The following is a 228,564-nucleotide window of genomic DNA, read 5'->3' as shown; positions in this document are numbered from 1 at the left end:
CGGACGGCATCTGCACCTCAGCCTGTGGGAAGGGGAGCGGAATCTGTGCGCGGACGGCGACGGCCCGTTCGGCATGACCGGGCGGGCGGAGTCCTTCCTCGCCGGGATCCTCACCGACCTGCCCGCGCTCCTCGCCGTCGGCGCCCCCTCCCCCGCGAGCCATCTCCGCCTGGAACCCTCGCGCTGGGCCGGCGCGTTCCAGTGCTGGGGCCTGGAGAACCGGGAGGCCGCGCTCCGTTTCATCACCGGCGCCCCGGACGACCCGGCCGCCGCGAACGCCGAGGTCAAGTGCTTCGATCCGGCGGCCAATCCGTATCTGGTGGTCGGCTCGGTGATCGCCGCGGGCCTGGCCGCCCTGGACTCGGGCGCCGCGCTGCCGGAGCCGGTCGCGGGCGACCCGGTGCACCAGGACCAGCCGCGTCTGCCCACCTCCGTGCCGCAGTCCCTGGACCTCTTCCTACGCTCGGCGGTGCTGCGCGAGGCGATGGGCGACGAGCTGTTCGAGGCGTTCGCGGCGGTACGCGCGGCGGAGGCCCAGCTGTTCGCCGCGCACTCCCCCGAGGAGCTGGCCGCCGCGACCCGGGAGCGCTACTGATGCCGGACGAGCCGCTCCCGCTGGTCGACCACCACTGCCACGGCGTGCTCCGCTCCCCCGCCGACCGTCCGGCCTTCGAGTCGCTGCTCACCGAGTCCGACGTCCCCGCCGCGCCGGGCACGACGTTCTTCGACTCCCAACTCGGTTTCGCCGTACGGAGGTTGTGCCCGCCGCTGCTCGACCTGCCCGCGCACTGCCCGCCCGAGGAGTACCTCGCCCGGCGCCGGGAGCTCGGGGTGCGGGAGGTCGGCGAGCGGCTGGTGCGCGCCGCCGGGATCGGGGAGTTCCTTCTCGACACGGGCCTGCCGGGTGACCTGACGGGACCCGCGGAGCTCGCGGCCCTCGGCGGCGGCACGGCCCGCGAGATCGTCCGCCTGGAGACCCTCGCGGAGCGGGTGGCGGACACGTCCGAGGACGCCGAGGGATTCCTGGCCGCACTCGACGACGCCATCCGTACGGTGTCCGGCACGGCCGCGGGCTTCAAGTCGGTCGCCGCGTACCGCCACGGCCTGCGCCTCGACCCCGCCGAGCCGGGCCATGAGCAGGCTCTGCGGGCGGCCGAGGCCTGGCTCGACGGACGCACCCCCGGCACCCGGCTCACCGACCCGACGCTGCACCGCCTGCTGATCTGGTCGGCCGCACGCACCGGCCTGCCGCTCCAGCTGCACACCGGCTTCGGCGACCCCGACCTGCGCCTCCAGGACGCCGACCCGCTGCTCCTGAGCGACCTGCTGCACGCCCTGCGCCCCACCGGCTGCGCGGTCGCCCTCCTGCACGGCTATCCGTTCCACCGCGCCGCCGGGTACCTGGCGCACGTCCACCCGCATGTGTACGCGGACGTCGGCCTCTCCCTCACGTACACCGGCACGCGCGCGGCCGCCGTGCTCGCCGAGCTCCTGGAACTCACCCCGTTCGGCAAGCTCCTGTTCTCGACGGACGCCTACGGCCTGCCCGAGCTGTACGTGGTGGGCGCCCAGCTCTTCCGCGAGGCGCTCGACGCCCTCACGGAGGGCTGGGTGGCGGCGGGCGCCTGGTCGCGCGCGGACGCACACCGGGTGGCGCGCCTGATCGGCACGGAGAACGCCGGCCGCGTCTACGGCCCGCACGGCCAGGGCGCCGCGCGAGCCGGTTGAGCGGTCGTACGGGGCTGCCGGGAGCCCTCGTACGGGAAAAGGTTCCTGCTGGTGGTCCTCGCCGCAGCCCTTGCCGGGTCAGGCGCCGTCGGGGTCGGCCCGGTCCAGGGCCGGGCGCGGGGCCGGGCCCGCCTCCAGGAGCTGGTCCGCGGCCGCCGTGTCGGTGACCAGGCTGGTCACCAGGCCGGAACGCAGCACCGCGTCGATCGCCGCGGCCTTGCGCTGCCCGCCCGCGATCGCCACGACCTCGGGGATACGCCGCAGCCGGTCGGCCTCGACGGTGATGCAGCGCTCGCCCAGGTCACGCCCGACCCGGCGCCCCTCGGCGTCGAAGAGGTGCGCGGACATCTCGGCGGCGACGCCGAGCGAGGCGTAGTGCGCGCGCTCCTCGTCGGTGAGCATGTCGTGCACGGTCGAGATGCCGGGCTCCCAGGAGCCGATGGACACCGCGGCGACGGTGACCTTGTCGAAGTACTCGAAGGCGCGGGCGATCCCGGTCTGGTTGCGCAGCGCGGCCGCGGTCGCCGAGTCCGGCAGCAGCATCGGGGCGTAGATCGGGTGCGCCTCGCCGCCGGAGACCTGCGCGGCCCGGCGGACCGCCTCCACGGAGCCGCGTTCGGCGGTGCCCGCGTCGTACACCCCGGTCAGCTGCACCACCGTGCACGGCGGCAGCCGGTCGAGGGCGGCCGCCATGTGAATGGTGGAGCGGCCCCAGGCGAGGCCGAGCACATCTCCCTCGGCGACCAGCTCGCCGAGCAGGTCGGCGGCGACCTCGCCGAGGTTCTCCGGGTCGGGCGACTCCTCGACGGCCTGCGCCGGGGACTCCACGACGACTGCGTGGCGCAGGCCGTAGCGGGCCCGCAGCCGGTCGGAGCGCTCGGCATCCAACTCGGCGGGTACGCGGATCTCGATCCGTACGAGATCCCGCTCGAGGGCGGTCTCCAGGACCCTCGCGACCTTGAAGCGGCTGACGCCGAACTCCTCCGCGATCTGGATCTTGGACTTGCCCTCGAGATAGAAGCGGCGGGCCATGGCCGCCGCCTGCACCAGCTCAGCGGGTCCCATCCGCAGGGCCGGCCTCCCCGCTGACATGCCAGTCACGGCGCTCTCCTCACTGCTGTTCACAAGCTCTGCCGCGTACGGTCCCGGCCGGTCGCCCGGCCTCCGTACCCAGTCTGCTGCTCACATGCTGTTGTTCCACACGGCTGCGTTCACAAGTTCACTCATCGGCTTTCCGCTCATCCTTGCAGATGCGGCGACACTTGATCAGTCCTGCCGGTCGCCGTTCATCTGCCGGTGGCACACAGGTCGCCGAGTCGGTCACCCGTGATGGTTCAGTGGGCGCAGGCCCAGGCTGCGGACGCGGTCGCGCCCTCGGCCTTCGCGCGCAGGGCCTGCACGGCGGCGGCCGGGTCCTCCTTGCCGTACACGGCGGAGCCGGCCACGAAGACATCGGCGCCCGCTTCCGCGCACCGCTCGATCGTCGACTCCGAGACACCGCCGTCGACCTGCAGCCACAGCTCGAGGCCGTGCTTGGAGATCAGCTCACGGGTCCTGCGGATCTTCGGCAGCATGATGTCCAGGAAGGCCTGACCTCCGAAGCCGGGCTCCACGGTCATGATCAGCAGCATGTCCAGCTCGGGCAGCAGATCCTCGTACGGCTCGATCGGCGTCGCCGGCTTCAGCGCCATGGAGGCACGGGCGCCCTTGGCCCGGATCTCCCGCGCGAGCCGCACGGGCGCGGCAGCGGCCTCGACGTGGAAGGTCACCGACCCGGCCCCGGCCTCCACGTACTGCGGGGCCCAGCGGTCCGGGTCCTCGATCATCAGGTGGCAGTCGAGCGGCGTGCTCGTGGCCTTGCTCAGCGACTCCACGATCGGCACGCCGAGCGTCAGGTTCGGCACGAAGTGGTTGTCCATCACGTCGACGTGAAGCCAGTCGGCCCCGCGAACGGCCTCGGCCTCTTCGGCGAGGCGGGCGAAGTCCGCGGACAGGATGCTGGGATTGATCTGAGCTGCCATGCCCCCAAGCCTGCCATGCCCAGCGCGGATTGCTGTCGGTGTACTGTGCATCGGCTCCTGGCCCGGAGCTGTCGTACGCCCCCGCCCACCCCTGAGAGGGGCAGCGGCGGCCGGTACGTCCCGAGCGCGGGCCGGAGCGCCCAAGTGCCCCCGCGCTTCGGGCAGATGCGTGCGCCCCCTTCCGTGCCCCGTCCGCCTGCGGATCCGCCCATGCACGCCTTGTAGGCTCGCGGGTGATCGGGGCGGTGGTCCAGCGGGGCCCGCCCATGGCTCGGGGGACGCGAACAGGGAACGTGAAGGGTGGAGCTCATGTTGATGCTCATTATCGGAGTGGGGGCCGTCTTGGTCCTGGGCGCCGCGGTGGTGGTCGCCGTCCTGATGAGCCGACGCGGCAGGACGCAGCAGCCCACCTCGCTCATGGGCCACCAGCCCCACCAGCCCCCGTACCAGCAGCAGTACCCGGCGATGCCCGGCGGGCAAGCGCCGATGCAGCAGCCCGGGCAGGCGCCGATGGGACAGCCGCCGTACCCGGCCGCGCCAGGACAGGCGCCGGGGCCGTACGCGCAGGACCCGCAGGACCCGCAGGACCCGCAGGGTCAGGGTTCGTACGGACAGACCCCGCAGACCCCGCAGGGGCAGGCGCCCGGACCGTACGGACAGAACCCGAACCCGCAGGCCCCGAACCCCTACGGTCAACAGCCGCCCCACCAGGGCCAGTAGACCTCCAGCTAGGCCGTGCGGCGCAGCAGCGCCAGGTACATCGCGTCCGTGCCGTGCAGATGCGGCCAGAGCTGGATGTCGGGGCCGTCGCCGAGGGCCGGGACGCCGGGCAGCAGTGGGCGGGCGTCGATGAGTTCGGCGCCGCCCTGCCGCTTCAGGACGTCGTCGACCACGGCGCGGGTCTCCGCGAGGTGCGGCGAGCAGGTCGCGTAGCCGACGACGCCTCCGACGCGTACCGCCTTCAACGCCTCCTGGAGCAGGGCGCGTTGCAGCGGCGCGAAGCCGTCCAGGTCCTCTGGCCGACGGCGCCAGCGGGCCTCCGGGCGGCGGCGGAGCGCGCCGAGCCCGGTGCAGGGCACGTCCATCAGGACGCGGTCGAACGAGCCGGGCAGCCACGGCGGCCGGGTGCCGTCGGCGGTGATCACCTGGTACGGACCGGGGTTGCCCTCCAGCGCACGCTCGACCAGCTTGGCCCGGTGCGGCTGCCTCTCCGAGGCGAGCAGCGTCGCACCGCGCTGCGAGGCGAGCCCCGCGAGCATCGCGGCCTTCCCGCCAGGTCCCGCGCAGCCGTCCAGCCAGCGCTGGTCGTCGCCGTCGAGCGGCGCGTTCGCCAGCGCGATCGCCACCAGCTGACTGCCCTCGTCCTGCACACCGGCCCGCCCCTCGCGCACCGCGTCGAGCGCACCCGGCTCGCCGCCCTCGGTGAGCCGCACCGCGTACGGCGACCAGCGGCCGGGCAGCGCGGACTCCTCGCCGAGTCCGTCGAGCAGTTCGTCGGCGGTGATCCGGCCGGGCCGCGCGACGAGCGTGACCTCGGGCCGCTCGTTGTCGGCCTCAAGCAGGTCCTCGATCCCGGCGCGGCCGCCGCCCAGCGAGTCCCACAGCGCGGAGACGACCCAGCGCGGGTGCGAGTGCACGACCGACAGGTGGTCCTCGGGGTCCTCGTCGTAGGGCGGCGCGACCCGCGCGAGCCAGCCGTCCAGGTCGTCGGCGGCGATTTTCCGCAGGACGGCGTTCACGAACTTCGCCCGCCCGTCGCCGAGCACGACCCGGGCCAGCTCGACGCTCGCGGACACGGCGGCGTGCGTGGGGATCCGGGTGCCGAGCAACTGGTGCGCGCCCAGGCTCAGTACGTCCAGGACCGGCGGGTCGACCTCACGCAGCGGCCGGTCGACACAGGCCGCGATGATCGCGTCGTACGTGCCCTGCCGGCGCAGCGTCCCGTAGACCAGCTCGGTCGCGAGCGCCGCGTCCCGCCCGTCGAAGTTCTCCGGCCCCTCCTTCTCCCGCGCCTTGCGCAGCAGCGGCGGCAGCACGAGATTCGCGTACGCATCCCGCTCGTCCACCGCCCGCAACGCCTCGAAGGCGAGGACCCGCACGGGGTCCTTCTTGGGACGCCGGTACGGCTTGGCGGGCTTACGGGGACGACTGCGGTGCTGCTCGTTCACGAAAAAGGTGCTCCGGATCCTGGATGAGGTGCGATTCCAGCGTAAAGGACGTGCCCAACTCAGCCCGTCCGGCGCTTGAGGACAAGGCCGGAGGCCGACGATCCAGCCCGTCCGGCACTTGAGGACCAGGCCGGAGGCCGATGATCCAGCCCATCCGGCGCTTGAGGACAAGGCCGGAGGCCGACAAGGACAGCAACTCCGGAGCGTCCGCAGGCGGCAATCGACGGGCCCGGGCAGCCCCGGAGCCCGAGCCCGAGCCCCGTACGACGGTGCGGGCCCGCGGACCGAGCCCTACTCCCCCAGCACCTCTCCGGAGGAGATCCGCACTCCTCGCGCCCAGTCCGCCCCCCGCATCGGCTTCTTCCCCTGCGGCTGCACCCACAACAGCTCTACGGCGTGCGAACCCGTGCCCACGTACACATTGTTCTTGCCCGCGTCCAGCGCGCCCCGCGCCAGATCCGTACGGTCCGAGGCGGGCTGCACCGACACCAGCTTCAGGCGCTCCCCGCGGAACGTCGTCCACGCACCCGGCGCGGGCGTGCAGCCGCGCACCACCCGGTCGATGCGCAGCGCCGGCGCGGACCAGTCGATCTCGGCGTCCTCGACGGTGATCTTCGGCGCGAGCGTGATGCCGTCGGCGGGCTGCGGTACGGCCTTGAGAGTGCCGTCCTCGACGCCGTCCATCGTCGCGGCGAGCAGCCCCGCCCCCGCGAACGCGAGCCGGGTCAGCAGGTCGCCGCTGGTGTCGGTGGACCGCACCTGCTCGGTGACCGTCCCGTACACCGGACCGGCGTCGAGGCCCTCCTCGATCAGGAAGGTCGACGCCCCCGTGATCTCGTCCCCGGCCATGATCGAGTGCTGCACGGGAGCCGCGCCGCGCCAGGCGGGCAGCAGCGAGAAGTGCAGGTTGACCCAGCCGTGCGCGGGCACGTCGAGCGCGATCCGCGGCAGCAGCGCGCCGTACGCGACGACCGGGCAGCAGTCCGGCCCGATCTCCCGCAGCCGCGCGAGGAAGTCCTCGTCGCGCGGCTTGCGCGGCTTGAGCACCTCGATCCCGGCCTCCTCGGCGCGCTGCGCGACCGGGCTGGCGACCAGTCGTCTCCCCCGCCCCGCAGGTGCATCGGGGCGGGTGACGACCGCGGCCACCTCATGGCGGCCAGAGGCGATCAAGGCATCCAACGCGGGTACGGCGACCTCAGGGGTGCCTGCGAAGACGAGCTTCATCTGATGGCCTCTCAAGCTGGTGCGAACACTGACTGCGGTGAGCAGCGCACCAGTCTGTGACTCCGCCGCAGAGCGGCTTCTCACTTGGCTCCGGGGAGCCTCATGACGGCCAAGCCCTGACCGCTGCCCAGGGGCAGAGCGCAAGACTACTACGTCACACCGTGTCCCAGATTCGCGTCGCCGCACATGGGGGCGTACCAGTGGCCGCGCGCCCCGCGCATATGCGCATACGCCCCCGCACCGTGACCACATCGACGGGTAGCGCGTTGGTCAAGAGAGAGTTGACCACTTCGCGTCGATCACACGGGCCGCACATGCGGCCCGATCCTTTTCAACGCCGGTTCGAGAGGCTTGTTCATGGCCGACCACGCAACCCACGACGCCCAGGCACGGGCCAGCCTGCACCTGCTGGTGCGGGACATCGAACGGGTCCGCAGGCAGGTGGACGCGCTGCGCACCCTCACCGCCCAGCTGGGGAACGTCTACCGTCCGCGCCGGTCCGGACCCTCCACGGGCTTCGTCGTGTACGGGCGGGCGCCCGCGCCCACCGTCCGTCTCGCCCAGGAGCTGCGCGACAGCGTCGAGACCCTGGTCACGGCGGCCGTGGACTTCGACCGCTCCCTGGGTTTCTCCTGGGACGCGGTCGGTTCGGCGCTCGGCGTCACCAAGCAGGCGGTGCACCGCAGGTACGGCGCGCGGCGCGCCACCGCCCAGGCCGCGGCGGAGGCGGAGCGGGCCACGGACACCGCGTCCGCTGCGACCTCGGCGGCTGGGCGCACAGTGACGGCGCCGCCCTCGGGCCCGCTGCCGCAGGTACCCGCGGCCCGTACGATGCCGACGCAGCCGACCGCCGGCAGCCCGAGCCTGCGCGACGAGGCGCGCCCCGGAGCGTTCCCGGGCCCGCGCAACGGCTGAGCCCGCGCGAGCCCCCGAGCAGCAGTAACGCCGACGCCGCTGCAAGGGGCTCGCGCCCCCTTCCGTGCCCCCGCCGCCCTGCAACGCGGCGGGGGCATTTCCCTGCGCACACGCAGTGGGCGGATGAGACATCCGTACGAGACGTACGCGGGCAGCCCCGGCCGCACGAGGCCGACCGAGCCGACCGAGCCGACCGAGCGGTGCAGCCTTACGAACCCGTGGCACGGCACCCGACAGCCGCACGAACCACGCACAGCACCCGTTACAGCCGCACGAACCACGCACAGCACCCGTTACAGCCGCACGGGACGCGGCAGACGTCGTACCGCCCATGCCCCCTCACCCGATGTCCGGTGGGTCCACCCGAATCCGCACCGTCTCCGCCTCGCTGCGCCCCGACTTCGCGAGCCGGGCCGCCTGGGCCGTCTTCAGTGCGGCGGCCAGGGCGGATCCGGAGCCGGGTGGTACGCGGACCAGGGCCCGCTCCCACTGCTCGCCGGGCGGCGGTCCACCCGGCCGTCTCGGTCGGCCAAGGTCCGTCACCGGGAGCGGCACCGGTCCCAACACCTCGGCGTCCGAGGGGAGTTGAGCGGCCCGCAGGAACTCCTCGGCGGCCCCGAACGGCCCCGACACCGCCGCCATCCGCGACACCGGAGGAAACCCCAGCTCGGCCCGCTCGGCCAGCTCGCGCACGGCGTGCCCGGTGGGGTCCCAGCGCACCAGGGCCTGCACGGGCCGCAGCGTCGGCTCGGCCACGACGACGACCGTGCCGCCCACGGTCTGCGGACGCACCAGCGCGGAGGCGCCCACCCAGCGGCGCAGCGCCTCTTCCCCGGCCCGCAGATCGGGCCGGCCGAGCATGGCCCAGCCATCGAGCAGCAGTGCCGCCGCGTACCCCCCTTCGGCGACCGGTTCGGCGCCCGGCGTCGACACGACGAGGGCGGGTGAGTCCGGCACGGTGTCGAGCACCTGGTCCCGCCCGGAGGTCCGCACCGGCACCGCGGGGAAGGCGCGCCCCAGCTCCTCGGCTGTGCGCCGCGCGCCCACGATCTGCGCGCGCAGCCGAAAGCCGCCGCAGGCCGCGCAGTGCCAGTCGCTCTCGCCCTGTCCGCACCAGCCGCAGTGCAGCGGCCCGGCGTCCTGCGCCTCCAGCGGGCCCGCGCAGTGCCGGCAGCGGGCGGGTTCACGGCAACGCTCGCAGGCCAGCCTCGGTACGTACCCCCGCCGGGGCACCTGCACAAGGACCGGCCCGCGCTTGAGCCCCTCCCGCACGGCCTGCCAGGCGAGCGTGGGCAGGCGGGCGGCGCGCGCGGCCTCGTCCCGCGCCAGGTCCCCGTCCCCGACCGTACGCACCAGGGGAGCCGTGACCCGCACCTGCTCGCGGTCGGCGGCAAGGGGCAGCGCCCAGCCGCTCTCGACGAGCTGGGCGGCCTCGACCGTGCAGCTCCAACTGGCCAGGAGGAAGCCGCACTTCTCGTGGGCGGCGCGCAACAGCAGGACGTCACGGGCGTGCGGCTGCGGGGCGTGCGGCTCGCTGTGGCTGCCGTCCCCGTCGTCCCAGATGGCGACGAGGCCCAGGTTCTGCACGGGCGCGAACATGGCCGCCCGGGTGCCGACGACGGCCCGCACCGATCCGCGTCGTACGGCCAGCCACTCGCGGTACCGCTTCTCCGGCCCGGCGTCCGCGGTCAGCAGGGCGTGCCGCCCCGCGCCGAGCAGTTCGGTCAGGGCCGCGTCGACCCGCGCGGCGATCCGCCCGTCCGGTACGACGACGAGGGCGCCGCGGCCCGAGGCGAGCGTGGCGGCGACGGCGCGCGCCAGCTCCTCGGCCCACTCGGGCCCGGGCAGCGCGTTCCACACGGCTCGGGGCGCGTCCCCGTCGGCCAGGGCCTGCAGGAAGGCGGCCCCCCGCCCGTACCGCACCCATGAGCCCGGCTCCGGACGAGGTGGCGGGGGCAGCGGCTCCGGGGATGGCTTCTGCTCCGCTCTGCCGTTGCGCGGTGGGATCGCCAGTTGCAGCACATCGGCGAGGCTCCCCGCGTACCGATCGGCCACGGCCCGCGCCAGGGCGAGCAGCTCCGGGCTCAACACCCGCTCGGGCGACACCACTTGGGCCAGCGCGGCCAGCGGGCCCGCGTAGTCCGACTCGGCCAGGCGCTCGACGACGAACCCGCTGATCAGCCCGCCGCCCTCCCGGCGCCCTCCGTGCACGCTCCCCCGGCCGGCCCCGAACCGCACCCGCACGCGCACGCCCGGCTGCGCCTCGGCGTCCAGCTCCTCCGGCACGGCGTAGTCGAAGTAGCGATCGAGATGCAGCACGCCCTTGTCCACGACGACCCGCGCCACCGGCAACTCCTTGGCGAGCGCGGCCCCCCGCCAGGTCCGCGGCTTGGCCCGCGGCACCTTGGCCTGGCGCACACTCTCCCGAATGAGCGCAAGCTGCTCGGGCACCGCGTCCTCCGCGCCACCCTGCCCCGACGACTCATCCCGGCTGCTCACAGCCAAATTCCTATCAGAACCCACTGACACCCGAGCCTGCCCGCGGAGCTGACCGCGGGACGGAAGGGGCAGTCGGCCTGAGGGCTGCCGCCAGGTCGACCCGGACCGGCCTGACCGGAACGGCTCGCTCCGCGGGGTGCGCCGATGCTCTGCATACGCCTCCGCAAGCAGGCTTCACCAGCCAATTCCCTGCCTGTTTCGGCCGCCCGCAGCGGGAGGGCGCATGCCGACGGCCGGTGCATCGGATACAGAACTGGAAACGGGAAACTCCGCCGATCGCCTTGTCCGACCGTCGTGACTCAGCCGAATCTGGCTGCGACGACGACGGACCGGCTGCATGGCCCGGCGGTGTCGGCAACAGGGGGACATGTGCAGGAGCAACGACGAGTTTTCGGCGCGGAGCTGCGTCGTCTGCGGACGGCGGCCGGCCTCACGCTGACGCAGTTCGCCGCGTCGGTGCACTACAGCAAGGGCCAGATCAGCAAGGTCGAGACGGGCCAGAAGCAGGCCACCGTCGCATTCGCCCGCCTCTGTGACAGAGCCCTCGACGCCGACGGGTCCCTCGCCGCCCTGGTCCCGCAGCCGTCCGGGCCGCGCACCCGGTCCGACCGGGACGAGGAGACAGGAGTTGAGATGCATGGCACTCCCGAGCGTGGGTCCACGAAGGCCAGTACGCCGACCCGCCGGCAGGTGATGACAGCCGGTGCCGCGACCGGCCTCGCGGCCACCGGGATGACGAGCAGCTCAGCCGAAGCGCTCGGTGGCCTGGGCACGAGCCTCCTGGAGACCTCCCGCGCCCTCTTCGACCAGCATCGGCTCCTCGGCCAGATGTCGCCGCCGAGCGCTGTCGTACCTGTGCTGACCGAACAGGCACGGTCGCTGCGCCGGCTCGCGCAGCACTCCGGGGATCGGACCGGTGCCGCTCTGCTGAACCTGTCCGCGCGCTATGCCGAGTTGGCGGGCTGGATGGCCCAGGAGAGTGGCGACGACACGGCGGCCGTCCGGCTCACCGAGCACGCCGTTCAGATCGCGGCGGCCGCAGGGGACCGTGACCTCGCCTCGTACGCACTCGTCCGCCGTGCGCTCATCAGCTACTACCAGGGAGACGCCCAGGACACGGTCGCTCTGTCCGAGGGCGTGGCGAACCGCCGCTCACCGCCCCGCATCCGAGGACTGGCCGCTCAGCATCTGGCGCAGGGGCACGCGCTGATGGGGGATCACTCCGCGTCCATGCGGCAGCTGGATGCTTCCCGAGCACTCCTGGAGCAAGACCGTCCGGACCCCGCCCTGCCAGTCCTCGGCCCCAGCGGCCTCCAAGACCCGGTCACGATGATCACCGGCTGGTGCCTGCTCGACCTGGGCAGACCCCGCGAGGCAGCCACGCTGCTCGACGCCGCCTGCGCCGCCCTGCCCCCGCACGCCCTGCGCAACCAGGCGCGGTACGGCGTTCGACGCGCCCTAGCCCATGCGATCGGAGGCGAGATCGAGCACGCGTGTGCGGTGGTCCGCCCCCTGCTCCCGCTCGTGCGCGCGGTGGACTCGGCAACGGTGCGCCTGGACTTGCGACGGCTTTCCCGCACGTTCACCCGCTTCGCCAAGCACCCGGCCGTGGTGGAGCTCTCGCCCGATCTCACCGCCGCACTGCATCCGGCGGTCGCTGTCTGAACAACCCCGCCCGGATCACTCCTCCCCGGCACTCAGCCGAAGACCCGAACACCCCATCACCGAAGGGACGTTTCGCCATGCCTAAAATCTTCATCAACTACCGCTCCGGGAACGGCGACCACCTGGCAGCGGCCTTGGACGAAAATCTCCGGAACCGGTTCGGTGCGGACGCGGTCTTCCGCGATGGCCGCTCTCTCAAGCCGGGCACTGCCTACCCCCAGGCGCTCCTGCGTGAACTGCGCCGCAGCAGTGTCCTGCTGGTCGTCATCGGTCCCGGCTGGGGGCGCTCGCCCCGGTTGCTCGAAAGCGACGACTGGGTGCGCCGGGAGATCCTCGTGGCCCAGAGGCTGGGTCTCGACATCGTGCCGGTGGTCGACGCGGCGGCAGGCAGGTTCCTCGACAACTCCGAGCTGCCCGAGGAACTCGCCTGGCTGGCCCGGCACCAGGCCCTCTCGTACGCCCCGTACACCTCCGTCAGGGACCTCACGGTGATCGGCGACACCTTGCTCGATCTCGTCCCCGACCTGGTGGAACTGACCACTCCCCCGGCACCTGCCGAGAAGGGCGGCACCAACAACTCGGTCAGCGGGGGCAACAGCGGCACTCTCGTCCAGGGCCGGGACTTCAGCGGTGACATCGGCACTGTCATCAAGGGCAACAGCGGCGGCCAGTTCCATACCGGCAAGGGGGACCAGCACGTCCACCACCACAACGACTCGACACAGTTCAGCGTCGACGGCGGCACGTTCGTGGCCGGGTCGAACAACCGGGCCGTCAACCACCGCTCCGAGAACGAGCCCGGAGAGGGGCGCTGCCCGCGGTGAACGACACCTTCAACAGCCGACTCGACTCGGAGCACATCACCGCGCACACCGGCGGCGGAACGCAGCATGTCCACAACTACTTCGGCCCGAGCCGCAGGTTCCGCGAGCAGAACGTCCAGCCCCTCGCAGAGGATCATCTCCGCTGGCTGTATCAGCGCTTCGCACCACCTGACGGCCTGGACAACGCCCGAAGGGTGCTGGATCGCACGCGTACCGTCCTGCTCCAGGGCAGCCCTGGCGTCGGCCGGAACGCAGCGGCGCGCATGCTGCTGTTCGAGTACAACGCGTTGCGGCCCACCCTGCGCGAGGTCCTCCCCGAGGACGATCGAGGCGAGCTGCTCCTGGACTCACGGCAGATCGACCAGGGCGAAGGACTCCTTCTCGACTTATCGACTCTTCCGGCGGAGAAGTGGCCACGGATCCGGGAAGCCCTCTCCGGCTATCACGCGACGATCCAACAGAAGGGCTGCCGACTGGCCGTAGTTCTGCCGCACCAGACCGACCTCGGCATCCACGGTGCGCTGGCCATGCACCTGGCAGAGCTCAGGCGCCCGGACCCCGAGGCCGCCCTCCGCCGGGCGCTACGGAAGGACGACCTGCCGGAAGACCTCCCCTCCCCTCCTCCTCAGCCTGTGCTGGATTTCCTCCGAGGCGCCCCACCGATGCGCCGGGTCGGTGCACTCGCCCTCCAGATCGTTGCGGCCTGGCGAGCCGAACCGCACGGGAAGATGGACGGCTGGTGCAGCACTGCGGTCACCCCCTTCCTCCGGCGGCCCGAACAGGTGGCAGAGGACCTCGGAAGGCTTGTCGACGGCCGGGACAGGGCCCTGCTCCTGAGCACGGCCATGCTGGAGGGCTCCCGCTCGGACGCGGTGTACGAGGCGTGCGAATCGCTCCTGGCCACGGTCGAGTTCCCCCCGGACAAGCGGCCCCTGCTGGAGCGGGAGGACCTGTCGGAGCGGTTCCGCCGGATCAGGGCGACCCCCGACAAACAGGGCAGGGTCAGCCTGTCCGACTCCGGCGCCGCCCTCGCCGTGCGTACGCATTTCTGGAACAACATGCCTGGTTTACGGGGGCAGTTGGGGACATGGGTCGGCGAGACCCTCACTCTGCGGACGCTCTCGGAGGACGACCGCTGCGACCTCGCAGGCCGCTTCGCCGAGCAGACCCTGGGTACCGGCCGACCCGACGAACTCCTGGTCCAGGTCCGCTCCTGGGTGGAACGCAAGGGCGCTCCGGTATGGCCGGCAGCCGCCCAGGCGCTCACGTACGGGGCGCTCCATCCGGAAATGGGCCGCGACTTTCGCAAGGTGCTCTACGACTGGGCCACTACGGCGACACTCGCGCCCGGCCTGTCCCGGGTTCTCCTCGAGGTGTGCAAGGGGCCCTTCGCGCAGCGCTACCCGGAACAGGCCCTGGTCCGCCTCCATCACCTGGCGAGACAGCGGCGGAGCGGTCACGAAGCGGAGAGTGAGCTCGTCGAACGCAGCCTGTCGACCCACCATCTGCACCGGTTCATGCTGGACCGCCTCGCCGACGGTCTGACGAACGGCCGCCACTGTGCCGACACACCGCTGTTCCTCGCTCTGTCCACGCCCGAAGCCCTGACGGGCCTCCGTGACCGCACACGTCCGCTCCTTGACGAGCGCACGGTCCGGGAGAACCTCACCACCTGCTGGGAAGTGCTCTTCGACCGGGTGCCCGCTCCGCAGTGGAGCGACCACGCCCACGTGTGGTTGTCCACCGCCGACGCCTCGTCATCGGGCCGTTCCTCGCAGTACGTGGAGGTGCTCGTCAACGCGTGCCGGGGCCGCCCGAAGCCCTGCGGCCAGCTCTACCACCTGGCGCGCGGGCATGCCGTGGCCGACGCCGTGCTGCGCAGGATCAACGCCGCTCAGGGCGTGCCCTCGGACTGAGCTGCCCCTCACTCCCTTCCCCTCTCCCCAACGCTCTTCAGGAGTTCCGCATGCGTTCCGGGCACAAGACCATGACCGGGTTCGTCACCATCCTCTTCGCCCTGCTGATCGTGATCGTCGGACTGTGCTCCGAGTGGCCGCTCTGGGTCTGGTCCACAGCGTTCGGTCTACTGGTGCTGGGTACCGCGATCGCGCTGCTGCTGTTCCGCCGACCGAAGCCGCTGATCCCGTACGAGCACCAGCTGGAACCCGAGGCTCCGCTGCCGCCGGTGGAACGCTGGGAGTGCGTCATCAGGAACGTGGCGCTGCCGAGCCTGTCGGAGGACTACGACTTCCTCTTCACGGCCACCATCCGCTGGATTCCGCAGGACGTCGACGACGACGCCCCCGGCATCAACGCCGGCGGCCTGGCCGTGGACGCCGTTCTCGAGCGCGCGCGGTGCATCACCCAGCAGGAGTCCGCGCACCGCAGTTCCCTGGTCCAGCATCGTCTCAACGGCGAGTTGGCGATCATGCAGCTGGACGGGAGCGGCAGGGTCGCGACCATGGCCGAGCGCGTGCAGCTCACCCTCAGCGACGCTGACCGCGAACGCCTGGAGAAGCTGGCGACCGTCCGCAAGAACGAAGCGGTGTGGGAACACGAGCGCAAGTGGGAGCAGAGCAAGCGGGCCTATCTGGGCGATGACGTGCTGAAGACCCCGGGGAGCGCGGTCGTGTGGTGGCTCGCGAAGAACGAGGAGAAGGTCGACAAGGCAGTCGCGGACATCGGCCTTCTCGCCGAGCTCTCCTCTGCGGCCCACGATCAGCCGGTGCCCGAGGGCTTCCACCGTTTCGTCCCCGACCTGGCGGCGCCGGCGCCCAGCCTGCTCGTCGAAGAACAGCCACCCTGGCCGTCAACTCCTCGATCGCCGTACGAGTACGTCGACTTCATCGCGGACCATTGCGGGCTCGACGAGGACGACCCGCGGCGCGCGCTCTTCATCGAGCGCATGGCCAAGGCGGCGAAGGGAGCGGGACTCGATGAGATCGGGGACGCCTTCCTCCGCCTGTTGGACGACTTCGCGACGGCGCACGACAGCGAAAACGAGGAGCCGCCGGACACGGGTGACGAGCCGTTCGGCCTCTGACGTCTGGCCGCTGCAGCCGCCCCTGAACGCCGGAGGCCCGGCCTCCCCCAAGGGAAGCCGGGCCTCAAGCGTCAAGCGGAACCGAAACGGAACCGTGGACCTACAGCCCCACAGCCTTCCGCAGCGCGTCCACGCGGTCCGTCTTCTCCCAGGTGAACTCGGGGAGTTCGCGGCCGAAGTGGCCGTAGGCGGCCGTCTGCGAGTAGATCGGGCGCAGCAGGTCGAGGTCGCGGATGATCGCGGCCGGGCGGAGGTCGAAGACCGCCTGGATGGCCTGCTCGATCTTCTCCACGTCGACCGTGGCGGTGCCGAAGGTCTCCACGAAGAGGCCGACGGGCTCGGCCTTGCCGATCGCGTACGCGACCTGGACCTCGCAGCGGGAGGCGAGGCCCGCGGCGACGACGTTCTTGGCGACCCAGCGCATCGCGTACGCCGCCGAGCGGTCCACCTTGGACGGGTCCTTGCCGGAGAAGGCGCCGCCGCCGTGGCGGGCCATGCCGCCGTACGTGTCGATGATGATCTTGCGGCCGGTCAGGCCGGCGTCACCCATCGGGCCGCCGATCTCGAAGCGGCCGGTGGGGTTGACCAGGAGGCGGTAGCCGTCGGTGTCCAGCTTGATGCCGTCCTCGACGAGCGCCTTCAGCTCGGGCTCGACGACGAACTCGCGGATGTCGGGCGCGAGCAGCGAGTCCAGGTCGATGTCGCTGGCGTGCTGCGAGGAGACGACCACGGTGTCGAGGCGGACGGCCTTCTCGCCGTCGTACTCGATGGTGACCTGGGTCTTGCCGTCGGGGCGCAGGTACGGGATGGTCCCGTTCTTGCGGACCTCGGAGAGGCGCTTGGACAGGCGGTGCGCCAGGTGGATCGGGAGCGGCATCAGCTCGGGGGTCTCGTCCGAGGCGTACCCGAACATCAGGCCCTGGTCGCCCGCGCCCTGCTTGTCCAGCTCGTCCTCGTCGCCTTCGACGCGCTTCTCGTACGCCGTGTCGACGCCCTGCGCGATGTCGGGGGACTGGGCGCCGATGGAGACGGAGACGCCGCAGGAGGCGCCGTCGAAGCCCTTCTTGGACGAGTCGTAGCCGATCTCGAGGATCTTCTCGCGCACCAGCTGCGCGATCGGCGCGTACGCCTTGGTCGTGACCTCGCCGGCCACGTGGACCAGGCCGGTGGTGATCAACGTCTCCACGGCGACCCGGGACGTCGGGTCCTCGCGCAGAAGGGCGTCAAGAATGGTGTCGCTGATCTGGTCAGCGATCTTGTCGGGGTGACCCTCGGTTACAGACTCCGAGGTGAACAGACGACGGGACACAACGCTCCCTGGGGTTGCAGCGGCTGCTGGCTGATCATTGACGGACCTGCCGGGAGCTGCGCCCGGCGGTGGTCCGCCACCAGTTTATCGGTCACCTCCGGCCACTGGACCACGTGTCTCGCTTAGTGGGAGTCCAGTGACCTGCGGCACTGCATTCTGCGGTACGACGATAGGTCTCCACCAGGGGGCCCATGCCCGATTTCTCGGAGTTCGGGACACCCGGTGGAGCGAACGTCACAAACTTTCGCGGCTCAGCCGAGGCGAGGCACGACAAGATCCCAGAGTGTGTCAGCAAGGGCCTCCTTCGGACCGTGCGGCACCTGGGTCTCGCTGCCGTCGGCCCCGAGGACGACGGCTTCGTTCTCCTCGGCGCCGAACGTCTTGCGCTCGCCGACCTCGTTGACGACGAGCAGGTCGCAGCCCTTGCGCTCGAGCTTGGCGCGGCCGTTGGCGAGGACGTCGTCGGTCTCGGCGGCGAAGCCGACGATCACCTGGTCCTCCCTGGCCCGGTCCGCGGCGATCTCGGCGAGGATGTCGGGGTTGCGTACGAGCGCGATCGGCTCGGGCTCCTGCCCGTCCTTCTTCTTGATCTTCCCGGCGGCGTACGTCGCGGGCCGGAAGTCGGCCACGGCCGCGGCCATGACCACGGCATCGGCCTCCGGCGCCGCCTTCAGTACGGCCTCACGCAACTGTACGGCGGTGCCCACGTGCACGACGTCCACCCCGGCAGGGTCGGGCAGCTGGGCGTTGGCGGCGATCAGCGTGACCCGCGCACCCCGCGCGGCCGCGGTGCGGGCGAGCGCGTACCCCTGCTTGCCGGAGGACCGGTTGCCCAGGTACCGCACGGGGTCGAGGGGTTCACGCGTGCCGCCCGCGCTGACCACGACGTGGCGGCCGCTGAGGTCGGCCTCGGCGGTGCCCCGGGCCAGGCTGTGACGCTGCAAGACGTGTCGGCAGACCTCGTAGATCTCGCCGGGCTCGGGCAGGCGGCCCTTGCCGGTGTCGACGCCGGTGAGGCGGCCGACGGCGGGCTCGATGACGACGGCGCCGCGGCGGCGCAGCGTGGCGACGTTCTCCTGCGTGGCCGGGTGCTCCCACATCTCGGTGTGCATGGCGGGCGCGAAGACGACCGGGCAGCGGGCCGTGAGGAGCGTGTTGGTGAGCAGGTCGTCGGCAAGGCCGTGGGCCGCCTTGGCGAGCATGTCCGCGGTGGCGGGGGCGACGACGACGAGGTCGGCCTGCTGCCCGATGCGGACGTGCGGGACCTCGTGGACGTCGGACCAGACCTCGGTGGAGACGGGGTGCCCGGAGAGCGCGGACCAGGTGGCGGCGCCGACGAACTGCAGGGCGGACCCGGTCGGCACGACCCGTACGTCATGACCGGACTCCGTCAGCCGACGCAGCAGCTCACAGGCCTTGTACGCGGCGATGCCCCCGCTGACCCCCAGGACGACCTTCGGCTTGTCCACTGCCCACTCCCCATTCGCGATGCGGTTCGTACCCATGACACACCACAGGCCCGGCAGTCGCGCTGCCGGGCCTGTGGTGAAAAAAACCTGCGCCTACGAATGCTGCGCCGGTGAGAAAGCTGCGCTTACTGAGCCGGGCCCTCGATGGCCTCGGAGGTCAGCAGACCCGCGTTGATCTCGCGCAGGGCGATCGAGAGCGGCTTCTCGTGGACGTGGGTGTCCACCAGCGGACCGACGTACTCGAGGAGACCCTCGCCGAGCTGCGAGTAGTACGCGTTGATCTGGCGCGCGCGCTTGGCCGCGTAGATCACGAGGCTGTACTTCGAGTCGGTGGCCTCGAGGAGCTCGTCGATCGGCGGGTTGATGATGCCCTCGGGCGCGGTGATGGAAGAGGACACGCTCTACCTTCCGAAGAATGGAAAAAGATCAGACAACGCCTGATCACACAACGTTCACCAAGGCTAGCAGCTCACGGGCCACGTCCTTGACGGAGGTGTTGACAAGGGTCGTATCGAACTCCGACTCGGCCGCGAGCTCCACGCGTGCGGCCGCCAGCCTGCGTTCGATGACCTCGGGCGCCTCCGTGCCCCGGCCGGTGAGCCGGCGGACCAGCTCCTCCCAGCTGGGCGGCGCGAGGAAGACCAGCTGGGCCTCGGGCATCGACTCGCGGACCAGACGGGCGCCCTGCAGGTCGATCTCCAGGAGTACGGGCTCGCCCGCCTCCAGGCGTTCGAGCACGGCGGCCCGGGGGGTGCCGTAGCGGTTGCCCGCGAACTCGGCCCACTCGAGCAGCTCGCCGTTGGCGATCAGCTTGTCCATCTCTTCGTCGGTGACGAAGAAGTACTGCACGCCGTGCTCCTCCCCGGGGCGCGGCTTGCGGGTCGTGGCGGACACCGAGAGCCAGACCTCGGGGTGTTCCTTGCGCATATGAGCGACGACCGTGCTCTTGCCGACCCCCGAGGGGCCGGAGAGCACGGTCAGTCGCGGACGTGATTCCGGGGGTACGGGGGTCGCCCCCCGGGATGTTGCAGCCATGCAGCGATTATCCAGGTTCTCAGGAGTGCCTGAGACCGTCAGGCGGCGGTGCCGCCGAACTCACGCTCCAGGGACGCGATCTGGTTGGAGCCGAGGCCGCGCACCCGACGGCTCTCGGAGATGCCGAGGCGCTCCATGATCTGCTTGGCGCGGACCTTGCCCACGCCGGGGAGCGACTCGAGGAGGGCGGAGACCTTCATCTTGCCGATGACGTCGTTCTCCTGGCCCTGCTTGATGACCTCGTGGAGGGAGGCGCCGGAGTGCTTGAGTCGATTCTTGACCTCGGCCCGCTCCCGGCGAGCCGCGGCGGCCTTTTCGAGCGCGGCTGCGCGCTGTTCAGGGGTAAGGGGCGGAAGAGCCACGCCTACGTCACCTCGGTTGTCGATCTGTCGGATACGGACCGGTGAGGAACCTAGTCGCCCCACACCAGGGGAGCAACGAGCAACGTTTGCCCGTCCACTCTCGACGGAGACTAGCGGCCAGGACCGCTGGAGTCAGCGAGAACAGCGGAAAAGTCCTGGTCAGCCTCCGCTGAACTATACATTTCCGGCATATTGCACCGGAATTGAGGTGGGAGACGGCTGGTTGTCGCGACAAAAGTCACCGGGCGGGCTCCCGACGTGGGGCCCGCCCGGTGATCGACTGCCGATCTCGCTACGCGACGGCCGCCCGCACCTCGTCCGCGAAGCGCTCCGCGGCGTCGCGCAGGGCGCCCGCGTCCGGCCCGTGCCGCAGCACGCCGCGGCTGACGTTCGGCACGACGTTGCGCACGGCCGCGCCGAAGACCGCCGGAAGGTCCGCCGGGGTCGCGCCCTGTGCCCCGATGCCGGGGGCGAGCAGCGGGCCGTTGATGGCGAGGTCGTACGAGGAGAGGTCGCCGAGCGTCGCGCCGACGACCGCGCCGAAGGAGCCGAGGGGCTCGGCGCCCGCGTTCTCCTCGGCGAGGTGCGCCAGGATGGTCGCGCCGACGTTGCGTCCGTCGGCCCGTACAGCGTGCTGGACCTCGGCGCCCTCCGGGTTGGAGGTGAGCGCGAGCACGAAGAGTCCGGCGCCGTTCTCCCGCGCGAGGTCGACGGCGGGCTTGAGGGAGCCGTAGCCGAGGTACGGGGAGACGGTCAGGGCGTCCGAGAACAGCGGGGAGTCCTTGCGCAGGAAGGTCTCCGCGTACGCCGCCATGGTGGAGCCGATGTCGCCGCGCTTGGCGTCCATGACGACCAGGCCGCCGGCCGCGCGGACGTCGGCCACGGTCTGTTCCAGTACGGCGACGCCGCGCGAGCCGAAGCGCTCGAAGAACGCGGACTGCGGCTTGAACACGGCGACGGTCTCGCCGAGCGCCTCGACGACGGTGCGGGAGAACCGCTCCAGGCCGTCGACCGAGTCGGGCAGGCCCCAGGAGTCCAGCAGCGCGGCGTGCGGGTCGATGCCGACGCAGAGCGGGCCGCGCTCGTCCATGGCGCGACGGAGGCGGGCGCCGAAGGGCTCGTAGGTCGTCATGCGGACTTCCTCACGTCGGCGCCGACGGCGTCGGCGAGCGTGGCGTACGGGCTGGTGTTCAGGCGGGCCGCGAGGCCGTTGTGCATGGCGCGCATCCAGAACGGGCCCTCGTAGATGAAGGCGCTGTAGCCCTGGACGAGGGTGGCGCCGGCGAGGATGCGCTGCCAGGCGTCCTCGGCGTTCTCGATGCCGCCGACGCCGACCAGGGTGATGTCGTCCCCCACGCGCGCGTAGAGGCGGCGCAGGACCTCCAGGGAGCGCTCCTTGAGCGGGGCGCCGGAGAGGCCGCCGGTCTCCTGGCACAGCGCGGGGTCCGAGGTCAGGCCCTCGCGGCCGATGGTCGTGTTGGTGGCGATGATGCCGTCGAGGCCCAGTTCCACGGCGAGGTCGGCGACGGCGTCGACGTCCTCGTCCGCGAGGTCCGGGGCGATCTTGACGAGCAGCGGGACGCGGCGGTCGGTGACCGTGCGGTCGGCCGCTTCCCGTACCGCGGTGAGCAGCGGGCGCAGGGACTCCGTGGCCTGGAGGTTGCGCAGGCCGGGGGTGTTGGGCGAGGAGACGTTCACGACCAGGTAGTCCGCGTGCCCGGCGAGGCGCTCGGTGGACTTCACGTAGTCGGCGGCGGCCTCCTCCTCGGGGACGACCTTGGTCTTGCCGATGTTCACGCCCACGACGGGCTTGAACACCGGCACGCGCGCGTGGAGGCGTTCGGCGACGGCAGCCGAGCCCTCGTTGTTGAAGCCCATGCGGTTGATGAGGGCGCGGTCCGGGACGAGCCGGAACAGGCGCTTCTTGGGGTTGCCGGGCTGCGGCTCGCCGGTGACGGTGCCGATCTCGACGTGGTCGAAGCCGAGCATCGCCATCCCGTCGATCGCGACGGCGTTCTTGTCGAAGCCGGCGGCGAGGCCGCAAGGCCCGTGCATGCGCAGGCCGAGGGCCTCGGTGCGCAGCTCCTTGAAGCGCGGCGCGAGCGCGGCGGCGACGAAGGTGCGCAGGACCGGGACGCGGGCGGCGAGACGGATCCAGCGGAAGGCCAGGTGGTGGGCCTGCTCCGGGTCCATGCGCTTGAAGACGAGGTTGAAGAAGAACTTGTACATGGAGTGTTCCTGGGTGTCCTCAGGGAGGTCACGAAGAGGGGGACACCGTTTCCGGTGTCCCCCTCCCCGATCGCTAGTCGCGGGCCGCGGTCAGGTGCTCGGCGTGTTCCTGCAGTGAACGCACGCCCACGTCACCGTGGTTGAGCGCGTCGATGCCCTGGACGGCGGCGGCGAGCGCCTGCACCGTCGTCAGGCACGGCACGCTGCGGGCCACGGCCGCCGTACGGATGTCGTAGCCGTCGAGGCGGCCGCCGGTGCCGTACGGGGTGTTGACGATGAGGTCGACCGCGCCGTCGTGGATGAGCTGGACGATGGTCTTCTCGCCGTTCGGGCCCTCGCCCTCGGACTGCTTGCGCACGACGGTCGCGTTGATGCCGTTGCGCTTCAGCACCTCGGCCGTACCCGACGTGGCGAGCAACTCGAAGCCGTGGGCGACGAGTTCACGCGCCGGGAAGATCATCGAGCGCTTGTCGCGGTTGGCGACCGAGATGAACGCACGGCCCTTGGTGGGCAGCGGCCCGTACGCACCGGCCTGCGACTTGGCGTACGCCGTGCCGAAGACCGAGTCGATGCCCATGACCTCGCCGGTGGAGCGCATCTCCGGGCCGAGGACGGTGTCGACGCCGCGGCCGTGGATGTCGCGGAAGCGGGACCACGGCATGACGGCTTCCTTGACGGAGATCGGCGCGTCCATCGGGAGCGTGCCGCCGTCGCCCTCGGCCGGGAGCAGGCCCTCGGCGCGCAGCTCGGCGATGGTGGCGCCGAGCGAGATGCGCGCGGCGGCCTTCGCGAGCGGCACCGCGGTCGCCTTCGAGGTGAAGGGGACGGTGCGCGAGGCACGCGGGTTGGCTTCGAGGACATACAGGATGTCCCCGGCCATCGCGAACTGGATGTTGATGAGCCCGCGGACACCGACTCCCTTGGCGATGCCCTCCGTTGAGGCCCGAAGCCGCTTGATGTCGAAGCCGCCGAGGGTGATCGGGGGCAGCGCGCACGCCGAGTCGCCGGAGTGGATACCGGCCTCCTCGATGTGCTCCATGACGCCGCCGAGGTACAGCTCCTCGCCGTCGTAGAGCGCGTCCACGTCGATCTCGATGGCGTCGTCGAGGAACTTGTCGACGAGGACCGGCCGCGAGGGGCTGATCTCGGTCGACTCCTCGATGTACGCGGAGAGGCGGGCCTCGTCGTACACGATCTCCATGCCGCGGCCGCCGAGGACGTACGACGGGCGGACGAGGACCGGGTAGCCGATCTCGTCGGCGATGGCCTTGGCGCCGGCGAAGGTCGTCGCGGTGCCGTGCTTCGGGGCGGGCAGACCGGCCTCGGCGAGTACCCGGCCGAAGGCTCCGCGGTCCTCGGCGGCGTGGATGGCCTCGGGCGAAGTGCCCACGACCGGGACGCCGTTGTCCTTCAGGGCCTGCGAGAGGCCGAGCGGGGTCTGGCCGCCGAGCTGCACGATGACGCCGGCGAGCGGGCCCGCCTGCTGCTCGGCGTGCACGATCTCCAGGACGTCCTCGAGCGTGAGCGGCTCGAAGTAGAGGCGGTCCGAGGTGTCGTAGTCCGTGGAGACGGTCTCGGGGTTGCAGTTGACCATCACGGTCTCGTAGCCCGCGTCGCTGAGCGCGAAGGAGGCGTGGACGCAGGAGTAGTCGAACTCGATGCCCTGGCCGATGCGGTTCGGGCCCGAGCCCAGGATGATCACCGCGGGCTTCTCGCGCTGGGCGACCTCGGTCTCCTCGTCGTACGAGGAGTAGAAGTACGGGGTCTTGGCGGCGAATTCGGCGGCGCAGGTGTCGACCGTCTTGTAGACCGGGCGGACGCCGAGGGCGTGCCGGACCTCGCGGACGACGTCCTCGCGCAGGCCGCGGATCTCGGCGATCTGGTGGTCGGAGAAGCCGTGCCGCTTGGCCTCGGCGAGGAGGTCCTTGGTCAGCTCGGGGGCCTCGGCGAGCTCGTCCGCGACCTCCTTGATCAGGAAGAGCTGGTCCACGAACCAGGGGTCGATCTTCGTGGCGTCGAAGACCTCCTCGGGGGTGGCGCCCGCGCGGATGGCCTCCATGACGAGGTTGATCCGGCCGTCGGTCGGACGGACGGCCTCTTCCAGAAGAAGAGCCTTGTCGCCGGTCTCGCCGACGAACGTGAACTGCGAGCCCTTCTTCTCCAGGGAGCGCAGCGCCTTCTGGAACGCCTCGGTGAAGTTGCGGCCGATGGCCATGGCCTCGCCGACCGACTTCATGGTGGTGGTGAGGGTGGAGTCGGCGCTCGGGAACTTCTCGAAGGCGAACCGCGGGGCCTTCACGACGACGTAGTCGAGGGTCGGCTCGAAGGAGGCCGGGGTCTTCTCGGTGATGTCGTTGGGGATCTCGTCGAGCGTGTAGCCGACAGCCAGCTTGGCCGCGATCTTCGCGATCGGGAAGCCGGTGGCCTTGGAGGCGAGCGCCGAGGACCGGGAGACGCGCGGGTTCATCTCGATGACGATCACGCGACCGTCCTCGGGGTTGATCGCGAACTGGATGTTGCAGCCGCCGGTGTCGACGCCGACCTCGCGGATGATCGCGATGCCGACGTCACGCAGGCGCTGGTACTCGCGGTCGGTGAGCGTCATCGCGGGTGCGACGGTGATCGAGTCGCCGGTGTGCACGCCCATCGGGTCGAAGTTCTCGATGGAGCAGACGACCACGACGTTGTCGTTCTTGTCGCGCATCAGCTCCAGCTCGTACTCCTTCCAGCCGAGGATGGACTCCTCCAGGAGCACCTCGGTGGTCGGGGAGAGCGTGAGGCCCTGGCCGGCGATGCGGCGCAGCTCCTCCTCGTCGTGCGCGAAGCCGGAGCCGGCGCCGCCCATGGTGAAGGAGGGGCGGACGACGACGGGGTAGCCACCGAGCTCCTCGACGCCCTTGAGGACGTCGTCCATGGAGTGGCAGATGTACGAGCGGGCGGACTCGCCGTGGCCGATCTTCTTGCGGACCTCCTCGACGACGCCCTTGAAGAGGTCGCGGTCCTCGCCCTTGTTGATGGCCTCGACGTTGGCGCCGATCAGTTCGACGCCGTACTTCTCGAGGACTCCCTGCTCGTGCATGGAGATCGCGGTGTTGAGCGCGGTCTGGCCGCCGAGGGTGGGCAGGAGCGCGTCGGGGCGCTCCTTGGCGATGATCTTCTCGACGAACTCGGGGGTGATCGGCTCGACGTAGGTGGCGTCGGCGATCTCCGGGTCGGTCATGATCGTCGCCGGGTTGGAGTTGACCAGGATCACCCGCAGGCCCTCGGCCTTGAGGATGCGGCAGGCCTGGGTGCCGGAGTAGTCGAACTCGGCGGCCTGGCCGATGACGATCGGGCCGGAGCCGATGACCAGGACGGACTGGATATCGGTGCGCTTAGGCACGCTCGGCCTCCATCAGATTCACGAAGCGGTCGAAGAGGTACGCGGCGTCGTGCGGTCCGGCCGCCGCCTCGGGGTGGTACTGGACGGAGAAGGCCGGCTGGTCGAGCAGCTGCAGTCCTTCGACGACCTGGTCGTTCAGGCAGACGTGGGAGACCTCGGCGCGCCCGTAAGGCGTGTCGGAGACCTTGTCGAGGGGCGCGTCGACGGCGAAGCCGTGGTTGTGCGCGGTGACCTCGACCTTGCCGGTGGTGCGGTCCTGCACCGGCTGGTTGATGCCGCGGTGGCCGTACTTCAGCTTGTACGTGCCGAAGCCGAGGGCGCGGCCCAGGATCTGGTTGCCGAAGCAGATGCCGAAGAGCGGGGTCTTGCGCGCGAGGACCGCCTGCATCACGGAGACCGGGTGGTCGGCGGTGGCCGGGTCGCCCGGCCCGTTGGAGAAGAAGACGCCATCGGGGTTCACGGCGTAGATGTCCTCGGCCGTGGCGGTCGCGGGCAGCACGTGCACCTCGATGCCGCGCTCGGCCATGCGGTGCGGGGTCATGCCCTTGATGCCGAGGTCCACGGCGGCGACGGTGAACTTCTTGGTGCCGATCGCGGGGACGACGTACGTCTCCTTGGTGGCCACCTCGGCGGACAGGTTCGCGCCCTTCATCTCCGAGGCCTGGCGGACCTCGGCGAGCATGGTGCCCTCGTCGGGGAGCGCGTTGCCGGAGAAGATGCCGACGCGCATCGCGCCGCGCTCCCGCAGGTGCCGGGTCAGCGCGCGGGTGTCGACGCCGGAGATGCCGACGACGCCCTGGGCGCGCAGCTCCTCGTCGAGGGAGCGCTGGGCGCGCCAGTTGGAGTGGACGCGGGCGGGGTCGCGGACGACATAGCCCGACACCCAGATCCGTCCGGACTCGGGGTCCTCGTCGTTGACGCCGGTGTTGCCGACGTGCGGGGCGGTCATCACGACGACCTGGCGGTGGTACGAGGGGTCCGTCAGGGTCTCCTGGTAGCCGGTCATGCCGGTGGAGAACACGGCCTCGCCGAAGGTCTCCCCCACGGCCCCGTAGGCGCGGCCGCGGAACATGCGGCCGTCCTCCAGGACGAGTACGGCGGGAGTCTTGGCTCCCCGGGTGGAGGTCGTCATCGTGCGGCGCCTTCCGTCGTGTTGTCGGTGGTGTTGCTGGTCTCGGTGGTGGTGCTGGTCATGGAGTCGATGGCCTCGACCCAGGCCGTGTGCTCGGCGGCGTGGTCGGAGCGGAAGCCGGAGTCGAGCAGCTTGTCGCCGTGCGCCCAGGTCACGACGAGCAGGCCGCCCTCGGCGAGGACCTTGCCCGCAATGCCCTTGTCGAGCCGGGCCTCGCGCAGTTGCCCGGCTGGGACGAAGAAGTCGCCGGCTCCGGGGCGTACGACGCTCAGTCCCGCGTCCGTCAGGGTCAGCTCGACCCGGCTGCGGGTGCCGAGTCCGTGCGCCACGATGCGGTCGAGCCACTGCCCGGCGGTCGTGGAGCCGTGGTACCGGCCGCTCAGCTCAAGTCTCGCCGGGCCGGGCTCGGTCGGCAGCGCGGGCAGCTCGGGCAGATCGCCCTGGAGCGTGCCGCGCCACTTCCAGCCCTGGCGCATCAGCCAGTAGACGAGCGCCACGAAGAGCGCGAGTCCGACGAGCCAGCCGATGCGCGCGGCCCAGTCCGTCACTTCCGCCGATTTCTGTTCGGCGGCGAAAATCCAAGGTGTGCTCACGCCAGCTTCCCGTCGATGACCGTGGCCCGGCCCCGCAGGAAGGTGTGGGTGACGCGACCCGGCAGCTCGCGGCCCTCGTAGGGGGTGTTGCGACTGCGGGAGGCGAAGCCCGCGGGGTCCACCGCTCCACGGTATGCCGGATCGACCAGGGTGAGGTTGGCGGGCTCGCCTGCCGAGACGGGCCGGCCGTGGCCCTCAAGGCGGCCGATCTTCGCCGGGTTGACGGACATCCGCTGGGCGACGCCCGCCCAGTCGAGCAGCCCGGTGTCGACCATCGTCTGCTGGACCACGGACAGGGCGGTCTCCAGGCCGACCATGCCCATGGCGGCGGCGGCCCACTCGCAGTCCTTGTCCTCGCGCGGGTGCGGGGCGTGGTCGGTGGCGACGATGTCGATGGTGCCGTCGGCCAGCGCCTCGCGCAGCGCCATGACGTCCTTCTCCGTGCGCAGCGGCGGGTTGACCTTGTAGACCGGGTTGTACGAACGCACCAGCTCGTCGGTGAGGAGCAGGTGGTGCGGGGTGACCTCGGCGGTGACGTCGATGCCGCGGGACTTGGCCCAGCGCACGATCTCGACCGAACCGGCGGTCGACAGGTGGCAGATGTGCACGCGGGAGCCGACGTGCTCGGCGAGGAGGACATCGCGGGCGATGATCGACTCCTCGGCGACGGCGGGCCAGCCGCCGAGGCCCAGCTCGGCGGAGACGGTGCCCTCGTTCATCTGGGCGCCCTCGGTGAGCCGGGGCTCCTGGGCGTGCTGCGCGACGACTCCGTCGAAGGCCTTCACGTACTCCAGGGCGCGGCGCATCATCACGGCGTCGTCGACGCACTTGCCGTCGTCGGAGAAGACCTTCACGCCCGCGGCCGAGTCGTGCATGGCGCCGAGCTCGGCGAGCTGCTTGCCCTCCAGGCCGACGGTGACGGCGCCGACCGGCTGCACGTCGCAGTAGCCGGACTCCTTGCCGAGCCGCCAGACCTGCTCGACGACGCCGGCGGTGTCGGCGACGGGGAAGGTGTTGGCCATCGCGTGCACGGCGGTCCAGCCACCGCGCGCGGCGGCCTTCGTGCCGGTCAGGACGGTCTCGGAGTCCTCACGGCCGGGCTCGCGCAGATGCGTGTGCAGGTCGACGAGGCCCGGAAGGAGCACCTGGCCGTCGGCCTCGACGACGGTCGCGCCCTCGGCGCTCAGTCCCGTACCGACCTCGGCGATCGTCTCGCCGTCGATCAACACGTCCTGCGCTTCGCCACCGAGGACCTTGGCACCACGGATAAGGATCTTGCTCATGATTACTTGCTCTCCTCGGTACGGGTGGTGGCGCCGGCGGGTTCGTTGCCGCCGAGCAGCAGATAGAGGACGGCCATACGGGTGTGCACGCCGTTGGCGACCTGCTCGATGGCCGTGCAGCGCTCGGAGTCGGCGACCTCGGCGGTGATCTCCATGCCGCGGACCATCGGGCCGGGGTGCATCACGATGGCGTGCTCCGGCATCTTCGCCATCCGGTAGCCGTCGAGCCCGTACCGCCGCGCGTACTCGCGCTCGGTCGGGAAGAACGCGGCGTTCATCCGCTCCCGCTGCACCCGCAGCATCATCACGGCGTCGGACTTGGCGAGCACCTGGTCGAGGCTGTACGACACCTCGCAGGGCCAGCTGTCCACGCCGACGGGCAGCAGGGTGGGCGGCGCGACGAGGGTGACCTCGGCGCCGAGCGTGTGCAGCAGGTCGACGTTGGAGCGGGCGACCCGGCTGTGCAGGACGTCGCCGACGATCGTGATCCGCTTGCCGCCCAGGTCCTGGCCGAGCCCGGCGTCGGGTCCGATCAGGCGGCGGCGCATGGTGAATGCGTCGAGCAGCGCCTGCGTGGGGTGCTGGTGGGTGCCGTCACCGGCGTTGATCACGGCGGCGTCGATCCAGCCGGAGGTCGCCAGGTTGTACGGGGCGCCGGAGGCACCGTGCCGGATGACGACCGCGTCGACGCCCATGGCTTCGAGGGTCTGGGCGGTGTCCTTGAGGGACTCGCCCTTCGACACGCTCGATCCCTTGGCGGCGAAGTTGATGACATCCGCGGAGAGCCGCTTCTCGGCGGCCTCGAAGGAGATCCGGGTACGCGTCGAGTCCTCGAAGAAGAGGTTCACGACGGTCCGTCCGCGCAGGGCGGGCAGTTTCTTGATCGGCCGGTCCGCGACGCGGGCCATCTCCTCGGCGGTGTCGAGGATCAGGACGGCGTCGTCGCGGGAGAGGTCGGCGGCCGAGATGAGGTGGCGCATCATCGGGCAGGCTCCAAAGGGGAGTTCAGAACTTTTTCAGGCATGAGGGCGCGCAGTGGCGCACACCGGACGCACACGGGTGGATCCGGGGTGCTACTGCTCGCCGACCGGGGCGGTCCGCTTCTCGCCGAGCAGCACGGTGTCGCGACCGTCCTCCTCGGCGAGCTGGACCTTGACCGTCTCCCGCAGCGACGTGGGGAGGTTCTTGCCGACGTAGTCGGCGCGGATGGGCAGCTCGCGGTGGCCGCGGTCGACGAGGACGGCGAGCTGCACGGCGCGCGGCCGGCCGATGTCGTTCAGAGCGTCGAGCGCGGCGCGGATGGTCCGGCCGGAGAACAGCACGTCGTCGACGAGGACGACGAGGCGGCCGTCGATGCCGTCGGCCGGGATCTCCGTACGGGCGAGCGCACGCGGCGGGTGCATCCGCAGGTCGTCGCGGTACATGGTGATGTCGAGGGAGCCGACCGGGATCTCGGAGCCGGTGATCTCCGCGAGCTTGGCGGCGAGCCGCTGGGCGAGAAATACGCCGCGGGTCGGAATGCCGAGAAGCACCACATCGTCGGCACCCTTGGCGCGTTCGACGATTTCGTGGGCGATACGGGTCAACACCCGTGCGATGTCGGGGCCTTCGAGAACCGGCCGCGCGACTTCGGAACCGCTATTGGTGTCCATACGAAACGGACCTCCTTCTCCGCCTCACGGGACGGACCTTAAAGGACGTCGAGATTGCGCCAGCCAGCTTAGCAGCAGCGGCAACACCGCAGTTCACAGGCCCCCGGAAGGCCGGTACGGACCATTCGGCTTGACGCAGACAAGTAACGCTGCGTAATCTCACAGTGAGTCACAGGCACGCGGTCGAGGCCGCAGAATGCAGCGTCCGGGGAGCTATATGTCCAGCGAATACGCCAAACAGCTCGGGGCCAAGCTCCGGGCCATCCGCACCCAGCAGGGCCTTTCCCTCCACGGTGTCGAGGAGAAGTCCCAGGGCCGCTGGAAGGCCGTCGTGGTGGGCTCCTACGAGCGCGGCGATCGCGCCGTGACCGTGCAGCGCCTCGCCGAGCTGGCGGACTTCTACGGCGTCCCCGTGCAGGAGCTGCTCCCGGGCACGACGCCCGGCGGTGCCGCCGAGCCGCCGCCGAAGCTGGTCCTCGACCTGGAGCGCCTGGCCCACGTCCCGCAGGAGAAGGCCGGCCCGCTGCAGCGTTACGCGGCGACGATCCAGTCCCAGCGCGGTGACTACAACGGCAAGGTGCTCTCGATCCGCCAGGACGACCTGCGCACCCTCGCGGTGATCTACGACCAGTCCCCCTCGGTCCTCACCGAGCAGCTGATCAGCTGGGGCGTCCTGGACGCGGACGCGCGTCGCGCGGTCACCCACGAAGAGGCCTGAGCCGCCTCAGCCTTGAGCAGAAACGTGCCGCCGGGTCGTCGGGAAGAGCGATCTTCCCGACGGCCCGGCGGCTTTTCTCGTACCGACGGCCCGGCGGCTTTTCTCGGACGGACGGCCCGGCGGCTTTCTCGTATCGGTGGCGCACGACGAGGGGCCCACAGCGCGTATGCGCCGTGGGCCCCTCGTCGATGAGAGAACCGTGAAGTCCGCTCAGGCCTCGTCCCTGCGCAGGGTCGGCTTGAGGTCCTTCAGGCGGCCGAGCAGACCGTTGATGAACGCCGGCGACTCGTCGGTGGAGAACTCCTTGGCGAGCTGCACCGCCTCGTCGAGGACGACGGCGTCGGGCGTCCCGTCCTCCCAGATCAGCTCGTAGGCGCCGAGCCGCAGCAGGTTCCGGTCCACGACCGGCATGCGGTCGAGGGTCCAGTCCACCGCGTACTGCGCGATGAGCTCGTCGATCCGGGCGGCGTTCTCCGCGTACCCCTCGACCAGCTGCATGGTGAACTCGCTGACCGGCGGCTGGCGGGTGTCGCTGCGCGAGTGGCGCACCCAGTCCGCGAGGACGGTCAGGACGTCGGTGCCGCGCTGGTCTGCCTCGAAGAGGATCTGGAAGGCACGCTTGCGGGCCGTGTTACGGGCGGCCACGGTTAGCTGTTCACCCGGCCGAGGTAGCTGCTGTCGCGGGTGTCGACCTTGATCTTCTCGCCGGTGGTGATGAAGAGCGGCACGTTGATCTGGTGGCCGGTCTCCAGGATGGCGGGCTTGGTGCCGCCGGTGGAGCGGTCGCCCTGGACGCCCGGCTCGGTCTCCTGGATGACGAGCTCGACGGCGGCAGGCAGCTCGACGAAGAGCACCTCGCCCTCGTGCTGCGCCACGGTGGCCTCGAAGCCCTCGATGAGGAAGTTCGCGGCGTCGCCGACGACCTTCCGGTCGATGTGCAGCTGGTCGTACGTCTGCATGTCCATGAAGACGAAGTAGTCGCCGTCCATGTACGAGAACTGCATGTCGCGCTTGTCGACAGTGGCCGTCTCGACCTTGGTACCGGCGTTGAAGGTCTTGTCGACCGTCTTGCCGGAGAGCACGTTCTTGAGCTTGGTGCGCACGAAAGCCGGGCCCTTGCCGGGCTTGACGTGCTGGAACTCGACGACGGACCAGAGCTGGCCCCCGTCGAGCTTGAGCACCATGCCGTTCTTGAGGTCGTTCGTGGAAGCCACGGTTGCGGAATCTCCTGGACTGGACTGGTGGGACCGAAGGCCGTACGCGCTAGAGCGCGAGCAGCTCCTTGGTCGTGATGGTGAGTAGCTCGGGTCCGCCGTCCGCCTCGGGGCGCACGACGAGCGTGTCATCGATCCGGACACCGCCCCGCCCCGGGAGGTGGACCCCCGGTTCGACGGTGACCGGCACACAAGCGTCCAGTTTACCCATGGCTCCGGGGGCCAACTGCGGGTCCTCGTAGTTTTCCAGCCCCACCCCGTGGCCGGTGAGCGGCGTCAGGCCGTCCGTGTACCCGGCGGCGTCGAGTACGGAGCGTGCCGCGCGGTCGACTTCGCGGTACTCCGCGCCCGGTGCGAGCGCCTCGCGGCCCGCCCGTTGCGCGGCGAAGACCAGGTCGTACAGCTCGATCTGCCAGTCGGCCGGGGTGGTGCCGATGACGAAGGTGCGGCCGATCTCGCTGCGGTAGCCGCGGTAGGCGGCGCCGAGGCAGACGGAGAGGAAGTCGCCCTCCTCCACGCGCCGGTCGGTGGGCCGGTGCGTGCCGCGGCCCGAGTTGACGCCGGTGCCGACCGAGGTGGGGAAGGCGGGCCCGTCCGCGCCGTGGTCGACGAGCCGCCGCTCCAGTTCGAGCGCGAGATGACGTTCCGTACGCCCTACGAGGATGGATTCGAGGAGTTCTCCCAGGGCCTGGTCGGCGATCTCGGCGGCGATGCGCAGGCAGGAGATCTCCTCGTCGTCCTTGACGAGCCGCAGCTGTTCGACGGCGCAGCCCAGGTCGGCCAGGCGCAGCCGGGGCGCCACGGAGGTCAGGGCGCGGTGCCGGGCGACGGTCAGATGGTGCTCCTCGACGGCGAGGGAGTCGGCGCCCTGTCCCGCGGCGAGGTCGGCGGCGGCGACGGCGGCGTCTCCTCCGGCCGCCGCCAGCATGTGGACCTGCAGCGACTCATCCGGCCTGCCCTCGTCGGGCTCACCGGTCGGCAGGCTGCGGCAGAGCAGGAGGTCGAGGCGCGGCCCGAGCAGCAGGGCCGAGCCGCGGGGCGCCGCCCCGGCCAGGTAGCGGACATTGGCGGGGCGGGAGACGACGGCGGCCGCGCTGCCGCCGGCCGTGCACTGATCCCTCAGGCGCGCTCTGCGGGCCGCGTACACCTCGGACATGAATCGAGCCTACGAGCGGGCGCGCGATCCGTCCTGGCCAGCAGGTCCGACCGGGGCTGCTCGAGGGTTCAGGGGGCGTCTACCACTGGGGCGGGCTGGCGATGGCGCGGGCCAGGACGTCGTCCAGGACTCGGGCCGTGGTCGGGACGTCGTAACTGGAGTTGTCGACGATCGGCAGTCCCGAGCCGTACCAGCCGGCCATGCGGCCGTGGATGCGCGCCACTTCCTCGTCGGTGAGGCGGCGGTTTCCGCTGCGCTGGGCGTTGCGCTCCAGGACGATCTCCAGGCCGGGCAACAGCACCACGGGGAGCAGGCCGGGCCCGACGTGCCGCTTCCAGCCGCCGAGTCCTACGACGGGGCGGTCCGGGAAGACGGCGTCGTCGAGTATGCAGGAGATGCCGTTGGCCAGGAAGTTGCGGGCGGCGAAGCCGCAGGTGCGGCGGGCCAGGCGGTACTGCGCCTCGGAGTTGTCGTTCCAGCCGGTCTGCGGGTCGGCGAAGCCTGAGCGGACCCATTCGCGGACGTCGTCGAGGCTGATGTGGGCGGTGGGCACGCGGCGGTGCTCCGCCCAGTACTTGGCCACGGAGGTCTTGCCGGCGCCGGCCGGGCCGATGAGCAGGACCGCGAGCGTGGTCGCACCGGTGTCGCCCTGCGTGGCGTCCTGCGGCGGACTCGGCACGGCGACGGGGCCGCCGGGCGGGAGCTGGATGTGCCCGGTGGTGTTCTCCGCACCGGGCTGCTGCTGCGCCTGGGCGGGCTGAGGCGGCGGTGCGTGATAGCCGGGGGCGGGCGGCGGTGGCGGGGCCGCGGGCGCGGCCGGTCCAGCGGCCGGTCCAGGAGCGCCGGGCGGGGGCGCGGCGGGTCCGGGAGCGGGCTGCGGCGGGCCCGGAGCGGGCGGAGGATGCGGGGCACCCTGCTGCGGGGCGGGACCGGGGTGACCCGCGGGTCCCGGGTGGTGTGCGGCCGGGGACCAGCCCGTGGCCGGTCCGTGCCCCGGCTGATGGGGCGGCGGCAGCGGATTCCCCACTGCGTGCTGCATCCGGTGCCACTCCGTCTCGTACAGGCAACTGGCGCTGGTCGGGCGGGCGTCGGGCGGACATGTCGCGGCGCCCGGGCCTTACCGAACGGTACCTTCCCCGGCCGCCGTTGTGTGAACGGCCGGGGAGAGCCACAAGTGCCCGACGGGCCGGGCCATTTCGGACGGAGTGCGGCCAGACGGACACTTCGCCGCACGCGGGGGCCGCGATCAGACGGAGACTTCTCCGTACGCGCAGACCGCGATCAGGCGGAGACTTCTCCGTACGCGGCGAGGAGTACCGCCGGGTCCGGGCCCTCGAGAACGGTGGGCTTGCCGAGGCCGTCGAGGACGATGAAGCGCAGCAGGTCGCCGCGGGACTTCTTGTCGATCTTCATGTTCTCGACGAGCTTGGGCCACTGGTCACCGCGGTACGTCAGCGGCAGCCCCACCGACTCCAGGACGGAGCGGTGCCGGTCGGCCGTCGCGTCGTCCAACCGCCCGGCGAGGCGGCCGAGTTCGGCGGCGAACATCATGCCGACGGAGACGGCGGCGCCGTGCCGCCACTTGTACCGCTCGTTCTTCTCGATGGCGTGGCCGAGCGTGTGCCCGTAGTTGAGGATCTCCCGGAGGCCGGCCTCCTTGAGGTCGCTGGAGACCACCTCGGCCTTGACCTTGATGGACCGCACGATCAGCTCGGCGGTGTGCGGCCCGGCCGGGGTGCGCGCGGCCTCCGGGTCGGCCTCGATCAGGTCGAGGATCACCGGGTCGGAGATGAAACCGGCCTTGATGACCTCGGCAAGCCCGGACACGTAGTCGTGCACGCCGAGCGAGTCGAGCGCCGCCAGGTCGCAGAGCACACCGGCGGGCGGGTGGAAGGCGCCGACGAGGTTCTTGCCCTCGGCGGTGTTGATCCCGGTCTTGCCGCCGACCGCCGCGTCCACCATGGCGAGCACCGTGGTCGGCACGGCCACCCAGCGCACCCCGCGCAGCCAGGTCGCCGCGACGAAACCGGCCAGGTCGGTCGTGGCACCGCCGCCGACGCCGACGACGACGTCACTGCGCGTGAAACCGGACTGCCCGAGCGCCTTCCAGCAGTACGCGGCGACCTCGGCGGTCTTCGCCTCCTCGGCGTTGGGCACCTGGATGGCGATGGCCTCGTAGCCCTGCCCTGCCAGGTCCTCGCGCAGCGCCTCACCGGTCCCGGCAAGCGCCTCGGGGTGGATCACCGCGACGCGCTTGGCCTGCTTACCGATCAACCCGCCCAGTTCCCCGAGGAGTTGACGGCCCACGAGCACCTCGTACGGGTCGGCTCCGCCGACGGGGATGCGCGTCACCTGCTGCTCGCTCATGCTTCTTTCCACTCCAGTGCGTCGAGGACCGCCGCGGCGACCTCTTCGGGCCCGCGGCCGTCGGTGGGTACGACGACGCGCGCGGCGTCGGTGTACAGGTGGCGGCGGGCCTCCATCAGCTCGCGCCACTGCTTGCGCGGGTTGACCGCGAGCAGCGGGCGGGCGGCGTTCAGGCCGGTGCGCTTGACCGCCTCCTCGACGTCCATCGACAGATAGACGACGGTGTGCCCGGCGAGCAGCTCGCGCGTACCGGCGTCGAGGATGGCCCCGCCACCGAGGGCGAGCACGCCGGGGTGCTCGGAGACGGCAGCGCGCACGGCCTGCCGCTCGAGCTCCCGGAAGGCCGGCTCGCCGTCGTCGACGAAGATCTCGGCGATCTCCCGGCCCTCGGCCGCGACGATGTCGGCGTCGGTGTCCCGGAACGTGGTGCCGAGCCGCTCGGCGAGCAGCTCGCCCACGGTGGTCTTGCCGACCCCCATCGGACCGATGAGGACGATCCGCGGGCCGGTCACCGGATGCGCAGGTTGTCGAGGTACGACTCGACGTTGCGCCGGGTCTCGGCCACGCTGTCGCCGCCGAACTTCTCGGCGACGGCGTCCGCGAGGACGAGCGAGACCATGGCCTCGGCGACGATGCCGGCGGCGGGCACCGCGCACACGTCGGAGCGCTGGTGGTGCGCCTTGGCGGCCTCACCGGTCGTCACGTCGATGGTGGCGAGCGCCTTCGGCACCGTCGCGATGGGCTTCATCGCGGCCCGTACGCGCAGCAGTTCACCCGTGGTGAGGCCGCCCTCGGTGCCACCGGCACGACCGGTGGAGCGCTTCACGCCGTCCTCGGTCGCGACGATCTCGTCGTGCGCCTGCGAACCCGGCACCCGCGCCAGATCGAAGCCGTCGCCGACCTCGACGCCCTTGATGGCCTGGATGCCCATGAGCGCGGCAGCGAGCCGCGCGTCGAGGCGCCGGTCCCAGTGCACATGCGAGCCGAGGCCCACCGGCACGCCGTACGCGAGCACCTCGACCACACCGCCCAGGGTGTCGCCGTCCTTGTGGGCCTGGTCGATCTCGGCCACCATCGCCTTCGACGCATCGGCGTCCAGGCAGCGCACCGGGTCGGCGTCCAGCTTCTCCACGTCGGAGGGCTTGGGGTAGACGCCGTACGGCGCCTTCGCGGCGGCGAGCTCGACGACGTGGCTGACGATCTCGATGCCGGTCGTCTCCTTGAGGTACGAGCGGGCGACCGTGCCGAGAGCCACGCGGGCCGCGGTCTCACGGGCGCTGGCGCGCTCCAGGACCGGCCGGGCCTCGTCGAAGCCGTACTTCTGCATGCCCGCGAGGTCCGCGTGGCCGGGGCGGGGACGCGTGAGCGGGGCGTTGCGGGCGAGCTCGGCCAGCTCGGCGGGATCCACCGGATCCGCGGCCATGACCTTCTCCCACTTGGGCCACTCGGTGTTGCCGACCATGACCGCGACGGGCGAGCCCATCGTCAGGCCGTGCCGCACACCACCGAGGAAGGTGACCTCGTCCTGCTCAAACTTCATCCGCGCACCGCGCCCATAGCCGAGGCGCCGCCTGGCCAGCGCGTCCGCCACCATCTCCGTGGTGATCGGCACGCCGGCGGGCAGACCCTCCAGCGTCGCGACGAGTGCGGGTCCGTGGGACTCCCCCGCGGTCAGCCAACGCAACCTGCTCAACGGTGCTCCTCATGCTCGCGCCTGGTTTCTGGCGACGGCGCGGCCGGGTGCGCGGCCCTGGCCCGCCTGCCTAGATCCTCCCACGTCCGGGGAGGAGCCCCGGCCGCCGGTCCAGCAGGCGGACGCGCGCTCGGCTCGCGCATCCGTGCGCAGACAGGGGAGTCCCGTGGGGCAACGCCGCAGCCCAGGCGGTCGCGCGGGACGCTGCCCGGCATCGCCTCCGGCCCGATCGAGGCACCCGGCGAGGCCCGAAAGCGCGTGCGGAATCAGCACGAAGAATGTCAGCTTCACCGCCCACCGGCGGCCGGTGGGCGGTGAGCGGTGAGCGGTGAGCGGTGAGCGGTGGGGGCGGGGCGGAACCTAGTCGGCCGCGAGCGCCCGCTCCCCCGCCTGCCGCATCGCGTCCAGCGGCGCCGGCGAGCGGCCCGTCATCTGCTCGACCTGCAGCACGGCCTGGTGCACGAGCAGGTCGAGCCCGCTGACCACCGCGCCGCCGAACATCGACCAGCGCGCGGCCAGTTCGGTCGGCCACGGCTCGTACAGCACGTCGAAGAGTGTGCCCGGCCGTTCCGGAACCGACTTGGACAGCTCGTCCGTGGTACCGGCGGGCGTCGTGGCGATCACCAGCGGAGCCTCGAAGGCCGCGACGGCGTCGTCCCAGGCGGCCGTCCGCACGTCCACGTCGAGCCGCTCGCCCCACTGCTTCATCTCCACGGCGCGCGCCTCGCTGCGTACGTACGCGACGATCTCGCCCGTGCAGATCCGCGAGAGCGCGGCGAGCGCGGACGAGGCCGTGGCCCCTGCGCCCAGGATCGCGGCCGACCCGACCTGCTCGATGCCCCGCTCGCGGAGCGCGGCGACCATGCCGGGGATGTCGGTGTTGTCGCCGGTCCGGCGTCCGTCCGCCCCGAACACCACGGTGTTCACGGCTTCCACGGACGCGGCCGTCTCGCTGATCTCGTCGAGCAGCGGAATGACGGCACGCTTCAGCGGCATCGTCAGGGAGAGCCCGGCCCACTCGGCGCCCAGCCCTTCGAGGAAGCCGGGCAGCGCCGCCTCGTCGACCTCGAAACGCCCGTACTCCCAGTCGTCCAGGCCGAGTTCCGCGTACGCGGCGCTGTGCAGAACCGGTGAGAGGGAGTGGGCGATCGGCGAGCCGAGAACCGCGGCCCGACGTCGAATCTCAGCCCCGGTTGTTTGCATTGAACTTTTCCTTCAGCTTCAAGAACTCGTCATGCGTCTTCGCGAACTCGGTCTTGCTCATACCGTCGGTGGCCACGAAGTACAGCCAGCCGTCATCGGTCGGCTTGAGCGCAGCGCCGAGTGCTTCCTGCCCAGGGTTGCCGATGGGGCCGGGGGGAAGCCCCTTCCGCGTGTAAGTGTTGTACGGATCCTTGTTGCTCTTGATCTCTTCTTCACCGATGTTGATCTCGCTCTGACCCTTCAAGTAGTTGAAGGACGAGTCGAACTGAAGAAGCTGGTAAGTCTCCGTATTGCTCGGGTCGAGGCGGTTGTAGACGACCTCAGCCATCTTTCGGAAGTCTGCGTGGGTCTTGCCTTCGGCCTGGGTCAGGCTCGCCACTGTGACCAACTGCAGCGGGTTGTCGAGCTTGAGTTCCTCGGCCTTGCCCTCGATGTTGTAGTTCTCGTATTCCCTACTGGCAGTCGCGACCATCTTCTTGAGTACGTCACCGGGGCTCTGGCCCTTGGCCACCGGATAGCTCGACGGGAAGAGGAAGCCCTCGAGCGGGTCCTTGACGTCGCCGTTGATGTTCTGGGTGGCCCAGCTGGGCAGGCCGAGTTTCTTCCAGTTCTCCTTGGCGTACTTCTGGGTGGTGCCCTTGTCGACCTCGAGCCGCTTGTCGATCTGCTCGTAGACCCAGGCGTTGCGGCGGCCCTCGGCGATGATGAGGTTGTTGCGGCTCTTCGGGTCGAGCATCGCCTCGACGGCGGCCTTCGCCGACATCTCCTTGTTCAGCGAGTAGACGCCGGCCTGGATGGTCAGGCCGTCGGGGTGTTGACCCTGAGCGCTGACGAACGCGTCGGCGCTCTTGACCACTCCGGCCTGCTCCAGCTTGTTGCCGATGACGTAACCACCGGCGCCCTTGGGGATGTCGACGGTGACCTTCTCGCCGGTTCCGCTGCCGGTGTAGTCGCCGCCGCTGCCGTAATTGTCCTGGTAGAACTGGTAGCCGAAGTAGCCGACTCCGCCGATGCCGCCCGCGAAGATCAGCGTGAGGACGAGGCAGGCGCAACCGCTGCGTTTCTTCTTCCCGCCCTTGCCGCGCCGCTCCTTGCGACCGCCCCGGCGCGAGGCGCGCGGGTGCTCGTCGTCCGCGTCGTCGTCATCGTCGCCGCCCGCGAAGAAGGCGTGCTCGCGGTCGTTGGGGCCGGGGTCCCAGTCGATGTTCTCCTCGACGGGCTCGTGCCGATGGCCCGGCGGCTGCGGCGGCGGATAGGCCTCGGGGCTGTCGTACGGGTCGGGTCGCTCGGCTCCGTACGCGGCGGTCTGGCCCGCGTACGGATCGGCGTACGGGTCGTAGCCGGTCTGCTGGCCGGTGTCCCAACCGCCGTTGAAGTCGTGCTGCGGGTAGCCGGCCTGCGGAACGTTCTGCTGCGGGTAGCCGGTCTGCGGACTGCCCTGCTGCGGGTAGTCGGCCTGCGGAGTGCTCTGCTGCGGGTAGCCGTGCTGCCGGCCGCCGTAGTGCGCTTCCGGTGACTGCTGCGGGTAGTGCTGCGGCTGGCCGCCGTACGGACTCGGGCCGGCGGCCTGCTGTCCTTCCCATCCCTGGTCCCCGTACAACGGGTCATTGGGATGCCACGGTTCGGAGCCGGAGCCCCGGCCATACTCAGTCATCGATCCCCTACGAGCCGCGAGGCCGGAGCCGTCGGGCGCTGCCCCGGCCGGACTGCCTCTTTGCTGTGCGGCGGTTGTTCGAACGCCGCCGCATCGCGCGGAACGTTACCGTATCGCGATCAGATGACCACTTCGACGCCCTCGCCCGGAGCTTTACCTGACGCCCGTTCGGACTCGAGTGCCTGTTGGAGGATGATCACGGCGGCCGCCTGATCGATAACGGACCGGCCCTTTTTGGACTTCACGCCCGAGGCGCGCAGCCCCTGACTGGCCGTCACTGTGGTCATCCTCTCGTCCACCAGTCGCACCGGAACCGGCGCGATGCCGCGGGCGAGCTCCTGTGCGAAGCCGCGCACCTTGGCCGCGGCCGGGCCCTCGCCTCCGCTGAGGGAGCGCGGGAGCCCGACGACGACCTCGATCGGCTCGTACTCCTCGACGATCGCCTTGAGCCGACGGTGGGCGGCCGGGACATCGCGTCCCGGCACGGTCTCCACCGGGGTGGCGAGGATCCCGTCGGGGTCGCACGAGGCGACCCCGATCCGGGCGTCCCCGACGTCGATCGCGATGCGGCGACCGCGACGGATCTCTGCGGTCATTACGCGGTCTCGGCCACGAGGCGCTCGACGGCGGCGATCGCCTCGCCGATGGCCTCCGGGTTCTGGCCGCCGCCCTGGGCGACGTCCGGCTTGCCGCCGCCTCCGCCGCCGAGGGTCTTGGCCGCGGTGCGGACCAGGTCGCCGGCCTTGAGGCCGCGCTCGCGGGCGGCCTCGTTGGTGGCGATCACCGTCAGCGGGCGGCCGTTGGCCGTGGTGAACAGCGCTACGACGGCCGGGCGGTCACCCGGGATGCGGCCGCGCACGTCGAGGACCAGCTTGCGCAGGTCGTCGGCGCCCGTGCCGTCCGGCACCTGGCCGGTGGCGAGCGCGATCCCGCGTACGTCCTTGGCGCCCTGGGCGAGACCGCCGGCGGCCTGCAGGACCTTCTCCGCGCGGAACTTCTCGATCTCCTTCTCGGCGTCCTTGAGCTTGCCGAGCATCGTGGAGATCTTCTCCGGCAGCTCCTCGGGGCGGCCCTTGACCAGCTCCTGGAGCTGGGCGACGACCGTGTGTTCCCTGGCGAGGAAGTTGTACGCGTCGACGCCGACGAGGGCCTCGATGCGGCGCACACCCGAGCCGATGGAGGACTCACCGAGGAGCTTCACCAGGCCCAGCTGGGCGGTGTTGTGGACGTGCGTACCGCCGCACAGCTCCTTGGAGAAGTCGCCGATGGTGACGACGCGGACCCGCTCGCCGTACTTCTCGCCGAACTCGGCGATGGCGCCCTGCTTCTTGGCCTCGTCGATGCCCATGACCTCGGCGTGCACGTCGAGTTCGCGGGAGAGGACCTCGTTGATCTTCTGCTCGACGTCCGTCAGCACCGCGCCGGGCACGGAGTTGGGCGAGCCGAAGTCGAAGCGGAAGCGGCCCGGCGAGTTCTCCGAACCGGCCTGGGCGGCGGTCGGGCCGAGCGCGTCGCGCAGCGCCTGGTGCGTGAGGTGGGTGGCGCTGTGCGCGCGGGCGATGGCGCGGCGCCGCTTCACGTCGATGGTGGCGTAACCGGAGGAGCCGACGGTGACCTCGCCGACCTGGACGGAGCCCTTGTGCACGGAGACTCCCGGCACCGGCTGCTGGACGTCGCGGACCTCGATGACGGCGCCGGTGCCGAGCTTGATGCGGCCGGTGTCGGCGAGCTGGCCACCGCCCTCGGCGTAGAACGGGGTGCGGTCGAGGACGACCTCGACCTCGTCGCCCTCCACGGCGGCCGGCGAGGGCACACCGTCGACGAGCAGGCCGACGACGGTCGACTCGCCCTCGGTCGTGGAGTACCCGGTGAAGTCGGTGGCGCCGGCGTTGTCGGCGATCTCGCGGTACGCGGAGAGGTCGGCGTGACCGGTCTTCTTGGCCTTGGCGTCGGCCTTGGCGCGCTCCCGCTGCTCCTTCATCAGGCGCCGGAAGCCCGACTCGTCCACGGAGAGGCCCTGTTCGGCGGCCATCTCCAGGGTGAGGTCGATCGGGAAGCCCCAGGTGTCGTGGAGCAGGAACGCCTTGTCGCCGGGGAGGACCGTGTGGCCGGCGGCCTTGGTCTCGGTGACGGCGGTGTCGAGGATGTTGGTGCCGCCCTTGAGGGCCTTGAGGAAGGCGGCCTCTTCGGCGAGGGCGACGGTCTCGATGCGCTGGGCCTCGGTGACCAGCTCGGGGTACTGCTGCCCCATGGTCTCGACGACGACGTCGACGAGTTCCTTGACGACCGGGCCGGTGGCGCCGAGCAGTCGCATGTTGCGGATGGCGCGGCGCATGATGCGGCGCAGCACATAGCCGCGGCCTTCGTTGCCGGGGGTGACGCCGTCGCCGATGAGCATCACGGACGTCCGGATGTGGTCGGAGACGACGCGCAGCGAGACGTCCGAATCCTTGGCGGCGCCGTAGGCCACGCCGGTCAGCTCAGTGGCCTTGTCGATCACGACACGGGAGGTGTCGATCTCGTACATGTTCTGCACGCCCTGCAGGATCATCGCGAGGCGCTCGAGGCCGAGGCCGGTGTCGATGTTCTGGCTGGGCAGGTCGCCGAGGATCTCGAAGTCGTCCTTCGAGCTGCCCTCGCCCCGCTCGTACTGCATGAAGACCAGGTTCCAGATCTCCACGTACCGCTCGTCGTTGACGGCTGGGCCGCCCTCGACGCCGAACTCGGGGCCGCGGTCGTAGTTGATCTCGGAGCAGGGGCCGCAGGGGCCGGGAACGCCCATGGACCAGTAGTTGTCCTTCTTGCCGAGGCGCTGGATGCGCTCGGCGGGGACGCCCACCTTCTCGCGCCAGATGGTCTCGGCCTCGTCGTCGTCGAGGTAGACCGTCACCCACAGCCGCTCGGGGTCGAGGCCGTAACCACCGTCCGCCACGGAGCTGGTGAGCAGCTCCCAGGCGAACTTGATGGCGCCTTCCTTGAAGTAGTCGCCGAAGGAGAAGTTGCCGCACATCTGGAAGAAGGTGCCGTGCCGCGTGGTCTTGCCGACCTCTTCGATGTCGGGCGTGCGCACGCACTTCTGCACGCTGGTCGCGCGGTCGAAGGGCGGCTTGACCTCGCCGAGGAAGTACGGCTTGAACGGCACCATGCCCGCGGGGACGAGGAGCAGCGTCGGGTCGTCGGCGATCAGCGACGCCGACGGCACGACGGTGTGCCCACGCTCTTCGAAGAAGCGCAGCCAGCGGCGGCGGATTTCAGCCGACTCCATCAGTGGTCCTCATTCCGGTTGTACGAGTACTTCGTGTGGTTGTGGTTCTCGATCGCCACGATCCGTGCCTGCGGCGGGAGTTCGGGGAGCTCCGGGGCGTTCAGGCCCAGGGCGTCGTCCAGTTCGGCCTCGCGCTGGACCATGCCGTCGCGGACGTCGAGCGCGAAGTCCTTGAGGCGGTGGCCGGCGTCGATCGCCTTGTTCGCGGCCTGGGCCGCGAGGCTTTCGGGGGTCAGCTGCTTGAGCTTGCGGTTGACCTTGGTGGTGGCCCACACACCGGCGGCTGCGCCTGCGGTGAACCAGAACGTACGGCGGAACATCGGCGGCCTCAGTCCTTCTTGTTCCGGTTGCCCCAGCTGCTCCTGCCCCGGCGGGAGGAAGGCACCGTTCGCCCCACGATCACGGTACGTCTGGAGCTCTTCGCGGGCACGTCATCCGCCTGGGGGGCTCCCTTGCGGCCGATGGCCCGGCGCACTCCGTACCCGAAGGCGGCGACCTTGACCAAGGGGCCGCCGAACGTCGAGGCGACGGTGGTCGACAGGGCCGAGGCGTTGGAGGTGACTTCCTGGACGTCCGTGGCGATGGCGTCGACGCGGTCGAGCTGGGTCTGCGCGGAGCGGACCGTCGCGGACGCGTCCGCGAGCAGCGGAACGGCCTGTTCGGTCACATCCGCGACAAGCTTGGTGGTCGCCTTGAGCGTCTGGGCCAGTCTCACCAGTGCGACGGCGAGGAAGGAGACCAGGATCGCCCAGAACACCGCCACCAGGATGCCGGCCACCTCACCACCGGTCACTGCGCACCGCTCCCTGGATCATTAGGGGTCTAAGGGGTCTTCGAAAGTCGTCGTCCGACCTTATCGCGCCGGGCCCCACGCTCCGTACGCCTGTGGATAACTCCGGGCGCAGCCGCTCCGGGCCGTCGTCGCTGCTTCGAGCCGTCGCCCGTTGCTTCGAGTCGTCGCCCGTTGCTCCGGGCCGTCGTCCGTTGCTTCGGGCCGTTGCCGCCGTTTCCGGGCCGTACATGCGAAGGCCCGCCGCTCCCTCCGCCGGGAAGGGCGGGGATGCGGCGGGCCGTGCGCGCTGGGGCGCTACGCCTGCTGGATCAGCGGGCGTAGTACTCGACGACGAGCTGCTCGTCGCAGATGACCGGGATTTCCTTGCGGTTCGGGTCGCGGTCCAGGCGGAAGGCCAGGGCCTTCAGGTTGACCTGGAGGTAACGCGGGGTCTCGCCCTCGGTGTCGTAGCCACCCTCACGCGCGACCTGGAAGGGGACCTTCGAGCGGGAGCGCTCGCGCACGGTCACGACGTCGTCGGGACGGACGCGGAAGGACGGCTTGTCGACCTTCTTGCCGTTGACCTCGATGTGGCCGTGGACGACCATCTGGCGGGCCTGGTAGATGGTGCGGGCGATGCCCGAACGCAGGACCAGGGCGTCGAGTCGACGCTCGAGCTCGATGACCAGGGCCTCACCGGTCTTGCCCTGGGTCTTGGCGGCGCGCTCGTAGGCGCGGACGAGCTGGCGCTCGGACACGTCGTACTGCGCGCGCAGACGCTGCTTCTCGAGCAGACGGACCTTGTAGTCCGAGTTCTGCTTGCGGCCACGGCCGTGCTCGCCCGGCGGGTACGGACGGGCCTCGAAGTACTTGACGGCCTTCGGCGTCAGGGCAATGCCGAGCGCACGAGACTTCTTGACCTTGGGACGCGACTGGTTAGGCACGTTCTCCAGACCTCCGAAATAGGTTAGGTTAGGCTCACCTTACTAAGGGAGATCGCATGTCTCGCCGTGGGAACACCAGTCACGTCACGGACAGCACAGAAAAACCGACGCCAACTCAAAGGGGCATCGATATGACGGAGGTCCGATCAGATCGTGGTCAGCCGCGTCCCAGCGGGCTTGAAACCATCCGGATGCCGTCAGCAGCCGAACGCACACGAACTCTCGTACAGAGTACATGCTCCGGAGTGCTGCTCTCCCCGGGGGTGCACGGGGCCCTGCCCGACCACCTGGTCGCGGACGAGCGCACGGTCGGACCCGAAGGCGACGTCTACCTGGTCTTCCCGGCCGACTCCCCCGTCGTACGGGCCGCGACGCACGCGCAGGACGACGAGCTGCCCGCCGTGCTCGAGATCACGGACGTCGCTCCGGTCTCCGTCCCCCACCGTATCCGGGGCCGCGCCTGGATCTCCGGCTGGCTGACCCGGGCGCCGGGCCTCGCCGAGCCGGGGCGGATGACGCTGCGCCTGGAGGTCGGCGAGACCTCGGTGGACGATCTGTGGGGCGCCGAGAGCGTGGAGCCGGAGGAGTTCGCGCGGGCGGCCGCGGACCCGCTGGCGCCGTACGAGGCGGAGCTGCTGCAGCATCTGCACGCCGCCCACGAGGACCAGGTGCAGCTGCTGACCGCGCTGCTCGGCCACCGCTCCTCACTGCCGGGGCGCGCGGTGCCGGTGGCCCTGGACCGGTACGGGCTGCGGGTGCGGTTCGTCGGGGAGCGGGACGGCGCGACGTTCGACGCGCGCTTCGACTTTCCCGAGCCGGTACGGGACGTGGTCGGTCTTCGGCGCGCGATGCACCGGCTCTTCGAGGCCGCCGCGCACTGAACTCCCCTTCCCCGGCGGCTGGTCGGGGCAGGTGGCCGGTTGGCCCGCAGATCCGCGAGGCCTTGCGGTAGTGGTACGGCAGCCACGGCGAGCAGGGCGGCGACCGGTCCGGTTGCGCGTGCTCGCGTGGGCCGAGCGCAGGCCTGGGCTCGGGCTACTGCGCGTCGGCTGATTCCTCGGTTCCGGCCTTGGGCTCCGCCTGGGGTTCCGCCTTGCCCACAGACTCCCCCGGGCCCTTCCCCGGGGCCGGTCTCTCGGGCCGGGTCTCACCGCGCAGGCGCTCGCGGACCCGGTCGGCCACGTCCGCGTACCGCGCCTCCGCGCCGTACCGCGTCGGTTGGTAGTAGCGCTTGCCGTGGATGGCGTCCGGGGCGTACTGCTGGGCCGCGATGCCGCCCGGGACGTCGTGCGGATATACGTACCCCTGCGCGTGGCCGAGTTTGGCCGCTCCCTTGTAGTGGCCGTCGCGCAGGTGCGGCGGGACGGGGCCGGCCAGCCCCTTGCGTACGTCTTCGAGGGCCGCGCCGATCGCGGTCGTCGCGGCGTTGGACTTCGGGGCGAGGGCCAGGGCGATCGTGGCGTGGCTCAGCGTCAGTGCGGCCTCAGGGAAGCCGATCATGGCTACGGCCTGGGCGGCGGCGACCGTTGTCGGCAACGCGGTGGGGTCGGCGAGGCCGATGTCCTCCGAGGCGGAGATCATCAGGCGGCGGGCGATGAACCGGGGGTCCTCGCCCGCCTCGATCATGCGGGCCAGGTAATGCAGCGCCGCGTCCACGTCCGAACCGCGGATGGACTTGATCAGGGCGCTCGCCACGTCGTAGTGCTGGTCGCCGTCCCGGTCGTACTTCACCGCCGCGCGGTCGACCGACTCCTCCAGGGTCTGCAGTGTGATCTCCCGCTCGCCCTTGGACAGCGCCGAGCCGGCCCCGGCCTCCAGGGCGGTCAGGGCGCGGCGGGCGTCGCCGCCGGCGATCCTCAGGAGGTGCGCCTCGGCGTCGGCCGGCAGCGTGACCGCGCCGCCGAGTCCGCGCTCCTCGGCTATGGCGCGGTGCAGCAGCGCGCGCAGGTCGTCGTCCGTGAGCGGTTCGAGCGTGAGGAGGAGCGAGCGGGAGAGGAGCGGGGAGATCACCGAGAAGTACGGGTTCTCCGTCGTCGCCGCGATGAGCGTGACCCAGCGGTTCTCCACCGCGGGCAGCAGGGAGTCCTGCTGGGCCTTGCTGAAGCGGTGGATCTCGTCGAGGAAGAGGACGGTCTCCTTGCCGAAGCCGCCGGTGGCGCGGCGGGCGCCGTCGATCACGGCGCGCACTTCCTTGACGCCCGCGGTGATCGCGGAGAGCTCTACGAAGCGCTTGTTCGTCGCCTTGGAGACGACGTACGCGAGCGTCGTCTTGCCGGTGCCGGGCGGGCCCCACAGGATCACCGACGAGGGTCCGGCCGGGCCTCCGCCGCCCTCGCCGACGAGTCTGCGCAGCGGTGAGCCGGGCTTCAACAGGTGCTGCTGCCCCACGACTTCGTCGAGCGTGCGCGGGCGCATGCGCACGGCCAGGGGGCTGCTCGCCGGGTCCTTCTCCTGGCGTTCTTCGGCTGCGGCGGTAAAGAGGTCTGGCTCCACGTGAACGACCCTATGTCACCCCACTGACAACGCTCCCCGCGCAGTCGTCGGCCGAAGGAAAGCCCAGGTCAGCTGGTCCAGAAGTCCCACCAGCGGGTCAGGATCAGCATGCCGATGATGCCGATGTGGAGCACCGGCAGGACCCAGGTGAACTCGTCGAAGAACGTCCGCAGCCCGCCCGGCGCCGGCAGCATTCCGTGCCGGACGTTGTGCCCGGTCACGTACCAGAACATGACGATGGTGGCGACCCACGCGAGGCAGCACCACAGGCACAGGGCGTTGATGTTGTACAGCGACTGGTACATCAGCCAGGTGCAGAAGCCGACGCCGAACAGCATCCCGGCGTTCAGCGTCAGCCAGTACCACCGCGGGAACCGCGCCCGGGCCAGCAGGCTCATGCCGACGCACACCACGATCCCGTAGGTCACGAGACCCAGCATCGGGTTGGGGAAGCCGAAGACCGACGCCTGCTCGCTCTCCATGATCGAGCCGCAGGACACCACCGGGTTGAGGCTGCAGCCGGGCGTGAAGTTCGGGTCTTCGAGGAGCTTGAACTTGTCGAGCGTGATGACCCAGGCCGCGAGCACACCGGCGGCCCCGGTGATCACCAGCAACAGCGCCAACGCACGGCTGCCGCCGACAGAACGGGGAGCGTCCGCCTGCTCCCGACCGTCCGGGCCGCCGTCCTTCGCAGACATCGTTTCGCTCATCACGCCGTTTCCGTCGCTAGTAGTGGGGGGCTATCAGGACCGGTGAGTCACAGGGCCCACAGACACGCTCATTGTGCCGCACGAGGCTGTGCGTCCACCGTTCGATGGGCATAAGGAAGGGCGGTCTCCGCCTCGTCCGTGGCCGTCGAAGCCCTACGGATAGGGCAGCAGGCCGTAGGTGGGGTCGTCCTCGCGCCGGATCTGCGCCGCTCCTCGGGCGAACGCGGAGCAGAACTCCACGTCCTCCTCGAAGTGCACCGCCGGCAGCGCCTCCGCTCCGGGGTACGGCTCGGCAGGACCGAAGGTGTATCGATGCCGCGTCACCTCGCCCGCCCGCCTCGCAGGCTGCGCGGCGGCGAACCTCGGGGATCCGGGTGCCTCGCTGGGCGTTCCCTCAACGGTCCACTGCTCCCGAAGTTCCACGACCCCCGGTTCCGGGCAGCGCCACCTGAAGCGCGTGACGCACAGATCTCCGACGTTGAACCACGAGCTCCACCCCCACCCGTCACCGAGGAAGCCCAGCTCAGAGGCTTCCATGACGCCGTACGAGAGCGGGAGGCTGCTCCAGTGGCCCACCAGGCGGTCGTCCGATTCAACCGAGTCCATCCGTAGATCATCAGGCAGCGGAGCGCACCCCGGCAACGGCGAGGGCCCCGGGTGCCGTTCCGCACCCGGGGCCCTCAACTCCGCACGCTCTAGCCGAGCTTGGCCTTCAGCACCTCGACGATCGCATCGGACGCGACCGCCTCCTGCTCGCCCGATTCCATGTCCTTGAGCTGGACGACGCCCTCGGCGAGGTCGCGCTCGCCGGCCACGATGGCGTACCGCGCGCCGCTGCGGTTGGCGTTCTTCATCGCGCCCTTGAGGCCCTTGCCGCCGTAACTGAAGTCGGCCGCGACGCCCGCCTTGCGCAGCTCGGTGACGACGCCGAACAGGACGCGGCGCGCCTCCTCGCCGAGCGGCACCGCGAACACGCTGGTGGCGGGGGGGAGTTCGAGCTCCACGCCCTCCGCCTCAAGCGCGAGCACCGTACGGTCCACGCCCAGGGCCCAGCCGACGGACGGCAGCGAGGGGCCGCCGATCATCTCGGACAGGCCGTCGTAGCGACCGCCGCCGCCCACCGCGGACTGCGAGCCGAGGCCGTCGTGGACGAACTCGAAGGTCGTACGCGTGTAGTAGTCCAGGCCGCGCACCAGCTTCTCGTCGTCCTCGAAGGCGACGCCCGCCGCGGTGATCAGGGCGCGCACCTCCTCGTGGTACGTCTTGCACGCGTCGCACAGGTAGTCACGCAGGACCGGCGCGCCCACCAGCTGCTTCTGCACGTCTGCCCGCTTGTCGTCGAGGACGCGCAGCGGGTTGATGTCGGCGCGGCGCAGCGTCTCCTCGTCGAGGTCGAGGCCGCGCAGGAAGTCCTGCAGGGCCGCGCGGTAGACGGGACGGCACTCCTTGTCGCCCAGGGAGTTGAGCAGGATGCGGAAGTTCCGCAGGCCGAGCGCGCGGTACGCCTGGTCGGCCAGGATGATCAACTCGGCGTCCAGGGCCGGGTCCTCGGACCCGATCGCCTCGGCGCCGACCTGGGAGAAGTGGCGGTAACGGCCCTTCTGCGGGCGCTCGTAGCGGTAGTACGAGCCCGAGTACCAGAGCTTGACCGGGAGGTTGCCCGCCTTGTGCAGGTTGGCCTCCAGGGCCGCGCGGAGCACGGAAGCGGTGCCCTCGGGGCGCAGCGCGAGCTTGTCGCCGCCCTTGGTCTCGAAGGCGTACATCTCCTTGGTGACGATGTCGGTGGACTCGCCGACGCCGCGCGCGAACAGCTCGACGTTCTCGAAACCGGGCGTCTCGATGTAGCCGTAGCCGGAGTTCTTCAGCGGCGCGGCGATGGCCTCGCGCACGGCGAGGTACCTGGCGCTGTCCGGTGGGATCAGGTCGTACGTGCCCTTGGGGGCCTGAAAAGTGCTCACGGGAAAACTCTCGTCACATTCCTCGTCGCGGAGCCTGCTGTGCGGCTCCCTGGCCTGCGGCCACCTGGCGCAGATACGGGTTGGTGGCGCGCTCCTGGCCGATGGTCGTCTGGGGACCGTGCCCGGACAGGACCACGGTCGAGTCGTCGAGCGGCAGGCACACGCGGCCCAGCGACTCGAGCATGTCGTCCATGTCACCGCCGGGCAGGTCGGTGCGTCCGATGGAGCCGGCGAAGAGCAGATCGCCCGAGAAGAAGACGGACGGGATGTCCGCGGCCTCGGGCATCCGGAAGGTCACCGACCCCTTCGTATGCCCCGGTGCGTGCGCGACGGAGAAGTCGAGCCCGGCCAGCTGCAGGCGGGCGCCGTCACTCAACTCCCGCACGTCGTCCGGCTCCCCCACGGTCAGCTCGCCCATCAGCGGCATGCCGATGGAGCGGCCGAGCGCCTTCTCGGGGTCGCTCATCATGTACCGGTCATCGGGGTGGATCCAGGCGGGAACGTCATGCGCTCCGCAGACCGGGACGACCGAGGCGACATGGTCGATATGGCCGTGGGTGAGGACGACCGCGACGGGCTTGAGCCGATGCTTTTTGAGTGCTTCCTCGACGCCTTCGGCGGCCTGGTGGCCGGGGTCGATGATCACGCACTCCTCGCCTGCGGCCGGGGCGACCAGATAGCAGTTGGTCCCCCAGGCCCCGGCGGGGAACCCGGCAATCAGCACGTTCGTCCTTAAGGGTGGTCCGACGGGAAGGTGCGGCGGTTCACCGGCCGAGGGCGGCGGCGACACCAGATCGCAATACACGCAGCCTACCGGCGCGGCTCGGCGCACAGCTAACCCATATACGGTACGGGGCAAGCTCAGGCGGTTCGGACCGTTCACGATGCGTACAAGGAGAAGACCCGGTGGTCAGCAACGATCAGCGGCGGCGTCAGCTCGCCCGGGAGAAGTTCGCTCGCCAGCAGGAGCGGCGGGAGACGGCGCGGCGCAAGGCGCAGCGCCGTAACGCGATCATCGCCGCCTCGCTCGTGGTGGTGCTCGCGGCGAGCGGCGGTGCTGTGGCCGCGGGCGCCTTCACGGGCGACGACGGCAAGGAGAAGACGGACGCGGAGGCCGCGCCGTCCGCCAGCCCGAAGGTCGAGGACCCGTGCGCGAAGCCGGCGCCGGGCAAGGTCGAGGAGCTGAGCTACAAGAAGGAGCCGAAGCTCAGCATCGACAAGTCCGCCGACTACACGATGAGTCTGGCCACGACCTGCGGTGACATCGACATCGACCTGAAGGCCTCGGCCGCGCCGCACACGGTGAACTCGTTCGACTTCCTGGTGAACAAGGGCTACTTGAACCACACGAAGTGCCACCGCCTCACCAACCAGGGCATCTACGTCCTGCAGTGCGGCGACCCGAAGGGGGACGGAACGGGCGGCCCCGGCTACACGATTCCGGACGAGAACCTGAAGGACAAGAGCCTCAAGGGCAACGTGTACCCGGCGGGCACGGTCGCGATGGCGAACCAGTACAACCCGCAGGACGGCAAGGGCCGTGACACCGGCGGCAGCCAGTTCTTCCTCGTCTACCAGGACAGCCAGCTGCCGCCCGACTACACGCCCTTCGGCACGGTCTCGAAGTCCGGCATGAAGGTCCTGAAGAAGATCGCCGACGCGGGCGCCACGGCACCCGACCCGACCACGGGCAACACCGCCCCGAACGCCACGGTGGTGATCGACAAGGCGACCGTCAGGAAGTCTTGACCAGCGGGCAAGTTCGGTACTGCTGGATGCGGACAGCCGCCCTGCTCGTCGCCTATGTTGGCGTTGTGCAGGGCGCCGTGTGCGGCTGCTCTGAAGAAACTGTGGACGATGCCCCGGGCAACCCCCGCGCAGGCATCATGTGGAGGAGGCGCTGTGAGCAGCGACCCGTGGGGCCGCGTCGACGAGGCGGGGACCGTGTACGTGCGTACGGCCGACGGAGGCGAGCGAGTCGTCGGCTCGTGGCAGGCAGGCTCTCCCGACGAGGCCCTTGCCTACTTCAAGCGCAAGTACGACGGCCTGGTCGTGGAGATCGGCCTTCTCGAGCGCCGGGTACAGACCACGGACCTGTCGGCCAAGGACGCGACGACCGCCATCGAGCACCTGCGCGAGCAGATCACCGACGCGCACGCGGTGGGTGACCTGGACTCCCTGGCCAAGCGGCTCGACAAGCTGGTGGAGAGCGTCGACGCCCGCCGCGAGGAGCGCAAGGTCCAGAAGGCGAAGCAGGCGGACGAGGCCAAGCACGCCAAGGAGGCCTTGGTCGCCGAGGCCGAGGAGCTGGCCCAGAGCGAGCAGTGGCGGGCGGCCGGCGAGCGGCTGCGCGCGCTTGTGGACACCTGGAAGGGTCTGCCGCGGCTCGACCGCAAGTCGGACGACGAGCTGTGGCACCGCTTCTCGCACGCGCGCTCCGCCTTCTCCAAGCGCCGCAAGGCCCACTTCGCGGCGCTCGACGCGCAGCGCGAGGAGGCCCGCAAGGCCAAGGAGCGGCTGGTCTCCGAGGCCGAGGCACTGTCCAACTCCAAGGACTGGGGCCCGACGGCCGCGCGGTACCGCGAGCTGATGGCCGAGTGGAAGGCCGTCGGCCGTGCCCAGCGCGAGCACGAGGACGACCTGTGGAACCGCTTCCGCGGCGCGCAGGACGTGTTCTTCACGGCCCGCAGTGAGATCTTCGCCGAGCGGGACGCGGAGCAGGCCGAGAACCTCAAGCTCAAGGAGGCCCTCGCCGACGAGGCCGAGCAGCTCCTCCCGATCACCGATCTGAAGGCGGCCCGCGCCGCGTTCCGCGCGATCAACGAGCGCTGGGAGGCCATCGGCCACGTCCCGCGTGACGCCCGCCCGAAGGTCGAGGGCCGGATGCACGCCGTGGAGCGGGCGATGCAGGACTCCGAGGAAGTGGAGTGGCGGCGTACGAACCCGGAGGCACGCGCGCGTGCCGAGGGGCTCACGGGCCAGCTGCAGGCCGCGGTCGACAAGCTCAACGGCCAGATCGAGACGGCCCGCGCGCAGGGCAACAACTCCCGCGCCGACAAGCTCCAGAGGGAGCTCGACGGCCGCCAGGCCCTGCTCGACCAGGCGCTGAAGGGCCTTCAGGAGTTCGGCGGCTGACGCCTTTCTCGTACCTGGAAGGGGCTCTCGTACTTCGCGTACGGGAGCCCCTTCTGCGTATGGCTGCGTGCCTGCCGTACGACTCCGTGGTTACGGTCTGCGGGCCGACGTCACGCGGTACACGTCGTAGACGCCCTCCACTCCCCTGACCGCCTTGAGCACATGGCCCAGGTGCTTGGGGTCGCCCATCTCGAAGGTGAAGCGGGACGTGGCGACGCGGTCGCGGGAGGTCTGGACGGCGGCCGACAGGATGTTCACGTGCTGGTCGGACAGGACGCGCGTGACGTCCGAGAGGAGCCGGGAGCGGTCCAGGGCCTCGACCTGGATGGCGACGAGGAACACCGAGGACTGGGTCGGCGCCCACTCGACCTCGAGGATCCGCTCGGGCTGCTGCGACAGCGAGTCGACGTTGACGCAGTCCGCGCGGTGCACGGAGACGCCGCTGCCGCGGGTCACGAAGCCGATGATGGGGTCGCCCGGCACCGGGGTGCAGCAGCGGGCGAGCTTGACCCACACATCCTCGACGCCCTTGACCATGACGCCCGGGTCGGCGTTCGCGCGGCGCTTGCTGCGGCCGCGCACCGGGGTGGCCGTCTCGGCGATGTCCTCGCCGGCCGCCTCCTCGCCGCCCATGGCCTGGACCAGCTTCTGCACCACGTTCTGCGCGGAGACATGGCTCTCTCCGATCGCCGCGTACAGCGAGGAGATGTCCGGGTAGCGCATTTCGTGCGCCATCGTGACGAGGGAGTCGCCCGTGAGGATGCGCTGAATCGGCAGGTTCTGCTTGCGCATGGCGCGGACGATGGCGTCCTTGCCCTGTTCTATGGCCTCGTCTCGCCGCTCCTTGGAGAACCAGGCGCGGATCTTGTTGCGCGCCCGCGGGGACTTGACGAAGCCCAGCCAGTCACGGGACGGGCCGGCGCCGGGCGCCTTGGAGGTGAAGACCTCCACCAAGTCGCCGTTGTCCAGGGTGGATTCAAGTGGTACGAGGCGGCCGTTGACCCGGGCTCCTATGGTGCGGTGGCCCACCTCGGTGTGCACCGCGTACGCGAAGTCCACGGGGGTCGCGCCGGCCGGGAGCGCTATGACGTCGCCCTTCGGCGTGAAGACGAAGACCTCGTTGCGCGAGAGGTCGAAGCGCAGGGACTCCAGGAACTCTCCGGGGTCCTCGGTCTCCTTCTGCCAGTCGAGGAGTTGGCGCAGCCACGCCATGTCGTTGAGGTGGTCGTCCTTGGCGCCGCCCTTGGGGGCGTCCGAGCGGACCTTGGAGGCTCCGGCCACGGCCTCCTGCTTGTACTTCCAGTGCGCCGCGATGCCGTACTCGGCGCGGCGGTGCATGTCGAACGTGCGGATCTGCAGCTCGACGGGCTTGCCGTTGGGGCCGATCACCGTGGTGTGCAGCGACTGGTACATATTGAACTTGGGCATCGCGATGTAGTCCTTGAACCGGCCGGGGACCGGGTTCCATCGCGCGTGCACCGTGCCCAGTGCGGCGTAGCAGTCCCGCACCGTGTCGACCAGGACACGGATGCCCACCAGGTCGTAGATCTCCGCGAAGTCACGGCCGCGGACGATCATCTTCTGGTAGACGCTGTAGTAGTGCTTCGGCCGGCCGGTGACGGTGGCCTTGATGCGGGCGGCGCGCAGGTCGGCCTGGACCTCGTCGGTCACTATGGCCAGGTACTCGTCGCGCTTGGGGGCGCGCTCGGCGACGAGCCGGACGATTTCGTCGTACATCTTGGGGTAGAGGATCGCGAAGGCGAGGTCCTCCAGCTCCCACTTGATGGTGTTCATGCCCAGTCGGTGCGCCAACGGGGCGTAGATCTCCAGGGTTTCGCGGGCCTTCTTCTCCTGCTTCTCGCGCTTGAGATACCGCATCGTGCGCATGTTGTGCAGGCGGTCGGCGAGCTTGATGACCAGGACGCGCGGGTCCTTGGCCATGGCGACGACCATCTTGCGGACGGTCTCGGCCTGCGCGGCCTCGCCGAACTTGACCTTGTCCAGCTTCGTGACGCCGTCGACGAGCAGCGCGACCTGGTCGCCGAAGTCCCGGCGGAGGGTGTCCAGGCCGTATTCGGTGTCCTCGACCGTGTCGTGCAGCAGGCCCGCCATGAGCGTGGCCGGGTCCATGCCGAGCTCGGCGAGGATCGTCGTCACCGCGAGGGGGTGCGTGATGTACGGATCGCCGCTCTTGCGCTTCTGGCCGCGGTGCCAGCGCTCGGCGACCTGGTAGGCCCGCTCGATCTGGCGGAGCGTCGACGTCTCGATCTTCGGGTCGTTGCTCCGCACTATCCGCAGCAGCGGCTCGAGCACCGGGTTGTACGGATTCGAGCGCTGCACGCCGAGGCGGGCGAGGCGGGCTCGTACGCGGTTGGAGGAGGCGGAGCGCGACTGGTTCGCCGCGGCCGGGCGCATCGCCGGGGTCTGGCTCGCGGGGCCCTTGGCGGGCGGCGCGGGACTCGGCGCCGGGCGGGGCTTTTCGGCCACCGGGTCGGTCGCCGGCTTGGGTGCCTGCTTCTTCTCGCTCGCGGCGGGCGTGGCAGCGGACGCCGCGGCCGATTCGGCCGGCTGGTCGGGCTCGGGCTGCGCGGCGGCGAGTGGCTGACGGGCCTCGTCTGGCAAGAGTGCTCCTCATGCAGGGTCCGGCCCCCCGATCAGGTCCGGACTGCCATGGTATCGATCCTTGCGCTTCGGCTCGTCCCCACTGTGGATAACCCTCCCGCAGGGCTGTGGACGACCGGGCCCCGCGGGCACGCGAAGGGCGGGCGCCCGGACTGTGCCGGGTGCCCGCCCTTGGCTCGATCGTGCCGGTCGGAGGGCGACCGGAGGCTGATCAGGGGTGGATCAGACGGGTGCGTCTGGTCTCGGGGCGATCAGACGGTGAGCAGTGCCTCCAGCGGGGCTCCCTGGAGCGCGGGCTCAAGGCGTGCCCTGCCACCGAGGAAGCCGAGCTCCATCAGGACGGCGAGGCCCGACACCTCGGCTCCCGCACGGCGGATGAGCTGCAGCGAGGCCTCGGCGGTGCCGCCGGTCGCGAGGACGTCGTCGATGACCAGGACGCGGTCGCCCGCGGCCAGGTCCTCGGCGTGCACCTCGATCTCGGCCTGGCCGTACTCCAGCTCGTAACGCTGCGCGAGCGTCGCTCCGGGGAGCTTGCCCGCCTTGCGTACGGGGATGAAGCCCACGCCCGCACGGACCGCGACCGGGGCCGCGAGGATGAACCCGCGCGCCTCCAGACCGACGATCTTCGTCGCGCCCTGCGCTACGCAGAGGTCGGCGAGGGCTCCCGTGAGCGCCGAGAACGCCGTCGGGTCCGCGAGCAGCGGGGTGATGTCCTTGAACATCACCCCGGCCTTCGGGTAGTCCGGGACGTCCCGGATCCGGCTGAGCAGCAATTCCTTGACGTCGGTCATCGGCGCTTCCCCGAGGGTCGTCCGCGCCCGCGGTTGCGGGCCTGCGGCTGGGTGCGGCGCTGGCCGACGACGCCCGACGCGGCTCCGGCCGGGGCCGCGTCCTCCGGGCCCAGGTCGGCCGGCTCCTCGTCCTGGCCCGTGGTCTCCGACTCGCTCTTCGCGGCGGCCTGCGCGCGCTTGGCGAGCACCCGCTTCTTGAGTGCCTTCATCTGCGGCTCGCGCTCCTTGAGGTCGGCGACGAGCGGCGTGGCGATGAAGATCGAGGAGTACGCACCGGCGGCGAGGCCGACGAACAGCGAGAGCGAGATGTCGTTGAGCATGCCGGCGCCGAGGACACCGCCACCGATGAACAACAGGCCCGCCACCGGCAGGAGCGCGACCACCGTGGTGTTGATGGAGCGCACCAGGGTGCTGTTGATGGAGAGGTTGGCGACCTCGCTGTAGGTCTGCTTCGTCTGCTTCGTGATCCCCTTCGACTGCTCCTTCAGGGAGTCGAAGACGACGACCGTGTCGTACAGCGAGTAGCCGAGGATGGTCAGCAGACCGATCACCGTGCCCGGGGTGACTTCGAAGCCCACCAGGGCGTAGATACCGACGGTGATGGTGATGTCGTGGATCAGGGCGATCAGGGCGGCGACGGCCATGCGCCACTCGAAGGCGATCGCCAGATAGATCACGCAAAGGATCATGAAGATGCCGAGGCCCATCCAGGCCTTGTTGGCGATCTGCGCGCCCCAACTGGGGCCGACCAGCTCGGCGTTGATGTCGTTCGCCGGAACCTTGAGGTCCGTGGCGAGTTCTGCCTTGATCTGGTCGGACTTGGCGGTGTCGACGCCGCTGACCTGGATGCGGACGCCGCCGTTGCCCAGCTTCTGGACGATGGCCTGGTGTCCGGAGGCCTCTTCGGCCGCTTCCTGTGTCTGCGAGACGGAGGCCTCGGTCTTGGGCGTCGTGAAGACGGCGCCGCCCTTGAACTCGATGCCCAGGTTCAGACCCTGCACCGCCAGGGCCACGACGGCCGTGATGGTGATGAGGATCGAGACGCCGTACCAGACCTTCCGCTTGCCGATGAAGTCGTACCCGACTTCGCCGCGGTAGAGCCGGGCGCCGAGGTTGCCGAGCTTCGACATCTCACGCCTCCTTCGGGTCGACGGAGCCGGGCACGCGACGGGTGCGCGAGCGGCGCAGCGGGGGTTTGGCGCCGAGGCGCTTCGGGTCGAGTCCGGACCACGGGTGGCCGTTCGCGAAGAACTTGCGGCGGGCCATGAGCGTCATCAGCGGCTTCGTGAAGAGGAAGACCACGACGACGTCGAGCAGCGTGGTCAGGCCGAGCGTGAACGCGAAGCCCTGCACCTTGCCGACGGTCACGACGAACAGCACCGCGGCGGCCAGGAACGACACGAAGTCGGAGACCAGGATGGTGCGCCGCGCGCGCGGCCAGGCTCGCTCGACGGCGGGGCGCAGCGTGCGGCCCTCACGGACCTCGTCACGGACCCGCTCGAAGTACACGATGAACGAGTCGGCGGTGATGCCGATCGCCACGATCGCGCCGCAGACCGCCGGCAGGTTCAGCGCGAACCCGATGGCAGGCCCGAGCAGCGACATCAGCGTGTACGTGAGGATGCCCGAGGCCAGCAGGCTGAGCAGGGCGATCAGGGACAGGCCGCGGTAGTAGACCACGAGGTAGACGACGACCAGGGCGAGGCCGATGGCGCCGGCGATCAGACCGGCCTTCAGCTGCTCACCGCCGAGGGCCGCGGTCACCGAGGTGACGCTCTGCTCCTGGAAGGTCAGCGGGAGCGCACCGTACGACAGGATGTTCGCCAGCTCCTGCGCGGACTCCTGGTTGAAGCTGCCGGAGATCTCGGCGCTCTTGCTCAGGGTCTCGCTGACGCTGGGGGCGGAGACGACCTCGCCGTCGAGCACGATGCCGAACTGGTTCTGCGGCGACTGCTGCGTCTTCAGCTGGGTCGTGATCTTCGAGAACTTGTCCGCGCCCTTGCTGTTGAACTTCATCGTGACGATCCACTGGCCGCGGTCGTTGATGACCGCCTGGGCGTCGTCGACGTCCTTGCCGGCGACTTCGGCCGGACCGAGGATGTACTTCTCCCACTGGCCGACGGCGTTCCTGCCGCAACCGACCATGGGCTCACTGGACTTGACGCCCTGCGCGGTCTGGACCCGCTGGTCCTTCTTGGTGCAGTCGAGCGCGGTGAACTGCTCCTGCAGCTTCTTCGTGGCCGCGTCCGGCTTGGGCGTCTCGGTGGCGGAGGGCTTCTCGTCGTCCTTGCCCTGGTCGCCCTTGCCGCTCGCCGAGGGAGAGGGGGTGGGGTCGGCCTTCAGGGCGTCGGTGACGGCACGGCCCTGCGTGGTGGGGCTCGCGGTGGGCGTCGACTTCTCGTCGCCGTTGCCCGCCTTCGGCTTGTCCTTGGCGGACTCCGAGGCGTCGGGGGACGGGCTGGACGAGGGGTCCGGCGTGGGCTGTCCCGCACTCATCGTGAGGACCGGGCGGAAGTAGAGCTGAGCGGTCGTGCCGACCTGCTCGCGGGCCTGCTTCTCGTTGGTCCCCTTGGGGATGTTGACGATGATGTTGCGATCGCCCTGGGTCTGGACCTCCGCCTCGGAGACACCCAGGCCGTTGACACGGCGCTCGATGATGCCGACCGCGGTGTCCATGTTGGTCTTGTTGATCGCGTTCGGCTTGCCGGGCTCGTTCTTGGCCTCGAGCGTGATGCTCGTACCGCCCGCGAGGTCGATGCCCAGGCGCGGAGTGGTGTGACCGGAGAAGAACATCCCTCCGGTCAGCGCCACCATGGCGATCAGGATGAACGCCAGGGCCCTGCCCGGCTTGCCCTGGCCGCTCGGCCTCCGGCCCTTCTTCGGTGCTGCCACCTTGTCGTTTCTCCCTGTCCAACCGCCCGGAACCCGAACACGCGCCGTGGGCGGCCATGAAGTGGTGGGGGGTGAAACCGGACGAAGCCAGCACGCCCGAAGGACCGCGGGGCGCTCGGGGCGCTCCGCGGTCCTCGGTCGTGGCTACTTCGCGTCGGCCTCGCCGTCGGTCTTCTTCGGCGCGTCCTCGGCCTTCTTCGGCGCGTCCTCGTCCGCGTCGGCCTCGACGGCCTTCTCGGCGTCGGCGTCCTTCTCGGCACCGGCGCCCTTCTCGGCGTCGGCGTCCTTCTTGCCGAGATCCACGGGGGCGTCGTCGGAGGCGGCGGGCTCGCCGTCCTGGGTCAGGGAGGAGGCGTCGTCCGGCACGACGGGGGTGTCCGACTTCAGGTCCTGCTCGGCGCCGTGGACGATGCGGTTGTACTCCTCGTCGTCGAGGACCGCGCCGATCGCGTTCTTGGCGTAGATCGCGTGGACTCCGGGCGCCACCTCGAGGGTGGCCGTGTCGTCGGTGACCTCCTTGACGACGGCGTACATGCCACCGATCGTGCGGACGCCGGTGCCGGGCTGCATCTCAGTGCGCATCTTCGCCGCCGCCTGCTGCTTCTTCTTGGCGGAGCGCGTCATCAGGAACATGGCCCCGATGAGCACGATGAACGGGAGGAAGGTCACGATATCCACGGGACGTAATTTTCCTTCGCGCGACCGCGCGTAGAGCGGCCTGTGTATTGGGGGTGGGCACGCCGCCCGGGAGGGCGGCATCGGCGGAGTCTAAGCGAGCCCGCGCCTAAGGAACAACGCTCAGCATGGCACTGGGGTTCCTGGCCCCGCGACCATCCGCGCCGTCAGGTGCGGAACAGGTCCCCTTGCCCCGTTCCTCCCGTTCCTCCGCCCTGTGGGGGCGTGAGCCCGAGGTGCGCCCAGGCCGCGGGGGTGGCGACGCGCCCCCTGGGCGTACGGGCGAGGAGTCCCTCTCTTACGAGGAAGGGCTCGGCGACCTCTTCCACGGTCTCACGCTCCTCCCCCACCGCGACAGAGAGGGTGGACAGGCCGACGGGGCCGCCGCCGAAGAGCTTGAGCAGGGCTTCGAGGACCGCGCGGTCCAAGCGGTCGAGTCCGCGGCCGTCCACTTCGTACACCTTCAGGGCGGCGGCCGCGATCTCTCGGGTGACGATGCCGTCCGCCTTGACCTGGGCGTAGTCCCGCACGCGGCGCAGCAGGCGGTTGGCGATACGGGGCGTGCCACGGCAGCGGCCCGCGATCTCGCCGGCGCCGTCGGCCTCGATCGTCACGTCGAGCAGCTCGGCGGAGCGGCTGATGACGCGCTCCAGCTCGGCGGGGCCGTAGAACTCCATGTGCGCCGTGAAGCCGAAACGGTCGCGCAGGGGTGGTGGCAGGAGCCCGGCGCGCGTGGTGGCACCGACGAGGGTGAAGGGCGGCAGTTCGAGGGGGATGGCGGTGGCGCCGGGGCCCTTGCCGACGATGACGTCCACCCGGAAGTCCTCCATCGCCATGTAGAGCATCTCTTCGGCGGGGCGGGACATGCGGTGGATCTCGTCGAGGAAGAGGACCTCGCCCTCCTGCAGCGAGGAGAGGATCGCGGCCAGGTCGCCCGCGTGCTGGATCGCCGGGCCGCTGGTGATGCGGATCGGGGCTTCCATCTCGGACGCGATGATCATGGAGAGCGTGGTCTTGCCGAGGCCGGGGGCGCCCGAGAGCAGGACGTGATCGGCCGTTGCGCCACGTTGCCGGGCGGCCTTGAGGACGAGGTCGAGCTGCTCGCGCACCCGCTCCTGGCCGACGAACTCGGCCAGGGACTTGGGCCGCAGGGCCGCCTCGACGGCCTGGTCCTCGCCGTCCGCGGCGGCCCCGACGAGGCGGCCGTCGGCGGCGGTGTCGGTCGGTGTGGAGTCCCAGTTCACGGTGGAGGCCTCGGGGGTTGTGGGTGCGTTCGTATGGGGTGTGCGGGTACGCGGCCGGGGTCGCCGGTGATGACGGGCTCAGGTGGACCCCGGCCCGGTCAGCGGGCCCGGTTGAGGGTCTGGAGGGCGGCCTTCAGGAGCTGGCCCACCTGCGGGGTGCCCTCGGCGGCCTCGGCCTGCGGGGCGACGGCGGCGACCGCCTCGTCGGCCTCGCGGGTGGCGTACCCGAGGCCGATCAGGGCCGCGTGCAGCTGGTCGCGCCAGCCGGCGGTGACGGCCGTGCCGATCGCGGGGCCTGCGGTGCCGAGGGGTTCGCCGAGGCGGTCCTTCAGGTCGAGGAGGAGCTTCTGGGCGCCCTTCTTGCCGATGCCGGGGACAGCGGTGAGCGCCTTCTCGTCACCGGTGGAGACCGCCATCCGCAGCCCGTCCGGGCTGTGCACGGCGAGCATGGCCTGGGCCAGGCGCGGGCCGACACCGCTCGCGGTCTGCAGCAGCTCGAAGGTCTGGCGCTCGTCGTCCTCGGCGAAGCCGTACAGCGTGAGGGAGTCCTCGCGCACCACCAACGACGTGGCCAGCTTGGCCTGTTGGCCCACGCGCAGGCCGGAGAGCGTGGTGGGCGTGCACTGCACGGCCATGCCGATTCCGCCGACCTCGACCACCGCTGAGTCGGGGGCGAGAGCGGCCACGGGTCCGCTGACGAAGGCGATCATGGCGTACGGCCTTTCGATGCTTGCAGGGCTGCCTGTTGCTGAACGGCCTGCTGGAGTCGGTTCTGCGCGGGGGCGCGCCAGATGTGGCAGATGGCGAGGGCCAGGGCGTCCGCCGCGTCGGCGGGCTTGGGCGGCGCGGCGAGCCGAAGCAGTCTGGTGACCATGGCGCCGACCTGGGCCTTGTCCGCGCGGCCGCTGCCGGTGACGGCGGCCTTGACCTCGCTGGGCGTGTGCAGGGCGACGGGGATGCCGCGGCGCGAGGCGCAGAGCATGGCGACGGCGCTGGCCTGAGCGGTGCCCATGACCGTACGGACGTTGTGCTGGCTGAACACCCGCTCCACGGCGACGCATTCGGGCCGGTGCTCGTCGAGCCACTGCTCGATGCCCTGCTCGATGGCGACGAGGCGGTGTCCCAACTCGGCGTCGGCGGGCGTGCGGACGACTCCGACGCCGCGCATCGTGAGGGGTCGGCCCGCGACGCCCTCGACCACTCCCACACCGCAGCGGGTCAGACCTGGGTCCACACCGAGCACACGCACGCGCCCCCTCCTTCGCTCATCTGTTTGTGCAGGCTATCGGCTGCCACTGACAACGGGTGCAAAGGGAAGGGCCGACGGGGCGTGTGTCCCGTCGGCCCTTGCCGTGAAGCGGAGTTCGCCGTGCAGCGCGTAGTGCGCGATCAGGCGTCGACCTTCTCCATGATCTCGTCGGAGACGTCGAAGTTGGCGAAGACGTTCTGGACGTCGTCGCTGTCCTCGAGGGCGTCGATGAGCTTGAACATCTTCCGCGCGCCCTCCTCGTCCAGCTCGATCTGCATGGTGGGCAGGAAGCTGGCCTCGGCCGAGTCGTAGTCGATGCCCGCGTCGACCAGGGCGCTGCGGACCGCGACCAGGTCGGTGGCCTCGCTGACGACCTCGAACTTCTCGCCGAGGTCGTTGACCTCTTCGGCGCCCGCTTCCAGGACGGCGCCGAGGACGTCGTCCTCGTCGAGCTCGCCCTTGTTGACGATCACGACGCCCTTGCGGTTGAAGAGGTACGCGACCGAGCCCGGGTCGCCCATCGAGCCGCCGTTGCGGGTCATCGCGACGCGGACGTCGGACGCCGCGCGGTTGCGGTTGTCGGTGAGGCACTCGATGTAGACGGCCACGCCGTTGGGTCCGTAGCCCTCGTACATGATCGTCTCGTAGTCGGCGCCGCCGGCTTCGAGACCGCCGCCGCGCTTGACCGCGGAGTCGATGTTCTTGTTCGGGACCGACTGCTTCTTGGCCTTCTGAATGGCGTCGAAGAGGGTCGGGTTGCCCTCGATGTCGACACCGCCCATGCGCGCAGCGACCTCGATGTTCTTGATCAGCTTCGCGAAGAGCTTGCCGCGCTTGGCATCGATCACGGCCTTCTTGTGCTTAGTCGTGGCCCATTTAGAGTGGCCGGACATCTGCCTGTCTCCTTCGCGTAACCAATCTCTGTACGAACGACAGAGATCCTACCGGGACCCTGCCGGGTGCTTCTCCCGCACCATCTCCACGAACAGCTCGTGGACGCGGTGGTCACCGGTGAGCTCCGGGTGGAAGGACGTGGCGAGTGCGCTGCCCTGGCGCACGGCGACGATGTGGCCGTCGTGCTCGGCGAGCACCTCGGCGGCGGCGCCGACCGATTCGACCCACGGGGCGCGGATGAAGACGCCCTCCACGCCGCCGACGCCGGCCACCTCGACGGTCGCCTCGAACGACTCGTTCTGCCGCCCGAAGGCGTTGCGGCGCACGATCATGTCGATGCCGCCGAAGGTCTCCTGGCCGGAGCGCGGGTCGAGGATCTTGTCGGCGAGCATGATCAGTCCGGCGCAGCTGCCGTAGACCGGCATGCCGTTCCTGATCCGCTCGCGCAGCGGCTCCGCGAGGCCGAAGAGGTCGGCCAGCTTGGAGATCGTGGTGGACTCGCCGCCGGGGATGACGAGCCCGTCGACCTCGGCGAGCTCTTCGGGGCGCCGCACCGGCCTGGCCACGGCGTCCGCCGCGGCCAGGGCGATGAGGTGCTCCCGTACGTCGCCCTGGAGTGCCAGGACGCCGATCACAGGGGTGTTCATGGGTGTTACCAACCGCGGGTGGCGTAGCGCTCGGACTCGGGCAGGGTGTCGCAGTTGATGCCGACCATGGCCTCGCCCAGGTTGCGGGACGCGTCGGCGATGATCTTCGGGTCGTCGTAGAAGGTGGTGGCCTTCACGATGGCGGCGGCGCGCTTGGCCGGGTCGCCGGACTTGAAGATTCCGGAGCCGACGAAGACGCCCTCTGCGCCGAGCTGGCGCATCAGGGCGGCGTCGGCCGGGGTGGCCACGCCACCGGCGGAGAACAGCACGACCGGCAGCTTGCCGAGCTCGGCGACCTCCTTGACCAGCTCGTACGGGGCGCGCAGCTCCTTGGCGGCGGCGTACAGCTCGTTGTTGTCGTAGCCGCGCAGGCGGGCGATCTCGTTCTTGATCTGGCGCATGTGGCGGACGGCCTCGACGACGTTGCCGGTGCCGGCCTCACCCTTCGAGCGGATCATGGCCGCGCCCTCGGCGATGCGGCGCAGGGCCTCGCCCAGGTTGGTGGCACCGCAGACGAAGGGGGTCGTGAAGGCGAACTTGTCGCTGTGGTTGACCTCGTCGGCCGGGGTCAGGACCTCGGACTCGTCGATGTAGTCCACGCCGAGCGACTGCAGGATCTGGGCCTCGACGAAGTGGCCGATGCGGGACTTGGCCATGACCGGGATGGAGACGGCCTCGATGATCTCTTCGATCATGTTCGGGTCGGACATCCGGGCGACGCCGCCGTCCTTGCGGATGTCGGCGGGGACCCGCTCCAGCGCCATGACGGCGACCGCGCCGGCGTCCTCGGCGATCTTCGCCTGCTCGGCGTTGACCACGTCCATGATCACGCCACCCTTGAGCTGCTCGGCCATGCCGCGCTTCACGCGCGCGGTGCCGGTCGCGGGGGTGTCGGTGGCCTGCTGGGTGCTGTTGGTGGGCGTGCTGGACACGGGTGACCTCACTGGAGGGAAGGGAAATCTTGCTGCTCCGCAGCCAACCGTCCACTTCAGGCCACTACAAGGGCCAATGGTGAGGCGGTGGCTCATTTTCCCCACGAGGCGACAGAGCCGGAGGCCAGGGGCCCGTCCCGCGTACCGCTTCGTGGGGTCCCTACGAGGTGGGCCGGTCCGCGAGGGCCGCCGGCGGTTCGTCGTCCATCTCGAAGGCCATCGGGAACGGCGCGTGTCCTGCAAGCCGGAACCACCTCACCTTGCGGTGCCTGCGCAGGGCACGGGCCGCGCGTACGGCGTCGTTGTGGAAGCGGCGGGCCATCGGCACCCTGCGGACGGCCTGGGCGAGTTCGCTCGCGGCGTCCTCGCCTCCGGGAGCCTCCCGTACGACGTCCATCTGGCCGCGCTCCGCGAAGATCGCCCGCAGGGCCTGGCTGAGTTCGCTCTCGGCGACCTCGCGGTGTTCCTCCTCCGCCTGCCGGGCCGCGTGCGCCGCTTCGTAGAGCACGATCGACGCCGCCGGGTCGAGTACGCCCGAGGTGGCGAGCTCCTGCGCGACCGATGCCCGGCGCAGCAGCTGTGCGTCGAGGGCGGCGCGGGCTGCGTCGATGCGCGCGTGCAGCCGGTCGAGACGGCCCGCCGTCCAGCTCAGGTAGAGGCCGATCGCGAAGAGGGCGACCGCGATCCAGATCAAAGTGGAGGTCACGGGCGGAAAGGCTACCCGTGCACGACGGTGGCCGACCGCGCGGCGGCGGTCAGCACTGCCAGAGGAAGGCCGCCTCTCCGCACGGCGCGCAGCCGAAGACATAACTCCGGCCGCCGCCACCGAAGTTGGCCGCCGTGCGGTGGTGGTGGCCCTCTTCGAGCGATGCCGTGAACGTCATGGGGGCGTGGCAGGAGGGGCAGTCGGGCGTCCCGTCGCCCTGGATCCACTCCGGTTCGCCGCCGAGCCGGCCGAGGGCCGGTATGTCCTCGGCAGGGGTCTTCGCGGGCCGGAGGGCCGTGACGGCGCCGAGCAGCGTCTCGCCCTCGGCGGGTACGGCAGCGGGTGCCAGCTCGCCGGTGAAGACGAAGGCGCGGTTGGCGCCGCCTCTCGCGTCCCAGTCGTCGCACATCCCAGGGTCGTTCTGGCAGAAGAACGCCGCTATCACGCCGTCCTGGAACGGGAGTTGGGCCAGGAACTGCATGGCTCCGGCGCACTCCCCGCACACGGGCCAGACGAAGCCCTCCGGCACGAGCGGGGTGCCGCCGGTGCGCGGCACCGTGGAGTCGGAGGCGGTCGGGCCGCCGTGGATCAGCTGCATGCCTGAAGGCTAGGACGGACCACTGACAACGCCGGTCCGGCGGCCGGGGATCAGTCCCGGGCGAGCCCGAACCGCGCCCGCAGTCCGGTGCGTTCGTCGGCGGCGACCGATGCCGCGCCGTCCGTCACCGTCTCGTACACCGCGAGGATGTCGGCCCCGACCGTCGACCAGTCGAAGCGGCGGACGTGGGCGCTGCCGCGCTCGCGCAGTCCCTCGCGGCGCGCGGGGTCGCCGAGGAGGCGCAGGGCGGCGTCCGCGAGCGCGTCGGCGTCCTCGTTGGCGAACAGGTCGCCTGCCGAGCCGTGGTCGAGGACCTGGGTGAACGCGTCGAGGTCGGAGGCGAGCACGGGCGCGCCCGCGGAGAGCGCCTCGACGAGGATGATGCCGAAGCTCTCGCCGCCGGTGTTGGGCGCCACGTACACGTCGACGCTGCGCAGCAGGCGGGCCTTGTCCTCGTCGCTGACCATGCCGAGGAACTCCACGCGCGAGCGCATGTCGAGCGGCAGCGTCGCGACGGCCTCCTCCTCGTCACCGCGGCCTGCGACGAGCAGACGGGTCTGCGGCCGCTCCTCGAGGATCCGGGGCAGCGCCTTCATGAGCACCGGCAGGCCCTTGCGCGGCTCGTCGATGCGCCCGATGAACCCGATGGTGCCCCCCCGTCGCCCACCGCCACCCGTATCCGAGCTGCGCGCCCCTTCCGATTGCCACTCCGGCTTCGGCTCGGCCTTCGCGAAGAAGTCGACGTCGACGCCGTTCGGGATCACGACCGCGTCGCCGCCCAGGTGCTCGACCAGCGTCCGGCGTGCGTACTCGCTGACCGCGATCCGCGCGCTGATCTTCTCCAGGGCGGGCTGAAGGATCGGGTACGCGGCGATCATCGCGCGTGAGCGGGGGTTGGAGGTGTGGAACGTCGCGACGATCGGCCCCTGTGCGGCCCAGCAGGTGAGCAGGCCGAGCGAGGGCGAGGCCGGTTCGTGGATGTGGATGACGTCGAAGGTGCCGTCGTGCAGCCAGCGCCGCACGCGCGCGGCCGACAGGAAGCCGAAGTTCAGGCGCGCCACGGAGCCGTTGTACGGGACCGGAACCGCACGCCCCGCGGAGACCACATACGGCGGAAGCGGAGTGTCGTCGTCGGCGGGTGCCAGGACGGAGACCTCGTGGCCCCAGCGGATGAGGTGCTCGGCGAGATCGCGGATGTGGAACTGGACGCCACCCGGCACGTCCCAGGAGTACGGGCAGACGATGCCGATCTTCACTCGGTCACCTCGGACGCGGACCCGTTCGGCGCCTTGGCGGGGTCCAGGTCGGCGATCCACAGCCGTTGCAGCATGTGCCAGTCCTCCGGGTGATCGGCGATACCGGTGGCGAAGGCATCGGCCAGCGCCTGTGTCATGACAGACGTCTTCTCGACCCGTGTACCTGTCTCCGGTACGTCGATGGGTGGGTGGACCCGGCCCTTCATGACGGCGCTCTCGTCATACCAGAGGGTGACGGGCAGCAGCAGTGCGCCGGTCTGCTGGGCGAGCATCGCGGGACCGGCCGGCATGCGCGTGGTCTCGCCGAAGAACTTGACCTCGACGCCGGACTCGGACAGGTCCCGGTCGGCGACGAGGCAGACCAGGCCGCCCGCGCGGAGCCTGCGGGCGAGCGTGCCGAAGGCGGAGCCGCCCGTGTGCGGCAGGACCTCCATGCCGAGGCTGCCGCGGTAGGCCACGAAGCGGTCGTAGAGCGTCTCGGGCTTGAGCCTCTCCTGGACGGTGGTGAACGGGGTCTCCAGCTTGGTGGTGACCCAGGCGCCCGCGAGGTCCCAGTTGGCGAGGTGCGGAAGGGCGAGGATCACGCCCTTGTCGGAGGCGAGGCCGTCCGTCAGATAGTGCACGTCCTTGGGGACGAAGCCGTTCCTGATGCGGTCCTTGCTCCAGGCGGGCAGCCGGAAGGACTCCATCCAGTAGCGCATGTACGAGCGCATGCCCGCCTTGGACAGGGCGGCGAGCCGCTCCTGGCTCGCGTCGGGCACCACGCGCGCGTAGTTGGCCTCCAGGCGCTGGACGCCCTTGCCGCGGCGCTTCCACGCGATGTCGGCGATGGTGCGCCCGAGGCGGACGGCGACGGGCTCGGGGAGTTTCTTGACCGCGGACCAGCCGAGCCCGTACAGGGCGTCGGTGAGTTTCTCCTGTGCCTTGCTCATGACGTGGCCTCGCTCCCCCGTGCCTCGCTGCCGCCTCGGCTGCCGCTCGGCTCTACTTCTTCTGTGGCGGTTTTCGTCCCGCTGGTGCCAGTTTCGCCTGTGCCGCTTTTCGCCCCCTCGGCAGGGGACCCACCAGCGGGCGTTGCCGCGTCCGCCTCCGCGGATTCCCGTCGTACGGTCACGACGCGCTGCCCGAGGGTCACGGCGCTGCCGACGGCGACGATCCACAGGGCGATCGGCAGCAGGACGTCGATACCGGGCACCCCGAAGGCGTGCAGTCCGGCGAGCCCGGCCGCGACCAGCGAGATCACGAGCCGCTCGGCCCGCTCGATCAGGCCGTTCACCGCGACGGGCAGGCCGATCGACTCGCCGCGCGCCTTCGTGTACGAGACGACCTGGCCGCTGGCCAGGCAGAAGATGGACACCGCGCACATCATGTCGCTGTCGCCCCGGCCCGCGTACCAGAGCGCGAAGCCGCCGAAGATCGCGCCGTCGGCGACCCGGTCGAGCGTGGAGTCCAGGAAGGCGCCCCAGCGGCTGGAGACGCCCGCCTGCCGGGCCATGTTCCCGTCGACGAGGTCGGAGAACACGAACAGCGTGATGACGATCGTGCCCCAGAAGAACTCGCCCCGGGGGAAGAAGACCAGCGCACCCGCCACGACACCGGCGGTGCCGATCAGCGTGACCGCGTCCGGGCTGACTCCCCGGCGGAGCAGAAACGCGGCGAACGGTGTGAGGACACGCGTGAAGAAGGCACGCGCGTACTTGTTCAGCATGGCCTTGAAGCCTTCCCAAGGGGAGTGGCGGGCCGCGCGACCCCTGCGGCCACCGGCCGCCCCATCGTAGCCACGGACCCTGTCACTCGACCTCGTGAGCCCCTTCGGTCCCCGTGCGCGTCTCCCGGCAGCGCGGTCTCGTACGACGTATGGACGCACCGTGACGGGAGTGGAAAGCTCGAAGACACCGCGGGCGTCGTCGGAGCCGCCAGCACACGCGGTCCCAAGCGTGTCCGCGCCCTTCTCCCCTCACCGTGCAAGAAATCGTGAGCCTTCGGGAGGCACAGCATGGGCGACAAAGCAGGTGCACACTCCGGGGCCGCCGGCAGGGCACCCACGGCCGACCACCCCCGTTCCGTACGGAACGTGGTGCTGGTCGGCCACAGCGGTTCCGGCAAGACGACTCTGGTGGAGGCCCTCGCGCTGACCGCGGGGGTGGTGAACCGGGCGGGCCGCGTGGAGGACGGCGGCACCGTCTCCGACTACGACGAGATCGAGCACCGGCAGCAACGCTCGATCCAGCTGTCCCTGGTTCCGCTGGAATGGGGCGGCATCAAGATCAATCTGCTCGACACCCCCGGATACGCCGATTTCGTCGGCGAGTTGAGGGCCGGTCTGCGCGCTGCGGACGCGGCCCTTTTCGTCGTCTCGGCCGCCGAGGGCACGGAGGGCATCACCGGCGCGACCCGCGTGGTGTGGGACGAGTGCGCGGCGGTGGGCATGCCGCGGGCGATCGTCGTCACGCACCTGGAGGCGGCCCGCGCCGACTTCGACGCGATGACCGGCGGCTGCGCGGAGACCTTCGGCGGGGACGACCCGGACGCGGTGATTCCGCTGTACCTGCCGCAGTACGGGGACGAGGGCCCGGACGGGCACGCTCCGGTGACAGGCCTGGTCGGGCTGCTCTCGCAGCGGGTCTTCGACTACGCGTCGGGCGAACGCAAGGAGCTGGAGCCGGACGGCGAACAGGAGGCGCGGATCGAGGCGGCCCGCAACCGGCTCATCGAGGGGATCATCGCGGAGAGCGAGGACGAGACCCTCATGGACCGCTATCTGGGCGGCGAAACCGTCGACTACAAGACCTTGGTGGAGGATCTGGAGCGCGCGGTGGCGCGCGGCGTCTTCCACCCGGTGCTCGCGGCGGCCCCGGCCGCCGACGGCGCGCGGCAGGGCCTCGGCACGGTCGAGCTCCTCGAGCTGATCACGGGTGGTTTCCCGACTCCTCTGGAGCACGAGACACCGGCCGTCACGACCCCGGACGGCACCGCGCGTGCCGCGCTTTCCTGCGACCCGCAGGGCCCGCTGGCCGCCGAGGTCGTGAAGACCTCTTCCGACCCCTATGTGGGGCGGATCTCGCTGGTACGGGTCTTCTCCGGCACCCTGCGCCCGGACGACACCGTGCACGTCTCGGGGCACGGCCTGGCCGACCGCGGCCATGAGGACCACGACGTGGACGAGCGCGTCGGCGCGCTCACCTCGCCGTTCGGCAAGCACCAGCGCACGTTGTCGCAGTGCATCGCGGGCGACCTGGCGTGCGTGGCGAAGCTGAACCGCGCGGAGACCGGGGACACGCTGTCGGCCAAGGACGATCCGCTGCTCATGGAGCCGTGGAGCATGCCGGACCCGCTGCTTCCGCTGGCGATCAGGGCGCACAGCAAACCGGACGAGGACAAGCTCTCGCAGGGCCTGGCCCGTCTGGTCGCCGAGGATCCGACGATGCGCCTCGAGCAGAACCAGGACACCCACCAGGTGGTCCTGTGGTGCCTGGGCGAGGCCCACGCGGACGTGGCCCTCGAACGGCTCCGCAGCCGCTACGGCGTCCAGGTCGACGTGGTGCCGCACCGCGTCGCCCTGCGCGAGACCTTCGGCGCGAAGGCCTCCGGGCGCGGCCGCCATGTGAAGCAGTCCGGCGGGCACGGGCAGTACGCGATCTGCGAGATCGAGGTGGAGCCGCTGCCCGTCGGCAGCGGCGTGGAGTTCGTCGACAAGGTCGTGGGCGGCGCCGTGCCACGCCAGTTCATCCCGTCCGTCGAGAAGGGCGTACGTGCCCAGGCCTTGCGCGGCATCGGCGGGAGCCCGCTGGTCGACGTACGCATCACGCTCCTGGACGGCAAGGCGCACTCCGTCGATTCGTCCGACGCCGCGTTCCAGACGGCCGGCGCGCTCGCCCTGCGCGAGGCCGCGGCGGACGCCCCCATCCATGTCCTCGAACCCGTCGCGGAGGTGCAGGTGCTCGTCGGCGACGGGTACGTCGGCTCCGTGATGAGCGATCTGTCGGGGCGGCGCGGCCGAGTCGTCGGCACCGAGCAGTCGCCCGGCGGTCGCACGCTCGTACGGGCCGAGGTTCCGGAGATCGAGATCGGCCGGTACGCGGTGGATCTGCGCTCGCTCGCCCACGGAACGGGCCGATTCAGCCGTAGTTACGTCCGGCACGAACCGATGCCGACCCAGCTGGCGGCGAAGCTGCGCGAGGCGGCCGACCAGGACACCTGACCGCCCCGGCCCCGTCCGCCGCCGCGATCCGGCAGGGCACGGCGGCGGTGCGCTGAGCGCAGCGAGGGGGTGCCGGGGGCCCGCCGCCCGTCCCCGCCCGTGGTGGGACGGGCGGCATTCGGCCGCCCGATGACGGATGTCAGTGCTCCCCGATACATTGATGATCTGCTCGGCGGTGCGGTCAACGGCCTTGCGGGGTAAGGAAGTCGGGAAGGGCCGCAGAGCAGCGGCGGTGCGGCGATGGGGGCTTGCAGTGGCGGACGACTTCGATTCGGCCTTCGATTTCAGGCCGGGGGCGCAGGTGCCGCTCTCCGGTGCAGAGGGCGAGACGGCGGCGACGCACGCCCTGGCATCGGCGGCGTACCGGGACAGCGATGTCGACGACATACTCAAGGCGAACAGCGAGTGGCATAAGTCCGAGGTGAAGAAAGGCAAGTTGTCGCTCTTCAAGCCGGACCTCGGCGAGGCCTTCGCGCGCGCCGTGCAGGTCCGGATGCTCGGCGGTGCCCGCAAGCCGCTGATCCAGTCCTTCGGCATAGAGCCGCAGGCCGTGGTCGAGCACTGCCTGGCGGCCACCCGCATCCGCAAGGAGCGGGACACCCGACTCACCGCGGTGACCGCCCTGTTCGGAGTGCTGTTCCTGCCCGGCCTGCTGCTGTGGCTGCTGATCTTCCAGCTCAAGAAGAGCCTCGGCGAGGGCAAGGACAAGAAGAAGACCGCGCTCGGTACGGCCCTGCTGGTCGCCGTCTGCGCGCTGGCCGTCCTCTTCCTGATCAAGCTGCCGTTCACCGGTCTCCTGGGGATGTACCTGCGGGCGATGGTGGTCGCCCCGGTGATCGGCTGGCTGCTCGCCAAGCAGATCTGTGAGCGGACGGCGAAGGACCTGCGCGGCCGCTGGGAGAGCCTGCTCGCCGGTGGCGGCATCGGCGCCAAGATCCCTGAGGCGGTGCCGGGTTCGCCGGGTGAGACGGCGGCTGAGCGGCTGCGCCAGGGCCTGGCCCGGCTCACCGCCGAGCAGCAGTCCAACTCCGTGTTCTACGCGGGCCCCAAGGGCATCCTCGGCATGGGGACCCGCTGGGGCAGCTGGCAGCTGGCGGAGGAGCTGGTCCCGCGCGCGGGCACGTCGGAGATCCACCCGTTCCGCAGCTGGGACGTGGTGCGCGCGATCCACGACCAGCTGCGCATGCTGGAGCGCGGCCCGCTGCACACCGGCGGTTTCCCGACCCCGTCGATACGCCACTGGATCGTCTCCCCGGTCGCCGAGGGTGCGACGGAGGTCGCGCGCCCCACCGGCACGGATGTGGAGGCCTTCCAGGTCAAGCCGCACGAGATACAGCGGATCTGCAACGAGCAGCAGTTCGGCAGCGGCGACCGGCACTATCTCGGTGTCCAGTTCCGGCTCTGGGACGGCCAGTTGGTGATCACGATGCTGATCACGGTCACCGTGCTGCACGAGACGCTGCGCATCGAGGTCACGGGTCACGCGCTCGGCCCGGTGCACTCCCTGTTCACGACGAAGCCCAAGGCGAAGACCAAGGAAGTCTCCAAGACGGTGAAGTTCTGGGAGACGCGCGAGGTGAAGCTGCCGCTGATAGAGGCCGATGACGTGGTGCGGCTCGCGGCCCGCGCACCGTTCACCTGGTTCCCGCCGATCCTGGACTTCCTCGGCGGCAAGCTGGCCCTGCCGGAGCCGTTCGGCCTGCGGCACGCCTGGGCGGACAAGCCGTGGCGCCACCGCTTCATGGCGGACGACGCGCTGCGCGCGGCCACCCCGGTGCTGCGCGTCGTGCACGCCGCGGCGATGCGCGTCCTGGAGGAGAACGGCGTGGACACGGCGCGCTTCGGCACCCGCTCGCTCTTCCTCAGCAACCTCGTCCAGGACGCGGCCCCGACGAAGGCGGACGTGTACGACGCGTAGGGCTCGCACACACCGCTCGGGCGGCCTGTCCCGCCTGCCGCCTGCTCCGCCTCCCCTCGTGCTGCGCCTGCCTCCGCCTGCTCCGAAAACGCGCGATGGCGCTCACGTACGACAGAACGTGAGCGCCACGGGGCGGGGCGGGCCGGGCGGGCCGGGCGGCGGTCGAGGGGACACGACCGCGAGGCGAGAAAGGCTCAGACCCGAGGCCAGGCGTCCGCCAGCATCTTGCGGGTGTCGCCCAGGAGTTGGGGCAGCACCTTGGTGTGACCGACGACGGGCATGAAGTTCGTGTCGCCGCCCCAGCGGGGCACGATGTGCTGGTGCAGATGCGCGGCGATCCCGGCGCCGGCGACGGTGCCCTGGTTCATGCCGATGTTGAAGCCGTGCGCGCCGGAGGCGGTGCGCAGCGCGACCATGGCCTGCTTGGTGAGCTCGCCCAGCTCCACGGTCTCGGCAGCCGAGAGCTCGGTGTAGTCCGCGACGTGCCGGTAGGGCACGACCATGAGGTGCCCGCCGTTGTACGGGTACAGATTGAGCACCGCGAACACATGGTTGCCGCGTGCGACGATCAGGCCGTCCTCGTCGGACATCTCGGGGATCGAGCAGAACGGACAGCCGTCTCCGGCCCCCGGGCCAGTCGGCTTGTTCTCACCCTGGATGTACGCCATCCGGTGGGGCGTCCACAGGCGCTGGAACGCGTCCTGCGTCCCCACTCCGTTCTGCTGCTCCGGGTCACTCGTCATGATGTGCAGCATATGGCGTAGGCGGTGCCGGGTGCTCTGCCGGGTCAAGGGCCGGGTGCTCTTCCGGGTCAGGGGTCGGCAAGCGGACGGCCTCGGCACACGCAGGAGCGCGTACCGAGGCCGTGGAGCGAACCGGATGTCAGGCGTTCAGACCTGAGTCCCGGGGATTCAGACCTGCGCCCGCTCCTCGACGACCTTCGCGATCTTCGCGATGGCCTCGTCGACGGGGATGCCGTTCTCCTGCGAGCCGTCGCGGTAGCGGAAGGAGACCGCGCCGGCGGCCATGTCCTCGTCACCGGCGATGACCATGAAGGGCACCTTGGACTTCTGTGCGTTACGGATTTTCTTCTGCATGCGGTCGGAGGAGGAGTCCACCTCGACCCGAAGGCCCTGCTTCTTCGCCTTGGCGGCGAACTCGTGCAGGTAGTCGACGTGCGCGTCGCCGATCGGGATGCCGGTGGCCTGCACGGGCGCGAGCCACGCCGGGAAGGCGCCCGCGTAGTGCTCCAGGAGCACCGCGAAGAACCGCTCGATGGAGCCGAAGAGCGCGCGGTGGATCATGACCGGGCGCTGCTTGGTGCCGTCGGGGCCGGTGTACTCCAGGTCGAAGCGCTCCGGCAGGTTGAAGTCCAGCTGCACGGTCGACATCTGCCAGGTGCGGCCGATCGCGTCCTTCGCCTGAACGGAGATCTTCGGGCCGTAGAAGGCGGCGCCGCCCGGGTCCGGGACCAGCGGGAGGCCCTGCTTCTCGGCGACCTGAGCGAGCACCTCGGTGGCCTCGGCCCAGGCCTCGTCCGAGCCGACGTACTTCTCCGGGTCCTTGGTGGACAGCTCCAGGTAGAAGTCGTTCAGGCCGTAGTCGCGGAGCAGGCCGAGGACGAAGGTGAGCGTCTTGTCGAGCTCGTCCGCCATCTGCTCGCGGGTGCAGTAGATGTGCGCGTCGTCCTGCGTGAAGCCACGCGCGCGGGTCAGGCCGTGCACGACACCGGACTTCTCGTACCGGTACACAGTGCCGAACTCGAAGAGGCGCAGCGGCAGTTCACGGTACGAACGCCCGCGCGCGTCGAAGATCAGGTTGTGCATCGGGCAGTTCATGGGCTTGAGGTAGTAGTCCACGCCCTCGTCGAGCTGCATGGGCGGGTACATGCCGTCGGCGTACCAGTCGAGGTGGCCCGAGGTCTCGAAGAGCTTCCCCTTCGTGGCGTGCGGGGTGTAGACGAACTCGTACCCCTCCTCCTCGTGCCGGCGGCGCGAGTAGTCCTCCATGACGCGGCGGACGATGCCGCCCTTGGGGTGGAAGACCGCGAGGCCGGAGCCGATCTGCTCGGGGATCGAGAACAGGTCGAGCTCGTTGCCCAGGCGGCGGTGGTCGCGCTTCTCGGCCTCGGCGAGGAACTCCAGGTGCGCCTTCAGCTCGTCCTTGGACGGCCAGGCGGTGCCGTAGATGCGCTGCAGCATCGGGTTCTTCTCGCTGCCGCGCCAGTACGCGGCGGCGTTCCGCATCAGCTTGAAGGCGGGGATGTTGCGGGTCGTGGGCAGGTGCGGACCGCGGCAGAGGTCCTTCCAGCACAGGTCGCCGGTCTTGGCGTCGAGGTTGTCGTAGATGGTCAGCTCGCCGCCGCCCACCTCGACATCCGCGCCGTCGTCGTGCGAGGCGGAGCCCTTGATGCCGATCAGTTCCAGCTTGTACGGCTCGTCGGCCAGCTCCTCGCGGGCGTCGTCGTCGGAGACGACGCGGCGGGAGAACCGCTGGCCGCGCTTCTGGATCTCCTGCATCTTCTTCTCGATGCGCTTGAGGTCCTCGGGCGTGAACGGCTCGGCGACGTCGAAGTCGTAGTAGAAGCCGTCCTTGACCGGCGGGCCGATGCCCAGCTTGGCCTCGGGGAACAGCTCCTGCACGGCCTGCGCCATCACGTGCGCGGTGGAGTGCCGCAGGATGTTGAGGCCGTCCTGGGAGGAGATCTCGACGGGCTCGACCTCCTCGCCGTCCTGCACGGCGTACGCGAGGTCCTTCAGCTCGCCGGCCACGCGGGCGGCGACAACGGTGCGCTCACCGGGGAAGAGTTCGGCGGCCGTAGTGCCCGTCGTCACCACGCGTTCTTCCCGCTCGGAATCGCGTTGGATGATCACACGGACGTCTGACACCGGTCTCTCCTGCCTGAAGGTGGATGCGCCGCCTCACCTCGTGCGCACGCAAGAGGAATCGTACCGAGAGCGCGGAGCCCTTCGCGAAACGGTCACGGAAGAGGCGGGCGCACACGTACGCGTCAGTCCTCCAGCTCCCCCAGGTCCCCGCTGCACGCCTCCTCGAAGAAGTCGATGTTCTCCTGCAGCGACTTCAGCATCCGGTCCCGCTCCGCCTCGTCCACCTGCACCGGCACCACGTCCGAAGCCCCGGTCAGCCGGCGAAAGCCGCCACGGCTCTCGAGCCGGCCGTGCACCCGCACCGGCAGCCCCACCAGATGCGCATGCCCCGCGATCCGGTACGCCTCCTCGTCGAGGCTCATCCGCACGTGCGGGACGTCCGCGCCCGCGATCACCCGCAGCCGTACGGTGCCGCTCCCCCGCGGCCCGGCCCGGCGCATCCGTACGACGGTCCCGGTGATCCGGACGGGGAGCGAGGGCTCGGCGGTGCGGTACCGCACGGAGGCCTCGCGCAGCACCGGAAGGTCGCCGGGCGAGAACTCGACGGGCTCGGGCCGGGCCGCGCACCCCTCGGGCACCCCGGCGGCGGGCGCCCACGCGAGGTCGACGCAGGCTCCCTCCGTACCGCGCACCAGGCTCACCAGGGCCTCGGTCAACTCGTGGCTGACGCCTGCCTCGACGGCGGTGTCGAAGGCCTCCATGCCGCCCGTGGCCCGGCGGTAGTCGACGGCCTCGCGGGCCGCCGCCAGCGCGTGGTGCAGCCGCACGGCGAGGGCCCGGCCGGTCGCGGCGGGCACGAACGCGGTGAGGCGCCGGCCGCCGTGCACGGGCCCCACCAGGACGTGGCCGAGCGAGGCGGCGGCCGCCCTGCGGTGCCGCGCCCCGTAGTACCCGGCCCGGTCCCGCACGGCCAGCGCCCCGGCGAGCAGCACCTGGCGCACGGAGTTCCGCAGCTGCTCCTCGACACCCCAGGCGGCGGTGCCCGCCGGGCCTGCCGGTACGTCACGGGTCCAGGTCAGCTCGTCGCTGGGCACCGCGAGGCCGACGAGCACGGCGCGCGCGGACGGTGCGGCGCTGCGGGCGAGCGCGAGCAGGGCCTCGCCGAGCAGATCGTCGCTGTCGGGGAAGGCCCGGCTCTCGGGTACCAGGAGGCTGGTGCCGGAGGTGCCGTCGGGCGGGGTCCAGCGGGTGTACCGGCCGGCCGCGCCGCCTCGCCGCCGCCAGCCGTGCCGGTCGAGGAGGGCGCCGAGGACTCCGGGGTCCACACGCGCGGCGTCCGGGTCGGGCAGGGCGCTGCCCACCAGGTGTGGGGGTTCGTCGATCGGGCGGTGCATCAGGGTCTCCCTCCCGTCCCGACGCGCGTCATGATCTCGCAGAGGGCCCTGTCGTCGAATATCCGCGAGGTCGGGATCCGCACCGTCGTCCTGTGCCGCCCCCGCACGGGGTGCCCGGCCAGGTTGGTCCAGTAGCAGCAGTGCCGCAGGTCGAGCCGGTCGTGCCCGGCGCGCAGCCAGTCGTCGCGGGAGCGCGGCACGATCATCACGACCAGGATCTTGTGCACCGAGACCGGGGTCCGGGCCAGCTTCTCCAGGTGCGCGTTGTCGAGCGTGAAGGAGAAGGCGGGGCCCGGGGGGTTCGGCGCGAGCTGGTACGTGCACTTGAGCTGCACCTTGATGGTGACTTCGTCGTCGACCGTGTGCCCGGGGGCGCTGTGGCTGACGTGCCAGTCGATGCCGTTGTCCGGAAAGGGCTGCGAGAGCGAACAGCCCGCCGCTGCCGCCACGGCGTGCAGATAGCCCACCTGGAGGGTCTCCATGCAGGCGGTGGTGGCGAGCGTGCCGCGCAGCGGTGCGATCCGCTGAGGCAGCAGCCCACCCTGTTCGGGCTGCGCGAGCGCCATGGCGAACAAGCCTTTCGGGACGGGGAGTTGTCGGGGAGCATCGGGGCGCGTACGCCGCGCACGCCGGAGCGGAGTGCGCGTCACACACCCCCGGACCGCCCAACTCACCGGTCCGTCACCTGTGTTGTCACCGCTGGGCGTATCGGGCAAACAGCCCGGGTATCACGAGTTCGGGCAGGCAGGCGGGGCGCGAGGACCGAGGGCGCCACCGGCGACGGGTGGGCGGCGGGCGGGCCGCACGCGGAACTGCCCTGCGGACACAGGGAGTTGCATCGCCATGACGTGCTGGTACGAGGGACCACTTGCCGCATTCGACACCGAGACCACGGGCGTGGACGTGGAGAGCGACCGCATCGTGTCGGCCGCGATCGTCGTCCAGGACACCCCGGGAGGCCGGGCGCGGGCGACGCGCTGGCTGGTCGACCCGGGCGTGCCGATACCCGAAGAGGCCGCGCGGATACACGGCCTGACGGAAGATCATCTGCACCGCAACGGCCGCTGGCCCGCGCCGGTGATGGAGGAGATAGGCCGGGAGCTGGCCGATCTGACCGCCGCGGGGCGGCCGTTGGTCGTGATGAACGCGCCGTTCGACCTGACGCTCCTGGACCGCGAGCTGCGCCGCCACCGCGCGTCGTCGCTCTCGCACTACCTGGGGAGCCGCCCGATGTGCGTCCTCGACCCCCGGGTCCTGGACAAACACCTGGACCGCTACCGCAAGGGGCGCCGCACCCTCACCGACCTGTGCGCGCAGTACGAGGTGGAGCTGGCGGACGCCCACGACGCTGCGGCCGACGCACTCGCCTCTCTCGAGGTCGTACGCGCGGTGGGGCGCCGTTTCGCGGCCCGGCTCGAACGCCTCTCGGCGGCCGAGCTGCACGCCCTGCAGGCGGTGTGGCACGCGGCCCAGGCGCGCGGCCTGCAGGCGTGGTTCACGCGCAACGGCACCCCGGAGGCGGTCGACCCGGCCTGGCCGCTGCGCCCGGAACTCCCGGCCGCGGCCTGAGAGTCGTACGAGAGGACCGGCCCCGTACGAGAAGAGAAGCCCTGGCGTCGTACGCGAAGAACAGGGGCTCGGCGCACACAAAAAGACCGGCCCGTCAGCGACGGACCGGTCTTTCCCGGTGGGCGATACTGGGTTCGAACCAGTGACCTCTTCGGTGTGAACGAAGCGCTCTCCCACTGAGCTAATCGCCCGGGAACGCACTGAACCATACAGGCCCGGGCGCCCCTCCTCCAAACCGGATCCGGACGCCGATCGAACCGGATCCGGACGCCGTTCCGGCGAACGCCGGGCGCCCGCCGTCAGGTCGTACCGAGATGCCCGATCAGTCCGCGCCGCCCCGAGCGCATCATCAGCGCGTGGTTGAGCAGGAACACCGGCCGCCCGGGCACGGCGAAGCGCCGCAGCAACGGACGGCGCACGTCGACCTCCTGCTCGTAGAGCACGCGGGTGCCGCCGCCGGCCGGGGTCAGCGTCCAGCGCGCCCAGCCGTCCAGGTCGCCGGTCATGCCGATCTCCAGGATCCCGCCGGCGGGATCGCGGCGCTGCTCGCGGGCGGTGACACGAAGGTCGTACGGCAGCACGGAGCGGAACCGGGCGCGGCCGCTGCGGTCGTCGATCGGGACGACCTCGCGCACCTGCCGCCACCACCGCGGGTACTCCTCGGCGTTCTCGAGCACCGCGAAGACCGCTTCGGGGCGCGCGGGCACGTTCCAGACGCTGCGGAAGCGGTAGTGACACCAGTCCATGCCCCGAGTCTGCGGGACGGCGGGCACCTACTCAGCCGGAACTGAGTAGGTGCACCCATGCCCGGCGCCGTGACGCGGACCACACTGCAGCCATGAGCACCTTTCCGCCACCGGCCGAAGAGCTGCGCATCCTGGACCGCGAGCTGGTCCAACTGGATGCGCGCCGCACCCAGTTGCTGGCCCGCCGGGCCTGGCTGGTCTCGGTCCTGGCCGAGCAGCAGCCCCCGACGCCGGTGCGGCCCGCCGGTCCGCCGCCCGCCTCCGGTCCGCCGCCCGCCTCCGGTCCGCCGCCCGCCTGGGGGCCGCGCCCGCGCGCCGAGTCGTCCCCGCCGAGCGTCCAGAACGTCCTGCTCGTCCTCGGCGGCCTCCTGCTGACCGTCGCGGCGCTGGCGTTCACGCTGGTCAGCTGGGGTCACATGGGCATCGGAGGCCGCTCGGCCGTGCTCGGCGCGGTAACCCTGGCCGCGCTCGGCGTGCCCGTCCTGCTGCAGCGCCGCGGCCTCACCGCGACGGCCGAGGCGGTGGCCGCGCTCGGCCTGGTCCTGACGGTGCTCGACGCGTACGCACTGCACCGCGTCGCCGTGCCGGACGCGGACGGCGCGGCCTACACGGCGATCGCCTCGGCCGTACTCGCCGCCGTCTGGGCCGCGTACGGAACGGCACTGCCCCGGCTGCACGCACCACTCCCCGCCGCCGTCGCCGCGGCCCAACTCCCGCTGTTCCTCGGCGCGTTGGCGGCAGACGCGGGAGCGCACACCCTGACCGTGGCCCTGCTCGCCACTGTCGCCGCCGACACGGCCCTCGCCCTGCTGGTCACGCGCACGTCCGTCCGCGCCACGGCCGGCGGCGCCGCCGCACTCCTCGGCCTCATCGCCCTGACGACGGCGACCGGCCTGTCCTGGACGGCCTCCGACCCGGCCGAGGCCGCGCGTGCGGGCGTGCTGCTCCTTGCGGCCGCGGCGATCGCCCTGGGCGCGGCCCTGCCCACACCCCACGCTCCCCTGGCCGCGACCTGCGCCGCCGTCGCGGGCCTTGCCACGGTCCTCGCCACCGGCGGCGCCCTGCGCACGGCCGTCCCGGACACGTGGACGGTCCCGGCCCATCTCCTGTGCGGCATCGCCCTGTTGACGGTCGTACGCACCCGACTTCCGCTCCCCGTACGCCGCGGCCTGGCCGGGGCCGCCGCGGCGCCCATCGGCGTCGCGCTGCTGTGGGCCCTGCCGAACCTGGTCCTCTCCGTCGCGGGACTGGCGCGCTGGGCGGACCGGACGTGGGCGGGCCCGCCGCGGCTCGCGTACCTGGACGCTCCGGTCGCCGCGGGCCCGGCGGTCCCGGTGACACTGCTCGCGCTCGCCGCCACCGCCTGGGCCGCGCACCGCCTCATACGGGCCGACGAGTCCCGGCGCGCCTGGAGCACCACGGCCGCCTGCGCTGCCCCGGCCCTCCTCTGGTCCACGCTCACCACCCTCCCGCTGTCCCTCCAACTCCCTTACGCGGCCGCCCTCGTCACGCACGCCGCGCTCGCCCTGGCGTCCCTGGGATGGGCCACCGCACTGGCACGGTCGGCGCGGCCGCACCTCGCGTGGGTCCTCCTCGGCTGCGGCCTCACCTCGGCGGCGTGCGCGGCCCTGCTGTCCCTCGCCACGCAGCCCGCGACGTTCATGGTGCTCACGGTGTTGCTCGCCGGCAGCGCGGTCGCCGCCGCACTGCACGCCGACGGCGCCCGCCGGGCGGTCCTCGCCTGCGCCGCGACGCTCTGGGCGACGGCCCTCACCGTCGCCGCACCGGCCGCCCTCGACCTGCCGCCGCACCGCACGGCACTCGTGGTCCTCGCGGTACCTGTCGCCGCCGCGCTGCTCGCCGCCCGGCTGCGCACGCTCCGCGTCGCCGTACCCCTGGAGATCGCGGGCGCCGCGGCGGCCGGACTGGCCATCGCCCTCTCCGTCGGCCACGCCCCGAGCCTGGCGCTCACCCTCGCCCTGTCCGGCGTGATCGCGGCGGCCACGGCCCTGCGCCCCGACCGCCGCCCGGTGTCGTACGCCGCGGGCGCCCTGTTCGCCGCGGCCTGCTGGGTGCGCTTGGCCGCCTGGGACGTCACGGCCCCTGAGGCGTACACGCTGCCGGTCACGGCCCTGGCCCTCGCCGTCGGGTTCCTGCGCCGCCGCAAGGACCGTGAGGCGTCCTCGTGGTCCACGTACGGACCGGGCCTGGCCGCCACCCTGCTGCCGAGCCTGATCGCCGCCTGGTCCGACCCGCACTGGCTGCGCCCGCTGCTGCTCGGGCTCGCCGCCCTGGCGCTCACCCTGCTCGGCGCCCACCACCGCCTCCAGGCCCCGCTGGCCCTCGGCGGCACGGTGCTCGCCCTGGTCGCGACGCACGAGCTCGCCCCGTACGTGGTCCAGGTCGTCGGCGCACTCCCCCGCTGGCTGCCCCCGGCCCTGGCCGGACTGCTGCTCCTCGGCGTGGGCGCCACGTACGAACAGCGCCTGCGCGACGCCCGACGGCTGCGGGACGCCCTGGGGCGCATGCACTGAGGCCGCCGCGAACGGCGGGAAACGACGAAGGTCCGTGAGACGAGATGTCTCACGGACCTTCGGCCGGGTGGGCGATACTGGGTTCGAACCAGTGACCTCTTCGGTGTGAACGAAGCGCTCTCCCACTGAGCTAATCGCCCGGGCGCACGGAGAACATTACCGCACTTCAGACGGGCCTTGGACCACGCCTGCAAGGAGTTCCGTCACTCGTTGATCTTCCACGGCATGACGATGCCGAACTTCCAGACGTAGATCCCGAGCAGGACGCCGATGATCACGAGGCCGATCGACGTCAGGATGATGTTCCGTCTGCGCACCTTGGGATCGAGTGCGCGCTGTGCCGCCTCCGTCACCTTGCGCTTGGTCCAGCGCAGGACCAGCTGCGCCCAGACGAACTCCGTCGCCCAGATCGCCATGCCACAGAAGATCACGACCCAGCCGGGCCCCGGCAGCGGCAGCATGATGATGCCCGCGACCACGACGGCCAGGCCCACGACGAACACGCCGACCTGCCAACTCAGGTGCAGCGCACGACGACTCTTGATGAACTTCGGCGCCTTGGACCCGAGCCCCTGCTCGTCCTGCGAGTCGGCCGCCTTGCCGGCGGACTCCACCTCGCTGCGCTCGTCACTCCCCGTATTCATGCAGCCGACATTACCGGACAGGAACGCGTCACCGGAATGGACGTATGAACGAACGACCCGACGGCTGTACGAGCTACCGAAAGCCGCTCAAATCCCTCAGAGGGGTTTACAACGGCACCGTAGGTGGCATGTCGATTTCGCCGACGTGCGAATCCCCGAGCGCACACTGAGCGAAAGGCCCTGGCGCTTATGAACACCACGGTCAGCTGCGAGCTGCACCTGCGCCTCGTTGTGTCGAGCGAGTCCTCACTCCCTGTACCCGCAGGACTGCGGTATGACACGGCCGATCCCTACGCCGTGCACGCCACCTTCCACACCGGAGCCGAAGAGACGGTCGAGTGGGTCTTCGCCCGCGACCTTCTCGCGGAGGGCCTGCACAGGCCCACGGGCACCGGCGACGTCCGTGTCTGGCCATCCCGCAGTCACGGTCAGGGCGTCGTCTGCATCGCCCTGAGCTCCCCGGAGGGCGAGGCTCTGCTCGAGGCCCCGGCGCGGGCCCTGGAGTCCTTCCTGAAGCGAACGGATGCCGCGGTGCCGCCAGGCACCGAACACCGCCACTTCGACCTCGACACGGAGCTCTCCCACATCCTCGCCGAGAGCTGACGAGGCCCGACAACAAAGCAGCCCGTAGCCGTCCGACTCGGGGCGACGGCGCGGGCCTCGACAACCGCATCACGGCAGTGTTCGGCGCCGTCGCCGTGGGTTCGCCCGCAGCGGCGGCGCCGATGTGTTCGAGTCGAGCCGCTAGCATCGGCCAGCATCAGCGGGCGCCCGCCCGACCCAAGGCCAGGGAGCGATTCGTGCTGATCACCCACGACACCCGGTGCGCACTCGATGCGGTGTGCGCACTGGTGAACTCCTCGCCGGAGGACGACAGCCCCGACGGGCTCCCGGACATCGCGGCCCTCGACACCTTCGTACGCGCGCATGCCATCAGCGACGTCGGGCGGCTGACCGAGGGCGACCTGGCGGCGGTCCGGGGCGTGCGAGCCCGGTTCGGCGAGGTCTTCGAGGCGGCCGACGCACATGCGGCGGCACGGACCATCAACGACCTGGTCGCCGCGGCCGGCACCACCCCGCGGCTGACCGACCACGACGGTTACGACTGGCACGTGCACTACTTCGCGCCCGGTGCCTCCGTCGCCGACCATCTCGCCGCCGACGGCGGGATGGCGCTCGCCTTCTTCATCGTCGCCGGGGAGCAGGAACGGCTGCGCCGGTGCGAGGCGCCGGACTGCCGGCACGCCTTCGTCGACCTGTCCCGCAACCGCTCCCGGCGCTACTGCGACAGCCGGACCTGCGGCAACCGCCTGCACGTCGCCGCGTACCGGGCCCGGCGCAAGGAGGCCGCGGCGGGCTGAGAGGCCACCGGGAGCGGCGGGGATTCACAAGAAGTAGAGGTCGTGCATCGCCGCCGCCAGGAGGAGGCAGCCGATCACCCCGAGGAAGATCATCAGGGGCGGCTGGGAGAGCGCGAAGAGACAGCCTCGCGGCTCGGACGTGGGTGCGGGGACCTGGCCCCGGGGTGTTTCCTGCATCTCGCGGCGATGATGGCGCAGGGCAGGGCGGGGGCAGGATCAACACGCCCGGCTGGAGCGGGAGTTCGCCGGATCACGTGGTTTTCGAGGCGGCTCTCAGATGCCGTGCTTCTTCAGAATCGCTTCGATGTCCGAGAAGTCCTCCGCCGGTGCGGCGGATCCGGGCTTGGGATGCTTCTCCTTGCGCTTCGGGGTGGGCGTCGCCGCCGTACGGCCGGCGCCGAGGGAGGGGGCGGAGGCCTGCGGGGCCACGGCGTCCTCCTGGGTGGTGCGCACGGCTCTGCGGCGCTCCACCGCGCGCGTCGTCATGAACAGCGCCCAGGCGATCCCGAGCAGTCCGACGCCGATCCAGGTGCTCGGCTTGAAGACCAGGTCGGAGACCCACTCCACGGCCCCCGTCAGGACCAGGCCGATCGGCACGAGCGAGTACGCCGCGATGCGGGTCGCGGTCAGGAAACGCTTGCGGTACGCGGTGATCGCGGCGATGCCCAGGCCTGCCGCGGACACGGCGGAGCAGATGGTCTCGGCAAGCATCCGGTCCTCCAGCGGGGGTCTCGGGGTCACGTCCTCCCTCCATCGTGCACCGGCCGGGGTCCTCGGGGCCACGATCCGGCCGGACCTCAGGGAGATCTCCGGGTTCGCCTCCTCCGAAGGTCCGGGTCGGGTCGGGGTCAGGTCCGGGTTGGGGGCCTTGCGGCACTCCTGTGAGACTGTCCCCATGAGCGACTCCTCTCCCCTCGAACCCGCCGCCCGCCCCGTCCTCGACATCTGGTGCGAGCTCCAGTGCCCCGACTGCCGCTCCGCCCTCGACGACGTCCGCGCCCTGCGCGCCCGCTACGGCGACCGGCTCGAACTGCGGCTGCGGCACTTCCCGCTGGAGAAGCACAAGCACGCCTTCGCCGCCGCCCAGGCCGCCGAGGAGGCCGCGGAGCAGGGCCAGGCCTGGCCGTATGTGGAGGCCGTGCTCGCCCGCGTCGAGGAGTTCGACCGCAAGGGTGAGGCGCTGCTCATCGACGTGGCCCGCGAAATCGGCCTGGACGCCGAGGAGTTGGACACCGCGCTGATCGACGGCCGGCACATCCTGATCGTCGACGCCGACCAGGCCGAGGGCAAGGCGATCGGCGTCACCGGCACCCCCACGTACGTCATCGACGGCGAGCGGCTCGACGGCGGGAAGAGCCAGGACGGGCTGCGGGAGCGGATCGAGGAGATCGTCGACCGGCTGCTCGCCGACTGACCTGGCTCCGGACCGCCGGCGGCCCCTGAGTCAGAGCAGGGGTTTGTAGAGGTAGTACGAGAGCGGCTGGTAGTCGAGCGACTCGTACAGGCGCAGGGCCGGGGTGTTGCCCGCGAAGACGTTCAGGCCGATGGTGCTCGCGCCCTCGCGGGCGGCCTCGCGCTCGGCGAGGAGCATCAGCGAGCGGCCGTGACCGTGCCCGCGGTGCCGCTCGTACACCTCGACGTCGAAGACGAACGCGCCGTCGTCCTGCAGCGCCAGCCACAGCGTGCCGACGTCCGCTCCCTCGTGCGCGAGGACGTGCAGGAGCATGCCGGGCGTGGCCGGGCCGTCCGGCAGGAGGCGGGCGTGGTCGTCGTCGGACTTGGCGCGGGCCTGGTCCTCGGGGACGCCGCGGTCGATCCAGGTGCGTGCGTACGAGGCCTTGGCGTGGGTCAGCCACGGCACGTACTCGGAGTCGGACATCGGCCGTGCCGTGCTGCCCGGCGGGAGTCCGGGCGGTCCCGCGGCGGGGAGCGGCTTGGCCATGCGGCGGTTGCGCTCCACGTACCCGAGGGCCGTGGCGAGGCTCAGGGCCGCCGGGGCCGCGGCCGGGACCGCCGCCTCGACACGGGTGCAGCCCCAGCCGCGCAGCACCTCCTCGGCGGCGAGCGCGGCGACCGTGCCGCGGCCGCGGCGCCGGTCCGGCTCGTCGATCGCGAGGTACCGGAGGTGGCCCACGGTGGGGCCGAAGACGGCGTGCGTGGCGATCTCGGTGGTGCCCACGGGGCGGCTGTTCACGCACACCTGGTAGGTGCGTGAACGCACTCCGTCCGTATCGCGCTGGATCGGCCCGGTCGGCCGCAGAGTCGTGGTCATCACGGGGTTTCTACCCGCTGCCGGGCCCTTCGTCATCCGATTTGGGACGCGGCGGGTCCGCTCACGGGTCGAGGTCGGCGCCCGAGCGCTCGTCGAAGATCCGCATGGCCTTGGCGGTCACCGGGCCCGGGACGCCCGGGAGTTGACGGTCGTCGACGCGGTGGACGGCCTGGACGTCACGGAGCGTGGACGTCAGGAACACCTCGTCGGCGCGGTCGAGCACGTCGAGCGGCAGGTCGCTCTCGCGGGCGCCGGTCCACTCGACGGCCAGGGCACGGGTGATCCCGGCGAGGCAGCCGGAGGCGACGGGCGGGGTGTGGATCTCGCCGTCGAGCACGACGAAGACGTTGGAGCCGGTGCCCTCGCAGAGCTGCCCCACGGTGTTCGCGAACAGCGCCTCGCTGGCCCCCGCTTCGCTCGCCCGCGCGAGTGCGACCACGTTCTCCGCGTACGAGGTGGTCTTCAGGCCGGTGAGCGCGCCGCGTTCGTTGCGCGTCCAGGGCACGGTGATCACCGCGGTGCTGTCCGGGCGGCGGTCCGTCTCACCGAGCGCGACGACGAGGGTCTGGCCCTGATCGCCCCGGTCGGAGCCGAGCGGCGAGAGGCCACCGGTGTACGTGATGCGCAGCCGGCCGAGCGGCATCGGATTGGCCTCGAGCACGGCGGCGCAGGCGCGGCGCACCTCGTCGAGGTCGGGCTCGGGCAGGCCGAGTCCGCGTGCGGAGCGGGCGAGGCGGTCGAGGTGGCGGGTGAGCGCGAAGGCCCGTCCCTCGGTGGCCTTGAGCGTCTCGAAGACGCCGTCGCCCACGGTCAGTCCGTGGTCGAGGACCGACACCCGTGCCGTGTCGAGCTCCTGCAGCCCGCCGTTGAGCCAGATCTTCACGTGAGGCTTCCTCCTAGTGCGTCGTACGTTCCCGACGCTACCGCGAGCAGTCGCGCCGCCTTGAGCTCGGTCTCCCGCCACTCGCGCTCGGGGTCGGAGCCCCAGGTGATGCCGGCGCCGGTACCGAAGCGGAGCACGCCGTCGGCGCGGTCGGCCCAGAAGGTGCGGATGCCGACGGCCAGTTCGCCGGTGCCGCGGTCCGCGTCGACCCAGCCGATGCCGCCGCAGTACGGGCCTCGGGGCGCGGTCTCCAGGGCGTCGATGATCCGCAGCGCGCTGGACTTGGGGGCCCCGGTGACGGAACCGGGCGGGAAGGTCGCGGCGAGCAGCTCCGCCCAGCCGGCGCCCTCGGCGATCTCTCCGCGGACCGTGGAGACGAGGTGCACGAGGCCGGGGTGCTTCTCGACGACGCAGAGTTCGGGGACGGTCACGGAGCCGGTGGCGCAGACCCGTCCCAGGTCGTTGCGGACCAGGTCGACGATCATCACGTTCTCGGCGTGGTCCTTGTCGAGCAGATCGGCCTCGGTCCGCCCGGTGCCCTTGATCGGCCCGGACTCGACGATCTTCCCGCGCCTGCGCAGGAAGAGTTCGGGCGAGGCGGTGGCTATCTCGACGCCGTGCCCGGGTATGCGGATCGTGCCCGCGTAAGGGGCGGGGTTGCCGCGGGCGAGGAGGGCGGTGAGGGCGTCCACGTCGGCGTCCTGCGGGAGCGGCGCGGAGAGCACGCGGCAGAGGTTGGCCTGGTAGACCTCGCCGGCCGCGATGTGTTCGCGGATGCGGCGTACACCCGCCGTGTACGCGGCGCGGTCGAGCGATGTCGTCCAGTCGCCGGCGGCCGGGCCGTGCCAGCGGCCGGGCGCCGGGAGCGGCACGGGTTCCTCGCGTACGCGGTCGAAGCGGGCGCAGACGAGGCGCCCTTCGAAGTCCGCGGTCACGGCCCAGAAGCCGGAGGAGTCGAGGGCCGTGGGGTCGCTGGTGACATCACGCAGGTCGGTGGCCACCAGGCTGCCGAAACGTGCCATCGGGGGGTACGGCGAGAGCATGGACGGGGCGTTGTGCACGGCTGCGAGTCTATGGCGGCGTGCCGCGGACCGCCCCGGGCCGGGTGGCAGCGCAGCACGCTGCGCAAACGCATTTTTGTACCTGGCCCGGAATCCGCTAGAGTTCAACACGTCGCCGGGACGCGCCAAGCGCCTCGGAGAGCAAGCGGACGTAGCTCAGTTGGTAGAGCGCAACCTTGCCAAGGTTGAGGTCGCCAGTTCGAACCTGGTCGTCCGCTCAGGATGTGGGGGATCTTCCCGAACTCCCACGCTCCTGGTGGAGTGGCCGAGAGGCGAGGCAACGGCCTGCAAAGCCGTCTACACGGGTTCAAATCCCGTCTCCACCTCCAAGGACGATTAGCTCAGCGGGAGAGCGCTTCCCTGACACGGAAGAGGTCACTGGTTCAATCCCAGTATCGTCCACTGCCCGGTACTCCTGTACGCTGCACGGGCTCCGCGCGATTAGCTCAGCGGGAGAGCGCTTCCCTGACACGGAAGAGGTCACTGGTTCAATCCCAGTATCGCGCACGCAACGCCCATGACCTCCGGGTTCATGGTCTCGAGGACGATTAGCTCAGCGGGAGAGCGCTTCCCTGACACGGAAGAGGTCACTGGTTCAATCCCAGTATCGTCCACGCGTAGTTGAAGCCCCCGGCCTTCTGGTCGGGGGCTTCTTCGTGCTCGTACGGGCGCAAGGGGCTCTCTTGTACGGGTGTCCGGGGACGCTGGGGCTCGGGCGGTGTGCCCGAGCCCTCCCGAGCGTCAGGACGAGAACAGCATCCGGCCGAAGCTCTTCTGCCGGTAGTGGCCGTGGTGGCCGTGGCCCGGGTGCGGGGCGCCCCAGGCCGGGGGCTGCGCGGCCGGGTAGGCCTGCGGGGCGGGCGCCGGGGCCGGGGCGGCCGGCGGGGCCGCGGGCGGGGCCTGCTGGGCCCACTGCGACTCCAGGCGGGTCAGGGCCTCCAGCTCGCCGTAGTCGAGGAAGATCCCCCGGCAGCCGTTGCACTGCTCTATCTGGACGCCGTTGCGGTTGTACGTCTGCATGGGTGCACGGCACTTGGGACACTGCATCGTCGGCTCAACTCCTCGCCGGTCGGGACTGCTTCACCGGGACCGGTGCCCGGTCGCCTTGGTGGAAACCCTACTTGGCGGCCTCGGCGGGCAACTCCGGCGGTACGGCGGCCATTCGGTCGCAGGCGTCGAGGAGGGCCAGCTCTATCTCGTCGAGATCACGGCGTGCGACGGTCGCCTTGGCCACGGCGAGGGCCGCGGTCTGGACGGTGAGGGCACGCGCGGGGACGTCGAGTACGGGCCAGGGGTCCGTCTCGGAGGGGACGGCCGGGCCCGCTGCCGCCGCGTAGGCCCCGATGAAGCGCAGCCATTCCTCGGGGGCGAGCAGTCCGGCCGCGAACCAGGCCGCGGGGCGGGCCAGGTCCCAGGCCGGGTTGCCGAGGCCCAGGTCGTCCACGTCGATGAGGAGCCAGCGACCGTGCGCGCCCGGGTGCCGGACGAGTTGGCCGAGGTGCAGGTCGCCGTGGCAGAGGTGGGCCGGTCCTGGCGGTGCGGACTCGGCGCGGGCCCAGGGCGGCAGGGCGGACCAGGCGCGTTCGACGACGGCGGCGACCGGCTCGGGCGGGCGGGCGCGGCGCATCCGGGACACGGCCAGGGCGGCCTTGTGCGGGCCGCGCATCGCCGGGAGAGGGCCGGGCAGGGCCTCGACAGGGGTGGCGTGCAGGCGGGCGAGGAGTGCGCCGACCTCTTCCCAGGGCGCGGACTGCGGAGCGTCGGGGTCCAGGGGGGTGCCGTACGGCCAGAACGTGACCGGGCGGCCGTCGAGTTCGGTGGCGGGGAGGTTCAGCGGGGCGAGCAGGACGTCGGACAGGGCGGGGTGGGCGGCGACGGCGAGGCGGGTCGCGAGCCGGGGGCGGTCGGCGTCCCGGGCGTGGGCCTTCGCGACGGTGGCGCCGTGGCGTACGACGGTGCCGTCGTCGCGGTCGGCGAGGACCGTGGGGCGGGCGGGGCAGGCGCACTCCGCATACGGGCCGTGGGCCGCCGTTCTGGCGGTGGCGGTCAGCGCCCGCGTGACGGAAGTGCTCACGGATCCCCCTGTGGTCTGCCCTGGCGCGGCGCGGTCGAGCGCGCCGACCTGCGAGCCTACGCCGACGTCCGGGCAGATCGTCCCTGTCCCCCGGACAGGAAAATGCCCGCGCAGCTCCCCAGCTGCGCGGGCATTTCGGTGCCGTCCGCCGCACCCCCGTCCCCACGGGGTTTCATGGCCGGATGTCCCCGCCCGGACCGCTCTTCCGGGCCTGGGGTGCCGCTCAGCGCCCCAGCATCACGCCCACGGACGACGCTTGTGTGACCACTGCTTCCCAGCCGCCGAAGACGACTACGAGCAGGGCCGCCAGGGGAAGCACCATGGCCGTCGCCACCAAGGGGTGACGGGTGCCGGAACGGCGGCCGCCGAACGCGGCGTAAGCCTTGCGTCCCTGCGTGCGGAGGACTGTCCGCGCTGCCGTGTCCGCCATGGTCCCTCTCCTGTCGTCTCTGGCAGCGGCGGGTGCTTGACCTCGGGGGACGAGTGCTGCACCCGCCGCTTGACCTCAAATCTAGGGGCGGGAGCGGGCCGTGACGTCATGCCCTCGTACCGATTGGCGGGCCTCCCGCAGGATGACCCGGGGACGTGATTCGTACTCCCCTGGGTGGAGATGGGGGTCTAGGACCTGGGGTCTTCCCGGAGGGGGCGGGCGGATCGGCCTTCCTCTGTCTCGGATGTGTCCTCGCGCGGGACGGGCTGTTCGACGAGGGCGAGCACGCGGGCCGCCATGAAGCGGGCCGTGCGCACCGCGGTGCCGTTGCGCGTGACTTCGCTCACTTCCACCACTCCCCTGCGGACGCTGGTCTCCACCCGGCGGCCGGCTCGGCTCGCCACCACCTCGTACGTCCTTGTCGTGTCTCCGGCGTCCACCACTATCTCGACCCGGTCACCCTTCATGGCGTCAATCCCCCTTGTGCGACGGTGCGTTGAGGTCCGCCGCAGGCCCAACTGCCCCGGCGGCCAACTCTCCTGACCACGCTTCGATTTTCCCACCCGGCACTGACAATCGACCTGGCCGCGAAGGCGCGGCCTATGAGCGCACGCGGGCGCGGATACGTAAGCTGTGGCACGTCAATTGGTCAGGGCAACAGGTGACGAGGCGGCAGGGATTCGGATGGCGATGATGCGGCTCCGGCGCGAGGATCCGCGTGTCGTCGGCTCGTTCCGGCTGCACCGGCGGCTCGGCGCGGGCGGCATGGGCGTCGTCTACCTCGGCTCCGACCGGCGCGGCCAGCGGGTCGCCCTGAAGGTGATCCGGCCCGATCTGGCCGAGGACCAGGAGTTCCGGTCGCGGTTCGCGCGCGAGGTGTCCGCCGCGCGCCGGATCAGGGGCGGCTGTACGGCCCGTCTGGTCGCCGCCGACCTGGAGGCGGACCGGCCGTGGTTCGCGACGCAGTACGTACCGGGGCCCTCGCTGCACGACAAGGTGGCGGAGGACGGCCCGTTGACCGCCGCCGAGGTGGCGTCCGTGGGCTCCGCGCTCTCCGAGGGCCTGGTCGCGGTGCACGAGGCGGGTGTCGTCCACCGTGACCTCAAGCCGTCCAACATCCTGCTCTCGCCCAAGGGTCCGCGGATCATCGACTTCGGCATCGCCTGGGCGACGGGCGCCTCCACGCTGACCCATGTGGGCACGGCCGTCGGCTCACCCGGCTTCCTCGCGCCCGAGCAGGTGCGCGGGGCCGCGGTGACCCCGGCGACGGATGTGTTCTCGCTCGGGGCGACGCTCGCGTACGCGGCGATGGGTGACTCGCCCTTCGGGCACGGGAGTTCCGAGGTGATGCTGTACCGCGTGGTGCACGAGGAGGCGCAGCTGGCCGGGGTGCCGGACGCGCTTGCTCCGCTCGTCCGGGCCTGCCTCGCGAAGGATCCGGAGGAGCGGCCGAGCACGCTGCAACTCTCCCTGCGGCTCAAGGAGATCGCGGCCCGGGAGGCGCAGGGGCTCGGTGCCGTGGATGCGCGTCCGCCCGCGCCGCGGCGCACCGCCGACCGTCCGGGCGAGCGGCCCGTCGAGCGTACGTCCGGCCGGCTCGCCGAGCAGCAGCGCCCGGACCGCGCCGCCGACCACGCCGCGCAGCGCACCCGGCGGGCGCCCACCACTCCCCCGCCGTCCCGGACCAACGGTTCGCGCGCGGGCCGGGGCCCGGGGCCCTCGCGTACGGGTGGGCGGTCCGGGAGCAGGCCCGCGCCGCGCAGCAACGGCGGGCGTACGGCGCCGCCGCGCACCACGGGCACCGGGCGTCGCGGCCCCGCCAACCCGCGGCTGCTGCGGCAGCGGCTGATCGTGTTCGTGGTCGTGACGCTGCTCGTCGCCCTGGGCATCGCGGCGGCACAGGGCTGCCAGGGGCCCGCGCAGGGGTTGCCGCGGATCTCCTTGCAGGACGGGCCGGGTGTACGGGGCGGTGCCGCGGAGCGGGTGGAGCTCGGGGCCCCGGCGGCGGGTGCTGCGGCCGTGGGCTCCGGCAGCCCGTCTTCCTGATCTCTGCGGAACGCTAGTCCGTCACGAACGGGGCGTATCCGACCGGGACTTCGCTCACCTGCAGCTCCGAGAAGAGCAGTGTGATCCGGTGGGCGTCGGTCTCGATGCAGACCTCGTGGAAGTCGATCCCGAGCGCCTGTGACCAGCGGCGGGTGGCCTCCGACTCGGGGAGCAGGCGCGCGCCGGGGTACAGGCTGTGGCAGTTCACGCCCCAGACGTATCCGTCGAGGTCGGCGGCGCTCTCGTGGTCGGTGAGGCGGTCGTCCAGGGAGACGGCCCAGGTCTCGGGTGCCACCGTCGAGGTGCAGTGGGCCTTGACGCAGTATCTGAACAGGTAGCGCAGACAGGCCGGTTCGATGCCGGTGCGGGGGTCGGCGGTGGCGTGGATGGCGACTTCGTAGTCGCGCAGGTAGGTGGTGTAGCCGTGGTGCACGACGGCGTGGTCGAAGGTGTCGTCGAGCAGCCGTTCCAGGACTGCGGTGTCCACGCCGCGCTCCCCTCCCCCGAGACGGGCCCTGGGCCTCAGTTCTCGGGCCGGCCCGTCGTCACCGCGTAGAACGCGACCGCCGCCGCCGCGCCCACGTTGAGGGAGTCGACGTCGTGGGCCATCGGGATGCGGACCCATTCGTCGGCGGCGACCAGGGCCTGGGTGGAGAGGCCGTCGCCCTCCGCGCCGAGCATCAGGGCCACGCGGTCCATGCGGTGCGGGGCCAGGTCGTCGAGGGTCGAGGCCTTCTCGTCCGGGGTGAGGGCGAGGAGCTTGAAGCCCGCCTCGCGGACCGACTCCAGCCTCTTCGGCCAGGCTTCGAGCCGTGCGTACGGGACCGAGAAGACCGCGCCCATCGAGACCTTGACGGAGCGGCGGTACAGCGGGTCGGCGCAGTCCGGGGAGAGCAGGACCGCGTCGATGCCGAGGGCGGCGGCGCTGCGGAAGATCGCGCCGATGTTGGTGTGGTCGTTGACCGCCTCCATGACGGCCACGCGCCGTGCGCCCGCGAGGAGTTCGCCCGCCGTGGGCAGCGGCTTGCGCTGCATGGAGGCGAGGGCGCCGCGGTGCACGTGGTAGCCGGTGACGCGCTCGGCAAGGTCCGGGCTGACCGCGTACACGGGGGCCGGGACCTCGTCGATGACGTCGCGCATCACGTCGACCCACTTGGACGAGAGCAGCATGGAGCGCATCTCGTAACCGGCGTGCCGGGCGCGCCTGATGACCTTCTCGCCCTCGGCGATGAAGAGGCCCTCGACGGGTTCGCGCCTGCGGCGCAGCTCCACGTCGGTCAGGCCGATGTAGTCGCTCAGGCGCGGGTCGTCGGGGTCGTCGACGGTGATGAGATCAGCCACAGGGTGATACTGCCTTGTCCAAGGGGTGGTGCCAACGGCTCGGGAGAAGAGAGTTACCCGAGGTTACAGATCGGTGGTCGCCGGGGTCACGCCTCGGGCTTCGACGGGACACCGACGCCCACGACCTCGCCGATCACGATGACCGCGGGCGGGCGCACGTCCTCGGCGGTGACCGTCTCTCCGACCGTGGCCAAGGTGGCGTCGACGCGGCGCTGGGTCGCAGTCGTGCCCTCCTGGACGAGGGCGACGGGGGTCTCGGGGGCGCGGCCGTTGGCGATCAGGGCCTCGGCGATCTTGCCGATCTTGTCGACCCCCATGAGGACGACGAGGGTGCCGCGCAGCCGGGCGAGCGCCGCCCAGTCGACCAGGGAGCGCTCGTCGTCGGGCGCCACATGGCCGGAGACGACGGTGAACTCGTGCGCGACGCCGCGGTGCGTGACGGGGATGCCCGCCGCGCCCGGCACGCTGATGGAGCTGGAGATGCCCGGCACGACCGTGCAGGCGATGCCCACCTCGGCCAGCGCCTGCGCCTCCTCCATGCCGCGCCCGAACACGAACGGGTCGCCGCCCTTCAGACGTACGACGGACTTGCCGGCCTTGGCGTGCTCGATCAGCGCGTTGTTGATCGCCTCCTGCGCCATGAACCGGCCGTACGGGATCTTCGCCGCGTCGATCACCTCGACGTGCGGCGGGAGTTCGTTGAGCAGGTCGCGCGGGCCGAGCCGGTCGGCGATGACCACGTCGGCCTGGGCGAGCAGGCGGCGGCCGCGGACCGTGATCAGGTCCGGATCGCCGGGCCCGCCGCCGACGAGGGCGACGCTAGGGGCGTGCGGGCGGTGGTGCGGGGCGACGAGCGTGCCGTCGCGCAGGCCCTCGACGACGGTGTCGCGGATCGCGGCGGTGCGGCGCGGGTCCGGGGAGTCGCCGAGGACGGCCACGGTGACGCCGTCGGAGTGGCCGGTGGCCGGGGTCCAGGCGGTGGCGGCTGTGGCGTCGTCGGAGCGTACGCACCAGACGCGGCCCGCCTCGCCCTCCGCGGACGCGGCCTCGTTGGCGGCGTGGTCGCTGGTGGCGATCAGGGCGTACCAGGTGTCGGCGAGGTCTCCCGCCGCGTAGGGCCGGCGGTGCCAGGTGATCTCGCCGGAGTCGGCCATCGCCTCGACCGAGGGCGTCGCGGACGGCGACACGAGGTGGACGTCGGCGCCCGCAGCGATCAGGGCCGGGAGGCGGCGCTGGGCGACCGAGCCGCCGCCGAGTACGACCACGCGGCGGCCGGAGAGGCGGAGTCCTACGGGGTAGGCGGGGTGTTCAGCCATGTGCTGCGGCTCCTCATGCGGAGGGCGTGCGCCGCTGCGGCGGTGGAGCGGCACGGGTCTGACGTGGGGATTTGTGGTGCGGGTACAGGGTACGGCGTGGGGCGGCGGGGGGTTCTTTCCCCTCCCCGCCCCTTCCCTGAAGTCCTGGCGGACAGCCTCGGGGGCTTCGTCCCGGACCCCCGAATCGGCCTTCGGCCTCTGTCCTCAATCTCCCCCAGCTACCGCTGGGAGGTGCCCCAGACGGGCTGATTCACTTCTCCGTGACCCCGGCCGAGTCGAACGTCGCCACCTCGTGCATGGCGCGGGCCGCCGACTGGACGATCGGGAGCGCGAGGAGCGCGCCCGTGCCCTCGCCGAGGCGCAGGTCGAGGTCGACGAGCGGGCGCAGGCCCAGCTTGTTGAGGGCCGCGACATGGCCGGGCTCGGCGCTGCGGTGACCGGCGATGCAGGCGGCGAGGACCTCGGGCGCGACGGCGCGGGCGACCAGGGCGGCCGCTCCGGCGCTGACGCCGTCCAGGATCACCGGGGTGCGCAGCGAGGCGCCGCCCAGCAACAGGCCGACCATGGCGGCGTGTTCGAGGCCGCCGATGGCCGCGAGGACGCCGATCGGGTCGGCCGGGTCGGGCTGGTGCAGCTCCAGGGCCCGGCGTACGACATCGGTCTTACGGGCCAGTGTCTCGTCGTTGACGCCGGTGCCGCGTCCGGTGACCTCGGCCGGGTCTGCGCCCGTGTACACCGAGATCAGGGCGGCGGACGCCGTGGTGTTGGCGATGCCCATCTCGCCGGTGAGCAGCGCCTTGTTGCCGGCGGCCACGAGGTCACGGGCGGTGTCGATGCCGACCTCGATGGCCTCCTTGACCTCCTCGCGGGTGAGCGCGGGGCCTGTGGTCATGTCGGCGGTGCCGGCGCGGACCTTGCGCGGCAGGAGGCCGGGCGTCGCGGGCAGATCGGAGGCGACGCCCACGTCGATGATGCACACCTCGGCGCCCACCTGATTGGCGAACGCGTTGCAGACCGCGCCGCCGCCGAGGAAGTTGGCGACCATCTGGCCGGTGACCTCCTGCGGCCAGGGGGTGACGCCCTGGGCGTGCACGCCGTGGTCGCCCGCGAAGATCGCCACCGCGGCGGGCTCCGGGATGGGCGGCGGGCACATCCGCGAGAGCCCGGCCAGCTGCGCGGAGATGATCTCCAGCATGCCGAGGGCGCCCGCGGGCTTCGTCATCCGCTTCTGCCGCTCCCACGCCTCACCGAGCGCCTTGGCGTCGAGGGGACGGATGTTGGCGACGGTGTCGGCGAGCAGGTCGTGCGGCTCCTCGCCGGGCAGGGCGCGGCGGCCGTACGTCTCCTCGTGCACGACCCAGGACAGCGGGCGGCGCTTGGACCAGCCTGCCTGCATCAGCTCGGGCTCGTCCGGGAACTCGTCGACGTATCCGACGCACAAGTACGCGACGACTTCGAGGTGTTCGGGCAGCCCGAGCGTACGGACCATCTCGCGCTCGTCGAAGAAGCTGACCCAGCCGACGCCGAGGCCCTCGGCTCGGGCCGCGAGCCACAGGTTCTCGACCGCGAGCGCGGAGGAGTACGGAGCCATCTGCGGCTGGGTGTGGCGGCCGAGAGTGTGGCGGCCGCCGCGGGTGGGGTCGGCGGTGACGACGATGTTCACCGGGGTGTCGAGGATGGCCTCGATCTTCAGTTCCTTGAACTGCTTCGCGCGGCCCTTGGGCAGGGACTTGGCGTACGCGTCCTTCTGCCGCATGGCCAGTTCGTGCATCGTGCGCCGGGTTTCGGCGGAGCGGATGACGACGAAGTCCCAGGGCTGCGAGTGGCCGACGGACGGCGCCGTGTGGGCGGCCTCCAGGACACGGAGCAGCACGTCGTGCGGGATCGGGTCGCTGCGGAAGCCGTTGCGGATGTCGCGGCGCTCGCGCATCACGCGCAGGACGGCCTCGCGCTCGGCGTCGTCGTAGGCGGGAGCGGGGGCGGCTGCGGGGATCTCGGTGGAGGGGGCCTCCGGGGCGGGGGTGGCCTCCTCGGCGGCGGCTTCGACCTCTGCGGACTGCTCAGTCGGTTCGGTCGGTTCGGTCGGCTGAATCTCCTCGGCCTCGACTTCGGCCTCGGCCTCGCGAGCCGGTTCGGTTGCCTCTGCCTCCGGGGCTTCCGCGAGTACGGGCTGGGCCTCGGGCGCGACGGCGGGCTCGGGCTCGGCGACGGCGTCGTCGGCCTCGGTGACCTCGACGAGTTCGTTGATGTCCGTGGCCTCGGCCGCTTCGGTCAGCTCGACGGGCTCGGGGGCCTGCTCAGGGGCGGGGGCCTGCTCGGGCTCAGGTGCGGCCTCGGGCTGCGGTTCGGCGGCGAGGGGCTGCGCCTCCGGTACGGACTGCGCCTCCGGTACGGGCTGAGGCTGCTGCTCGGGCTGCGCCTGCGGCTCGGGGGCGGCCTTGGCCTCCGGGGCAGGCTGCGCCTCGGCCTCCGGCTCGGCGGCCTGGAGGGCGGGCTCCTCGGCCGGGGCCTCGGCAGCGGGCGCTGTCTCGCTGTCCGGTGCGACTTCCGCTTCCGGGGCGGGTGCGGGCTGTTCGACTGCCGTGGGCTCGGTGGCGGGCTCGGTCTTGATCTCTGTCTCGGCTTCCGCTTCGTGCATGTGCTGGGGGGTGGCGGCGGCGTCCGGCGCCGCGTTCTCGCCGTCGCGGGGCGCGGGGACCTGGGAGGCCTCCGGCTCCTGCTGTTCCGACTCCGGCTGCTCCGGGGCCAGCTGCTCCGGGGTCTGGCCCGGCTCCTCCTCCTGCGGGATCCGCAGTGGCTGGGGCGGGGTCGGGGCGAGGTGCGGAGTGGACGGGATGGAGCCCTCCACCGGCACGAACTCGCCGACCGGCTGCGCCTCAACAGGCAGCTCGCCAGGGCCGGTTGACATCGGCTGCGGGGCCGGAGGCACCGGCGTACCCGCGGCGGGAGAAGGCTGTACGGGCTCGGGCACGGCCTGACCCGCGACGGGGGCGACGGGGACCGCCTCCGGGACGACCGTTTCTGCACCCGGGGCCTGAGGGACCTCCGGGGCCTGAGGGACCTCCGGAGACTGCGGGCCCTGCGGAGACTGCGGGCCCTGCGGCGGCTGCGGGGACCACGGCATCGCGCCCTGGAGCGGGATCTCGCCGAGCTGCGGCTCCTGCGGCACCCCGTTCTCGGCGCGCGGCACGTCCAGGTACTCGGGACCGGCGAGGGTCTGCCCGGAGTCCTGCACCTGCACCGGGTGCGGCGGAGTGGCGGTGGCCGGGCCGCGGTCGGCGAGGGAGCGGACCGGGCTCGCGGTGGCGGCCGGGGCGGGCGGGCCCAGGTGCAGCGGACGGCGGCCGTGGCCGTTGGACTGCGCCGACGCGAGCTGCTGTCCGCCGTGCGTACCGCCGTGCTGTGCGGAGGCGGGGCCGGGCAGCCGTACGTCCGCGAGGTTCACCGAACCGCTGTCGCGGCCGGACATCTCGTGCGGACCGGGCACCTGCGCCACGGCCTCCTGGGCCGGTGCGTGCTGGGCAAGGTCCTGAGCCACCGCCGCCTGCGGCACGGCCTGAGCCTGTGCCTGCCCCTGAGCCTCGGGGGCCAACACCTCCTGCACCACGGCCTGCTGCTCGTACTGCACCTGCGAGGCCTGCTGCTCGTACGACATGGCCTGCTGCTCGTACGGCATCTGCAGCGGCTGCTGTCCGCCCATCACCTGCGGAGCCTGCTCGTACGGGAGCGACTCGGCGGGGGCCGCGGCCTGTTCGTATCCCGGAGCCTGGGGCTGGTCGAAGCCCGCGGCCTCCGGCGCGTAGCCGGGCTGGCCCTCGGTCCAGGCGCCCTGGGCGCCCGGCATGAAGAGCAGGTCGTCGTCCTCGGTGGTGGTGCCGGCGGGGTCGAGGTAGGTGTACGCGCCGGGTGCGGGAACGCCCGGCTGGTCCACCGTGCCTGCGCTCGAAGGCAGTCCCTCGCCCGGAACCTGGCCGGTGTCGGTCATGCGTACCCCTCGCCCATCGGTCGTTCTCCTTCGGCCGGCTCGCCCGTGGCGGCGGCAACCGCCCATGGACAAGAACGAGCGTGCGCGCCGCGCGGCACGGAACGGCCGCGTACCCACCCTTGGCGTCTGACGCCACAGGCATTCTCGCGGTCGGACCACCGCCGTGTCGCCAAGATCCGCCACGGCCCGCTGTGGACTACGCCACGTCGCGCGTCCTCCGATCCACGCCGTACCACACACGCCTCAAACCGGGCACGTCTTCCGGACATTGACGTACGAACCGACGAACGTCCGGGAGCGGTACAACGATCGGCCAGCCTACCGCGCGCGGCGGGGTCGCAAGGTCACGGGGCGCGATACCACCCGGTGCCCCTCGTCAGCGGGGCGACTCGCCGCGCGCTTCCAACTCTCCGCAGATCAGGAAGGCGACCGCGCGTTCGCGTTCCGTCCAGGCGCGCGTATCGAGTTCGACGGTCTGCAGGAGCGCGCACTCCACGACGTACCCGTGCTCGGTGAGGTCGCGGCCGATCAACTCGGCCTCGTCACGCGTGGAGGCGTGGGTGACGATCCGTTCGGGCCTGCGGTCGGCGACGGCGGAGACCACGGCGGCGCCGCCGCCCCCGACGCGTACGACATCGGGCTCGGGCAGGTCCTCCAGTACGTGCGGGGCCGAGCCGCGGAGGATCTGCAGCGGGACGCCGAAGCGGCGGGCGTTGCGGTCGGTCTGGGCGCAGGCGGCGATGTCCCGGTCGACGGCGATGACGGCGGCGCCGAACCGGGCGGCCTCGACGGCGAAGGCGCCGCTGCCGGAGCCGATGTCCCAGACCAGGTCGCCCACGCGCGGTCCCAGGCGGGCGAGTTGGGCCGCGCGGAGGCGGTCGTTCTCGCCCTCGCCGGGCCCGTCCTCGCCGTAGGCGTCCGCGGGCAGGGCCCAGCCGCGGGGGCGGGCGGCGGGGTCGCGGCCGGCGATCCAGGTGTGGTCCTGGCCGACGGTTCCGCCGATGACGATGACGACGTTGGGGTCGCGCCAGGAGACGTCGGCGGCCTTGTCGGAGGTGAGTACGGAGACGCGTTCGCGGTCGGTGCCGAGCTCCTCGCAGACCACGAAGGTGCGGTGCACTCCCTGCAGCAGCAGGGCGAGCTCGGCGGGGCCCGCGCCCGGTGAGGTGAGGACGGCGACCTTGGTGTGGGCGCGGCACACATTGACCGCGCGGCGCAGGGTGCGGCTCTGGGCGACGACGATCTGGGCGTCGTCCCAGGGCATGCCGGCGCGGGCGAAGGCCTGGGCGACGGAGGAGACGGCGGGGACGACCTCGACCTCGAGGCCGTGTTCGGGGGCGCGCAGGGTGCGTACGACGCCGAAGAAGCCGGGGTCGCCGTCCGCGAGGACGACGGCGGTGCCGCGGTGGGCGGCGATACGGCGGGCGGCGAGCGAGACACTGCCCAGCCGGATGCGCTCGGCGCGGGCGGGCACTTCGGGCAGCGCCAGGTGGTGGGCGGCGCCCGCCACGAGCGTCGCGGCGCCGAGTGCGGAGCGGGCCGCTTCCGTCAGGGGCGAGCCGTCCCAGCCGATCACCGTGACCCGGTCGGCCATCGTCGTCAGTCTCCTGGGGGTGCTCGCAGGTCGTCAGTGGGCGGCCGCCGGTCGTGAAGGGACGGGGCGGGCCTGGTGAGCGTACCTGGTGGATCCGTGGCGGGCCGGGCCGGTAGGGGCAGGGCGGGACCGGGCGACTTGAGGCGTCAGTTCCACTCGGAGAAGGCGGTGTATCCGGAGGCCTCGGCCAGCTGGTCGGCGATGCCGTCGAGGTCCTCGGGCAGCAGGCTCCAGACGATCAGATCGGTGCGGGTGTCGCTCCAGACGCCGCCGTCGTCTCTCGTACGCGCTATGCAGGCGCCGCGCAGGATGCCCTCGCTGATGCAGCCGATCTTCTGGGCGACCTGCTGGGACGCGACGTTGTCGGCGGCGGTGCGCAGTTCGAGGCGCTCGAAGCCCTGGTCGCGGAAGAGCCACTGGGTGACGGCGAGCGCGGCCTCCGACGCGTATCCCTCGCCGCGGGCCCAGGGGGCGACGACGTAAGCGATCTCGCTGGCGCGGACCCGCCAGTCGGTGTGCCGCAGATGCACGAGGCCGACGAGGCGCTGGGTGAGGAACTCGGTGACGGCGAAGACGATGCCGCGGCCCTCGGTGCGCTCGGCGGGGGCGAGTTCGGTGACCCAGGCGCGGGCGTCGGCCTCGGTGTACGGCTGCGGGGCGGTGGTCCAGGCGACGACGTACTCGTCGTTCATCATCTCGGTGAGGCCGTCGACGTCCGCTTCCTCGAACGGGCGCAGCACGAGGCGTTCCGTGCTGATGGAGATGTCCGGGAACATCGAGTTGGCCGTAGTCATCGTGCCGCTCCGTCACTACTGGTCTGCCGCCGAACCACTGCTGGTCTGCTGCCGAAGTGCCCAGCATGCAGCATGCACCCACCGAACTGCACTACGGGGCCCGTACCTTGGCAGGTACGGGCCCCGTGGTACGTGAGGGTGGGTCAGTTGCTGTTCAGTTCGCGGTGACCGGCAGGACCGAGCCCTGGTACTTCTCCTCGATGAACTGCTTCACCTCGGGCGAAGTCAGCAGCTTCGCGAGCTTCTTGACCCTCGGGTCGTCCTCGTCGCCCTTCTTGACGGCGAGGACGTTGTTGTACGGGTTGCCCTCGACGGACTCAAGGAGGATGGCGTCCTTCTTGGGGCTGAGCCCGGCGTCGAGCGCGTAGTTGTTGTTGATGATCGCCGCGTCGACGTCCTTCAACGAGCGCGGCAGCTGGGCCGGTTCGATCTCCTTGAAGGTGAGGCCCTTGGGGTTCTTCGCGACGTCCTCGGGGCTCGCGTCGGCGCCCGCGTCCTTCTTGAGCTCGATCAGGCCCTCGGAGGCGAGGAGTTCGAGCGCCCGGCCCTCGTTGGTGGTGTCGTTGGGCAGCGCGATCGTGGCGCCCTTCTTCAGCTCACCAGGGCGCTTGACCTTCTCGGAGTAGAGGCCCATGGGCGGCAGGTACACCTCGGTGACCGCGCTCAGGGTGGTGCCCTTGGACTCGTTGAAGTCGTCGAGGTAGGGCTTGTGCTGGTACAGGTTGGCGCCGAGGGTGCCGTCCTGGAGCGCGGTGTTCGGCAGGACGTAGTCCGTGAACTCCTTGATCTCCAGGTCGAGTCCGGCCTTCTTCGCCAGCTTCTGCTGTACGTACGTGAGGACTTCACCGGCCGGGGTCGGGGTGGCCCCGACGACGAGCGGGCCGCTCTTGTCGTCGGAGCCGGAGCCCGAGCCGCCGGTGCCGCAGGCCGTCAGGCCGAGCGCGAGGGCTCCGGCGAGGACGGCGAGGGGCAGGGTGCGGGTGCGCATGGTCGTTCCGTGCTCTCAGCTCAGCGTTCGGCTCAGAAGGAGGGCAGGACGGAGCCGGCGTACTTGTCCTCGATGAACTTCTTCACCTCGGGCGACGTCAGCAGCTTGGCGAGCTTCTTCACGCGCGGGTCGTTCTCGGCGCCTTCCTTCACGGCGAGGACGTTGTTGTAGTCGTTGCCCTTGGTGGTCTCCAGGAACAGCGCGTCCTTGGCCGGCTTGAGGTCGGCGCCGATCGCGTAGTTGCCGTTGATGACCGCGGCGTCGACGTCCTTCAGGGAGCGCGGGGTCTGCGCGGCCTCGACCTCCTTGAACTGGAGGTCCTTCGGGTTCTTCGCGATGTCCTGCGGGGTCGCGGTGGCCTCGGCGCCCTTCTTCAGGGTGATGAGGTCGTTGGCGGCGAGGAAGCGCAGGGCGCGGCTCTCGTTGTCGGCGTCGTTGGGAAGGGCGATGGTGGCGCCCTTCTTCAGGTCGTCGGCCTTCTTGAGCTTCTCGGAGTAGAGGCCGAGCGGCTCCAGGTGGACGGTGGCGACGGACTCGAGGTGCGTGCCGTTCTTCTTGTTGAAGTCCTCGAGGTACGGCTGGGTCTGGAAGTAGTTGGCGCCGACGGAGCCGTCCTCGGTGGCCTGGTTCGGCTGGACGTAGTCCGTGAACTCCTTGACCTCGAGCTTGAGGCCTTCCTTCGCCGCCAGGTTGTCCTTGATGTAGTTCAGGATCTCGGCGTGCGGCACGGGGGTCGCGGCGACGATCAGCGGGTCGGAGGCCTTGGCCTTCTCGTCCTCGCCGCCGCCGCAGGCGGTCAGACCGAGGGTGAGGGCGCCGGTGGTGAGGACTGCTGCGGTGATCTTGGTGGTGTTACGCACGAAAAGTGCCTTTCTCCATGGGTGGTACACCCCGCCGGTGGCAACGGGGAAGACGGGAAGCAGGAAGGTGTCAGCCGGACTTGGCCGGGGATCCGGCGGTCGCGGTCGCCTCGGAGGTGGCCGGGCCGCCCGGCAGCAGGCCGGTGAAGGCGCGGAAGCGGAGCGGTTCGCCGCCCTTGCCCGCACGGCGGTGCAGGACCCGGGCGCCGCTGTCACCGGCGAACTGGATGAGCGAGATGACGACGGCGAGCACCGCGACGGTGATCCACATCAGGCTGGACTCGAAGCGCTGGTAGCCGTAGCGGATCGCGATGTCGCCGAGGCCGCCCGCGCCGACCGTGCCGGCCATGGCCGAGTAGCCGATGAGCGCGACGATCGTCGTGGTGGTCGCCGAGATCAGCGAGGGCAGCGACTCGGGCACGAGGACCTTGCGTACGACGGTCCAGGTGTTGCCGCCCATCGACTGCACGGCCTCGACGAGCCCGTGGTCGACCTCGCGTACGGCCGTCTCGACGAGGCGCGCGAAGAACGGGATGGCGCCGACGGCGAGCGGCACGATCGCCGCCTCCACGCCGATGGTGGTGCCGACTACGGCGCGCGTGAAGCCCATCAGGGCGACCATCAGGATGATGAAGGGCATCGAGCGGGCGATGTTCACGACCTGCCCGATCACCTTGTTCACGAAGGTGTTCTGCAGCAGGCCGCCCTTGTCCGTGAGGACGAGGAGCACACCGAGCGGCAGTCCGCCGACGACGGCGATGAGCGTGGACCAGCCCACCATGTAGAAGGTGTCCAGACAGGCCTGCTCCAGCAGGGGCTGCATTTCCGACCAGGTCACTTGGCGACACCTTCCTTCACGAGCTGCGGTTCACCCGAGGCGAGCTCCGCGCGTCCGGCCACGTCCACCTGAAGCCCCTGCTCGCGCAGGAACCCGATGGGCACGACGTTCTCCTCGAAGCGGCCGGGCAGTTCGATGCGCATCCGGCCGACCTGCCTGCCGCCGACGGTGTCCATCGCGGCACCCAGGATCGAGATGTCGATGTTGTACGTACGGGAGAGCTGCGAGATGACCGGCTCGGTGGTGGTCTCACCGTGGAAGGTGAGGTCGACGACGGTGCGGTCGTCGCCGGAGGCCTCGCCGCTGACCGGGAAGAGCGCGGCGGCCAGCTCGGAGCCGGGGGTGGCGAGGAGTTCGCCGACCGTGCCGGACTCGACGATCCGGCCGCGCTCCATCAGGGCGGCCGAGTCGCAGACGGTCTTGACGACGTCCATCTCGTGCGTGATGAGCAGGACGGTCAGGCCGAGCTGCTGGTTGAGGTCGCGCAGGAGCTGGAGGATCGAGCGGGTGGTCTCCGGGTCGAGGGCGCTGGTGGCCTCGTCGGAGAGCAGCACCTTCGGGTCGCCGGCCAGGGCGCGGGCGATGCCGACGCGCTGCTTCTGGCCGCCGGAGAGCTGGGCCGGGTAGCTCTTGGCCTTGTCGGAGAGGCCGACGAGGTCGAGGAGTTCGAGGGCCTTGCGGGAGCGCTCGCGGCCGCTGATGCCGAGGATCTCCAGGGGCAGCTCGACGTTGTCCTGCACGGTCCGCGAGGACAGCAGGTTGAAGTGCTGGAAGACCATGCCGATGCGGCTGCGGGCCTGGCGCAGCTCCTTGCTCGCGCGCTGGCCGCGGCCGGCGAGGGCGGTGAGGTCGACGCCGTCCACCGTCACGGTGCCGGAGGTGGGGCGTTCGAGGAGGTTGACGCAGCGGATCAGCGAGGACTTGCCGGCGCCGGACTGGCCGATGACGCCGTACACCTCCCCTTCGCGCACGTGCAGATCGACGCCGTCGAGTGCGGTTACTTCACGACCGCGTGAGCGGTAGACCTTGGTCAGGCCGGAAGTGGTGATCACTGGGGTTTCCGTCACTGTCGAGTGCGGGCGCGGGGTGCGCGCCGGGCACGGGGCATTCTTCTTCGGAAGCCGGGCACGGTTCTCGTACGGGGCACTCTCGTACGGGGCACGGAGGAACCGGGGAGTAACGCGTGCGCGGGGCGGTGCTCGTTCCGCTCGGGGATGGTGCGCGGACACGGCTCGCGGGCTCGCTTCGGGGCGCGAGGCGGGGGTGCGGGGGCCCTCAGAAGGCGCACATTCGACACATACAACGAGCACCGGGCGTTGCGTTCGCCTCGGTCGCAGGGGTGCGGTAGCTCGTCGTGGTCATGCGGACCAGTAAAGCAGACAGGCGTACGAGCCGATCACGGCTGTCCGAATAGCGGACTCGTTCGGTCCGCTGTCCGGACAGCGCGCGAGGGGCCTCAGCCGGCGGTGACGATCTCGACGCCACCCTCGATGGCCTGCGCGGACACCGCCGAGAGGTCGGTCACGACGACGTCGGCGACTAGCTCTTCGGCGGTGTGGGTTGTGGTCAACGCCACGGTCCTCATGCCGGCCGCGCGGCCGGACGCCAGACCTGCGGGCGCGTCCTCGAAGACCACGCAGCGGGCCGGGTCGACGCCCAGCTTCTCGGCGGCGAGCAGGAAGGGCTCGGGGTCGGGCTTGCCCCGGGTGATGTCGTCGGCGGCGACCATCGCGGGGAAGTCGACGCCGACCTCGTGCAGCCGGGCCTCGGCGAGGGGGCGGGTGGCGGAGGTGACGACGGCCCAGCGGTCGCGGGGCAGCGAGCCGAGGAGTTCCTTGGTGCCGGGCAGCAGTACGACGCCGCCGGCCACGTCCTCCACCTCCAGCTGCTCGATCCGCTTGAGGGCGCCCGGGATCCGCTCCTCGGGCAGCAGCTCGGCGATGATCTCGACGGCGGGGCGGCCGTGCAGTTCGACCCGCTCGAAGTCGGCCGCGGAGATCCCGTACTCCTCGGCCCAGCGGCGCCAGCAGCGGTAGACCGACTCCATGGAGGAGATCAGCGTTCCGTCGTTGTCGAAAAGGAGGGCCTCGGCCTGGATCTTCATGGTTCCGAGCGTAAGCGGAACGCCCCGCGCCCCTTATCGGACCCCCGGCCCTCACCGTGGGACCCCGGGCCGGGCGCGAGGGGACTTTCGTCCCGTAATAGGGTCTCGGCATGCTCATCGCCCTGACGGTCGCGACCGCCGTGGCCGCCCTGCTGCTCGCCGCGTGGTGCGGGTTCGCGGCCTTCCGCGACCAGCCCACCAAGGACTGGCACTTCATCGGCATGGCCGTGGTGACCCTGCTCGCCGTGGTCCAACTCGTCGTGGGAATCGTGCAGTTGGCGCGCGGTCAGGAGCCGGAGCAGGGTACGACGATCTTCGTCGCGTATCTGATCGGCTGCGCAGCGTGCGTCCCGGCGGCGGGTTTCCTCTCGCTCGCCGAGCGCACCCGCTGGGGTTCGATCACGGTCGCGGCGTCCGGCGTGGTCCTGGCGGTGCTGCAGGTCCGGCTCTATGACATCTGGGGTGCCTGAGATGGCCGCGGAACGCACACGGCTCATCAAGGGCCCGGGGCTGCTGCTCGTCTGGCTGTACGGGGTGATGGTGGTCGGCGCGCTGTCGCGCTCGGTCTACCAGATCTCCACGGAGTTCGACCGGGCCCCGCTGCCCTACTCGCTCTCGCTGCTCGCGGCGCTCGTCTACGCGTTCATCACGTACACGCTGGTGCGCGGCGGCGAGACGGCCCGGCGGGCGGCGCTCGCGTGCTGTGCGGCCGAGCTGGTGGGTGTGGTCGTGGTCGGGGCCTGGACGCTGGTCGAGCCGTCGGCCTTCCCGGACGCCACGGTGTGGTCGGACTTCGGGATGGGCTATCTGTTCATCCCGGTGCTGCTGCCGGTGACGGCGCTGTTCTGGCTGCGCAGGTCTCGTACGGAGGTACGGGCGGCGGCCTGAGCTGTCGAAGGCACCGGCCCTCGACAGCTCACGGCGTCCGCGTGCCTCAGGCGCTGGTGGCGTACGCCGCCGGGTCGGTGGCGTCCTTGGCGAGGGTCACGAGCGTGAGGCGCTCATTGACCTGCCGGGTGCCGACGGGGGCGTAGCCGTGCTTGCGGTAGAGCTGCAGGTTGTTCTCGCTGCGGTGGCCGCTGAAGAGCTGGAAGCTCTTGACGGCGCCCGCGAGGGTGAGGCGCTCCTCGATCGCGAGCAGGAGCCGGCCGCCGAGGCCGTGGCGCTGCATCCGCGGGTGCACGATCAGCTTGTCGATCCGGGCCGTGCCGTCGGCGTCGACCCCGCCGCGCACCGAGGCGACGACCTCCGTGCCGAGCCGGGCCACGAGGACGCAGCCGGCGTCCAGTTCGGCACGCAGTGAGTCGAGTGACTGGGTGAGCGGCTCGATGGAGTAGTCGCCGTACAGCTCCGCCTCGCTCTGGTAGCAGAGGTACTGCAGTTTCAGAATCTGCTCGGCGTCCTGAGTCTCCGCCGCTGAGATGGTCACGCTCATGCCCATGTGCGCACGCCTCCCGCTCACCTGTCCGCCGGTTGCCCTTGTTCGCACCTTTCCCCAACAGTCCGGGTGCCGCAACCTCCGCGAGCATTCTGCGCACGCATCCCAGGCCCCGGGAACGCTCCAGCCCCAAACTGCCTTGTGAGATAGCCGACTTCCCTGGGATTCGGGGGTACATGGGGAGGTCCGTCAGATCACCCGACGTCGAAGTCCTCCGGCGCGAGGAGCCTGCGCAGGCTCTCCAGGCATCGGGCACGCTCCGGGCCCACGCTGCCCTGCGCGAGGCCCAGCTCCCGGGCGATCTCCCGGTACGTGAGGTCCCTCGGTGACAGGAAGGCAGCGACCAGCCGGGCACAGCTCCCGGGCAGCCGCCGCACGGCGTTCCGGAGGAGGCGGTCGCGCTCGACGCGGACGAGGACCTGTTCGGGAACGTCGTCCGCGGTGGCGGGCTCACCTCTGTAGGCCCGCTCCCGCAGACCCGCCCACTCCGCCCGGCACACCTCCGCGTGGACCGCGTTCCGCAACCACCCCTCCGGGTCCGCCGGCGGGCCGATTAGGTGGAGGCGTTCCAACAGCCTTAACCACACCGCCTGTTCGAGGTCGCCGGGGTCCGCACCGAGGGCCGGCGCCGCCGCGGCTGCTTCGGCGGTCAGCAGGGGTCGGAGGGTGGCCACCAGGTGTTCCGCGGTCAAGGTGATCATGCCGCTGGTGACGTCACCGTCCCGACAGCGGGTTGCCGGGACGGTGCACGCTCACCTCAACGGGCCCTGCCCACCTGCCCGTTGACGACCTGCTCCGCCTAGCTGTCGGCGAAATCCTCCGCCGCGAGCAGCGCCGTGTCCGGGTTGTCGGAGAAGATTCCGTCGATGCCCGTGGCGAAGTACGTCTTGAGTGCGCCGAAGACGTCACCGTAGGCGTTGGGGTCCGTGCCCTTGCGGAAGTCCAGCGGGAGGAAGATGTTCTCGTTGCGCATCGTGTACGGGTGGAGGAGCAGGTTCTCCGCGTGGGCGTCCCGGACCAGGGTCGTGGGCTCGGTGAGGCGGCCCTCCTTGTCGCGCGGGATGACCAGGTCGAGCGTGGGCCCGATGCCCTGGGCGTACGAGGCGATCCACTTCAGGCCCTCGGGCTTGACCAGGTCGGCGACGGTGCGCGGGTCGCCCGACTCCACGAAGTCCCAGGGGCGGCTGGACGCCCTGGAGAGCAGCACCACGCGCGGCCCGTCGATGAGCCTGCTCATCCGCTGCATGCTGCTCGGCTCGAAGGACTGGACGAAGTTCGGGGAGTGCTCCTTGTGCCGCCCGTACCGGCGCAGCAGCTTCGCGAGGGGCTCCTCCAGGCCGAGGCCGAGCTTCCGGAAGTACGTGGGGTGCTTGGTCTCGATGTGCAGCCAGACCGGACGGCCCCGCCTGCGCCCCTCCTTCTCGGCCCAGCGCAGCACCTCTTCGAGCGTGGGCACCTCCCAGCGGCCGTCGTAGACCGTGTTCTCCTGGCGGTTCTTCGGGATGCGCTCCTTCGCGCGCAGCGTCTTCAGCTCGGCGAGCGTGAAGTCCTCCGTGAACCAGCCGGTCAGGGACACCCCGTCGACGGACTTCGTGGCCTTGCGGCCGGCGAACTCGGGGTGGTCGGCGACATCGGTCGTGCCGGTGATGTCGTTCTCGTGACGGCATACGAGATGGCCGTCCTTGGTGGGCACCAGGTCCTGCTCGATGACGTGCGCGCCCATGTCCAGGGCGAGTTGGTACGAGCCGAGGGTGTGCTCGGGCCGGTACCCGCTGGCGCCGCGGTGCGCGACGACCGTCGGCACCGGCAGCGAGGCGACGCCACGACCTCCTGAACCGCTCCCGCCGTCGTCGGCTCTCGCCGTGCCGGCCAGCCCGAACGCGGCTCCGCCCGCGCCGAGCACCGCCGCGCCGAGCAGGGAACGCCTGCCGGGTCCGCCCGCGCCCGACCGCTCCCCCGCCATGTCCCGCTGACCCTGCCGGCCCTGCTCTCCGTGGCTCATATGCGCTCCTCGCGCTCGTCGTGTGCACGCGTCTGTCGGCTGACGGGCAGATGTTAGGGCCCGTCAGATGGCGGAAGGGAGCCCCTGGCACCAAGGAGCGACCAACGGAGAGCCAACACGGATCAACAATGTGTATCCAGTGGGTGAACCCCGGTGTGCAATCCGGACGTGTCCGCGAGTATCGTCCTCACCTGCACAGTCGCCCTTGCAAGACCCTTGACACCGGAGGAACCGTTGTCCCGCTTCGCGTTCATCAAGGCAGTGCTCGGACCGGTCATGCGCCTGATGTTCCGTCCACGGGTGGAGGGCGCGGAGAACATTCCGGGCGACGGCCCCGTGATCCTCGCGGGCAACCACCTGACGTTCATCGACTCGATGATCCTGCCGCTGGTCTGCGACCGGCAGGTGTTCTTCATCGGCAAGGACGAGTACGTCACGGGCAAGAGCCTCAAGGGCCGCCTGATGGCATGGTTCTTCACCGGCGTCGGCATGATCCCGGTGGACCGGGACGGCGGCCGCGGCGGTGTCGCGGCGCTGATGACCGGCCGCCGCGTCCTGGAGCAGGGCCGCGTCTTCGGCATCTACCCGGAGGGCACCCGCTCCCCCGACGGCCGCCTGTATCGCGGCCGTACCGGCATCGCCCGGCTGACCCTGATGACCGGCGCCCCGGTGGTGCCGTTCGCCATGATCGGCACGGACAAGCTCCAGCCGGGCGGCGCGGGCCTGCCGCGCCCGGGCCGGGTCACGGTCCGCTTCGGCGAGGCGATGGAGTTCTCGCGGTACGAGGGCATGGACCGCGACCGGTACGTTCTGCGCGCGGTGACGGACTCCGTCATGGCCGAGGTCATGGCGCTGTCCGGGCAGGAGTACGTGGACATGTACGCCACGAAGGCGAAGGCGGCGTAACCGTCCTGCCGGACGGGCTCAGTTCTCCAGCCGCTGCCCCCGCAGCATGAACCACGCCGCCACCGCCGTGGCGAACAGCACGGCCGCCGCGACGCCCGCCGCCGTCTCGAAGCCCGTCGTGAACGAGGCCTGCGCCGACGCGAGCAGCTTCGCGCCCTGTTCCGCGGGCAGTTGGTTCACCACCTCGACCGCTCCGCCGAGCGAGTCCTGGGCCGCGGTGACCGCCTCTGCCGGTACACCCTCGGGGACCGTGAAGCCGCGGTAGATACCGGTGACGACCGAGCCGAGCAGGGCGATGCCGAGGGCCGAGCCCAGTTCGTACGCCGTCTCGGAGACCGCGGACGCCGCGCCCGCCTGCTCCTTGGGGACGCTGGAGAGGATGACGTCGGCGGTGACCGTGAAGGCGAGGCCGGCGCCGGCGCCGCCGAGGAACAGCGCGACGCACATCAGGAGCACCGGGGTGTGCGCGTCAAGCGCCGTGCACGCGGCGAGCGCCAGGCCGACCGCCGCGAGCCCGGCCGACACGGTGAGCCGCACCGAGGTCCGCCGGGCGACGAGACCCGCGACGAGCCCCGTGCCCACCGCGCCGAGGGCCGCGGGCAGTTCGATCAGCCCGGCGCCCAACGGCGAGCGCATCTGCACCAGTTGCAGGAACTGGGAGAGGAAGAAGACCAGACCGGCGAGGCCGAGGATGGTCAGCAGGTCGGCGAGGACCGCCCCGGAGAAGCCGCGGTGCTGGAAGAGCCGCATGTCGAGCAGCGGCGAGTCGAGCGTCAACTGCCGCCTGGCGAACCAGATCAGGCCGACGACGCCCACCACCGCGGCGACCGCGATGTCCCAGCGGAATCCGTGCACGGCCGCCTCCTTCACGGCGTACACCACCGCGACCATGCCCACCAGGGAGAGCGCGACGCTGAGCAGGTCCCACGGGCCCGGGTTCGGGTCGCGCGACTCGGGAAGCAGCTTGATGCCGACGAGCACGAGGACCGCCATCACCGGCAGGTTGATCAGGAAGACCGAGCCCCACCAGAAGTGGTTGAGGAGGGTGCCGCCGACGAGCGGCCCGACCGCGGCGCCGGCCGAGGCGGCGGCGCCCCAGATGCCGACGGCGACGCTGCGCTCCTTGGGGTCGTGGAAGATGTTCCGGATCAGCGCGAGGGTGGACGGCATCAGCGTCGCACCCGCGACACCGAGCAGCGCGCGGGCCAGGATCATCGTCTCGGGCGTGGTGGCGTACGCGTTGAGCACCGAGACCGCGCCGAACGCGACCGCGCCCGTGAGCAGCAGCTTCTTGCGGCCGATGCGGTCGCCGAGGCTGCCCATGGAGACGAGCAGACCGGCGATCACGAACGAGTAGACGTCACCGATCCAGAGCAGCTGGGTGCCGGACGGCTTGAGGTCCTCACTGAGGAACGGGGTGGCGAGGCCGAGTACGGTCGCGTCCACCGCCACGAGCAGGACGGCCAGGACGAGCACGGCGAGGGCGAGCCAGCGGCCCGGGTGACGCCCCTCCTGCTCCTTCGTCACATGCTGCGCTGTGCTGGTCATTTCTCCACGCTCCGCCGGGCGCCGCCGAGCAGCAACTCGACGATCATGTACTGGAATTCCTTGGCCGCGACCCGTCCGTCCTGGACGGCCCAGGCGCCCGCGCCCACGAGTCCGTAGAACGCCTCGGTGAGCCAGGCCGGGGTCAGGTCGATCCGGAAGACGCCCTGTTCCTGTCCGTGCCGGAAGAGGCGGGAGACGCGGGCGTCGAGACGGGCCCAGCCCTCGTTCTGCTGGTCGCCCTCGAAGAGCTGGTTCTCGCTGACGAGGAAGGACAGGAGCGGGCCGAGTGGCTCCACTTCGGCGACGAGCCGTCGTACGGCGTCGTCGGCCTGACCCTCGTCGAGCGCCGCCGCGTCGATGGCGGCCTCCAGCTCCTGGATGCCCATCTCTTCCAAGGCCCTGACCAGCGCTTCCCGCCCGGCGAAGTGCCGGTGCAGGGTGGCGCGGCCGATGCCTGCGGCGCGGGCGACCTCGTCCATGGTCGCGGTGGATTTGCGGCTCAGCAGGCCCGCTGCGGCCCGCAGCACCTGTTCCCGATCGACTGCCATGAGACGACCATAACCCAAGTGAGACACAGATGTCTCATTCTTAAGCATGAGAAAGGCCCGCCGTACGCAGACGTACGGCGGGCCCTACCGCCCCGAACAGGGGTGTTACTGCTGCTTGGCGGTGGCCCAGGCCTGCTGGACCGACAGGTCGGCCTTGACCTCGGCGAGCTGGACGGCGACCGCCGAGGGCGCGGTGCCGCCGCGGCCGGAGCGCGAGGCGAGGGCGCCCGGCACGTTCAGGACCGTGCGCACCTCGGGTGTGAGGTGCTCGGAGATCTTCGCGAACTGCTCGTCGGTGAGCTGGTCGAGCTCGATGCCGTGCTGCTCGCACTCCTTGACGCACTCGCCCGCGACCTCGTGCGCGACGCGGAACGGCACGCCCTGCTTGACCAGCCACTCGGCGATGTCGGTGGCGAGCGAGAAGCCGGCCGGGGCGAGCTCCTCCATCCGCTCCCGGTTGACCGTGAGGGTGGCCATCATGCCGGTGAACGCCGGGAGCAGGACCTCCAGTTGGTCACAGGAGTCAAAGACCGGCTCCTTGTCCTCCTGGAGGTCGCGGTTGTACGCGAGCGGCAGCGCCTTGAGGGTCGCGAGCAGGCCGGTCAGGTTGCCGATGAGGCGGCCAGACTTGCCGCGCGCCAGCTCGGCGATGTCCGGGTTCTTCTTCTGCGGCATGATCGACGAGCCGGTGGAGAAGGCGTCGTGGAGCGTGACGAAGGAGAACTCCTTCGTGTTCCAGAGGATGATCTCCTCGGCGATCCGGGAGAGGTTGACGCCGATCATCGCGGTGATGAAGGCGAACTCGGCGACGAAGTCACGCGAGGCCGTGCCGTCGATGGAGTTGCCCGCGCTGCCGTGCTCGAAGCCCAGGTCCCGCGCGACGGCCTCCGGGTCGAGGCCGAGCGAGGAGCCGGCGAGCGCGCCCGAGCCGTACGGGGAGACCGCCGTCCGGTCGTCCCACTGACGGAGCCGCTCGGCGTCCCGGGACAGGGACTGCACATGCGCGAGGACATGGTGGGCGAAGAGCACCGGCTGGGCGTGCTGGAGGTGCGTGCGCCCCGGCATGGCCACGTCCGGGTGGGCCTCGGCCAGGCCGACGAGGGCCTCCTGGAGCTCGGCGATCAGACCGCCGACGATCCGGGCGTGGTCGCGCAGGTACATCCGGAAGAGCGTGGCGACCTGGTCGTTGCGGGACCGGCCGGCGCGCAGCTTGCCGCCGAGGTCCGGGCCGAGCCGCTCCAGGAGGCCGCGCTCCAGGGCGGTGTGCACGTCCTCGTCGGCGATGGTGCCGGTGAACTCGCCGCTGGCGACGTCCTGTTCGAGCAGGTCGAGCCCGGCGATCATCCGCTCCAGCTCGTCCGCCGTCAGCAGGCCCGCCGCGTGCAGCACGCGCGCGTGGGCCCGGGAGCCCGCGATGTCGTACGGGGCGAGGCGCCAGTCGAAGTGCACGGAGGCGGAGAGTTTCGCCAGGGCCTCGGCGGGCCCGTCGGCGAAACGACCGCCCCACAGCCGTACGTCACCGCTGTTGCTGCTCACTGCTCTGCTCCTCGGGGTGGTGGATGTGCGGCTCACGCTACTGCTCGGATCCTCATGCCGCCGCTATGCATGAGTATGCAGTGGACCGTATGTTTCGTCAATTTCCGCGGTTCCGGATCCGAGGAAGTCGTTAGACAGGCGAAGGATTTCGGGACCATAATCACCGGCATGGGAAAGACCTACGAGCGCATAGACGGCCGGCTGCGTACCTTCATCGAGGCGCAGCCGGTGTTCTTCACGGCCACCGCGCCGCTCGACGAGAGCGGCACGATCAACCTCTCCCCCAAGGGCGTCACCGGCTCCTTCGCGGTCCTCGACGAGCAGCGCGTCGCGTACCTGGACTTCGCCGGGAGCCACGCCGAGACCGTCGCGCACCTGCGGGAGAACGGCCGCATCACCCTCATGTGGTGCGCCTTCCAGGGCCCGCCGAACATCGTCCGCGTGCACGGCCGCGGCGAGCCCGTCTTCCGCGACGACCCGCGCTTCGCCGAGCTCCTGACCCACTTCCCCGACGTCGACCCGGCGTTGCACGGACTGCGCGCGATCATCGTCGTCTCCGCCGAGCACATCCGCGACAGCTGCGGGTACGGCGTGCCCTTCATGACGTACGACGAGGACCGCGACCTGCACGCCAAGCGCTTCGCGCGCGAGGACGACACCACGCTGAGCGCGTACTTCGAGAAGCGGACCATCGCCCGGAGCATGGACGGACTGCCGGGAGTGCCGCTGCCCCTGCCGCCCAGCGCCTGAGCGACCGCCCCGCACCGGGGTCGGTGCATGGACCACATATCGAGACGGGATTGCGGGCCCAGGGCGGCAGCGCGTTGCATCCTCGCGTGGAAACCGAACAGACGAACCCCAGCACGACCGCGTCGGAGGACCGGACCGCCCGCCGGGCCGTCACCGTCTTCCCGTTGCTCGTGCTCGCCGCCGGCGCGCTCGGCCTGCTGATACCCGGCGCCTTCACGGACTGGAAGGCGTCCGTGCCGTATCTGCTCGGCATCGTGATGTTCTGCATGGGCCTGACGATGACCCCGGCGGACTTCCAGGGCGTGGCCAAGCGGCCGTGGGTGGTGCTGCTCGGGCTCGCCGCCCAGTACCTCGTGATGCCGAGCCTCGGCTGGCTGATCGCGCAGGCCCTCTCGCTGCCGCCCCAACTCGCCGCCGGTATCATCCTCGTGGGCTGCGCGCCGGGCGGCACCGCGTCCAACGTGGTCACCTACCTGGCCCGCGGCGACGTCGCGCTCTCCGTCTCCGTCACCAGCGTCTCGACCCTGCTCGCGCCGCTCCTGACACCCGCCCTGACGCTGCTGCTTGCGGGCGCGTTCCTGCCCATCGACGCGGGCACGATGACCACCGACATCCTGAAGACGGTCCTGCTGCCGGTCCTCGCGGGCCTCGCCCTGCGCCTCCTCGCGGGCCGGTACGTGGACCGCGTCCTCGGCGCCCTGCCATGGCTGTCCGCGGTCACCATCTCGGTGATCGTCGCCGTGGTCGTGGCGGGCAGCGCCACCGCGATCAAGTCGGCCGCCGCCGTGGTCTTCCTCGCCGTCGTGCTGCACAACGGCCTCGGCCTGACTCTCGGTTACGCGGTCGGCAAGGTGGCCCGGCTCGGGCAGCCCGCGAGCCGTGCGCTCGCCTTCGAGGTCGGCCTGCAGAACTCCGGCCTCGCCGCATCCCTCGCCACGGCCCACTTCAGCCCGCTGGCGGCGCTGCCCGCCGCGGTGTTCTCGGTCTGGCACAACGTGTCCGGCGCGGTGGTCGCCGCGTGGATGGCCCGCCGCTCGCGCCGGGCCTGAGCGTACGTACGCAAAAGGAAGGCCCCCGCAGCGAGTTGCCGCGGGGGCCTTCGTCGTACGTATGGAGGGCTGCTCAGCGCGCGTTCTGGGCGAGGGACAGCAGGTGGTCCGCGAGGGCCTGGCCGCCGTCCGGTTCGCGGCTGATCAGCATCAGCGTGTCGTCGCCGGCGATCGTGCCGAGGATGTCGTGCAGTTCGGCCTGGTCGATGGCCGAGGCGAGGAACTGCGCGGCGCCCGGCGGAGTGCGCAGGACGACCAGGTTGGCCGAGGCCTCCGCGGAGATCAGCAGCTCGCCGGAGAGGCGGCGCATCCGCTCCTCCTTCGCGGACTCCCCGAGCGGGGCGCGCGGGGTGCGGAAGCCGCCCTCGCTGGGCACCGCGTAGATCAGGTCGCCCTCGTTGTTGCGGATCTTCACCGCGTTGAGCTCGTCCAGGTCGCGGGAGAGCGTGGCCTGCGTGACGGACAGGCCGTCGTCCGCGAGCAGTTTCGCCAACTGGCTCTGGGAGCGCACCGGTTGACGGTTGAGGATGTCCACGATCCGGCGGTGCCGGGCCGTGCGGGTCTGCGGGACGGCGGGGCCGCCCTCCGCACCGGGCTCGTTGTCGCGCAGGCTCATCGTCGTCTCATTCTCCGGATCGTCCGTCCCCGTCGGCCGCGCCCGCCGCCCGGTCGAGGATGCCGGGCAGGGCCTGGAGGAACGCTTCCGTCTCGGCGTCCGTGAGGGTCAGCGCGGGCATCAGGCGGACCACGTCGGGCGCGGGGGCGTTCACCAGGTAACCGGCGTCCTGGGCGGCCTGCTGCACCTGGGGTGCGAGCGGCTCGGTGAGCACGATACCCAGGAGCAGTCCCGCGCCCCTGACGTGGCCGACCAGTCCAGACCCAAGACCCTCGACCCCGTCGCGCAGCCGCTCCCCCTGCCGCTTGACGTTGTCGAGCAGCCCGTCCGCCGCGATCGTGTCGAGTACGGCGACTCCGGCCGCGCACGCCACCGGGTTGCCGCCGAACGTCGTACCGTGCTGGCCGGGCTTGAGGAGGTCGGCCGCGGCGCCGAACGCGACGGTCGCACCGATCGGCAGGCCCCCGCCGAGGCCCTTGGCGAGCGTCACGATGTCGGGCTGAACGCCCTCGTGGGCCTGGTACTCGAACCAGTGGCCGGTCCGCCCGATGCCGGTCTGCACCTCGTCGAGGACGAGCAGCGTGCCGGTCGCAGAGGTGATCTCGCGGGCCGCCTTCAGATAGCCGGCCGGGGGCACGACCACGCCGTTCTCGCCCTGGATCGGCTCGATCACGACGAGCGCGGTGTCCTCGGTGACGGCCGCCCGCAGCGCCTCGACATCGCCGTACGGGACATGCGTGACGTCGCCCGGCAGCGGCTCGAACGGCCGCCGCTTGGCGGGCTGGCCGGTGAGCGCGAGGGCACCCATCGTGCGGCCGTGGAAGCCGCCCTCCGTGGCGACCATGTGCGAACGCCCGGTCAGGCGGCCGATCTTGAAGGCCGCCTCGATCGCCTCCGTACCGGAGTTGCAGAAGAACACCCGGCCCGTGCGGCCGAAGTGGTGGAGGAGCTTCTCGGCGAGGGCGACGGTCGGCTCGGCGATGAAGAAGTTGGAGACCTGGCCGAGCGTCGCCACCTGGTCGCTGACCGCGCGGACCACCGCGGGGTGGGCGTGGCCGAGGGCGTTGACGGCGATGCCGCCGATGAAGTCGACGTACTCGGTGCCGTCCGCGTCCCAGACCTTCAGGCCCTCGCCGCGCACCAACGGCATCCGCGGGGTGCCGTAGTTGTCCATCAGCGCGCCCTGCCAGCGCTGGGCGTACTCCTGGTTGCTGCCGCCGGTCACTGCGCTCCCCCTTCGGGCTCGTCGGGCACGACCATCGTGCCGATTCCTTCGTCCGTGAAGATCTCCAGGAGGATCGAGTGCTGGACCCTCCCGTCGATCACGCGGGCCGTCTGCACGCCGTTGCGGACGGCGTGCAGGCAGCCCTCCATCTTCGGCACCATGCCGGAGCTCAACTCCGGGAGGAGTTTCTCCAGTTGGGCGGCGGAGAGGCGGCTGATCACCTCGTCGCTGTTCGGCCAGTCCTCGTAGAGGCCCTCGACGTCGGTGAGGACCATGAGGGTCTCGGCGCCAAGGGCGGCAGCGAGCGCCGCGGCCGCCGTATCGGCATTGACGTTGTAGACATGGTGGTCGTCCTCGGAGCGGGCGATGGAGGAGACGACCGGGATGCGGCCGTCCTCCAGGAGCGCCTCGATGGCGCCCGTGTCGATCTCGGTGATCTCGCCGACCCGGCCGATGTCCACCAACTCGCCCTCGATCCGCGGCTGGTGCTTGGTCGCGGTGATCGTGTGCGCGTCCTCGCCGGTGAGGCCCACGGCGAGCGGGCCGTGCTGGTTGAGCAGCCCGACGAGCTCGCGCTGCACCTGTCCGGCGAGCACCATGCGTACGACGTCCATGGCGTCCTCGGTGGTGACGCGCAGGCCCGCCTTGAACTCGCTGACGATGCCGTGCCGGTCGAGTGCCTTGCTGATCTGCGGGCCGCCGCCGTGCACCACGACCGGCCTGAGTCCGGCGTGGTGCAGGAACACCACGTCCTGGGCGAACGCGGCCTTCAACTCCTCGTCCACCATGGCGTTCCCGCCGAACTTGATGACGACGGTCTTGCCGCGGTGCCGGGTCAGCCAGGGCAGCGCCTCGACGAGGATCTGCGCCTTGGGCAGTGCGGTGTGTTTACGAGTGCTCATCGGCTCGGGGTCCCCGGGGGTCAGGAGGAATGGGCGTCAGGAGGAATAGGCGCTGTTCTCGTGCACGTACTCGGCGGTCAGGTCGTTGGCCCAGATCACCACCGGCTCGGCGTCGCCCGCGGCCAGGTCGGCGGTGATCGCGACCTCGCGGTAGCGCATGTCGACCAGCTCGCGGTCCTCGCCGACCGAGCCTTCCTTGCAGACCCAGACGCCGTTGATGGCGACGTTCAGCTGGTTCGGGTCGAAGGCCGCGGAGGTGGTGCCGATCGCGGAGAGCACCCGGCCCCAGTTGGGGTCCTCGCCGTGGATGGCGCACTTGAGGAGGTTGTTGCGGGCGATGGAGCGGCCCACCTCGACGGCGTCGTCCTCGCTCGCCGCGTTGACGACCTCGATCCGGATGTCCTTGCTCGCACCCTCGGCGTCCCCGATCAGCTGCCGGGCGAGATCGGCGCAGACCTCGCGTACGGCCTCGGCGAACTCGGCCTGTTCCGGGGCGACTTCGGACGCACCGGAGGCGAGAAGCAGCACGGTGTCGTTGGTCGACATGCAGCCGTCGGAGTCGACCCGGTCGAAGGTCGTACGGGTCGCGGAGCGCAGGGCCTTGTCGAGGTCCGCGGTGTCCACGTCGGCGTCCGTGGTGAGGACGACCAGCATGGTGGCGAGGCCGGGGGCGAGCATGCCCGCGCCCTTCGCCATGCCGCCGACGGTCCAGCCGGCCTCGCTGGAGACGACCGCGGTCTTGTGCACGCTGTCGGTGGTCTTGATGGCGATGGCGGCCTTCTCGCCGCCGTGCTCGGACAGCCGCGCGGCGGCGCTCTCCACGCCCGGGAGCAGCTTGTCCATCGGCAGCGTCACCCCGATGAGGCCGGTCGACGCGACGGCGACCTCACCCGCGTTCAGGTTCAGCACCTCGGCGACCTTCTCGGCGGTGGCGTGCGTGTCCTGGAAGCCCTTCGGGCCCGTACAGGCGTTGGCGCCACCGGAGTTGAGGACCACGGCCTGGACCTGGCCGCCCTTGAGCACCTGCTCCGACCACAGGACCGGGGCGGCCTTGACGCGGTTGGAGGTGAAGACGCCCGCGGCGGCCAGTCGGGGCCCGCTGTTGACCACGAGGGCCAGGTCGGGGTTCCCGTTCTCCTTGATGCCTGCTGCGATGCCGGAGGCGGTGAAGCCCTTGGCAGCGGTGACGCTCACGGTGCGACTCCGATCGAGGAAAGCCCGGTCGCCTCGTCGAGGCCGAGGGCGATGTTCATGCTCTGCACCGCGCCGCCCGCGGTGCCCTTGGTCAGGTTGTCGATGGCGCTGATCACGATGACGCGGCCCGCGCTCGCGTCGTACGCGACCTGCAGCTGCACGGCGTTCGAGCCGTACACGGAGGCGGTCGCCGGCCACTGCCCCTCGGGGAGCAGCCGCACGAACGGCTCGTCCGCGTAGGCCTTCTCGTACGCCTCGCGGAGCGCGTCGCCGCTCGTGCCGGGCGCGGCCTTGGCGCTGCAGGTGGCGAGGATGCCGCGGGACATCGGGGCGAGCGTCGGCGTGAAGGACACGGAGACCTTCCGGCCTGCGGCCGCGCTGAGGTTCTGGATCATCTCGGGGGTGTGCCGGTGCCCGCCACCCACGCCGTAAGGCGACATGGAGCCCATCACCTCGGAGCCGAGCAGATGCGGCTTGAGCGCCTTGCCCGCGCCGGAGGTGCCGGTCGCGGCGACGATCACCGCCTCGTCCTCGACGAGTCCGGCGGCGTACGCGGGGACGAGGGCGAGCGAGACGGCCGTCGGGTAGCAGCCCGGCACGGCGATCCGCTTCGTACCGCCGAGCGCGGCGCGGGCGCCGGGCAGCTCGGGCAGTCCGTACGGCCAGGTGCCGGCGTGCTCGGAGCCGTAGAAGGTCTCCCAGTCCGCGGAGTTCTGCAGCCGGAAGTCGGCGCCCATGTCGATCACCAGGACGTCGGGGCCGAGCTGCTCGGCGACGGCGGCGGACTGGCCGTGCGGCAGCGCGAGAAACACGACATCGTGGCCGGAGAGCACGTCGGCGGTGGTCGGCTCCAGGACGCGGTCGGCGAGCGGCAGCAGATGCGGCTGGAGCGCGCCGAGGTGCTGCCCGGCGTTGGAGTGCCCGGTCAGGGCGCCGATCTCCACGTCCGGGTGCCCGATCAGCAGACGCAACAGCTCCCCGCCCGCGTATCCACTCGCCCCTGCGACTGCCGCACGTACTGCCATCGGATCCTCCTCGGTGATGGCATGACTATACGTAGCTTCGAAGTTTTATGCAAAGCGATGCAGAGGGTCCACGGGAGGTCGAGCAAGGTCGAGCATCCGGGGCGGGCCGGGCCTTGACGCATGATCGGGGCATGACGCAGCACTCCGGCGACGGTTACCTCCTCGACAACCGGCAGTCCGAGGCGGGCGAGCGCTTCGACGCCTTCGCGAGCCTCTTCGACGCCTCCACCTTCCGCCACTTCGACACCATCGGCGTCACGGCGGGCTGGCGCTGCTGGGAGGTGGGGGCCGGTGGTCCTTCCGTCGTACGCGGACTCGCCGAGCGGGTCGGGCCCGACGGGTACGTCCTGGCCACGGACATCGACACGTCGTGGACGCGCGCGGCCACCGCCCCGCAGGTCGAGGTCCGCCGGCACGACGTCGTCGCCGACGAGCCGCCGCCCGGCCCCTTCGACCTCGTCCACGCCCGCCTCGTCCTCGTCCATGTCGCCGACCGCGAGCGGGCGTTGCGCGTCCTGGTGGACTCCCTGCGGCCCGGCGGATTCCTGCTGATCGAGGACGCCGACCCGGCGCTCCAGCCCCTCGTCTGCCCCGACGAGTCCGGCCCGCAGCAGCGGCTCGCCAACAAGCTGAAGCACGGCTTCCGCGCGCTCCTCACCGAGCGCGGCGCGGACCTCTCGTACGGGCGGCGGCTGCCGCGCCTGTTGCGCGGGGCGGGGCTGACCGAGGTGCGCGCCGACGCGTACTTCCCGGTCACCGGGCCGGCCTGCGCGGAGCTCGAACGCGCCACGGTGGAGCAGGTACGGGACCAGCTGGTCGCCAAGGGGCTCGCGACGCGGGCGGAGATCGAGTCCCATCTGGCCAACGTCGCTGAGGGCGGCCTCGACCTGGCGACATCGCCGATGATCTCGGCGTGGGGGCGCAAGCCGGGGGCCTGAGCCCGGTCGCGGGGCGGGTGCGGGCTCGTTGTCAGTGGTGGCACGTACGGTCGGGGGCATGACTGATCAGGACGCCAACTCGCCCTCGGTGCACGCCTTCTCGACGTGGGAGCCGCTGCTGCGCCTGCTGCGGGTCTGGCGCGCACCGGGGCGCGACGGCACGCCTTCGTACGCGTCGGGCCGTATCGGGCAGGGCAGTTGGAGCCTGCCTTCACGCGAGGACGTTCCGCGTTCGGACCGGTTTGCGCGGGACGCGGGGATACGGGCGCAGGCGGAGGCGGTGGATCCGGTGCGGCGGGCGCTGGCCGTCGCCGGGGTCGAGGACGTCACGTTCACGGCCGAGTTCTCGGCGGCCGGGCCGGTGACGCTGCGCGTGCTCGGGCGGAGCCCGGCCGTGGAGTCCGGGATCGGCAGCGCGCATCCGGGTGCGCTGCTGCTGGTGGAGGGCGCGGTTCCGGAGCCCTGGCGCCGACTGCCCGAGCCGGTGCGGGAGTCGGGCCCCGCCCCTTCCGCGGACCCGGCGCTCCTCGTACGGACCCTCCGTGACCGGATGCCGCCGGGTGCCGTCGGCGCCACGGACGCGGAGCTCGGGGCGGCGGAGGCCCGGCTCGGCGTCCCGCTGCCGGAGGAGTTGAAGGCGCTCTATCGCGTGACGCGTGGACAGGGGGAGGACTGGGGCGAGGGCGCCGACGCGGCGGAGCGCGCGTACCGGTCGGTGGGCTGCGAGCTCTTCCCGCTGGAGGAGGTGTACGTCGCGAACGCGGCGTCGCGGGCCACCCGTTGGCAGTTCGCGGCGATGGAGGCGGTCGTCACCCGGGACGACGACGCGGTGCAGGGCCTGGTCGGCTCGCCGGGCTGGATCGTCTTCGGCGACACCGGCGGCGGGGACCGGCTCGCGGTGGACCTCACGCCCGGCCCGCGCGGGTACGTCGGGCAGATCGTGCTGCTCAGCCACGAGTTGAACATCGGGGCCGAGCTGATCGCGGACTCGCTCACCGACCTGATCCTCGGCCGGGAGAGCGGGCCGAGCGGCGGCTCGGGCCCCGACGGGCCGCCGGCCGTGGCGCACGTCAACCGAAGGAGCCTGCCCGGCGTCGAGGCCGCCGCCCACCCCGGACTCGAGGTGCTGTCCATCGGCGTCTGGGAGGCCGAGCCGCTGAGCCTCGCCCCGGTGCTCGGCCTGCCCCGCCTGCGCACGCTGGTCGCGTACCCGGGCACGCTCGCCGACCCGTTGGAGATAGCCGGGCTCAAGGGCCTGGAGTACCTGGAACTCTCCCCGCAGGACTGGCGCGTGCTGCTGGACGCGGGGGCGGTCCCGCGCAGCCTGTCGGCGGCGGCGATCACCGCACACGGGAACCAGGAGGTGCTGTCCACAGTGGCCCTTGCCAACGAGATCCTGGCCCTGTGGGACCGGCCGCAGATCATTCAGACGGTGGTGGAGGGGGACGTCGGGATCACGGGCTAGGTCCTGTCTTGAAGACAGGACCTAGGGGCGTCTCCCTGGTCGTCGCGGGCCCGCAAAGATCGGGGAGACGGGCCCTGGTCGCCGGCCGGTCGCTGCCGTGCCGCATCGGTCAAGAGGGCTGACTCCGCCTCCGACAGGCGTAGTTCGGCGGCTGCCGTGTTCTGCTCGAGGTGGTCCAGGTCGCCCGTGCCGGGGATCGCCAGGACGTGCGGGCCCTGGTGCAGGGTCCAGGCCAGCCGGATCTGAGCGGCGGACGCGCCGTGCGCGCGGGCGACGGCCAGGATCTCCGGGCTCTGCTCGGCAGCGGCCCCCGCGTCGCCCGCTGACCCCGCGATCGCGTAGAAGGGCACGAAGGCGATGCCGAGCTGTCCGCAGCGGTCGAGGAGCGCCCGGTCCTCGCTCGACGCGCCGATCCCGAAGGGGTTCTGGACGCAGGCGACGGGAGCGATGTCCAGGGCCTCGGCGAGTTGCGCGGACGTCACGTTGGAGACTCCGAGGTGGCGGATCAGCCCGGCGTCACGGAGTTCGGCCAGCGCGCCGAAGTGCTCGGCGATCGAGCCGTTCCGCCGGCTCGGAGGCACCCGCAGGTTCACCACGTCCAGGTGGTCGCGGCCGAGCTGGCGCAGGTTCTCCTCGACCTGGCCGCGTAGCTGCGCCGCGTTCGCCCACCACCAGGCACCCGAGGGGTCACGGCCCGGCCACACCTTGGTCGCGATGACCAGATCGTCCGGGTACGGCGCGAGGGCCCGGTTGATCAGTTCGTTCGCGGAGCGCGTCGCGGAGAAGTAGAAGGCGGCCGTATCGATGTGGTTCACGCCGAGGTCGACGGCCCTGCGGAGCACGGCGATCGACTGCTCCCGGTCGCGCGGGGCGCCGCCGTCGAAGGGTGCGGTGCCGGTGAGCCGCATCGCGCCGAGGCCGATGCGGCGGACGGTCAGCTCGCCGCCGAGGCGCCAAGTGCCGCACGTGGTCCGGGTGTTCGTCTGTCGGCTCATGACGGGGCTCTCCGCTCTCCGGGGGCTTTCCGGGAAGTTCCTTGGGATGAACGCAAAAAAGCCTCCTCGGCGGATCGGGATCCGCGCCGAGAAGGCTCAACTGCTGCCGGGACTTTAGCAGGGCGGTGGCACCCCGCGCCCACCTGCCCGGACCCAACGCGTTTGCCCGGGAAGGAACTTCAGGGAAAGGTAAGGCGTTGGCAAAGCGATGCGTCGTGTGAGCGCACGTACCAGTGAACGGCTAGCCGAGGTGGCACGGATGGCGATGTGGGACCGGATCAAGGACCAGGCCAAGGGTCTGCAGCAGCAGGCACAGGGAGCGCGCGGCTCCGGCGGCCAGGGACAGGGGCACGGACACGGACAGCCGGGGGCCGGGGCGAATCCGGGCTCCGGGTCGAGCGGCGGAGGGTCGAAGGCCCAGCTCGTCGGCATGCTCAAGACCCAGCTCACGTCCTTGAAGACGGAGCTGAAGAGCGGTTCGTACCGGGACGCGAGCATGGCCATGTGCGCCCTGGTCGCGGCTGCCGACGGCTCGGTCGACCCGGCCGAGCGGCAGCAGATCGAGTCCCTGATCCTGCAGAACGACGTGCTGCAGAACTTCCCGCCGGAGCAGCTGCGGCAGCGCTTCAACAAGCATGTCGACCAGCTGTCGTTCAACTTCCAGCAGGGCAAGGCCGGGGTCATGCAGGAGATCGCCAAGGCGGCGAAGAAGCCGACGGAGGCCAGGGCTGTCGTGCAGACCGGCTTCGTCGTGGCGGGCGCGGACGGCTTCGTCGCCCCGGCCGAGCAGCAGGTGCTGCGGGAGGCGTGCGCGGCCCTCAACGTGTCGCCGCAGGAGTTCGGACTCTGAGCCAGTCGGACGGACTCTGAGCGAGTCGGACGACCAACACCCCTGAGGTCACGGGCCCGTACGCACACACGGTGCACCGAGGACGGTGCGGGCCCGGCCTCGGCGGTACGGCCGGGTGAGAGCCGGGCAGAAACCTCGGCGGTATGGCTGGGTGGAGCCGGGCGGGACACCTCGACGGAACGGCCGAGGGGGGACGGCGAGGAAAGACGGCGAGGAGAGACGGCGAGGAGGCGCGGAGCGGCCCTCAGGCGACCCTGACCACGTACTTTCCCCGCACACCGCCCGCCTCAAGAGCACGATGCGCGGCCGCCGTCTCCTCCAGCGAGAAGGTCGCGTCCACCGCAGGGCGCAGCTTCCCCTCGGCCACATGGCGAGCGAGGTCGTCGAGATCCTTCCGCCGGGGATTGCCGCTGAAGAAGCGCACCCGGCCGCGCCCGTGGACCGTGCCGGCCGCGAGGGTGCCGAGTGATGCGGCGGGCCGGTCCAGGTCGAAGGCGATGGTGACCATGCGCCCGCCGGGATTCAGCAGGCGCCGGAAGGTCCGCAGGTCGGTCCCCACCGTGTCCAGGACCACGTCGAAGCGGCCCAGTTCCGCCAGTGGGACCGTCCGGTGGTCGACGGCCCGGTGCGCGCCGAGCTCCCGGACGAAGCCCAGGTTGGCGGCGCGTGCGAGGGCCGTGACCTCGGCGCCGTACGCCCGTCCGAGCTGGACGGCCGCGTGGCCGACTCCGCCCGCCGCGCCCCGTACGAGGAGGCGTTCCCCCGGGCGCAGCCCGGCCTTGTCCCGCAGTGCGGTGACGGCGGTGGTGGCGACCGGCAGCGCGGCGGCGTCCGCCAGGTCGAGCCCCTCGGGGACCCGGCCGAGCCGCCCGGCGGGCACGCTCACGTATTCGGCCGCGCTGCCGAACCCGGAGGTGCGGCCCAGGACGCCCCAGACGCGGTCGCCGATCGCGAAGTCCGCCGTGCCGGCGCCCAGTGCGGCGACTTCCCCCGTGAGGTCGAGGCCGATCCGCTGAGGGAAGGTCCGGCCGGTCACGAGGCGGACCCGCCCGGCGCGGGCCGCCAGTTCGCCGCCGTTGACACTGAACGCGCGTACGCGCACGAGGACCTCGCCACGGGCGGGTTCGGGGCGTGGCAGCCGTCCTGTGTAGAGCACTTCGGGCGGGCCGTAGCGGTCGAAGAGAACTGCCTTCATCGTGGGGTCGTTCATGGTCTGACGCTGCCTTCGCGACGGGGCCGTACGGGGCTGTAGGGGGCTGTAGGGGGCTGTAGGGGGATCTGCTGTCGACCGTAGGCTCTAAGTGGACGAGATCGTCCGTTTGGACGGGAAGCGAGAGACAGTGATGGCGGATTCCTCTCGGATCGGCGACGCAGAGGGCCTGCGGGCGGACGCCCGGCGCAACCGGGAGCGCGTCCTCGTCGCCGCCCGTGCGGTCTTCGCCGAGCACGGGATCGACGCGCCGATGGCGGCGGTGGCCCGCCGGGCGGGGGTCGGTGTGGCGACGCTGTACCGGCACTTCCCGACCCGGGACGCCCTCGTGCGGGGCGCGTTCGAGCAGCAGATGGAGACCTGCGCGCAGGCGCTCACCGAGGCACTGGCCGCCCCCGACCCGTGGTGGGGCTTTCAGCGCCTGATCGAGACGCTCTGCAGGCTGCAGCGGGAGGAACGCGGGTTCCCGGCCGCCTTCCTGGCCGCCTTCCCGGACAGTGCGGTGGAGCACGCGCAGGACCGGGCGCGCGCCGAACGGGACCTGATGACGCTGGTCCGCAGGGCCCAGGCGGCGGGCGGGCTGCGGGCCGACTTCCAGCCGTCCGACCTCGCCGTGGTCATGCTGGCGCACTGTGGTCTGGTGACGGCGCTGCCGGACGACGCCGCGGCGTCCCGGCGGCTCGTGGCCTACCTGCTCCAGTCGTTCCGCGCCGACGCGACCAACTCGCCGCTGCCCCCGCCGACTTCGCTCCCCCTGCGCAACCTCCCGCTCACGGCGGAACCCGGCCGGGGGCGGCGCTCCTAGTGCCTACCCCGGGCGGCGACTCCCCCGGGGCGGACGGGCGGTGGCCGTTGTACGCGGAAACGGGTACGCCCCGGCCGGAAGTGTCCGGTCGGGGCGTACCCGTGAGCGGTGGAGCGAGCCTCGATCAGGCGAGGGTGTCCAGGGCCTGGTTGAGGGTGGCCGAGGGGCGCATGACCGCCGAGGCCTTCTGCACGTCCGGCTGGAAGTAGCCGCCGATGTCCGCCGGGGAGCCCTGCACGGCGAGGAGCTCGTCGACGATCGTCTGCTCCTGCTCCGTGAGGGTCTTGGCGAGCTCCGCGAACGCCTCGGCGAGCGCGGCGTCCTCGGTCTGCTTGGCCAGCTCCTGCGCCCAGTACAGGGACAGGTAGAAGTGGCTGCCGCGGTTGTCGATGCTGCCGAGCTTGCGGGCCGGGGACTTGTTCTCGCCCAGGAACGTGGCCGTGGCGCGGTCCAGGGTGTCGGCCAGGATCTGCGCGCGGGCGTTGCCCGTGGTCTGCGCGAGGTGCTCGAAGGAGACCGCGAGGGCGAGGAACTCACCGAGGCTGTCCCAGCGCAGGTAGTTCTCCTTGACCAGCTGCTGCACGTGCTTCGGGGCGGAGCCGCCGGCGCCCGTCTCGAAGAGGCCGCCGCCGTTCATCAGCGGGACCACGGAGAGCATCTTGGCGCTGGTGCCCAGCTCCAGGATCGGGAACAGGTCGGTGAGGTAGTCGCGCAGGACGTTGCCGGTGACGGAGATGGTGTTCTCGCCGCGGCGGATGCGCTCCAGGGAGAAGCGGGTGGCGTCGACCGGCGCGAGGATCTTGATCTCCAGGCCCTCGGTGTCGTGCTCCGTGAGGTACTGGTTGACCTTCCCGATCAGCTGGGCGTCGTGGGCGCGGGTCTCGTCCAGCCAGAACACGGCCGGGTCGCCGGTGGCGCGGGCACGGGTGACGGCGAGCTTGACCCAGTCCCTGATCGGCGCGTCCTTGGTCTGGCAGGCGCGGAAGATGTCGCCGGCCGAGACGGGCTGCTCCAGGACGACGTTGCCCGCGGTGTCGACCAGGCGGACGGTGCCGGCCACGGGGACCTCGAAGGTCTTGTCGTGCGAGCCGTACTCCTCGGCCTTCTGCGCCATCAGGCCGACGTTCGGGACCGAGCCCATGGTCGACGGGTCGTAGGCGCCGTTGGCGCGGCAGTCGTCGATGACGACCTGGTAGAGGCCGGCGTACGAGGAGTCCGGCAGGACCGCGAGGGTGTCGTGCTCGTCGCCGTCCGGGCCCCACATGTGGCCGGAGGTGCGGATCATCGCGGGCATGGAGGCGTCCACGATGACGTCCGACGGGACGTGCAGGTTGGTGATGCCGTTGTCCGAGTCGACCATCGCGAGCTCGGGGCCCTCGGCGAGCTCGGCCTCGAAGGACGCCTTGATCTCGGCGCCGAGGTGCGGCACGGAGTCCAGGCCCTTGAGGATGGCGCCCAGGCCGTCGTTCGGGGACAGGCCGGCGGCGACGAGCGCCTCGCCGTACTTCGCGAAGGTCTGCGGGAAGAAGGCGCGGACGACGTGACCGAAGACGATCGGGTCGGAGACCTTCATCATCGTGGCCTTGAGGTGCACGGAGAACAGCACGCCCTCGGCCTTGGCGCGGGCGATCTGCGCGGAGAGGAACTCACGCAGCGGCGCGACGTGCATCACGGAGGCGTCGACGACCTCGTCCTTGAGGACCTTTACGGACTCGCGCAGCACGGTGGTGGTGCCGTCCTCGGCGACCAGCTCGATGCGCAGGGCGCCGTCCTCGGTGATGACGGTGGACTTCTCGGTGGAGCGGAAGTCGTTCTCACCCATGGTGGCGACGTTGGTCTTGGACTCGGGGGTCCAGGCGCCCATGCGGTGCGGGTGGGCCTTGGCGTAGTTCTTCACCGAGGCGGGAGCGCGGCGGTCGGAGTTGCCCTCGCGCAGGACCGGGTTCACGGCGGAGCCCTTGACCTTGTCGTAACGGGCGCCGATCTCCCGCTCCTCGTCGGTCTTCGGGTCGTCCGGGTAGTCCGGGAGCGCGTAGCCCTGCGCCTGCAGCTCGGCGACCGCGGCCTTCAGCTGCGGGATCGAGGCCGAGATGTTGGGCAGCTTGATGATGTTGGCGCCGGGGGTCTTGGCCAGCTCGCCGAGCTCGGCGAGGGCGTCGCCGATGCGCTGCTCCTCCTTGAGGTACTCGGGGAACTGGGCGATGATCCGGCCCGCCAGGGAGATGTCACGGGTCTCCACGGCGACACCGGCCGTCGAGGCGTACGCCTGGACCACCGGCAGGAACGAATGCGTCGCCAGGGCCGGGGCCTCGTCAGTGTGGGTGTAGATGATGGTCGAGTCAGTCACCGGGTGCTCCGCTCCACGTCTACTGCATCGGTCGGAATTGCTCGACATCAAGATATCTCGTGCCGGGGGCCGGGCGGACAGGGCCCTCTTCGCTGTCGGCGAAGCCTGCGCGAATTCCTCGTGCCGAAGACGCCCGCGTGTTCCGGCTACGCCGCCTCCAGCCCCCCGCCGCCCCCGAGCCGCAGGCTCCACCGGCCCGCCCGGCCCGTGAGGGCAACCGTCGACAGGGGGCGGACATCGATGTTCCAGTACGTCGCCGGGGGCGCCTTGAGGGCGTACACCAGCGCGGCCCGTACGACCGCGGGTTCCGCCACCGCCAGGACGCGGCCGCCGTCGTCGGCGGGGCGGGTGTCGAGCCACTGGCCGACGCGGGCGATGAAGGAGAGCAGGGACTCGCCGCCGTGCGGGGCCGAGCGGGGGTCGGCGAGCCAGGCGTCGACCGCGCCGGGCTCGCGGGCCGTGACCTCCGCCAGGGTGAGCCCGCGCCAGCGCCCCATGTCGCAGTCGCGCAGGGCGACTTGGGCGAGCGGGGCGTAGCCGAGCGCGTCGCCGGTGGCGCGGCTGCGCGGGGTCGGCGAGCAGTAGCGCAGCTCGGCGGCGGCAAGGGGCACCAGTCCGTGCGCGGCCAGCTGCACCTCGTGCCAGCCGGCCTGGTCGAGCGGCCGGTCGTCGTCGAAGTGCTCGGCGAGCAGGGAGGAGCTGCGGGCGGCGGCTACGAAGGTGACCCGTACATGCATGTCGGCGATCGTGCTGGGAGGAGCTGCGCAGGTCAAGTGTTGGTGGCGTGAAGGAAGGTGGGGGTGAGGTGCAGACCGCCCCACCGACGACCGCCACCGGCGACCGCCCTCCCCGCCCGCTCAGTGCCTGCCGTACACCATCCAGGCCTCCGGGTTGTCGACGCGCCGGAAGCCGACCTTCTCGTAGACGCCGTGCGCGTCGGCCGTGGCCAGGAGGATGCGCCGCAGACCGTACGGCTCCAGCTCCGCGCGCACGGCGGCGACGAGGACGGTGCCGAGCCCCTTGCCGCGAGCCTGCGGGGCCACGTACACATCGCAGAGCCAGGCGAAGTCGGAATGATCCGTCACGACTCGGGCGTACCCGACCTGTTCTCCTGAACTCTCCTCATACACCCCGAAGTTGAGCGACCCGGCGATCGCCCGGTCCTGCTTCTCGCGGCTGCGGCCGACGGCCCAGTACGCGTCGGTGGAGAGCCACTCGTAGACGCGGTCGGCGTCGATGCGGGCCGGGTCGGAGGAGATCTCGTATCCGGGCGCGGTCTCGGCGGGGGTGGCCTCGGTGGCCCCGTGTGTCGTCATGGCGGCAGAGTCGCAGGTGGGGAAGGGCCGGGCCACCGAGTTTCCGGCGCTGTCCTGAGCAACCGAGCAACTGAGGCCTGCGGCTCACCCCAGCACCTCGTCGCACGCCCGCCGCAGCCTCCGCACCCCCTCCGCGATCTCCGCGTCCCCCGCGAGCCCCGCGAAGCTCAGCCTCACGTACCCGGCGGGCGGTTCGGCGCAGAAGTACGGGCGGCCAGGGGTGATCGCGACCCCGGCGCGCAGCGCGGCACCGACGAGGGCGGCCTCCTCGGCGCCGTCGGGCAGGCGCAGCCACAGGTGGTAGCCGCCGGACGGGACGTGCGACAGGGCGAGTTCCGGGACGTCACGCAGCAGCGCCGATGCCAGCGCGTCCCTGCGGTCCCTCAACTGCGTGGCCACGGACCGCAGATGACGGTTCCAGGCCGGTGACCCGACGAGCTCGAGCGCGGCCTCCTGCAGCGGTCGCGGTACGAAGAAGTTGTCGACGATCTGGATCGCCCGCAGCCGTTCGAGGACCGGCCCGCGGGCCACGAGCGCGCAGACCCGGAAGCTGGGCGAGGTGGCCTTGGTGAGGGAGCAGACATGCACGACGACACCGTCGGGGTCCTCGGCGATCAGCGGGGCGGGCAGCGGCCCGGCGTCCTCGTGCGCGAGCCTGCGGACGAAATCGTCCTCCACGATGAACGCCCCCGCCGCGCGCGCGATCCGCAGCACCTCACCCCGCCGGTGCGCGGCCAGCACCGCGCCGGTCGGGTTCTGGAACAGCGGCTGGCAGACGAACACCCGCGCCCCGGTCGCCTCGAAGGCCGCGGCGAGCAGCTCGGGGCGCACCCCGTCGGTGTCGACCGGCACCGGCACGGGCCGCAGCCCGGCCGCCCGCGCGATCGCCAGCATGCCGGGATACGTGGGCGATTCGACGAGCACGGGCGCACCGGGCGGGGCCAGGGCGCGCAGCGCGGTGGTGAGCGCGGACTGGCCGCCCGCGGTGATCAGCACCTCGGACGCGGTGATGGCGCCGCCGCAGCCGCGCGCGAACCACTCCCTCAGCTCGGGGATGCCGTCGAGCGGTGGCCGCGCCCACGCGCCGGGGCGGCGGCCCGCGCGGGCGAGCGCGGCGGCCAGGGCGCGCTCGGGCTGGAGGGACGGGTGCAGATAGCCGGTGTTGAACTCGATGACCCCGGCGGGCGGCGCGGCCAGGCTGGCCAGGACGCCGCTCGCGTCGACGGCGCGCGGCACCAGCTCGGCCGTCGCGTCCGCGCTCAGGGCGAGCTGCTGCCAGGACGTGTCCCCCGCGGGCTGCGGAGCGGAGTGCGGCTCGGCGCGGAAGGCCCCGGCGCCGGGCCGGGTGACGACCAGGCCTTCGGCGGAGAGCTGGGCGAGGGCGCGCGAGACGGTGACAGGGCTGACCCGATAGCGGTCGACCAGCGCCCGACTCGACGGCAGCTTCCCACCAGGTGAGTAGCGCTTCACTTCGTCCCGGAGCAGTTTTGCCAGATCACCCACGCTGCTACGCTCTTGCATGACAGCACAGGATAGCGCTACTCCCCCGAGTCGGATAGCAGTCGCCTCGACGACCGGCACCGCAGGCCCCGGCCCCACGGAACCCGCCGACCGAGGCCCCTCGTCCGGCACCCTGCAGGCCGCGCTCGGCGTCACCGCGTTCTCGCTGACCTTCCCCGCCACCGCCTGGGCCCTCGACGGCTTCGGCCCCTGGGCCCTGGTCGCCGTGCGCAGCCTCCTCGCCGGACTGCTGGCGGGCGCCTGCCTCCTCGCGCTGCGGGTACGACTGCCCGAGCGCCGGCACTGGGCCGGGATCGCGGTCGTCGCCGCCGGAGTGGTCGTCGGATTCCCGCTGCTCACGACCCTGGCCCTGGAGACCTCCACGACCGCGCACGCCGCCGTCGTCGTGGGCCTGCTGCCGCTGACGACGGCCCTGTTCTCGGCGCTGCGCACCGGCGCGCGGCCCTCGCGCACGTTCTGGGTCGCGGCCCTCGCCGGGGCCGCCGCCGTCATCGCCTTCACCGTGGAGCAGAGCGGCGGCGCCCTGACCTCCGCCGACCTGTATCTCTTCGGCGCGCTGCTGATCTGCGCGGCCGGTTACACCGAGGGCGGCCGGCTGTCCCGGGTGATGCCGGGCTGGCACGTCCTCGGCTGGGCCCTGGTCCTCTGCCTGCCGGTCGCCGCCGTCGCGACCTGGGTCGCCGTCGGCCTCGAACCCGCGCAGCTGACCGCGCGCAGCGTCGCCGGCATGGCCTGGCTCGTGGTCGGCTCGCAGTGGGTCGGCCTGATCGTCTGGTACCGGGGCATGGCCGCGATCGGCATCCCCAAGGCCAGCCAACTCCAGCTCGCCCAGCCGCTGTTGACGCTCGTCTGGTCGGTGCTGCTGCTCGGCGAGGACATGACGTGGGCGGCGCCGCTCACCGCCGTGGCCGTGCTCGTCTGCATCGCGGTCACCCAGCGCTCCCGGAGCTGACGACGGCACCCGCATACAGAACGCGGACTTACGCAAGGCGGTACCCAAGGCCGTACGCAAGGCCGTAAGCAGGCGCCGCATCCAAGCCCGTACGAGAGCCTGCGCTCCGGACTCCTGGGGCGCCCGAATCGCTCCCCCGCCGTAGACTTACGGCCAGGATCGCTCACCGGACAACAGGGCGGTGGGCACCCCCGCAAGCACCCTCCGAACGGACAGGGAGGTCACCACCGATGCAGGCAAGTGTGGGCGACACGCTCCTGGTGCACGGCAGGATCGTCGGCCAGCACGACCACGTCGCAGAGGTCGTCGAAGTGCTCGGCTCCGCAGGCGAGCCCCCGTACCGCGTCAAGTTCGACGACGGTCACGAGGCAGTCCTGTCACCGGGCCCCGACACCGTCGTACAGCACAAGGAACAGGCATAGGCGTCAGCGCGCAGCGGGACGCGAGGCGTCGTCGCGCGTGAGCGGGGGCGGCACCGGCAAGGCCGGCGCCGCCCGCCGCGCCCCTCAGCTCCGCTCGTAGTGATCGGCCACCACGCGGGCCATCGCACCGAACGGATCGAGGACGACCTCCTTGGCCGAGAAGAACGCGTGACCGCGCACCTCACCGAAACCGCTCGCCAGCGCCAGATGGCGGGACAGCTCCCCCGGGTCCTGCCAAGGGGTGGGCTGCGCCGGATCGCCCGCCTTGTAGAGCGCCTCGCCCGGACAGAGCCGTACGCCCGTGCCGCGCACCACGTCCGCCCACCACGGCAGCAGCCGCGCGTAGTCGGCGGCCGGGAAGCCGATGTTCCAGTACAGCTGCGGTACGACGTAGTCGATCCAGCCTCGCCGCACCCAGGACCGGGTGTCCGCGTACAGGTCGTCGTAGGCCTGCGCCCCCGCCGCCGTGTCCGAGCCGCGCGGGTCGGTGCTGCTGTTGCGCCACACCCCGAACGGGCTGATCCCGAACTCCACCCCGCGCCGCACTCGTGGGATCCGCGCCGCCATCTCGCGCACCAGGAGGTCGGTGTTGTGCCGGCGCCAGTCGGCCCGGTCCGGGAAGCCCGCGCCATAGCGCGCGTACGCCTCGTCGTCGTCGAACACCTCGCCCGGATGCGGATACGGGTAGAAGTAGTCGTCCCAGTGCACCCCGTCCACGGCATAGCGGCGCACGGCGTCCAGCATCGCGTCCTGCACGAACCGCCTGACCTGCGGAAGCCCCGGGTTGTAGTAGAGCTTCCCGCCGTACGGCACGACCCACTCGGGGTGCGTCCGCGCGGGGTGCGTGGGGGCGAGCCGGGAGAGGTCGCCGTGGATCGCGACCCGGTAGGGGTTGAACCAGGCGTGCAGTTCGAGCCCGCGCCGATGGGCCTCCTCGACGGCCGTGCCCAGCGGGTCCCAGCCCGGGTCCTGGCCCTGCACCCCGGTCAGGTACTCGGACCAGGGCTCGTACGGCGAGGGCCACAGGGCGTCGGCCGCCGGGCGGGCCTGGAAGATCACGGTGTTGAGCCGCCGCCGCACCGCCCCGTCCAGATACGCGATCAGCTCGGCCCGCTGCTCGTCCGCCCCGAGCCCCGGCGCCGACGGCCAGTCCCGGTTGTCGACGCTCGCCAGCCACATGCCGCGCATCTCCCGCCGCCCGCCGTCCCCGCCGTGCCGTTCGCCCTGCCGCCCGGGTTCTCCGCGCCCCTGCGCCACCGCCGGTGAGTCCACGGCGAGCCCGCTGACCACCGCCGCCGCTGCCGCTCCGAACGCCCTGCGAGAGATTCGCACCGAATGCCTCCCCTTGCGACCGATGTCCATGTGTGAAGGGACAGGATGCCCGCCCCGGCCCACGGGGCACCAGGAGGCGCGGAGTAACGTCTGGGCCGAGGCCGGCGCTGTACAACGGCGTCGCTGCCGGGCCGAAGATGATGGAAAGGCACAAGGTGACCGACCTTATGGGCGATATCGCACGCGTCGGAGTTGTGGGCTGTGGCCAGATGGGCGCGGGCATTGCAGAGGTCTGCGCCCGCTCCGGCCTGGAGGTCAAGGTCGCGGAGACCACCGGCGAGGCCCTGGAGATCGGCCGCACGCGGCTGCACAACTCCCTCGCGAAGGCGGCGGAGCGCGGGAAGATCACGGAGGCCGAGCGGGACGAGACGCTGGCCCGCCTCACCTTCACCACCGACCTCGGCGAGTTCGCCGACCGTGACCTCGTGATCGAGGCCGTGGTCGAGAACGAGGCGATCAAGACCGAGATCTTCCAGGTGCTCGACCAGGTCGTGACCCGGCAGGACGCGATCCTCGCCTCCAACACCTCCTCGATCCCGCTGGTCAAGCTGGCCGTCGCGACCTCCCGCCCGGACCAGGTCATCGGCATCCACTTCTTCAACCCGGCCCCGGTGCAGCAGCTGGTCGAGCTGATCCCCGCGCTCACCACCTCCGAGGGCACGATCAGCCGGGCCGAGGCCGTCGTCGAGAAGGTCCTCGGCAAGCACGCGATCCGCGCGCAGGACCGCTCGGGCTTCGTCGTCAACGCCCTGCTCATCCCGTATCTGCTCTCCGCGATCCGGATGTTCGAGTCGGGCATCGCCTCGCGCGAGGACATCGACAACGGCATGGAGCTGGGCTGCGCCCACCCGATGGGCCCGCTGAAGCTGGCCGACCTGATCGGCCTGGACACGGTCGCCTCGGTCGCCGACTCGATGTACGCCGAGTACAAAGAGCCGCTGTACGCCGCTCCCCCGCTGCTGCAGCGCATGGTGGACGCGGGCCGCCTGGGCCGGAAGACAGGCTCGGGTTTCTACACGTACTGAGCACGCGAACCGATCCGCCTCGCGCGGCCGGGAACACATGTTCCAGCCACGCTGCGTATCGATCCGGCCAGAAACGGCCGTCACAGAGGGGCCCGGCACCGCTTCGCGCGGACCGGGCCCCTTCGTTTCACACAGGGTGTGCACGCCGGGCCCGCATATGCCGTGCGCACTCGCTTCCTCCGCGACGACCAGCGGTATTGACTGTGCGTGCGCGTCAGGGGGATGTGAATCGACGCCGGATTCCGGCCGGAAAGGAGTGCACTCGTGACCGCCGACCCCGAGCAGACCGTGATCCCGGAGGAACACGCGGAGTTACGACGCTCGATCGACGTGGGTCTCGCCCAAGTGGACGGAAGACTCGCCCTGTTGACCCAGCGCGACGAGCAGAGCAGCAAGGACCTGGACGACCTGAGCGCACGGGTCGCGGCCCTGGAGCGCAATCGCTGGCCGCTGCCTGCGTTGGCGGTACTCGCGGCACTCGGCGCGCTGGTCGTCGCGATCTGGCAGGCGGTGGGGCGCTGAGGCCACGGGGCTCCGCCCCTGACCCCGCTCCTCAAACTCCCCCAGCTACCGCTGGGAGGTGCCCCCGGAGGGGCTCACATGTGAGCCCCTCCGGCGATGGCTCACCCCAACCGAAGCCGCTGCAAGAGCAACAACGCCGCCACCATGTTCGCCCCCGGCACCTCCCCCCGCGCGATCAGATCCGGCACGAGCTTCAGGTGCACCCACTCGCGCCGGGAGGACTCGAAGGCGTCCTGCGGGGGGCCGAGGTGCGTGGCCGCGTCCGACCAGTACACGTGGTGCACCGCGTCGGACAGTCCGTTGGAGGGCTCCACGCTCATCAGGTGCCGCATCGGGGAGACCGGCCGCCAGCCGGTCTCCTCCTCCAGCTCCCGCGCGGCCGCCACGGCTATGTCCTCGCCGTCCTCGACCACCCCCGCGGGCAGTTCCCAGCCCCAGCTGTCCGTGATGAAGCGGTGCCGCCACAGCAGGAGGACCTCGTTCGCCTCGTTGACCACCGTGGCCACGGCGACCGGCCGCATCCGGATCAGGAAGTGGTCGAGATGCCGGCCGTCGGGCAACGCGACATCCGCCAGGTTCACCTGGAACCAGCGGTTCTCGTACACAGTTTGTTCTTTCAGGTTCGTCCACTGCACGGTTTTGCCACCTTCCGCCGAAGTAGTGGCAATATCGCAGCAGCGGACGGGAGTTCGGGAGCCGCGCAGCCCGGCTACAGCGGCACGCGCAGCGCCCCGTCGATCAGTGCCGCCGCCTCGGCCGTGCCCGAACAGCCGTTGCGTACGAGGTGTTCGCGCACGGCGCGCAGCCGGTCTCGCAGCCGCCGCGACTCCATGCCCCGCGCCTGCTCGGCCATCTCGACGGCCGTGACCACCGCCTTGTCCGCCTCGCCCTGCCGCAGCTCGATCTGGGTGAGCACGGCGAGGCGGTGCACCCTGCCCCGGTCGTGCGCCGGGGTGTCCACGGCCGCCGTGGAGTGCTCCCGCGCCGCAGACAGGTCCCCGAGGCTCAACAGCGCCTCCGCCACTTGTACGTTGACGAGGCCCGGCTGCACGTACCCCGTCTCGTCCGGCTCGCTGCGGCGGTGGATGCGCTCGGCCGCGGACTCGGCCCGCCGGATGCAGGAGAGCGCGCTGCTGCCGTCGCCGAGGTGTGCGTACGCCTTGGCCTGCATCGCGTACAGGTCGGCCGCGAGCGCCGGTGTGATGTGCCGGCCCGCCGCGCGCAGGGCGGCCTCCGCGAACGCCACGGACTGCCGGAACTCCCGCATGAACAGCGACTGGTTGACGAGCAGCGCTATCACGTACGCCCCGAGCCCCCGGTCACCGCTGGCCTTGGCGAGCCGCAGGGCCTGGTGGAAGTAGCGCTGCGCGAGCCCGTGCGCGTCCGAGTCGTACGCGCAGATCCCGGCGACGGCCACCAACCCGCCGGTGGCGCGGTGCAGTTGGCGTCCGGTGGCGTCGGTGTAGCAACCGCGGAGCAGCGGGGCCGCCTCGGCGTTGAGGAAGCCGACGATGCGGGCGCGCGTCGCGATGCCGCCGGTCTTGCGGTACATCTGCTCGTAGTGGGCGCGCGCGGAGCGCAGCATCTCGATGTCGGTCATGCTGACGCGGTGCCGCCCGCCCCGGGACACGTCCACGTCCTCCGGCGGGTTCTCCCACTCCCATACGGGCATGACGGCGGGGGTTCCGGTGACGGCGGGGGCGCCGAGTATGTGCGGTCGCTGCTGCTCGTCGGAGCGCCACAGCGCGGTGGCCCGCTCGACGAACCCACCGAGGGTGCCGCCCGCGTGCGGGTCGGCGGGGCGGCCGGGCACACCCAGGCCGATGTCGTCGAGCGTGACGCTGCGGTGCAGGCGGGCGGCGAGCACTTCGCAGATCAGGTCGGGCACCTGGCCGCGCGGCCGCTGGCCCTTCAACCACCGGGCGACGGCGGTGTGTTCGTAGCGCAGGGCCAGGCCTCGGGCCTTGCCCGCGTGGTTGACATGGGCGGCCAGGCCCGCGTGGGAGATTCCGGCCTCGTCGAGGATCGCGTCGAGCAGGGTGTTGGGCTGCATCTCGCCCTCCGGGCTGCGTCTCAGCCCTGACTTCGATGGCTCGTCCTGGGTCCGTCGTTGTCCGCGTCGTTGTCCGCGTCGTTGTCCGTCGTTTCAAGTGCTTTGTGCGCTCAGCGTAGTTGAGCCCGCTTCACACGGGGTGTGAACCAAGTGCCCGTATCGGGACGGCACGCGCTCTGCCCCCGGCGGCCCGCGCTCGGTTGACTGGGCTCCGTCCGGCTCCCCCTGGGCCGGGTCTCTGGCCGAGCCAGAGAGGCCGGGCCGTCGGCTCCCCCCTCGACACAGCGGCGGCCCACCCACGCGTCGCCCGTCGGACCGTCTGCCAGGTACGTCCGCGGTCCGGCGGACGACGCAGGCTCAACTCCCCTTGCGCAGGAGTGGATCCCCGGCATTGCCACCCGAAACGAGTGAGGGGCGCACCCGGTCTCCCAAGTGCGCCCCTCATCAGGGACTTTGCGCTCTTGCGAGCGCTCCGCCGTGGTCGCTACGCGCCGCGTACGACCGCGCCCGTGCGCTCGCCCGCGAGGGCCGCCGCGGCGTCACGGGCCGCGCTGGCCTCGTCGACCGTCAGCGTCCGGTCGGCGGCCCGGAAACGCAGCGCGTACGCGAGGGACTTCTTGCCCTCGCCGAGCTGCTCGCCGGTGAACACGTCGAACAGGCGGAGGGATTCGAGCAGTTCGCCCGCGCCCTCGCGCAGCGCCGCCTCGACCTCGACGGCCGGCACGTCCGCGTCGACGACCAGGGCGACGTCCTGCGTGGCCACCGGGAACGTGGAGATCCGCGGCGCCTGAAGCACCTCGTCGGTGACGAGCGCGTCGAGCTCCAGCTCCATCGCGCAGGTGCGCGCGGGCAGGCCGAGGGCCTTGATGACGCGGGGGTGCAGCTCGCCCGCGTACCCGACGACCTTCTCGGCACCGTCGGCCACGATCACCAGCTCCGCGCAGCGGCCCGGGTGCCACGGCCCGTACTGGCCCTTGCGGACGGTGAGTTCGACCCCCGTCTCGCGGGCCACGACGCGGGCCGCCTCGACGGCGTCCGCCCAGTCGGCCGGGCGGCCCTTGCCCCACCAGCCGGCCTGCTCACGGGCGCCGGTGAGGACGACCGCGACGTTCCGCCACTGGTACGGCAGCGCCTCGTCCAGGCCCGCCAGCTCCTCCTCGGTCGGGCGCCGGTCCACCGGGAGCCGCACCGCGGTGCGCTGCTCCTGCCTCGGGTGGAAGACGGTGCCGGTCTCGAAGAGCGCCAAGTCGTGGCTGCCCCGACTGTCGTTGCGGCGCAGCGCGGCCAGGAGGCCCGGAAGCAGCGTCGTACGGAGCGCGGGCTCCTCGTCGGAGAGCGGGTTGACGAGCTTCACGACGCGGCGGTTGGAGTCGTCCGCGTCGAGCAGCAGGTCGTCGAAGACGGGCTCGCCGATGAACGGGTAGTTCAGCGCCTCGACGTACCCGGCTCCGGCCAGCGCGATGCCGACGCGGCGGTGCGTGCGCTGCCGCTGGGTCAGCCCCATGCCCTCGGGCGCGGAGGGCAGCGTGGAGGGCAGGTTCTCGTACCCCTCCAGGCGGATGACCTCTTCGGCCAGGTCGTTCGGGTCGGTGAGGTCGGGCCGCCAGGACGGCACCGTCACGGTCAGAGAGTCCTGCCCGTACACATCGCAGCCGACCTGCTGGAGCCTGCGTACGACGGTCTCCCGGCCGTACGCCACACCCGCCACCTTGTCCGGGTGGTCGGCCGGGATCGTGATCGTGCGCGGGGCGCTCGGCGCGATGGCCTCGGTGACGCCCGCCTCCGCCGTGCCGCCCGCGAGCAGCACGAGGAGGTCGACGGTGCGCTGGGCCGCCGCGGACGTGGCCTCCGGGTCGACGCCGCGCTCGAAGCGCTTGGACGCCTCGGAGGCCAGCTTGTGGCGGCGGGCCGTGCGCGCGATGGACAGCTGGTCGAAGTGCGCGGCCTCGATCACTACGTCCGTGGTGCCCTTGACCTCACCGGTCTCGGGGTCCGGCTCCGCGTCGGCGATCTCGGTGTGGGCGCCGCCCATGACACCGGCGAGGCCGATCGGGCCGCGCTCGTCGGTGATCACCAGGTCGGCGGCGTCCAGGACGCGCTTGGCGCCGTCGAGGGTCGTGATCTTCTCGCCCTGCTCGGCGCGGCGCACGCCGATGGTGCCCTCCACGAGGGACCGGTCGTAGGCGTGCAGCGGCTGGCCGAGCTCCAGCATCACGTAGTTGGTGATGTCGACGGCGAGCGAGATCGGGCGCATGCCGGCCTTCTGCAGGCGGCGCTTGAGCCAGATCGGCGAGTGCGCCTCCGGGTTGAGGCCGGTGACGGTGCGGGCCGTGAACCGGTCGCAGCCGGCCGGGTCGGAGACCTCCACCTGGTAGCCGTGCGCGTTGGGGCCGGGCACGTCGATCAGCGCCGGGTCGCGCAGCGGCAGCCCGTACGCGGTGGCGGTCTCGCGGGCGACGCCGCGCATCGACAGGCAGTAGCCGCGGTCGGGCGTGACGGCGATGTCCAGGACCTCGTCGACGAGTTCGAGCAGCTCGATCGCGTCGGTGCCGACCTCGTGCTCGGGCGGAAGGACAATGATGCCCCCGCTGCCGTCGTCGCCCATGCCCAGCTCGTCGCCGGAGCAGATCATGCCGTGCGACTTCTTGCCGTACGTCTTGCGCGCGGAGATCGCGAAGCCGCCGGGCAGAACGGCGCCGGGCAGGACCACGACGACCTTGTCGCCGACGGCGAAGTTCCGGGCGCCGCAGACGATCTCCTGCGGCTCACCGGTGCCGTTGGCGGTGCCGACGTCGACGGTGCAGAAGCGGATCGGCTTCTTGAACTCCGTCAGCTCCTCGATGGTGAGCACCTGGCCGACGACGAGCGGACCCTTGAGGTCGGCGCCCAACTGCTCGACGGTCTCGACCTCGAGGCCGACTCCGACGAGCTTCTCCTGTACGTCGCGACCGGTCGCACCGGCCGGCAGGTCGACGTACTCCCGCAGCCAAGAAAGCGGGACCCGCATCAGATCTCCATCCCGAACGGCCGGGTGAACCGGACGTCACCCTCGACCATGTCTCGCATGTCTTCGACGTTGTGGCGGAACATCAGCATCCGCTCGATGCCGAACCCGAAGGCGAATCCGCTGTACTTCTCGGGGTCGACGCCGCACGCGGTCAGCACGCGCGGGTTGACCATGCCGCAGCCGCCCAGCTCGATCCAGCCCTCGCTGCCGCAGGTGCGGCACGGCCGGTCGGGGTTGCCCACGGACTCGCCACGGCAGACGTAGCACACCATGTCCATCTCGGCGGACGGCTCGGTGAACGGGAAGTAGTTGGGGCGGAGCCGGGTCTTCATGCCGGGACCGAAGAGCGCCTTGACCATGTGGTCGAGGGTGCCCTTCAGGTCGGCCATGGTGAGGCCCTCGTCGATCGCGAGCAGCTCGATCTGGTGGAAGACCGGGGTGTGCGTGGCGTCGAGCTCGTCCGTGCGGTACACGCGGCCGGGGCAGACGATGTAGACCGGCGGCTCCCGGTCGAGCAGCGCGCGGGCCTGCACCGGCGAGGTGTGGGTGCGCAGCACGACACCGGACTCGTCGCCGGAGGTGCCTTCCGGGCCCTCGACGAAGAACGTGTCCTGCATCTGCCGCGCCGGGTGGTCCGGCACGAAGTTGAGGGCGTCGAAGTTGAACCACTCGGCCTCGGCCTCGGGGCCCTCGGCGACCTCGTATCCCATGGACACGAAGACGTCCGCGACGCGCTCCATGATCGTGGTGAGCGGGTGCCGGGCGCCCGCGGGGGTGCGGTCGTAAGGCAGCGTGACGTCCACGGCCTCCTCGACCAGGACCCGCGTGTCCCGCTCGGCCTCCAGCTCGGTCTGGCGGGCGGCGAGGCCCCGGCCGACGGCGGCGCGGGCCTGGCCGACGCGCTTGCCGGCCTCGGCCTTCGCCTGCGGCGGCAGCGCGCCGATCTCGCGGTTGGCGAGCGACAGCGGCGAGGTGCCGCCGGCGTGCGCGACCTTGGCCGCCTGCAGAGCGTCGAGCGAGTCCGCGGCGGCGAAGGCGGCGAGCGCCTCGTCCCGCATGCGCTCGATCTCTTCCGGTTTCAGTGCCTCGACCTCGACAGGGTCGTACGACTTGTTCGGTGCCGACATCTCTTCCCGTGCTTCCGATTGGCTGGCGGATGGCCCCGTCCACGACTCGATCGCTGACCGATGAACCGACTCAGACGTGAAGACGCAATGTGCCAAAGGTCGAGTCTAACGGGGGTGAGGCTGGCGAAGGCGCCCGTGGTGGCCCTGGCTCAGCTGGTGAGATACGCCGGCGCCGCCACGGGCAACGTAAATCGGAACTCGGCGCCGCCCGCGGGCCCGCGCCCGACGGTGATCGTGCCCCCGTGGGCCTCGACGATGCCCTTCACGATGTACAGGCCGAGCCCGGTGCCGCCGCGCTTGCTGCCCCGCCAGAAGCGGGTGAAGACGCGGTTCATGGACTCCTCCGGGATGCCTGGGCCCTCGTCGCTGACGGTGACGGTCGTGCCGACCGGGTCGATGGGCTCGACGTCAATGGTGACGGTTCCCTCGCCGTGGCGCACCGCGTTTTCCAGCAGGTTGCTGAGCACCTGGTCGATCTTGTCGGGGTCGGCCCACAGATCGGGCAGCGGGCGCCGCACCCGGACGAGGAAGCGGTCGGCGGCACTGCCCGCGGCGACGTGGGCCTGCACGTGGCGTCCGACGGCCGCGGCTATGTCGACGGGCTGGCGGCGCACTTCGAGGCGCCCCGAGTCGATCCGGGAGATGTCGAGCAGCTCGGCGATGAGCCGGGTGACCCGGTTCGCGTCGGCGTCGACGGTCTCCAGCATCAGCTTCTTCTGGTCGTCGGTGAACCGCTCCCACTTGGCGAGCAGCGTCGCCGTGAAGCCCTTCACGGAGGTCAGCGGCGAGCGCAGCTCGTGCGCGACGGTCGCGATCAGCTCGGCGTGACTGCGCTCGGTACGCCGCCGCGCCTCGGTGTCCCGCAGCGAGACGACGAGGCTGCGAAGGGGTCCGGTGGGCCGGGTCCGTACGTACCGCGCGGTGACGAGGACTTCACGGCCGCCGGGAAGGAGCAGGTTCCGCTCGGGCTGCCCGATGCGGGTGGTGAGTCCGCCGTACGGATCGGTCAGCGTCCACCAGCGGCGGCCTTCGAGGTCCTCGAGGGGCAGGGCGCGCTCGATGGGTGCGCCGATGGCGTCGGCGGCGCTGACCGCGGTGATGCGTACGGCGGCGGCGTTGAAGCAGACGACGCGGCCGGACTCGTCGGCGACGACCAGGCCGTCCGGCAGGTCGTCGGGGTCGAGGCCGAGCCCGTGGGAGCCGTCGTACGGGTCGTCGGGCCGTGAGGCGGGGGGACGCACGGCGGAGCCACGCACTCCCCTGGGCCTGCTGGTGCCGACGCTCATCCCCGTACCCCACCTCTCGATTGGGCTGGGGTCCACCGGTGCGGGCTGGGTCCTGGCCTGACGTGCGGGGCCCCCGAGCCCGTCACCCTACTAGTTCGGGGTAACGGAGCGGACCCCTTCAGCGGGGGTTCCCGGTGCGCTGGGCTCGGGCGGAGGCGTAGAGGCACACGGCGGCGGCCGTCGCGAGGTTGAGGCTCTCGGCGCGGCCGTGGATGGGTACGCGCACCACCTCGTCGGCGAGTGCGCGGGTCTCCTCCGGCAGCCCCCAGGCCTCGTTGCCGAAGACCCAGGCGGTCGGGGTGCCCATGGTGCCGTGGTCGAGCTCGTCGTCGAGGTCCCGGTCCCCGGCCCCGTCGGCGGCGAGCACCCGAACTCCCGCTTCCCGCAGGCCCGTTACGGCCTCTTCGACGGGCACGCCGACGGCGACCGGCAGATGGAAGTGCGAACCGACGGAGGCGCGTACGGCCTTCGGGTTGTAGAGGTCGACGGAGGCGTCGGTGAAGACCACGGCGTCGGCGCCCGCGGCGTCGGCGCACCGCAGCACGGTGCCGGCGTTGCCGGGGTCGCGTACGTGGGCGAGTACGGCGACCAGCTTGGGCCGGGCGGCGAGGATCTCGGCGAAGGGCTTGTCGAGGAAGCGGCAGACGCCGACGAGCCCCTGGGGCGTGACGGTGGTGGAGATGTCCGCGATCACGGCCTCGTCGGCGAGGTGCACCCGGGCGCCGCCGTCGCGCGCGGCCCCGACGATGTCGGCGTACCGCTCGGCGGCCTCGACGGTGGTGAACAGCTCGACGAGCGTCGCCCCGGCGTCGCCGCGATGCCCGGCGGCTTCCCGTACGGCCTGCGGCCCTTCGGCGAGGAACAGCCGCTCCTTGCCGCGAAAGTTCCGCTTGCCGAGCCGCCGCGCGGCACTGACGCGCGGGGAACGGGGGGAGATCAACTCGGGTACGGCACCCATGAATCCAACCTTGAGGGGAGCCCCGTCAGGGGCGCGGGGAACTGCGCGATCAACCCACCACAACCGGCGGGCGGCGACGAACGGACATCGGCAGACGGGCTGCCGGACGCAGTCGGACCCGCAGACCACGAGGGGTCTGCGGGTCCGACAGGGCTCAGCTCAACCCGTAACTCAGGCGGCAGCCTTCGGCGCGTTGACGTCGCTCGGCAGCGCCTTCTGCGCAACCTCGACCAGCGCGGCGAACGCACCGGCGTCGTTGACCGCGAGCTCGGCCAGCATCTTGCGGTCCACCTCGATGTTGGCGGCCTTCAGACCCTGGATGAAGCGGTTGTAGGTGATGCCGTTGGCGCGGGCAGCGGCGTTGATGCGCTGGATCCACAGCTGACGGAAGTCGCCCTTGCGCTTCTTGCGGTCGTTGTAGTTGTAGACGAGGGAGTGGGTGACCTGCTCCTTCGCCTTGCGGTAGAGGCGCGAACGCTGGCCGCGGTAGCCGCTGGCCTGCTCGAGGATCGCCCGACGCTTCTTGTGCGCGTTGACTGCGCGCTTGACGCGTGCCACTTGTTAACTCCTTGTAGCGGGGCCGTGGGTGTGGTCACACGGCCCGGTGTCGAATAGGTCCCGGTCCAGGCGTCCGGCCCCCTGCCTCGGGGGCCGCGACGTCACTTGCCGAGAAGCTTCTTGATCTTCGCGGCGTCGCCCGGGGCCATCTCGGCGTTGCCGGTGAGGCGACGCGTCACGCGGGACGACTTGTGCTCGAGCAGGTGGCGCTTGCCGGCGCGCTCACGGAGCACCTTGCCGGAGCCGGTGACCTTGAAGCGCTTGCTGGCACCGCTGTGCGACTTGTTCTTCGGCATAGCGCCGTTCTCTCCTCGTCAGTGGCGCTCCCACCAAACCGGTCGGGCTGGCGGGAGCGTCAGTTGTATCGGTTGCGTCCAGGACGTCCGGGGCTCGCACCCCAGGTCTCGGATCAGGCCTCGGCGGATTCCTGGGCGGACTCCTCCGCGGCGGACTCCTCCGCGGTGGGCTCTTCGTCCGTCGCGCGGTCCCGGCGGGTCGTGGTGCCGGGGGCGTCCGCCTTGCGGGCCGCCTGGGCTTCACGGGCCTCGGCCATCGCCTCGGTCTTCTTCTTGTGCGGACCGAGAACCATGATCATGTTTCGGCCGTCCTGCTTCGGGTTGGACTCGATGAACCCGAGGTCCTCGACGTCCGAAGCGAGGCGCTGCAGCAGTCGGAAGCCGAGCTCCGGCCGGGACTGCTCGCGACCACGGAACATGATCGTGATCTTGACCTTGTCGCCCTGCTTGAGGAACCGGACGACGTGACCCTTCTTGGTGTCATAGTCGTGCGGGTCGATCTTCGGCCGGAGCTTCATCTCCTTGATGACCGTGTGCGCCTGGTTCTTGCGCGCCTCACGGGCCTTCATGGCCGACTCGTACTTGAACTTCCCGTAGTCCATGAGCTTGCAGACGGGCGGACGGGCGTTCGCCGCCACCTCGACGAGGTCGAGGTCGTACTCCTGAGCAAGCTCAAGGGCCTTGGCAAGCGGAACAATCCCGACCTGCTCGCCGCTAGGACCGACAAGTCGCACTTCGGGAACGCGAATCCGGTCGTTGATGCGGGGCTCGGCGCTGATGGATCCTCCTCGGTAGCACCACGCGACGGCCTGGCGGACTGCCGCGTAACGTCTCTTTTCGTAAGACCTAACCGCGCCGGCGCAAGAAAAATGCCCCGGAGACGATCACATGCGGGGCTCCATCACTTACCGGAGCACCGCCGCGTCGTACGCGGGGCGCGAGGACCGCCACTCGGGGTGGCCGTCGGACCGGTGACCCGCCGCCCTGGGGGCGATCAGGTGGGAGAGCGGAGCCTCCACTTGTGGGCCGGTGCGACTGGTTCCTTCAGCGAGGAAACCAGACATGTCCGGCCGGTCGGTTCACCAGCATACCAGCGTTCGGGGGCGCGGACGCCACGCCGATGCCAGGCCCTGTCTTCGATCTCCCGTCGTCGCCCGCAGGGCTGGGGGCACCTCCCAGCGGTAGCTGGGGGAGGGAGATCGAAGACAGGGCCTGGGGCCTAGGCTGGTGCGGCCCGGCAGCCGCCGGACCCCTCTGTAGCAGCAGCCAGGAAGTAGAAGCAAGCCATGAGCGACGCGACCCCCGCCCCCGGCGAAGAGACCTCCGCCGACTTCGACGCCATGACCCGTGACATCGCGGAGGTCCCCGCGGTCGAGGTGATCGTGACGGTCGCCGTGAACCTGATGAGCGCCGCCGCCGTGAAGCTCGGTCTGACCGAGGAGGGCGCCGCGCACAAGGACCTGGACGAGGCCCGCAAGCTGGTGCACGCCCTGGCCGGACTGCTCGACGCGAGCACCACCGAGATCAGCTCGTTCCACGCCGCTCCTCTGAAGGACGGCCTGAAGTCGCTGCAGCTGGCGTTCCGCGAGGCGTCGCTCGTGGCGGACGAGCCGGGTCAGGGCCCGGGCGAGAAGTACACGGGCCCGGTCTTCGGCTGACGGCCCACGCGCGCGATCAGGCGCGTACGTAGGCAGGCACGTACATAGTCAGGCGCGTAGGTCATCAGGCGCGTACGTAGAGGGGCTCGCCCGGTGGCGTCGCCTCGGCGGGCAGGAGTGCCAGGTCGAGGCCGCGTACCAGGCGGGCCCTCAGCGTTTCGTCGGCGGCGAGGGCCTCGGCGATGCGGCGGGCGGCCTCGGCGGGGGCCTGGTCGGGCCCGAGGACGAGGGCGAGGGTGCCGTCGGCGCTGCCCGGGCCGAGGTGGGCGCGGAGCACAGCGGGCTCGGCGGCGACGATCGCGCGTACCGCCTCGGTGACGGCGGGGTCGGCGAGCGGGTCGGTGGAGGTGCGGCCCTCGGCCACGGCGAGCAGGGCGGGGCGCGGGAGTTCGAAGGGCACCGGTCCTGCGACGTCGAGGACGATCGTGTCGGCCTTCTCGTGCACGGCGGCCTGCACGGCCTGGTGCAGGGGTACGGCGACGGGGCGGGCCTCGGGGTCCCACAGGGCGAGGGCCTCGGTGGAGGTGAAGGCGGGCAGGGCGCTGCGGTCGCCGGCCTTCAGGATCGGCACGGCCATGTCGCTGGTCTTCTCGCGGCGAAGCCCGTTCTCGTCCGTCTCCACTTCCCCCAGCACGGCGACCACGGGTACCAGGAGCCGGGTGCCCGGCAGGGCCTCCAGGACGTCCCGGCCGCTCGAAGGGGAGCGCTGCTCGGCCCAGGCCGCGAGGGCCGCGCTCAGCTTCGGGTCGGCGGAGCCGTCGTCGTCGGAGAATCCGGAGTCCGGGATGTTCTTGTTCGCCACGGTCCTCGACCCTACCGGGGGTGGTTCAGTACGTATCGCGGCGCCCGCGCCACAGGACCACGGCCGCGACCAGGCAGACCGCGCCGAGGCTGCCGGCGAGGGGGCCGAGCCAGGCCGCGGCGGTGTCGTCGGGGTCGGGGTCCGGGCCGCCGCCGAAGTACTCGTCCTGGTAGGCCGCCGGGCTCAGCTTCTCCGGCTTGAGCTTGCCGCCCTCCTCGATGGCGGCGGCGGGGTCGACCAGGCCGTAGCCGCGGGAGTCGTCGCGGCCGCCGTCGGGGGCGTCGCGGGCGGTGTCCTCCAACAGCCGCTTGATCTGGGCGGGTTGGAGGTTCGGGTGGGCGGCGCGGACCAGGGCGGCGGCGCCGGAGACGAAGGCGGAGGCGGCGCTGGTGCCCCAGCCTCGGTAGTACTCGCGGTCCGGGTCGGCTATGACGATGTCCTTGCCGGGGGCGCTGACCGTGGCGTACCAGCGGCGGGTGGAGAAGGGGGCGCGGTCGCCGTACCGGTCGACGGCGGCGACGGCGATGACGCCCGGGTAGGCGGCCGGGTAGGAGATGTGGTCGCCCTTCTCACCGCCGTTGCCGGCCGAGGCGACCACGACGACGCCCTTCTTCAGGGCGTACTGGACGGCGGCGTCCTCGGTGGGGTCGGCGTGGGCGGACTCGCTGTCGTCGCCGAGGGAGAGGTTGATGACGTCGGCGCCGTTGTCGGCGGCCCAGCGGATGCCCTGGGCGAGGGCGCCGGCGCGGGTGGAGCGGGCCTTCTTGCGGGACTTGTCGCCGTCTTCGAGGATCACGCGCACGGGCAGGATCTTGGCCTCGGGGGCGATGCCGAGCACTCCCTCGTCGTTTCCGGCTCCATGGCCGTGACCTGCGATGATTCCGGCCATGGCGGTGCCGTGCCGGGCCCAGGGGCGGTCGCCGCGGGTGGCGCCGAAGCCGATCATGTCCTTGCCGGGCAGGACGTTGTCCTCCAGGTCGGGGTGCTGGTCGTCGACGCCGGTGTCGAGGACGGCGACGGTCATGCCCGCGCCGCGGGTGCTCTCCCAGGCCTCGGCGGTGTGCAGCGCGGCCAGGCCCCACTCCTGTGTGCGGATCTCGTCGGCGCGGGCGGTGGCGGCGGGCAGCAGGGCGAGCGCGGCGGCGGCGAGGAGCGTGCCGCCCTTCCTCAGCGGGCCGGTCCAACGGGAAGCCGTTCTCGTACGGGCGCTCATGACGGCTCCTCCTCCGACGCCGCCTTGGCCGTCTTGCGCAGGGCGCGCTCCACCTGGTCCGTGAGCCCCTTCGCCTCGTGGCCGAGGCCGGACTGGGCGGGGGCGCTGGTGGCGCCGGACTCCATGGCCTCGGCGGCGGGCTCGGGCTCGGAGACCTCGCGGCCGTCGGCGAAGCCGGAGACGGCGTAGACAACGACGGGGGCGTCGGTGAGGACCGAGACCGTCCAGCTGGCCCGCTGCTCGTCCCCGAACGAGGCGGCGACGGTGCCCTTCTTCGCGTACGGCCGTGGCATCAGGTCGTCGCGCTGGTCCAGGCCCTCCTCGGTGAAGCGGGTGCGCAGGGAGCCCATCGAGGGGGCGTCGGCCCTGGTGAAGATCATGCCGACGGTGGTGACATAGCTCCGGGTCGCGTCGGTGTACGTGGCGCGCAACAGCCGTTCGCAGCCCGCGGGTTGGAGTGCCTTGCGCAGGAGCGGGTCGAGGGCGGTCTTGCAGCCGCTGTCGGGGGCGACGGCGATCCGGGTCCAGACGCGGTCGGCGCCGCCGGGGCCCGCGCCGTCGCCCTTGACGCGGGGCGGGAAGAGGGTGTCGACCTTCTCGTTGTGCCAGGCGGCGCCCGCGGCGCTGTAGACGCGCTCAGAGCTGGGGGCGCCGTCGGCCTCGCCGGTGAGCCAACTCCCGGTCACCGCACCGCCGATGAGGCCGAAGCCGAGCACGAGGCAGGCGGCGACGGCGGCGAGCCGGGGCTTGGTGCGGGCGGGGACGGGACGCAGCCGCGCGGTGCGGTCGTCGAAGACGGCGGGCCGGCCGAAGTGGATGGGGCGGCCGGCGCCGGGCTGCGGGCTGAGGTCGACGGAGCCGACGGGGCGGCGGCGCGGGGCGGGGCGGGGCGGCTCCGCGGGACGCGGCGGCGGCTGCGGGTGCCGGGGCGTCTCGGGCGGCAGGGGCGCGGAGCCGCCGCGGCGCGCGGGCTGCTCGCCGGGGGCCGGGGGCACGGGCCGCAGCCGCGCGGTGGTCTCGCTGGGGCGCGGGGCGGGGGCCGCAGGGGGTGCGGGCTGCGCGGGGATGCGGCCGGTGCCGCTGGGGCTCGGCATGCCTGCGTCACCGGTGGGAAGCGGAGGGACAGCCGGGGTGGCGGGACCGCTCGCGGGCGCAGACGGCTGTACGGGGGCGCCGGCCGGCGGGTTCGGGCGCTGCGGAGGCGTGGGTTCGGCCGGCTCGGGGCGCTGACCGGCGTCGGCGCGATGGACCGGTGCGCCGGTCTCCGTGCGGTGGATCGGGAGGGCGGTCTCGGTGCGGGGCGGCTCGTCGGGCAGCCGGGTCGACGGGTTGGGCGGGGGCGGCGAGGAGGGGCGCGGGGGGACTCCGGCACTGCGCGCGTCTGTGCTCATGCACCCCCCGTCCTCGAGCGCGGGCTCTGTTCGACCTCCGTCGGGTACAGCCGTCGGAGACAGGCCCGTTCTTCCCTGCCTGCGCGTCACTCTACGGGCTGATGCAGGTCGGGCGGGAACCCGTCCGAGGGCCGCGGGTGATCTGTCCGGATCATCCCCCTACCCCTGGGTAGAGGGGTCTGGCAGGCTGCGTTCATGACGGCTCTCGCTGCAGATCGCGCCCGTTACGACCGGGCCACCGCCCACCTCGACGCCCCCGTCGCCCTCGTGGATCTGGAGGCGTTCGACGCCAATGCCGCGGACCTCGTGCGCCGGGCCGGCGGCAAGCCGATCCGGGTGGCGAGCAAGTCGGTGCGCTGCCGTGCGCTGCTCGAACGGGCCCTGGCGAAGGACGGGTTCGCGGGGATCATGTCGTTCACGCTCGCCGAGTCGCTGTGGCTGGCCCGCTCGGGCTTCGAGGACGTACTGCTCGCGTATCCGTCGGCGGACCGTGCGGGCTTCGCGGAGCTGACCGCCGACCCGAAGCTGGCCGCGGCGGTCACGGTGATGGTGGACGACCCGGCGCAGTTGCGGCTGATCGACGCGGCGCGGGACGGCGACCGCGGGCGTGAAGAGGTGCGCGTCTGCCTGGAGTTGGACACGGCCCTGCAGTTGCTCGGCGGCCGGGTGCGGATCGGTGCGCGCCGCTCGCCGCTGCGCTCCCCCGCGCAGGTCGCCGAGTTGGCGCGGGCGGTGGCGCGCAGGCCGGGGTTCCGGCTCGTGGGCGTGATGGCGTACGAGGGGCATGTGGCCGGGGTGGGCGATCTGCTCGCCGGGCGGCCGGTGCGCTCGCGGGCGATCCGGGCCATGCAGGCGGCGGCGCGGCGGGAGCTGGCGGCGCGGCGGGCGGAGGTGGTGCGCGCGGTGCGGGCCGTCGAGCCGGGCCTGGAGTTCGTGAACGGCGGTGGCACGGGCAGTGTGCAGCACACGGCGGCGGAGGCGGCGGTCACGGAGATCGCGGCGGGCTCGGGGCTCTACGTCCCGCGGCTCTTCGACAACTACACGTCGTTCAGCGGCCGTCCGGCGGCCCTGTTCGCGCAGCCGGTGGTGCGCAGGCCCGGTGTGGGTGTGGTGACGGTTCTGGGCGGCGGCTATCCGGCGTCCGGTGCGGCGGGCCGCGACCGGCTGCCGGTGCCGTATCTGCCGCAGGGCTTGCGGTACGACCCCCAGGAGGGCGCGGGCGAGGTGCAGACGCCGCTGCTCGGCTCGCCCGCGGACGATCTGCTGATCGGCGACAAGGTGTGGTTCCGGCACGCCAAGGCGGGCGAGCTGTGCGAGCGCTTCGAGCAGCTGCACCTGGTGGAGGGCGACCGGGTCACGGAGTCGGTGCCGACGTACCGGGGCGAGGGCCGGGCGTTCCTCTGAGGGGCCGGGCGTTCCTCTGAGGGGCCGGGCGTTCCTCTGAGGGGCCGGGCGTTCCTCTGAGGGGGCCGGACCTTCCCCTTACGGGCCCTGGGCCGGGTCAGCGGGTGGAGCGGATCCCGTGGGTGATCCTGTCGATGGCGGAGAGCGGCGGTCCGTCGGGGCCCGCGTCGAAGGCGAAGCGGACGACGACCATGCTGCCCGCGGCGCCCGAGGGTGCCGGGAAGGCCAGGGACTGCACGTATCCGCCGGGGCCCGACGCGGTGGTGACCCGCCAGCGCACGAAGTGCCCCGCGGCGCCCGCGACTTCGACGCGTCCCGAGTCGACCTCGCGGTGGTCCTTCATGCCGTTGTAGGGCCTGCGGCCGATGCTGTCGCGGTCGTACGCGCGCTCCGCGGCCTCGACGATGTCCTGCTCGGCGACGCTGCGGGCGGTGGCGTTGCCGTCGGCGGTCACGGAGTACGTGCCGACCCGGCCGGTCCGGCAGAGGGCGGTGGTGCCGGGGCACTCGTACTCGTCCTCCGTGACCGCGGTGGGCACCCGGTCGGCGGGGCGCTCGGCGCGCTCCCAGCCGTCGAGGAGGGGCAGCGAGATGCCGTTCAGCTGGTCGACCAGGGCGTTCGTGTCGGTGGTGGGGCTCGCGGTCGGCGAGGTCGCCGGGGTCGACTCCGGGTCGGTGGGGCTTTCCGGGGCGGAAGTGGTCGGCCCGGGGCCGGGGCCCGGCTCGCCCCCGCCGCCGAGGGCGAAGACTCCGGTGACGATCGCCGTGACGAGCACGAGTCCGGCGGCGCCGAGCGCGACGACCTTGGCCCGGCCGGACGCCTCACCGGTCGGCGCCGGGGGCTGCGGTGCTGCCGCGTCGGCCGGGCCCGGCGCGCCCGGTGTACCCGCGGCGCGGGTGTGCTCGGTCCACGCGGCGCCGTCCCACCAGCGCTCCAGGGACGGTGCCGCGGGGTCCGGGTACCAGCCGGGCGGGGTCGTCATGCTCATCCGCACACCTTAAGTGGGGTGCCGCCCGGCGGGGAGGGAGCCCTCGGACGCCGTACGAGCAGGGCTCTGGGCCCGTACGGCGCCGGGGGGCGGGACGCCTACAGCGGCGTCACGTACGCGCCCGCGATGCCGCCGTCGACGAGGAAGTCCGTGGCGTTCACGAACGACGAGTCGTCGCTGGCGAGGAACGCGACCGCCGCGGCGATCTCCTCGGCCTCGGCGAAGCGGCCCACCGGGACGTGCACGAGGCGGCGCGCGGCCCGCTCCGGGTCCTTGGCGAACAGCTCCTGAAGCAGCGGGGTGTTGACCGGCCCGGGGCACAGCGCGTTGACCCGGATGCCTTCGCGGGCGAACTGCACGCCCAGCTCGCGGGACATGGCGAGGACGCCGCCCTTGGACGCGGTGTACGAGATCTGCGAGGTGGCCGCGCCCATCCGCGCCACGAACGACGCGGTGTTGATGATGGAGCCGCGGCGCTGTTCGCGCATGTACGGGATGGCGGCCTTGCAGCACAGGTAGACCGAGGTGAGGTTGACCTCCTGGACGCGCTTCCACGCCTCCAGGCCGGTCTCCAGGATCGAGTCGTCGTCGGGGGGCGAGATGCCGGCGTTGTTGAAGGCGATGTCGACGCTGCCGTACGTCTCGTACGCGGTCCTGAAGAGCGCCTCGACCTGCTCGCCGTCGGTGACGTCGACCTGCACGAAGGTGCCGCCGACCTCCTCGGCGGCCGTCTTGCCCGCGGTCTCGTCGATGTCGGCGCAGACGACGTTCGCGCCCTCGGAGGCGAGGCGGCGGGCGGTGGCGAGGCCGATGCCGCTGCCTGCTCCGGTGATGACGGCGGTGCGGCCGACGAGGCGGCGGCAGATGCTCTGTTCAGTCACTGTGCGGAACCTTCCGTGCTGATGAAGACGTTCTTGGTCTCGGTGAAGGCGGTCAGGGCGTCCGGGCCGAGTTCGCGGCCGAGGCCGGACTGCTTGTAGCCGCCGAACGGGGTCCAATAGCGCACGCTGGCATGCGAGTTGACGGACAGGTTGCCCGCGCGGACAGCCTGCGAGACGCGGATCGCGCGCCCCGAGTCCCGGGTCCAGATCGAGCCGGAGAGGCCGTACTCGGTGGCGTTGGCGAGCCGCACCGCGTCCGCCTCGTCCTCGAACGGAAGGACCACGGCGACCGGCCCGAAGACCTCTTCGGCGGCGACGGGCGCGGCCGGGTCGACGCCGGTGACGAGGGTCGGCGGGAACCAGAAGCCGGGCCCCTCGGGCGCGCTGCCGGTGATCGTGTCCAGGCCGCCGGTGACGTACGAACGCACCCGCTCCAGCTGGACCTTGGAGATCAGCGGGCCCATCTGGGTCTTCTCGTCGCCCGGGTCGCCGACGACGACGGAGTCGATCGCGGGGCCGAGCAGCTCCATGAACCGGTCGTACGCGGAGCGCTGCACGAGGATGCGGGTGCGGGCGCAGCAGTCCTGGCCGGAGTTGTCGAGGAAGGACATCGGGGTGGCGGCGGCTGCCGCCTCGATGTCGGCGTCGGCGAAGACGATGTTGGGGCTCTTGCCGCCGAGTTCGAGGGTCACGCGCTTCACGCGGTCCGCGCACTTGGCCATGATCTGCTTGCCGACCCGGGTGGAGCCGGTGAACACGATCTTGGCGACGCCGGGGTGCTCGACGAGCGCGTTCCCGGTGACGTCCCCGGCGCCCGGCAGGACCTGGAAGAGGTGCTCGGGAAGGCCGGATTCCAGGGCGAGTTCGGCGAGGCGCAGGGCGGTGAGCGGGGTGGTCTCGGCGGGCTTGAGGAGGACGGCGTTGCCGGCCGCGAGCGCGGGTGCGGTGCCCCAGGCGGCGATCGGCATCGGGAAGTTCCAGGGCGCGATGACGCCGACGACGCCGAGGGGTTCGAGGAGGGTGACGTTCAGGCCGCCGGGTACGGGGATCTGGCGGCCGCTGAGGCGTTCCACTCCCCCGGCGGCGTAGTCGAGGAGGTCGCGGACGTTGCCCGCCTCCCAGCGGGCGTTGCCGATGGTGTGCCCGGCCTGCCTGACCTCCAACTGGGCCAGTTCCTCCAGGTGTTCGTCGACCTTCACGGCGAAGCGGCGCAGGGCGCGGGCCCGGTCGGCGGGGGCCAGGGCGGACCATTTCTGCTGGGCCGCGGCGGCCCGTACGACGGCCGTGTCGACCTCTTGCACGGTGGTCGCCGGGACCGTCGCGACCAGCTCTTCGGTGGCCGGGTTCAGTACGTGGTGCTCGTACGACAACAGGGGCCTCACATGCGTTCGAAGGAGCGGCGCAGCTCCCAGTCGGTCACCGCGGCGTCGAACGCGTCGAGTTCGACCCGCGCCATGTTGCGGTAGTGGGCGACGACTTCGTCTCCGAAGGCGGCCTTGGCGATGGGGCTGTTCTCCCAGAGTTCGGCGGCCTCCCTGAGGGTGGTGGGGACGTGCTCGAAGTCCGCGGTGTAGGCGTTGCCGGGGCAGGCCTCGGGGAGTTCGAGCTTCTGCTCTATGCCGTACAGACCCGCGGCGACCAGGCCCGCGACCGCGAGGTGCGGGTTGACGTCACCGCCGGGCAGCCGGTTCTCGAACCGCATCGAGCGGCCGTGGCCGACGACGCGGAGGGCGCAGGTGCGGTTGTCGTACCCCCAGGCCGCGGCCGTCGGCGCGAACGAGCCCGGCTGGAACCGCTTGTACGAGTTGATGTTGGGGGCGTACAGGAGGGAGAAGTCGCGCAGCGCGGCGAGCTGTCCTGCGAGGAAGTGCCGCATGACGGGCGACATGCCTCCTTCGTCGTCTCCCGGCATGACGTTGGTGCCGTCGGCGTCGGCGAGGGAGAGGTGGATGTGGCAGGAGTTGCCCTCGCGCTCGTTGTACTTGGCCATGAAGGTGAGGGAGAGGCCCGCCTGGGCGGCGATCTCCTTCGAGCCGGTCTTGTAGATCGCGTGCTGGTCGCAGGTGACGAGGGCCTCGTCGTAGCGGAAGGCGATCTCGTGCTGACCAGGGTTGCACTCACCCTTGGCGGATTCGACGGTGAGGCCCGCGCCCGCCATCTCGTTGCGGATACGGCGCAGGAGCGGCTCCACGCGGCCGGTGCCGAGGACGGAGTAGTCGACGTTGTACTGGTTGACCGGGGTCAGGCCCTTGTAGTCGGCGTCCCAGGCCTGCTCGTAGCTGTCCTTGAAGACGATGAACTCCAGCTCGGTGCCGACCTGGGCGGTGTAGCCGAGCTCGGCGAGCCGGTCCAGCTGGCGGCGCAGGATCTGCCGGGGTGCGGCCACCACGGGCGAGCCGTCGCTCCAGGCAAGGTCCGCGATCAGCATCGCGGTGCCCTCGTTCCAGGGGACGCGGCGCAGGGTGCCGAGGTCGGGGACCATCGCGAAGTCGCCGTAGCCGGTCTCCCAGCTGGACATCGCGTATCCGTCGACGGTGTTCATCTCGGCGTCGACGGCGAGCAGGTAGTTGCAGCCCTCCGTGCCGTGCTCCAGGACGTCGTCGAGGAAGAAGCGGGCGGCGAACCGCTTGCCCTGAAGGCGCCCCTGCATGTCCGGGAAGGCCAGGACGACGGTGTCGATCTCGCCGCTCGCGACGAGGGCGCGAAGCTCCTCGACGGTGAGCGGCGGTGTGCGGTCTGCCACGGGGGTCTCCTCCTTGGGCGGTCCGGAGGCTTTAAGGTATGCACGAGAACCATTCCTTGGGAAGGGGGAAACGCTCGATGTCCACGACTGAGGGAGCGCAGCGCCTCCCGCGCGTCCTGCGCCCGGTGCGCGCGGGCAACGGCTTCGAGGAGGCGCTGGAGCAGATCCTCCAGGTGGTCCGGCTCGGCCTCGTGCCCGCGGGCGAACGGCTGCCCGCGGAACGGGACTTGGCGGAGCAGCTCGGCATCAGCCGGGTCACGCTGCGCGAGGTGCTCAAGGTGCTGCAGGACCAGGGCCTGGTGGAGAGCCGGCGCGGGCGGTACGGCGGCACGTTCGTGCTGCCCCGCGAGGGCGGCGCGGGCGGCGAGGACGAGTTGCGGCGCCGCCTGAAGGACGTCGACCTGGAGGACGTGCTGCGCTTCCGCGAGGTCCTGGAGACGGGGGCGGCGGAGCTCTGCGCCGGGCAGGGGCTGTCGAAGGAGCAGGAGGACCGGCTGCTCGACGCGCTCTCGGCCACGCAGGACGCGCCGCTCACCGACTACCGGCGCCTGGACACCCTCTTCCACCTCACACTCGCCGAACTGTCCGGTTCGACGACGCTCGCCGGGCAGTACGCGGCGGTCCGGGCCACGGTGAACGACCTGCTCGACTGCATCCCGCTGCTCGTACGCAACCTGGAGCACTCGCAGCAGCAGCACGCGACGCTGGTGGCGGCGGTCCTCGACCACGACCCGGAGGCGGCGCGGCGCGCGATGCGGGAGCACTGCTGCGGGACGGCGGCGCTGTTGCGGGGGTTCTTGGCGTAGGGGTTCCGTGGCCCGCCCCGACCCGTCGACTCGGTCACCGCCGATCGCCCTGCGGGCTCCTCCTCAAACGCCGGAGGGGCTGAAAATTCAGCCCCTCCGGCGTTTGAGGAGGCCCGTCCGGCAGGACATTCGGGAAGGGGCGGGGCGGGGAGAAAAGGCGCCGCAGGTCTTGCGCCGCACCCACCCACCCCGCAAAGGTATGGAACCACTCCATTGGCCAACGCGGGAGCCCCTGCCATGACGCAAGCACGGCCCGAGCGCGAACACACCACCGCACCACCCGGCACGCCGACAGACGACTACCTGGAGCGCCGCGCGCTGCGCCGCGGCAGCGCCGGCTGGCTGCTGCTCACCGGCCTGGGCGTCGCGTACGTCGTCTCCGGTGACTTCTCCGGCTGGAACTTCGGCCTCGCGGAGGGCGGCTTCGGCGGACTGGCCATCGCCACCGTGCTCATGGGCGTGATGTACACGTGCATGGTCTTCTCGCTCGCCGAGCTGTCCTCGATCCTGCCGACGGCGGGCGGCGGCTACGGCTTCGCGCGCCGCGCCCTCGGCCCCTGGGGCGGCTTCCTCACGGGTACGGCGATCCTCATCGAGTACGTCCTCGCCCCGGCCGCCATCTCCATCTTCATCGGCGACTACGTCGAGTCCCTCGGCCTGTTCGGCCTGGAGTCGGGCTGGCCGCTGACCCTCGCCTGCTTCGTGATCTTCATCGGCATCCACCTGTGGGGCGTCGGCGAGGCGCTGCGGTTCAGCTTCGTGGTGACCGGTATCGCGGTGGCGGCGCTGCTCGTCTTCGCGGTGGGCGCGTTCACGGAGTTCGACGCGTCCGGCCTGAACGACATCAAGGTGGACCCGGAGGCGTTCGGCGCCAACTCCTGGCTGCCGTACGGGATTCTGGGCATCTGGGCGGCGTTCCCGTTCGGGATGTGGTTCTTCCTCGGCGTCGAGGGCGTGCCGCTGGCCGCCGAGGAGACCCGGGACCCGGCGCGCACACTGCCGAAGGCGATCCGCTGGTCGATGCTGATCCTGGTCTGCCTCGCCCTGCTGACGTTCTTCGCCTCGGCGGGCGCCCGCGGCTCCGCCGCGATCCAGTCGGCGGGCAACCCGCTGGTGGAGGCGCTGCAGCCGGACGGCGAGCCGACCACGCTCAGCCGGATCGTCAACTACGCGGGCCTCGCCGGTCTGGTCGCGTCGTTCTTCTCGCTCATCTACGCCGGTTCGCGGCAGCTCTTCGCGCTCTCCCGGGCCGGCTACCTGCCCAAGTTTCTCTCCCTGACCAGCCGCCGCAAGGCCCCCTACCTGGGCCTTCTGGTGCCAGGCGCGATCGGCTTCGCCCTCGCGGCGGCCAGCGGCAACGGCGCGCGCATGCTGAACGTCGCGGTCTTCGGCGCCACCATCTCGTACGCCCTGATGTCGCTCTCGCACATCGTCCTTCGCCGCCGCGAGCCGCACCTCGACCGCCCCTACCGCACCCCCGGCGGCATCCTGACCTCGTCGGTCGCGCTGGTCCTCGCCTGCGCGGCGCTGGTGGCGACGTTCCTGGTCGATGTGACGGCGGCGCTCATCGCGCTCGGGGTGTACGTGGTGGCGATCGCGTACTTCGGCTTCTACAGCCGCAGGCACCTGGTCGCGCGGGCGCCGGAGGAGGAGTTCGCGGCGCTGGCCGCGGCCGAGGCAGAGTTGGAACGGAACTAGTCGCGCGGGACGAGGGAGTGTGAGCGGTGGCTGTCAGGCCGTTGATCGGAGTCAGCACCTATCTGGAGGCGAGCGCGCGCTGGGGCGTGTGGGAGCTGGAGACGGCGCTGCTGCCGGCGGGCTATCCGCGCCTGGTGCAGTCGGCGGGCGGTGTCGCCGCGATGCTGCCGCCGGACGACCCGGCGTACGCGGCGGCCGCCGTCGCCCGCGTCGACGGTCTGGTGATCGCGGGCGGCCAGGACGTCGAGCCGGTGCGGTACGGCGCCGAGCCCGAGCAGCGCACCGGCCCGCCGAACCGGGCCCGGGACACCTGGGAACTCGCCCTGATCGACGCCGCGTTGGCCTCCGGCACCCCGCTGCTCGGCATCTGCCGCGGCATGCAGCTCCTGAACGTCGCCCTCGGCGGCACCCTCGTCCAGCACCTGGAGGGGCACGCCGTCGAGCAGGGCGTCTTCGGCAGCCACCCGGTCAAGCCGGTGCCGGGCACGCGCTACGCCTCGATCGTGCCGGACGAGGACGACGTACCGACGTACCACCACCAGGCCGTCGACCGCCTCGGCCGGAACCTCGTGGCCTCGGCGCACGCCGCCGACGGCACGGTGGAAGCGGTCGAACTGCCGGGACTCGCCTGGGTGTTGGGGGTGCAGTGGCATCCGGAGATGGGGGTGGACGTGCGGGTGATGCGGGCGCTGGTGGAGGCTTCGGGCCCGCCTGGGGTCCACTGAGGTCTCACTGAAGTCTTACTGAGGTCTCACTGAGACCGTCGCGTCAGCGACAGCAGGTCCCGTCCAGGGCCCGTGGGCCGCTGCCCCGAGCGCCAGACCGCGCGCAGGGCGCGCCGCAGGTCGACGCCCTCGACCGGGATCTGGATGAGCCGGTGCGCGGCCAGCTCCTCGGCCACGGCGAGTTCGCTGAGCACCGCGGGGCCCGCGCCGCTGGCGACGGCGGCCTTGAGCGCCGTGGTCGAGGTGAGTTCGAGGAGGGGCGCGGCGAGGCCGCCGTGCTCGGCGAGTGCCGCGTCCAGGACCTCCCGGGTGCCGGAGCCCTCCTCGCGCAGGATCAGCCCGGTGGCGGCGAGTTCGGCCGGGGCCAGCGGTGCGCGCCGCCTGGCCCACGGGTGGTCGGGCCCGACGACCACGACGAGCCGGTCCCGGGCGACGACCGCGCCGCGCAGGCCGCGCGGCGCGGTGAGCCCCTCGACGAAGCCGAGGTCGGCCTCGTCGGCGAGGAGCCGCTCCACGACGGCCGCGGAGTTCCCGGAGAGCAAGGACACCGCGGTGTCCGGCCGCTCCCGGCGCAGCGCGATCAGCCAGCCGGGCATCAGATACTCGGCGACGGTCATGCTCGCCGCGACCCGCAGCCGGGAGTCGCGGCGTGACCGCAGCGCCTGCGCGCCCGCGTCGAACGCCTCGGCGGCCTCGACGACGCGGCGCGCCCAGTCCGTGACGAGCACGCCCGCGTCGGTGAGCCGCGAGCCGCGCGGCGAACGCTCCACCAGGCCGACGCCCAACTGCCGTTCCATGGCCCGGATCCGGTTGCTCGCGGCGGGCTGGCTGATGCCCAGCTCCGCGGCCGCGCGGCCCAGGCTGCCGAGCCGGGCGACGGCGAGAAGCAGTTGCAGCGCGCCGAGTTCGGGCACCCGGTGGGCGAGATGCGCGTCCCCCGCCGAACCCCCGGCCCCGTTGCCCCAGCCGTTGCCCCAGCCGTTCGCCGAGCCCGTCACGCCCGCCGCCGTCCCCTCGTCCCGCCTGTTGCTCATAACTCCAGCTTATGCCCTCATAGCAACATCCCCCCTGGTGAGGGCGGGACGGCGGCGGGACGCTGAGGCCATGGCAAGCTACGCGCACCCGCAGCACCTTCCCGCCCCCGCACTCGCGGCGGACCGCAGGACCACCTCCCCGCTGCGATACCTCGGCCCCAACTGGTACGCGGCCGTCATGGGCACCGCGATCGTCGCCTCGGCCGGGGTCGCGCTGCCCTCCCCGGTGCCGCACGCCGCCGCCGTCGCCGTGTGGGCGCTGTCCGCGCTGCTGCTCGCGGTGCTGCTCGTGGCCCGCGCCGGGCACTGGCTGCGCCACCGGGACCAGGCCAGGGCGCATCTGCTGGACCCGGCGGTGGCGCCGTTCTACGGCTGCCTGTCGATGGCGCTGCTCGCGGTCGGCGGCGGCACGCTCACGCTCGGCGGGGGCGTCATCGGGGAGCGCACGGCGGTCGCCGTCGACGTGGTGCTGTTCACGGCCGGTACGGCGATCGGCCTGGTCGCGGCCGCCGCGATCCCGTATCTGATGGTGACCCGGCACAAGGTCGACCCGGGCACCGCGTCGCCGGTGTGGCTGCTGCCCGTGGTGGCGCCGATGGTGTCGGCCTCGCAGGGTCCGCTGCTGCTCCCGCATCTCCCGGCCGGCCAGTGGCAGGAGGCCATGCTGCTCGGCAGCTACGCGATGTTCGGCCTGAGCCTGCTCGCCACGCTCCTCATGCTGCCGCTGATCTTCGGCCGGCTCGTGGTGCACGGCCCGCTGCCGCTCGCCCTGACGCCCACCCTGTTCCTGGTCCTCGGCCCGCTCGGCCAGTCCACGACCGCCGTCAACTCCCTGGCCGACGTGGCCCCGACCGCCATCGGCGGCTCGTACGCGGGCGCCTTCGAGTCCTTCGCGGTGGTGTACGGCGTGCCGGTGCTCGGGTTCGCGCTGCTGTGGCTGGCGATCGCGCTCGCGATGGTGGTCCGCGCCGCCCGTGCCGGACTGCGCTTCAGCATGACGTGGTGGGGCTTCACGTTCCCGGTCGGCACCTGCGTCACGGGCGCCGCGGGCCTGGCCCGGCACACCGGCCTCGCCGCGTACGACTGGCTCGCGACCGCGCTGTACGTCTTCCTGGTCGCCGCCTGGCTGATCGCCGCGACCGCCACGTTCCGGGGGCTGCTCGCAGGCCGGCTGCTTGCCGCGCCCGCGCGTGCGTGAGCGCATACGAGCCCGTACGCGAGCCCGTACGGCCTCCTCAGCGGGCCGTGAGCGCCGCCCGCAGCTGAGCGCCGAGGACGGCTGGCGCACGCACCAACGACGGCCCGTACCAGGTGAGTTGGCGCCCGTCGACCAGCGCGGCGGGCAGCTCCGGGAAGGCCTCGGGCCCGTCCTCGGCCGTGAAGCGGTACGGCTCGTCCGGCAGGACCACCAGGTCCGCCCCGGACTCCCGCAGCGCGTCGAGCGGGACCCGGGGATAGCGCTCGGCGTGCTCGGCGTACACGTTCGCGACCCCGAGCCGGGCCAGGAGATTGCCGGCGAAGGTGCCGCGGCCGAGGACCATCCACGGGCGGCGCCAGATCGGGACGAGGGCGCGGGCGCCGAGCGGTCCGGGCGGTGACCGCCACGCGTCGGCGGCCTCGTCGAGCCAGCCCGGCCGGGCGAGCCCGCACCCCCGCACCAGGACCCGGTCCAGCTCCCGCAGCGCCGACGGCAGGTCGCGGATCTCCGTGACGAGGACGTCGAGCCCGGCGGCGCGCAGCGCGGCGAGGTCCGGAGCGCGGTTCTCCTCCTCGTTGGCGATCACCAGGTCGGGGGCGAGGCGGACGATGCCGGGGACGTCGGGGTTCTTCGTACCGCCGATGCGTACGACGCCCGCCGCGTCCAGGTCCGCCGGGTGACTGCACCAGTCCGTGGCGCCGACGAGCAGGCCGGGCGCGCTGTGGGCCACCGCCTCGGTGAGCGAGGGCACGAGCGAGACGACCCGCCGCGGACTCACTCCGGCTCGGCCTTGATGTGCTCACCCACGGCGACGACCAGGACACGCGTCTCGGGCACCGCGGCCCGCCACCGGTGCCGCACACCGCCGGACAGGAACATCGAGTCACCGCGCGCGAGCCGGTACGCCCGGCCCTCCGCCTCGACCTCTACGGCGCCCTCGGCGACATACATCAGCTCGTCGTTGCGGTGCTGGAACTCGCGGCCCGAGTCGTGGTCGCCGACGAACTCCAGGGCGTGCAGCTGGTGTTGGCCGTGCACGAGGCGGCGCGTGCTCGGCACCGGCTGCTCGGCCTCGGCGCGGACCACCTCGACGGTGCGCTCCGCGTCGGCGGCCGAGAGCAGCTCGACGGCGGTGGTGCCGAGGGCGTCCGCCACGCGCTCGAGGGACGTACGACTGGGGCGGGCCCGCTCGTTCTCGATCTGACTGAGGAAGGGCACCGACAGGCCGCTGCGCCCCGACACGGCGGCGAGCGTCAGGCTCAGTGCGCGGCGGCGGCGCCGGATGGCCACGCCGACCCGCGCGGATTCCTTGTCGTCCATGGTCCGGCCCCCCTCTGTCGCTTCGGTCCGATCGTGTGCTCAGCACCCTACGCAAGCAGCCCGGCCCGCGCCCTGCCAACGGTCCTGCTGCTCCGGGCACCCGTCGCAAACCGGCCGGGCTCGGACCGTACCGGCCGGAGGCGCGGCCCGTACACCGTCTGGTTCACCCTTCCAGTGTGCGCCAGAAGATCAGCCCGCGGACCCCTTCGCTGCGCACGGCCCCGGAACGCCCCGAGGGGTGGGCCTCGCCGCAGGCCGTACGGCCTGGGGAGACCCACCCCTCGGAGGTGGTGCGCGGAACGCGGGTTACTCGATCGGTGCCATCCGGTCGACCATGCCCGGGTGGTCCTTCATCCACGCGGCGACGGCTTCTTCCTCCTCGCCCTTGCCGCGCTTCTTGATCACGTTCTCCAGGCTCGCGAGCTCTTCCTCGCTCATCTTGAAGTTCTTCAGCCACTTGGAGAGCTGCGGGTACTGCTTCGGGAAGTTCTTGTTGGCGATGTTGTAGAGCTTGTCGCCCTCGCCGAACAGGCCCTTGCCGTCCTTGAGCTTGGTCAGCTCGTACTCGCTGTACGCCCAGTGCGGCGTCCACAGCAGGACGGCGACCGGCTCCTTCTTGGCGTACGACCGCTTGAGCTCGGCCAGCATCGCCGGGGTGGAGCCCTCGACGAGCTCGTACTCCTTGTCGAGGCCGTAGCCCGGAAGGATCTTGTCCTTCATCTTGGTCATGATCCCGGCACCCGGCTCGATGCCGATGATCTTGCCGTTGAACTCACCGGAGCGGCCCTTGAGGTCCTCGATGGACTTCACGCCCTTGACGTACGAGGGGACCGCGATCTCCAGGGAGGTCGGGCTGTACCACGAGCCGAGCTTGGTCAGGTCGTTCTTGTGCTTGTCCCAGTACTGCTTCTGCGTGGTCGGCAGCCAGGCGTCGAAGTTGACGTCCAGAGAGCCCTGGGACAGTCCGGCGAAGACCGGGCCGACGTCGGACTGCTTCAGGTTCAGCGTGTAGCCGCGCTTCTCCAGGACGTTCTTCCAGAGGTACGTGACGGCGACGTCCTCGTCCCACGGGAACCAGGCCACGTTGACCGGGCGTGCGGCCTCGCCCTTGCCGCCCTCGGTGGGCGCCTTCTTCTGGACGGGGGCGAGCTTGTCGACCAGACCCGGGTTCTTCTTCAGCCAGGCGCGGACGGCGTCCTGCTGCTTGCCCTTGCCGGTCTTGTTGATCTCCGACTCGAGGCTGGTGAGCTGCTTCTCGGTGAGCTTGAAGTCCTTCATCCACTTGGCGAGTTCGGGGTTCTCCTTCGAGAAGCCCTTGCGCGCCACGGTGTGCACCTGGTCGCCCTCGCCCCAGGCACCCTTCGGGTCCTTGAGCTTCTTCAGGTCGAAGTCGCTGTACGCCCAGTGCGGCGACCACAGCGTGGTGACGATGGGCTCCTTCTTGGCGTACGCGCGCTTCAGCTCGGCCAGCATCGCGGGCGTCGAGCCGTCGACGACCTCGAACTCGGCTTCAAGGCCGTACTCCTTGAGCACCTTGTCCTTGAGGAGCTTCATCATGCCGGCGCTGGGCTCGATGCCGATGATCTTGCCCTTGAACTTCTTGCCCTGGCCCTTGAGGTCCGCGAGCGAATCGATGCCCTTCATGTACGAGGGCACGGTGAGCTCCAGGGAGGTCGGGCCGTACCAGTCGCCCATGTCCTCCAGCTTGGAGCCGTACTTCTTCCAGTACTCCGCGTGCGTGGTGGGCAGCCAGGCGTCGGTCTGGAAGTCCAGCTGGCCCTGCGCGAGCGAGGTGTAGAGCGGCCCGGCCTCGAGCTGCTTGACCTCGGGCTTGAAGCCGCGCTGCTCCAGGATCTCCTTCCAGAGGAAGGTGGAGGCGACGCCCTCGTCCCACGGGATGTAGCCCATGGAGATCTTCTTGCCCTGGCCGACGTTGGTGCCGTCGCCGGCCGCCTCGGTGTCGGCCTTGCCCATGAAGTTCAGGCCGCCCGCCACGAGGGCGAGGATCACAACGCCGACGACCGCGAACGCGGGGCGCGGGCGGTAGCTCCAGATCTTCAGGCCCTGCGCGGCGCGCGCCTTGGCGGCGGCGCGACGGCCGAGCGGGGAGACCTGGCTGCCGAGCGAACCGGTCATGCGGTCGAGGTAGATGGCGAGGATGACGATGGAGAAACCGGCCTCGGCGCCGAGACCGACGTCGAGCTGGCCGATGGACTGGTTGACGTCACCGCCGAGACCGCCGGTGCCGACCATGCCCGCGATCGCGGCCATGGACAGGCCCAGCATGATGACCTGGTTGACGCCCGCCATGATCGTCGGCAGGGCCAGCGGGAGCTGGACGCGGAGCAGCGTGTTGCGCGGCGTGGTGCCGAACGCCTCGGCCGCCTCGACCAGTTCCTTGTCGACCTGGCGGATGCCCAGCTCCGTCATGCGGACGCCGGGGGCCAGGGCGAAGATCAGGGTCGCGATGATGCCCGCGGAGGCGCCCATGCCGAAGAACAGGATGGCCGGGATCAGGTAGATCATCGCGGGCAGCGTCTGCATGAAGTCCAGGACGGGCCGGACGATGCCGCTGACGGTGCTGGAGCGCGCCGCCCAGATGCCGAGCGGCACCGAGAGGATGAGCGCGACGATCGTGGCGACGAGCACCAGGGACAACGTGATCATCGCGTTGTCCCAGAGTTCCATCGAGATGATCAGCCCGAAGCCCGCGAGCGTGAGCACACCGGCGAGCAGCCCGCGCAGCCAGAACGCGACCACGGCGAAGATGCCGACGAGCAGCAGCGGCTCGGGGGCGGACAGGACGGCCATGATGCCGTCGTAGAGGCCCGTGACGACCGCCTTGACGGCGTCGAACAGCCAGTTCATGTGGTCGAGGAGCCAGGTGACTCCGCTGTTGACCCAGTCTCCGAGGGGGACCCTAGGCATGCGCGGACACCTCCTCGGCCTCGTCGGCCTCGCCTTCGTCGGGCTTCACGTCCTCGACGGGCTCGGCGTCATCGGCCTTGTCGGCCTTGTCGGCCTGCTTGGTCAGCGTCGGCGCCTCGTTCCGCTGCTGCGGTACGGCGGCCTCGGCCGAGCTCTCCTCGCCGAGCGCGGCGAGCAGGCGCGTACGCGAGACCTGGCCGACGAGCTCGCCCGCGGCGTCGGCCACGGCGACGGGGGCGTCGGTGGTGGCGCACAGCGCGAACAGCTCGACCAGCGGGGTGTCCTCGGTGACCGTCGCGGGCGCGGCGGCGCGCACGGCGTCGACTGCACCGTCGACCGGCTCCATGACGGCACCGGCGGTGAGCACGCGCGAGCGGTCCACGTCCTGGATGAAGGACGCGACGTAGTCGTTGGCGGGCCGCACGAGGATGTCCTCGGAAGAGCCGATCTGCACGATCCGGCCGTCCCGCATGACCGCGATCTGGTCGCCCAGACGCATGGCCTCGTTGAGGTCGTGGGTGATGAAGACGATGGTCTTCTTCAGGGTCTTCTGCAGCTCCAGGAGCTGGTCCTGCATATCGCGCCGGATCAGCGGGTCGAGCGCGCTGAACGACTCGTCCATGAGCAGCAGATCGGCGTCCGTGGCGAGCGCGCGGGCCAGGCCGACGCGCTGCTGCATACCGCCGGACAGCTCGTCGGGCCAGGACTTCTCCCAGCCCTCCAGGCCGCAGAGGCGCAGCGCCTCGGTGGCGCGCTTCTCGCGCTCGCTCCGGCTCACGCCCTGCACCTCGAGGCCGTAACCGGCGTTCTCCAGGACGCTGCGGTGCGGGAAGAGGGCGAAGTGCTGGAAGACCATGCTGATCTTCGTCGAGCGCACCTCGCGCAGCTTGCGCGGAGTGAGGTGCGTGATGTCCTCACCGTCGAAGAGCACCCGGCCCGCGGTCGGCTCGAGCAGTCCGTTGAGCATGCGCAGCAACGTGGACTTGCCGGATCCGGACAGACCCATGACGACGAATATCTGGCCCGGCTCAACGGTGAACGAGGAGTCGATCACCGCCGCGGTGGTGCCTTCGGAGCGGAGCTCGTCGCGGTCGGCGCCGCTCTCGAGCCTGCGGACCGCGTCGTCGGGTCGTCTGCCGAACACCTTGTAGAGGTGCTCGGCCTGCAGCCTGGACATAAAGCCTCTCGGTTCGTACGTGAGACGGCCCGCCTCCCCCGCCGGCGGGCCGTGGAGCGGCGCGGAATCCTCCCGCTCACCGTTTCAAACGGACTAGTTGAATCCGTCAATCGGTTCGCTCCGGCTGCCCGCCTGCCCTGGCCAAGTGGCTTGAAACGCAAGAGTGTTCCAGCTCACAGGGCAGGGCGTTCACATTCCGTTTACGCGTACGACCGCACACGGTGCGTGATCGTTTCCGGGTGCCGCGGTCGGCGCCGGTGCGCTGTCAGTGGGGTGCGGCATGATGCCCGTGTGACGCAGCAAACACAACGGCTCATGCTCCTCGACACCGCTTCCCTGTACTTCCGGGCGTACTTCGGCGTCCCGGAATCCGTGCGGGCCCCGGACGGCACGCCGGTCAACGCCGTGCGCGGGCTGCTCGAGTTCATCACGCGCCTGGTCCTCGACCACCATCCGGACGAGCTGGTGGCCTGCATGGACGCGGACTGGCGCCCGCAGTGGCGGGTGGACCTCATCCCCTCGTACAAGGCGCATCGCGTCGCCGAGGAGGTGCAGGGCGGCGCGGACGAAGAGGAGATCCCCGACACCCTGTCCCCGCAGGTCCCGATCATCGAGGACGTCCTGGACGCCCTCGGCATCGCCCGCATCGGCGCGGCAGGGTACGAGGCGGACGACGTGATCGGCACGCTCGCCGCCCGCGCCACCGGCCCGGTCGACATCGTCACCGGCGACCGCGACCTCTACCAGCTCGTGGACGACAAGCGCGAGATCCGCGTCCTGTACCCCCTCAAGGGCGTCGGCACCCTCCAGGTCACCGACGAGGCGTGGCTGCGCGAGAAGTACGCGGTGGACGGCCCCGGCTATGTCGACCTGGCGCTGCTGCGCGGCGACCCCAGCGACGGACTGCCCGGCGTGCCCGGCATCGGCGAGAAGACCGCGGCCAAGCTGATCGCCGAGTTCGGCGACCTCGGCGCGATCATGGCCGCCGTCGACGACCCGAAGTCGAAGCTCACGCCCTCGCAGCGCAAGCGCCTGGACGAGTCCCGTCCGTATGTCGCGGTGGCGCCGAAGGTCGTCCGCGTCGCCACGGACGTCCCCGTCCCCGATGTCCCGCTCGCCCTCCCCCGCGAGCCGCGCGACCCGGCGGCGCTCGACGAACTCGCCACCCGCTGGGGCCTGACCGGCCGCGTGAAGCGGCTGCTCTCCATTCTCGAAGGGTGAGCGGTCTCGAACGGTGAGCACTCTCGAACGGTGAAGTGTTAACTTAGGCTTACCTAAGCAATTCACTGGTCAGGGAGGCCTCCGTGGCAGAACGTCCGGCCCGCAAAGCGCAGACGGCCCATCTCGCGGAGGTGCTCCGCTCGGAGCGGCTCACCCCGCACATGCAGCGGGTGGTGCTCGGCGGCCCCGGGCTCGACCAGTTCGAGGCGGGCACGCACTCCGACCACTACATCAAGCTGCTGTTCCCGGCCGCGGGCGTGAGCTACCCCGAGCCGTTCGACATCCAGCAGATCCGCGCGGACTTCCCGCGCGACCAGTGGCCGGTGACGCGGACGTACACGGTGCGCGCCTGGGACCCCGAACTCCGCGAGCTGACCGTGGACTTCGTGGTCCACGGCGACGAGGGCCTGGCCGGACCGTGGTCCACCGCCGTGCGCCCCGGCGAGCAGCTGCGCTTCCTCGGCCCCGGCGGTGGGTACGCACCGGACGCCGCGGCGGACTGGCACCTCCTCGCCGGTGACGAGAGCGCCCTGCCCGCGATCGCCGCGTCCCTGGAGCAGATGCCGGCGGGCGCGCCGGTGCACGCCTTCGTGGAGGTCTCGGGCCCGGAGGAGGAGCAGTACGTCGCCTCCTCCCCCGTCGGCAGCCGGATCACCTGGCTGCACCGCGGCTCCGGCCCGGTCGGCGAGGCCCTCGTCGCGGCGGTCCGCGACCTCCCCTTCCCGCCCGGCGACGTCCAGGCCTTCGTCCACGGCGAGGCCGGCTTCGTGAAGGAGCTCCGCCGCCATCTCCGCCTGGACCGCGAGATCCCCCGCGAGCGCCTCTCCATCTCCGGCTACTGGCGCCTCGGCCACAACGAAGAAGGCTGGCAGTCCGCCAAGCGCGAGTGGAACGCCCAGGTGGAGGCGGAACAGGAGTCGCCGGTCGGCGCGAACGCGGCCTGAGCCACCCCGGGGCCGGGGCGGGGGCGGCCAATCCAGCCCGTCCGGCGCCTGAGGACGAGCCGGCAGGGCGATCGGCGAGGTCCGAGTCGACGGTGCCGACCCGTCTGCGGCAAGCTCCCTCCGCGAGGACCGCCCCCGCGAGGGCCCGTACCCTTGCCCCCGTGCCCCGACGCAAGCCGCACGTTCCGCCCTCGCCCCTCGCCCAGCGTGACGGGATCGACGCGGTACACCTGAAGCTCCCGCCCGACGGAGGCTGGGAGACCGTGCGGGACTACCTCGTGGAGCGGCTTCCCGTGGGCCCGGACGTCGTGGACGCACTGCTCGCCGCCGGTGAAGTGGCGGCCGTGGACGGCCCGTTGAGCGGCGACAGCCCATATGTCCCCGGTGCGCACGTCTGGTTCCACCGCCCGCTCGCCCCCGAGCCCCGCGTGCCGTTCGCGCCGCGCGTGCTGTACCGCGACGCGCATCTGCTCGTCGTCGACAAGCCGCACTTCCTCGCCACCACCCCGCGCGGCAGCCACATCACCGAGACCGCCCTGGCCCGGCTGCGCCGCGAGCTCGACCTGCCCCGGCTCTCCCCGGCCCACCGCCTGGACCGACTCACCGCCGGCCTGGTCCTGTTCACCCTGCGCCCCGCCGAACGCGGCGCGTACCAGCGGCTGTTCTCCGAGAAGCGGGTCCACAAGGAGTACGAGGCGATCGCCCCGTACAACCCGGAGCTCGACCTGCCGCGCACAGTGCGCAGCCGGATCGTGAAGGAGCGCGGGATCATCGCCGCGTACGAGGTGCCGGGCGAGCCCAACAGCGAGAGCCGCGTCGAGCTCCTCGACCACCGCGCGCACGGCCCGGGCGCCCCGCTCGCCCGCTACCGGCTGCTCCCCCGCACCGGCCGCACCCACCAGCTGCGGGTGCACATGAACGCGCTCGGCGTGCCGATCCTCGGCGATCCGGTGTACCCGGTCGTCGCCGACCCCGCGCCCGATGACTACTCCCGGCCGCTCCAACTCCTCGCCCGTACGCTGGAGTTCACCGACCCGCTGACCGGCCGCGCGCACCGCTTCGAGAGCGAGCGCACCCTGCGGGCGTGGACGGACCACGAGGGCTGGGCCGGGGGCGCCACGCACTGAGCGCGAGCCGCCCCCGCCGACCGGTGGACCGGGCTCACCCCACCGACGAGTACGCCACAACCCCCCGAAGCAGCGCGTCCACCGCCTTGCGGGCGTTCTTGCCGACGGTGCTGCCGTCCTTCGGCGCGGCCGCCGCGATCTGCCCGAGTACGTCGATGACCTGCTTGCACCAGCGCACGAAGTCGCCCGCGGGCATCTCGGCCTCGCGCAGCACCTCGTCCAGGCCCTTGTCGGACGCCCACATGTACGCCGCCCAGGCGAAGCCGAGGTCGGGCTCGCGCTGGCCGACGCCCTCGGCCTGGCTGATGCGGAAATCCTCCTCCAGGGCGTCGAGCCGGCCCCAGATCCGCACCATCTCGCCGAGCGCCACCTTGGCCGGCTCGGCGGGCAGCTTGGGCGCGAGCGCATCGTCGGCGGCACGGGCCTCGTACACCAACGCCGAGACGCAGGCGGCGAGTTCGGCCGGGTTGAGGCCCTCCCAGACGTCGGCGCGCAGGCACTCGGAGGCGAGCAGGTCCAGCTCGCCGTAGAGCCGGCCGAGGCGGCGGCCGTCGTCGGTGACCTCGTCCCCGCGCAGGTAGTCGAGCTCGGTGAGGAGGGCGACGATGCGGTCGAAGGTGCGCGCGATGGTGTTCGTGCGCCCCTCGATGCGGCGCTCCAGCTGCCGGGTGTCGCGCTTGAGCCGGTGGTACCGCTCGGCCCAGCGGGCGTGGTCCTCCCGTTCGTCGCAGCCGTGGCAGGGGTGGGCGCGCAGCGCGGCCCGCAGCCGGGCGATCTCGCGGTCGTCCGCGGCGGCCGAGCGGCCCTTGCGGTGCTTCTCCGGCCGGACGTGCCCGGCCTTGGTGCGCAGCGCGGAGGCCAGGTCCCGACGGGACTGCGGCGAGCGGGGGTTGAACGACTTGGGGATCCGCATCCGGTCGAGCGCCTCGACCGGAACCGGGAAGTCCATCGACGCGAGCCGCTTGACCTGCCGCTCGGCGGTGAGGACCAGCGGCCGCGGCCCGTCGTGGTTCTCGAAGCCGCGGTGGCCGTTGGACCGCCCGGCCGCGAGCCCGGGGTCGAGCACGAGGGCGAGGCCCGCGAACTTGCCGGTGGGGACATGGATCACATCGCCCGGCTTGAGCTTCTCCAGGGCGGCGGCCGCGGCCACCCGGCGTTGCACGGCGCCCTGTTTGGCCAGCTCGGTCTCGCGGTCCTTCAGGTCGCGGCGCAGCCGCGCGTACTCCTCGAAGTCGCCCAAGTGGCAGGTCATGGAGGCCTGGTAGCCCTCAAGGCCCTCTTCGTTGCGCTGCACCTGGCGGGAGATGCCGACGACCGAGCGGTCCGCCTGGAACTGCGCGAAGGAGGTTTCGAGCAGCTCGCGCGAGCGGTGCCGGCCGAACTGGTGGACCAGGTTCACCGCCATGTTGTACGACGGCTTGAAGCTGGAGCGCAGCGGATACGTACGCGTGCCGGCGAGGCCCGCGAGGTGGTCGGGGTTCATGCCGCGCTGCCAGAGCACGACGGCGTGGCCCTCGATGTCGATGCCGCGGCGGCCCGCGCGGCCGGTCAACTGCGTGTACTCACCGGGGGTGATGTCGGCGTGCTGCTCGCCGTTCCACTTGACCAGCTTCTCCAACACCACGGAGCGCGCGGGCATGTTGATGCCCAGCGCGAGGGTCTCGGTGGCGAACACGGCCTTCACCAAGCCGCGCACGAACAGCTCCTCGACGACCTCCTTGAACGTCGGCAGCATGCCCGCGTGGTGGGCGGCGATGCCTCGCTCCAGGGCCTCCAGCCACTCGAAGTAGCCGAGGACGTGCAGGTCTTCGTCGGGGATGGAGGCCGTGCGCTCCTCGACGATCTCGCGGACCTTCTGGCGGCCCTCCTCGTCGTTGAGCCTGAGGCCCGCGTACAGGCACTGCTGGACGGCGGCCTCGCAGGCCGCGCGGCTGAAGATGAACGTGATGGCCGGGAGCAGGCCCTCGGAGTCCAGCCTGTCGATGACTTCGGGGCGGCCGGGCGTCCAGATCCGGGACCTGGAGCGCCGCTCCCGCTCACGGTCGGCCTCCCGGATCCGCTTGCCCTTGCGGCGGTCCCTGCCGTACGAGGGTCTGCTGTCCTCGAGGCGGGCCATCCGCGTGAGGTCCGGGTTGACGGCGCGCTTGCCGGACTCCTGCGACTCCTCGAAGAGGTCGTACATCCGCCGTCCGGCGAGCACGTGCTGGAAGAGCGGCACGGGCCGGTGCTCGGAGACGATCACCTCGGTGTCGCCGCGGACGGTGTCCAGCCAGTCCCCGAACTCCTCGGCGTTGGAGACCGTGGCCGAGAGGGAGACCAGCGTCACCGACTCGGGGAGGTGGATGATCACTTCCTCCCATACGGCGCCGCGGAAGCGGTCGGACAGATAGTGCACCTCGTCCATCACCACGTACCCGAGGCCGCGCAGGGCCTGGGAGCCCGCGTACAGCATGTTCCGCAGGACCTCGGTGGTCATGACCACGATCGGGGCGTCGGCGTTGACGCTGTTGTCGCCGGTGAGCAGGCCGACCTTGTCCTGGCCGTAACGGCGGGCCAGATCGGCGTACTTCTGGTTGGAGAGGGCTTTGATGGGCGTGGTGTAGAAGCACTTCTTGCCCTGTCTCAGGGCGAGGTGGACGGCGAACTCGCCGACGATCGTCTTGCCCGAGCCCGTGGGCGCCGCGACGAGCACGCCCTTGCCCGCTTCGAGCGCCTGGCAGGCCTCGATCTGGAAGGGGTCGAGCCCGAAGTCGTACATCTCGCGGAAGGATGCGAGTGCGGTGGCCTGCTCGACAGCCCGCTTGCGTGCTGCCGCGTACCGCTCGGCCGGTGAGAGGTCCTCTGTCATCTTGTCTTCGAGCCTACCCGCCCCCACTGACAGCGTCGCGATCTTTGTTCAGGGTGCAGGTTTTCGACCGCCGCCCTTGCGGGGAGCGGGCCACGGGGGCCTCAGGGAGCGAGGACGCGGACGGCTCCGGGCACGCACCGCGCGGTCAGCGGCAGCGGACCGAGCGGCTCCCCGTCGGCGTATCCGGTGATGTCCGGCGCCTCGATGCTGATCTTGGCGGCCCGGTGCACGGTGACCTTCGGGTGGTCGAGGTGGGTGCCCCGGTAGACGCGCGGGAAGACCCGCAGCAGCGTGGTGCGTGAGCAGTCGCCGACGACGGTGATGTCGAAGAGCCCGTCGTCGAGCACGGCCCCGGCGCAGATCCGCATGCCGCCCCCGTACGAGCTGCCGTTGCCGACGGCGACGAGGGTGGCGTCGACTTCGAGGACGGGCCCGTCGTCGAGCCGGATGCGGTACGGGACGGGCCGGAACGCGGCGAGTTCGGCGACCATCGCGAGGTCGTACTTGAAGCGTCCGGCGGGCCATCGCATGCGGTTGCCGCGGTCGTTGACGCGCGAGTCGAAGCCGGAGGCGAGCACGGTGCCGAACCAGCGTCCGTCGGCCCGCTCCCCGTCGACCCGGCCGAGGTCGACGTCCCGGATGCGCGCGCTCTTCAGGGCCTCGGCGGCGAGCTTCCCGGCGGCCGCGGGGTCGCGTATGGGAAGGCCGAGGGCGCGGGCGAAGTCGTTGCCGGTGCCGACGGCGATCACGCCGAGCGGGGTGCGGGTTTCGGCGACGGCCTGCAGGGCGAGGCCCGCCATGCCGTCGCCGCCGACCGCGATGAGGGCGCCGGTGCCTGCGTCGACGGCTTCGCGGGCGCGCCGCAGGGCGTCATCGGGGCCGTTGCCGACGAGGGTGCGTACGGAGAATCCGGCGGCCCGGAGCGCGGCAGCGGCCGGCTGCGCGGCGTGCGCGCCCCGGCCGCGTCCTGCGGTGGGATTGACGAAGAGTGTGATCTCGCTGGTCACTGCGGGCCCCTCGGGACGGTGTGGGGGCAGGACCCTACAAGATCAGGTGACGTCGTCGAAACCGTTCGCCCTGCGGTCGTTGGAGTCGGTGCTCGCCTGCTCGGGCAGGGCGCGCGCGGCCGGCACGGACTCGATGTCGCCGACGGCCTCGGGGGTGAGGTCGAGGTCGGAGGCCTCGTCGTCGGAGAGGGCGGCGTCGGGGTTGTTGCGGGCTCGGCGCTTGTCGTTGAGGAGGGAGATTCCGACGGCCGCGAAGAACAGCACGATGATGGGCCCGGAGAGGGCGATCATGCCGACCGGGTCGGTGGTCGGGGTCGCGACGGCGCCGAAGACGAAGACACCCATGATGACGCCGCGCCACCATCCGGCCATGCGGCGCCCGGTGACCATGCCCGTCAGGTTCAGCATGATCAGCAGCAGCGGCAGCTCGAAGGCGAGACCGAAGACGAGCACCATGCGGACGGTGAAGTCAAGGACGTCGTCCAGCGCGAGGATGTTCGCTGAACCCTCGGGCGTGATGCCGAGCAGCACCTTCATGCTCACCGGCAGGACGATGTACGCGAGGTAGGCGCCGGCTGCGAAGAGCGGTACGGCGGCGGCCACGAAGGTGTACGTGTACTTCTTCTCGCTCTTGTGCAGACCGGGTGCGACGAAGGCCCACAATTGGTACAGCCAGACCGGGCTCGCGACGATCACACCGGCCATGAGGCTGACCTTCACCGTGGTGGTGAACGGCGAGAGCAGCGTATTGAATGAGACCACCGCGCAGTTGCCGCCGGTGGACTCGCCCAGGCCCCCCTTGCAGCTGGGCACCGGCTCGGTGAGGAACGCCATGAGTTCCCCGCTGTAGAACGCGGCCACGGCCGTGACTACGACGATGGCGAGAATTCCCTTGGTGAGCCGGTTGCGGAGCTCACGCAAATGCTCCGCGAGGGGCATCCGCCCCTCGGGGTCCTTCTCCTGTTGGCGGGCAGACTTGAGCAACCCACGTCCTCATCTCGTGCGGCAGGCCTGCTCCGGCCTGCTCCGGATCAGCGCTGCGTCGTACGGTCGGACGGCTCGTTCACCGGGCGCGCGCTGTTCACGTCGCCGGGAGCGGCCTGGATCGTACGCGGAGCGGACTGGTCCGTGCCCGGGTTGGGCGGGTCTGCGGGAGCGCTCTGCTTCTCGTCGCTCTTCATCGCCTTGGCCTCGCTCTTGAGGATGCGGGCCGACTTGCCAAGGGAACGGGCCATGTCGGGCAGCTTCTTCGCACCGAAAAGAAGGACGATGACGAGGATGATCAGAATGATCTCGGTGGGGCCGAGCCTACCCATAGCGTTTACCTTCTTCACCGAGGCGACAGGATCAGATGCTCGGTGGGCTGGACAGGCATCCGACCACCGCGCTTCACTGCGATCGTAACCCCCTGGAGTAAACGCAGGGCAATCCCCTTGCGTACTCCTGGTTGGCGCCACCGCCTTGCCGTCGGGCCCCTCGTTCGCTCGGCGCCCGCGCCGTGAACCCGCCTCCGAGAGGTGAGCCCTAGAGAGTCTCTCGCCCCGTCCGCGCCACGTCCGTGGCTGCCCGCTCCAGGTCCTCCGCGGCGCGGTTGATCTTCCCTGCGGTGTCGGCGACTTGGGCACCGAGGCGTCTGACCTCCAGGAAGACGCGTACGGCGAGAACACCGAGGACGGCGAGCCCGCAGAACCCCAGGGCGATCGCGATCATGGGCCAGAACATGCGCGCCACCCTAGACCGTGGAGTGCAGCCGCAGGGTCCGCACCCCACCGCGCGTAAGGAGTTCGACGATCCGCTCACCTGCGGGCTTGCGGACGGAGGCGTCGCACTCGGGACAGATGAAGGAGTAGAAGGTCGTACGGCGGCTGGCGCCGATGGCCAACCTGATGGCACCGGCGGCGAGTTGGAAGCGGGCCCGGCAGTCGGGGCAGGCGGCCTTGAACCGCGTGGGGCCGGGCCGGCGCGGGACGACGGGCTCGGAGTGACCCTCTGTAGGGCACTGCGTACGCTCCACACTCACGGCGCCGAGCGCGGATCTCGGAGACGTATCAGCCATGGTCGACCTGTCGTCCGGCACGCTCAGACCCCCTGCCCGCCGGAGGCCTCGTACGCGGCCAGCGCCTCCGCCGCCGCGCTGCGCGCGCTCTGCGCCAGGTCCTCGGGCGCGGTGATCCGCCCGTCCGGGCCGAGCCGCAGGGCCAGCCTGCGCAGCGACGTCGGGTCGGGGGTGCGCAGGGTGATCCGCAATCCGCCGTCGGGCAGTTCCTCGGCGCTGTCGTGCGGGTAGTACTCGGCGACCCAGCGCCCGCCGGGCCCGACCTCGACGACCACCTCCGGATCGTCGGCGGACGGCTGCACCAGCGCCTCGGACAGATCGCGCAGCTCCAGCTCGGGCGGCGCCGCCGGCTCGTCCAGGATGCGGATCTCCGCGACCCGGTCGAGGCGGAAGGTGCGCCGCGCCTCGGAGCGGTAGCACCACGCCTCCATGTACGTGTGGCCGAGCGCGAACAGCCGGATCGGGTCGACCTCGCGCTCGGTCAGCTCGTCGCGCGCGGGCGAGTAGTAGCGCACCCAGAGGCGGCGCCGCTCGGAGATCGCCCGGTCCACCTCGGCGAAGACCCCGCCCTCGGACTCGAAGGTGACCGACAGCCGGTCGCTCGCCCCGGCCGTCTCCCCCGCCGCCGCCTCCAGCTTGGCGGTGGCGCGCAGCAGCGCCTCCCGGTCGCCCTCGCGCAGCCCCGGCAGCGTGGCCACCGCACGCGCGGCGACGAGCAGCGCGGTCGCCTCGTCCGCGGCGAGCCGCAGCGGAGCCGCCGCCTCCGCGGACAGGGCGGCCGGATTGTGCCACCAGATCCGCTCACCGTCGGTGTCGATGTCGAGCAGGTCACCGCCCCGGAAGCTGGTCCCACACAGCGGCAGCACGTCCAGGTCGGAGATCAGCTCGTCCTCGCTGATGCCGAACGCCCGCGCCACATCGGCGATACGAGCACCGGGGCGCTCGCGCAGATAGGTCACCAGGGACAGCATCCTGCGGGTCTGGTCGATCGCGTTCGCGGCCATGATCTGTCCGTCTCCCCCTCAGCCCTTGGCCACGGCACGCAGCCGGTCCACGACGTCCGCCCGCAGCTCGGCGGGTTCGAGCACCACCACGTCGGGCCCGAACTCGACGAGCCAGGCATCCATGCCGTGCCCGTACGGAATCTCCAACTCGTCCCAGCCGTCGCCCAGTTCACGTACCGACGTGGCCTTGGCGCGCAGCGGATAGCCCGCCCCGGCACGCAGCCTGAGCTTCGCCGAGCGGTCGGCGATCTCCCCGGCCCAGCTCGCCACGGTCTCCCGTACGGTCACGACATCGGGGACCTCGGCGGTGAACTTCCCGGCGCGCGAACGGACTTTGCCGGTGATCCGGGAGAGTCGGAACAGCCGCTCGGCACCCCGGTCGCGGTCCCAGCCGGCCAGGTACCAGTGGCCGCGCCAGCACTCCAGGGCCCACGGCTCCACATGCCGGGCCTCGGGGCGGGCCGCGGTGGCCTTGCGGTAGTCGAAGACGACGGGACGGCGGTCGCGGCAGGCCAGCATCAGCGGTTCGAACGCCGCCTCGTGCACGGGGATCCGCGGTTCGAGCGCACTGTGCGGCTCGTACGGATCGACCTCCTCCGGAAGTCCGGCGGCGCGCAGCTTCTGCAGGGCACCGCTCGCGGCACCGGCGAGGCGGGCCTGCTGCCAGACCTTCGCGGCGAGGCCCAGCGCGGCGGCCTCCTCGGCATCGAGAGTGACGGGCGGGAGGCGGTTGCTGTCGCGGCGGGCGAGGTAGCCCACGTCGCCGTCGATGTTCTCGACGGTCTCGATGACCAGGCCGAGTTCCCGCAGGTCGTCCTTGTCCCGCTCGAACATCCGGTTGAAGGAGTCGTCGGAACCCGCCTCGAGGTACGCCTCGATGGAGCCGCGCAACTCACGCTTGCTCAGCGGCCGCCGGGTCCCCAGGAGGCACAGCGCGAGATTCATCAGCCGCTCTGCCTTGGCAATCGCCATCGACGCCCTCTCCCACCTGCCACGCACGCTGTTCTACGACGCTCGACCGTACCGCTACGGAGGGTCGTGGCAAAGCCGAGGGCCCCATGCCAGGAGGCATGGGGCCCTCGGGCGGAACCCGGATCAGACCGCGACCAGGTCGCAGACGAAGATCAGCGTCTCGCCGGGAGCGATCCGGCCGCCGCCCGCGCCCCGGTCCCCGTACGCCAGGTGCGGCGGGATGACCAGCTGACGGCGACCGCCGACCTTCATGCCCTGCACACCCTGGTCCCAGCCGGCGATGACCTGGCCGGCACCGAGCTGGAACGCGAGCGGGGTGCCGCGGTTCCAGCTCGCGTCGAACTCCTCACCGCTGGAGAAGGAGACGCCGACGTAGTGGACCTGGACGGTGTCGCCCGCCTTGGCCTGAGGGCCGTCGCCCTCCCAGATGTCCTTGATCTCCAGGTCCGCCGGGGGCTCGCCGCCGGGGAAGTCGACCTCGGGCTTGTCGATGCTCACGTGTATTGCTCCTGCTTCTTCGAATGTGCAGCGAGGACAGTCTTACATTTCCTCAAGGCCGGCCGGACTCACATCTTCGCGATGATGTCGACCGAGAAGACCAGCGTCGACTTGGCGGGAATGCCCTGCTTCTTCTCGTCGCCGTACCCCAGGTCCGGCGGCACCACGATCAGCACCCGGCTGCCGACCTTCTTGCCCGTCAGCCCCTGCGACCAGCCCTTGACGACCCCCGCCAGCTGGAACTGCGCGAGCTGCGAGCGCTTGTACGTGGAGTCGAACTCCTTGCCGCCGTCCCACAGCACGCCCTTGTACTGCACCAGCACGGTGTCCGAGGCCTTCAGCGCCTCGCCGTCGCCCTCGATCACATAGTTCGACACCAGCTTCTTCGGGGCGTCCTTCTTCGGCACGTCGAGGGACGGCGCCTTGCCGTCGGTGTTCATGCCCACCTTCGGCAGGTCGATGTTGTCCTGCGCGACGTCCTTGCCCTTCGCGGACGCCTTGGCGTTGAAGGTGCCCACGATGTCCACGACGAAGACCAGCGTGTCCGTACCCTTGATGCCCGCCTGCGGCTGGCCCTGCTCGCCGTACCCGAGCGCCGGCGGAATGCCCAGCTCGACGCGGCTGCCCACCTTCTTGCCGACCAGACCCTGGTCCCAGCCCGGAATGACCTGGCCGACACCGATCGGGAAGATCGCCGGCGTACCGCGGTCGTAGGAGTTGTCGAAGACCTTCGCCGACGTCCAGATCTGCCCCAGATAGTCGGCCTGCAGATAGTCACCCTTGGCGACCTTCGCGTCCTTGCCCTCGATCAGCACCTTCACCGCGAGGTTCTTCGACGGATCGCCGGAACCCTTCGCGACCGTCGGCTTCGTACCGAACTTGTCGCCCTTGGTGATCTGGGGCAGCGGCCCGTCCACGATCTTCGCGGCGGCGTCCGCCGAGTTGGAAGCGCCGTCCGTGGCCTTGGACTTGGACTTGTCGGCCTTGTCGTCGCCGCAGCCGGCGAGCGTCAACAGTCCGGCGGGAACGGCGAGAAGCAGCGAGCGTCGGCGCACTGGGGGCCTCATCATCGATAGATCTTGTGTGGGGTGCGCGCAACTCTACGACGTGAGAAGGGCGCCGTACGAGAAACGTACGGCGCCCCGCGTTGCGTTCCCGGCCCAACCAGCCTGGAAACAGCGGCGATTCATCCCATACCGGCGATCACCTTTCCGGCGATCACATTCCGGCGATCAGCTTCTCCACCCGGTCGTCCACCGAACGGAACGGGTCCTTGCACAACACCGTGCGCTGCGCCTGGTCGTTGAGCTTCAGATGCACCCAGTCCACCGTGAAGTCCCGCCGCTGCTCCTGCGCCCGGCGAATGAAATCACCGCGCAGCCGCGCCCTGGTGGTCTGCGGAGGCACCGACTTGCCCTCGAAGATCTTCAAGTCGTTGCAGATACGCGCCGCTTGACCCTTCTTCTCCAGCAGGTAGTACAACCCACGACGCCGGTGGATGTCGTGGTACGCGAGGTCTATCTGCGCGACCCGCGGATGCGACATGGTCATGTTGTGCTTGGCGCGGTACCGCTCGATGAGCTTGTACTTCATGACCCAGTCGATCTCGGTGTCGATCTTGTCCAGGTCCTCCTGCTCGATCGCGTCGAGCGTACGGCCCCACAGCTCCAGGACCCGCTCCACGGTGCCCGTACGAATACCGCGGCGCTCGCAGAAGTCCACGGCCTTCTCGTAGTACTCGCGCTGCACTTCAAGGGCCGAGGCCTCCCGGCCGCTGGCCAGGCGCACCTTGCGGCGCCCCGTGGTGTCGTGGCTGACCTCGCGGATGGCCCGGATCGGGTTCTCCAGGGTCAGGTCCCGCATCACCGTGCCCGCCTCGATCATGCGGAGCACCAGGTCGGTCGCGCCGACCTTCAACAGCATCGTCGTCTCCGACATGTTGGAGTCGCCGACGATGACATGCAGGCGCCGATAGCGCTCGGCGTCCGCGTGCGGCTCGTCCCTGGTGTTGATGATCGGGCGGGAACGCGTCGTCGCGGAACTGACGCCCTCCCAGATGTGCTCGGCACGCTGACTCACGCAGTACACCGCACCGCGCGGCGTCTGCAGCACCTTGCCCGCCCCGCACAGCAACTGCCGCGTGACGAGGAACGGAATGAGAATGTCGGCAAGCCGGGAGAACTCCCCGTGCCTGGCCACCAGATAGTTCTCGTGGCAGCCGTAGGAGTTGCCCGCTGAATCGGTGTTGTTCTTGAACAGATAGACGTCGCCCGCGATTCCTTCCTCGTGCAGGCGACGCTCGGCGTCGACGAGCAGGCCCTCGAGAATGCGCTCGCCCGCCTTGTCGTGGGTGACCAGCTCGGTCACGTTGTCACATTCGGGCGTTGCGTATTCCGGATGTGAACCCACGTCGAGATACAGGCGGGCGCCGTTCCGCAGGAAGACATTGCTGCTGCGGCCCCATGACACGACTCGGCGGAAGAGGTAGCGCGCCACTTCGTCAGGCGACAGACGGCGCTGTCCCCTGAACGTGCACGTGACGCCGTACTCGTTCTCCAGCCCGAAAATGCGGCGGTCCATGACTGAACATTACGCCTGATGCCCCGCACTGAAACCGGGTTCGACCGCACCGTTTCGATCACTTTCCGCCGAGCCCGCGACACGCCCACCGCTCACCGGTGCAGAGAGCACCCGAACCGTGCCGAGGAGCACAAGGAGCGCGGCCACCCCGCCGGCGCCCGCGACGGCGAACCCCGGGGCCGTGCCACCGCCCTCGATCGCCGGTCCCGCAACGCCCGTTCCCACCGCGGCACCCACACCGAACGTCGTCACCAGCCACGAGAACGCCTCCGTCACCGTGCCCCGCGGAGCGTGCCGGTCCACCACGATGAACGCGCACGCCAGCGACGGCGCCAGGAACACCCCGGCGACCGCGGCCAGTACACACATCGCCGGCACACCCGGAGTCAGCGCCAACGGCAGATAGCCCAACGCCAACAGGCCCACGAGCACCCGCAGCCGACGCTCCGGCACCCCCGCCCACTGCCGCGCGCCATACACCACACCGCCGAGCAGCGCACCCAGACCCAGCGCCGCCATCAGCCAGCCGTACACCGCGTCCTGGCCCTGGTCGTCCGCGTACGCCACACCCGCCACCGTGATCGAGCCAAGCGCGAGCCCCACGAAGAAGAACGAACCGAGCAGCGCCAGCAGCCCCGGCGAACGCAACGCCCCCAGCCAGTGCGCCTCCCGCGGCGCCGACCGCCACTTCCGCGACGGCTCCGACACCACCACCGACAGCGCCCCGAGCACCCCGATCACGTTGATGACGAGCAACGCCGCCCCCGGCGACCACAGCGCCACCAACAACGTCACCAGCAACGGCCCCACGGTGAACATGACTTCCTGCGCCACCGCGTCCAACGCGTACGCCGCATGCACCTTGTCCGCCCGCCCGAGCACACTCGGCCACAACGCCCGCAGGCCGCCCTCCAGCGGTGGCGTGAACAGACCGGCCACGCCCACCGCCGCGTACGCGAGCGGCAGCGAACCGATCCCCACGAACGCGAACGCGGCCATGCCGAGCGCCGACAGCACCGCCGCGGGCAGCATCACCGGCGGCTGGCCCCGCAGGTCGACCGCACGGCCGAGCAGCGGCTGCCCGACGGCCGTGGCGAGCCCGTACACCGCGGCCAGCGCCCCCGCGAGCGTGTAGCTGCCGCCCTCCGCGCGCGTGAACAGGACGATCGCGATATGCCCCGTGGCGTTCGGCAGCCGGCCCACGAGCGTGCCGCTGAGCAGCCGCGCCGCATGCCGGGTCCGCAACAGCTCCACGTATCCCGCGGCCATGTCCTGCCCCCTGGAAGTTTTACGTATAACGCCGCTCCATACGTACCATGAGCGCGGACCCCCGGTCCACCCCACACAGACCGCCCCACCTCGCGCACACGCCACCAGAACGGAGCTCGACGTGGCACGGCCCACCAGCAAGGACGTCGCCAAGGCCGCCGGAGTCTCCCAGGCCGCCGTCTCCCTCGTACTCGGCGACAAATGGCGCGGCCGCGTCTCCGAGACCACCGCCGACCGCGTCCGCGACGCCGCCCGCCAACTCGGCTACCGCCCCAACCTCGCCGCCCGCAACCTCCGCCTCGGCCGCACCCGCACCGCCCTCCTCGTCGTCCCCGCCCTCACCAACGACTTCTTCGCCCGCGTCTACACCGGTGCCGCCCGCAAAGCCACCGAGCACGGCTTCGGAGTCGTCCTCTACCCCTCCCCCGAAGGCACCGGCCCCGCCAAAGACCCCTTCGCCTCCGCCCGCACCGCCCTCGACGGCGTCATCGCCTCCTCCATGGCCGCCCACGCCCTCACCGCACTCCGCGGTGCCGACCTCCCCCTCGTCATGCTCGACAGCGACCCCACCGACCCCACCGCGGGCGCCCACGTCAACCTCGACGTCGCCGACGGCATGCGCCAGACCACCGAACACCTCCTCACCCTCGGCCACCGCCACTTCCTCCACCTCGCCGCCGACATCGACTCCTGGACCTTCGCCGCCCGCGCCCAGGCCATCCACGACACCCTCCGCACCACCCCCCACACCACCCTCCGCACCGCCCACGCCCCCCTCTCCGCCGCCTACTCCCGCGCCGCCGCCACCCAGGCCCTCGCCGCCCCCGGCCCCCGCCCCACCGCCGTCATCTGCGACGGCGACATGATCGCCGCCGGCGCCTGCAAAGCCGCCCGCCGCATGGGCCTCCGCGTCCCCCAGGACCTCTCCGTCACCGGCTTCGACGACCTCGCCCTCGCCACCGCCGTCGACCCCGAACTCACCACCGTCCGCCTCCCCGCCGAACGCGTCGGCGAACGCGGCATGGAAGCCCTCACCGCCCTCCTCAGCGGCCGGACACCCCAGATCGACGCACTCCCCACCCAACTCGTCATCCGCGACTCCACCGCCCCACCACCCCCCGCCTGAACCCCAAAACGCCCTGTGCCCCGCACCGCTCCAAGAGCGACACGGGGCACAGGGCACACGCTACGGCTGGCCGAAACCGGCCGGAGGACCTCCAGGCGGGACTACTCCTCGCCCTCCTCCTCATCCGAAGGCGCATCCGTCGGCGCGGACGCCGCACCATCCGCCTCCAGAAGACGCGCCAACTGCCGACCGACGATCCGCTTGAACTTCCGCTGCTGCGGCCTCGTACGGTCAAGCACCGCAACCTCGAGCCGCTCGGCGGGAATCTCCCGCTCCCCGCCGTTCGGCTCCCGCGACAACGCCTGCACAGCCAGCTTCAACGCCGCGGCAAGACTCATCCCGTCCTCATGCCGCTGATCCAGATAACTGCTGATCTGCTCGGCATTGCCACCCACCGCGACCGAACCGTGCTCATCCACGATCGAGCCGTCATGCGGCAACCGATAGATCTGGTCACCCTCAGGCGTCTCACCGACCTCGGCAACCACCAACTCCACCTCGTACGGCTTCTCCGCCGCACTCGAGAAAATGGTGCCCAGAGTCTGCGCATAGACGTTCGCCAGACCGCGAGCGGTCACATCGTCCCGGTCGTACGTGTACCCCCGCAGATCGGCATAACGGACGCCACCGATCCGCAGATTCTCGTACTCGTTGTACTTACCGGCCGCGGCGAAACCGATCCGGTCATAGATCTCGCTGAACTTGTGCAACGCACGGGACGGGTTCTCGCCGACGAACACGATGCCATCGGCGTACTGCAGCACAACCAGGCTGCGACCACGGGCAATGCCCTTACGGGCGTACTCCGCCCGGTCGGCCATGGCCTGCTGGGGTGAGACATAGAACGGCGTAGACACCGGCTATCCGTCCCTTTCTGTCAGTGGCTGGACGATCACAATTCCGGAACCGGCTCAAAGAAGCGCAGCACGCGGACCATCAGGCTGCTCGAGCCGCCGCTCAAGAATCGAGCGGGCAATCTCCGAAGCCTCGTCATCGCTCAGCCGACGGAAACCCTCGTCAGTGATCACAGTGACGATCGGATAGATACGGCGCGCCACATCAGGCCCACCCGTCGCCGAATCGTCGTCCGCCGCGTCGTACAACGCCTGCACGACCAGCGTCGTCGCCTGCTCCTCGGTCAGATCGTCCTTGTACAGCTTCTTCATCGACCCACGAGCGAAGATCGACCCGGAACCGGTGGCCGCGTACCCCTGCTCCTCGGAACGGCCACCCGTCACGTCGTACGAGAAGATGCGGCCCCTCTCGCGATCCAGGTCGTACCCCGCGAAGAGCGGGACCACGGCCAGGCCCTGCAACGCCATGCCGAGGTTGGAACGGATCATCGTCGAGAGCCTGTTGGCCTTGCCCTCCAGCGAGAGCGTCGCCCCCTCGACCTTCTCGAAGTGCTCCAACTCCAGTTGGAACAGCTTCACCATCTCCACGGCCAGACCAGCCGTGCCGGCGATACCCACCGCCGAGTGCTCGTCCGCCGGGAAGACCTTCTCGATGTCGCGCTGCGCGATCATGTTCCCCATCGTCGCCCGCCGGTCACCGGCGAGCACGACACCGCCCGGGAAGGTCGCGGCGACGATCGTGGTGCCGTGCGGCGCCTCGATCACGCCCTTCACCGGCGGGAGTTGACGATTGCCCGGCAGCAACTCCGGCTGGTGCTCGGAGAGAAAGTCCACGAAGGACGAGGACCCAGGCGTCAGGAAGGCAGCTGGTAGACGCCCGGTGCTACGAGGATTGGCTTCCACGAGTTTCCTTCCAGGTAAGCGGCGGCCCGCCTCATGGCGTCCGGTCGATCCTTGTACTGACCCAAGCCCGCATTGCAGCTGAAGCACAGCACGCCACGGACCTTACCCGTCTCGTGACAGTGATCAACATGTTCTGCAGGAGCCGTGAGGCAGATGCAACAGACGCCCATCTGCTGGGCCTTGAGGTCGTCCAACTCATCAGGGGTCAGGCCGTACTTGCGCTTGAAGTACGCGATCCGGTTCCGCTCCGCACGGCACTCACGGCAGTAGCTGGCCCAGCCGTCGGAGGAGGTCTTGTTGCGCTCCCACTGCGCGTGCGGCTTCACTTCGCCGCACTGCGGGCACCGCTTGTGACCTCGCGGCACCGGGATCTTGACTCTGACGACCTTGCCCTCGGCCTCGCGGCGGCGCCGGTAGTGCGCGGCGCTGTACTTCGCCACGCACTCCCGGCAGTGCGCCTGCAGCCCGTCCCGGCGGTTCTTGTCCCTGGCGAACGACGCGACCGGAAGCACCCGCTCACACTTTGGGCAGCGCTTCCGATCGAGCGAGTCCGACATGTCCGTTACTGTCCGCCCTTTTGCACAAATGACCTGACGAAATCCTCTGCGTTCTCCTCGAGTACGTCGTCGATCTCATCCAGCACCGAGTCGACATCATCGCTCAGCTTCTCCTGGCGCTCCTTGAGATCCTCCGAGGCCTCGGCGTCCTGCGCCTGCTCCTCGACCTCCTCGGTGGAACGCGTCGCCTTCTGCTGTCCGCCGCCAGTGTCCTTGGTAGCCATCTGACTCACCCCGCTCGGTGTCGACGTTCGACGTTCTTGATCAGACCCTACGTTCTGGGTCCGACATTGGCCCCGCAGTTCGTTCAACGCGCGGGGCCCACCCCAGTGATTCCCAGCTCCCGGGCTTTCAGCCGCCGCTCAGCTGCCGGAAAGTACGCGTACGAGCTCTTCGGCCGTCCTGCACCGGTCGAGCAGCTCCTTGACGTGATTTCGCGTTCCGCGAAGCGGTTCGAGGGTTGGGACGCGTTGGAGCGAGTCGCGGCCCGGGAGGTCGAAGATGACCGAGTCCCAGGAGGCCGCGGCGACGTCGTCCGCGTACTGCTCGAGGCAGCGGCCGCGGAAGTAGGCGCGGGTGTCCTCCGGGGGCTTGGTCTCGGCGCGTTCGACGGCCGGCTCGTCGAGGAGGCGCTTCATCTTGCCGCGGGCTGCGAGGCGGTTGTAGAGGCCCTTGTCGGGGCGCACGTCGGCGTACTGGAGGTCGACGAGGTGCAGGCGTGCGGCGTCCCAGTCGAGGTTGTCGCGGCGGCGGTAGCCCTCCATGAGTTCGCGTTTGGCGATCCAGTCCAGCTCGCCGGAGAGGCTCATGGGGTCGGTCTCGAGTCGGGTGAGGACGTCTTCCCAGCGGGTGAGGACGTCCTTGGTCTGGTCGTCCGCGTCGGCTCCGTAGCGCTCCTCGACGTACTTGCGGGCGAGCTCGAAGTACTCCATCTGCAGTTGTACGGCGGTGAGGGTGCGGCCGCTGCGGAGGGTGACGAGGTGTTGCAGGGACGGGTCGTGGGAGACCTGGTGGAGGGTGCGTACGGGCTGGTCGACGGCGAGGTCCACGGCGATGAAGTTGTCCTCGATCATCGACAGGACCAGGGCCGTGGTGCCGAGCTTCAGATACGTCGAGATCTCGGAGAGGTTGGCGTCGCCGATGATGACGTGCAGGCGGCGGTATTTCTCGGCGTCGGAGTGAGGCTCGTCGCGGGTGTTGATGATGGGGCGCTTGAGGGTCGTTTCGAGGCCCACTTCGACTTCGAAGTAGTCGGCGCGCTGGCTGATCTGGAAGCCGTGTTCGTGGCCGTCCTGGCCGATGCCGACGCGTCCGGCGCCGGTGATGACCTGGCGGGAGACGAAGAAGGGCGTGAGGTGGCGCACGATGTCGGAGAAGGGGGTTTCCCGCTTCATCAGGTAGTTCTCGTGCGTGCCGTAGGAGGCGCCCTTGTTGTCGGTGTTGTTCTTGTAGAGGTGGATGGGCTGGGCGCCGGGGAGCTGGGCGGCTCGTTCGGCGGCTTCGGCCATGATGCGTTCGCCGGCCTTGTCCCAGAGGACGGCGTCGTACGGGTTGGTGACTTCGGGGGCGCTGTATTCGGGGTGTGCGTGGTCGACGTAGAGGCGGGCGCCGTTGGTGAGGATGACGTTGGCGAGGCCGATGTCTTCGTCGGTGAGCTGGCTGGAGTCGGCGGCCTCGCGGGCGAGGTCGAAGCCTCGGGCGTCCCGCAGGGGGTTTTCTTCCTCGAAGTCCCAGCGGGCCCGGCGGGCCCGGTGCATCGCCGCCGCGTAGGCGTTGACGATCTGGGACGAGGTGAGCATGGCATTGGCGTTGGGGTGGCCGGGGACGGAGATCCCGTACTCCGTCTCGATGCCCATTACTCGCCGTACGGTCATGCGGCCCTCCTTGCCCGGCGGCGTTCCCCGGTGGGAACGGCGCTCAAGTACCGCTGGTTCTCCGGTGCGTGTGCGGTGCCCGTCCCCGCACTGCGCTTTCGGCGGTACGGAAGAGCCTAGAACGCCTTTGCGCTGGTGGGGAGATCAATTCGGTCATTGCTGTGGCTCGGGTGTTGTCCTGGAAAGCAGTCGGCTGCGGGTGGCCCGTGTGGGGCACCCGCAGCCGCCCTGCTTTCTACAGGTACTGCCCGGTGTTCGCCACGGTGTCGATGGAGCGTCCGGTGTCGGCGCCCTGCTTTCCGGTGACGAGGGTACGGATGTAGACGATCCGTTCGCCCTTCTTTCCGGAGATTCGGGCCCAGTCGTCGGGGTTGGTGGTGTTGGGAAGGTCCTCGTTCTCCTTGAACTCGTCGACACATGCCTGGAGCAGGTGTGCGACGCGGAGGCCCTTCTGGTTCTGGTCGAGGAAGGCCTTGATGGCGGCCTTCTTGGCGCGGCCGACGATGTTTTCGATCATTGCGCCGGAGTTGAAGTCCTTGAAGTAGAGGACTTCCTTGTCGCCGTTGGCGTACGTGACTTCGAGGAAGCGGTTCTCCTCGGATTCGGCGTACATCTGCTCGACGACGGACTGGATCATGGCGGCTGCGGTGGCGTCGCGGTCGCCGGTGTGTTCGGCCAGGTCGTCGGCGTGCAGGGGCAGCGTGGACTTCATGTACTTGGCGAAGATGTCCTTCGCGGCCTCGGCGTCCGGGCGCTCGATCTTGATTTTCACGTCGAGGCGGCCGGGACGCAGGATGGCGGGGTCGATCATGTCCTCGCGGTTGGAGGCGCCGATGACCACGACGTTCTGCAGGCCTTCCACGCCGTCGATCTCGGCGAGCAGCTGGGGGACGATGGTGTTTTCCACGTCGGAGCTGACGCCGGATCCGCGGGTGCGGAAGAGGGATTCCATCTCGTCGAAGAAGACGATGACGGGGGTTCCCTCGCTGGCCTTCTCGCGTGCACGTTGGAAGACGAGGCGGATTTGCCGCTCGGTCTCGCCGACGTACTTGTTGAGGAGTTCGGGTCCCTTGATGTTGAGGAAGAAGCTCTTGCCGGCGGCTTGTCCGGTGACTTCCGCGACCTTCTTGGCAAGGGAGTTGGCGACTGCTTTGGCGATGAGTGTCTTGCCGCAGCCGGGGGGGCCGTAGAGCAACACGCCCTTGGGCGGGCGGAGTTCGTGCTCCTTGAACAGGTCGGGGTGGAGGTAGGGGAGTTCGACTGCGTCCCGGATCAGTTCGATCTGGTTTCCCAGGCCGCCGATCTGTTCGTAGCCGATGTCCGGGACCTCTTCGAGGACCAGTTCTTCCACTTCGCTCTTGGGCACGACTTCGTAGACGTATCCGGAGCGGGGTTCGAGCAGGAGGGCGTCGCCGGGGCGGATGGTGATGTCGAGAAGCGGTTCGGCGAGCCGGACGACGCGTTCTTCGTCGGTGTGTCCGACGACGAGGGCGCGTTCGCCGTCCTCGAGGATCTCCTTGAGGGTGACGATGTCGCCGGCGCGCTCGAATTCCATGGCTTCGACCACGTTGAGCGCTTCGTTGAGCATCAATTCCTGGCCGCGCCTGAGCTCGTCGAGCTCGACGCTGGGGCTGACATTCACGCGGAGCTTTCGGCCGCCGGTGAAGATGTCGCAGGTGCCGTCCTCGTTGGCTTGCAGGAAGACACCGAAGCCGGCGGGGGGCTGTGCGAGCCGGTCGACTTCCTCCTTGAGGGCCACGATCTGGTCTCGGGCCTCACGGAGCGTGTTCGCGAGCCGTTCGTTCTGGGCGGAGACTCCGGCCAGGTTCGTCTGCAGCTCGACGATCCGCTCTTCGAGAATTCTCGTGTGCCGCGGAGAGTCGGCGAGCTTGCGTCGCAGGACGGCGATCTCCTGCTCGAGATAGGCAATCTGACCGGCAGGGTCGTCGGACCCTCGACCCGGGCGGATGCCGCGGTTCATGTCGTCGTCGTGGGCTGCCACGGTCCTCACCTCCTCCAAGGGGAGCTGGACGCTTCCTGACCCTACCTGGGCAGGTACGGATTGAAACCCCTAGATCACAAAGAGGTCTGGGGTGTGTCCGATCTTCACCCTTGCGTACTCCCTCACGCCAGGTGAATACCCACGGAACAACATCAAAAAGCGAGCGGTTGTAGGGTCGGAAGGTCCAACACCCGTCCGTACGGGGCCGACTTGTGAGTGAAGCAGGAGACATGAGCGTGCAGCAGGAGGCCCGGGGAGCGGCTGTCGGCGAGGAGCTGGAGGTCTGGATCGATCAGGACCTGTGCACCGGTGACGGCATTTGTGCGCAGTACGCGCCGGAGGTCTTCGAGCTCGACATCGACGGTCTGGCGTATGTGAAGAGCGCTGACGACGAGTTGCTGCAGGATCCGGGGGCTACGACGCGGGTGCCGTTGCCGTTGTTGAGGGATGTCGCGGACTCGGCGAAGGAGTGTCCGGGCGACTGCATTCATGTGCGGCGTGTGACGGACCGTGTCGAGGTGTACGGACCGGACGCGGAGTAGCGGTCCGTACACCTCGGGTGGTGCTGGGTTCCGGTGGGGTCAGACGCTCTTGGCTGCGGGCTCGTCGGGCTGTTCGCTGCGTACGAACGATCCGTTCTGCCATTGCCACTTGGCCTTGTCCTGGGTGTCCGGGCAGCAGCTCGGGACATCGGGTGAGGAGTAGCCGAGGAGGGTGGCGGTGACGGCTCCGTCACGGACGGCGAAGTCGGTGACGCTGAGGCGGTCCTTGGGGTCGACGAGGGTGGCGACGACGCGGGGGTTGCCTTCGGTGGGGTTGGCGATGACGTAGACGCCGCTGGGTGGGGTGCCGGAGCCGGAGGCGCAGCGGACGACGGCGACGGTTTCGGGGTTCTGGTCGCCGTCGAGGTCGCCGGTGGCGTGCTTCTGGATCTGGGGTGCGGTGACTCCGCACTGCAGGGGGTATTCGACGTTCTTGGGGTCGGGTGCGGTGGTTCTGGTGGCGGCCGGGGGGCCTGCCTGGGCTGCGGTGGCGTGGTCGGGCTGCAGGAAAGAGGAGCCCGCGACGACTGCGGCCAGTGCCGTGGCGGTGGCGAGCCAGTGCACGGGGCGGGGGGTTGTGTGTGCCAGTTCCGGGACGGCGGGGTGCTGCACTAGGAGCGTCTCCTGTGGGCTGTGCCGGTGGGAGGGGTGCCCAGCATGGTGCCATACGTCACAGTGGGGTGGAACGGCGGGGTGCGATGAGTTGCTGTCGGGTATAAGCGGTCAACGGCGAAGCGCCGCCGCCGAGTTCCGTGGTCGGTACGGGAACTCGGCGGCGGCGCTTGTTCGTTGAGGTGCTTCTGTGTGCGGTCAGCGGCCGGCGGCTGCTGCTCCGCCGTCGGCGTTCGGTCCGGAGTAGTCCTCGCCGTACGCGCCCTTGGCGGGGCGGCGGCGGCGCATGGGGGGCTCGACTCCGTCGGCGAGGCGGCGGGCGGTGAGCAGGAAGCCGGTGTGGCCGATCATGCGGTGGTCGGGGCGGACGGCGAGGCCTTCGACGTGCCAGTTGCGGATCATCGACTCCCACGGCTGGGGCTCGGCGAAGCAGCCGATCTCGCGGATCGACTCGACGGTGCGGGCCAGCTGTGTGGTGGTGGCGACGTAGCAGCAGAGGATGCCGCCGGGGACGAGTGCCTTGGAGACGGCGTCGAGGCATTCCCAGGGGGCGAGCATGTCGAGGATGACGCGGTCGACGTCGCTGTCGGTGAGGTTGTCCTGGAGGTCGCCGACGGTGAGCTGCCAGGCGGGGTGGGGGCCGCCGAAGTAGCGCTCGACGTTCTGCTGGGCGATCTCGGCGAAGTCCTCGCGGCGCTCGTAGGAGTGCAGCATGCCCTGGTCGCCGATGGCGCGCAGCAGGAAGCTGCTGAGCGAGCCTGAGCCGACGCCGGCTTCCACGACGCGGGCGCCGGGGAAGATGTCGGCGAAGGCGAGGATCTGCCCCGCGTCCTTGGGGTAGACCACGGCGGCGCCGCGGGGCATGGACAGGACGTAGTCGGGGAGCAGGGGGCGCAGCGCGAGGTAGGCGACGTTGCCGGTGGTGCGGACAACGCTGCCCTCGGGTGCGCCGATCAGCTCGTCGTGCGGGAAGGAACCCTTGTGGGTGTGGAAGTTCTTTCCCTCTTCGAGCGTGAACGTGTAGTGGCGGCCCTTGGGGTCGGTCAGCTGTACCTGGTCCCCGACCTTGAAGGGCCCGCGTCGGCGGGCGGCACCGGTCGGTTCGGACATGCGACCAGCGTACCGGCCCGGTCGCGGGCGGCGGACCACGAGGGGTGGGCGGCGGGCTCGGCGGTGGGTCAGCGGGTGCGGGCCATGGCCTTGACGAAGGCGCGTTCCACGTCGGCGGTGGAGAGGACGCCGTAGATCTCGCCGGTGGGTTCGACGACGAGGTATTCGGTGGCTGGGGTGGCGCGCAGGGTGTCGATGAGGTCTTCGCCGGCGAGTTCGGCGGAGAGGCGCATGCCGTCGGTGAGGTCCTGGGCGAGTCCGCTGACGGCGACCCAGGGGCGGCGGTGTTCGGCGACTCCGACGATGGCGGCTTCGCGGACGACGGCGGTGGCGTCGCCCTCGGTGTCGACGACGACGAGGGCGCGGGCGCCGGCGGCGTTGGCGCGGCGGAGGGCTTCGGAGAGGGGGGTGTCGGAGGTGACGGGGACGGCGCGGCGGGTGAGGGTGCGGGCCTGGAGCTGCGGGAGGTGTTCGCGCAGGCGGGCCATGCGGAGGCTGTTGCCGGCGCCGGTCCAGATGATCGCGGCGAGGATGGCGGCGAGCAGGGCGTCGGTGACGGTCTCCATGCCGACGCTGCGGGGGGCGGTGCCGCCGAGGATGCCGGACTGGGTGAGCAGCGGGAGTCCGATGAGTACGGAGACGGCGAGGGCGCGGCCGACCCAGGCGGCGGCGACGGTGCCGGCCATCGGCCTGCCGGTGATCTTCCAGACGACGGCGCGGAGCATGCGGCCGCCGTCGAGGGGCAGCCCGGGCAGGAGGTTGAAGATCGCCACGATGAGGTTGGAGATCATCAGGCCGGCCATGAGGACGCCGGGGACGGTTCCGGGTTCTACGACGTACATCCCGGCGTAGAAGGCGGCGGTGAGGACGAGGGAGAGCAGCGGGCCGACGAAGGCGAGCATGAACTCGCGGCCGGGCGTCTCGGACTCCTTCTCGATCTCGGATACGCCGCCGAAGAACTGGAGTTGGATGCGGCGGACGGGGAGCTTGTAGCGGAGCGCGACGACGGTGTGGGCGATCTCGTGGACGAGTACGGAGGCGTAGAAGGCGACCGCGAAGAAGAGCGAGACGAGATAGCGCAGGGCGCCGAGCTCGGGCAGGATCCGGTCGAGCTGGGCGCCGAAGACCCAGGTGATGAGGGCGGCGACGAGGAACCAGCTGGGTGCGACGTGGATCGGCACACCGAGGATCCGCCCCATGACGATGCCGCCGCGGGGGCGGTCGGGCTTGGGGGCGGGGGGTTTCGGGCTGGTGGGTTTGGTGAGGGCGATGGGCTGCGGGTCCGGGGCGTTCGGGCTCGGGTGCTGGATCTTCGGTTCTGGTGCCTGCTTCGGGTCCGGCTCGGGCTTCGGGTCCAGTTCCTGCTTCGGGTCCAGTTCCTGCTTCGGGTCCGGATCGGGCTCCCGGTGGGGCTCGCGCTTCGGGTCCGGCTCCGGATCGGGCTCCCGGTCGGGCTCGTGCTGTGACGCCGCGGAGGACTCCGCGGCGTGCGTGTCCGTGTCCGTGTGCGTGTCCGTGGCCGTGTCCGCCGCCGTGTCCGTCGTATCGTCCGCGGGCGCAGCAAGATCCGCCGACCGCTCGGCGTTCTCGGTGCTCTCGTCGGTGCCGGGGGCCGCTCCCCCGGTGCGGGAGCGCGGCTGGCCGCTCTCGTCCACTGTGACCCTGTCTCCTCGTTCGAAGCGTCTTCCGCCGCCGTGTGACGCGCCCGCCCGTCTTCCGGCCGGCGCATCCAACGGGGCGCCGTGAGCCGCTGCTTCTCTGATCATGCAGTGCGAGAGGGTTCGACGTCGATGGTATGCGTCCGCTGTCAGTGCCGGGTCGTAGGGTCTTCTCCATGGAAAACAGCACCGCCGCTGCCGTGGCCGCAGTCCCCCCGGCGTCGCTCTCGCCGTCCCGGGCGAGCGACTTCATGCAGTGCCCGCTGCTCTATCGCTTCCGGGTGATCGACAAGCTGCCGGAGAAGCCGAGCGAGGCGGCGACGCGCGGCACGCTGGTGCACGCCGTCCTGGAGCGGCTCTTCGACGCCCCGGCGGCCGAGCGAACCGCGCCGCGCGCGAAGTCGCTGGTGCCCGGCCAGTGGGACCGACTGCGGGCGTCCAAGCCGGAGTTGGCGGAGTTGTTCGGCGATGCGGATGAGGAGAGCGCGGGGCTGCGGATGGCCGAGTGGCTTGCGCAGGCCGAGGCGCTGGTGGAGCGCTGGTTCACCCTGGAGGACCCGACGCGGCTTGAGCCGGCCGAGCGGGAGCTGTTCGTGGAGGCGGAGCTGGAGTCAGGCCTGAGACTGCGCGGCATCATCGACCGCGTGGACGTGGCGCCGACGGGCGAGGTCCGCATCGTCGACTACAAGACGGGCAAGGCCCCGCGCCCCGAGTACGCGGAGGGTGCCCTGTTCCAGATGAAGTTCTACGCCCTGGTGGTGTGGCGCCTGAAGGGTGTGGTGCCGCGGCGGCTGCAGCTGGTGTATCTGGGCAGCGGTGATGTGCTGACGTACGACCCGGTGCCGGCGGATCTGGAGCGGGTGGAGCGGAAGCTGCACGCGTTGTGGGACGCGATCCGGCAGGCGACCGAGTCGGGTGACTGGCGGCCGCGGCGGACGAAGCTGTGCGGCTGGTGCGACCACCAGGCGGTATGCCCGGAATTCGGGGGGACTCCCCCGCCGTATCCGCTTCCGGTCGGGGCGCCCGGCTCCGGTGGGGAGGAGCAGGGCAGAATGGGCGGCCCGGTCTAGGCCTGTCGAAGGAGTTTTCTCGTGGCGATCCGCGTCCTGCTGGTCGATGACCAGCCGCTGCTGCGCACCGGTTTCCGGATGATCCTGGAGGCCGAGCAGGATCTCGCGGTCGTCGGTGAGGCGGGTGACGGGCTGCAGGCGCTTGATCAGGTGCGTGCGCTGCAGCCCGATGTGGTGCTGATGGACATCCGTATGCCGCGGATGGACGGGGTGGAGGCGACCCGGCAGATCACGGGTCCGGAGAAGGACGGTCCGGCGAAGGTGCTGGTCCTGACGACGTTCGACCTCGACGAGTACGTGGTGGAGGCGCTGCGGGCGGGTGCCAGTGGCTTCCTCCTGAAGGACGCTCCGGCACACGAGCTGGTGCAGGCGATCCGGGTGGTCGCGGCGGGTGAGGCGATGCTGGCGCCGAGCATCACGCGTCGGCTGCTCGACAAGTACGCGGGGCATCTGCCGTCGGGCGAGGAGCCGGTGCCGGACACGCTGCACACGTTGACCGAGCGTGAGGTCGAGGTCCTGAAGCTGGTGGCGCGGGGCTTGTCCAACGCCGAGATCGCGGCGGATCTGTTCGTCAGCGAGACGACGGTGAAGACGCATGTGGGTCATGTGCTGACGAAGCTGGGCCTGCGGGACCGGGTGCAGGCGGCGGTGTACGCGTACGAGAGCGGTCTGGTGCGCCCCGGGGCGCAGTAGGGGGACGTCGAGGGTCCGCGAGAGCGGAACGTCGAAGGTCCGCGGGAGCGGAACGTCGAGGCTCTGCTGTAGCGGACGTCAAGGGTCCGGGGCCGGTGAGTGATGTCGGCCCCGGACCTTCGTGTTTCTGGCGTCAGTGCTTCTCGAGTTCCCAGAAGCGGAAGACGGTGGAGGCGTCCAGGCACCATTCGACGCCGGTGACGCGGTCGGAGGTCACCGCGTACTGCTTGCCCTGCCAGATGGGGAGGAGGGGCAGTTCGTCGGCGACGATGTCCTGGAGTTCGCCGAAGTCCTCGGCGGTGGCGGAGCGTTCGCTGACTCCGGCGGTTCCGGGGAGGATCCGGTCGGTGATCGTCTTGTTGGTGTAGTTGTTCTGCAGGACGTTGTCGTGGCCGAAGAACGGCTGGGTGAAGTTGTCGGGGTCCGGGTAGTCGGGGACCCAGCCCTTGGCGTAGACGCCGTACTTCCCGGCCTTGATGTCCTTCTCGTACTGCTCGAACGGTACGGACCTGACCTTGGCGTCGAAGAGGCCGCTGTCGTTGAGCTGCTCGGCGATGGCCTTGAACTCCTGGACTGTGGCGGGTCCGTAGCGGGAGGGGGTGGCCCACAGGGTCAGGTCGACCTTGCCGCGCACGCCGTCCTCGCGCAGGGCGGCGGCGGCCTTGTCGCGCTGGGGGCGGGCGCCGTAGGTGTCGAAGAACGGGGTGGTGTGGGCGGTGATGCCGGACGGGATGATCGAGTACAGCGGGGTGGCGGTGCCGTTGTGGACCTTCTCGACGAGGGCGTCGCGGTCCAGGAGGTACGCGAGGGCCTTGCGGACGCCGGGCTTGCCGGTGACGGGGTGGTCCATGTTGAAGACGAGGTGCTGGACCTCGGCGCTGGAGCCTTCGACGACCTCGACGCCGGACTCGTCGCCCTGCTGCTCGATGTCGGCTATGTCCTCGGCGGCGAGGCCGCGGTAGGCGAGGTCGATGTCGCCGTCGAGGACGGCCTGCTTCAGCTTCTTCTGGTCGTCGTGGAAGAACTTGAGGGTGACCGCGGAGTTCTTGTGCTCGGCCGGGCCGCGGTACTTGGGGTTGGCCTTGAACACCGACTGGTCGTCGCTGAAGGACTCCAGGGTGTAGGGGCCGGAGCCGATGGCCTTGTGGTCGCTGCGGAGCCGGTCGTACGGGTACTCGCGGTGGTCGACGATGGAGCCCGCGCCGGAGGCGATCTTGCTGGGGAAGGTGGCGTCGGGGACCTTGAGACGGAAGACGACGGTGCGGGCGTCGGGGGTCTCGATGTGGTCGATCGAGGAGAGCATGGCGCCGGCCGGGCCGTCGGCGGCGTTGATCTCGCGGGTGCGGTCGAAGGAGAACTTGACGTCCTTCGAGGTCAGCGCGTTGCCGTTGCTGAACTTCAGTCCTGAGCGGAGGGTGCAGCGGAAGACGCGGGTGTGGGCGTCGGTGAAGCCGCACTCCTCGGCCGCGTCGGGCTCGGGCTGAGTGCCGCCCTTGGGGAAGCTGAGCAGCGACTGGAAGACGTTGTTGAACAGCATCCACGAGCCGGGGTCGTAGCCGGCGGCGGGGTCGGTGGCGAGGACCGCGTCGGACATTCCCATGACCACGCCGCCGCCGGTGTCGGCGGCGTCGCCCTGGTCGGTGCCGCAGGCGGTGAGCAGTCCGGCGGCGAGTCCCGCCGCGAGGAACGGGGCGTACCGCTGGGTGCGCTTGTTCACGTGGTTCTTCGTTCCTTTGGTGCGCAGTGGTTCGAGTGGTGCGGGTTCAACTGGTGCTGTGCACAGGGGTGTTGGCGGGGGCACGGTCTGCGGGGTCAGCCGCCGACGCCGCGGCCCAACTCCCAGAGCTGCATGTTGGACGAGGAGTTGAGGGCCCATTCGACGCCCGTGATGTCGTCGCGCGCGGCGACGTACTGCTTGCCCTGCCAGAGCGGGAGGACCGGCACGTCGCGGGCGACGATGTCCTGGACGTCCTCGATGGGCTCGGCCGCGGAGAGGCGGTCGGTCTCCTGGCGGGACTCGGGGATCAGCGTGTTGCGGATCCTGCTGTTCGCGTACGGGGAGGCGAGGAAGTTGTCCTTGTCGAGGAACGGGGCGATGAAGTTGTCGGCGTCGGGGAAGTCGGGGAACCAGCCCATGCCGTAGACGGCGTACTCGCCGTCGAGTTCATTGGGGCGGAACTTCAGCCAGTCGGTGCCCTTGATGTCCACGTCGAAGAGGCCGGAGGCGTTGAGCTGCTTCTGCAGGAGCTCGAACTCTTCCTTGGTGCCGGGGCCGTAGTGGTCCGACGTGTAGTGGAGGGTCAGCTCGACCGGGGTCTGTACGCCGGCCTTGTCGAGCAGGGCGCGGGCCTTGGCGGTGCTGGGGTCGCCGTACTCGTTGAAGAAGGAGTTGGTGTGTCCGGTGATGGTGGCCGGGACGAGGGAGTAGAGGGGCTCGGCGGCGGTGCCGTACACCTTGGAGGTGATCTCGCCGCGGTCGACGAGCTGGGCCATGGCCTGGCGGACGGCCCTGTTCCTGACGGCGGGGGCGTCGGTGTCGAAGCCGAGGTAGCGCATCTCCAGGCCGGGCATCTCCACGACGTCGATCTGGTCGTCGGCGTCACCGGAGAGGGTGCGGATCTGTTCGGGCGTGACGCCGCGGGCCATCAGGTCGATGTCGCCGCTCTTGAGGGAGTCACCCATGGAGTCGGCGTCGTCGAAGGGGCGCAGCTCGATGGTGTTGTCGCTCTTGGGCGTCAAGTTGCCCTTGTAGTGCGGGTTCTTGGTGAAGACGGCCTTCACCACGGTGTTCTTCTCGACCTCGGTCTTGAGGGTGTACGGGCCGGATCCGTCGATGTCGAAGCCGCTGCGCAGGCCCTTCGCGTCGTACGCGTCGGGGTTGACGATGCCGGCGGCGGGGGTGGCCAGCTTGTACGGGAAGGTGGCGTCGGCGGCCTTGAGGTGGAAGATCACCTTGCGTTCGCCGCTGGTCTCGACGGTGTCGATGTCGGCGAGGAGGCCGGAGGGGCCGTTCTTGTCCTTGATGGCGAGGACGCGCTCGATGGAGTACTTGACGTCGTCGGCGGTCAGCTCGCTGCCGTCGGAGAACTTCAGGCCGCTGCGGAGCGTGCATTCGTAGCGCTCGTTGCCGTTGTCGGTGAAGCCGCAGCGCTCGGCCGCCTCGGGCTCGGGTTCGCCGCCGCCGCGGGGCAGGTGCATCAGGGTCTGCACGGTCTGCCGGAGTACGTTCCAGGAGCTCGCGTCGTACGCGTAGGCCGGGTCGAAGGGGGCGGGGGTGTCGCCCGAGGCCGAGAACCGGTCGGTGGTGCCGACGACGATCGCGTCGTCGCTCGCGCTGCCGCCGTCCGGTCCGCCGCAGGCGGCGAGGACCGGGGCGAGCAGGCCGATGACGGCCGGCAGCACCAGAGTCTTGCGGTTCATGCTCGGATTTCTCCAACGTTCATTCCCGCGGTCTCCGCGACAGGGGTGGGTCGGGGAGGCACGGGAGGCAGGGCGATGTTCTCGCGACGAGATTAGTCCGCGCTGTCAGGAACGCTGGAGACGCCCGGAGTTGGACGGTAATCACGCAGTGACAGCGGATGTGGACGCACCGAATACCGAACCGGGGAAGTTTTCGTGCACGCGGCGATGAATCGGGACACAAGGTCACGCAAGTCCCTTGCCCCGTAAGCCCCTCAGCACATCGGGCGAGCCTTGTCGACCGGCACATACGTGACAAAGCTCACGCCCGGATGTGTCGTGCGGGCTGAACTCCCGTCATTCCGGGGCAGTCCGCCGATGCCGCCTCAGCCGATGGGGAACTGGACCAGGCCGCGGAGAAACGTAAGGTCGACGTCCTCGAGCGAGGAGACGACCGTACGGCCCCCTGCGGGCGCGATCGGGGAGACCGACGGTACGGCGACGACGCGGCATCCGGCGGCCTCGGCGGACGCGACCCCGGTGGCGGTGTCCTCGACGACGGCGCAGCGCCAGGGGTCGGCGTCGAGCCCTGCGGCGGCGGCGAGGTACGGCTCGGGGTGCGGCTTGGTGCGCTCGACCTCGTCGCCCGCGACGGTGAGGGCGAAGTGCTGCGGGCCGAGGGAGTCCAGGACGCGGTCGATGATGCGGCGGTGGGAGGCGGAGACCAGTGCGGTCGGTACGTCCTGCGCGGCCAGCTCGGCGAGCAGGCGGGCGGCGCCCGGCATCAGCGGGAGGCTGCGGCTGATGCGGTCCTCGAAGCCGTCGTTGAGCAGCACGGTGAGCTCGGGCAGCGTGATGTCGGCGCCGGTGGCCTCCAGGAGGAAACCGGCGCTGCGGGTCATCGGCCCGCCGACGACGACATGCCGCCAGGAGTCGTCCAGGGCGTGGCCCAGCTTCGCGAAGACCTCGACCTCGGTCTCCCACCAGAAGCCCTCGGTGTCCACCAACGTGCCGTCCATGTCGAGGAGCACTGCCTGCAGGGCAGAGCCTTCGGCCGTTCGGGTACCGACTACGGGGACCGTACTGGTCATCCGGGCACACCTCCGTAAGGGACGAGAAGGCCGGTCGGGAGCGTCGCGGGTAGGTTCACCCGCTCCGTCGCCGACCGGCCTGCGCTGGACCGACCAGTGTACGTCCCCGCTGGTCGAAGTGCCTCGCTATAAAGCCGCCACCGGTTCCTACCGGGCGTTGCCGGTTCCTACCGGCGTTGCCGGTTCCTACCGGCGTTGCCGGTTCCTACCGGGCGTTGAAGTACTTCGCCTCCGGGTGGTGGATCACGATCGCGTCGGTGGACTGCTCGGGGTGCAGCTGGAACTCCTCGGACAGCTCGACGCCGATGCGGCCCGGCTCCAGGAGGTCGGCGATCTTCGCGCGGTCCTCCAGGTCGGGGCAGGCGCCGTAGCCGAGGGAGAAGCGCGCGCCGCGGTACTTGAGGTCGAACATGTCCTCGATGGCGGCCGGGTCCTCACCGGCGAAGCCGAGCTCGGAACGGACGCGCGCGTGCCAGTACTCGGCGAGGGCCTCGGCCAACTGCACGGACAGCCCGTGGAGTTCGAGGTAGTCGCGGTAGGAGTTGGCCTCGAACAGCTCGGCGGTGGCCTCGCCGATCCTGGAGCCGACGGTGACGACCTGGAGGCCGACCACATCGGTCTCGCCGGACTCCTCGGGACGGAAGAAGTCCGCGAGGCAGAGGCGGCGGCCGCGGCGCTGGCGGGGGAAGGTGAAGCGGGTGCGCTCGTTGCCGTCGTCGCCGAGCAGGATCAGGTCGTCGCCCTTGGACACACACGGGAAGTAGCCGTAGACGACGGCCGCTTCCAGCTGGTTCTTGGTCTGCAGCTGGTCGAGCCAGCCGCGCAGCCGCGGGCGGCCCTCGGTCTCGACGAGCTCCTCGTACGTGGGTCCGTCACCGGTGCGGTTCTGCTTGAGGCCCCACTGGCCCTTGAACAGCGCGCCCTCGTCCAGCCAGGACGCGTACTCCTTGAGCTGGATGCCCTTGACGACGCGGGTGCCCCAGAAGGGCGGCTCGGGCAGCGGGTTGTCGACGGAGACGTCCGAGCGCACGGGGCCCTCGTCGGGGCGCTCCTCGACCACGGCGTTCGACGTGGCCTTGACGCGGCGCTGCTTGAGTTCGGGCAGGGTCGCGCCGGGCACGCCGCGTTTGACGGCGATGAGGGCGTCCATGAGGCGCAGGCCCTCGAACGCGTCGCGGGCGTAGCGGACTTCGCCCTCGTAGATCTCGTGGAGGTCCTGCTCGACGTAGGCGCGGGTGAGGGCGGCGCCGCCCAGGATGACCGGGAAGTCGGCGGCCATCTTGCGCTGGTTGAGCTCCTCCAGGTTCTCCTTCATGATCACCGTGGACTTGACCAGGAGCCCGGACATACCGATCACGTCCGCCCGGTGCTCCGCGGCGGCGTCCAGGATCGCGGAGACCGGCTGCTTGATGCCCAGATTGACCACGTTGTAGCCGTTGTTGGACAGGATGATGTCGACGAGGTTCTTGCCGATGTCATGGACGTCGCCGCGCACGGTGGCCAGGACGATGGTGCCCTTGCCCTCCGCGTCCGACTTCTCCATGTGCGGCTCCAGATGCGCCACCGCCGTCTTCATCACCTCGGCCGACTGCAGCACGAACGGCAGCTGCATCTGCCCGGAGCCGAACAGCTCACCGACAACCTTCATGCCCTCAAGCAGCGTGTTGTTGACGATGTCGAGGGCCGGAGTGTCCTGCAGCGCCTCATCGAGGTCGGCCTGCAGGCCGTTCTTCTCACCGTCGATGATCCGCCGCTTGAGCCGCTCCTCCAGCGGCAGCGCGGCCAGCTCCTCCGCCTTGCCCGCCTTCAACGACTTCGCCGTCGCGCCCTCGAACAACGCCATCAGCTTCTGCAGCGGGTCGTAACCCTCGCTGCGACGGTCATAGATCAGATCCAGGGCCGTGGTGACCTGCTCCTCGTCGAAGCGGGCGATCGGCAGGATCTTCGAGGCGTGCACAATCGCCGAGTCCAGACCCGCCTTGGTGCACTCGTCCAGGAACACCGAGTTGAGCAGGATCCGCGCGGCCGGGTTCAGACCGAAAGAGATGTTCGACAGGCCGAGCGTGGTCTGCACGTCCGGGCGGCGGCGCTTCAACTCCCGGATCGCCTCGATCGTGGCGACACCGTCCTTACGGGACTCCTCCTGCCCCGTGCAGATCGTGAACGTCAACGTGTCGATGAGGATGTCCGACTCACGGATGCCCCAGTTACCGGTGAGGTCGTCGATGATCCGCTCGGCGATGGCGACCTTGTTCTCGACGGTGCGGGCCTGGCCCTCCTCGTCGATCGTCAGCGCGATCAACGCCGCACCATGCTCGCGGGCCAGCTCGGTGACCTTCGCGAAACGCGACTCGGGCCCGTCACCGTCCTCGTAGTTCACCGAGTTGATGACCGCACGGCCACCCAGCTTCTCCAACCCCGCCTGAATCACCGGCACTTCAGTCGAGTCGAGCACGATCGGCAGCGTGGACGCGGTCGCGAAACGGCCCGCCAGCTCCTCCATGTCCGCCACACCGTCCCGGCCGACATAGTCCACACACAGATCCAGCATGTGCGCGCCCTCACGGATCTGGTCCCGCGCCATCTCCACACAGTCGTCCCAGCGGCCGTCCAGCATCGCCTCACGGAACTTCTTCGACCCGTTCGCGTTCGTCCGCTCACCGATCGCCATGTACGACGTGTCCTGACGGAACGGCACCGTCTGATAGAGAGAAGCGGCGCCCGGCTCGGGCTGCGGCTCACGCACCGTCGGCGTCAAGTCCCGCACCCGCTCCACCACCTGGCGCAGATGCTCCGGCGTCGTACCGCAGCAGCCGCCGACCAGGGACAGGCCGTACTCGCCGACGAAGGTCTCCTGGGCGTCGGCCAGCTCCTCGGCGGACAGCGGGTAGTGCGCGCCGTCCTTGCCGAGGACGGGCAGGCCCGCGTTGGGCATGCAGGCGATCGGGACCGTGGAGTGGCGGGCGAGGTAGCGCAGGTGCTCGCTCATCTCGGCCGGGCCGGTGGCGCAGTTGAGGCCGATCATGTCGATGCCCAGCGGCTCCAGGGCCGTAAGCGCGGCACCGATCTCGGAGCCGAGGAGCATCGTGCCGGTCGTCTCGACGGTGACCGAGCAGATGACCGGCAGGTTGGCGCCGGTGGCGTCGAGGGCGCGGCGGGCGCCGAGGATCGCGGCCTTGGTCTGCAGCAGGTCCTGGGTGGTCTCCACCAGGAGGGCGTCGGCGCCGCCCGCGATCATGCCCTCGGCGTTCTGCTGGTAGGCGTCGCGCAGCTTCACGTACGGGGCGTGGCCGAGGGTGGGGAGCTTGGTGCCGGGGCCCATCGAGCCGAGGACCCAGCGCTGCTGCCCTGTGGACTCGGTGTACTCGTCGGCGACCTCGCGGGCGATGCGGGCGCCCGACTCGGACAGCTCGAAGACCCGCTCGGGAATGTCGTACTCGGCGAGGGCCGCGAAATTCGCGCCGAACGTGTTGGTCTCGACGCAGTCCACACCGACCGCGAAGTACTCGGCGTGCACCGACTGGACGATGTCGGGCCGGGTGATGTTGAGGACCTCGTTGCAGCCCTCGAGCTGCTGGAAGTCCTCCATCGAGGGGTCCTGTGCCTGGAGCATGGTGCCCATCGCTCCGTCGGCCACCACCACACGGGAGGCGAGGGCGGCACGCAAGGCGTCCGCTCGGGCGGCGCTGGTGAGTACGGGGGTCGGCTGCGAGGCCATGGACGATCTCCCTGGAGTGCGACGGCTGTCGGCTTTGCGGCTACCGGCGGAAGCCGCACGCCGCCAGGGTAGCCGGGAGGCCACCCCCTCTGTGAAGGGCGTCCAGCTGGCAGACAGCGACCTTGCCAGGTCGCGTTCGAGTACACCCGGCGCGGGGCCCGGATCCGGCTACAGGCACAATCTCGCGGGCGACACGCCCACAACCACCGCACGCGGAACGGCAGAAGACCGCGTCACGGGTTAGGACAAGTTCGGCATGGGCCGATAGTGTTCAGCATTGCCGAACAGGGCATGAACCGACGGATGGACCGGGCGGACGTACGCCCCGACAGAGGGAAGGCAGCCGACGCGATGGCGAAGAACATCCAGTCGCTCGAGCGCGCGGCGGCCATGCTGCGCCTGCTCGCGGGCGGCGAGCGACGCCTCGGCCTCTCCGACATCGCCTCCTCGCTCGGCCTCGCCAAGGGCACAGCGCACGGCATCCTGCGCACCCTCCAGCAGGAGGGCTTCGTCGAGCAGGACGCCGCCTCCGGGCGCTACCAGCTGGGCGCGGAACTGCTGCGCCTGGGCAACAGCTACCTGGACGTGCACGAGCTGCGCGCCCGCGCCCTGGTCTGGGCGGACGACCTGGCCCGCTCCAGCGGCGAGAGCGTCTACCTGGGCGTGCTGCACCAGCAGGGCGTCCTGATCGTGCACCACGTCTTCCGGCCGGACGACAGCCGCCAGGTCCTTGAGGTCGGCGCGATGCAGCCGCTGCACTCCACGGCCCTCGGCAAGGTCCTCTCCGCGTACGACCCGGTGGCGCACAGCGAGGCCGTCGAGGCCGAGCGCAAGGACTTCACTCCGCGTACGGTCACCGCGCTCGACGCGTTCGAGGGGACCCTCGACCTGACGCGGGCGCGCGGCTGGGCCGACGACGTCGAGGAGACGTGGGAGGGCGTGGCCTCGGTGGCGGCGCCGATCCACGACCGGCGCCGGATGCCGGTCGGCGCGGTGGGTGTCACGGGTGCGGTTGAGCGGGTCTGTGCGGGTGGTGAGCTGCGGTCGGAGCTGGTCGCGGCTGTACGTGACTGCGCCCGTGCCGTCTCCCGGGATCTGGGCGCGGGGCGTTTCTAGCCGGGCTCGTACCCGCACCGTCGTCCGGGGCTCGGCACCCCCAGGGGCTGCGCCCCCGGACCCCGCTTCCCCTTTCGGCCTGCGGCCTCGTCCTCAAGCTCCCCCAGCCTCCGGCCGGGAGGTACCCCCAGACGGGCTGGATTTGGCCCCGCTCCTCCGAGACCGGACGGGCTTGGTTCAACCGCCGGACGTGCGCGCTCCGGCACCCCCCGTGACCGGCCGCCGATAACGATCGCGACACCCCTCCCCCACCTCTTGACGTCCAGTTAACCCGGAGGCAAAACTGCCGTTCATCGGTCGGCATTGTCGAACACCTACCGGTAATGCAAGGTAGGGTGTCGCAAGGCGGATCGGGCCAACGCCCTCAGCCTGAGGGCGCGAACCACCGGCGGGACCCGTGGTTCGCCTTCCCCTGGACGGACAAAGGAGTCGCGGGTGTCCAGCTCCGACATCTTCATCAGCGAGACCATCGGTACCGCTGTTCTGATCCTCCTTGGCGGTGGCGTGTGCGCCGCCGTCACGCTGAAGCGCTCGAAGGCCTTCCAGGCCGGCTGGGTCGCCATCACGTTCGGTTGGGGCTTCGCGGTCCTCACCGGCGCCTACATCGCCGCCCAGTCCGGCGCGCACCTCAACCCGGCGGTGACCGTCGGCATCGTCCTCAGGGGCGGTGAGGGCGCTCCCACGTGGGCGGACACCCCGGCGTACTTCGGGGGCGAGCTGCTCGGCGCCATGATCGGCGCGGTGCTCGTCTGGCTCACGTACTACGGCCACTTCAAGCTGCACCTGAACGACCCCGAGGTCGCCGAGCAGAAGACCGCCAACCCGGGGCCGGTGCACGGCGTCTTCTTCACCTCCCCCGAGATCCGCAACCCCCTGCAGAACCTCGTCACCGAGGTCATCGCCACTGTCGTGCTCGTGCTCGCGATCCTGTGCCTGGGCCTCAGCGACGACGGCAAGGGTGTCTCGTGGGCCGGCTCGCTGATCGTCGCCCTGGTCGTCGTCGGTATCGGTCTCTCCCTGGGCGGGCCCACGGGCTACGCCATCAACCCGGTCCGCGACCTCGGCCCGCGCATCGTGCACGCGCTGCTTCCGCTGCCCAACAAGGGCGGATCGGACTGGGGGTACGCCTGGATCCCGGTCGTCGGCCCGCTCCTGGGCGGTGCCATAGCGGCAGGCATCTACAACGTCGCCTTCGCCTGAGCAGCCACCGGACCACCGACCGGACGAGCGCACAGCGCCGCCGTACATGAGACTTCTGGAGCACACAGTGACCGACGCACACACCGCAGGCCCGTTCATCGCGGCGATCGACCAGGGCACCACGTCCTCGCGCTGCATCGTCTTCGACAAGGACGGCCGGATCGTCTCCGTCGACCAGCGCGAGCACGAGCAGATCTTCCCCAAGCCGGGCTGGGTCGAGCACGACGCCAAGGAGATCTGGGCCAACGTCGAGAGCGTGGTCGCCGGGGCGATCGCCAAGGCCGGGATCACCTCCGCCGACGTCAAGGCGATCGGCATCACCAACCAGCGTGAGACCACGCTGATGTGGGACAAGAACACCGGCGAGCCGGTGCACAACGCCATCGTCTGGCAGGACACCCGCACCGACGCGCTCTGCAAGGAGCTCGGCCGCAACGTCGGCCAGGACCGCTTCCGCCGCGAGACCGGCCTGCCGCTCGCCTCGTACTTCGCGGGCCCGAAGGTGCGCTGGCTGCTCGACAACGTCGAAGGCCTGCGCGAGCGCGCCGAGGCCGGGGACATCCTCTTCGGCACCATGGACTCCTGGGTCATCTGGAACCTCACCGGTGGCACCGAGGGCGGCGTGCACGTCACCGACGTCACCAACGCCTCCCGCACCCTCCTGATGAACCTGCACGAGATGGCCTGGGACGAGCGCATCCTCAGCTCCATCGGCATCCCCGCCGCCGTGCTCCCCGAGATCCGCTCCTCCGCCGAGGTGTACGGACACACCAAGGGCGGCGTCCTCGACGGCGTGCCCGTCGCGTCCGCGCTCGGCGACCAGCAGGCGGCCCTGTTCGGCCAGACCTGCTTCGAGAAGGGCGAGGCCAAGTCCACCTACGGCACCGGCACCTTCATGCTGATGAACACCGGTGACGAGCCCGTGAACTCGTACAACGGACTGCTCACCACGGTCGGATACCAGATCGGCGACAGGAAGCCCGTCTACGCCCTTGAGGGGTCCATCGCCGTCACCGGCTCCCTCGTGCAGTGGATGCGGGACCAGATGGGCCTGATCCAGTCCGCCGCCGAGATCGAGACGCTCGCGTCGTCGGTCGACGACAACGGCGGCGCGTACTTCGTCCCGGCGTTCTCCGGTCTCTTCGCCCCGTACTGGCGCTCCGACGCCCGCGGTGTGATCGCCGGTCTCACCCGGTACGTCACCAAGGCGCACATCGCGCGCGCCGTGCTGGAAGCCACCGCCTGGCAGACCCGTGAGATCACCGACGCCATGACGAAGGACTCCGGCGTCGACCTCGCGGCCCTCAAGGTCGACGGCGGCATGACCTCCAACAACCTGCTGATGCAGACGATCTCCGACTTCACGGACGCGCCGGTGGTGCGCCCCATGGTCGCCGAGACCACCTGCCTCGGTGCGGCCTACGCCGCCGGCCTCGCCGTCGGCTTCTGGCCGGACACCGACGCCCTGCGCGCCAACTGGCGCCGGGCCGCCGAGTGGACCCCCCGGATGCCCGCGGACCAGCGGGCCCGCGAGTACAAGAACTGGCTCAAGGCCGTCGAGCGGACCATGGGCTGGATCGAGGACGAGACCTCCGGGGACTGACCCGGCGCTTTCGGCCTCGAGGACGAGCTGACGAGGAGCAAACACCCATGAGTACCCCCACTCTGCAGAACGGCCCCGCCTACCCGGCGCTCGGGCTGCGCCCGGCGGGCGGTTCCCACCCGAGCCGCGCGGAGACTCGCGAGCAGCTGGCGAAGGCGACGTACGACCTGCTCGTCGTCGGCGGCGGCATCCTGGGCATCTCCACCGCCTGGCACGCGGCGCAGGCCGGCCTGCGGGTGGCCCTCGTGGACTCCGGTGACTTCGCCGGTGCCACCTCGTCGGCCTCCTCCAAGCTGCTGCACGGCGGTCTGCGCTACCTGCAGACCGGCGCCGTCAAGCTGGTCGCGGAGAACCACTTCGAGCGGCGTGCGGTGTCCCGCCAGGTGGCACCGCACCTCGCCAACCCGCTGACGTTCTACCTGCCCGTCTACAAGGGCGGCCCGCATGGCGCGGCGAAGCTGGGCGCGGGCGTCTTCGCGTACAGCGCCCTGTCGGCCTTCGGCGACGGCGTCGGGCACCTGCTGTCCCCGTCGAAGGCGGCGCAGGACGTGCCGGAGCTGCGCACGGACAACCTGAAGGCCGTGGCCGTGTACGGCGACGACCAGATGAACGACGCGCGGATGGCCCTGATGACGGTCCGCGCCGCGGTCGAGGCGGGCGCCGTCGTCCTCAACCACGCCGAGGTCACCGGCCTGCGCTTCACCAAGGGCCGGGTCACGGGCGCCGAGCTCAAGGACCGCCAGTCGGGTGACGAGTTCGGCGTGAACGCCCGGCTTGTGCTGAACGCCACCGGCCCGTGGGTGGACCACCTGCGCCGGATGGAGGACGAGAACGCGGCGCCCTCCATCCGCCTCTCCAAGGGCGCGCACCTGGTCCTCAAGCGCACCGCCCCCTGGAAGGCCGCCCTGGCCACGCCGATCGACAAGTACCGCATCACGTTCGCCCTGCCCTGGGAGGACATGCTGCTGCTCGGCACCACGGACGAGGAGTACGAGGGCGACCCGCGGGACGTGTCCGTCACGGAGCAGGACACCACGCAGATCCTGGACGAGGCGGCGTTCTCGATCCGCGACCAGCAGCTGTCCCGTGACCTGATCACGTACTCCTTCGCGGGTCTGCGGGTGCTGCCGGGCGGTCCCGGCGACACGTCCAAGGCGAAGCGCGAGACGGTCGTCACCGAGGGCCGCGGCGGCATGCTGTCGGTGGCGGGCGGCAAGTGGACGACGTTCCGGCACATCGGCCGCACGATCATGAACAAGCTGGCGGAGCTGCCCGGTCACCCGCTCGGCGAGGACATGCAGCCGATCTCGCAGCTGCCCAAGAAGCTGCCGCTGCCCGGTATCTCGAACCCGAACGCGGTGGCACACCGGCTGCTCGTGGACGGCGGTACGCCGGGTCCGCGGATGTCGGCCGACACGGCGCGGCACCTGGCCACGCACTACGGCTCGCTGTCCTTCGACATCGCGCGCCTGGCCAACGAGGACCCGGCGCTCGCGGAGCGCATACACCCGGACGCCCCGGAGATCTGGGCGCAGGTCGCGTACGCCCGTGACCACGAGTGGGCCGAGACCGCGGACGACGTGCTGCGGCGCCGTACGACCCTGACGATCCGGGGCCTGGCCACGGACGAGGTGCGGGGCGGGGTCGAGTCCATGCTGGACGCGAAGAAGTAGGCCTCCCGGCAAGGGAGTCGTGAGGGGCGGTCACCGGGGGACCGCCCCTCACGCATGCTCGTGCCCCGATAGGGGCGCGGGGCTGTGACATGTGCGGCTCCGCCGCGGGGCGCGACCAGCCACGACGGCGCGGCAGCCGAACGACGGTGCCGCACGGTGAGACCCGGAAGGGAAGATCACGCCCCGCCGGGCCTCACGGTGAGACCTCCTCCAAGCGGCGTCCCGCCGTCTCCTCCGCGCCGATCCCCGCGACGACCGCGCCCGCGAGGGCGACTCCGCCCAGGACCAGGAAGACCGTGCCGATGTCGCCGCCCGCGTACACCGCGCCGACCGCGATCGGGCCGGAGATGACGCCGAGGCGGTTGAAGGCGCCGCCGACGCTGCTGCCGAGGGCCCGCATCCGGGTCGGGAAGAGCTCCGGCGTGTACACGTACAGGCAGATGTTGGCGCCGAAGAAGAAGACCGCGGCGAGGGACGACCAGATCAGGACCTGCACCGGGGTGTTCGCGCCGAGCCAGGCGAGCAGGAGCAGCACGGCCGCGGCCCCGCCCAGGCAGGCGGTGATGACCTTGCGCCGACCGGCCTTGTCCACGGTGAGGGCGACGACCAGGCAGCCGAGCAGGCCCGCGCAGGACGTGACCGTGGAGTAGAGCAGGGCGTCCGAGAGGGAGAGGTCGTAGCGGTTCAGGTAGATCGTCGGCAGCCAGGACGAGATGCCGTAGTTGACGAAGTAGCCGCAGAACCAGAGGGCGCCGACGATGAGGGTGCGGCGGCGGTAGCGGCCGCTGAAGAGGCCGCGCAGGCCCGAGGAGCCCTTGCCGGGCGGGGTGACGGGCAGGGCCTCGCCGACCGGGGGCAGCGGTTTGCCGGTGGCGCGCTCGACCGCGGTCTCGATGCGGACCATGGTCGCCTCGGCCTCCTCGGTCCTGCCGTGGTCGGCGAGCCAGCGCGGGGACTCCGGGACCATCTTCTGGACCAGGATGCAGAGGACCCCGGGGATCGCCGCGAGCGCGTACATCCAGCGCCAGCCGAGGATCGGCACGACCCAGGCCGCGACGAGGGCGCCGACGGTGAGGCCCGCCGGGAAGACCAGCTCGTACAGGAGCACGAAGCGGCCGCGCTTGTGGGTGCGGGTGATCTCGGCGATGAAGGTGGCCGCGACCGGGACCTCACCGCCGATCGCCAGGCCCTGGACGAAGCGCAGCGCCATGAACTGCTCGGGCGAGGTGGTCGCGGCGAGGGCCAGGTTGGCGAGGCTGGAGATCCCGATGCAGAGGGCGATGACCTTGACGCGGCCGATGCGGTCGGCGAGCCGGCCGGACAGGAGCGCGCCGACGAGCATGCCGAGGGAGCCGATGGTGAGCATCAGCGTGGCGGCGGAGGTGGACAGCTGCCACTCGGCGCGCAGCTCGGGCATCGCGTAGGCGATGAGGAGCTGGTCGAAGGCCTCGAAGAAGGTCACGGCGCCGACGATGAGGCGGACGGTGACGTGCCAGCGGCTGAGCGGCAGTCTCTCGAAGCGGGCGGAAATCGAGGCCCGGACGGCACTGCCCGGCGTGGGGGGCGGCGAGTCGGGGGCGTTGAGCGTCATACGGGGACTCCGCGGCGATGAGGGAGCGGGAACGTCGAACGGGGTACGGGAGGGGTCACGGGAGAGGACGGCGCAGCGCAGATTCTGCTCGCTGTCGCCGGTGTACGGAACCCGAGCGGACGTTTCGGGTTAGCGCAAAGTTTCTAAGCGCTTAAGTTGTATCGCCCCCCTCCCGTGGGTCGTCAAGAGTCTGGGCAGCGAAAGAAGTCACGACAGGGTCTTGCGCCGAAAATACTTAAGCCCTTAGATTTCTAGTGCTGAGACGGACCGCCGCTGCAAGCCGCTGCAAGGAGACCCGCATGAACCCGACTCCCCCGGACGAGGCGCTCCCGGTCCCCCCGGACGAGGCACTGATCGCCGGAGCCTGGCGCCGCGGCGCGGGCGCGCCGACCGAGACCGTCGACCCGGCCACCGGACGCCCGCTCGCCACCGTGCACGCGGCCACCGTCGAGGAGGTCGCCGAGGCGGCCGAGGCCGCGGCCGAGGCGGCGGCCGACCCCCGCTGGCGCGACCTGCTCCCCCACCAGCGCGCCCGACTCCTCACCCGTATCGCGGAGTTGATCGACGCGGAGGCGGACGGCCTGGCCGCGCTGCAGACCGCCGACACCGGCAAGTCGCTCACCGAGACGCGTGCCCTGGTCGCGAGCGCGGCCGGTACGTTCCGGTACACCGCCGCCGCCCTGGAGACCGCCGAGGAGTCCCTCACCCCGGCGCGCGGGGCGTACGTGACGATGAGCGTGTACGAGCCGATCGGCGTCGTCGGGGCGATCAACCCGTGGAACTCGCCGGTCGCCAGCGACGCGCAGAAGCTCGCCCCGGCCCTCGCCGGCGGCAACGCGGTGCTCCTGAAGCCCGCCGACTGGACGCCGCTCGTGTCGCTCGCGCTCGGCCGCCTGGTGACCCGGGCGCTCGACGAACTCGGCCTGCCCACCGCCCTGTTGGCGGTGCTGCCGGGGCGCGGCAGCGTGGTCGGGGACGCGATCGTGCGGGATCCCCGGGTCGGCAAGGTGTCGTTCACCGGCGGCACGTCGACCGGGCGCACCCTCGCCCACGCGGCCGCCGAGAAGCTGATGCCGGTCTCCCTTGAGCTGGGCGGCAAGTCACCGACGGTCGTCCTGGCCGACGCCGACGTCGAACAGGCCCTCGCCGGGGTGATGTTCGGGGTGTTCTCGTCCAGCGGCCAGTCCTGCATCGCCGGTTCCCGGCTCTTCGTGGCGCGTGCGCTGTACGACGACTTCGTCGGTGAACTCGCCGAGCGGGTCGGCAAGTTGAGGGTGGGCCCCGGTACGGACCCGGCCACGCAGGTCGCGCCGCTCGTGCACCACAAGCACCGGGACTCGGTCGCCGCGTACGTGGATCTGGCCCGCTCGGAGGGCGCCCGGGTGCTCGCCGGCGGGGCGGTGCCGGAGGGCCCCGAGTACGCCGACGGCGCGTACTACCTGCCGACCGTGCTCGACGGCCTGAGCAACGACGCCCGGGTCTGCCAGGAGGAGATCTTCGGGCCCGTGCTCGTCGCGCTGCCCTTCGACGACGAGGACGACCTGGTCGACCGGGCCAACGCCTCCGTGTACGGACTGGCCTGCGGGATCTGGACGCGGGACCACCGGGCCGCCTGGCGGATCGCGCGCCGGATCGAGGCGGGCACCGTCTGGATCAACACGTACAAGCAGTTCAGCATCTCCACGCCGTTCGGCGGCATGAAGGACAGCGGCCTCGGCCGGGAGAAGGGCCGGGACGGAATCCGCCAGTACCAGCGCCAGAAGTCCCTCTACTGGGGCACCTCCACGTCCCCGCTGCCCTGGGCCAACTAGGGCCTGCCGTTTGGATCTTGCCGGGGGCGCGGGCCCTGGCACGCACATCTGCCGCGTTGTCGTCGGTTGCCATGGCTCCGCCATGTCGCCCTCCTCCGCCTTGCAGCTGCACGCACCAGACCCCGCTCACCTCGACCGACCGGCACCGCCGACCAGATCCGGCCTGACCCAAACGACAGGCCCTGACCACCCCCGTCGGAGAGTTCATATGAGCAATCATCCCCCGATCGCCCGGCTGCGCGCCCTGCGCTCCGTCGAGCTGCTGACCCCGGCCTTCGCCGAGGCCACCGACTTCTACGAGGACGCCTGGGGCCTGGAGGTCGTCGAGTCCGAGCACAGCGCGAGCTGGCTGCGCGGCACCGGCGAGGAGCACCACGCCCTGCAACTGTCCCGCTCCGAGCGCACCGGGCTCGGCCGGCTCGTCTTCGCCGTGGCCACCCCGGCCGAGATCGACGAGGCGGCCCGCAGGCTGGAGGCCCGCGGCATCACGCCCGTGGCCGGTCCTGGCCCGCTCGACCAGGTCGGCGGCGGCTACGGCCTGCGCTTCCACGACCACGAGGGCCGCCTCATCGAGCTGTCCGCCGACACCTGGGCGGTCGCCCCGCGCGGCCGGGAGGCCGCCGTGCCGGTCGGCGTCACGCACACCGTCCTCAACACCCCCGACATCGACGCGGCCGTCGCCTTCTACTGCGACGTGCTCGGCCTGCGCGTCTCCGACTGGTCCGAGCACCAGATGGCGTTCCTGCGCTGCAACGCCGACCACCACTGCATCGCGTTCAACCAGGCCGAGTGGGTCTCCCTCAACCACGTGGCGTACGAGATGAGCTCGGTCGACCACTTCATGCGGGGCCTGGGGCGCCTTCGGCACCACGGGATCGTGCCGCAGTGGGGGCCGGGCCGGCACGGGCCGGGCAACAACACCTTCTCCTACTTCACCGACCCGACCGGGCTCGTCTGCGAGTACACCTCCGAGGTCGCGCAGGTCGTCGAGGACCGCTGGATCGCGAAGGTGTGGCGGCGGGTGCCGGAGCTGTCCGACCTGTGGGGCACGGCCGGGCCGCCGTCGAAGGAGATCCGCTGCCACATGGCCGGTCGGCCGGAAGGAGAGCAGAAGTGACCAGGATTCTGAAGGTCGGGCTCGTCGGCTGGGGCGCCATCGGCCGCGTCGTCGGCACCGCGCTGACCCAAGGGGACGTTCAGGGCGCCGAGTTGACGTGCCTCGTCGACAACCGGCCGCTCGGCGAGGCCGCGCCCGCGCCGCAGGTCTCCTTCGAGGAGGCCGTCGAGCAATGTGACCTGATCGTGGAGGCCGCGGGCCAGGGTGTCGTACGGGAGTGGGCCGAGCGTGTCCTCACCTCCGGCACCGATCTGCTGATCGCCTCCACCGGGGCCCTCACCGACGACGAGCTGGCCAAGCGGCTGCTCGCGGCCGGGCCCGGCCGGGTGTACTTCACGGGCGGCGCCGTCGGCGGACTCGATCTGCTGCAGGCCGTACGGCACCTAGGCCCGCTCGAAGACGTCCGCCTCACCACCACCAAGCTGCCCTCGACCCTCGAACAGCCGTGGATGGACGAGGAGTTGCTGGCCCGGATGAGGTCGGCCACCGGACCGGTCGAGGTCATGGCGGGCACCGCGCGGGACGTCCCGGTGAAGTTCCCCAAGTCGACCAACGTCGCGGCCTCGGTCGCGCTGGCCGTCGGCGACCTGGACGCTGTGCGGGTCCGGGTCGTCGCGGACCCGGGCGCGACCCGCACGCGGCACGTCGTCGAGGCCTCCGGCACGCACGGCGCGTACCGCTTCGAGGTGGCCCACGCGCCCGACCCGGGCAACCCGGCGACCAGCCAGGTCGTGCCGTACGCGGTCCTGCGCTCGCTCGCGGCGCTCGCCGGGCGGACGGGGCAGATCCTGTGACCCCGGTCCATCTGGAGGAGGCGGGCACGGACGGGCCGCTGCTGTTCTGCCTGCACGGCATCGGCTCGTCCTCGGCCGCCTTCGCGCCGCAGCTGGACGCGCTCTCCGCGTACGCCCGGGTGGTCGCCTGGGACGCGCCCGGGTACGCCAAGTCCCCGGACCCGGACGGCGAGTTGGACCTGGACGGGTTCGCGGACGCGGCGGCCGAGGCGATCCGTTCGTACGGCGAGCCCGCGCACGTCCTCGGCGTCTCCTGGGGCGGCGTGATCGCACTGCGGCTCGCCGCCCGGCACCCGGAGCTGGTGGCCTCGCTGATCGTCGCGGACTCCAGCGCCGGTTCCGGTACCGATCCGGAGAAGGCCGCGGGCATGCGGGCGCGCGCCACGGAGCTGGCCGAGCTCGGGCCGCGCGCCTTCGCGGCGCAGCGCGGCCCCCGGCTCGTCTCGCCGGATGCGCCCGCCGAACTGGTCCAGCGGGTCGTCGACACCATGTCCTGCGCGGTCCGGCTGCCCGGCTACGGGCACGCCGCCGCCTCGATGGCCGCCGCCGACCTGCGCCCCGAACTGTCCGCCGTCACCGCGCCCACGCTCGTGGTCTGCGGCGACCGCGACACGGTCACCGGAGTCGAGGCCTCCCAGGTCCTCGCCGGGGGCCTGCACAAATGCGCCTACGTGATCGTCAAGGACGCCGGTCACCTGGCCAACCAGGAACAGCCCGAGCGGTTCAACGCCTGGGTCCTGTCCCACCTGCACATCGTCACGAACCAGCGAAGCACGCACCAGCGAAAGGGCTGAGCCATGCCTCTGACCACCACCGAGTACGACAACGGCGGCGACCTCGGCAAGTACACCGACTCGCTGATCGCCTCCAAGGAGTCCCGCGAGCCCGACTGGGGCACCCTCTCCTTCCAGGAGAAGGCGGGCCCGCAGTACAAGCGCGCGCAGATCCGGTACGTGGGCTCCGGCGCCACCGGCAACCACGAGGGCGACAACCGCATCCTGCCGTCGGGCGGCTTCACGTTCTCCAACATGCTGCTGCCCCCGGGCGGCGAGGGCCCGGCCCACACCCACCACGACGTCGAAGAGGCGTTCTTCGTCCTGGAGGGCGAGGTCCGCGTGGGCGTCCACCGCGGCCCCGACGAGGTCGAGTACCGCACGCTCGGCTACCGCGACATGATCGTGGTCCCGGCCGGCGTGACCCGCTCGCTGAAGAACGAGGGCGACACCGACGCCCTGTTCTGCGTCGTCATCGGCACGCAGAAGCCGCAGGTCCCGACGTACCCCGAGTACTCCCCGCTGTACGGGATCACCCGTGACTGACGGCCCCCTGGTCGTCGTGACCGGGGCGGGCCGCGGCCTGGGACTGGCCATGGCCCGCCGGGCCGGGGAGGACGGCTTCCGGGTCGTCGTCGCCGAGGTCGACGCCGAGCGGGGCGAGGCGGCGGCGGAGCAGCTGCGGGGCGAGGGCATCGACGCCCACTTCGTACGCTGCGATGTCGCCGACCCGGACTCGGTCACCGGACTCGCCGAATCCGTAAGGGAGTTGGGCGGTCTCTACGGTCTCGTCAACAATGCCGCGCTCGCCAACGGGGTGGGCGGCAAGGAGTTCCAGGACATCGACATCGAGACCTGGGACCGCCTGATGACGGTCAACGCGCGCGGCCCCTGGCTCGTCGCCAAGGCCCTGCACCCGCACTTCGGGCCGGTCGGGCGGATCGTGAACATCGCCTCGGACGCGGCGCTCTACGGCTCGCCCCGGCTCGCCCACTACATCGCGTCCAAGGGCGCCGTCATCGCCCTCACCCGGGCCATGGCGCGGGAGCTGGGCGAGCGCGGGATCACCGTGAACGCCCTCGCGCCCGGCCTCACCGAGTGCGAGGCGACGGAGACGGTCCCGCAGGAGCGGCACGGCCTGTACGCCGCGAACCGGGCGATCTCCCGGCCGCAGCAGCCGGACGACCTGGTCGGGCTCGCCGCGTTCCTCCTCTCCGAGGAGTCCCGCTACCTCACCGGACAGGTGGTCGCCGTCAACGGCGGCTTCACCATGCACTGAACCAACTGACGTACTGGAGAAGGATTATGGATCTGGGCCTCGCCGACCGGACCTATGTGGTCACCGGAGGCAGCTCGGGCGTCGGCCTGGCCACGGTCCGCGCCCTGCTCGACGAGGGCGCGAACGTCGCCACCTGCGGCCGCGACGCCGAGCGTCTGAAGCGCATCGGGGAGCACGAGCGGCTCTTCACCGCGGTGTGCGACGTACGGGACGCCACCGCCGTACGGGAGTTCGTGGACAGCGCCGCCGAGGCCTTCGGCGGGCGCGTGGACGGGCTCGTCAACAACGCCGGGCAGTCCCGCATGAAGCGCCTCGACGACACGACCGCGGACGACTGGCGCGACGAGCTGGAGCTGAAGTTCGCGGGCGTCCTCCACCCGCTGCAGGCGGCCCGGGGGCACCTGAAGTCCTCGGACGCGGCGTCCGTCGTCAACGTCAACGCCGTCCTCGCCAAGCAGCCCGAGACGCGCCTCATCACGACCAGCGCGGCCCGCGCCGGCATCCTCAACCTGTCCAAGTCCCTGGCCCAGGAGCTGGCTTCGGACGGCATCCGGGTCAACTCGGTCTGCCTGGGCCTGGTCGACACCGGCCAGTGGACCCGACGGCACGCCGCCGCCAACTCCGGCCTCTCGTACGAGGACTGGCAGGCGGAGCTCGCCGCGGACCGGGGCATCGCGCTCGGGCGGCTCGGCCGGGCCGAGGAGGTCGCGTACGCGATCGTCTCGCTGCTCTCGCCACGGGCCTCGTACATCACCGGAACCAGCATCGACGTCTGCGGCGGAGTCGGCCGCGGCATTCTCTGAGGAGTACTGCGCATGCGTTACGACCATGGAGGCGCGCTCCTCGTCGCCGTCCTGAGGGAACTCGGCATCGACACGGTCTTCGGGATCGTCTCGGTGCACAATCTGCCGCTGGTCGAGGCCGTCGACCGCGAGCTGCGCTTCGTGCCCGTCCGGCACGAGGCGACCGCCGTGAACGCGGCCGACGCCTACGGCCGGGCCCGCGGCTCGATCGGCTGCGCGCTGACGTCGACGGGCACGGGCGCGGGCAACGCGGCCGGCTCGCTCGTCGAGGCGCTGGCCTCGGGGACGTCCGTCCTGCACGTCACCGGCCAGGTCGAGTCCGAATTCCTGGGCAGCGGCCGGGGCTTCATCCACGAGACCAAGGACCAGCTGGGCATGCTGACCGCGGTCTCGAAGTACGCCGCGACCGTGCGCTCCGCCGACGAGGCGGGCCGGATCCTGCGCGAGGCGGCGGCCGCCGCGCTCGCCGCGCCGGGCGGCCCGGCGAGCGTCGAGTGGCCGATCGACCTGCAGTTCGCGGCCCAGACGGACTCGCCGGACGCGCTGGACGCGGAGCCCTCCCCGTCCCCCGACCCCGCTCAACTCGCCGCCGCAGCAAAGCTGTTGACTTCCGCCGAACGTCCGCTGATCTGGGCGGGCGGCGGCGCGGTGCAGGCCCGTACCGAACTGGCCGCGCTCGTCGAGGCGACCGGCGCCGGGCTGCTCACCTCCAACTCCGGGCGCGGCAGCGTCCCCGAGGACCACCCGCAGGTCATCGGCAACTTCGCCACCACCCCCGCGGGCCGCGCGCTGCTCGCCGACGCGGACCTGCTCCTGACCGTCGGCACGCACTTCCGGTCCAACGAGACGGCCGACTACGGGCTGCAGGTTCCGGAGCAGCACATCCAGATCGACGTCGACGCGGCAGCCCTCGGCCGCGTGTACCCGGCGACGCACGCCCTGCACGGCGACGCGGCCGACACCCTCAACGCCCTGCTGCCGCACGCCCGCCGCGCCGAGCCCGCGTGGACCGAACGCGTGCGGCAGGTGCGGGACGACGTCCGGTCGGCCCTGCACGACAACATCGGCCCGCAGGCCGCGATCTGCGACGCGCTGCGGGCGGCGCTCCCCCGGGACGCCGTGGTCGCCCGTGACGTCACGATCGCCTCCAGCAGCTGGGGCAACCGCCTCCTGGAGATGTACGACCCGAGGGCGAACGTCTTCCCGCGCGGCGGCGGCATCGGCCAGGGCCTCGGCATGGGCATCGGGGCCGCGCTCGCCGCCCCGGACCGGCCGACGGTCGTGATCGCCGGCGACGGCGGCCTCGCGGTCCACCTCGGCGAACTCCTCACCCTCGCCCAGGAGCGCCCGCGCCTGACCCTCCTGGTCTTCAACGACGGCGGCTACGGCGTGCTGCGCAACATGCAGGACCGGTACGCCGACCGCCGCTCCGGTGTCGACCTGGCCACGCCCGACTTCGAACTCCTCGCCCGCGCCTGCGCGCTGCCGTATCTGCGGATCGCGGACGCCGAGCACGCCGGGCCGGTGATCGACCAGGCCGTCGCCTCCGACGGGCCCGTGCTCGTCGAGGTGGACCTGACGGCGCTCGGCCCGATGAAGAACCCGTTCACCCCGCCCGTCAAGATCCCCACCGCGTAGGGAGGCCGCCATGAGCGAAGAACGTCAACTGGAGCTGCTTGTCCGGCGGATGACCTGGGAGGCCGAGGGCGTCCTGTCCGTCGAGCTCGTCCACCCGGACGGCAAGCCGCTGCCCGCCTGGGCGCCGGGTGCGCATATCGACGTGCACGTGGGCGGGCAGATCCGCCAGTACAGCCTGTGCGGCGACCCGGCCGCGTGCGGCTCGTACCGCATCGGTGTCCTCGACGCGCCCTCCTCGCGCGGCGGTTCGCGCCATGTGCACACCGTGCTGCGCCCCGGCCAGCGGGTCACCGTGTCCGAGCCGCGCAACCACTTCGCCCTGGAGGACGCCGCCGCGTACGTGTTCCTCGCGGGCGGCATCGGCGTCACCCCGATCCTCGCCATGGCCCGCGAGGCCGCCCGGCGCGGGGCCGTGTGGCGCATGGTGTACGGCGGTCGCAGCCGCGCCTCGATGGCCTTCGCCGACGAACTGGCCGCGCTCGGCGGCGACTTGACTCTCGTACCGCAGGACGAGCAGGGCCATATCGATCTGGCCGGTGCGCTCGCGGAGCTGCCGGAGGGCACGCTCGTGTACTGCTGCGGGCCCGAGCCGCTGCTCGCCGCCGTGGAGGCCGCCTGCCCGGCGGAGGTCCTCCGGGTGGAGCGGTTCGCGGCTCCGGTCGTCGAACGCGCCACGGACGACGGGGAGTTCGAGGTGGAGTGCCGCACGTCGGGACTCACCCTGACCGTCGGACCCGACACCTCGATCCTGGAGGCCGCCGAGCAGGCCGGCCTGACCGTGGAGAGCTCCTGCCGCGACGGCATCTGCGGCTCCTGCGAGACCCGGGTGCTCGACGGCACCCCCGACCACCGCGACTTCCTGCTCTCCGAAGCCGAGCACGCCGCGAACGCCTCGATGATGATCTGCGTCTCGCGCTGCGCGTCCGGCCGCCTCGCCCTCGACCTCTAGCCCTTGGGAGCACCCGACATGAACACCGTAGAGACCTGGCCGTACCTGGACGTGCACCAGTCCCGTACGCACGAGCCTTCCCCGTACGAGTACAAGCTGGCCGCCACCCTCGAAGAGGTCTTCACCAAGGAAGGCCATGAACTCGCCGATGTCGTGCGGGGGTTGAACGCCCGCCAGGTCCACGCCCCTGACGGCGCCCCGTGGACCGAGGACTCCTTCCGCGCCGAGATGCACCGACTGGGAGCGTGACCACCATGACCCTGACCGCTGACCAGATCTACGCGACCGGCCTGCGCGGCCAGTGGCACCCGGTCTGCCCCTCCGACTTCGTCGCCCCCGGCGCGATGCGCAAGGTCACCGTCCTCGGCGAGCAGTGGCTGCTCTTCCGCCGCTCCGACGGCACCCTGAGCATGCTCGCCGACCGCTGCCCGCACCGCGGCGCCCCGCTCTCCCTCGGCAAGCACCTGGGCGACCGGGTGGCCTGCTGGTACCACGGCGTGGAGGTCGAGACCGACGGCACGGTGTCGTCGGTGCCCGGCCTGCCCGGCTGCAACCTGGAGGGCAAGCAGCTCGTCCGCTCCCTTCCGGTGCGGGAGGCCGCGGGCGCGGTCCTCGCGTACTTCGGCTCCGAAGAGCAGCCGCAGCCGGTCGAGTTGACGCTCCCCGAGCCCCTCACCGACCCGGACGTCGACGCGTTCCTCTGCTACGCGGAGTGGAACGTGCCGTGGCGGTACGCCGTGGAGAACCTGCTCGACCCGATGCACGGCGCGTTCCTGCACCACGACTCGCACACGATGTTCGAGGGCGACACGACCGCCAAGTTCCGCATCCGGGAGACCGACCGCGGCTACTTCTTCGAGAAGACCGACCAGCGGGGCGTCAACTTCGACTGGGTGGAGCTGTGCCGCACGGGCGTGGACTGGGTGGATCTGTCCATCCCGTACCCGCCGTCGGCGGGCCCCGGCGGCCCGTTCGGGATCGTCGGCATGGTCCGCCCGGTCGACGAGGAGCGCTGCGCGGTGTTCTTCTGGCGCTACCGCAAGGTCCAGGGCTGGCAGCGCGACAGCTGGCGCTTCCTCTACAAGACCCTGATCGAGGAACGCCACTGGGCCGTCCTGGAACAGGACCGCGTCATGCTGGAGGCGATGCCGTCCGACGCCGACCAGCAGGAGAACCTGTACCAGCACGACCTGGGCGTGGTGCGGCTGCGACGCCTTTACCGGGCTGGGGCGGAGGCGCAGGGGAGCGTCTGAGCCCTGCCAGGCTGGTGCCTCGCCCCCGCCTGCGGACCGCCCGTGGTCGCTCGCGCAGTTCCCCGCGCCCCTTCGGGGGCGCGGGGTTCACCCCTCGCCCGGCCCCTCCGCCGACTCCTCGATGGACCGCTCCAACTTCGACAGCAACCGGGCCAGTTGACGGCACTCCGCAGGAGACATGCCGGCCAGCATGCGGCGCTCGTTGTCCAGGTGCTCCGCGAACACCTCGTCGACCTTGGCCAGACCGGCGTCCGTGAGGCGTGAGTACACGACGCGCCGGTCGTCGGCGTCCCGTTCCCGGACGATGAGCCCGTCCTTCTCCAGGCGGTCGATCCGCAGCGTCACCCCGGCCGACGAGACGAGCCCCGAGTCGGCCAACTGCCCGGCCGTGAGCCGGTACGGCGCTCCCGCGCGGCGCAGCGCCGTCAGTACGTCGAAACCGGCCACCGCCAGGCCGTGCTGGTCGATCGCGGAGGTCAGCCGGGTGTTGTAGCGCAGGAAGGTGCGATGCAGCCGCGCGAGGACCTCCAGGGGCGAGGTGTCGAGCTCGGGCCGCTCGCGCGCCCAGTCCTCGATGATCGACGCGACCGCGTCCTTGCGGACGGCCCCGTTCTTCGCGGCGTTCTTCCCCGTCATGTGCGACTGCCTGCCTTCCCCTCGTGGCGGCTCCGTCGAGCCGTCGAAGAAATCTTAGCCCTGAAACACATACGCCCTTCCCCCGCCCGGGGCCATAATGAGGCCGATACATCGGATGTCTACCGGCGCGCACGGCCTCGGCGAGGATACGGCGAGGACGCGGGCGCGCCGACTGGTCGAGGCGGGGGCACCATGGCGGTCACGGACGAGGCGATCGAGAAGATCAAGGGCATGATCGTCTCCGGCGCGCTGCGCCCCGGCGACCGCCTGCCCAAGGAGAGCGAGCTCGCCGCCGACCTGGGCCTGTCCCGCAACTCCCTGCGCGAGGCGGTGCGCGCCCTCGCCCTGATCCGCATCCTCGACGTACGCCAGGGCGACGGCACGTACGTCACCAGTCTCGACCCCCAACTCCTCCTGGAGGCCCTGAGCTTCGTCGTCGACTTCCACCGCGACGACACGGTCCTGGAGTTCCTGGCCGTCCGTCGCATCCTGGAACCGGCGGCCACGGCGATCGCCTGCAAGCAGATCGACGCCGCCGAACTGGACTTTCTGGAGGCCCAGTTGGACGCCCTCGGCCCGGCACCCTCGGTCGAGGAGCTGGTCGCGTCCGACCTGGAGTTCCACCGCGGCATCGTCCAGGCCTCCGGCAACTCGGTGCTCTGCTCGCTGCTCGACGGCCTGTCCGGGCCGACGACCCGGGCCCGGGTCTGGCGCGGCCTCACCCAGGAGGACGCGGTCAGCCGGACCCTGCACGAACACCGCATGATCCTCACCGCGCTCCGCGACCGCGACGCCGAGGCGGCCCGCTCCTGGGCGACGGTGCACATCGCGAGCGTCGAGCAGTGGCTGCGCTCGACGCTGTGAGCACCACCACTCCCCCAGTCACCTCGCACAGTTGACCATCCACGGCTCGGACGAATAGACCTCTGCACAGAGGCGTATGCATCACCTCTGGCGTGCCAGGGGCATGCAAGGGGGCTGCGGAGGCCCCCCGCGGACGCCGTAAGGTTGGGGCGTACGCGAGTGGGGTCCCTCCCAGGCCCACAAGGCTCTGGGGGAACGTCGGAAGGAGGCGCTGGGTGATCGAGCTCGAGGGGGTTCCCGAGCTGGTCGACCCGGTCATGGTGGCCGCGTTCGAGGGCTGGAACGACGCAGGCGACGCCGCCTCCACCGCGGTCGCACACCTGGACCGGGAGTGGAAGGGCGAGGTGTTCGCCGCCCTCGACGCCGAGGACTACTACGACTTCCAGGTCAACCGCCCCACGGTGTGGCTGGACGGCGGCGTCCGCAAGATCACCTGGCCGACGACCCGCCTGTCCGTCGTCCGGGTCGGCGGTGACAAACCGCGCGACCTCGTCCTGGTGCGCGGCATCGAACCGTCCATGCGCTGGCGCTCGTTCTGCAACGAACTCCTCGGCTTCGCCCACGAACTGGGCGTCGAGCTGGTGGTGATCCTGGGCGCCCTGCTCGGCGACACCCCGCACACCCGCCCCGTCCCGGTCAGCGGCGTCACGTCCGACCCGGACCTGGCCCGCACGATGAACCTGGAGGAGACGCGGTACGAGGGCCCCACCGGCATCGTCGGCATCCTCCAGGAGGCCTGCACGCACGCGGGCGTCCCCGCGGTCTCGCTCTGGGCGGCCGTCCCGCACTACGTCTCGCAGCCGCCCAACCCGAAGGCGACCCTGGCCCTCCTGAACCGCCTGGAGGACCTGATCGGCCTGCGCATCCCGCTCGGCGAGCTGGCGGAGGACGCGCGCGCCTGGCAGTTGGGCGTGGACCAGCTGGCGGCCGAGGACAGCGAGGTCGCGGAGTACGTGCAGAGCCTGGAGGAGGCCCGCGACACGGCGGAGCTGCCCGAGGCGTCCGGCGAGGCGATCGCCCGCGAGTTCGAGCGCTACCTCCGTCGGCGTGACGGCGGCCCGACGGGCCCGGGGCACGCGACGGACGGCAGCGACGCGGGCCCGTTCCTGCGCGACACCGCGAGCGACCGCACGCGCCCGCCGAAGCCCCCGCACCCCCAGGACCGCCCGGACCAGACCGAGCAGCCCGAGCAGAGGGACGACCAGCCCGAGCAGCCCGCCAAGGATGCGGAGGCAGCGGCGGAGGCAGACTCGGACGCGGGTTCCGACGACAACGGCCAGGAGACCCCGGCCACCCAGGACACCCAGGGCCCCGAGGACACCGAGAACCGCGAAGACGGCGGCAGCAGCACCGGCGCCCCCGGCAAGGACGACTGACCGGCCGACGCAACACCCCGGGCACCACAGAGGCGCCGGACGAGCACTTCTCGTCCGGCGCCTTTGCGTACGCAGGTACTACAGCGCCACACCAAGCAGCGCGTCCACGGCACGGGACACTACGCCGGGCGCCCCCTCGTCCGTACCGCCCTCGGAGTCCTGGAGCGCGGCCCAGCGGTCGACGGCCGCGAGCGCCTTCGGGGCGTCGAGGTCGTCGGACAGGGCCTCGCGGATCTCCTCGACGAGCGCCTCCGCGGCCGGGCCGTCGGGCCGGGAGACGGCGGCGCGCCAGCGGCCCAGGCGGTCCACGGCGTCCGGCAGGACCTGGTCGGTCCACTCCCAGTCGGCGCGGTAGTGGTGGGCGAGGAGCGCGAGCCGGATCGCGGCCGGGTCGACGCCGTCGCGGCGCAGCTTCGAGACGAAGACCAGGTTGCCCTTGGACTTCGACATCTTCTCGCCGTCGAGGCCGACCATCCCCGCGTGCACGTACGCCTTCGCGAAGGGGTGCTCGCCGGTGAGGACCTGGGCGTGCGAGGCGCCCATCTCGTGGTGCGGGAAGGCCAGGTCGGAGCCGCCGCCCTGAACGTCGAAGCCCATGCCGAGGTGTTCCAGGGCGATGGCGACGCACTCGATGTGCCAGCCGGGCCGGCCGCGGCCGAGGCTGGCGCCGTCCCAGCTGGGCTCGCCCTCGCGGGCGGCCATCCACAGCATCGGGTCGAGGGGGTTCTTCTTGCCGGGGCGCTCCGGGTCGCCGCCGCGCTCCGCGGAGAGCGCCTTCATGGCGGCGGCGTCGAGGCGGGAGACCTCGCCGAAGTGGGCGTCCGACTCGACGGAGAAGTAGACGTCGCCCTCGAGTTCGTAGGCGGCGCCCATGTCACGCAGTCGCTCGACCAGCGGGACGATCCCGGGTATGGCCTCGACGGCGCCTATGTACTGCTGCGGGGGAAGCATCCGCAGGGCGGTCATGTCCTCGCGGAAGAGTGCGGTCTCGCGCTCCGCGAGCCCGGTCCAGTCGACGCCGTCGCGCACGGCCCGCTCCAAAAGCGGATCGTCCACGTCCGTCACGTTCTGGACATAGTGAACCTGCCGCTTGGTGTCGAGCCACACGCGCTGAACGAGGTCGAACGCGTTGTAGGTCGCCGCGTGACCCATGTGGGTCGCGTCGTACGGCGTGATGCCGCAGACGTAGATACGGGCGACAGGACCGGGGTCAAGGGCGATGCGCCCACCGGTCGCGGTGTCGTGGATCCTGAGGTCGCGGCCCTTGCCGGGCAGGGCGGGGACCTCGGAAGCGGGCCAGGCATGCATGCTTCGAGACTAACCGGACGCCCCTTCCGGATACGAACCGGACCGGATCTTCTGGCCGGGAAGGCCCTCTTGCGTCTCGGCCGCCGATGTGCAGCGCCGATCCATCGCCCTGCGCCCATGGATCGCCGTGGGCAGGGCTCACACGGGCGGCCACGGAATCGCGGGCCACGATCCGTTCGGCACCGGGTGCACCCCGGACCGCAGCAATTCGGCCACCCGTTCGCGTACGGCGTCCACCTCGGCCGGAGTGATC

The 228,564-nt window shown here is 71.1% G+C and carries 210 protein-coding genes and 7 tRNA genes (2 of these 217 cut by a window edge); 68 read left to right on the top strand and 149 right to left on the bottom strand.

The window, feature by feature from the left end:
• Together RCO28_RS12270 and RCO28_RS12265 are read left to right on the top strand one after the other, a co-directional pair.
• On the top strand, positions 1-595 hold the 3' portion of the coding sequence (locus RCO28_RS12270) for a glutamine synthetase family protein (RefSeq protein WP_308941077.1). The gene continues 746 nt to the left of window position 1, outside the view; only the last 595 of its 1,341 coding nucleotides appear in the window; the start codon falls outside the window, past its left edge; the stop codon is at positions 593-595.
• Positions 595-1,728 carry an amidohydrolase family protein gene (locus RCO28_RS12265; protein ID WP_308941076.1) on the top strand — a complete coding sequence of 378 codons (1,134 nt, stop codon included), beginning with the start codon at positions 595-597 and terminating at the stop codon, positions 1,726-1,728. The genes RCO28_RS12270 and RCO28_RS12265 overlap by 1 nt, the downstream gene beginning before the upstream one ends.
• A gap of 78 nt (positions 1,729-1,806) precedes the next feature.
• Here the strand turns inward: RCO28_RS12265 and RCO28_RS12260 are convergent, their stop codons facing one another.
• Both RCO28_RS12260 and rpe read right to left on the bottom strand, forming a co-directional pair.
• Entirely contained in the window at positions 1,807-2,853 is a 1,047-nt protein-coding gene (locus RCO28_RS12260; protein WP_308941075.1) for a sugar-binding domain-containing protein, read from the bottom strand.
• A 209-nt stretch (positions 2,854-3,062) separates the two neighbouring features.
• On the bottom strand, positions 3,063-3,749 hold the full coding sequence (gene rpe, locus RCO28_RS12255) for a ribulose-phosphate 3-epimerase (RefSeq protein ID WP_308941074.1): 687 nt from the start codon (positions 3,747-3,749) through the stop codon (positions 3,063-3,065).
• A 309-nt stretch (positions 3,750-4,058) separates the two neighbouring features.
• Here rpe and RCO28_RS12250 point away from each other — a divergent pair, with 309 nt between their 5' ends.
• A complete protein-coding gene (locus RCO28_RS12250; protein WP_308941073.1) occupies positions 4,059-4,469 on the top strand; it encodes a hypothetical protein in 411 nt (136 codons plus the stop codon).
• Positions 4,470-4,477: 8 nt separating this feature from the next.
• On the opposite strand, the gene RCO28_RS12245 is transcribed toward RCO28_RS12250, so the two are convergent.
• Positions 4,478-5,917, bottom strand: coding sequence for a transcription antitermination factor NusB (locus RCO28_RS12245; protein ID WP_308941072.1), 1,440 nt, complete (start codon positions 5,915-5,917; stop codon positions 4,478-4,480).
• 291 nt (positions 5,918-6,208) lie between these two features.
• Positions 6,209-7,141 carry a methionyl-tRNA formyltransferase gene (gene fmt, locus RCO28_RS12240; protein ID WP_308941071.1) on the bottom strand — a complete coding sequence of 311 codons (933 nt, stop codon included), beginning with the start codon at positions 7,139-7,141 and terminating at the stop codon, positions 6,209-6,211.
• 357 nt (positions 7,142-7,498) lie between these two features.
• Here fmt and RCO28_RS12235 point away from each other — a divergent pair, with 357 nt between their 5' ends.
• Positions 7,499-8,056, top strand: coding sequence for a hypothetical protein (locus tag RCO28_RS12235; protein ID WP_308941070.1), 558 nt, complete (start codon positions 7,499-7,501; stop codon positions 8,054-8,056).
• Between the two features lie 339 nt (positions 8,057-8,395).
• Here RCO28_RS12235 and RCO28_RS12230 read toward each other — a convergent pair whose 3' ends face one another.
• Positions 8,396-10,555: a primosomal protein N' gene (locus RCO28_RS12230; RefSeq protein ID WP_308941069.1), complete on the bottom strand. Its 2,160-nt coding sequence runs from the start codon at positions 10,553-10,555 to the stop codon at positions 8,396-8,398.
• Positions 10,556-10,924: 369 nt separating this feature from the next.
• On the opposite strand from RCO28_RS12230, the gene RCO28_RS12225 reads away from it, so the two are divergent.
• The 4 genes from RCO28_RS12225 (at position 10,925) to RCO28_RS12210 (ending at position 16,087) form a co-directional block, all read left to right on the top strand.
• Positions 10,925-12,220, top strand: coding sequence for a helix-turn-helix transcriptional regulator (locus RCO28_RS12225; RefSeq protein WP_308941068.1), 1,296 nt, complete (start codon positions 10,925-10,927; stop codon positions 12,218-12,220).
• Positions 12,221-12,297: 77 nt separating this feature from the next.
• Complete coding sequence (locus RCO28_RS12220) at positions 12,298-13,044, top strand: toll/interleukin-1 receptor domain-containing protein (RefSeq protein WP_308941067.1); 747 nt, start codon at positions 12,298-12,300, stop codon at positions 13,042-13,044.
• On the top strand, positions 13,041-14,960 hold the full coding sequence (locus RCO28_RS12215; protein ID WP_308941066.1) for a hypothetical protein: 1,920 nt from the start codon (positions 13,041-13,043) through the stop codon (positions 14,958-14,960). The genes RCO28_RS12220 and RCO28_RS12215 overlap by 4 nt, the downstream gene beginning before the upstream one ends.
• Before the next feature lie 50 nt (positions 14,961-15,010).
• On the top strand, positions 15,011-16,087 hold the full coding sequence (locus tag RCO28_RS12210; RefSeq protein ID WP_308941065.1) for a hypothetical protein: 1,077 nt from the start codon (positions 15,011-15,013) through the stop codon (positions 16,085-16,087).
• Positions 16,088-16,187: 100 nt separating this feature from the next.
• On the opposite strand, the gene metK is transcribed toward RCO28_RS12210, so the two are convergent.
• The 13 genes from metK to pyrR form a co-directional block, all read right to left on the bottom strand.
• Positions 16,188-17,396, bottom strand: a complete 1,209-nt coding sequence (gene metK, locus RCO28_RS12205) for a methionine adenosyltransferase (RefSeq protein ID WP_308941064.1) — start codon at positions 17,394-17,396, stop codon at positions 16,188-16,190.
• A 251-nt stretch (positions 17,397-17,647) separates the two neighbouring features.
• Positions 17,648-18,865, bottom strand: a complete 1,218-nt coding sequence (gene coaBC / locus RCO28_RS12200; RefSeq protein WP_308941063.1) for a bifunctional phosphopantothenoylcysteine decarboxylase/phosphopantothenate--cysteine ligase CoaBC — start codon at positions 18,863-18,865, stop codon at positions 17,648-17,650.
• A gap of 125 nt (positions 18,866-18,990) precedes the next feature.
• On the bottom strand, positions 18,991-19,263 hold the full coding sequence (gene rpoZ, locus RCO28_RS12195) for a DNA-directed RNA polymerase subunit omega (protein WP_005319902.1): 273 nt from the start codon (positions 19,261-19,263) through the stop codon (positions 18,991-18,993).
• Between the two features lie 43 nt (positions 19,264-19,306).
• Complete coding sequence (gmk, locus tag RCO28_RS12190) at positions 19,307-19,900, bottom strand: guanylate kinase (RefSeq protein WP_308941062.1); 594 nt, start codon at positions 19,898-19,900, stop codon at positions 19,307-19,309.
• A 38-nt stretch (positions 19,901-19,938) separates the two neighbouring features.
• Positions 19,939-20,262: an integration host factor gene (locus tag RCO28_RS12185; protein ID WP_031515413.1), complete on the bottom strand. Its 324-nt coding sequence runs from the start codon at positions 20,260-20,262 to the stop codon at positions 19,939-19,941.
• A 292-nt stretch (positions 20,263-20,554) separates the two neighbouring features.
• Positions 20,555-21,394: an orotidine-5'-phosphate decarboxylase gene (pyrF, locus tag RCO28_RS12180; protein ID WP_308941061.1), complete on the bottom strand. Its 840-nt coding sequence runs from the start codon at positions 21,392-21,394 to the stop codon at positions 20,555-20,557.
• Entirely contained in the window at positions 21,391-22,491 is a 1,101-nt protein-coding gene (locus RCO28_RS12175; protein WP_308941060.1) for a quinone-dependent dihydroorotate dehydrogenase, read from the bottom strand. The genes pyrF and RCO28_RS12175 overlap by 4 nt, the downstream gene beginning before the upstream one ends.
• Before the next feature lie 73 nt (positions 22,492-22,564).
• Positions 22,565-25,873 (bottom strand): carbamoyl-phosphate synthase large subunit, encoded by a 3,309-nt coding sequence (gene carB / locus RCO28_RS12170; RefSeq protein ID WP_308941059.1) that lies wholly within the window; start codon positions 25,871-25,873, stop codon positions 22,565-22,567.
• Positions 25,866-27,005 carry a glutamine-hydrolyzing carbamoyl-phosphate synthase small subunit gene (gene carA / locus RCO28_RS12165; protein WP_308941058.1) on the bottom strand — a complete coding sequence of 380 codons (1,140 nt, stop codon included), beginning with the start codon at positions 27,003-27,005 and terminating at the stop codon, positions 25,866-25,868. Before carA ends, carB begins: the two co-directional genes overlap by 8 nt.
• Positions 27,002-27,598, bottom strand: coding sequence for a hypothetical protein (locus RCO28_RS12160; RefSeq protein ID WP_308941057.1), 597 nt, complete (start codon positions 27,596-27,598; stop codon positions 27,002-27,004). The genes carA and RCO28_RS12160 overlap by 4 nt, the downstream gene beginning before the upstream one ends.
• Entirely contained in the window at positions 27,595-28,881 is a 1,287-nt protein-coding gene (locus tag RCO28_RS12155) for a dihydroorotase (RefSeq protein ID WP_308941056.1), read from the bottom strand. Before RCO28_RS12155 ends, RCO28_RS12160 begins: the two co-directional genes overlap by 4 nt.
• Positions 28,882-28,883: 2 nt before the next feature.
• A complete protein-coding gene (locus tag RCO28_RS12150) occupies positions 28,884-29,864 on the bottom strand; it encodes an aspartate carbamoyltransferase catalytic subunit (protein WP_308941055.1) in 981 nt (326 codons plus the stop codon).
• 90 nt (positions 29,865-29,954) lie between these two features.
• Positions 29,955-30,533: a bifunctional pyr operon transcriptional regulator/uracil phosphoribosyltransferase PyrR gene (pyrR, locus tag RCO28_RS12145; RefSeq protein ID WP_308941054.1), complete on the bottom strand. Its 579-nt coding sequence runs from the start codon at positions 30,531-30,533 to the stop codon at positions 29,955-29,957.
• A gap of 217 nt (positions 30,534-30,750) precedes the next feature.
• Between pyrR and bldD the strand changes: the two genes are divergently transcribed.
• On the top strand, positions 30,751-31,251 hold the full coding sequence (gene bldD, locus RCO28_RS12140; RefSeq protein WP_282512924.1) for a transcriptional regulator BldD: 501 nt from the start codon (positions 30,751-30,753) through the stop codon (positions 31,249-31,251).
• Positions 31,252-31,461: 210 nt separating this feature from the next.
• Here bldD and nusB read toward each other — a convergent pair whose 3' ends face one another.
• From nusB to rpsD, 14 genes are all read right to left on the bottom strand, one after another.
• Positions 31,462-31,896: a transcription antitermination factor NusB gene (nusB, locus tag RCO28_RS12135; protein ID WP_308941053.1), complete on the bottom strand. Its 435-nt coding sequence runs from the start codon at positions 31,894-31,896 to the stop codon at positions 31,462-31,464.
• A 2-nt stretch (positions 31,897-31,898) separates the two neighbouring features.
• Positions 31,899-32,465 carry an elongation factor P gene (gene efp / locus RCO28_RS12130; protein ID WP_308941052.1) on the bottom strand — a complete coding sequence of 189 codons (567 nt, stop codon included), beginning with the start codon at positions 32,463-32,465 and terminating at the stop codon, positions 31,899-31,901.
• Positions 32,466-32,514: 49 nt separating this feature from the next.
• Positions 32,515-33,621: an aminopeptidase P family protein gene (locus RCO28_RS12125; RefSeq protein WP_308941051.1), complete on the bottom strand. Its 1,107-nt coding sequence runs from the start codon at positions 33,619-33,621 to the stop codon at positions 32,515-32,517.
• A 79-nt stretch (positions 33,622-33,700) separates the two neighbouring features.
• Positions 33,701-34,660, bottom strand: coding sequence for an AAA family ATPase (locus RCO28_RS12120; protein ID WP_308941050.1), 960 nt, complete (start codon positions 34,658-34,660; stop codon positions 33,701-33,703).
• 242 nt (positions 34,661-34,902) lie between these two features.
• On the bottom strand, positions 34,903-35,988 hold the full coding sequence (aroB, locus tag RCO28_RS12115; protein ID WP_308941049.1) for a 3-dehydroquinate synthase: 1,086 nt from the start codon (positions 35,986-35,988) through the stop codon (positions 34,903-34,905).
• A complete protein-coding gene (locus tag RCO28_RS12110; RefSeq protein WP_308941048.1) occupies positions 35,985-36,500 on the bottom strand; it encodes a shikimate kinase in 516 nt (171 codons plus the stop codon). The genes aroB and RCO28_RS12110 overlap by 4 nt, the downstream gene beginning before the upstream one ends.
• On the bottom strand, positions 36,497-37,681 hold the full coding sequence (aroC, locus tag RCO28_RS12105) for a chorismate synthase (RefSeq protein ID WP_308941047.1): 1,185 nt from the start codon (positions 37,679-37,681) through the stop codon (positions 36,497-36,499). Before aroC ends, RCO28_RS12110 begins: the two co-directional genes overlap by 4 nt.
• Before the next feature lie 360 nt (positions 37,682-38,041).
• Positions 38,042-38,884, bottom strand: coding sequence for a shikimate dehydrogenase (locus RCO28_RS12100; protein WP_308941046.1), 843 nt, complete (start codon positions 38,882-38,884; stop codon positions 38,042-38,044).
• Positions 38,865-40,538, bottom strand: a complete 1,674-nt coding sequence (gene mltG, locus RCO28_RS12095) for an endolytic transglycosylase MltG (protein ID WP_308941045.1) — start codon at positions 40,536-40,538, stop codon at positions 38,865-38,867. The genes RCO28_RS12100 and mltG overlap by 20 nt, the downstream gene beginning before the upstream one ends.
• 119 nt (positions 40,539-40,657) lie before the next feature.
• Positions 40,658-41,134, bottom strand: coding sequence for a Holliday junction resolvase RuvX (gene ruvX / locus RCO28_RS12090; protein WP_308941044.1), 477 nt, complete (start codon positions 41,132-41,134; stop codon positions 40,658-40,660).
• Positions 41,134-43,803, bottom strand: a complete 2,670-nt coding sequence (gene alaS / locus RCO28_RS12085; protein ID WP_308941043.1) for an alanine--tRNA ligase — start codon at positions 43,801-43,803, stop codon at positions 41,134-41,136. Before alaS ends, ruvX begins: the two co-directional genes overlap by 1 nt.
• Positions 43,803-44,123, bottom strand: coding sequence for a DUF6167 family protein (locus tag RCO28_RS12080; protein WP_308941042.1), 321 nt, complete (start codon positions 44,121-44,123; stop codon positions 43,803-43,805). Before RCO28_RS12080 ends, alaS begins: the two co-directional genes overlap by 1 nt.
• Positions 44,124-44,131: 8 nt before the next feature.
• Positions 44,132-44,596: a DUF948 domain-containing protein gene (locus RCO28_RS12075; RefSeq protein WP_308941041.1), complete on the bottom strand. Its 465-nt coding sequence runs from the start codon at positions 44,594-44,596 to the stop codon at positions 44,132-44,134.
• A gap of 308 nt (positions 44,597-44,904) precedes the next feature.
• Complete coding sequence (gene rpsD / locus RCO28_RS12070; RefSeq protein WP_282536095.1) at positions 44,905-45,519, bottom strand: 30S ribosomal protein S4; 615 nt, start codon at positions 45,517-45,519, stop codon at positions 44,905-44,907.
• A gap of 191 nt (positions 45,520-45,710) precedes the next feature.
• Between rpsD and RCO28_RS12065 the strand changes: the two genes are divergently transcribed.
• On the top strand, positions 45,711-46,400 hold the full coding sequence (locus RCO28_RS12065) for a DUF2470 domain-containing protein (protein WP_308941040.1): 690 nt from the start codon (positions 45,711-45,713) through the stop codon (positions 46,398-46,400).
• A 154-nt stretch (positions 46,401-46,554) separates the two neighbouring features.
• On the opposite strand, the gene RCO28_RS12060 is transcribed toward RCO28_RS12065, so the two are convergent.
• The 5 genes from RCO28_RS12060 to RCO28_RS12040 all read right to left on the bottom strand — a co-directional run bounded on the left by RCO28_RS12060 (position 46,555) and on the right by RCO28_RS12040 (position 51,404).
• A complete protein-coding gene (locus tag RCO28_RS12060) occupies positions 46,555-48,012 on the bottom strand; it encodes a replication-associated recombination protein A (protein ID WP_308941039.1) in 1,458 nt (485 codons plus the stop codon).
• Positions 48,013-48,080: 68 nt separating this feature from the next.
• Entirely contained in the window at positions 48,081-48,710 is a 630-nt protein-coding gene (locus RCO28_RS12055; RefSeq protein ID WP_308941038.1) for a vitamin K epoxide reductase family protein, read from the bottom strand.
• Between the two features lie 165 nt (positions 48,711-48,875).
• Positions 48,876-49,328: a hypothetical protein gene (locus RCO28_RS12050; protein WP_308941037.1), complete on the bottom strand. Its 453-nt coding sequence runs from the start codon at positions 49,326-49,328 to the stop codon at positions 48,876-48,878.
• 89 nt (positions 49,329-49,417) lie between these two features.
• On the bottom strand, positions 49,418-50,680 hold the full coding sequence (gene hisS, locus RCO28_RS12045; protein WP_308941036.1) for a histidine--tRNA ligase: 1,263 nt from the start codon (positions 50,678-50,680) through the stop codon (positions 49,418-49,420).
• 13 nt (positions 50,681-50,693) lie between these two features.
• Positions 50,694-51,404 carry an MBL fold metallo-hydrolase gene (locus RCO28_RS12040; RefSeq protein ID WP_308941035.1) on the bottom strand — a complete coding sequence of 237 codons (711 nt, stop codon included), beginning with the start codon at positions 51,402-51,404 and terminating at the stop codon, positions 50,694-50,696.
• Positions 51,405-51,586: 182 nt separating this feature from the next.
• Here RCO28_RS12040 and RCO28_RS12035 point away from each other — a divergent pair, with 182 nt between their 5' ends.
• Together RCO28_RS12035 and RCO28_RS12030 are read left to right on the top strand one after the other, a co-directional pair.
• Positions 51,587-52,429 carry a peptidylprolyl isomerase gene (locus RCO28_RS12035; RefSeq protein ID WP_308941034.1) on the top strand — a complete coding sequence of 281 codons (843 nt, stop codon included), beginning with the start codon at positions 51,587-51,589 and terminating at the stop codon, positions 52,427-52,429.
• A 153-nt stretch (positions 52,430-52,582) separates the two neighbouring features.
• On the top strand, positions 52,583-53,815 hold the full coding sequence (locus RCO28_RS12030) for a DUF349 domain-containing protein (RefSeq protein WP_308941033.1): 1,233 nt from the start codon (positions 52,583-52,585) through the stop codon (positions 53,813-53,815).
• Positions 53,816-53,905: 90 nt separating this feature from the next.
• Here RCO28_RS12030 and RCO28_RS12025 read toward each other — a convergent pair whose 3' ends face one another.
• The 16 genes from RCO28_RS12025 to pgsA form a co-directional block, all read right to left on the bottom strand.
• Positions 53,906-56,437, bottom strand: a complete 2,532-nt coding sequence (locus tag RCO28_RS12025; protein ID WP_308941032.1) for a bifunctional (p)ppGpp synthetase/guanosine-3',5'-bis(diphosphate) 3'-pyrophosphohydrolase — start codon at positions 56,435-56,437, stop codon at positions 53,906-53,908.
• Between the two features lie 251 nt (positions 56,438-56,688).
• Positions 56,689-57,228, bottom strand: a complete 540-nt coding sequence (locus RCO28_RS12020) for an adenine phosphoribosyltransferase (protein ID WP_308941031.1) — start codon at positions 57,226-57,228, stop codon at positions 56,689-56,691.
• Positions 57,225-58,358: a protein translocase subunit SecF gene (gene secF / locus RCO28_RS12015; protein WP_308941030.1), complete on the bottom strand. Its 1,134-nt coding sequence runs from the start codon at positions 58,356-58,358 to the stop codon at positions 57,225-57,227. Before secF ends, RCO28_RS12020 begins: the two co-directional genes overlap by 4 nt.
• A gap of 1 nt (position 58,359) precedes the next feature.
• Positions 58,360-60,120, bottom strand: a complete 1,761-nt coding sequence (gene secD, locus RCO28_RS12010) for a protein translocase subunit SecD (RefSeq protein WP_308941029.1) — start codon at positions 60,118-60,120, stop codon at positions 58,360-58,362.
• Between the two features lie 144 nt (positions 60,121-60,264).
• A complete protein-coding gene (yajC, locus tag RCO28_RS12005) occupies positions 60,265-60,798 on the bottom strand; it encodes a preprotein translocase subunit YajC (protein WP_308941028.1) in 534 nt (177 codons plus the stop codon).
• 164 nt (positions 60,799-60,962) lie between these two features.
• Positions 60,963-62,039 (bottom strand): Holliday junction branch migration DNA helicase RuvB, encoded by a 1,077-nt coding sequence (gene ruvB, locus RCO28_RS12000; RefSeq protein ID WP_308941027.1) that lies wholly within the window; start codon positions 62,037-62,039, stop codon positions 60,963-60,965.
• A 98-nt stretch (positions 62,040-62,137) separates the two neighbouring features.
• Positions 62,138-62,749, bottom strand: coding sequence for a Holliday junction branch migration protein RuvA (gene ruvA, locus RCO28_RS11995; RefSeq protein WP_308941026.1), 612 nt, complete (start codon positions 62,747-62,749; stop codon positions 62,138-62,140).
• Positions 62,746-63,288 carry a crossover junction endodeoxyribonuclease RuvC gene (ruvC, locus tag RCO28_RS11990; RefSeq protein ID WP_308941025.1) on the bottom strand — a complete coding sequence of 181 codons (543 nt, stop codon included), beginning with the start codon at positions 63,286-63,288 and terminating at the stop codon, positions 62,746-62,748. The genes ruvA and ruvC overlap by 4 nt, the downstream gene beginning before the upstream one ends.
• A gap of 140 nt (positions 63,289-63,428) precedes the next feature.
• The gene (locus tag RCO28_RS11985; protein ID WP_308941024.1) at positions 63,429-64,181 is read right to left on the bottom strand and encodes a YebC/PmpR family DNA-binding transcriptional regulator; all 753 of its coding nucleotides are present in this window, start codon (positions 64,179-64,181) and stop codon (positions 63,429-63,431) included.
• Positions 64,182-64,229: 48 nt separating this feature from the next.
• Positions 64,230-64,829, bottom strand: coding sequence for a pyridoxal 5'-phosphate synthase glutaminase subunit PdxT (gene pdxT / locus RCO28_RS11980; protein WP_308941023.1), 600 nt, complete (start codon positions 64,827-64,829; stop codon positions 64,230-64,232).
• Positions 64,830-64,834: 5 nt separating this feature from the next.
• Positions 64,835-65,761 carry a pyridoxal 5'-phosphate synthase lyase subunit PdxS gene (gene pdxS / locus RCO28_RS11975; protein WP_308941022.1) on the bottom strand — a complete coding sequence of 309 codons (927 nt, stop codon included), beginning with the start codon at positions 65,759-65,761 and terminating at the stop codon, positions 64,835-64,837.
• A gap of 160 nt (positions 65,762-65,921) precedes the next feature.
• Positions 65,922-66,467, bottom strand: a complete 546-nt coding sequence (locus RCO28_RS11970) for a hypothetical protein (RefSeq protein WP_308941021.1) — start codon at positions 66,465-66,467, stop codon at positions 65,922-65,924.
• A 49-nt stretch (positions 66,468-66,516) separates the two neighbouring features.
• Positions 66,517-67,065 (bottom strand): hypothetical protein, encoded by a 549-nt coding sequence (locus tag RCO28_RS11965; protein WP_308941020.1) that lies wholly within the window; start codon positions 67,063-67,065, stop codon positions 66,517-66,519.
• Between the two features lie 50 nt (positions 67,066-67,115).
• The gene (locus RCO28_RS11960) at positions 67,116-68,321 is read right to left on the bottom strand and encodes a glycosyltransferase family 4 protein (RefSeq protein WP_308941019.1); all 1,206 of its coding nucleotides are present in this window, start codon (positions 68,319-68,321) and stop codon (positions 67,116-67,118) included.
• On the bottom strand, positions 68,318-69,253 hold the full coding sequence (locus RCO28_RS11955; RefSeq protein WP_308941018.1) for a phosphatidylinositol mannoside acyltransferase: 936 nt from the start codon (positions 69,251-69,253) through the stop codon (positions 68,318-68,320). The genes RCO28_RS11960 and RCO28_RS11955 overlap by 4 nt, the downstream gene beginning before the upstream one ends.
• A complete protein-coding gene (gene pgsA, locus RCO28_RS11950) occupies positions 69,250-70,029 on the bottom strand; it encodes a phosphatidylinositol phosphate synthase (RefSeq protein WP_308941017.1) in 780 nt (259 codons plus the stop codon). The genes RCO28_RS11955 and pgsA overlap by 4 nt, the downstream gene beginning before the upstream one ends.
• A 288-nt stretch (positions 70,030-70,317) precedes the next feature.
• On the opposite strand from pgsA, the gene RCO28_RS11945 reads away from it, so the two are divergent.
• Positions 70,318-72,522: an elongation factor G-like protein EF-G2 gene (locus tag RCO28_RS11945; protein ID WP_308941016.1), complete on the top strand. Its 2,205-nt coding sequence runs from the start codon at positions 70,318-70,320 to the stop codon at positions 72,520-72,522.
• Between the two features lie 253 nt (positions 72,523-72,775).
• Entirely contained in the window at positions 72,776-74,440 is a 1,665-nt protein-coding gene (locus tag RCO28_RS11940; RefSeq protein WP_308941015.1) for a hypothetical protein, read from the top strand.
• 194 nt (positions 74,441-74,634) lie between these two features.
• On the opposite strand, the gene RCO28_RS11935 is transcribed toward RCO28_RS11940, so the two are convergent.
• From RCO28_RS11935 to RCO28_RS11920, 4 genes are all read right to left on the bottom strand, one after another.
• Complete coding sequence (locus tag RCO28_RS11935; RefSeq protein ID WP_308941244.1) at positions 74,635-75,195, bottom strand: HIT domain-containing protein; 561 nt, start codon at positions 75,193-75,195, stop codon at positions 74,635-74,637.
• 156 nt (positions 75,196-75,351) lie between these two features.
• Entirely contained in the window at positions 75,352-77,328 is a 1,977-nt protein-coding gene (gene thrS / locus RCO28_RS11930; protein WP_308941014.1) for a threonine--tRNA ligase, read from the bottom strand.
• 122 nt (positions 77,329-77,450) lie between these two features.
• On the bottom strand, positions 77,451-78,665 hold the full coding sequence (locus tag RCO28_RS11925; RefSeq protein WP_374991152.1) for a hypothetical protein: 1,215 nt from the start codon (positions 78,663-78,665) through the stop codon (positions 77,451-77,453).
• The gene (locus RCO28_RS11920; RefSeq protein WP_308941012.1) at positions 78,662-79,228 is read right to left on the bottom strand and encodes a DUF4365 domain-containing protein; all 567 of its coding nucleotides are present in this window, start codon (positions 79,226-79,228) and stop codon (positions 78,662-78,664) included. The genes RCO28_RS11925 and RCO28_RS11920 overlap by 4 nt, the downstream gene beginning before the upstream one ends.
• Before the next feature lie 277 nt (positions 79,229-79,505).
• Here RCO28_RS11920 and RCO28_RS11915 point away from each other — a divergent pair, with 277 nt between their 5' ends.
• Positions 79,506-80,231: a 3'-5' exonuclease gene (locus RCO28_RS11915; RefSeq protein WP_282536125.1), complete on the top strand. Its 726-nt coding sequence runs from the start codon at positions 79,506-79,508 to the stop codon at positions 80,229-80,231.
• 119 nt (positions 80,232-80,350) lie between these two features.
• Here the strand turns inward: RCO28_RS11915 and RCO28_RS11910 are convergent.
• Together RCO28_RS11910 and RCO28_RS11905 are read right to left on the bottom strand one after the other, a co-directional pair.
• Positions 80,351-80,422, bottom strand: a tRNA-Val gene (locus RCO28_RS11910).
• 108 nt (positions 80,423-80,530) lie between these two features.
• Positions 80,531-80,977, bottom strand: a complete 447-nt coding sequence (locus tag RCO28_RS11905) for an SRPBCC family protein (RefSeq protein WP_308941011.1) — start codon at positions 80,975-80,977, stop codon at positions 80,531-80,533.
• A 92-nt stretch (positions 80,978-81,069) separates the two neighbouring features.
• Here RCO28_RS11905 and RCO28_RS11900 point away from each other — a divergent pair, with 92 nt between their 5' ends.
• Positions 81,070-83,511, top strand: a complete 2,442-nt coding sequence (locus RCO28_RS11900; RefSeq protein ID WP_308941010.1) for an SCO7613 C-terminal domain-containing membrane protein — start codon at positions 81,070-81,072, stop codon at positions 83,509-83,511.
• A 68-nt stretch (positions 83,512-83,579) separates the two neighbouring features.
• Here RCO28_RS11900 and RCO28_RS11895 read toward each other — a convergent pair.
• A tRNA-Val gene (locus RCO28_RS11895) sits at positions 83,580-83,651 on the bottom strand.
• Positions 83,652-83,714: 63 nt separating this feature from the next.
• Positions 83,715-84,155, bottom strand: a complete 441-nt coding sequence (locus RCO28_RS11890; protein ID WP_308941009.1) for a TIGR02611 family protein — start codon at positions 84,153-84,155, stop codon at positions 83,715-83,717.
• 189 nt (positions 84,156-84,344) lie between these two features.
• Here RCO28_RS11890 and RCO28_RS11885 point away from each other — a divergent pair, with 189 nt between their 5' ends.
• Together RCO28_RS11885 and RCO28_RS11880 are read left to right on the top strand one after the other, a co-directional pair.
• On the top strand, positions 84,345-84,758 hold the full coding sequence (locus tag RCO28_RS11885; protein WP_003959770.1) for an SsgA family sporulation/cell division regulator: 414 nt from the start codon (positions 84,345-84,347) through the stop codon (positions 84,756-84,758).
• A gap of 197 nt (positions 84,759-84,955) precedes the next feature.
• Entirely contained in the window at positions 84,956-85,516 is a 561-nt protein-coding gene (locus tag RCO28_RS11880; RefSeq protein WP_308941008.1) for a CGNR zinc finger domain-containing protein, read from the top strand.
• A gap of 24 nt (positions 85,517-85,540) precedes the next feature.
• Here the strand turns inward: RCO28_RS11880 and RCO28_RS11875 are convergent, their stop codons facing one another.
• Entirely contained in the window at positions 85,541-85,693 is a 153-nt protein-coding gene (locus tag RCO28_RS11875) for a hypothetical protein (RefSeq protein WP_282536130.1), read from the bottom strand.
• A gap of 96 nt (positions 85,694-85,789) precedes the next feature.
• A complete protein-coding gene (locus RCO28_RS11870; protein WP_308941243.1) occupies positions 85,790-86,227 on the bottom strand; it encodes a hypothetical protein in 438 nt (145 codons plus the stop codon).
• Between the two features lie 184 nt (positions 86,228-86,411).
• Between RCO28_RS11870 and RCO28_RS11865 the strand changes: the two genes are divergently transcribed.
• Entirely contained in the window at positions 86,412-86,930 is a 519-nt protein-coding gene (locus RCO28_RS11865; RefSeq protein ID WP_308941007.1) for a DsbA family protein, read from the top strand.
• A gap of 30 nt (positions 86,931-86,960) precedes the next feature.
• Here the strand turns inward: RCO28_RS11865 and RCO28_RS11860 are convergent, their stop codons facing one another.
• The 3 genes from RCO28_RS11860 to RCO28_RS11850 form a co-directional block, all read right to left on the bottom strand.
• Positions 86,961-87,788: a GNAT family N-acetyltransferase gene (locus RCO28_RS11860; RefSeq protein ID WP_308941006.1), complete on the bottom strand. Its 828-nt coding sequence runs from the start codon at positions 87,786-87,788 to the stop codon at positions 86,961-86,963.
• A 61-nt stretch (positions 87,789-87,849) separates the two neighbouring features.
• Positions 87,850-88,671 (bottom strand): aminodeoxychorismate lyase, encoded by an 822-nt coding sequence (locus RCO28_RS11855; protein ID WP_308941005.1) that lies wholly within the window; start codon positions 88,669-88,671, stop codon positions 87,850-87,852.
• Complete coding sequence (locus RCO28_RS11850) at positions 88,668-89,714, bottom strand: chorismate-binding protein (protein ID WP_308941242.1); 1,047 nt, start codon at positions 89,712-89,714, stop codon at positions 88,668-88,670. The genes RCO28_RS11855 and RCO28_RS11850 overlap by 4 nt, the downstream gene beginning before the upstream one ends.
• Positions 89,715-89,877: 163 nt before the next feature.
• On the opposite strand from RCO28_RS11850, the gene RCO28_RS11845 reads away from it, so the two are divergent.
• The 5 genes from RCO28_RS11845 to RCO28_RS11825 all read left to right on the top strand — a co-directional run bounded on the left by RCO28_RS11845 (position 89,878) and on the right by RCO28_RS11825 (position 90,346).
• Positions 89,878-89,950 (top strand) — tRNA-Gly (locus tag RCO28_RS11845).
• 37 nt (positions 89,951-89,987) lie between these two features.
• Positions 89,988-90,061, top strand: a tRNA-Cys gene (locus tag RCO28_RS11840).
• A 1-nt stretch (position 90,062) separates the two neighbouring features.
• Positions 90,063-90,134, top strand: a tRNA-Val gene (locus RCO28_RS11835).
• 33 nt (positions 90,135-90,167) lie between these two features.
• A tRNA-Val gene (locus RCO28_RS11830) sits at positions 90,168-90,239 on the top strand.
• A 35-nt stretch (positions 90,240-90,274) separates the two neighbouring features.
• A tRNA-Val gene (locus RCO28_RS11825) sits at positions 90,275-90,346 on the top strand.
• A 127-nt stretch (positions 90,347-90,473) separates the two neighbouring features.
• Here RCO28_RS11825 and RCO28_RS11820 read toward each other — a convergent pair.
• The 4 genes from RCO28_RS11820 to RCO28_RS11805 all read right to left on the bottom strand — a co-directional run bounded on the left by RCO28_RS11820 (position 90,474) and on the right by RCO28_RS11805 (position 92,703).
• A complete protein-coding gene (locus tag RCO28_RS11820; RefSeq protein ID WP_308941004.1) occupies positions 90,474-90,779 on the bottom strand; it encodes a zf-TFIIB domain-containing protein in 306 nt (101 codons plus the stop codon).
• A 70-nt stretch (positions 90,780-90,849) separates the two neighbouring features.
• Entirely contained in the window at positions 90,850-91,806 is a 957-nt protein-coding gene (locus tag RCO28_RS11815; protein WP_308941003.1) for an aminoglycoside phosphotransferase family protein, read from the bottom strand.
• Positions 91,807-92,029: 223 nt separating this feature from the next.
• Positions 92,030-92,236: a hypothetical protein gene (locus RCO28_RS11810; RefSeq protein ID WP_308941002.1), complete on the bottom strand. Its 207-nt coding sequence runs from the start codon at positions 92,234-92,236 to the stop codon at positions 92,030-92,032.
• Between the two features lie 188 nt (positions 92,237-92,424).
• On the bottom strand, positions 92,425-92,703 hold the full coding sequence (locus RCO28_RS11805) for a hypothetical protein (protein ID WP_308941001.1): 279 nt from the start codon (positions 92,701-92,703) through the stop codon (positions 92,425-92,427).
• Between the two features lie 211 nt (positions 92,704-92,914).
• On the opposite strand from RCO28_RS11805, the gene RCO28_RS11800 reads away from it, so the two are divergent.
• Positions 92,915-94,282 carry a protein kinase gene (locus tag RCO28_RS11800; RefSeq protein WP_374991151.1) on the top strand — a complete coding sequence of 456 codons (1,368 nt, stop codon included), beginning with the start codon at positions 92,915-92,917 and terminating at the stop codon, positions 94,280-94,282.
• Positions 94,283-94,295: 13 nt separating this feature from the next.
• Here RCO28_RS11800 and RCO28_RS11795 read toward each other — a convergent pair whose 3' ends face one another.
• The 11 genes from RCO28_RS11795 to RCO28_RS11745 all read right to left on the bottom strand — a co-directional run bounded on the left by RCO28_RS11795 (position 94,296) and on the right by RCO28_RS11745 (position 108,102).
• Entirely contained in the window at positions 94,296-94,769 is a 474-nt protein-coding gene (locus RCO28_RS11795) for a hypothetical protein (RefSeq protein WP_308940999.1), read from the bottom strand.
• Positions 94,770-94,804: 35 nt separating this feature from the next.
• Complete coding sequence (locus RCO28_RS11790) at positions 94,805-95,623, bottom strand: RNA methyltransferase (RefSeq protein ID WP_308940998.1); 819 nt, start codon at positions 95,621-95,623, stop codon at positions 94,805-94,807.
• Between the two features lie 86 nt (positions 95,624-95,709).
• Complete coding sequence (gene cobA / locus RCO28_RS11785) at positions 95,710-96,939, bottom strand: uroporphyrinogen-III C-methyltransferase (RefSeq protein ID WP_308940997.1); 1,230 nt, start codon at positions 96,937-96,939, stop codon at positions 95,710-95,712.
• Between the two features lie 250 nt (positions 96,940-97,189).
• Complete coding sequence (cobT, locus tag RCO28_RS11780) at positions 97,190-100,924, bottom strand: nicotinate-nucleotide--dimethylbenzimidazole phosphoribosyltransferase (protein ID WP_308940996.1); 3,735 nt, start codon at positions 100,922-100,924, stop codon at positions 97,190-97,192.
• Positions 100,925-101,300: 376 nt separating this feature from the next.
• On the bottom strand, positions 101,301-102,518 hold the full coding sequence (gene cbiE, locus RCO28_RS11775) for a precorrin-6y C5,15-methyltransferase (decarboxylating) subunit CbiE (protein WP_308940995.1): 1,218 nt from the start codon (positions 102,516-102,518) through the stop codon (positions 101,301-101,303).
• 146 nt (positions 102,519-102,664) lie between these two features.
• Positions 102,665-103,312, bottom strand: coding sequence for a GNAT family N-acetyltransferase (locus RCO28_RS11770; RefSeq protein ID WP_308940994.1), 648 nt, complete (start codon positions 103,310-103,312; stop codon positions 102,665-102,667).
• Positions 103,313-103,466: 154 nt separating this feature from the next.
• Positions 103,467-104,300: a MetQ/NlpA family ABC transporter substrate-binding protein gene (locus RCO28_RS11765; protein ID WP_308940993.1), complete on the bottom strand. Its 834-nt coding sequence runs from the start codon at positions 104,298-104,300 to the stop codon at positions 103,467-103,469.
• A 32-nt stretch (positions 104,301-104,332) separates the two neighbouring features.
• Positions 104,333-105,160 (bottom strand): MetQ/NlpA family ABC transporter substrate-binding protein, encoded by an 828-nt coding sequence (locus tag RCO28_RS11760; protein WP_308940992.1) that lies wholly within the window; start codon positions 105,158-105,160, stop codon positions 104,333-104,335.
• 70 nt (positions 105,161-105,230) lie between these two features.
• On the bottom strand, positions 105,231-105,998 hold the full coding sequence (locus RCO28_RS11755; RefSeq protein WP_308940991.1) for a methionine ABC transporter permease: 768 nt from the start codon (positions 105,996-105,998) through the stop codon (positions 105,231-105,233).
• Positions 105,995-107,050 carry an ATP-binding cassette domain-containing protein gene (locus tag RCO28_RS11750; RefSeq protein ID WP_308940990.1) on the bottom strand — a complete coding sequence of 352 codons (1,056 nt, stop codon included), beginning with the start codon at positions 107,048-107,050 and terminating at the stop codon, positions 105,995-105,997. Before RCO28_RS11750 ends, RCO28_RS11755 begins: the two co-directional genes overlap by 4 nt.
• Before the next feature lie 404 nt (positions 107,051-107,454).
• A complete protein-coding gene (locus RCO28_RS11745; RefSeq protein WP_308940989.1) occupies positions 107,455-108,102 on the bottom strand; it encodes an HAD family hydrolase in 648 nt (215 codons plus the stop codon).
• 110 nt (positions 108,103-108,212) lie between these two features.
• Here RCO28_RS11745 and RCO28_RS11740 point away from each other — a divergent pair, with 110 nt between their 5' ends.
• Together RCO28_RS11740 and RCO28_RS11735 are read left to right on the top strand one after the other, a co-directional pair.
• A complete protein-coding gene (locus RCO28_RS11740; protein WP_308940988.1) occupies positions 108,213-108,572 on the top strand; it encodes a hypothetical protein in 360 nt (119 codons plus the stop codon).
• A 1-nt stretch (position 108,573) separates the two neighbouring features.
• Complete coding sequence (locus RCO28_RS11735) at positions 108,574-108,990, top strand: hypothetical protein (RefSeq protein WP_308940987.1); 417 nt, start codon at positions 108,574-108,576, stop codon at positions 108,988-108,990.
• Between the two features lie 46 nt (positions 108,991-109,036).
• On the opposite strand, the gene RCO28_RS11730 is transcribed toward RCO28_RS11735, so the two are convergent.
• The 3 genes from RCO28_RS11730 to RCO28_RS11720 all read right to left on the bottom strand — a co-directional run bounded on the left by RCO28_RS11730 (position 109,037) and on the right by RCO28_RS11720 (position 111,503).
• Positions 109,037-109,543 (bottom strand): GNAT family N-acetyltransferase, encoded by a 507-nt coding sequence (locus RCO28_RS11730; protein ID WP_308940986.1) that lies wholly within the window; start codon positions 109,541-109,543, stop codon positions 109,037-109,039.
• Positions 109,544-109,734: 191 nt separating this feature from the next.
• A complete protein-coding gene (locus RCO28_RS11725; protein WP_308940985.1) occupies positions 109,735-110,241 on the bottom strand; it encodes a sigma-70 family RNA polymerase sigma factor in 507 nt (168 codons plus the stop codon).
• 98 nt (positions 110,242-110,339) lie between these two features.
• Positions 110,340-111,503: a glycerophosphodiester phosphodiesterase gene (locus RCO28_RS11720; protein WP_308941241.1), complete on the bottom strand. Its 1,164-nt coding sequence runs from the start codon at positions 111,501-111,503 to the stop codon at positions 110,340-110,342.
• A gap of 255 nt (positions 111,504-111,758) precedes the next feature.
• On the opposite strand from RCO28_RS11720, the gene RCO28_RS11715 reads away from it, so the two are divergent.
• Positions 111,759-112,448 (top strand): lysophospholipid acyltransferase family protein, encoded by a 690-nt coding sequence (locus RCO28_RS11715; RefSeq protein ID WP_374991150.1) that lies wholly within the window; start codon positions 111,759-111,761, stop codon positions 112,446-112,448.
• A gap of 18 nt (positions 112,449-112,466) precedes the next feature.
• Here RCO28_RS11715 and RCO28_RS11710 read toward each other — a convergent pair whose 3' ends face one another.
• From RCO28_RS11710 to argH, 3 genes are all read right to left on the bottom strand, one after another.
• A complete protein-coding gene (locus RCO28_RS11710; protein WP_308940983.1) occupies positions 112,467-113,996 on the bottom strand; it encodes an MFS transporter in 1,530 nt (509 codons plus the stop codon).
• Positions 113,993-114,544: a helix-turn-helix domain-containing protein gene (locus RCO28_RS11705; RefSeq protein WP_308940982.1), complete on the bottom strand. Its 552-nt coding sequence runs from the start codon at positions 114,542-114,544 to the stop codon at positions 113,993-113,995. The genes RCO28_RS11710 and RCO28_RS11705 overlap by 4 nt, the downstream gene beginning before the upstream one ends.
• A 105-nt stretch (positions 114,545-114,649) precedes the next feature.
• On the bottom strand, positions 114,650-116,080 hold the full coding sequence (gene argH / locus RCO28_RS11700; protein ID WP_308940981.1) for an argininosuccinate lyase: 1,431 nt from the start codon (positions 116,078-116,080) through the stop codon (positions 114,650-114,652).
• 168 nt (positions 116,081-116,248) lie between these two features.
• On the opposite strand from argH, the gene RCO28_RS11695 reads away from it, so the two are divergent.
• Positions 116,249-116,830: a pyridoxamine 5'-phosphate oxidase family protein gene (locus tag RCO28_RS11695; RefSeq protein ID WP_308940980.1), complete on the top strand. Its 582-nt coding sequence runs from the start codon at positions 116,249-116,251 to the stop codon at positions 116,828-116,830.
• An 86-nt stretch (positions 116,831-116,916) separates the two neighbouring features.
• Entirely contained in the window at positions 116,917-117,879 is a 963-nt protein-coding gene (locus RCO28_RS11690; RefSeq protein ID WP_308940979.1) for a bile acid:sodium symporter family protein, read from the top strand.
• Positions 117,880-117,952: 73 nt separating this feature from the next.
• Here RCO28_RS11690 and RCO28_RS11685 read toward each other — a convergent pair whose 3' ends face one another.
• Genes RCO28_RS11685 through argC form a run of 5 tightly spaced genes read right to left on the bottom strand, consistent with a single transcriptional unit; the run spans position 117,953 to position 122,841 of the window.
• Positions 117,953-118,495 carry an arginine repressor gene (locus RCO28_RS11685; protein WP_282536159.1) on the bottom strand — a complete coding sequence of 181 codons (543 nt, stop codon included), beginning with the start codon at positions 118,493-118,495 and terminating at the stop codon, positions 117,953-117,955.
• Positions 118,496-118,502: 7 nt separating this feature from the next.
• Positions 118,503-119,720, bottom strand: coding sequence for an acetylornithine transaminase (locus RCO28_RS11680; protein ID WP_308940978.1), 1,218 nt, complete (start codon positions 119,718-119,720; stop codon positions 118,503-118,505).
• Entirely contained in the window at positions 119,717-120,622 is a 906-nt protein-coding gene (gene argB, locus RCO28_RS11675) for an acetylglutamate kinase (RefSeq protein ID WP_308940977.1), read from the bottom strand. The genes RCO28_RS11680 and argB overlap by 4 nt, the downstream gene beginning before the upstream one ends.
• Before the next feature lie 36 nt (positions 120,623-120,658).
• Entirely contained in the window at positions 120,659-121,816 is a 1,158-nt protein-coding gene (gene argJ, locus RCO28_RS11670; protein WP_308940976.1) for a bifunctional glutamate N-acetyltransferase/amino-acid acetyltransferase ArgJ, read from the bottom strand.
• Positions 121,813-122,841 (bottom strand): N-acetyl-gamma-glutamyl-phosphate reductase, encoded by a 1,029-nt coding sequence (gene argC / locus RCO28_RS11665; protein ID WP_308940975.1) that lies wholly within the window; start codon positions 122,839-122,841, stop codon positions 121,813-121,815. Before argC ends, argJ begins: the two co-directional genes overlap by 4 nt.
• A gap of 131 nt (positions 122,842-122,972) precedes the next feature.
• Here argC and RCO28_RS11660 point away from each other — a divergent pair, with 131 nt between their 5' ends.
• On the top strand, positions 122,973-123,779 hold the full coding sequence (locus tag RCO28_RS11660; protein ID WP_308940974.1) for a methyltransferase: 807 nt from the start codon (positions 122,973-122,975) through the stop codon (positions 123,777-123,779).
• A 58-nt stretch (positions 123,780-123,837) separates the two neighbouring features.
• Positions 123,838-125,244, top strand: a complete 1,407-nt coding sequence (locus tag RCO28_RS11655; RefSeq protein ID WP_308940973.1) for an SMI1/KNR4 family protein — start codon at positions 123,838-123,840, stop codon at positions 125,242-125,244.
• Here the strand turns inward: RCO28_RS11655 and RCO28_RS11650 are convergent.
• Positions 125,241-126,239, bottom strand: a complete 999-nt coding sequence (locus RCO28_RS11650) for an aldo/keto reductase (RefSeq protein ID WP_308940972.1) — start codon at positions 126,237-126,239, stop codon at positions 125,241-125,243. The genes RCO28_RS11655 and RCO28_RS11650 overlap by 4 nt on opposite strands.
• Before the next feature lie 259 nt (positions 126,240-126,498).
• Between RCO28_RS11650 and RCO28_RS11645 the strand changes: the two genes are divergently transcribed.
• Positions 126,499-127,089 carry a TerB family tellurite resistance protein gene (locus tag RCO28_RS11645; protein ID WP_308940971.1) on the top strand — a complete coding sequence of 197 codons (591 nt, stop codon included), beginning with the start codon at positions 126,499-126,501 and terminating at the stop codon, positions 127,087-127,089.
• 244 nt (positions 127,090-127,333) lie between these two features.
• On the opposite strand, the gene RCO28_RS11640 is transcribed toward RCO28_RS11645, so the two are convergent.
• Positions 127,334-128,299: an NAD(P)-dependent alcohol dehydrogenase gene (locus RCO28_RS11640; protein WP_308940970.1), complete on the bottom strand. Its 966-nt coding sequence runs from the start codon at positions 128,297-128,299 to the stop codon at positions 127,334-127,336.
• 133 nt (positions 128,300-128,432) lie between these two features.
• On the opposite strand from RCO28_RS11640, the gene RCO28_RS11635 reads away from it, so the two are divergent.
• Entirely contained in the window at positions 128,433-129,104 is a 672-nt protein-coding gene (locus RCO28_RS11635) for a helix-turn-helix domain-containing protein (RefSeq protein ID WP_308940969.1), read from the top strand.
• 124 nt (positions 129,105-129,228) lie between these two features.
• Here the strand turns inward: RCO28_RS11635 and RCO28_RS11630 are convergent, their stop codons facing one another.
• The 4 genes from RCO28_RS11630 to RCO28_RS11615 all read right to left on the bottom strand — a co-directional run bounded on the left by RCO28_RS11630 (position 129,229) and on the right by RCO28_RS11615 (position 134,348).
• Entirely contained in the window at positions 129,229-131,451 is a 2,223-nt protein-coding gene (locus RCO28_RS11630; RefSeq protein ID WP_308940968.1) for an NADP-dependent isocitrate dehydrogenase, read from the bottom strand.
• Between the two features lie 146 nt (positions 131,452-131,597).
• Entirely contained in the window at positions 131,598-132,188 is a 591-nt protein-coding gene (locus RCO28_RS11625) for a histidine phosphatase family protein (RefSeq protein ID WP_308940967.1), read from the bottom strand.
• Positions 132,189-132,308: 120 nt separating this feature from the next.
• Positions 132,309-132,767 carry a GNAT family N-acetyltransferase gene (locus RCO28_RS11620; protein WP_308940966.1) on the bottom strand — a complete coding sequence of 153 codons (459 nt, stop codon included), beginning with the start codon at positions 132,765-132,767 and terminating at the stop codon, positions 132,309-132,311.
• A gap of 84 nt (positions 132,768-132,851) precedes the next feature.
• The gene (locus RCO28_RS11615; RefSeq protein ID WP_374991149.1) at positions 132,852-134,348 is read right to left on the bottom strand and encodes a PLP-dependent aminotransferase family protein; all 1,497 of its coding nucleotides are present in this window, start codon (positions 134,346-134,348) and stop codon (positions 132,852-132,854) included.
• Between RCO28_RS11615 and RCO28_RS11610 the strand changes: the two genes are divergently transcribed.
• A complete protein-coding gene (locus RCO28_RS11610) occupies positions 134,287-135,240 on the top strand; it encodes a DMT family transporter (RefSeq protein WP_308940964.1) in 954 nt (317 codons plus the stop codon). The genes RCO28_RS11615 and RCO28_RS11610 overlap by 62 nt on opposite strands.
• A gap of 230 nt (positions 135,241-135,470) precedes the next feature.
• A complete protein-coding gene (locus RCO28_RS11605) occupies positions 135,471-135,662 on the top strand; it encodes a DUF1918 domain-containing protein (protein ID WP_308940963.1) in 192 nt (63 codons plus the stop codon).
• A gap of 84 nt (positions 135,663-135,746) precedes the next feature.
• On the opposite strand, the gene RCO28_RS11600 is transcribed toward RCO28_RS11605, so the two are convergent.
• On the bottom strand, positions 135,747-137,024 hold the full coding sequence (locus RCO28_RS11600) for a family 10 glycosylhydrolase (protein ID WP_308940962.1): 1,278 nt from the start codon (positions 137,022-137,024) through the stop codon (positions 135,747-135,749).
• Positions 137,025-137,161: 137 nt separating this feature from the next.
• Between RCO28_RS11600 and RCO28_RS11595 the strand changes: the two genes are divergently transcribed.
• Both RCO28_RS11595 and RCO28_RS11590 read left to right on the top strand, forming a co-directional pair.
• Complete coding sequence (locus RCO28_RS11595; protein ID WP_282536173.1) at positions 137,162-138,019, top strand: 3-hydroxybutyryl-CoA dehydrogenase; 858 nt, start codon at positions 137,162-137,164, stop codon at positions 138,017-138,019.
• 264 nt (positions 138,020-138,283) lie between these two features.
• Positions 138,284-138,541: a hypothetical protein gene (locus RCO28_RS11590; RefSeq protein WP_308940961.1), complete on the top strand. Its 258-nt coding sequence runs from the start codon at positions 138,284-138,286 to the stop codon at positions 138,539-138,541.
• Between the two features lie 101 nt (positions 138,542-138,642).
• Here the strand turns inward: RCO28_RS11590 and RCO28_RS11585 are convergent, their stop codons facing one another.
• The 9 genes from RCO28_RS11585 to infC all read right to left on the bottom strand — a co-directional run bounded on the left by RCO28_RS11585 (position 138,643) and on the right by infC (position 148,605).
• The gene (locus RCO28_RS11585; protein WP_308940960.1) at positions 138,643-139,176 is read right to left on the bottom strand and encodes an NUDIX hydrolase; all 534 of its coding nucleotides are present in this window, start codon (positions 139,174-139,176) and stop codon (positions 138,643-138,645) included.
• A gap of 74 nt (positions 139,177-139,250) precedes the next feature.
• Positions 139,251-140,594 carry a transcriptional regulator gene (locus RCO28_RS11580; protein ID WP_308940959.1) on the bottom strand — a complete coding sequence of 448 codons (1,344 nt, stop codon included), beginning with the start codon at positions 140,592-140,594 and terminating at the stop codon, positions 139,251-139,253.
• A 484-nt stretch (positions 140,595-141,078) separates the two neighbouring features.
• On the bottom strand, positions 141,079-143,601 hold the full coding sequence (gene pheT, locus RCO28_RS11575; protein ID WP_308940958.1) for a phenylalanine--tRNA ligase subunit beta: 2,523 nt from the start codon (positions 143,599-143,601) through the stop codon (positions 141,079-141,081).
• Positions 143,601-144,728 (bottom strand): phenylalanine--tRNA ligase subunit alpha, encoded by a 1,128-nt coding sequence (gene pheS / locus RCO28_RS11570; RefSeq protein WP_308940957.1) that lies wholly within the window; start codon positions 144,726-144,728, stop codon positions 143,601-143,603. Before pheS ends, pheT begins: the two co-directional genes overlap by 1 nt.
• 149 nt (positions 144,729-144,877) lie before the next feature.
• On the bottom strand, positions 144,878-146,014 hold the full coding sequence (locus tag RCO28_RS11565) for an ATP-binding protein (protein ID WP_308940956.1): 1,137 nt from the start codon (positions 146,012-146,014) through the stop codon (positions 144,878-144,880).
• A gap of 118 nt (positions 146,015-146,132) precedes the next feature.
• Positions 146,133-146,972, bottom strand: a complete 840-nt coding sequence (locus RCO28_RS11560) for an RNA methyltransferase (RefSeq protein WP_308940955.1) — start codon at positions 146,970-146,972, stop codon at positions 146,133-146,135.
• A 171-nt stretch (positions 146,973-147,143) separates the two neighbouring features.
• Positions 147,144-147,530, bottom strand: coding sequence for a 50S ribosomal protein L20 (gene rplT / locus RCO28_RS11555; RefSeq protein WP_308940954.1), 387 nt, complete (start codon positions 147,528-147,530; stop codon positions 147,144-147,146).
• A 101-nt stretch (positions 147,531-147,631) separates the two neighbouring features.
• Entirely contained in the window at positions 147,632-147,826 is a 195-nt protein-coding gene (rpmI, locus tag RCO28_RS11550; RefSeq protein WP_004933563.1) for a 50S ribosomal protein L35, read from the bottom strand.
• A gap of 113 nt (positions 147,827-147,939) precedes the next feature.
• Positions 147,940-148,605 carry a translation initiation factor IF-3 gene (gene infC / locus RCO28_RS11545; RefSeq protein WP_308941240.1) on the bottom strand — a complete coding sequence of 222 codons (666 nt, stop codon included), beginning with the start codon at positions 148,603-148,605 and terminating at the stop codon, positions 147,940-147,942.
• 507 nt (positions 148,606-149,112) lie between these two features.
• Between infC and RCO28_RS11540 the strand changes: the two genes are divergently transcribed.
• On the top strand, positions 149,113-149,484 hold the full coding sequence (locus RCO28_RS11540; protein WP_308940953.1) for a DUF1844 domain-containing protein: 372 nt from the start codon (positions 149,113-149,115) through the stop codon (positions 149,482-149,484).
• Between the two features lie 64 nt (positions 149,485-149,548).
• Here the strand turns inward: RCO28_RS11540 and RCO28_RS11535 are convergent, their stop codons facing one another.
• From RCO28_RS11535 to RCO28_RS11525, 3 genes are read right to left on the bottom strand one after another with little or no spacing between them, the layout of a single operon-like run.
• A complete protein-coding gene (locus RCO28_RS11535; RefSeq protein ID WP_308940952.1) occupies positions 149,549-150,286 on the bottom strand; it encodes an SseB family protein in 738 nt (245 codons plus the stop codon).
• Positions 150,287-150,311: 25 nt separating this feature from the next.
• Positions 150,312-151,499, bottom strand: coding sequence for a type VII secretion-associated serine protease mycosin (mycP, locus tag RCO28_RS11530; protein ID WP_308940951.1), 1,188 nt, complete (start codon positions 151,497-151,499; stop codon positions 150,312-150,314).
• Positions 151,496-152,890, bottom strand: coding sequence for a hypothetical protein (locus tag RCO28_RS11525; protein ID WP_308940950.1), 1,395 nt, complete (start codon positions 152,888-152,890; stop codon positions 151,496-151,498). Before RCO28_RS11525 ends, mycP begins: the two co-directional genes overlap by 4 nt.
• Positions 152,891-153,085: 195 nt before the next feature.
• Here RCO28_RS11525 and RCO28_RS11520 point away from each other — a divergent pair, with 195 nt between their 5' ends.
• Positions 153,086-154,294, top strand: coding sequence for an amino acid deaminase/aldolase (locus tag RCO28_RS11520; RefSeq protein WP_308940949.1), 1,209 nt, complete (start codon positions 153,086-153,088; stop codon positions 154,292-154,294).
• 97 nt (positions 154,295-154,391) lie between these two features.
• On the opposite strand, the gene RCO28_RS11515 is transcribed toward RCO28_RS11520, so the two are convergent.
• From RCO28_RS11515 to RCO28_RS11500, 4 genes are all read right to left on the bottom strand, one after another.
• Positions 154,392-155,282, bottom strand: coding sequence for a DUF2510 domain-containing protein (locus RCO28_RS11515; RefSeq protein ID WP_308940948.1), 891 nt, complete (start codon positions 155,280-155,282; stop codon positions 154,392-154,394).
• Positions 155,283-155,380: 98 nt separating this feature from the next.
• On the bottom strand, positions 155,381-156,163 hold the full coding sequence (locus tag RCO28_RS11510; RefSeq protein ID WP_308940947.1) for a 3-oxoacyl-ACP reductase: 783 nt from the start codon (positions 156,161-156,163) through the stop codon (positions 155,381-155,383).
• The gene (locus RCO28_RS11505; protein ID WP_308940946.1) at positions 156,160-157,533 is read right to left on the bottom strand and encodes an aldehyde dehydrogenase family protein; all 1,374 of its coding nucleotides are present in this window, start codon (positions 157,531-157,533) and stop codon (positions 156,160-156,162) included. The genes RCO28_RS11510 and RCO28_RS11505 overlap by 4 nt, the downstream gene beginning before the upstream one ends.
• 8 nt (positions 157,534-157,541) lie before the next feature.
• Positions 157,542-158,906, bottom strand: coding sequence for a glutamine synthetase family protein (locus RCO28_RS11500; protein ID WP_308940945.1), 1,365 nt, complete (start codon positions 158,904-158,906; stop codon positions 157,542-157,544).
• A 77-nt stretch (positions 158,907-158,983) separates the two neighbouring features.
• Between RCO28_RS11500 and RCO28_RS11495 the strand changes: the two genes are divergently transcribed.
• The 3 genes from RCO28_RS11495 to RCO28_RS11485 all read left to right on the top strand — a co-directional run bounded on the left by RCO28_RS11495 (position 158,984) and on the right by RCO28_RS11485 (position 162,135).
• Positions 158,984-159,712, top strand: a complete 729-nt coding sequence (locus RCO28_RS11495; protein WP_308940944.1) for an FCD domain-containing protein — start codon at positions 158,984-158,986, stop codon at positions 159,710-159,712.
• A 237-nt stretch (positions 159,713-159,949) separates the two neighbouring features.
• Positions 159,950-161,410, top strand: coding sequence for an ethanolamine permease (gene eat / locus RCO28_RS11490; protein WP_308940943.1), 1,461 nt, complete (start codon positions 159,950-159,952; stop codon positions 161,408-161,410).
• Between the two features lie 26 nt (positions 161,411-161,436).
• The gene (locus RCO28_RS11485; protein ID WP_308940942.1) at positions 161,437-162,135 is read left to right on the top strand and encodes a gamma-glutamyl-gamma-aminobutyrate hydrolase family protein; all 699 of its coding nucleotides are present in this window, start codon (positions 161,437-161,439) and stop codon (positions 162,133-162,135) included.
• Positions 162,136-162,161: 26 nt separating this feature from the next.
• Here RCO28_RS11485 and RCO28_RS11480 read toward each other — a convergent pair whose 3' ends face one another.
• Complete coding sequence (locus RCO28_RS11480) at positions 162,162-163,169, bottom strand: LysR family transcriptional regulator (RefSeq protein WP_308940941.1); 1,008 nt, start codon at positions 163,167-163,169, stop codon at positions 162,162-162,164.
• Positions 163,170-163,239: 70 nt separating this feature from the next.
• Here RCO28_RS11480 and RCO28_RS11475 point away from each other — a divergent pair, with 70 nt between their 5' ends.
• The gene (locus RCO28_RS11475; protein ID WP_308940940.1) at positions 163,240-164,367 is read left to right on the top strand and encodes a TDT family transporter; all 1,128 of its coding nucleotides are present in this window, start codon (positions 163,240-163,242) and stop codon (positions 164,365-164,367) included.
• Between the two features lie 37 nt (positions 164,368-164,404).
• On the opposite strand, the gene RCO28_RS11470 is transcribed toward RCO28_RS11475, so the two are convergent.
• The 4 genes from RCO28_RS11470 to RCO28_RS11455 form a co-directional block, all read right to left on the bottom strand.
• Entirely contained in the window at positions 164,405-165,145 is a 741-nt protein-coding gene (locus tag RCO28_RS11470; RefSeq protein WP_308940939.1) for a helical backbone metal receptor, read from the bottom strand.
• On the bottom strand, positions 165,142-165,687 hold the full coding sequence (locus tag RCO28_RS11465) for a cupin domain-containing protein (RefSeq protein ID WP_308940938.1): 546 nt from the start codon (positions 165,685-165,687) through the stop codon (positions 165,142-165,144). The genes RCO28_RS11470 and RCO28_RS11465 overlap by 4 nt, the downstream gene beginning before the upstream one ends.
• 306 nt (positions 165,688-165,993) lie before the next feature.
• A complete protein-coding gene (locus RCO28_RS11460; protein WP_308940937.1) occupies positions 165,994-168,615 on the bottom strand; it encodes an ABC transporter permease/substrate binding protein in 2,622 nt (873 codons plus the stop codon).
• Positions 168,608-169,792, bottom strand: a complete 1,185-nt coding sequence (locus tag RCO28_RS11455; RefSeq protein ID WP_308940936.1) for a glycine betaine/L-proline ABC transporter ATP-binding protein — start codon at positions 169,790-169,792, stop codon at positions 168,608-168,610. The genes RCO28_RS11460 and RCO28_RS11455 overlap by 8 nt, the downstream gene beginning before the upstream one ends.
• A 315-nt stretch (positions 169,793-170,107) precedes the next feature.
• On the opposite strand from RCO28_RS11455, the gene RCO28_RS11450 reads away from it, so the two are divergent.
• From RCO28_RS11450 to RCO28_RS11440, 3 genes are all read left to right on the top strand, one after another.
• Entirely contained in the window at positions 170,108-171,013 is a 906-nt protein-coding gene (locus tag RCO28_RS11450) for a 5'-3' exonuclease (RefSeq protein ID WP_308941239.1), read from the top strand.
• 83 nt (positions 171,014-171,096) lie between these two features.
• A complete protein-coding gene (locus RCO28_RS11445) occupies positions 171,097-171,957 on the top strand; it encodes a siderophore-interacting protein (protein ID WP_308940935.1) in 861 nt (286 codons plus the stop codon).
• Between the two features lie 161 nt (positions 171,958-172,118).
• Positions 172,119-173,084 carry an RluA family pseudouridine synthase gene (locus RCO28_RS11440; RefSeq protein WP_308940934.1) on the top strand — a complete coding sequence of 322 codons (966 nt, stop codon included), beginning with the start codon at positions 172,119-172,121 and terminating at the stop codon, positions 173,082-173,084.
• Positions 173,085-173,118: 34 nt separating this feature from the next.
• Here RCO28_RS11440 and RCO28_RS11435 read toward each other — a convergent pair whose 3' ends face one another.
• The 12 genes from RCO28_RS11435 to RCO28_RS11380 all read right to left on the bottom strand — a co-directional run bounded on the left by RCO28_RS11435 (position 173,119) and on the right by RCO28_RS11380 (position 185,318).
• Positions 173,119-175,932: a DEAD/DEAH box helicase gene (locus RCO28_RS11435; protein ID WP_308940933.1), complete on the bottom strand. Its 2,814-nt coding sequence runs from the start codon at positions 175,930-175,932 to the stop codon at positions 173,119-173,121.
• Between the two features lie 101 nt (positions 175,933-176,033).
• Positions 176,034-176,939: a diacylglycerol kinase gene (locus RCO28_RS11430; RefSeq protein WP_308940932.1), complete on the bottom strand. Its 906-nt coding sequence runs from the start codon at positions 176,937-176,939 to the stop codon at positions 176,034-176,036.
• 42 nt (positions 176,940-176,981) lie between these two features.
• Entirely contained in the window at positions 176,982-177,878 is an 897-nt protein-coding gene (gene tatC / locus RCO28_RS11425) for a twin-arginine translocase subunit TatC (protein ID WP_308941238.1), read from the bottom strand.
• A 92-nt stretch (positions 177,879-177,970) separates the two neighbouring features.
• Entirely contained in the window at positions 177,971-178,255 is a 285-nt protein-coding gene (tatA, locus tag RCO28_RS11420) for a Sec-independent protein translocase subunit TatA (RefSeq protein ID WP_282513152.1), read from the bottom strand.
• A gap of 208 nt (positions 178,256-178,463) precedes the next feature.
• On the bottom strand, positions 178,464-178,661 hold the full coding sequence (locus RCO28_RS11415) for a hypothetical protein (protein WP_308940931.1): 198 nt from the start codon (positions 178,659-178,661) through the stop codon (positions 178,464-178,466).
• Positions 178,662-178,671: 10 nt separating this feature from the next.
• The gene (locus RCO28_RS11410) at positions 178,672-178,995 is read right to left on the bottom strand and encodes a hypothetical protein (RefSeq protein ID WP_308940930.1); all 324 of its coding nucleotides are present in this window, start codon (positions 178,993-178,995) and stop codon (positions 178,672-178,674) included.
• Positions 178,996-179,018: 23 nt separating this feature from the next.
• Positions 179,019-179,999, bottom strand: coding sequence for a WYL domain-containing protein (locus RCO28_RS11405; RefSeq protein WP_308940929.1), 981 nt, complete (start codon positions 179,997-179,999; stop codon positions 179,019-179,021).
• An 18-nt stretch (positions 180,000-180,017) separates the two neighbouring features.
• Positions 180,018-180,971: a WYL domain-containing protein gene (locus tag RCO28_RS11400; protein WP_308940928.1), complete on the bottom strand. Its 954-nt coding sequence runs from the start codon at positions 180,969-180,971 to the stop codon at positions 180,018-180,020.
• A gap of 123 nt (positions 180,972-181,094) precedes the next feature.
• A complete protein-coding gene (locus RCO28_RS11395) occupies positions 181,095-181,469 on the bottom strand; it encodes an FKBP-type peptidyl-prolyl cis-trans isomerase (RefSeq protein WP_308940927.1) in 375 nt (124 codons plus the stop codon).
• A gap of 68 nt (positions 181,470-181,537) precedes the next feature.
• A complete protein-coding gene (locus RCO28_RS11390) occupies positions 181,538-182,524 on the bottom strand; it encodes an FKBP-type peptidyl-prolyl cis-trans isomerase (RefSeq protein ID WP_308941237.1) in 987 nt (328 codons plus the stop codon).
• Positions 182,525-182,687: 163 nt separating this feature from the next.
• Positions 182,688-184,049: a Pup--protein ligase gene (gene pafA / locus RCO28_RS11385; RefSeq protein ID WP_282534778.1), complete on the bottom strand. Its 1,362-nt coding sequence runs from the start codon at positions 184,047-184,049 to the stop codon at positions 182,688-182,690.
• 9 nt (positions 184,050-184,058) lie between these two features.
• A complete protein-coding gene (locus tag RCO28_RS11380) occupies positions 184,059-185,318 on the bottom strand; it encodes an MFS transporter (RefSeq protein WP_308940926.1) in 1,260 nt (419 codons plus the stop codon).
• A gap of 121 nt (positions 185,319-185,439) precedes the next feature.
• Between RCO28_RS11380 and RCO28_RS11375 the strand changes: the two genes are divergently transcribed.
• Complete coding sequence (locus RCO28_RS11375) at positions 185,440-186,444, top strand: LacI family DNA-binding transcriptional regulator (protein WP_308940925.1); 1,005 nt, start codon at positions 185,440-185,442, stop codon at positions 186,442-186,444.
• 101 nt (positions 186,445-186,545) lie between these two features.
• Here RCO28_RS11375 and prcA read toward each other — a convergent pair whose 3' ends face one another.
• From prcA to arc, 6 genes are all read right to left on the bottom strand, one after another.
• Entirely contained in the window at positions 186,546-187,301 is a 756-nt protein-coding gene (gene prcA, locus RCO28_RS11370; RefSeq protein ID WP_308940924.1) for a proteasome subunit alpha, read from the bottom strand.
• A gap of 54 nt (positions 187,302-187,355) precedes the next feature.
• Entirely contained in the window at positions 187,356-188,201 is an 846-nt protein-coding gene (gene prcB, locus RCO28_RS11365) for a proteasome subunit beta (RefSeq protein ID WP_308940923.1), read from the bottom strand.
• The gene (locus RCO28_RS11360; RefSeq protein ID WP_308940922.1) at positions 188,153-188,758 is read right to left on the bottom strand and encodes an endonuclease VII domain-containing protein; all 606 of its coding nucleotides are present in this window, start codon (positions 188,756-188,758) and stop codon (positions 188,153-188,155) included. Before RCO28_RS11360 ends, prcB begins: the two co-directional genes overlap by 49 nt.
• Before the next feature lie 5 nt (positions 188,759-188,763).
• Positions 188,764-188,982 (bottom strand): ubiquitin-like protein Pup, encoded by a 219-nt coding sequence (locus tag RCO28_RS11355; protein ID WP_282513164.1) that lies wholly within the window; start codon positions 188,980-188,982, stop codon positions 188,764-188,766.
• 138 nt (positions 188,983-189,120) lie between these two features.
• The gene (gene dop, locus RCO28_RS11350) at positions 189,121-190,632 is read right to left on the bottom strand and encodes a depupylase/deamidase Dop (RefSeq protein WP_374991148.1); all 1,512 of its coding nucleotides are present in this window, start codon (positions 190,630-190,632) and stop codon (positions 189,121-189,123) included.
• Positions 190,633-190,867: 235 nt separating this feature from the next.
• Positions 190,868-192,634, bottom strand: a complete 1,767-nt coding sequence (arc, locus tag RCO28_RS11345; RefSeq protein WP_308940921.1) for a proteasome ATPase — start codon at positions 192,632-192,634, stop codon at positions 190,868-190,870.
• 230 nt (positions 192,635-192,864) lie between these two features.
• On the opposite strand from arc, the gene RCO28_RS11340 reads away from it, so the two are divergent.
• Positions 192,865-193,176 carry a ferredoxin gene (locus RCO28_RS11340; protein WP_308940920.1) on the top strand — a complete coding sequence of 104 codons (312 nt, stop codon included), beginning with the start codon at positions 192,865-192,867 and terminating at the stop codon, positions 193,174-193,176.
• A 39-nt stretch (positions 193,177-193,215) separates the two neighbouring features.
• Here the strand turns inward: RCO28_RS11340 and RCO28_RS11335 are convergent, their stop codons facing one another.
• The 3 genes from RCO28_RS11335 to RCO28_RS11325 form a co-directional block, all read right to left on the bottom strand.
• Entirely contained in the window at positions 193,216-193,788 is a 573-nt protein-coding gene (locus tag RCO28_RS11335) for a hypothetical protein (RefSeq protein WP_308940919.1), read from the bottom strand.
• A 198-nt stretch (positions 193,789-193,986) separates the two neighbouring features.
• On the bottom strand, positions 193,987-194,898 hold the full coding sequence (locus tag RCO28_RS11330; RefSeq protein WP_308940918.1) for a tRNA (adenine-N1)-methyltransferase: 912 nt from the start codon (positions 194,896-194,898) through the stop codon (positions 193,987-193,989).
• Positions 194,899-194,966: 68 nt separating this feature from the next.
• Positions 194,967-196,553, bottom strand: a complete 1,587-nt coding sequence (locus tag RCO28_RS11325) for a site-2 protease family protein (RefSeq protein ID WP_308940917.1) — start codon at positions 196,551-196,553, stop codon at positions 194,967-194,969.
• Positions 196,554-196,732: 179 nt separating this feature from the next.
• On the opposite strand from RCO28_RS11325, the gene RCO28_RS11320 reads away from it, so the two are divergent.
• On the top strand, positions 196,733-197,626 hold the full coding sequence (locus RCO28_RS11320; protein WP_308940916.1) for a RecB family exonuclease: 894 nt from the start codon (positions 196,733-196,735) through the stop codon (positions 197,624-197,626).
• Positions 197,627-197,647: 21 nt separating this feature from the next.
• Positions 197,648-198,319 (top strand): response regulator transcription factor, encoded by a 672-nt coding sequence (locus RCO28_RS11315; protein WP_282534790.1) that lies wholly within the window; start codon positions 197,648-197,650, stop codon positions 198,317-198,319.
• Positions 198,320-198,452: 133 nt separating this feature from the next.
• Here RCO28_RS11315 and RCO28_RS11310 read toward each other — a convergent pair whose 3' ends face one another.
• The 4 genes from RCO28_RS11310 to metH all read right to left on the bottom strand — a co-directional run bounded on the left by RCO28_RS11310 (position 198,453) and on the right by metH (position 206,527).
• The gene (locus tag RCO28_RS11310) at positions 198,453-200,036 is read right to left on the bottom strand and encodes an ABC transporter substrate-binding protein (protein WP_308940915.1); all 1,584 of its coding nucleotides are present in this window, start codon (positions 200,034-200,036) and stop codon (positions 198,453-198,455) included.
• Between the two features lie 95 nt (positions 200,037-200,131).
• On the bottom strand, positions 200,132-201,739 hold the full coding sequence (locus RCO28_RS11305; protein ID WP_308940914.1) for an ABC transporter substrate-binding protein: 1,608 nt from the start codon (positions 201,737-201,739) through the stop codon (positions 200,132-200,134).
• A 365-nt stretch (positions 201,740-202,104) separates the two neighbouring features.
• Entirely contained in the window at positions 202,105-202,809 is a 705-nt protein-coding gene (locus RCO28_RS11300) for an HAD family phosphatase (RefSeq protein ID WP_308940913.1), read from the bottom strand.
• Between the two features lie 205 nt (positions 202,810-203,014).
• The gene (gene metH / locus RCO28_RS11295) at positions 203,015-206,527 is read right to left on the bottom strand and encodes a methionine synthase (RefSeq protein WP_308940912.1); all 3,513 of its coding nucleotides are present in this window, start codon (positions 206,525-206,527) and stop codon (positions 203,015-203,017) included.
• 351 nt (positions 206,528-206,878) lie between these two features.
• On the opposite strand from metH, the gene RCO28_RS11290 reads away from it, so the two are divergent.
• The 4 genes from RCO28_RS11290 to RCO28_RS11275 all read left to right on the top strand — a co-directional run bounded on the left by RCO28_RS11290 (position 206,879) and on the right by RCO28_RS11275 (position 212,119).
• Positions 206,879-207,643 carry an IclR family transcriptional regulator gene (locus RCO28_RS11290; RefSeq protein WP_308941235.1) on the top strand — a complete coding sequence of 255 codons (765 nt, stop codon included), beginning with the start codon at positions 206,879-206,881 and terminating at the stop codon, positions 207,641-207,643.
• 435 nt (positions 207,644-208,078) lie between these two features.
• On the top strand, positions 208,079-208,843 hold the full coding sequence (locus RCO28_RS11285) for an MIP/aquaporin family protein (protein WP_308940911.1): 765 nt from the start codon (positions 208,079-208,081) through the stop codon (positions 208,841-208,843).
• 67 nt (positions 208,844-208,910) lie between these two features.
• Positions 208,911-210,446 (top strand): glycerol kinase GlpK, encoded by a 1,536-nt coding sequence (gene glpK / locus RCO28_RS11280; RefSeq protein ID WP_308940910.1) that lies wholly within the window; start codon positions 208,911-208,913, stop codon positions 210,444-210,446.
• Positions 210,447-210,493: 47 nt separating this feature from the next.
• The gene (locus RCO28_RS11275) at positions 210,494-212,119 is read left to right on the top strand and encodes a glycerol-3-phosphate dehydrogenase/oxidase (protein WP_308940909.1); all 1,626 of its coding nucleotides are present in this window, start codon (positions 210,494-210,496) and stop codon (positions 212,117-212,119) included.
• Positions 212,120-212,312: 193 nt separating this feature from the next.
• Here the strand turns inward: RCO28_RS11275 and RCO28_RS11270 are convergent, their stop codons facing one another.
• Positions 212,313-213,710 (bottom strand): MFS transporter, encoded by a 1,398-nt coding sequence (locus RCO28_RS11270; protein ID WP_308940908.1) that lies wholly within the window; start codon positions 213,708-213,710, stop codon positions 212,313-212,315.
• Positions 213,711-214,009: 299 nt separating this feature from the next.
• Between RCO28_RS11270 and RCO28_RS11265 the strand changes: the two genes are divergently transcribed.
• From RCO28_RS11265 to RCO28_RS11215, 11 genes are all read left to right on the top strand, one after another.
• Entirely contained in the window at positions 214,010-215,521 is a 1,512-nt protein-coding gene (locus RCO28_RS11265) for an aldehyde dehydrogenase family protein (RefSeq protein WP_308940907.1), read from the top strand.
• A 208-nt stretch (positions 215,522-215,729) separates the two neighbouring features.
• Positions 215,730-216,638 (top strand): VOC family protein, encoded by a 909-nt coding sequence (locus tag RCO28_RS11260; RefSeq protein WP_308940906.1) that lies wholly within the window; start codon positions 215,730-215,732, stop codon positions 216,636-216,638.
• Entirely contained in the window at positions 216,635-217,432 is a 798-nt protein-coding gene (locus RCO28_RS11255; RefSeq protein ID WP_308940905.1) for an aspartate dehydrogenase domain-containing protein, read from the top strand. Before RCO28_RS11260 ends, RCO28_RS11255 begins: the two co-directional genes overlap by 4 nt.
• A complete protein-coding gene (locus RCO28_RS11250; RefSeq protein WP_308940904.1) occupies positions 217,429-218,226 on the top strand; it encodes an alpha/beta fold hydrolase in 798 nt (265 codons plus the stop codon). The genes RCO28_RS11255 and RCO28_RS11250 overlap by 4 nt, the downstream gene beginning before the upstream one ends.
• 3 nt (positions 218,227-218,229) lie before the next feature.
• Positions 218,230-218,751, top strand: a complete 522-nt coding sequence (locus tag RCO28_RS11245) for a cupin domain-containing protein (protein WP_308940903.1) — start codon at positions 218,230-218,232, stop codon at positions 218,749-218,751.
• Complete coding sequence (locus tag RCO28_RS11240; RefSeq protein WP_308940902.1) at positions 218,744-219,484, top strand: SDR family oxidoreductase; 741 nt, start codon at positions 218,744-218,746, stop codon at positions 219,482-219,484. Before RCO28_RS11245 ends, RCO28_RS11240 begins: the two co-directional genes overlap by 8 nt.
• A 26-nt stretch (positions 219,485-219,510) precedes the next feature.
• Positions 219,511-220,287: an SDR family oxidoreductase gene (locus tag RCO28_RS11235; RefSeq protein WP_308940901.1), complete on the top strand. Its 777-nt coding sequence runs from the start codon at positions 219,511-219,513 to the stop codon at positions 220,285-220,287.
• A gap of 12 nt (positions 220,288-220,299) precedes the next feature.
• Positions 220,300-221,925, top strand: coding sequence for a thiamine pyrophosphate-binding protein (locus RCO28_RS11230; RefSeq protein WP_308940900.1), 1,626 nt, complete (start codon positions 220,300-220,302; stop codon positions 221,923-221,925).
• A gap of 10 nt (positions 221,926-221,935) precedes the next feature.
• Positions 221,936-222,874, top strand: a complete 939-nt coding sequence (locus RCO28_RS11225) for a PDR/VanB family oxidoreductase (protein ID WP_308940899.1) — start codon at positions 221,936-221,938, stop codon at positions 222,872-222,874.
• A gap of 18 nt (positions 222,875-222,892) precedes the next feature.
• On the top strand, positions 222,893-223,123 hold the full coding sequence (locus RCO28_RS11220) for a recombinase-like helix-turn-helix domain-containing protein (protein WP_308940898.1): 231 nt from the start codon (positions 222,893-222,895) through the stop codon (positions 223,121-223,123).
• Positions 223,124-223,128: 5 nt separating this feature from the next.
• Positions 223,129-224,127 carry an aromatic ring-hydroxylating dioxygenase subunit alpha gene (locus tag RCO28_RS11215; RefSeq protein WP_308940897.1) on the top strand — a complete coding sequence of 333 codons (999 nt, stop codon included), beginning with the start codon at positions 223,129-223,131 and terminating at the stop codon, positions 224,125-224,127.
• Positions 224,128-224,214: 87 nt separating this feature from the next.
• Here the strand turns inward: RCO28_RS11215 and RCO28_RS11210 are convergent, their stop codons facing one another.
• Positions 224,215-224,763 carry a MarR family transcriptional regulator gene (locus tag RCO28_RS11210; RefSeq protein WP_308940896.1) on the bottom strand — a complete coding sequence of 183 codons (549 nt, stop codon included), beginning with the start codon at positions 224,761-224,763 and terminating at the stop codon, positions 224,215-224,217.
• A gap of 192 nt (positions 224,764-224,955) precedes the next feature.
• Between RCO28_RS11210 and RCO28_RS11205 the strand changes: the two genes are divergently transcribed.
• Positions 224,956-225,627 carry a FadR/GntR family transcriptional regulator gene (locus RCO28_RS11205; RefSeq protein ID WP_308940895.1) on the top strand — a complete coding sequence of 224 codons (672 nt, stop codon included), beginning with the start codon at positions 224,956-224,958 and terminating at the stop codon, positions 225,625-225,627.
• Between the two features lie 215 nt (positions 225,628-225,842).
• Complete coding sequence (locus RCO28_RS11200) at positions 225,843-227,003, top strand: PAC2 family protein (RefSeq protein ID WP_308940894.1); 1,161 nt, start codon at positions 225,843-225,845, stop codon at positions 227,001-227,003.
• Between the two features lie 78 nt (positions 227,004-227,081).
• On the opposite strand, the gene mshC is transcribed toward RCO28_RS11200, so the two are convergent.
• Both mshC and RCO28_RS11190 read right to left on the bottom strand, forming a co-directional pair.
• Positions 227,082-228,311: a cysteine--1-D-myo-inosityl 2-amino-2-deoxy-alpha-D-glucopyranoside ligase gene (gene mshC, locus RCO28_RS11195; RefSeq protein ID WP_308940893.1), complete on the bottom strand. Its 1,230-nt coding sequence runs from the start codon at positions 228,309-228,311 to the stop codon at positions 227,082-227,084.
• A 138-nt stretch (positions 228,312-228,449) separates the two neighbouring features.
• Positions 228,450-228,564, bottom strand: partial view of an SCO1664 family protein gene (locus tag RCO28_RS11190; RefSeq protein WP_308940892.1) — the final stretch only. It continues 734 nt past the right edge of the window; only the last 115 of its 849 coding nucleotides appear in the window; its start codon lies off the right edge, out of view — the gene reads right to left on this strand; it ends in the stop codon at positions 228,450-228,452.

This window comes from Streptomyces sp. LHD-70 (assembly GCF_031157275.1).
GTDB lineage: Bacteria > Actinomycetota > Actinomycetes > Streptomycetales > Streptomycetaceae > Streptomyces.
This window is presented reverse-complemented; position numbering and strand designations above follow the sequence as displayed.

Coding starts and splice junctions, on each gene's coding strand:
- RCO28_RS12265 (WP_308941076.1), top strand. CDS start 595: ATGCCGGACGAGCCGCTCCCGCTGGTCGACCACCACTGCCACGGCGTG.
- rpe (WP_308941074.1), bottom strand. CDS start 3,749: ATGGCAGCTCAGATCAATCCCAGCATCCTGTCCGCGGACTTCGCCCGC.
- RCO28_RS12250 (WP_308941073.1), top strand. CDS start 4,059: ATGTTGATGCTCATTATCGGAGTGGGGGCCGTCTTGGTCCTGGGCGCC.
- fmt (WP_308941071.1), bottom strand. CDS start 7,141: ATGAAGCTCGTCTTCGCAGGCACCCCTGAGGTCGCCGTACCCGCGTTG.
- RCO28_RS12235 (WP_308941070.1), top strand. CDS start 7,499: ATGGCCGACCACGCAACCCACGACGCCCAGGCACGGGCCAGCCTGCAC.
- RCO28_RS12220 (WP_308941067.1), top strand. CDS start 12,298: ATGCCTAAAATCTTCATCAACTACCGCTCCGGGAACGGCGACCACCTG.
- RCO28_RS12210 (WP_308941065.1), top strand. CDS start 15,011: ATGCGTTCCGGGCACAAGACCATGACCGGGTTCGTCACCATCCTCTTC.
- gmk (WP_308941062.1), bottom strand. CDS start 19,900: ATGGCTGCAACATCCCGGGGGGCGACCCCCGTACCCCCGGAATCACGT.
- pyrF (WP_308941061.1), bottom strand. CDS start 21,394: ATGACGACCTACGAGCCCTTCGGCGCCCGCCTCCGTCGCGCCATGGAC.
- RCO28_RS12175 (WP_308941060.1), bottom strand. CDS start 22,491: ATGTACAAGTTCTTCTTCAACCTCGTCTTCAAGCGCATGGACCCGGAG.
- carA (WP_308941058.1), bottom strand. CDS start 27,005: ATGACGACCTCCACCCGGGGAGCCAAGACTCCCGCCGTACTCGTCCTG.
- RCO28_RS12155 (WP_308941056.1), bottom strand. CDS start 28,881: ATGAGCAAGATCCTTATCCGTGGTGCCAAGGTCCTCGGTGGCGAAGCG.
- RCO28_RS12150 (WP_308941055.1), bottom strand. CDS start 29,864: ATGATGCGCCACCTCATCTCGGCCGCCGACCTCTCCCGCGACGACGCC.
- pyrR (WP_308941054.1), bottom strand. CDS start 30,533: ATGGACACCAATAGCGGTTCCGAAGTCGCGCGGCCGGTTCTCGAAGGC.
- bldD (WP_282512924.1), top strand. CDS start 30,751: ATGTCCAGCGAATACGCCAAACAGCTCGGGGCCAAGCTCCGGGCCATC.
- RCO28_RS12125 (WP_308941051.1), bottom strand. CDS start 33,621: ATGTCCGAGGTGTACGCGGCCCGCAGAGCGCGCCTGAGGGATCAGTGC.
- RCO28_RS12120 (WP_308941050.1), bottom strand. CDS start 34,660: ATGCAGCACGCAGTGGGGAATCCGCTGCCGCCGCCCCATCAGCCGGGG.
- aroB (WP_308941049.1), bottom strand. CDS start 35,988: ATGAGCGAGCAGCAGGTGACGCGCATCCCCGTCGGCGGAGCCGACCCG.
- RCO28_RS12100 (WP_308941046.1), bottom strand. CDS start 38,884: ATGCAAACAACCGGGGCTGAGATTCGACGTCGGGCCGCGGTTCTCGGC.
- mltG (WP_308941045.1), bottom strand. CDS start 40,538: ATGACTGAGTATGGCCGGGGCTCCGGCTCCGAACCGTGGCATCCCAAT.
- ruvX (WP_308941044.1), bottom strand. CDS start 41,134: ATGACCGCAGAGATCCGTCGCGGTCGCCGCATCGCGATCGACGTCGGG.
- alaS (WP_308941043.1), bottom strand. CDS start 43,803: ATGGAGTCGGCTGAAATCCGCCGCCGCTGGCTGCGCTTCTTCGAAGAG.
- RCO28_RS12080 (WP_308941042.1), bottom strand. CDS start 44,123: ATGTTCCGCCGTACGTTCTGGTTCACCGCAGGCGCAGCCGCCGGTGTG.
- RCO28_RS12065 (WP_308941040.1), top strand. CDS start 45,711: ATGCCGTCAGCAGCCGAACGCACACGAACTCTCGTACAGAGTACATGC.
- RCO28_RS12055 (WP_308941038.1), bottom strand. CDS start 48,710: ATGTCTGCGAAGGACGGCGGCCCGGACGGTCGGGAGCAGGCGGACGCT.
- RCO28_RS12050 (WP_308941037.1), bottom strand. CDS start 49,328: ATGGACTCGGTTGAATCGGACGACCGCCTGGTGGGCCACTGGAGCAGC.
- RCO28_RS12020 (WP_308941031.1), bottom strand. CDS start 57,228: ATGACCGACGTCAAGGAATTGCTGCTCAGCCGGATCCGGGACGTCCCG.
- secF (WP_308941030.1), bottom strand. CDS start 58,358: ATGTCGAAGCTCGGCAACCTCGGCGCCCGGCTCTACCGCGGCGAAGTC.
- ruvA (WP_308941026.1), bottom strand. CDS start 62,749: ATGATCGCCTTCGTCAGCGGACCCGTGGCCGCTCTCGCCCCCGACTCA.
- RCO28_RS11985 (WP_308941024.1), bottom strand. CDS start 64,181: ATGTCCGGCCACTCTAAATGGGCCACGACTAAGCACAAGAAGGCCGTG.
- pdxT (WP_308941023.1), bottom strand. CDS start 64,829: ATGAACACCCCTGTGATCGGCGTCCTGGCACTCCAGGGCGACGTACGG.
- RCO28_RS11965 (WP_308941020.1), bottom strand. CDS start 67,065: ATGCAGCTGATCCACGGCGGCCCGACCGCCTCCGACTCCACGGTGCCG.
- RCO28_RS11955 (WP_308941018.1), bottom strand. CDS start 69,253: ATGAGCAAGGCACAGGAGAAACTCACCGACGCCCTGTACGGGCTCGGC.
- pgsA (WP_308941017.1), bottom strand. CDS start 70,029: ATGCTGAACAAGTACGCGCGTGCCTTCTTCACGCGTGTCCTCACACCG.
- RCO28_RS11945 (WP_308941016.1), top strand. CDS start 70,318: ATGGGCGACAAAGCAGGTGCACACTCCGGGGCCGCCGGCAGGGCACCC.
- RCO28_RS11935 (WP_308941244.1), bottom strand. CDS start 75,195: ATGCTGCACATCATGACGAGTGACCCGGAGCAGCAGAACGGAGTGGGG.
- RCO28_RS11920 (WP_308941012.1), bottom strand. CDS start 79,228: ATGGCGCTCGCGCAGCCCGAACAGGGTGGGCTGCTGCCTCAGCGGATC.
- RCO28_RS11915 (WP_282536125.1), top strand. CDS start 79,506: ATGACGTGCTGGTACGAGGGACCACTTGCCGCATTCGACACCGAGACC.
- RCO28_RS11905 (WP_308941011.1), bottom strand. CDS start 80,977: ATGGACTGGTGTCACTACCGCTTCCGCAGCGTCTGGAACGTGCCCGCG.
- RCO28_RS11900 (WP_308941010.1), top strand. CDS start 81,070: ATGAGCACCTTTCCGCCACCGGCCGAAGAGCTGCGCATCCTGGACCGC.
- RCO28_RS11890 (WP_308941009.1), bottom strand. CDS start 84,155: ATGAATACGGGGAGTGACGAGCGCAGCGAGGTGGAGTCCGCCGGCAAG.
- RCO28_RS11885 (WP_003959770.1), top strand. CDS start 84,345: ATGAACACCACGGTCAGCTGCGAGCTGCACCTGCGCCTCGTTGTGTCG.
- RCO28_RS11875 (WP_282536130.1), bottom strand. CDS start 85,693: ATGCAGGAAACACCCCGGGGCCAGGTCCCCGCACCCACGTCCGAGCCG.
- RCO28_RS11870 (WP_308941243.1), bottom strand. CDS start 86,227: ATGCTTGCCGAGACCATCTGCTCCGCCGTGTCCGCGGCAGGCCTGGGC.
- RCO28_RS11865 (WP_308941007.1), top strand. CDS start 86,412: ATGAGCGACTCCTCTCCCCTCGAACCCGCCGCCCGCCCCGTCCTCGAC.
- RCO28_RS11860 (WP_308941006.1), bottom strand. CDS start 87,788: ATGACCACGACTCTGCGGCCGACCGGGCCGATCCAGCGCGATACGGAC.
- RCO28_RS11850 (WP_308941242.1), bottom strand. CDS start 89,714: ATGCTCTCGCCGTACCCCCCGATGGCACGTTTCGGCAGCCTGGTGGCC.
- RCO28_RS11820 (WP_308941004.1), bottom strand. CDS start 90,779: ATGCAGTGTCCCAAGTGCCGTGCACCCATGCAGACGTACAACCGCAAC.
- RCO28_RS11810 (WP_308941002.1), bottom strand. CDS start 92,236: ATGGCGGACACGGCAGCGCGGACAGTCCTCCGCACGCAGGGACGCAAG.
- RCO28_RS11805 (WP_308941001.1), bottom strand. CDS start 92,703: ATGAAGGGTGACCGGGTCGAGATAGTGGTGGACGCCGGAGACACGACA.
- cobA (WP_308940997.1), bottom strand. CDS start 96,939: ATGGCTGAACACCCCGCCTACCCCGTAGGACTCCGCCTCTCCGGCCGC.
- cobT (WP_308940996.1), bottom strand. CDS start 100,924: ATGACCGACACCGGCCAGGTTCCGGGCGAGGGACTGCCTTCGAGCGCA.
- cbiE (WP_308940995.1), bottom strand. CDS start 102,518: ATGGCCGACCGGGTCACGGTGATCGGCTGGGACGGCTCGCCCCTGACG.
- RCO28_RS11770 (WP_308940994.1), bottom strand. CDS start 103,312: ATGACTACGGCCAACTCGATGTTCCCGGACATCTCCATCAGCACGGAA.
- RCO28_RS11765 (WP_308940993.1), bottom strand. CDS start 104,300: ATGCGCACCCGCACCCTGCCCCTCGCCGTCCTCGCCGGAGCCCTCGCG.
- RCO28_RS11745 (WP_308940989.1), bottom strand. CDS start 108,102: ATGAAGATCCAGGCCGAGGCCCTCCTTTTCGACAACGACGGAACGCTG.
- RCO28_RS11740 (WP_308940988.1), top strand. CDS start 108,213: ATGCTCATCGCCCTGACGGTCGCGACCGCCGTGGCCGCCCTGCTGCTC.
- RCO28_RS11735 (WP_308940987.1), top strand. CDS start 108,574: ATGGCCGCGGAACGCACACGGCTCATCAAGGGCCCGGGGCTGCTGCTC.
- RCO28_RS11730 (WP_308940986.1), bottom strand. CDS start 109,543: ATGGGCATGAGCGTGACCATCTCAGCGGCGGAGACTCAGGACGCCGAG.
- RCO28_RS11725 (WP_308940985.1), bottom strand. CDS start 110,241: ATGATCACCTTGACCGCGGAACACCTGGTGGCCACCCTCCGACCCCTG.
- RCO28_RS11720 (WP_308941241.1), bottom strand. CDS start 111,503: ATGGCGGGGGAGCGGTCGGGCGCGGGCGGACCCGGCAGGCGTTCCCTG.
- RCO28_RS11710 (WP_308940983.1), bottom strand. CDS start 113,996: ATGACCAGCACAGCGCAGCATGTGACGAAGGAGCAGGAGGGGCGTCAC.
- RCO28_RS11705 (WP_308940982.1), bottom strand. CDS start 114,544: ATGGCAGTCGATCGGGAACAGGTGCTGCGGGCCGCAGCGGGCCTGCTG.
- RCO28_RS11695 (WP_308940980.1), top strand. CDS start 116,249: ATGGGAAAGACCTACGAGCGCATAGACGGCCGGCTGCGTACCTTCATC.
- RCO28_RS11685 (WP_282536159.1), bottom strand. CDS start 118,495: ATGAGCCTGCGCGACAACGAGCCCGGTGCGGAGGGCGGCCCCGCCGTC.
- argB (WP_308940977.1), bottom strand. CDS start 120,622: ATGAGCACTCGTAAACACACCGCACTGCCCAAGGCGCAGATCCTCGTC.
- argC (WP_308940975.1), bottom strand. CDS start 122,841: ATGGCAGTACGTGCGGCAGTCGCAGGGGCGAGTGGATACGCGGGCGGG.
- RCO28_RS11660 (WP_308940974.1), top strand. CDS start 122,973: ATGACGCAGCACTCCGGCGACGGTTACCTCCTCGACAACCGGCAGTCC.
- RCO28_RS11655 (WP_308940973.1), top strand. CDS start 123,838: ATGACTGATCAGGACGCCAACTCGCCCTCGGTGCACGCCTTCTCGACG.
- RCO28_RS11650 (WP_308940972.1), bottom strand. CDS start 126,239: ATGAGCCGACAGACGAACACCCGGACCACGTGCGGCACTTGGCGCCTC.
- RCO28_RS11645 (WP_308940971.1), top strand. CDS start 126,499: ATGGCGATGTGGGACCGGATCAAGGACCAGGCCAAGGGTCTGCAGCAG.
- RCO28_RS11640 (WP_308940970.1), bottom strand. CDS start 128,299: ATGAACGACCCCACGATGAAGGCAGTTCTCTTCGACCGCTACGGCCCG.
- RCO28_RS11635 (WP_308940969.1), top strand. CDS start 128,433: ATGGCGGATTCCTCTCGGATCGGCGACGCAGAGGGCCTGCGGGCGGAC.
- RCO28_RS11625 (WP_308940967.1), bottom strand. CDS start 132,188: ATGCATGTACGGGTCACCTTCGTAGCCGCCGCCCGCAGCTCCTCCCTG.
- RCO28_RS11620 (WP_308940966.1), bottom strand. CDS start 132,767: ATGACGACACACGGGGCCACCGAGGCCACCCCCGCCGAGACCGCGCCC.
- RCO28_RS11610 (WP_308940964.1), top strand. CDS start 134,287: ATGACAGCACAGGATAGCGCTACTCCCCCGAGTCGGATAGCAGTCGCC.
- RCO28_RS11605 (WP_308940963.1), top strand. CDS start 135,471: ATGCAGGCAAGTGTGGGCGACACGCTCCTGGTGCACGGCAGGATCGTC.
- RCO28_RS11600 (WP_308940962.1), bottom strand. CDS start 137,024: ATGGACATCGGTCGCAAGGGGAGGCATTCGGTGCGAATCTCTCGCAGG.
- RCO28_RS11595 (WP_282536173.1), top strand. CDS start 137,162: ATGGGCGATATCGCACGCGTCGGAGTTGTGGGCTGTGGCCAGATGGGC.
- RCO28_RS11580 (WP_308940959.1), bottom strand. CDS start 140,594: ATGCAGCCCAACACCCTGCTCGACGCGATCCTCGACGAGGCCGGAATC.
- pheT (WP_308940958.1), bottom strand. CDS start 143,601: ATGCGGGTCCCGCTTTCTTGGCTGCGGGAGTACGTCGACCTGCCGGCC.
- pheS (WP_308940957.1), bottom strand. CDS start 144,728: ATGTCGGCACCGAACAAGTCGTACGACCCTGTCGAGGTCGAGGCACTG.
- RCO28_RS11565 (WP_308940956.1), bottom strand. CDS start 146,014: ATGAGCGTCGGCACCAGCAGGCCCAGGGGAGTGCGTGGCTCCGCCGTG.
- RCO28_RS11560 (WP_308940955.1), bottom strand. CDS start 146,972: ATGGGTGCCGTACCCGAGTTGATCTCCCCCCGTTCCCCGCGCGTCAGT.
- rpmI (WP_004933563.1), bottom strand. CDS start 147,826: ATGCCGAAGAACAAGTCGCACAGCGGTGCCAGCAAGCGCTTCAAGGTC.
- RCO28_RS11540 (WP_308940953.1), top strand. CDS start 149,113: ATGAGCGACGCGACCCCCGCCCCCGGCGAAGAGACCTCCGCCGACTTC.
- mycP (WP_308940951.1), bottom strand. CDS start 151,499: ATGAGCGCCCGTACGAGAACGGCTTCCCGTTGGACCGGCCCGCTGAGG.
- RCO28_RS11525 (WP_308940950.1), bottom strand. CDS start 152,890: ATGAGCACAGACGCGCGCAGTGCCGGAGTCCCCCCGCGCCCCTCCTCG.
- RCO28_RS11520 (WP_308940949.1), top strand. CDS start 153,086: ATGACGGCTCTCGCTGCAGATCGCGCCCGTTACGACCGGGCCACCGCC.
- RCO28_RS11515 (WP_308940948.1), bottom strand. CDS start 155,282: ATGAGCATGACGACCCCGCCCGGCTGGTACCCGGACCCCGCGGCACCG.
- RCO28_RS11495 (WP_308940944.1), top strand. CDS start 158,984: ATGTCCACGACTGAGGGAGCGCAGCGCCTCCCGCGCGTCCTGCGCCCG.
- eat (WP_308940943.1), top strand. CDS start 159,950: ATGACGCAAGCACGGCCCGAGCGCGAACACACCACCGCACCACCCGGC.
- RCO28_RS11480 (WP_308940941.1), bottom strand. CDS start 163,169: ATGAGCAACAGGCGGGACGAGGGGACGGCGGCGGGCGTGACGGGCTCG.
- RCO28_RS11475 (WP_308940940.1), top strand. CDS start 163,240: ATGGCAAGCTACGCGCACCCGCAGCACCTTCCCGCCCCCGCACTCGCG.
- RCO28_RS11465 (WP_308940938.1), bottom strand. CDS start 165,687: ATGGACGACAAGGAATCCGCGCGGGTCGGCGTGGCCATCCGGCGCCGC.
- RCO28_RS11460 (WP_308940937.1), bottom strand. CDS start 168,615: ATGCCTAGGGTCCCCCTCGGAGACTGGGTCAACAGCGGAGTCACCTGG.
- RCO28_RS11455 (WP_308940936.1), bottom strand. CDS start 169,792: ATGTCCAGGCTGCAGGCCGAGCACCTCTACAAGGTGTTCGGCAGACGA.
- RCO28_RS11450 (WP_308941239.1), top strand. CDS start 170,108: ATGCTCCTCGACACCGCTTCCCTGTACTTCCGGGCGTACTTCGGCGTC.
- RCO28_RS11435 (WP_308940933.1), bottom strand. CDS start 175,932: ATGACAGAGGACCTCTCACCGGCCGAGCGGTACGCGGCAGCACGCAAG.
- tatC (WP_308941238.1), bottom strand. CDS start 177,878: ATGCCCCTCGCGGAGCATTTGCGTGAGCTCCGCAACCGGCTCACCAAG.
- tatA (WP_282513152.1), bottom strand. CDS start 178,255: ATGGGTAGGCTCGGCCCCACCGAGATCATTCTGATCATCCTCGTCATC.
- RCO28_RS11415 (WP_308940931.1), bottom strand. CDS start 178,661: ATGTTCTGGCCCATGATCGCGATCGCCCTGGGGTTCTGCGGGCTCGCC.
- RCO28_RS11410 (WP_308940930.1), bottom strand. CDS start 178,995: ATGGCTGATACGTCTCCGAGATCCGCGCTCGGCGCCGTGAGTGTGGAG.
- RCO28_RS11405 (WP_308940929.1), bottom strand. CDS start 179,999: ATGGCCGCGAACGCGATCGACCAGACCCGCAGGATGCTGTCCCTGGTG.
- RCO28_RS11400 (WP_308940928.1), bottom strand. CDS start 180,971: ATGGCGATTGCCAAGGCAGAGCGGCTGATGAATCTCGCGCTGTGCCTC.
- pafA (WP_282534778.1), bottom strand. CDS start 184,049: ATGGACCGCCGCATTTTCGGGCTGGAGAACGAGTACGGCGTCACGTGC.
- RCO28_RS11380 (WP_308940926.1), bottom strand. CDS start 185,318: ATGGCCGCGGGATACGTGGAGCTGTTGCGGACCCGGCATGCGGCGCGG.
- RCO28_RS11360 (WP_308940922.1), bottom strand. CDS start 188,758: ATGTCGGACTCGCTCGATCGGAAGCGCTGCCCAAAGTGTGAGCGGGTG.
- RCO28_RS11355 (WP_282513164.1), bottom strand. CDS start 188,982: ATGGCTACCAAGGACACTGGCGGCGGACAGCAGAAGGCGACGCGTTCC.
- dop (WP_374991148.1), bottom strand. CDS start 190,632: ATGACCGTACGGCGAGTAATGGGCATCGAGACGGAGTACGGGATCTCC.
- RCO28_RS11340 (WP_308940920.1), top strand. CDS start 192,865: ATGAGCGTGCAGCAGGAGGCCCGGGGAGCGGCTGTCGGCGAGGAGCTG.
- RCO28_RS11330 (WP_308940918.1), bottom strand. CDS start 194,898: ATGTCCGAACCGACCGGTGCCGCCCGCCGACGCGGGCCCTTCAAGGTC.
- RCO28_RS11320 (WP_308940916.1), top strand. CDS start 196,733: ATGGAAAACAGCACCGCCGCTGCCGTGGCCGCAGTCCCCCCGGCGTCG.
- RCO28_RS11305 (WP_308940914.1), bottom strand. CDS start 201,739: ATGAACCGCAAGACTCTGGTGCTGCCGGCCGTCATCGGCCTGCTCGCC.
- RCO28_RS11300 (WP_308940913.1), bottom strand. CDS start 202,809: ATGACCAGTACGGTCCCCGTAGTCGGTACCCGAACGGCCGAAGGCTCT.
- metH (WP_308940912.1), bottom strand. CDS start 206,527: ATGGCCTCGCAGCCGACCCCCGTACTCACCAGCGCCGCCCGAGCGGAC.
- RCO28_RS11290 (WP_308941235.1), top strand. CDS start 206,879: ATGGCGAAGAACATCCAGTCGCTCGAGCGCGCGGCGGCCATGCTGCGC.
- RCO28_RS11275 (WP_308940909.1), top strand. CDS start 210,494: ATGAGTACCCCCACTCTGCAGAACGGCCCCGCCTACCCGGCGCTCGGG.
- RCO28_RS11270 (WP_308940908.1), bottom strand. CDS start 213,710: ATGACGCTCAACGCCCCCGACTCGCCGCCCCCCACGCCGGGCAGTGCC.
- RCO28_RS11265 (WP_308940907.1), top strand. CDS start 214,010: ATGAACCCGACTCCCCCGGACGAGGCGCTCCCGGTCCCCCCGGACGAG.
- RCO28_RS11260 (WP_308940906.1), top strand. CDS start 215,730: ATGAGCAATCATCCCCCGATCGCCCGGCTGCGCGCCCTGCGCTCCGTC.
- RCO28_RS11245 (WP_308940903.1), top strand. CDS start 218,230: ATGCCTCTGACCACCACCGAGTACGACAACGGCGGCGACCTCGGCAAG.
- RCO28_RS11235 (WP_308940901.1), top strand. CDS start 219,511: ATGGATCTGGGCCTCGCCGACCGGACCTATGTGGTCACCGGAGGCAGC.
- RCO28_RS11230 (WP_308940900.1), top strand. CDS start 220,300: ATGCGTTACGACCATGGAGGCGCGCTCCTCGTCGCCGTCCTGAGGGAA.
- RCO28_RS11225 (WP_308940899.1), top strand. CDS start 221,936: ATGAGCGAAGAACGTCAACTGGAGCTGCTTGTCCGGCGGATGACCTGG.
- RCO28_RS11220 (WP_308940898.1), top strand. CDS start 222,893: ATGAACACCGTAGAGACCTGGCCGTACCTGGACGTGCACCAGTCCCGT.
- RCO28_RS11215 (WP_308940897.1), top strand. CDS start 223,129: ATGACCCTGACCGCTGACCAGATCTACGCGACCGGCCTGCGCGGCCAG.
- RCO28_RS11210 (WP_308940896.1), bottom strand. CDS start 224,763: ATGACGGGGAAGAACGCCGCGAAGAACGGGGCCGTCCGCAAGGACGCG.
- RCO28_RS11205 (WP_308940895.1), top strand. CDS start 224,956: ATGGCGGTCACGGACGAGGCGATCGAGAAGATCAAGGGCATGATCGTC.
- mshC (WP_308940893.1), bottom strand. CDS start 228,311: ATGCATGCCTGGCCCGCTTCCGAGGTCCCCGCCCTGCCCGGCAAGGGC.